General features: G+C 39.4%; 183 protein-coding genes and 4 tRNA genes (2 of these 187 cut by a window edge). 42 read left to right on the forward strand and 145 right to left on the reverse strand.

Annotation, left to right across the window (positions count from 1 at the left end):
- The 8 genes from rlmF to R2Q84_RS10045 form a co-directional block, all read right to left on the reverse strand.
- Positions 1-657: the 5' portion of a 23S rRNA (adenine(1618)-N(6))-methyltransferase RlmF gene (rlmF, locus tag R2Q84_RS10010; protein ID WP_316816392.1), read on the reverse strand. 282 nt of this gene lie to the left of the window's left edge; only the first 657 of its 939 coding nucleotides appear in the window; the start codon lies at positions 655-657; the stop codon falls past the left edge of the window.
- A gap of 63 nt (positions 658-720) precedes the next feature.
- A tRNA-Val gene (locus tag R2Q84_RS10015) sits at positions 721-795 on the reverse strand.
- Between the two features lie 38 nt (positions 796-833).
- A tRNA-Val gene (locus R2Q84_RS10020) sits at positions 834-911 on the reverse strand.
- Positions 912-1037: 126 nt separating this feature from the next.
- Positions 1038-1763, reverse strand: coding sequence for a DNA repair protein RecO (gene recO, locus R2Q84_RS10025; RefSeq protein WP_316816393.1), 726 nt, complete (start codon positions 1761-1763; stop codon positions 1038-1040).
- On the reverse strand, positions 1753-2112 hold the full coding sequence (locus R2Q84_RS10030) for a diacylglycerol kinase family protein (RefSeq protein WP_316816394.1): 360 nt from the start codon (positions 2110-2112) through the stop codon (positions 1753-1755). Before R2Q84_RS10030 ends, recO begins: the two co-directional genes overlap by 11 nt.
- A 61-nt stretch (positions 2113-2173) precedes the next feature.
- A complete protein-coding gene (locus R2Q84_RS10035) occupies positions 2174-3634 on the reverse strand; it encodes a PQQ-dependent sugar dehydrogenase (protein WP_316816395.1) in 1461 nt (486 codons plus the stop codon).
- The gene (locus tag R2Q84_RS10040) at positions 3627-4103 is read right to left on the reverse strand and encodes an OsmC family protein (protein ID WP_316816396.1); all 477 of its coding nucleotides are present in this window, start codon (positions 4101-4103) and stop codon (positions 3627-3629) included. Before R2Q84_RS10040 ends, R2Q84_RS10035 begins: the two co-directional genes overlap by 8 nt.
- An 84-nt stretch (positions 4104-4187) precedes the next feature.
- Positions 4188-5009 (reverse strand): ATP-binding protein, encoded by an 822-nt coding sequence (locus R2Q84_RS10045; RefSeq protein WP_316816397.1) that lies wholly within the window; start codon positions 5007-5009, stop codon positions 4188-4190.
- Positions 5010-5289: 280 nt separating this feature from the next.
- On the opposite strand from R2Q84_RS10045, the gene R2Q84_RS10050 reads away from it, so the two are divergent.
- Entirely contained in the window at positions 5290-6435 is a 1146-nt protein-coding gene (locus tag R2Q84_RS10050; RefSeq protein ID WP_316816398.1) for a glycoside hydrolase family 105 protein, read from the forward strand.
- Between the two features lie 60 nt (positions 6436-6495).
- Here the strand turns inward: R2Q84_RS10050 and R2Q84_RS10055 are convergent, their stop codons facing one another.
- The 4 genes from R2Q84_RS10055 to R2Q84_RS10070 all read right to left on the reverse strand — a co-directional run bounded on the left by R2Q84_RS10055 (position 6496) and on the right by R2Q84_RS10070 (position 15693).
- Positions 6496-7257 (reverse strand): hypothetical protein, encoded by a 762-nt coding sequence (locus R2Q84_RS10055; RefSeq protein ID WP_316816399.1) that lies wholly within the window; start codon positions 7255-7257, stop codon positions 6496-6498.
- A 12-nt stretch (positions 7258-7269) separates the two neighbouring features.
- Positions 7270-8811: a RagB/SusD family nutrient uptake outer membrane protein gene (locus R2Q84_RS10060; RefSeq protein WP_316816400.1), complete on the reverse strand. Its 1542-nt coding sequence runs from the start codon at positions 8809-8811 to the stop codon at positions 7270-7272.
- 10 nt (positions 8812-8821) lie between these two features.
- Positions 8822-11953: a TonB-dependent receptor gene (locus tag R2Q84_RS10065; protein ID WP_316816401.1), complete on the reverse strand. Its 3132-nt coding sequence runs from the start codon at positions 11951-11953 to the stop codon at positions 8822-8824.
- A gap of 353 nt (positions 11954-12306) precedes the next feature.
- Positions 12307-15693, reverse strand: coding sequence for a DEAD/DEAH box helicase (locus tag R2Q84_RS10070; RefSeq protein WP_316816402.1), 3387 nt, complete (start codon positions 15691-15693; stop codon positions 12307-12309).
- 119 nt (positions 15694-15812) lie between these two features.
- Here R2Q84_RS10070 and R2Q84_RS10075 point away from each other — a divergent pair, with 119 nt between their 5' ends.
- From R2Q84_RS10075 to R2Q84_RS10110, 8 genes are read left to right on the forward strand one after another with little or no spacing between them, the layout of a single operon-like run.
- Positions 15813-16181 carry a transmembrane 220 family protein gene (locus R2Q84_RS10075; protein ID WP_316816403.1) on the forward strand — a complete coding sequence of 123 codons (369 nt, stop codon included), beginning with the start codon at positions 15813-15815 and terminating at the stop codon, positions 16179-16181.
- 11 nt (positions 16182-16192) lie between these two features.
- Positions 16193-16900 carry an EboA domain-containing protein gene (locus R2Q84_RS10080; RefSeq protein ID WP_316816404.1) on the forward strand — a complete coding sequence of 236 codons (708 nt, stop codon included), beginning with the start codon at positions 16193-16195 and terminating at the stop codon, positions 16898-16900.
- An 11-nt stretch (positions 16901-16911) separates the two neighbouring features.
- Positions 16912-17898 (forward strand): TatD family hydrolase, encoded by a 987-nt coding sequence (locus R2Q84_RS10085; RefSeq protein ID WP_316816405.1) that lies wholly within the window; start codon positions 16912-16914, stop codon positions 17896-17898.
- A gap of 7 nt (positions 17899-17905) precedes the next feature.
- Positions 17906-18787, forward strand: coding sequence for a UbiA-like protein EboC (gene eboC / locus R2Q84_RS10090; RefSeq protein WP_316816406.1), 882 nt, complete (start codon positions 17906-17908; stop codon positions 18785-18787).
- Positions 18788-18797: 10 nt separating this feature from the next.
- Positions 18798-19976, forward strand: coding sequence for a 3-dehydroquinate synthase (locus R2Q84_RS10095; RefSeq protein WP_316816407.1), 1179 nt, complete (start codon positions 18798-18800; stop codon positions 19974-19976).
- A gap of 1 nt (position 19977) precedes the next feature.
- Complete coding sequence (gene eboE / locus R2Q84_RS10100; RefSeq protein WP_316816408.1) at positions 19978-21186, forward strand: metabolite traffic protein EboE; 1209 nt, start codon at positions 19978-19980, stop codon at positions 21184-21186.
- Between the two features lie 17 nt (positions 21187-21203).
- A complete protein-coding gene (locus R2Q84_RS10105) occupies positions 21204-22556 on the forward strand; it encodes an alkaline phosphatase family protein (protein WP_316816409.1) in 1353 nt (450 codons plus the stop codon).
- A gap of 43 nt (positions 22557-22599) precedes the next feature.
- A complete protein-coding gene (locus tag R2Q84_RS10110) occupies positions 22600-24984 on the forward strand; it encodes a phosphocholine-specific phospholipase C (RefSeq protein WP_316816410.1) in 2385 nt (794 codons plus the stop codon).
- On the opposite strand, the gene R2Q84_RS10115 is transcribed toward R2Q84_RS10110, so the two are convergent.
- Entirely contained in the window at positions 24965-25228 is a 264-nt protein-coding gene (locus R2Q84_RS10115; RefSeq protein ID WP_316816411.1) for an isoleucyl-tRNA synthetase, read from the reverse strand. The two genes, R2Q84_RS10110 and R2Q84_RS10115, sit on opposite strands and share 20 nt — an antisense overlap.
- A gap of 590 nt (positions 25229-25818) precedes the next feature.
- On the opposite strand from R2Q84_RS10115, the gene R2Q84_RS10120 reads away from it, so the two are divergent.
- The 5 genes from R2Q84_RS10120 (at position 25819) to R2Q84_RS10140 (ending at position 33708) form a co-directional block, all read left to right on the forward strand.
- Positions 25819-26058 carry a hypothetical protein gene (locus tag R2Q84_RS10120; protein WP_316816412.1) on the forward strand — a complete coding sequence of 80 codons (240 nt, stop codon included), beginning with the start codon at positions 25819-25821 and terminating at the stop codon, positions 26056-26058.
- Between the two features lie 75 nt (positions 26059-26133).
- Entirely contained in the window at positions 26134-29541 is a 3408-nt protein-coding gene (locus R2Q84_RS10125; RefSeq protein ID WP_316816413.1) for a SusC/RagA family TonB-linked outer membrane protein, read from the forward strand.
- Between the two features lie 17 nt (positions 29542-29558).
- Positions 29559-31388, forward strand: coding sequence for a SusD/RagB family nutrient-binding outer membrane lipoprotein (locus R2Q84_RS10130; RefSeq protein ID WP_316816414.1), 1830 nt, complete (start codon positions 29559-29561; stop codon positions 31386-31388).
- A 90-nt stretch (positions 31389-31478) separates the two neighbouring features.
- Entirely contained in the window at positions 31479-31910 is a 432-nt protein-coding gene (locus R2Q84_RS10135; RefSeq protein WP_316816415.1) for a hypothetical protein, read from the forward strand.
- 115 nt (positions 31911-32025) lie between these two features.
- Positions 32026-33708 (forward strand): PNGase F N-terminal domain-containing protein, encoded by a 1683-nt coding sequence (locus R2Q84_RS10140; protein WP_316816416.1) that lies wholly within the window; start codon positions 32026-32028, stop codon positions 33706-33708.
- On the opposite strand, the gene R2Q84_RS10145 is transcribed toward R2Q84_RS10140, so the two are convergent.
- Positions 33709-34053: a cupin domain-containing protein gene (locus R2Q84_RS10145; RefSeq protein ID WP_316816417.1), complete on the reverse strand. Its 345-nt coding sequence runs from the start codon at positions 34051-34053 to the stop codon at positions 33709-33711. It abuts the gene before it with no gap.
- Between the two features lie 261 nt (positions 34054-34314).
- Between R2Q84_RS10145 and R2Q84_RS10150 the strand changes: the two genes are divergently transcribed.
- Entirely contained in the window at positions 34315-34635 is a 321-nt protein-coding gene (locus R2Q84_RS10150) for a hypothetical protein (protein ID WP_316816418.1), read from the forward strand.
- A gap of 12 nt (positions 34636-34647) precedes the next feature.
- Here the strand turns inward: R2Q84_RS10150 and R2Q84_RS10155 are convergent, their stop codons facing one another.
- From R2Q84_RS10155 to purU, 17 genes are all read right to left on the reverse strand, one after another.
- Complete coding sequence (locus R2Q84_RS10155) at positions 34648-35817, reverse strand: GAF domain-containing protein (RefSeq protein ID WP_316816419.1); 1170 nt, start codon at positions 35815-35817, stop codon at positions 34648-34650.
- Positions 35818-35879: 62 nt separating this feature from the next.
- The gene (locus tag R2Q84_RS10160) at positions 35880-38084 is read right to left on the reverse strand and encodes a GH92 family glycosyl hydrolase (protein ID WP_316816420.1); all 2205 of its coding nucleotides are present in this window, start codon (positions 38082-38084) and stop codon (positions 35880-35882) included.
- Between the two features lie 25 nt (positions 38085-38109).
- Positions 38110-39516, reverse strand: coding sequence for a sugar MFS transporter (locus tag R2Q84_RS10165; protein ID WP_316816421.1), 1407 nt, complete (start codon positions 39514-39516; stop codon positions 38110-38112).
- A gap of 1 nt (position 39517) precedes the next feature.
- The gene (locus tag R2Q84_RS10170) at positions 39518-41821 is read right to left on the reverse strand and encodes a GH92 family glycosyl hydrolase (RefSeq protein ID WP_316816422.1); all 2304 of its coding nucleotides are present in this window, start codon (positions 41819-41821) and stop codon (positions 39518-39520) included.
- A 5-nt stretch (positions 41822-41826) separates the two neighbouring features.
- Positions 41827-42702: an ROK family protein gene (locus R2Q84_RS10175; RefSeq protein ID WP_316816423.1), complete on the reverse strand. Its 876-nt coding sequence runs from the start codon at positions 42700-42702 to the stop codon at positions 41827-41829.
- 10 nt (positions 42703-42712) lie between these two features.
- The gene (locus R2Q84_RS10180) at positions 42713-44137 is read right to left on the reverse strand and encodes a glycoside hydrolase family 125 protein (RefSeq protein ID WP_316816424.1); all 1425 of its coding nucleotides are present in this window, start codon (positions 44135-44137) and stop codon (positions 42713-42715) included.
- A 30-nt stretch (positions 44138-44167) separates the two neighbouring features.
- On the reverse strand, positions 44168-46819 hold the full coding sequence (locus tag R2Q84_RS10185; RefSeq protein WP_316816425.1) for a glycoside hydrolase family 2 protein: 2652 nt from the start codon (positions 46817-46819) through the stop codon (positions 44168-44170).
- A 157-nt stretch (positions 46820-46976) separates the two neighbouring features.
- Positions 46977-48881, reverse strand: a complete 1905-nt coding sequence (locus R2Q84_RS10190; protein ID WP_316816426.1) for a SusD/RagB family nutrient-binding outer membrane lipoprotein — start codon at positions 48879-48881, stop codon at positions 46977-46979.
- 43 nt (positions 48882-48924) lie between these two features.
- Positions 48925-52041 (reverse strand): SusC/RagA family TonB-linked outer membrane protein, encoded by a 3117-nt coding sequence (locus R2Q84_RS10195; RefSeq protein ID WP_316816427.1) that lies wholly within the window; start codon positions 52039-52041, stop codon positions 48925-48927.
- A gap of 69 nt (positions 52042-52110) precedes the next feature.
- The gene (locus R2Q84_RS10200; protein WP_316816428.1) at positions 52111-53295 is read right to left on the reverse strand and encodes an ROK family protein; all 1185 of its coding nucleotides are present in this window, start codon (positions 53293-53295) and stop codon (positions 52111-52113) included.
- Between the two features lie 339 nt (positions 53296-53634).
- Positions 53635-56355 carry a glycoside hydrolase family 3 N-terminal domain-containing protein gene (locus tag R2Q84_RS10205; RefSeq protein WP_316816429.1) on the reverse strand — a complete coding sequence of 907 codons (2721 nt, stop codon included), beginning with the start codon at positions 56353-56355 and terminating at the stop codon, positions 53635-53637.
- A gap of 28 nt (positions 56356-56383) precedes the next feature.
- Positions 56384-57826 (reverse strand): alpha-L-fucosidase, encoded by a 1443-nt coding sequence (locus R2Q84_RS10210; RefSeq protein WP_316816430.1) that lies wholly within the window; start codon positions 57824-57826, stop codon positions 56384-56386.
- Between the two features lie 77 nt (positions 57827-57903).
- Positions 57904-58341, reverse strand: a complete 438-nt coding sequence (locus tag R2Q84_RS10215; RefSeq protein WP_316816431.1) for a hypothetical protein — start codon at positions 58339-58341, stop codon at positions 57904-57906.
- Positions 58342-58481: 140 nt separating this feature from the next.
- Positions 58482-60074: a SusD/RagB family nutrient-binding outer membrane lipoprotein gene (locus R2Q84_RS10220; RefSeq protein ID WP_316816432.1), complete on the reverse strand. Its 1593-nt coding sequence runs from the start codon at positions 60072-60074 to the stop codon at positions 58482-58484.
- Between the two features lie 17 nt (positions 60075-60091).
- Positions 60092-63469, reverse strand: coding sequence for a SusC/RagA family TonB-linked outer membrane protein (locus tag R2Q84_RS10225; RefSeq protein WP_316816433.1), 3378 nt, complete (start codon positions 63467-63469; stop codon positions 60092-60094).
- Between the two features lie 107 nt (positions 63470-63576).
- On the reverse strand, positions 63577-64761 hold the full coding sequence (locus tag R2Q84_RS10230) for an ROK family transcriptional regulator (RefSeq protein WP_316816434.1): 1185 nt from the start codon (positions 64759-64761) through the stop codon (positions 63577-63579).
- A 218-nt stretch (positions 64762-64979) separates the two neighbouring features.
- Complete coding sequence (gene purU, locus R2Q84_RS10235; RefSeq protein WP_316816435.1) at positions 64980-65804, reverse strand: formyltetrahydrofolate deformylase; 825 nt, start codon at positions 65802-65804, stop codon at positions 64980-64982.
- Positions 65805-65900: 96 nt separating this feature from the next.
- On the opposite strand from purU, the gene R2Q84_RS10240 reads away from it, so the two are divergent.
- The gene (locus R2Q84_RS10240; protein WP_316816436.1) at positions 65901-66860 is read left to right on the forward strand and encodes an EamA family transporter; all 960 of its coding nucleotides are present in this window, start codon (positions 65901-65903) and stop codon (positions 66858-66860) included.
- On the opposite strand, the gene R2Q84_RS10245 is transcribed toward R2Q84_RS10240, so the two are convergent.
- The 13 genes from R2Q84_RS10245 to R2Q84_RS10305 form a co-directional block, all read right to left on the reverse strand.
- The gene (locus tag R2Q84_RS10245) at positions 66857-68590 is read right to left on the reverse strand and encodes a hypothetical protein (protein WP_316816437.1); all 1734 of its coding nucleotides are present in this window, start codon (positions 68588-68590) and stop codon (positions 66857-66859) included. The genes R2Q84_RS10240 and R2Q84_RS10245 overlap by 4 nt on opposite strands.
- A 46-nt stretch (positions 68591-68636) precedes the next feature.
- On the reverse strand, positions 68637-69932 hold the full coding sequence (locus tag R2Q84_RS10250) for an MFS transporter (protein WP_316816438.1): 1296 nt from the start codon (positions 69930-69932) through the stop codon (positions 68637-68639).
- Entirely contained in the window at positions 69922-70980 is a 1059-nt protein-coding gene (locus R2Q84_RS10255) for a glycoside hydrolase family 130 protein (protein ID WP_316816439.1), read from the reverse strand. Before R2Q84_RS10255 ends, R2Q84_RS10250 begins: the two co-directional genes overlap by 11 nt.
- A 78-nt stretch (positions 70981-71058) precedes the next feature.
- Entirely contained in the window at positions 71059-72543 is a 1485-nt protein-coding gene (locus R2Q84_RS10260; RefSeq protein ID WP_316816440.1) for a RagB/SusD family nutrient uptake outer membrane protein, read from the reverse strand.
- Positions 72544-72567: 24 nt separating this feature from the next.
- Complete coding sequence (locus R2Q84_RS10265) at positions 72568-75636, reverse strand: TonB-dependent receptor (RefSeq protein ID WP_316816441.1); 3069 nt, start codon at positions 75634-75636, stop codon at positions 72568-72570.
- A gap of 82 nt (positions 75637-75718) precedes the next feature.
- Complete coding sequence (locus R2Q84_RS10270; protein ID WP_316816442.1) at positions 75719-79843, reverse strand: two-component regulator propeller domain-containing protein; 4125 nt, start codon at positions 79841-79843, stop codon at positions 75719-75721.
- A gap of 143 nt (positions 79844-79986) precedes the next feature.
- Positions 79987-81129 carry a TlpA disulfide reductase family protein gene (locus R2Q84_RS10275; RefSeq protein ID WP_316816443.1) on the reverse strand — a complete coding sequence of 381 codons (1143 nt, stop codon included), beginning with the start codon at positions 81127-81129 and terminating at the stop codon, positions 79987-79989.
- A 57-nt stretch (positions 81130-81186) separates the two neighbouring features.
- A complete protein-coding gene (locus tag R2Q84_RS10280) occupies positions 81187-82620 on the reverse strand; it encodes a PKD-like family lipoprotein (protein WP_316816444.1) in 1434 nt (477 codons plus the stop codon).
- 11 nt (positions 82621-82631) lie between these two features.
- The gene (locus R2Q84_RS10285) at positions 82632-83486 is read right to left on the reverse strand and encodes a DUF4843 domain-containing protein (RefSeq protein ID WP_316816445.1); all 855 of its coding nucleotides are present in this window, start codon (positions 83484-83486) and stop codon (positions 82632-82634) included.
- A 12-nt stretch (positions 83487-83498) separates the two neighbouring features.
- Positions 83499-84986 carry a RagB/SusD family nutrient uptake outer membrane protein gene (locus R2Q84_RS10290; RefSeq protein WP_316816446.1) on the reverse strand — a complete coding sequence of 496 codons (1488 nt, stop codon included), beginning with the start codon at positions 84984-84986 and terminating at the stop codon, positions 83499-83501.
- An 11-nt stretch (positions 84987-84997) separates the two neighbouring features.
- Positions 84998-88453 (reverse strand): SusC/RagA family TonB-linked outer membrane protein, encoded by a 3456-nt coding sequence (locus R2Q84_RS10295; protein ID WP_316816447.1) that lies wholly within the window; start codon positions 88451-88453, stop codon positions 84998-85000.
- Between the two features lie 214 nt (positions 88454-88667).
- Positions 88668-89831: a FecR family protein gene (locus R2Q84_RS10300; RefSeq protein WP_316816449.1), complete on the reverse strand. Its 1164-nt coding sequence runs from the start codon at positions 89829-89831 to the stop codon at positions 88668-88670.
- Between the two features lie 112 nt (positions 89832-89943).
- Positions 89944-90525 (reverse strand): RNA polymerase sigma-70 factor, encoded by a 582-nt coding sequence (locus R2Q84_RS10305; RefSeq protein WP_316816450.1) that lies wholly within the window; start codon positions 90523-90525, stop codon positions 89944-89946.
- Between the two features lie 89 nt (positions 90526-90614).
- Here R2Q84_RS10305 and R2Q84_RS10310 point away from each other — a divergent pair, with 89 nt between their 5' ends.
- Positions 90615-92390: an aminopeptidase P family protein gene (locus R2Q84_RS10310; protein WP_316816451.1), complete on the forward strand. Its 1776-nt coding sequence runs from the start codon at positions 90615-90617 to the stop codon at positions 92388-92390.
- A 123-nt stretch (positions 92391-92513) separates the two neighbouring features.
- On the opposite strand, the gene R2Q84_RS10315 is transcribed toward R2Q84_RS10310, so the two are convergent.
- The 23 genes from R2Q84_RS10315 to uvrB form a co-directional block, all read right to left on the reverse strand.
- A complete protein-coding gene (locus R2Q84_RS10315; protein WP_316816452.1) occupies positions 92514-93302 on the reverse strand; it encodes an SDR family oxidoreductase in 789 nt (262 codons plus the stop codon).
- Between the two features lie 14 nt (positions 93303-93316).
- Positions 93317-94147, reverse strand: a complete 831-nt coding sequence (locus tag R2Q84_RS10320) for an amidohydrolase family protein (RefSeq protein ID WP_316816453.1) — start codon at positions 94145-94147, stop codon at positions 93317-93319.
- A complete protein-coding gene (locus tag R2Q84_RS10325; RefSeq protein ID WP_316816454.1) occupies positions 94134-94991 on the reverse strand; it encodes a fumarylacetoacetate hydrolase family protein in 858 nt (285 codons plus the stop codon). The genes R2Q84_RS10320 and R2Q84_RS10325 overlap by 14 nt, the downstream gene beginning before the upstream one ends.
- An 18-nt stretch (positions 94992-95009) precedes the next feature.
- Complete coding sequence (locus R2Q84_RS10330) at positions 95010-96335, reverse strand: alpha-L-fucosidase (RefSeq protein WP_316816455.1); 1326 nt, start codon at positions 96333-96335, stop codon at positions 95010-95012.
- Positions 96336-96346: 11 nt separating this feature from the next.
- Positions 96347-97111: an SDR family NAD(P)-dependent oxidoreductase gene (locus R2Q84_RS10335; RefSeq protein ID WP_316816456.1), complete on the reverse strand. Its 765-nt coding sequence runs from the start codon at positions 97109-97111 to the stop codon at positions 96347-96349.
- Between the two features lie 9 nt (positions 97112-97120).
- The gene (locus R2Q84_RS10340) at positions 97121-98779 is read right to left on the reverse strand and encodes an altronate dehydratase family protein (protein ID WP_316816457.1); all 1659 of its coding nucleotides are present in this window, start codon (positions 98777-98779) and stop codon (positions 97121-97123) included.
- The gene (locus R2Q84_RS10345) at positions 98770-99117 is read right to left on the reverse strand and encodes an L-rhamnose mutarotase (protein ID WP_316816458.1); all 348 of its coding nucleotides are present in this window, start codon (positions 99115-99117) and stop codon (positions 98770-98772) included. The genes R2Q84_RS10340 and R2Q84_RS10345 overlap by 10 nt, the downstream gene beginning before the upstream one ends.
- Positions 99110-100366 carry an L-fucose:H+ symporter permease gene (fucP, locus tag R2Q84_RS10350; protein ID WP_316816459.1) on the reverse strand — a complete coding sequence of 419 codons (1257 nt, stop codon included), beginning with the start codon at positions 100364-100366 and terminating at the stop codon, positions 99110-99112. Before fucP ends, R2Q84_RS10345 begins: the two co-directional genes overlap by 8 nt.
- Positions 100367-100938: 572 nt before the next feature.
- Positions 100939-101799 carry a glucose-1-phosphate thymidylyltransferase RfbA gene (gene rfbA, locus R2Q84_RS10355; RefSeq protein WP_316816460.1) on the reverse strand — a complete coding sequence of 287 codons (861 nt, stop codon included), beginning with the start codon at positions 101797-101799 and terminating at the stop codon, positions 100939-100941.
- Between the two features lie 45 nt (positions 101800-101844).
- Positions 101845-102411 carry a DUF3109 family protein gene (locus tag R2Q84_RS10360; RefSeq protein ID WP_316816461.1) on the reverse strand — a complete coding sequence of 189 codons (567 nt, stop codon included), beginning with the start codon at positions 102409-102411 and terminating at the stop codon, positions 101845-101847.
- Positions 102412-102414: 3 nt separating this feature from the next.
- Positions 102415-103191, reverse strand: coding sequence for a DUF3108 domain-containing protein (locus tag R2Q84_RS10365; protein WP_316816462.1), 777 nt, complete (start codon positions 103189-103191; stop codon positions 102415-102417).
- Between the two features lie 28 nt (positions 103192-103219).
- The gene (locus R2Q84_RS10370) at positions 103220-103735 is read right to left on the reverse strand and encodes a DUF2480 family protein (RefSeq protein WP_316816463.1); all 516 of its coding nucleotides are present in this window, start codon (positions 103733-103735) and stop codon (positions 103220-103222) included.
- 74 nt (positions 103736-103809) lie between these two features.
- The gene (locus R2Q84_RS10375; protein ID WP_316816464.1) at positions 103810-105906 is read right to left on the reverse strand and encodes a peptidylprolyl isomerase; all 2097 of its coding nucleotides are present in this window, start codon (positions 105904-105906) and stop codon (positions 103810-103812) included.
- 72 nt (positions 105907-105978) lie between these two features.
- Positions 105979-106587, reverse strand: coding sequence for a hypothetical protein (locus R2Q84_RS10380; RefSeq protein ID WP_316816465.1), 609 nt, complete (start codon positions 106585-106587; stop codon positions 105979-105981).
- 10 nt (positions 106588-106597) lie between these two features.
- Positions 106598-107917, reverse strand: a complete 1320-nt coding sequence (locus R2Q84_RS10385) for a hypothetical protein (RefSeq protein WP_316816466.1) — start codon at positions 107915-107917, stop codon at positions 106598-106600.
- On the reverse strand, positions 107880-108632 hold the full coding sequence (locus tag R2Q84_RS10390) for a type III pantothenate kinase (RefSeq protein ID WP_316816467.1): 753 nt from the start codon (positions 108630-108632) through the stop codon (positions 107880-107882). Before R2Q84_RS10390 ends, R2Q84_RS10385 begins: the two co-directional genes overlap by 38 nt.
- Before the next feature lie 74 nt (positions 108633-108706).
- Positions 108707-109687, reverse strand: coding sequence for a DUF6427 family protein (locus R2Q84_RS10395; protein WP_316816468.1), 981 nt, complete (start codon positions 109685-109687; stop codon positions 108707-108709).
- A 23-nt stretch (positions 109688-109710) separates the two neighbouring features.
- Positions 109711-110697, reverse strand: coding sequence for a glycosyltransferase family protein (locus R2Q84_RS10400; protein WP_316816469.1), 987 nt, complete (start codon positions 110695-110697; stop codon positions 109711-109713).
- A 126-nt stretch (positions 110698-110823) separates the two neighbouring features.
- A complete protein-coding gene (locus R2Q84_RS10405) occupies positions 110824-111669 on the reverse strand; it encodes a UDP-2,3-diacylglucosamine diphosphatase (protein ID WP_316816470.1) in 846 nt (281 codons plus the stop codon).
- 135 nt (positions 111670-111804) lie between these two features.
- Complete coding sequence (locus R2Q84_RS10410) at positions 111805-114300, reverse strand: YfhO family protein (protein ID WP_316816471.1); 2496 nt, start codon at positions 114298-114300, stop codon at positions 111805-111807.
- Between the two features lie 120 nt (positions 114301-114420).
- The gene (locus tag R2Q84_RS10415; protein WP_316816472.1) at positions 114421-114669 is read right to left on the reverse strand and encodes a DUF4834 family protein; all 249 of its coding nucleotides are present in this window, start codon (positions 114667-114669) and stop codon (positions 114421-114423) included.
- Between the two features lie 97 nt (positions 114670-114766).
- On the reverse strand, positions 114767-114967 hold the full coding sequence (locus R2Q84_RS10420) for a YwbE family protein (protein ID WP_316816473.1): 201 nt from the start codon (positions 114965-114967) through the stop codon (positions 114767-114769).
- Between the two features lie 9 nt (positions 114968-114976).
- On the reverse strand, positions 114977-117019 hold the full coding sequence (gene uvrB / locus R2Q84_RS10425; protein ID WP_316816474.1) for an excinuclease ABC subunit UvrB: 2043 nt from the start codon (positions 117017-117019) through the stop codon (positions 114977-114979).
- Positions 117020-117261: 242 nt separating this feature from the next.
- On the opposite strand from uvrB, the gene R2Q84_RS10430 reads away from it, so the two are divergent.
- The 5 genes from R2Q84_RS10430 to R2Q84_RS10450 are packed head-to-tail and all read left to right on the forward strand — an operon-like array spanning position 117262 to position 124089.
- Positions 117262-118299, forward strand: a complete 1038-nt coding sequence (locus R2Q84_RS10430; RefSeq protein WP_316816475.1) for a DUF7033 domain-containing protein — start codon at positions 117262-117264, stop codon at positions 118297-118299.
- Positions 118280-118924: a uracil phosphoribosyltransferase gene (gene upp / locus R2Q84_RS10435; protein WP_316816476.1), complete on the forward strand. Its 645-nt coding sequence runs from the start codon at positions 118280-118282 to the stop codon at positions 118922-118924. The genes R2Q84_RS10430 and upp overlap by 20 nt, the downstream gene beginning before the upstream one ends.
- 52 nt (positions 118925-118976) lie before the next feature.
- On the forward strand, positions 118977-119666 hold the full coding sequence (locus R2Q84_RS10440) for a YjjG family noncanonical pyrimidine nucleotidase (RefSeq protein WP_316816477.1): 690 nt from the start codon (positions 118977-118979) through the stop codon (positions 119664-119666).
- A gap of 43 nt (positions 119667-119709) precedes the next feature.
- Positions 119710-123294: a gliding motility-associated C-terminal domain-containing protein gene (locus tag R2Q84_RS10445; protein WP_316816478.1), complete on the forward strand. Its 3585-nt coding sequence runs from the start codon at positions 119710-119712 to the stop codon at positions 123292-123294.
- A gap of 27 nt (positions 123295-123321) precedes the next feature.
- Positions 123322-124089: a class I SAM-dependent methyltransferase gene (locus R2Q84_RS10450; RefSeq protein ID WP_316816479.1), complete on the forward strand. Its 768-nt coding sequence runs from the start codon at positions 123322-123324 to the stop codon at positions 124087-124089.
- Here the strand turns inward: R2Q84_RS10450 and R2Q84_RS10455 are convergent.
- The 9 genes from R2Q84_RS10455 to R2Q84_RS10495 form a co-directional block, all read right to left on the reverse strand.
- Positions 124086-125348 (reverse strand): glycosyltransferase, encoded by a 1263-nt coding sequence (locus tag R2Q84_RS10455; protein WP_316816480.1) that lies wholly within the window; start codon positions 125346-125348, stop codon positions 124086-124088. The genes R2Q84_RS10450 and R2Q84_RS10455 overlap by 4 nt on opposite strands.
- A gap of 43 nt (positions 125349-125391) precedes the next feature.
- A complete protein-coding gene (locus R2Q84_RS10460; protein ID WP_316816481.1) occupies positions 125392-126141 on the reverse strand; it encodes a glycosyltransferase family 2 protein in 750 nt (249 codons plus the stop codon).
- Between the two features lie 15 nt (positions 126142-126156).
- The gene (locus tag R2Q84_RS10465) at positions 126157-127425 is read right to left on the reverse strand and encodes a glycosyltransferase (protein WP_316816482.1); all 1269 of its coding nucleotides are present in this window, start codon (positions 127423-127425) and stop codon (positions 126157-126159) included.
- A gap of 12 nt (positions 127426-127437) precedes the next feature.
- Complete coding sequence (locus R2Q84_RS10470; protein WP_316816483.1) at positions 127438-128355, reverse strand: glycosyltransferase; 918 nt, start codon at positions 128353-128355, stop codon at positions 127438-127440.
- 94 nt (positions 128356-128449) lie between these two features.
- Positions 128450-129574, reverse strand: coding sequence for a glycosyltransferase family 4 protein (locus R2Q84_RS10475; protein WP_316816484.1), 1125 nt, complete (start codon positions 129572-129574; stop codon positions 128450-128452).
- A gap of 37 nt (positions 129575-129611) precedes the next feature.
- Positions 129612-131105: a lipopolysaccharide biosynthesis protein gene (locus R2Q84_RS10480; RefSeq protein ID WP_316816485.1), complete on the reverse strand. Its 1494-nt coding sequence runs from the start codon at positions 131103-131105 to the stop codon at positions 129612-129614.
- A 30-nt stretch (positions 131106-131135) separates the two neighbouring features.
- Positions 131136-131900 (reverse strand): class I SAM-dependent methyltransferase, encoded by a 765-nt coding sequence (locus R2Q84_RS10485; RefSeq protein ID WP_316816486.1) that lies wholly within the window; start codon positions 131898-131900, stop codon positions 131136-131138.
- Positions 131901-132079: 179 nt separating this feature from the next.
- Entirely contained in the window at positions 132080-133885 is a 1806-nt protein-coding gene (typA, locus tag R2Q84_RS10490) for a translational GTPase TypA (RefSeq protein ID WP_316816487.1), read from the reverse strand.
- Positions 133886-133984: 99 nt separating this feature from the next.
- On the reverse strand, positions 133985-134806 hold the full coding sequence (locus tag R2Q84_RS10495; RefSeq protein WP_316816488.1) for an alpha/beta hydrolase: 822 nt from the start codon (positions 134804-134806) through the stop codon (positions 133985-133987).
- 212 nt (positions 134807-135018) lie between these two features.
- Between R2Q84_RS10495 and R2Q84_RS10500 the strand changes: the two genes are divergently transcribed.
- From R2Q84_RS10500 to R2Q84_RS10530, 7 genes are all read left to right on the forward strand, one after another.
- The gene (locus tag R2Q84_RS10500; protein WP_316816489.1) at positions 135019-136122 is read left to right on the forward strand and encodes a carboxylate-amine ligase; all 1104 of its coding nucleotides are present in this window, start codon (positions 135019-135021) and stop codon (positions 136120-136122) included.
- Between the two features lie 5 nt (positions 136123-136127).
- Positions 136128-136967, forward strand: coding sequence for a glutamine amidotransferase-related protein (locus R2Q84_RS10505; RefSeq protein ID WP_316816490.1), 840 nt, complete (start codon positions 136128-136130; stop codon positions 136965-136967).
- Positions 136960-138144 carry a hypothetical protein gene (locus R2Q84_RS10510; RefSeq protein ID WP_316816491.1) on the forward strand — a complete coding sequence of 395 codons (1185 nt, stop codon included), beginning with the start codon at positions 136960-136962 and terminating at the stop codon, positions 138142-138144. The genes R2Q84_RS10505 and R2Q84_RS10510 overlap by 8 nt, the downstream gene beginning before the upstream one ends.
- 56 nt (positions 138145-138200) lie before the next feature.
- Positions 138201-138359 (forward strand): FeoB-associated Cys-rich membrane protein, encoded by a 159-nt coding sequence (locus R2Q84_RS10515; RefSeq protein ID WP_316816492.1) that lies wholly within the window; start codon positions 138201-138203, stop codon positions 138357-138359.
- Positions 138360-138377: 18 nt separating this feature from the next.
- Positions 138378-138968, forward strand: a complete 591-nt coding sequence (locus R2Q84_RS10520) for a Crp/Fnr family transcriptional regulator (RefSeq protein WP_316816493.1) — start codon at positions 138378-138380, stop codon at positions 138966-138968.
- A gap of 89 nt (positions 138969-139057) precedes the next feature.
- Positions 139058-139588 (forward strand): YceI family protein, encoded by a 531-nt coding sequence (locus R2Q84_RS10525; RefSeq protein WP_316816494.1) that lies wholly within the window; start codon positions 139058-139060, stop codon positions 139586-139588.
- Positions 139589-139635: 47 nt separating this feature from the next.
- Positions 139636-140508 carry a pirin family protein gene (locus tag R2Q84_RS10530; protein WP_316816495.1) on the forward strand — a complete coding sequence of 291 codons (873 nt, stop codon included), beginning with the start codon at positions 139636-139638 and terminating at the stop codon, positions 140506-140508.
- Positions 140509-140643: 135 nt separating this feature from the next.
- Here the strand turns inward: R2Q84_RS10530 and ispF are convergent, their stop codons facing one another.
- Entirely contained in the window at positions 140644-141129 is a 486-nt protein-coding gene (ispF, locus tag R2Q84_RS10535) for a 2-C-methyl-D-erythritol 2,4-cyclodiphosphate synthase (RefSeq protein WP_316816496.1), read from the reverse strand.
- Between the two features lie 146 nt (positions 141130-141275).
- Positions 141276-142457, reverse strand: a complete 1182-nt coding sequence (gene porV / locus R2Q84_RS10540; RefSeq protein ID WP_316816497.1) for a type IX secretion system outer membrane channel protein PorV — start codon at positions 142455-142457, stop codon at positions 141276-141278.
- Positions 142458-142683: 226 nt separating this feature from the next.
- Here porV and R2Q84_RS10545 point away from each other — a divergent pair, with 226 nt between their 5' ends.
- Entirely contained in the window at positions 142684-144261 is a 1578-nt protein-coding gene (locus tag R2Q84_RS10545) for an SUMF1/EgtB/PvdO family nonheme iron enzyme (RefSeq protein WP_316816498.1), read from the forward strand.
- A 70-nt stretch (positions 144262-144331) separates the two neighbouring features.
- On the opposite strand, the gene R2Q84_RS10550 is transcribed toward R2Q84_RS10545, so the two are convergent.
- The 30 genes from R2Q84_RS10550 to R2Q84_RS10695 all read right to left on the reverse strand — a co-directional run bounded on the left by R2Q84_RS10550 (position 144332) and on the right by R2Q84_RS10695 (position 171889).
- Positions 144332-144829 (reverse strand): biotin/lipoyl-containing protein, encoded by a 498-nt coding sequence (locus tag R2Q84_RS10550; RefSeq protein ID WP_316816499.1) that lies wholly within the window; start codon positions 144827-144829, stop codon positions 144332-144334.
- Positions 144830-144831: 2 nt separating this feature from the next.
- Entirely contained in the window at positions 144832-145485 is a 654-nt protein-coding gene (locus R2Q84_RS10555) for a DUF4159 domain-containing protein (RefSeq protein WP_316816500.1), read from the reverse strand.
- Positions 145482-146186: a 16S rRNA (uracil(1498)-N(3))-methyltransferase gene (locus R2Q84_RS10560; protein ID WP_316816501.1), complete on the reverse strand. Its 705-nt coding sequence runs from the start codon at positions 146184-146186 to the stop codon at positions 145482-145484. The genes R2Q84_RS10555 and R2Q84_RS10560 overlap by 4 nt, the downstream gene beginning before the upstream one ends.
- Positions 146187-146195: 9 nt before the next feature.
- Positions 146196-147512, reverse strand: coding sequence for a hemolysin family protein (locus R2Q84_RS10565; RefSeq protein ID WP_316816502.1), 1317 nt, complete (start codon positions 147510-147512; stop codon positions 146196-146198).
- A complete protein-coding gene (locus R2Q84_RS10570; RefSeq protein ID WP_316816503.1) occupies positions 147513-148064 on the reverse strand; it encodes an inorganic diphosphatase in 552 nt (183 codons plus the stop codon).
- Positions 148065-148066: 2 nt separating this feature from the next.
- A complete protein-coding gene (locus tag R2Q84_RS10575; protein WP_316816504.1) occupies positions 148067-148729 on the reverse strand; it encodes a DedA family protein in 663 nt (220 codons plus the stop codon).
- Between the two features lie 45 nt (positions 148730-148774).
- Positions 148775-150148: an NADH-quinone oxidoreductase subunit N gene (locus R2Q84_RS10580; protein WP_316816505.1), complete on the reverse strand. Its 1374-nt coding sequence runs from the start codon at positions 150146-150148 to the stop codon at positions 148775-148777.
- 4 nt (positions 150149-150152) lie between these two features.
- Positions 150153-151619: an NADH-quinone oxidoreductase subunit M gene (locus tag R2Q84_RS10585; protein ID WP_316816506.1), complete on the reverse strand. Its 1467-nt coding sequence runs from the start codon at positions 151617-151619 to the stop codon at positions 150153-150155.
- 21 nt (positions 151620-151640) lie between these two features.
- A complete protein-coding gene (gene nuoL, locus R2Q84_RS10590) occupies positions 151641-153533 on the reverse strand; it encodes an NADH-quinone oxidoreductase subunit L (protein WP_316816507.1) in 1893 nt (630 codons plus the stop codon).
- Between the two features lie 21 nt (positions 153534-153554).
- Entirely contained in the window at positions 153555-153884 is a 330-nt protein-coding gene (gene nuoK, locus R2Q84_RS10595; RefSeq protein ID WP_316816508.1) for an NADH-quinone oxidoreductase subunit NuoK, read from the reverse strand.
- The gene (locus R2Q84_RS10600; protein ID WP_316816509.1) at positions 153884-154381 is read right to left on the reverse strand and encodes an NADH-quinone oxidoreductase subunit J; all 498 of its coding nucleotides are present in this window, start codon (positions 154379-154381) and stop codon (positions 153884-153886) included. Before R2Q84_RS10600 ends, nuoK begins: the two co-directional genes overlap by 1 nt.
- A gap of 53 nt (positions 154382-154434) precedes the next feature.
- Positions 154435-154935 (reverse strand): NADH-quinone oxidoreductase subunit I, encoded by a 501-nt coding sequence (locus R2Q84_RS10605; protein ID WP_316816510.1) that lies wholly within the window; start codon positions 154933-154935, stop codon positions 154435-154437.
- Between the two features lie 34 nt (positions 154936-154969).
- The gene (gene nuoH / locus R2Q84_RS10610) at positions 154970-156007 is read right to left on the reverse strand and encodes an NADH-quinone oxidoreductase subunit NuoH (RefSeq protein WP_316816511.1); all 1038 of its coding nucleotides are present in this window, start codon (positions 156005-156007) and stop codon (positions 154970-154972) included.
- Positions 156007-157011, reverse strand: a complete 1005-nt coding sequence (locus R2Q84_RS10615) for a 2Fe-2S iron-sulfur cluster-binding protein (protein WP_316816512.1) — start codon at positions 157009-157011, stop codon at positions 156007-156009. Before R2Q84_RS10615 ends, nuoH begins: the two co-directional genes overlap by 1 nt.
- 26 nt (positions 157012-157037) lie before the next feature.
- Positions 157038-158402: an NADH-quinone oxidoreductase subunit NuoF gene (nuoF, locus tag R2Q84_RS10620; RefSeq protein ID WP_316816513.1), complete on the reverse strand. Its 1365-nt coding sequence runs from the start codon at positions 158400-158402 to the stop codon at positions 157038-157040.
- A complete protein-coding gene (locus R2Q84_RS10625; protein ID WP_316816514.1) occupies positions 158402-158914 on the reverse strand; it encodes an NAD(P)H-dependent oxidoreductase subunit E in 513 nt (170 codons plus the stop codon). Before R2Q84_RS10625 ends, nuoF begins: the two co-directional genes overlap by 1 nt.
- A complete protein-coding gene (locus R2Q84_RS10630; RefSeq protein WP_316816515.1) occupies positions 158907-160121 on the reverse strand; it encodes an NADH-quinone oxidoreductase subunit D in 1215 nt (404 codons plus the stop codon). The genes R2Q84_RS10625 and R2Q84_RS10630 overlap by 8 nt, the downstream gene beginning before the upstream one ends.
- Before the next feature lie 6 nt (positions 160122-160127).
- Complete coding sequence (locus R2Q84_RS10635) at positions 160128-160631, reverse strand: NADH-quinone oxidoreductase subunit C (protein WP_316816516.1); 504 nt, start codon at positions 160629-160631, stop codon at positions 160128-160130.
- Positions 160631-161173 (reverse strand): NADH-quinone oxidoreductase subunit B, encoded by a 543-nt coding sequence (locus R2Q84_RS10640; protein WP_316816517.1) that lies wholly within the window; start codon positions 161171-161173, stop codon positions 160631-160633. Before R2Q84_RS10640 ends, R2Q84_RS10635 begins: the two co-directional genes overlap by 1 nt.
- 106 nt (positions 161174-161279) lie before the next feature.
- Positions 161280-161651, reverse strand: a complete 372-nt coding sequence (locus R2Q84_RS10645) for an NADH-quinone oxidoreductase subunit A (RefSeq protein WP_316816518.1) — start codon at positions 161649-161651, stop codon at positions 161280-161282.
- A gap of 82 nt (positions 161652-161733) precedes the next feature.
- Complete coding sequence (locus tag R2Q84_RS10650) at positions 161734-162546, reverse strand: hypothetical protein (RefSeq protein WP_316816519.1); 813 nt, start codon at positions 162544-162546, stop codon at positions 161734-161736.
- 171 nt (positions 162547-162717) lie between these two features.
- Entirely contained in the window at positions 162718-164433 is a 1716-nt protein-coding gene (locus R2Q84_RS10655; RefSeq protein WP_316816520.1) for a tetratricopeptide repeat protein, read from the reverse strand.
- A 119-nt stretch (positions 164434-164552) separates the two neighbouring features.
- A complete protein-coding gene (locus R2Q84_RS10660) occupies positions 164553-165473 on the reverse strand; it encodes a substrate-binding domain-containing protein (RefSeq protein WP_316816521.1) in 921 nt (306 codons plus the stop codon).
- Positions 165474-165694: 221 nt separating this feature from the next.
- A complete protein-coding gene (locus R2Q84_RS10665; protein WP_316816522.1) occupies positions 165695-166516 on the reverse strand; it encodes a TonB family protein in 822 nt (273 codons plus the stop codon).
- 33 nt (positions 166517-166549) lie between these two features.
- Positions 166550-167092 (reverse strand): ExbD/TolR family protein, encoded by a 543-nt coding sequence (locus R2Q84_RS10670; RefSeq protein WP_316816523.1) that lies wholly within the window; start codon positions 167090-167092, stop codon positions 166550-166552.
- 12 nt (positions 167093-167104) lie between these two features.
- Positions 167105-167722 (reverse strand): biopolymer transporter ExbD, encoded by a 618-nt coding sequence (locus R2Q84_RS10675; RefSeq protein WP_316816524.1) that lies wholly within the window; start codon positions 167720-167722, stop codon positions 167105-167107.
- 83 nt (positions 167723-167805) lie between these two features.
- Positions 167806-168633 (reverse strand): MotA/TolQ/ExbB proton channel family protein, encoded by an 828-nt coding sequence (locus R2Q84_RS10680; protein ID WP_316816525.1) that lies wholly within the window; start codon positions 168631-168633, stop codon positions 167806-167808.
- A 273-nt stretch (positions 168634-168906) separates the two neighbouring features.
- Entirely contained in the window at positions 168907-170511 is a 1605-nt protein-coding gene (gene pckA, locus R2Q84_RS10685; protein ID WP_316816526.1) for a phosphoenolpyruvate carboxykinase (ATP), read from the reverse strand.
- Positions 170512-170655: 144 nt separating this feature from the next.
- Positions 170656-171009, reverse strand: a complete 354-nt coding sequence (locus tag R2Q84_RS10690) for a translation initiation factor (protein ID WP_316816527.1) — start codon at positions 171007-171009, stop codon at positions 170656-170658.
- Positions 170999-171889 carry a diacylglycerol kinase family lipid kinase gene (locus R2Q84_RS10695; RefSeq protein WP_316816528.1) on the reverse strand — a complete coding sequence of 297 codons (891 nt, stop codon included), beginning with the start codon at positions 171887-171889 and terminating at the stop codon, positions 170999-171001. The genes R2Q84_RS10690 and R2Q84_RS10695 overlap by 11 nt, the downstream gene beginning before the upstream one ends.
- A 231-nt stretch (positions 171890-172120) precedes the next feature.
- Here R2Q84_RS10695 and metK point away from each other — a divergent pair, with 231 nt between their 5' ends.
- A complete protein-coding gene (metK, locus tag R2Q84_RS10700) occupies positions 172121-173371 on the forward strand; it encodes a methionine adenosyltransferase (RefSeq protein WP_316816529.1) in 1251 nt (416 codons plus the stop codon).
- Between the two features lie 387 nt (positions 173372-173758).
- Positions 173759-174106: a hypothetical protein gene (locus R2Q84_RS10705; RefSeq protein ID WP_316816530.1), complete on the forward strand. Its 348-nt coding sequence runs from the start codon at positions 173759-173761 to the stop codon at positions 174104-174106.
- A gap of 78 nt (positions 174107-174184) precedes the next feature.
- Here the strand turns inward: R2Q84_RS10705 and R2Q84_RS10710 are convergent, their stop codons facing one another.
- The 4 genes from R2Q84_RS10710 to R2Q84_RS10725 form a co-directional block, all read right to left on the reverse strand.
- On the reverse strand, positions 174185-175285 hold the full coding sequence (locus R2Q84_RS10710) for an efflux RND transporter periplasmic adaptor subunit (protein WP_316816531.1): 1101 nt from the start codon (positions 175283-175285) through the stop codon (positions 174185-174187).
- Positions 175286-175289: 4 nt separating this feature from the next.
- Complete coding sequence (locus tag R2Q84_RS10715; RefSeq protein ID WP_316816532.1) at positions 175290-178439, reverse strand: efflux RND transporter permease subunit; 3150 nt, start codon at positions 178437-178439, stop codon at positions 175290-175292.
- Positions 178440-178454: 15 nt separating this feature from the next.
- Complete coding sequence (locus R2Q84_RS10720) at positions 178455-179837, reverse strand: TolC family protein (RefSeq protein ID WP_316816533.1); 1383 nt, start codon at positions 179835-179837, stop codon at positions 178455-178457.
- A gap of 79 nt (positions 179838-179916) precedes the next feature.
- Positions 179917-180327 carry an HYC_CC_PP family protein gene (locus tag R2Q84_RS10725; protein WP_316816534.1) on the reverse strand — a complete coding sequence of 137 codons (411 nt, stop codon included), beginning with the start codon at positions 180325-180327 and terminating at the stop codon, positions 179917-179919.
- 167 nt (positions 180328-180494) lie between these two features.
- Between R2Q84_RS10725 and R2Q84_RS10730 the strand changes: the two genes are divergently transcribed.
- Entirely contained in the window at positions 180495-181382 is an 888-nt protein-coding gene (locus tag R2Q84_RS10730) for an alkaline phosphatase family protein (RefSeq protein ID WP_316816535.1), read from the forward strand.
- A gap of 206 nt (positions 181383-181588) precedes the next feature.
- Here R2Q84_RS10730 and R2Q84_RS10735 read toward each other — a convergent pair whose 3' ends face one another.
- From R2Q84_RS10735 to R2Q84_RS10785, 11 genes are all read right to left on the reverse strand, one after another.
- Positions 181589-183013, reverse strand: a complete 1425-nt coding sequence (locus R2Q84_RS10735) for an alpha-L-fucosidase (RefSeq protein WP_316816536.1) — start codon at positions 183011-183013, stop codon at positions 181589-181591.
- A 57-nt stretch (positions 183014-183070) separates the two neighbouring features.
- Entirely contained in the window at positions 183071-184279 is a 1209-nt protein-coding gene (locus tag R2Q84_RS10740; RefSeq protein WP_316816537.1) for a DUF4998 domain-containing protein, read from the reverse strand.
- Positions 184280-184304: 25 nt separating this feature from the next.
- Entirely contained in the window at positions 184305-185576 is a 1272-nt protein-coding gene (locus R2Q84_RS10745) for a DUF5000 domain-containing lipoprotein (RefSeq protein ID WP_316816538.1), read from the reverse strand.
- 25 nt (positions 185577-185601) lie between these two features.
- Positions 185602-187527, reverse strand: a complete 1926-nt coding sequence (locus R2Q84_RS10750; protein WP_316816539.1) for a RagB/SusD family nutrient uptake outer membrane protein — start codon at positions 187525-187527, stop codon at positions 185602-185604.
- A 12-nt stretch (positions 187528-187539) separates the two neighbouring features.
- Complete coding sequence (locus R2Q84_RS10755; protein ID WP_316816540.1) at positions 187540-190974, reverse strand: TonB-dependent receptor; 3435 nt, start codon at positions 190972-190974, stop codon at positions 187540-187542.
- A gap of 218 nt (positions 190975-191192) precedes the next feature.
- Entirely contained in the window at positions 191193-192368 is a 1176-nt protein-coding gene (locus R2Q84_RS10760; RefSeq protein ID WP_316816541.1) for a FecR family protein, read from the reverse strand.
- Positions 192369-192460: 92 nt separating this feature from the next.
- The gene (locus R2Q84_RS10765; RefSeq protein ID WP_316816542.1) at positions 192461-193051 is read right to left on the reverse strand and encodes an RNA polymerase sigma-70 factor; all 591 of its coding nucleotides are present in this window, start codon (positions 193049-193051) and stop codon (positions 192461-192463) included.
- A 488-nt stretch (positions 193052-193539) separates the two neighbouring features.
- Positions 193540-193613 (reverse strand) — tRNA-Asp (locus R2Q84_RS10770).
- A gap of 77 nt (positions 193614-193690) precedes the next feature.
- Positions 193691-193764: transfer RNA gene (locus tag R2Q84_RS10775), tRNA-Asp, on the reverse strand.
- 96 nt (positions 193765-193860) lie between these two features.
- A complete protein-coding gene (prfA, locus tag R2Q84_RS10780) occupies positions 193861-194934 on the reverse strand; it encodes a peptide chain release factor 1 (protein WP_316816543.1) in 1074 nt (357 codons plus the stop codon).
- Between the two features lie 121 nt (positions 194935-195055).
- Complete coding sequence (locus R2Q84_RS10785) at positions 195056-195802, reverse strand: UDP-2,3-diacylglucosamine diphosphatase (protein ID WP_316816544.1); 747 nt, start codon at positions 195800-195802, stop codon at positions 195056-195058.
- Between the two features lie 129 nt (positions 195803-195931).
- Here R2Q84_RS10785 and R2Q84_RS10790 point away from each other — a divergent pair, with 129 nt between their 5' ends.
- Both R2Q84_RS10790 and R2Q84_RS10795 read left to right on the forward strand, forming a co-directional pair.
- Positions 195932-196942 carry an NAD(P)/FAD-dependent oxidoreductase gene (locus R2Q84_RS10790; RefSeq protein WP_316816545.1) on the forward strand — a complete coding sequence of 337 codons (1011 nt, stop codon included), beginning with the start codon at positions 195932-195934 and terminating at the stop codon, positions 196940-196942.
- 2 nt (positions 196943-196944) lie between these two features.
- On the forward strand, positions 196945-197274 hold the full coding sequence (locus tag R2Q84_RS10795; RefSeq protein WP_316816546.1) for a 2Fe-2S iron-sulfur cluster-binding protein: 330 nt from the start codon (positions 196945-196947) through the stop codon (positions 197272-197274).
- Between the two features lie 8 nt (positions 197275-197282).
- Here the strand turns inward: R2Q84_RS10795 and R2Q84_RS10800 are convergent, their stop codons facing one another.
- The 3 genes from R2Q84_RS10800 to R2Q84_RS10810 all read right to left on the reverse strand — a co-directional run bounded on the left by R2Q84_RS10800 (position 197283) and on the right by R2Q84_RS10810 (position 200550).
- Positions 197283-198986: a S41 family peptidase gene (locus tag R2Q84_RS10800; protein ID WP_316816547.1), complete on the reverse strand. Its 1704-nt coding sequence runs from the start codon at positions 198984-198986 to the stop codon at positions 197283-197285.
- Positions 198987-199061: 75 nt separating this feature from the next.
- Positions 199062-199277 carry a hypothetical protein gene (locus tag R2Q84_RS10805; protein WP_316816548.1) on the reverse strand — a complete coding sequence of 72 codons (216 nt, stop codon included), beginning with the start codon at positions 199275-199277 and terminating at the stop codon, positions 199062-199064.
- Positions 199278-199350: 73 nt separating this feature from the next.
- On the reverse strand, positions 199351-200550 hold the full coding sequence (locus tag R2Q84_RS10810) for an anhydro-N-acetylmuramic acid kinase (protein WP_316816549.1): 1200 nt from the start codon (positions 200548-200550) through the stop codon (positions 199351-199353).
- 233 nt (positions 200551-200783) lie between these two features.
- Here R2Q84_RS10810 and nagB point away from each other — a divergent pair, with 233 nt between their 5' ends.
- Both nagB and R2Q84_RS10820 read left to right on the forward strand, forming a co-directional pair.
- On the forward strand, positions 200784-202706 hold the full coding sequence (gene nagB / locus R2Q84_RS10815) for a glucosamine-6-phosphate deaminase (RefSeq protein WP_316816550.1): 1923 nt from the start codon (positions 200784-200786) through the stop codon (positions 202704-202706).
- Positions 202707-202887: 181 nt separating this feature from the next.
- Positions 202888-205752, forward strand: a complete 2865-nt coding sequence (locus tag R2Q84_RS10820; RefSeq protein ID WP_316816551.1) for a M16 family metallopeptidase — start codon at positions 202888-202890, stop codon at positions 205750-205752.
- A 91-nt stretch (positions 205753-205843) separates the two neighbouring features.
- On the opposite strand, the gene R2Q84_RS10825 is transcribed toward R2Q84_RS10820, so the two are convergent.
- Complete coding sequence (locus R2Q84_RS10825) at positions 205844-207403, reverse strand: glycoside hydrolase family 10 protein (protein WP_316816552.1); 1560 nt, start codon at positions 207401-207403, stop codon at positions 205844-205846.
- A 178-nt stretch (positions 207404-207581) separates the two neighbouring features.
- Here R2Q84_RS10825 and R2Q84_RS10830 point away from each other — a divergent pair, with 178 nt between their 5' ends.
- Positions 207582-208490 (forward strand): hypothetical protein, encoded by a 909-nt coding sequence (locus tag R2Q84_RS10830; RefSeq protein ID WP_316816553.1) that lies wholly within the window; start codon positions 207582-207584, stop codon positions 208488-208490.
- On the opposite strand, the gene R2Q84_RS10835 is transcribed toward R2Q84_RS10830, so the two are convergent.
- The 4 genes from R2Q84_RS10835 to R2Q84_RS10850 form a co-directional block, all read right to left on the reverse strand.
- Complete coding sequence (locus R2Q84_RS10835; protein WP_316816554.1) at positions 208482-212204, reverse strand: HAMP domain-containing sensor histidine kinase; 3723 nt, start codon at positions 212202-212204, stop codon at positions 208482-208484. The two genes, R2Q84_RS10830 and R2Q84_RS10835, sit on opposite strands and share 9 nt — an antisense overlap.
- Positions 212205-212236: 32 nt before the next feature.
- Positions 212237-213118, reverse strand: coding sequence for an ACP S-malonyltransferase (gene fabD, locus R2Q84_RS10840; protein ID WP_316816555.1), 882 nt, complete (start codon positions 213116-213118; stop codon positions 212237-212239).
- A gap of 75 nt (positions 213119-213193) precedes the next feature.
- Entirely contained in the window at positions 213194-213829 is a 636-nt protein-coding gene (gene folE, locus R2Q84_RS10845) for a GTP cyclohydrolase I FolE (protein ID WP_316816556.1), read from the reverse strand.
- 8 nt (positions 213830-213837) lie between these two features.
- Complete coding sequence (locus tag R2Q84_RS10850) at positions 213838-214251, reverse strand: 6-pyruvoyl trahydropterin synthase family protein (RefSeq protein ID WP_316816557.1); 414 nt, start codon at positions 214249-214251, stop codon at positions 213838-213840.
- Positions 214252-214323: 72 nt separating this feature from the next.
- Here R2Q84_RS10850 and mqnB point away from each other — a divergent pair, with 72 nt between their 5' ends.
- Together mqnB and R2Q84_RS10860 are read left to right on the forward strand one after the other, a co-directional pair.
- Positions 214324-214956, forward strand: coding sequence for a futalosine hydrolase (mqnB, locus tag R2Q84_RS10855; protein ID WP_316816558.1), 633 nt, complete (start codon positions 214324-214326; stop codon positions 214954-214956).
- Positions 214957-214990: 34 nt separating this feature from the next.
- Entirely contained in the window at positions 214991-215836 is an 846-nt protein-coding gene (locus R2Q84_RS10860; RefSeq protein WP_316816559.1) for a 1,4-dihydroxy-6-naphthoate synthase, read from the forward strand.
- Here the strand turns inward: R2Q84_RS10860 and R2Q84_RS10865 are convergent.
- The 8 genes from R2Q84_RS10865 to R2Q84_RS10900 form a co-directional block, all read right to left on the reverse strand.
- Positions 215833-216210: a hypothetical protein gene (locus tag R2Q84_RS10865; protein ID WP_316816560.1), complete on the reverse strand. Its 378-nt coding sequence runs from the start codon at positions 216208-216210 to the stop codon at positions 215833-215835. The two genes, R2Q84_RS10860 and R2Q84_RS10865, sit on opposite strands and share 4 nt — an antisense overlap.
- 4 nt (positions 216211-216214) lie before the next feature.
- Positions 216215-217450, reverse strand: a complete 1236-nt coding sequence (locus tag R2Q84_RS10870; RefSeq protein ID WP_316816561.1) for an ABC transporter permease — start codon at positions 217448-217450, stop codon at positions 216215-216217.
- Between the two features lie 18 nt (positions 217451-217468).
- Positions 217469-218107 carry an MBL fold metallo-hydrolase gene (locus R2Q84_RS10875; RefSeq protein WP_316816562.1) on the reverse strand — a complete coding sequence of 213 codons (639 nt, stop codon included), beginning with the start codon at positions 218105-218107 and terminating at the stop codon, positions 217469-217471.
- A gap of 13 nt (positions 218108-218120) precedes the next feature.
- The gene (gldD, locus tag R2Q84_RS10880; RefSeq protein ID WP_316816563.1) at positions 218121-218705 is read right to left on the reverse strand and encodes a gliding motility lipoprotein GldD; all 585 of its coding nucleotides are present in this window, start codon (positions 218703-218705) and stop codon (positions 218121-218123) included.
- A 1-nt stretch (position 218706) separates the two neighbouring features.
- Positions 218707-219450, reverse strand: a complete 744-nt coding sequence (aroE, locus tag R2Q84_RS10885) for a shikimate dehydrogenase (protein WP_316816564.1) — start codon at positions 219448-219450, stop codon at positions 218707-218709.
- A gap of 26 nt (positions 219451-219476) precedes the next feature.
- On the reverse strand, positions 219477-220244 hold the full coding sequence (locus R2Q84_RS10890; protein WP_316816565.1) for a phosphosulfolactate synthase: 768 nt from the start codon (positions 220242-220244) through the stop codon (positions 219477-219479).
- A 67-nt stretch (positions 220245-220311) separates the two neighbouring features.
- A complete protein-coding gene (locus R2Q84_RS10895; protein ID WP_316816566.1) occupies positions 220312-221715 on the reverse strand; it encodes a tetratricopeptide repeat protein in 1404 nt (467 codons plus the stop codon).
- 262 nt (positions 221716-221977) lie between these two features.
- A complete protein-coding gene (locus R2Q84_RS10900; RefSeq protein ID WP_316816567.1) occupies positions 221978-222616 on the reverse strand; it encodes a GIN domain-containing protein in 639 nt (212 codons plus the stop codon).
- 243 nt (positions 222617-222859) lie between these two features.
- Here R2Q84_RS10900 and R2Q84_RS10905 point away from each other — a divergent pair, with 243 nt between their 5' ends.
- On the forward strand, positions 222860-225754 hold the full coding sequence (locus R2Q84_RS10905; protein ID WP_316816568.1) for a DEAD/DEAH box helicase: 2895 nt from the start codon (positions 222860-222862) through the stop codon (positions 225752-225754).
- On the opposite strand, the gene aat is transcribed toward R2Q84_RS10905, so the two are convergent.
- On the reverse strand, positions 225747-226382 hold the full coding sequence (gene aat, locus R2Q84_RS10910; protein WP_316816569.1) for a leucyl/phenylalanyl-tRNA--protein transferase: 636 nt from the start codon (positions 226380-226382) through the stop codon (positions 225747-225749). The two genes, R2Q84_RS10905 and aat, sit on opposite strands and share 8 nt — an antisense overlap.
- Before the next feature lie 42 nt (positions 226383-226424).
- Positions 226425-227402 (reverse strand): App1 family protein, encoded by a 978-nt coding sequence (locus R2Q84_RS10915; protein WP_316816570.1) that lies wholly within the window; start codon positions 227400-227402, stop codon positions 226425-226427.
- 47 nt (positions 227403-227449) lie between these two features.
- On the opposite strand from R2Q84_RS10915, the gene R2Q84_RS10920 reads away from it, so the two are divergent.
- A complete protein-coding gene (locus R2Q84_RS10920; protein WP_316816571.1) occupies positions 227450-228325 on the forward strand; it encodes a diacylglycerol/lipid kinase family protein in 876 nt (291 codons plus the stop codon).
- 9 nt (positions 228326-228334) lie between these two features.
- On the opposite strand, the gene R2Q84_RS10925 is transcribed toward R2Q84_RS10920, so the two are convergent.
- The 4 genes in view from R2Q84_RS10925 to trpC are tightly spaced (at most 50 nt apart) and all read right to left on the reverse strand, a layout consistent with a single transcriptional unit that may run on beyond the window.
- Positions 228335-228985 carry a TonB family protein gene (locus R2Q84_RS10925; protein ID WP_316816572.1) on the reverse strand — a complete coding sequence of 217 codons (651 nt, stop codon included), beginning with the start codon at positions 228983-228985 and terminating at the stop codon, positions 228335-228337.
- 50 nt (positions 228986-229035) lie between these two features.
- Positions 229036-229413, reverse strand: a complete 378-nt coding sequence (gene rbfA / locus R2Q84_RS10930) for a 30S ribosome-binding factor RbfA (protein WP_316816573.1) — start codon at positions 229411-229413, stop codon at positions 229036-229038.
- Positions 229414-229427: 14 nt separating this feature from the next.
- Positions 229428-230618, reverse strand: coding sequence for a GTPase HflX (gene hflX, locus R2Q84_RS10935; RefSeq protein WP_316816574.1), 1191 nt, complete (start codon positions 230616-230618; stop codon positions 229428-229430).
- A gap of 22 nt (positions 230619-230640) precedes the next feature.
- Positions 230641-230686, reverse strand: the 3' end of a protein-coding gene (gene trpC / locus R2Q84_RS10940; RefSeq protein WP_316816575.1) for an indole-3-glycerol phosphate synthase TrpC. 746 nt of this gene lie beyond the right edge of the window; 46 of the gene's 792 nt are visible here — the last part of the coding sequence; its start codon lies beyond the right edge, outside the window; its stop codon occupies positions 230641-230643.

The raw sequence follows: 230686 nt of genomic DNA on the forward strand, positions 1-230686 counted from the left end.
AAGGACAGTATCCTTCCCTTTGTGTTTGCCCAGATTTTGCAGCTTTCTTTTAGTGCCCGATTGCGCTTCCGCAGCCGAAGCATGAAAAGGAGGATTACACATGGTAAAATCAAAAATTTCCCCTGGCTTTACAATTCCCTTAAAAATATGCAGCTTATTACTTTGCTGTCTGCAGCTTATTGCTTTTTCCAGTTGCGAATTAGCTGCTATAATCGCTTTTGCAGCCTTAATTGCACCGGTATCAATATCAGATCCCACAAAACTCCATCCGTACTCCTGATGCCCTATAATCGGGTAAATACAATTTGCACCAACGCCAATATCCAATCCTTTTATAAATTTTCCCTTAGGAACAACTCCTTTATTTCCGTTTGCAAGCAGATCCGCCATATAATGGATATAATCGGCCCTACCCGGTATAGGCGGACACAGATAGTTTTCAGGGATATCCCAAGTCTCAATTCCGTAGAAATGCTTTAGCAATGCCTTGTTCAACATTTTTACCGCTATGGGATCAGAAAAATCGATAGATTCTCCACCGTGTGCATTCATACCAACAAAGGAATGCAAGGCTGGCAAACTCTTTATGAGCTCAGGGAAATCGTACCTGGAGCGGTGTTTATTCCGGGGATGAAGGATGTTTTTTTCTGCAGACATAGGTTTAAAAAATTATCCAAATGCAAAAAGCCTTCCAGTTTAAACTGAAAGGCTTTCTTTGTGTGGGAAATGAGGGGTTCGAACCCCCGACCCCCTCGGTGTAAACGAGGTGCTCTGAACCAGCTGAGCTAATTTCCCTTTGGTCTTGTCATTTAGCGCCTGACGGGGCGTTTTATTGGTGGGAAATGAGGGGTTCGAACCCCCGACCCCCTCGGTGTAAACGAGGTGCTCTGAACCAGCTGAGCTAATTTCCCTTGGTTGTACTCTTTTGTCTTTCAATAACCAGTCGAGTAGACTGTAAAACCATTTCAAAGATCCCTTCGATTTGGGATTGCAAATATACACCCTAAAATCATTTTTGCAAAAAAAGATGCACTTTTTTATGAAAGAACATCTTCTAATACTTGATGAGAACGGATATCACCAAAAGAAGCCGTATGTAAAGTATAGTAAACCAGTATTTTATCCAAAATAGATCGTCGTGTCTGATTTTCCATATTTATTTCATTTATTTTTTCAAAAGGCAAAGAAAATAGAGAAATGAACAGAGATGCATCATATTTATCCAAAAAATAGGCATGTACAGGGAGTGATGATCTGAACTCTCCTTCCTGTAAATCGAAATAACTCTGGTCACTTTTTGTTTGTGTGCTTGGCGCAAATCCCAAAAAACGGGAAAGCTTAAGTAAAAAAGCGAGATGAAAATTTACGTTCAGTTCTTCAGTCTCATCAAACCAACAAAGTGCATTAAATATAAAATCAAACAAATACCCGTCGGTAGTTTGCTGCCGGATACTTTTGTACAACACCTCATTTAAAAACTGTACAATCGTACTCTTAATAATGTCGTAAGGTATGGTTCTGAAAACAGGAGCAGGTCTCAGTTCACTCACCCTTTGTATGCCAACATTTGGTTTATGATAGACCACCATATCCACCAGATGTAAAGGCTGCAACATATTCATCCTTATTTTTGCCTTTGTTTTTTTTACACCATTGATCATGTAAGACTGAATGCCAAACTTCTCGGTAAAGATTTGCACTACCACACTGCTTTCACTATACAAGGTAGTTTTTAATACGATACCCCTTGTTTTATGTAGCATACTCAACCATTTTTGGAATAAAGATGACCAAACCAATCCCCAATGCAGTAATTGCCGTAACCAATACTGCAGCTGCAGCAACATCTTTAATAATTTTGGCTTTAGGGTGGATATCCGGTGAGACAAGATTAACGAGCACTTCTATGGCAGTGTTTAACAACTCAGCCATCAATACCATTCCTGAAGCCATAATGATCCAGAGCCACTCAACCGGCGACAGTTGACAATACCAGCCAAGAAGCCCCACGACCAGCAGGGCTACAACGTGAAATTTAAAATTGAACTGGCTTTTAAAAGCATAGCCAAGCCCAGAAAATGCGTAGCCAAAACTTTTTAAAAACCTGTTCATGATCTTATCTGATTGATTTCGACAACAAATATACAAAGTAAGTTGCGTCGCAAACAATCCCTTACATTGGCACCAGTTTAAAGACCCGCCCTGGCGATTCAACAGCAATATAAATATAACCGTCAGGAGCCATTCTCACATCCCTTACCCTGCCAATGTTTTTAAATAAGATCTCTTCCTTAACTACCTTATTGCCTTTTAACACCGATCTTTGAAGGAATTTAAACCTTAAGGAACCTGAAAGCAGATTACCTTCCCAGTTTTTATACTTATTTCCGGTTACAAAAGCGAGTCCACTTGGCCCGATAGAAGGGATCCAATAATGAATAGGCTGCACCATGCCTGGTTTAGCCGTAAGGTTGCTAATTGGCGTTCCATTATAATTAATGCCATAAGTAATTACCGGCCAACCATAGTTTTTACCGGGTTCTTCAATATTGATTTCATCACCACCACGCGGTCCATGTTCGTTCGTCCATATTTTCCCGGTTACCGGGTGAATAGTCATACCCTGAGGATTACGATGTCCGTAAGCATAGATGGATGCCTCCGCACCAGATGTTTTCACAAAAGGATTATCGGCAGGTATGCTGCCATCACTTTTAATGCGGTGGACCTTACCCAGATCATTCCCTTTAATTACCTGTGGATTTTCCTTTTCATTTCCACGTTCACCTACAGAAAAATACAGGTATCCATCTTTACCGAACTGCATTCTTGAACCGTAGTGATGTTGCGTTTTTGAATAAGGTTCAGCAACAAAAATATCTTTTTGTTCCGTCAGCGCATTTCCCTCCAGTTTCGCCCGCATAATTGCGGTTGTCGCTAAAATAGACCCACCAACGTTTTTAAATTTAGAATAAGAGAGGTAAATCAATTTATTTGTGGCAAATGCAGGATCTAGTGTTACATCCATTAATCCACCTTGTCCCCTTGCCAGCACCTCTGGTGCTCCGCTAATTACCTGCAAAGTTTTATCTGCCTTTACCTTGTAAAATTTACCATTTCTATCCGTTACCAGCATATCTCCGCCAGGCAAAAACGCCATTCCCCAGGGAACATCAAGCCCCTCGGCAACAGTTTCTAACTTTATGGTCATTTCCTCTGTCTTAAACACATCAGAAACTGGTTCTTCCTTAGCAGTATACTTATCTACATTCTTTATCCCGTTAAGGATATAATCGGCAAGCGCATTAATTTCATGATCAGTCAAACTCTCTCCAAATGCAGGCATTCCCACGTCTGTTCTGCCTAACTTTACTGTTTTAAAAAGATCCTCCTTTTTATTGCCAAACTTCCATTGACGATCAACAAACATGTCCATTTTTTCGCCATGACAGCTGGCACACAAATTCTTATAATTTGTTGCCGGATCAGCAAGTAAAATAGCTTTATGGCTTGAACCAACATTCGGAATTCCCTTTTCAATCCCCACAACTTCAGCTTTATTTCCGAAACCGAAGCCAAAAACCAGCCCTACACCTGCCAGTGCTAAAAAACCTATATTTTTAATATTATCCATGTTCAACTATACATTTTGGTTCATGCTTAATCGGAAAATTACAAGAGTTCGCTATAAAACACATTCTATGCGCATCATCATGTAATGCATTTGCCTTTTCCACCTGCGATTCATCCGTAATAACAACAACAGGATTCAAAGTTACCTCAGTAAAATGTCCGCTGCCATCAGCATTTTCGTTCATTTTCCCAATGGGTGTATCCTTATACTCCATTACAATAATCTCATTTTGAGAACACAGGTGCAGATACCATAACATATGGCAGGAAGACAACGACGCCAATAAAAGATCCTCCGGGTTATGTTTCGTTTTATCACCAAGAAATGCGGAGTCAGATGATCCAACAATATCAGGTTTATGATCAATAGAAATGATATAACTTCTGTCGTAAGACCTGTAGTCCATTGTTCCCGAGCCTTTGTTGCCAGCCCATGTAAGTGTCGCTTGATATTGATGTTCTTTAGCCATAACTGATCTCTTTTAATATTTACCAATTTAAACATTCTTATTTATCATTGGTAAATATTCTAAAGAATTCCTTTTATCATAAAATTATTTCAATTGATAAGCCATTACGCTCTTTTTATAAAAAGTCGGGATATACAGAATTTTCTTAACAGGATCATACCCGAGATCAGCTGTATTTTTCTTTTCCAGAGTTGTATCCAGCAACACATCGTGTTTACCGTCAGCATATACATAATACACATAGCCACCCCAGCTTGTCAGTAAAAAGTCTCCATTTCCAATCGGTTCCAAACCATCACCTCCTTGTGGTATTTCAGCAACTCTGGTCATTTTCTTTTGCGCGTCGGCTTTCCATACGGTCTTTCCTCCTGCTATAAATAAATCCTTGCCTATCGCTTTTAAACCATTTACACCTGCAATATTCTCCATATATACAGAAGGCTTATTTTTTTCTATCTTATGTATACGTTTTGTCCTCGTGTCTGAGACATATACAATTCCCTTATCGCTTACGGTAATATCATTCAGGAACACGGAACTGTCTATTGGTATTTTCAACACCACTTTTGCTTTCGCAATATCTATAACCACCACATCAGTGACATCAGCAGCGTACATTATATTCCCCAGTCTGGCCAGACCTTTAGGCGCATTTAATCCTGTAACCCAGTCCATGTCAACCACCTTACCATCCAGTCCAATTTTAGCTACGCCACCTATCCCATCCTTATCATTCGGGTTATTACCCATTACAGAAACATAAAGCACCTTGCTTTTGATATCCGGCAACACCGACTCCGGCAGGTTAATTACACTATCCGTTTCCCAGATCTTTTCCAGACGATGCTGAGCTTTCAGATTTACAGATAAGGCCAAGATAAAAGCCAGACCAAAATATTTCTTCATACCATGTTAATTTTAAGATTAAACCATCTGGGATTTAATTTACACAATTAATTCAAATTTTGTAATTACGAATGCAATTGACCCATTATCTGTTAAAAAATACTGTTCCAATTTAGCCAGGTTATCAACGATCTTACCATTAACCTCAAATTACCATGCAAAATGCCCCAATCTTTGTTCCAGGCACGTTTTCTCGGTTCCCAAAGCATCAAATAAAGGCTAACTTTAAACATACAATCAACAAAATAAGTAACAAAAAACTCAATACCAAGCCATAATTATGAACAGGAAATCTATTTTAGCTATATGCTGGATCGCTCCGGCACTTACGCTCATGGGATATGCAAATAGCCATGCCCAATCCAAAAATGCCAATTTAAAAAATTGGCCAAAAGGTACTTCACCAAAAGAAATCGGGACGAAAGTGGCCGAACATTTCAATGTTACTCCACATACAAATTTTAACAAGACAACTCCTCCGCGGGTACTGACTTATCCTGAAAACTGCGCCTGGTATGGAGCCTTAACTTTTGCAAAAGAAAGCAAACAGAAACAACTTGTACAAAAGCTTCAAAAGCGCTTCGAGCCGCTGTTTGGGGAAGAAGCTAAACTTATTCCTGTCCCAGACCATGTAGATTACTGTGTTTTTGGCGCTGTACCGCTGGAGCTATACCTGCAAACTAAAGAAAAAAGATATCTGGATATGGGGCTTGCGATTGCGGACAAGCAATGGGGACCTCCGGAAGGTCCGAGAGTTGTAGCAGAGTCACATGAATTCTACAAACAAGGGTATACCTGGCAAACCCGGTTATGGATCGATGATATGTTCATGATTACTGCATTACAGGCACAAGCATATCGAGCCACAGGTGATCAGAAATACATAGACCGTGCAGCAAAAGAGATGGTATTCTATCTTGACAAACTACAAAGACCAAACGGCTTGTTCTATCATGCGCCAGATGTTCCTTTTTACTGGGGGCGTGGGAATGGATGGATGGCAGTTGGGATGGCTGAATTGCTAAGATCATTGCCAAAAAACAATCCTGATTACGAAAGAATCATGAAAGGCTATAAGGAGATGATGGCCTCTTTACTAAAATACCAGACCACAGATGGGATGTGGCGACAGCTGATTGACGTACCAGAATCATGGGCGGAAACTTCAGGCACCGGCATGTTTACTTTCGCCTTTATAACAGGTGTTAAAAATGGGTGGTTAGATAAAGAAATATACGGCACAGCAGCACGTAAAGCCTGGCTTAAACTGATCACCTACATTAATGAGAACAACGACATCACCGAGGTATGTGAGGGAACAAACAAGAAAAACAGCCTTCAATACTACTTAGACCGCCAAAGAAACGTTGGTGATTTACATGGTCAGGCACCAGTTCTATGGTGTGCAACAGCCCTGCTTCGTTAAAAAAAAGTGCCTGGCTATTATTTTCTAAATACCAGGCACTCATTAAAAACAATAGAACGATTATTGTTCTGGTTGTGGTCTGAAAGGATAGACTGTAGCTCCATAAACATGAACCACACCATTGGTAGCAATATAGCCACCAGATCTATTTTTGGTCGTCCCGTTAATCAGAATCGGTGCGAGATCGTCATTATTTACCAATTGAAGATTCATCTTACCTTCCTGATCGAAACCGAGACCTCCATTTAAATATCCCAGCATAGAAGTTTTACTAGCCACTTTTCCCGGAGGCAATAGCGTTTGGGCAGTACTGTTATTAATCGTCAGTTTATCGAAGTTATAATCACCCTGCAACATCAGGTAAAGGAAATAATTCCTTACATCTTCCTTAGGATAATCCTGCCACTTTGCAGCCGGTCGCGTGGTAGCGGGTAACCCGGTAACAGGATTTACAGTCACAACAATTGGGAAATCAAACCATAAACCCTTTGTCGCTTTTCCTGTTTTAGAATCCAAAACCCGAACAGCCTCGTTGTGCAGGAAAATAAATGTCTTTCCTGTTTTCTCAAATTCTGCTAAATCAATCTCCGCATACTCCAAACCTTTCCTCATCCATTTAAAAACGGTATCTCTAGGGTTTTCTACAGATTCATAAGAGCGGCTTTCTAAAAACTTCCTTGCCGTAATATTGATATGAGGATCAAGCGTCTTATGTTCGTAATCATACTTTTTTTGTAACTCCATATCAAACAAAGTACAACCCGACAACATCAGGACGGATAAAAAAGCATATTTTTTTGCTATTAATATTATCTTATTCATAACCGTTATTTTTTAATCTGTATAACCAGGGTTTTGCTTTAATTTACTGTTAGAGTTTAATACATTTCTGTTTACAGGCCAATACGATTTTGTGGCCGGATCAAGAAAGCCAGGAGCGTCAAGGTTTCCAGCATCCAACTGCCTCCTTTTAAGAACCGGATCCATTACCTCTTTTACATGATCTGTACGAACCAGATCAAACCATCTTTTACCTTCTCCGAAAAGTTCCAGCTGTCTCTCATTAAGAATCGCATTTTCCATTGCAATTTTATCTGCCACCAATGGATCTGTAGGAAGATATGCCGGTGCCATTGCCCTTGTGCGAACCATATTCAGATATTTTAAGGCATTTACCATATCGTTATTGCCATTTAAAGCCTCGGCATACAGCAATAACATATCACCCATGCGATACATCGTCAGGTATACAGGCTCCTGTTGTCTGCTATTGGGCCATTTATCCGCAGCGGTAGGGTTTGCAGCTGTTGCATACCATTTGATGAACCGGTCTCTGTTTGCTCTGGGTTGGGCAAAGAATACATCGGCCGTTTGTTGCGGACGAATATCGGTAGTACGTGTAGCTGCAGAAAATTGTGGCTGAAACCATTTATCCCAGATATCCTCATCTACAACAATCTGTTTATTATTATCTGTCCATGAAGTTTGCATACAGGCACAACCATTTTTCTGATAATCCCAATGGATACTCCAGATCGCTTCTTTACTGTTAACAGGATTTGTAAACATCGTTTTCCAAGTCGCAGTAGCTTCAAGATTTGCCGCAGTTGGATCCGCAGTAATCCCCTTAGCTAAGAACAGGTTCTTTATCCATTTGATCGCATTTGGGTAATCTTTTCGCCACATATAAACATCAGCCAATGTAGCACAAACAGCAGCCCGCCCCATTCCAAAAATACCTGAAGATGGAGCTGTCCCCGTAGCAAACAAATCATAAGCACGCTCTAAATCGGGGATAATCACTTCAGTCATCACTTTTTCTTTTGGCGATCTATCCACTTCAGACGGAACTTTGATATCCTCATAAGGCTCCAAACGGATGGGTGCATCTCCCCAAACACGCACAAGATAAAAATAACTCATAGCGCGCATAGCATAGGATTCCGCCATATAGCCGTTCAACAAGGGTTTAGTTATCTTCGGATCCAATTTTGCTGCTTCTGGAACATACTTAATGTTATTATTGGCCCTGCCGATCACAGCATAAAGTCCAGTCCAGTCCGAAAACTGATTCGTTGGTGTAAGACTGTTTAAAACAATCTCATCTACATAATCCTTGGTATAAATGACAAACCTGTCAAAATTATCGGCACGGTACTCTCCCCAATACAAATATTTTTCAGCATACTGCTTCGTTCCAACCATTTCTAATTGAAACGCAGAATACATCCCCGCTATTCCCGCATCCACATCAAACTTACTTTTATAAAACTCGCGTAAAGTAATTTGTGACAACGGTTTCTCCGTCAAAAACTTTTTACAGCCTCCGAACAAAATCATCGTAACCAAAGCTGTTATCGCTATTATTCTTTTCATCTTAATTTTATTAGAAATTAATGTTCAGACCAAGACCAAACTCTCTTCTTCTTGGATATTTCCCTGTATCATCGCCTGGTGTTAAAGGGTTAGATGTACTGAATTCAGGATCATACCCTCTGTAATTGGTCCAGGTCAACAGATTCGTTCCATATACATAGGCTGTAACAGCTCTTAAATACACCTTTTTACTCCATTCAGGGTTCAGCCTATACGCTAACCTCGCACTGGACAATCTGATGAAAGAGGCATCTTCGATATACAAACTGTTCTGATCAGTTTTAAGATTTCCTCTATTGTCCTTCTCTATGTAATATGGATACTTTGCAATATCACCAGGTTTTCTCCATGAATTGTAAACCATATCAGGCGATCCAGCACCCGTGTTAGAAGGTTTGTTCTGAGTTTGCAAAAGCGAATTGTAAACCTCTCCACCAAAGGATCCGTTAAACAAGAAAGAAAGCGTAAAACTTTTGTATCTGAAATTGTTCATGATACCCATATAGAAATCAGGAGTAGCGTTTCCAAGAATCTGACGATCTGCGTCATCAATTACGCCATCTTCTTTTAAGTCCAGCCATTCCGCATCCCCACCTTTCAACTTACCATCCGGTGCGTACTTATTTTTAACGTTACCAGTATACTCTTTACCATCCAGGCTATACACCGGCTTACCATTTTCATATTTTGGCCGACCATTTTCCAGTACTACCGTTAACTTTCTCCAGTTGTCATCATAAGCGTTCGACTCATCCCATTGGTATACTCCAAGATTTTTCCAGCCGTAGAAATTTCCGATCTTACCGCCTTGTTCTACATACCATTTGTTCCCGGCAAAAAATGGAATTCCATCCGCCAGTTCAACAATCTTACCTCTTTCAAAAGAAATATTACCCGCTAAACTCCATTCAAAATTTTTACTGGTAATTGGGGTTCCGTTAACAACAAACTCAAAACCTTTGGTTTGCATAGTCCCTAAATTCACCTGTACTTTGCTAAAACCGGTTTCTTTAGCCAATTCTCTCGGATAAAGCAGATCATTAGTACGTTTTAAATAGTAATCTGCAGTAAATCCTAATCTACCTTTAAAAAAGGTAAGATCTAAACCGACGTTATTCTGCGTGGTTGTTTCCCATTTAATAGACTCATTACCTAAAGTACTCATCAGACCTGCACCTCCAACTCCGGCGTAGTTCCCCAAAAAGTCAACCCTAAGGAAGGATTCGTAATCACCAATACGGTCATTCCCCAACTGACCAAAGCTGTATCTTATTTTGGCATCGTCCAGGAAAGATTTGGCCCAGGTCATAAATTTCTCGTCAGAGAAGCGCCATGCTGCCGATGCGGAAAAGAAATTACCCCATCGATTTTCAGGGCCGAATCTTGAAGAACCATCCCTACGATAAGTCCCTTGTAAAATGTAACGGCCTTTATAGTTATACCCCACACGACTAAATATCGATGACGTAGCATTTGCTGTGGCATTTGAATAAGTACCCGTGGAAATCACATAATCAGGTAAGGTCACAAAAATCGACTCACTTACGCTATTTAAATATTCTGTATGAACACGATCAAATCTTTTTCTATCCGCACTGAAGCCTAGCAAAGCAGTGAAATTATGATCCTGATTCACCGTTTTATTGTAGTTTAAAAAAGCCTGGTATTCCCAGAAGAAGGTTTTTGCCATCTCATTTCGGCCCGAGTTTTTATCCTTATTTGCAGAAAGAAGTCTCGGAGAAAAATACATGTTCTGTGTATTATCCAACTTTGCATTAAACAAAGTCGTAAACTTCAGGTCTTTGATAATCTGATAATCTAACTGGTTATTAAACTGAGCTGAATAAGTCTCATCCTCATCCCGCTCAAATAAAGCCTGCGCTATCGGATTCCTTTTAGAAGCGATATAACTTGTTAAACTCCCATCGGGATAATAAATAAGTGAGTATGCAGGCCTGTCAATAACAACCCTTACAGTATTCCCAATAGAGGTCTGATTGGCTTTCTGCCAAAAGAAGGAGAAGTTATTTGAATACTTAAGTTTTGGAGATAACTGATAACTCACGTTTGTTCTTGACTGCACTCTTTTCGCCCAGCTGTTCAGGATAATGGATTCATCATCCAGATAATTCAAACTGGTATAGTAGCTTAATCCTTTCTGACCACCACTAATTCCAAACTTAACCTCTTTCTTTTGAGCGAGATTACCCAGCAATAAATCCTGAAGATCATTGTCGGCATTGAAACTTGGATTGATAGAGTCAGTTGAAGTTCCTCTCCCCTGAATGGTTCTAAATGCGCGAACTTCCGCAGAATTACTCACAGGAATACTATGTGCCAGTCGCCCAAACACATGGTTATAGGTCAAATCTACACTAGGTTTTCCCTCTATACCTCTTTTGGTCGTAATCAAAATTACTCCGTTTGCTGCACGTGAACCGTAAATAGATGCAGAAGCTGCGTCTTTTAACACCTCAACATTGGCAATATCTGCAGGATTGATGTTCGCTCCATTTTCATCAATTACCCCATCCACAATATACAAAGGACCATTCCCCCCGTTTAAAGTCGACGTTCCCCGAATCTGGATTGAACCTGTAGCACCCGGTGCCCCACCACCATCATTTACAATGAGCACCCCTGCTGCTTTTCCCTGCAAAGCATCAAAAAGATTGATAGGCTGACGCTCCTCAATATCTTTTGTGTTGATTGAAGAACTTGCACCGGTTAAGTCTTTCTTTTTAGCCACACCACCATAACCTGTAACTACTAATTCTTCCAGGTTACTCAGGTCTTCCTTTAGACTTACATTAATAACGGTTTTACTCCCCACAGTTACTTCCTGTGGTATAAAGCCAATAAAAGAGAATACCAGTACTGAATTGGCAGAAGGGACACTAAGATCAAATCTACCACTGTTGGATGTTGTTGCACCAAGCGTAGTGCCTTTCACTTTAACCGTTACTCCCGGCATAGCAATCCCTTTATTATCAACCACCGTTCCGGTTAATTTAACCTGGGCATAGGTAGTTGTCGTAGTTAACTGGAGCAGCATTAGCAGCATAATCAGCTTTAGTCTGCCCCATTTTAACCTAAACATGCTCAAATTACAGAAAGCTGTTTTTGTAGAATTTTTATTCATATCGGATATATTTGGTTAATGCAATTGACTAATAAGTTTCGATTTATTAATTTCTCGGATTAGCCAAGCAGTCAACTATCTTGGCAACGCGTTTTCTATTTATTCTTTCATAGATATTTGATCGCCTAAACCAGTTAGCCGTACCAGAATAAGGGCCGGATACTCAATAACTCCAGCAGACATAAACAAGCCTGGGAGCATTGAAAGGCTCTTCCGTAATCACTTTTCTACGATAAACCGTGTTTAACAGGTAAATAAGAGGTATAGATACCTACAATACACCTATGAAATACCTATCATCTACCTATGAACTACCTGTTAACATAGAACCACTCCCGAAGCGATCCGGTATCCTAACCAAACAAGTCCAGCAAATCCTTTTTAGATAACGACTTGTAAATGGAGGTTTCCGTTTTGATCAAATCTCCTACCAGGTCCTTCTTTGTATTTTGCAGTTTCATGATTTTCTCTTCAATGGTATCAGGGCAGATCAGCCTTACCGCGACTACATTTTTTTCCTGTCCAATGCGGTACGTACGATCAATAGCCTGGTTTTCTACCGCAGGGTTCCACCAGGGGTCAACAATATATACATAATCGGCCCTGGTTAAGTTTAGCCCTACACCTCCTGCTTTTAAACTGATCAGAAAAACCCGTACTTCAGGATTATCCTGGAAGGAAGTCACCACTGCGGCCCTGTTCCGTGTTTGTCCCGTTAGATATTCATGTACGATTCCTCTTTGATCCAGTTCCTTTCTGATCAGGTCCAGCATCCCCACAAACTGCGAAAACACCAGTATTTTATGATTCGGAGCTTTACCCTCTATTTGCTCCAGCAGGGTTTCCATTTTAGCAGACGCATTGCCGTAAAATTTATCATCTTTCAACAGTTCTGCCGAATTACAAATTTGTCGCAATCTCGTAATCCCCTGCAAAATATGCATACTACTTTTTTGTAATTCATCCTCAGCTTTCCCTTCAATATAATCCTTAACCTCCTGCACTGCGGCCTCATACACTTCCCGCTGTTCCCTTCCCATTTCGCAATAAATCACCATTTCGGTCTTATCAGGTAATTCTTTAGCGACCTGCTCTTTAGTCCTTCGCAAGATGAAAGGACTGATCCGTTGCTGTAGCTCTTTCGCACGTCTGGTTTCTTTAAACTGATCTATGGGAACAGAATATAATTCTTTAAACTGTTGTTTTGTCCCCAATAAACCCGGACAGGCGAAAGAAAGCTGTCCATATAAATCAAAGGTATTGTTCTCTATCGGTGTTCCCGTTAAGACGACCTTATTACGGGATTGTAAAAGTCTTACAGCCTTATAGCGTTGTGAATCCGGATTCTTAATGTTCTGTGATTCATCCAGGAAAACATAATTGAACCGATATGCTTTTAAAAAACGAATATCGGCCAGTAAAGTACCATAGGAGGTAAGAATAATCTCGTACTGATCAAATTCATGAATATCCTGTAGCCTGTCTGCCCCATAAATGGTCCGTATTTTTATGGAAGGTGCAAATTTTGCGACCTCGGCCTGCCAGTTAAAGATTAAGGAGGCAGGTACAACCACCAGATTAGTATTATGCGCAGATTTCTCTCTTTGGGTAAGGATGAAAGCGATAACTTGTATCGTTTTGCCCAAACCCATATCATCTGCTAAACAAGCACCGAAATTAAAATCATCTAAAAAGTTAAGCCAGTTTACCCCTTCATACTGATAACCGCGAAGTTCAGCATTTAAACTATCCGGTATTTTTACCTGAGTGATGTTATCCGGGCCTGAAAGTTTCCTTCTGTATGTAGCAAGCTGACTCTTTACCGTTTCATCAAAAAGCTGTTCTTCATACAGTTCTGCAATCATATTGTAATTGATCTTATGTGTATGGATACTGTCTTCAACAATTTCCCCGGCATTAAAATAATTGGTAAACTTCTCTACCCATTCATCCGGCAAAATTCCCATCGTTCCATCGTCCAGTTTGATAAATTTGCTTTTATTACGGATCGATTTATGTAAATGTTTTAAAGAAATGGCCTCCCCATTATAAGCTACTTTTGCCTGGGTTTCAAACCAATCGATACCACTGATCACTTTAATGGATATATCAGCTTTATAAGGACTTAGGTTATTGTTATTCAACTTATTAAAACCCATTATGGTTATACCTTTACTGCGCCAGGCCTCAAAGGCGTCTAAAAACCAGCCAATATCGAGAAAATGTTTGCGGTGCATATAGAAGCAATCCATTTTCATTTCCTCATTTACCTGTTCCTCAAAAAAAGGATGTTGTTTTACAATGTTGGATATAAACTGTAGCTCTTCTTCTTCATTCCTGCGCAAGGTGAATGTATTCCCATATTTATCTTTGGCAATGATTTGCTTTCTGGACAGGATCGGAATTTCGGTATTACTGTAACGCATTACCGGTGTAATGAGCACAAAATCTTCCGATTCGGAAAGGTAGATCAACTGCTCATTCTCCAGATCAAAGCCTTTTTCCTCAATCTGTGTTTTTGTTGCGGGCTTTAAATAGGAGTAATTGATCTTCACCTTTTCTTCCAGTCGCGACAGTATCGTTTCATAGAAATCATCGAACTTGGTTTTATGGATCAGCATCTTATCGTAATGCTTCTTAAAGAAATCTATGACCCGCAGAAAATCAGGATTATCAATGAGGTAAAGATTAGTACCTAGTTGAATAAAATAATGATGCTTAATCACCAGGTTCTCTATAGCCAGCGACTGATCTTCCAACATCAGGTTTCCTGAGACCTCATAAAAATCACCTTTTTCATTGACAGAAAGCACGAGGTCAATCCCAAGAATTTTGAGTTTTACAGCAACAATAGAACTTGCCGATATATTAGGCGATCTTTTTGAATCATGCATGTACACATCCAGTCCGAGCGGGTTCTTTGCTATTGCTTTTAAGCCTTCAAGATTAGAAGCTGAAGCCTCTCCGTTATAATTATTCTGGAATTTCAATATTCCATTGAGGAACTTTAGTTCAGCACTGCTCTCCGAGATCCAGATCAAATCTGAAGGATCAATATTTTTTAAAGGATTTTTAATTTTCCCATCCTTGCTGGCCTGACCTTCGTACAAGGACACAGCTAGGTGACTGTAAAAACGATGCTGACTAAAAACAACGATCATTTTAGCATCCTTTTTTACCATACCATCAGCAACAGGCTTTAACCAGTTTGTAGCAGGCAGCAATGCATCTCCTAATTCCTGTGTTGTTTTTTTATTAATTGGAAATAACTGCTTTAGCTTAGGACTTATATTCAGTATTCCCTTAACATATTCTATTTGGAAATGTGCATCCAGGTTATTTTCATTTCCCAAACCATAATCTGTTGCAAACTCTCTCAACTTTTTATAACGCAATGGCTCATCAAAAAACACGCGAAGCTGTTCCCTATCCATAATATTGTGAAGCACACGCGCCTGGTATTCGCATAGTCCATAAACAGATGACATACAGGTACAAGATAGCATTACACGGTCTGCAGTCTGGGTAACCGTTACCATCTGCGCATTCACGGAAGCAAAAGTATTGCTAAAAACAGCAAAATTTACGGCAATCTCTACAGGCGAAAGTTCATAAAAACCCTTTGCTTCCGTATCCGTACTCACCTTACTGTGCTTTAACAGGTCTGAGATGGTTAACATCGAAATATTAAAGTGCTCTAAAGTATAATCATGTGTTTGGGCATTGATCTCGTTCTCCACCTGCAATTTTTAAATAATCAATAAAATGTCTAAAATAAAGATGATCTTGCTAAATCGACTTAATAATCTGTTTATTTGTATTAAGTTAATAAACACACACAAATATAAACTTCATTGTTATGCTACTGAGTATTTTAAACTCCATTTTTTGCATTGCCTTTATTTTATTCGCTTATGTGAACCTGAATGACAACGACTCCTGGCTATGGGTGCCCATCTATATGGTTGCATCTATTTGTTGCGGACTTGCCGTTTTTAATTATTTTTACCCTGTCGTATACCTGATTGCCACAACATTCTATCTAATTTACGCTGCAATTTTGTTCTTTGCCAAAGATGGTGTACGCGACTGGATCATAAGATATAAAAGGCCCAGCCTGGTTGAAAGTATGCAGGCTACAAAGCCCTATATTGAAAAAACCAGGGAATTTTTTGGTCTGCTGATCATTAGCGGAGCACTGGCCATTAATTATTTTGTTGCAGTTTAACTAGAATAAAAATGCTTTTGATTGATATACCGGGCCTACAAAAATTAGGTGATGTTTTTGTACAGGTCCTTAAAAGAAACCTTAGCGTTGAAGCAATGGAATGGCTTCAACAAAAAATCGCGTTGATTATTACGGAAGATAAGTCTGTCCAGTTGCATTTATGCTTTGCACACCTTCCTCGCATTGCGACAAAAAAAGCAGTTGAAATACTAAAGGAGGAAGAAGAACAAATCACAGAATTACTACCTGGCTTTACCATCAACAGCTGGACGGTAGATCAGTTGTCGAGGGTTTGGTTGCTCATGCAGTTGCCATCCAACAACAGGGAGACCTATGTTAAAAAAGTAAACAGTCTGTTTGCCGCGGCAGAAATGAATGAACAAGTTGCTTTGTATACAGCATTGTCACTTTACCATTACCCCGAAGAATGGATTAGCCGCTGTGAAGAAGGTATTAGAAGTAATATCGGCACGGTGCTGGAAGCAATTATGTATCATAATCCATATCCTGCAGCCTTCCTTTCACAACAGGCATGGAACCAGCTCGTATTAAAAGCATTTTTTACAGAAAAAGACGTTAATCTTATTATCGGCTTAAAAGATCGGGTAAATGATGCTTTAGTCGCAACCCTTCAGGATTACATACAGGAACGCCTGGCTGCAGGCCGAACGGTAGCTCCTGAAATTTATCAATTGACACAACAAATGAACCTTAAATAAATACTTGAATTATGTGCTGTAATGAAAATTTTGAGGAAAGAAACAAGGGAGAAAAGGTAACAACAGCCCTTGACCTGAACGACATCAGCGGGATGAAGTTTTTCGATCCACACATTCATATGACGTCCCGTACTACGGACGATTATCAAGCCATGGCAGACGCCGGCATTGTCGCCCTGATAGAGCCAGCATTTTGGCTTGGGCAACCGCGTACAGGTGTTGATAGCTTTACCGATTACTATAGCAGCCTGATTGGCTGGGAAAGATTCAGATCTTCACAGTTCGGCATTAAGCATTATTGTACCATTGGGTTAAACTCCCGCGAGGCCAATAATGAAAAACTTGCAGAACAGGTAATAGAAATTTTACCACAATTCATCTTCAAAGAAGGTGTAGTTGGTATTGGCGAAATCGGTTTTGATGACCAGACGGTTGCTGAAGAAAAATACTACAGAATACAACTCGAACTGGCAAAAGAAGCAGGACTTCCAGTTCAGATCCATACCCCGCACCGTGATAAGAAAAAAGGTACACAACGCAGTATGGATATTGCCATAGAGCAAGGCCTTGCACCAGGTATGGTTATTGTTGACCACAACAATGAAGAAACCGTAAAAGAGGTACTGGACAGAGGTTTCTGGGCTGCTTTTACCATTTATCCTTTTACCAAAATGGGAAATGAGCGTATGGTAGAGGTAGTAAAACAGTACGGTTCGGAAAGAATCATGATTAACTCAGCTGCCGACTGGGGCATCAGCGATCCGCTGGCCATTCCTAAAACTGCTGCCTTGATGAAAAGATCGGGTATCAGTTTAGCCGATATCGAAATGGTGACTTACCGCAATGCGATTACAGCTTTTGCACAAAGTGGACAGATTGATGAGCAGGATTTTATCACGGTTAAAAATATTGATCAGAGTCAGAAATTTGAGAGCAATTCCATTCTGCGTGGCGGACAGCAACCCAGAGTAGACAAAAACTCGATCATCATTTCATAACTACCTCATGAACAAATTAATAGGTTACCTGCGGTTAATGCGCCCCGCCAATGTAGTCACAGCAGTAGCTGATGTATTGGCAGGAATGGCAATTGCCGGGTATTTCATTGATCAAAATATTCAATTCCTTCCGGTTATACTGCTTTCTATCTCAACAATCGGGTTATATAGTGGCGGCATTATTCTGAACGATGTCTTTGATGCAGAACTGGATGCTAAAGAACGTCCTGAGCGTCCAATACCAAGTGGCGTAGTCTCTAAAAAAGCTGCCACAATTTTTGGGGGTATATTTTTCTTTATCGGCATTTTTACTGCAGGTCTGTATAGCACAAACGCCCAATACCTGGCCGTAGCTATTATGGTGTGCTGCCTGGTCTATGACAGATTTTTAAAACACAACGCCATTTTTGGCCCCATAAACATGGGGCTTTGCCGCGGATTAAACTTATTGCTAGGGGTTAGTATTATCCCCTCCGAAATCCAGCATTGGTGGTTTTTAGCTGTTGTACCGATCGTTTACATTGGTGCAATCACCATGATTAGCCGGGGTGAAGTTCATGGGGGGAGTAAGAAAACCTTATACTTTGCTGCAGTACTATACCTAATTGTTATTGGCGCAATTTCAACAATCGCACAAATCAACAACAACCTGCTGCCTTCACTTATTTTTATCGTACCCTTTGCGTTAATGATCTTCACACCTTTGATCATAGCTATCCAGGAGCCCGTAGGTAAGTATATCGGCAAAGCTGTAAAATCAGGCGTCATTGCTTTGATATTGATGAATGCAGCATGGGCAGCAGCCTTCGGTGTATTAAATGTCGCCATATTTATTGTTATTTTGTTACCCGTATCTATTTTGTTAGGCAAAGCCTTTGCCGTTACTTAGTCATTAAACCATGAGTTATTTAGAACAGTCTTTTAGTGTAAAATTTGACTATAAAATATACTTTACCACTGCGCTTTTCCACCTGGAGAACACCATCCTTTCCAACTTCTTCAAAGAAAGATCAGCAACAGGAGGTCAAAAAATATACTTTGTCTTAGACGAAGGTGTAGCGCTTGCTCACCCAAATCTTACCAATGAAATAACCGCTTATTTCGCATTAAACCAGGAAGTAAAACTGATCCCTGATTTTTTAATCGTTCCGGGAGGAGAAGCCGCAAAAAACAATAACGATCTGTTTGATAAAATTGTGGCAGCTGTAGATACCTACGGAATAGACAGACATTCTTATATTGCCGCCATTGGTGGCGGTGCGGTGCTCGACCTGGTTGGTTATGCTGCCGCAGTTTCACACAGGGGTATCAAACATATCCGGATTCCAACAACCGTACTTTCACAAAACGATTCGGGAATTGGGGTCAAAAATGGGATTAACTACAAAGGAAAGAAAAACTTCCTGGGAACCTTTGCACCTCCGTTAGCTGTATTTAATGATGAAACTTTTTTATTTACATTAAGTGACAGAGATTACCGATCGGGAATTTCCGAAGCGATTAAGGTAGCACTCATCAAGGATCCCGATTTTTTCTACTGGATAGAAAACCATACTACTGCGCTGGTAAACAGAGATACCGAGAAAATGAATTACCTGATTAAACATTGCGCTAAGCTTCATTTGGATCATATTGCCGGCGATGATCCATTTGAAACCGGATCGGCCAGGCCACTTGACTTTGGTCATTGGGCAGCCCACAAGCAGGAACAGCTTAGTAACTTCAGCGTTTTGCATGGTGAAGCCGTAGCGATGGGGATTGCCCTCGACAGCACGTATTCTTTTTTAACCGGCTTGCTTACGGAAGCACAATTACAGCGCATACTAAATGTACTTGTACAACTTGAATTTGACATCACTGACCCTGTTATACAGATCAATGATGCCACATCACCTATTTTAAAAGGCCTTGCAGAATTCCAGGAACATCTTGGCGGAAAGCTAACCATTACACTGCTTACCGATCTGGGTACAGGAAAAGAAGTACATGAAATGGATCATCAGTTGTTGATTCAAGCCAGTGCTTATATAGCAGATTTTGTTAAAAACAAGCTATCTATAAACTCCAGTAACAACTAACATGAAAGTAAAAACAGGACATTTAACTTATTGTACGAACATTCATGCCGGGAAAAACTGGACTGAAGACTTTGATGCATTGCAGCAGAATTTTCCAGCAATCAAACAAAATGTTGCTCCCGGTCAGCCACTAGGTCTTGGGCTAAGGCTTTCACATGAGGCCAGTATGGAATTGAGTAATCCTGATTCCCTGACAGCATTTAAGCTATGGCTCCAACAAAATGAAGCCTATGTTTTTACAATGAACGGTTTCCCTTACGGAGATTTTCACCGAACAGTTGTTAAGGAAAATGTACATACACCGGATTGGACAACTGACGAAAGAAAAGACTATACCATTAGGTTGTTTCACATCCTGAAATCAATATTACCTGCGGGCATGGACGGAGGTATTTCTACCTCCCCTTTGAGTTACAGACATTGGTTCAAAACAACAGGCGACTTCAATGCAGCAAAACATACCGCAACGTTAAACATCATTGAAGTAGCAAAAGTACTTCATGAAATCCAAGCTGAAACCGGGCAATTGTTACACCTGGATATTGAACCTGAACCCGATGGCATACTGGAAACAGGCAGAGAATTTATCGACTGGTTTGAAAATGATTTATTGGTACTGGGTATTCCTGTGATCACATCACAGTTGAACCTTAATACAGAACAGGCAGAAAGCCTCCTAAAAAAACATATCTGTTTATGTTATGATGTTTGTCATTTCGCTATTGGCTATGAAAATCATGAAAATATACTAAAAGAACTGGAACAAAAAGGTATTGGTGTAGGCAAAATTCAAATAAGTGCGGCTTTAAAGGCAGATATAACGGGCACCGCAGCAGAAAGGAAGTTGATAAAGCAAAATTTTGCTAGTTTTAACGAACCGACCTATCTGCACCAGGTAGTTGCACTAAAAGCGGATGGAGATTTAATCCGTTATCCTGATCTTCCGCCCGCATTAGAAGCCAATGAAGATGATACCATTATACAATGGCGTTCACATTTCCACGTACCTATTTCCATTAAAGAAATTGGCTTGCTGCAATCCACGCAAGATGATATCATTACATTGCTGGAACTACAAAAAGCCAATCCATTTACCAATCACCTTGAAGTCGAAACTTATACCTGGGAAGTTTTGCCCGAACAAATAAAATTACCGATTGCCCAATCGATCAGCAATGAATTAAACTGGGTAATTGATACGCTTGCATAGATACAAAGCCATTAAAGATGAAGAAAACTGTAGTTATAGATGTTGTAGGATTATCCTCAAACCTGATTGGAGCACATACTCCATTTTTAACACAATATCTTAAAAATAAGAACCTGAGTACCATAGCCCCCATGTTACCTGCAGTGACCACAGCGGTACAGTCGACCTATTTAACCGGGAAACAACCATCAGTGCATGGTATTGTTGGAAACGGCTGGTATGATGAAACAGATGCAGAGATCAAATTCTGGAAGCAATCTAACAAGCTGGTGCAAGCCGAAAAGATATGGGACCGCGCAAAAAAAGAAAACCCTGGCTTTACTTGTTCCAATATGTTCTGGTGGTACAATATGTACTCTAATGCAGATTACTCAGCTACACCAAGACCTAATTACCTGGCCGATGGTAGAAAAATGCCTGATTGTTATTCAGAACCTGCCGAGTTGCGTGATCTTTTGCAAAGTAAATTAGGACAATTTCCTTTATTTCAGTTTTGGGGACCGGGAGCCAATATCAAATCATCCCGGTGGATTGCTGATGCTTCAATGTTAACGGATGACCTTTACGATCCTACCTTAACTTTGGTATACCTTCCCCACCTGGATTACTGTTTGCAGAAATTTGGACACGACTTTAACCACATCGATAAAGAACTAAACCAAATAGATACTGTTCTAAAAGACCTGATTGAATTTTATGAAAGGAAAAATGCCCAGATCATTGTGCTTTCGGAATACGGAATTACACCTGTGAGTACCCCTATTCATTTAAACCGTATTTTCAGAGATGCCGGGCTTTTACAAATCCGAACAGAAAGAGGTCTGGAATTATTGGATGCTGGCGCCTCAAAAGCATTTGTCGTTGCAGATCATCAAATTGCCCATGTTTACATCAATGATCCTGCTGTTACCAAACAAGTACAACAGATACTTGAAAACACGCCGGGGATTGCTTTGGTATTGGGTGAAGCAGGCAAACAAGCCCATGGTCTTAACCATGAAAGGGCAGGAGATTTTGTGGTCGTTGCCGAACCAAAAAGCTGGTTTACCTATTATTTCTGGTTAGATGATGCAAAAGCACCAGATTACGCAAGATGCGTAGATATACATAAGAAACCCGGTTATGACCCTGTTGAAATGTTTATGTCATCCAAACCCAGAGCAGCCTATAAATTACTAAGAAAAAAGGCTGGCTTCAGGTATATTATGGATGTTATTCCCTTAGATGCAACACTGGTAAAAGGATCACATGGCAGCATCAATACACCTGCTGAATTCCACCCGGTATTGATTACTGATGGAGCTATACATACTGGAAATATAAATGCCGCCGAGGTTTATGATGTAATTTGGAAAACCTTGAACTTGTAAGAAAAATTATCTAAGTTTGGGTTACACACTCTAGGTAAACCAAATGAGCTCAAGAAGAGAATTCCTTAAAAAAGCAGCAATATTATCAGGTGCAGCCGGACTGCCCAATGTAATGCCGATGTCTATCCAAAAAGCGATGGCCATTAGTGCCGATCCCGGAAGTACATTTCAGGATGCAGAGCACATTGTATTTTTAATGCAGGAAAACCGATCTTTTGATCATATGTTTGGTAAACTTAAGGGTGTGCGTGGCTTTAATGATCCCCGTGCTTTTATTCAACCGGATCATAATAAAGTTTGGCTACAAAAAGATGACAAGGGAAATACTTATGCTCCTTTTCATGTCGATATCAATAAAACAAAAATTACATGGCAAGGAGGACTTCCCCATTCCTGGAACGACCAGGTAGCTGCGCGAAATAACGGACAATACAATAAATGGGTACCGGTAAAAAGCGCTATGTCTTTGGGCTACTATGACCGAAGTGATGTACCTTTTTACTATGCTATGGCAGATGCCTTTACCATTTGTGACCATCATTTTTGTTCTTCTTTAACCGGTACGACCCCTAACAGGCTGTTTTTCTGGACTGGTACCATTAGACCAGAACAAAATGGAAAAGCTATTGCTGCTGTAAACAATTCACAAGCTGAATCGCGTGAAAATGCATACGTAGACTGGAGTACCTTTCCTGAAATATTGGAAGACAATAACATTAGCTGGAAAATATATCAAAATGAATTATGGACCTCCGATCTGAAAGGTGAAGAGGTAGACAACTGGCTGGGCAACTATGGCGACAACGCAATTGAATATGTAAAACGCTACAACGTTAAACTTTCCGCCTATTTTAGAAAAAATGGTGACCATACGGTAAAACCACCTCTAAGTGCAGAACAGGTAAGAGCCAAATATGATAAATTATCTGACAGGGAAAAAAACCTGATAGACAAGGCATTTGCTACGAACATTAATGCCCCTGATAATTACCTCGCCTTAGCCCCATTTTCTTTTACAGATGACAATGGGCAGGAACAAACCATTTCGGTCCCCAAAAACGATATATTCCATCAGTTCCGTACTGATGTAGACAGCGGAAAGTTGCCTATGGTATCCTGGCTAGTCGCACCTGAAAAATTTTCTGATCATACCAGCTCCCCACTTTATGGTACCTGGTATGTTTCCGAAACCATAGACATCCTGACTAAAAATCCTGAGGTATGGAAAAAAACGATTTTCATCCTTACTTATGATGAAAACGATGGGTATTTTGACCATATACCTCCTTATGTCGTCCCTAAGCCCGATACATCAGATGTAGGCAAGGTTTCTGCCAAAATTGATGTGGCAGTAGACTATGAGCTGAAAAAAGACAGTCCGATTGGTTTAGGCTATCGGGTACCTATGCTTATTGCCTCGCCCTGGAGCAAGGGTGGTTATGTGAATTCACAGGTTTTTGACCATACTTCCTGCCTCCTGTTTTTAGAACACTTTTTAAGCAAAAAAACAGGAAAGATTATTAAAAGTAGTAACATCAGCAGCTGGCGTCGTGCAATTTGCGGGAATTTAACTTCCGCGTTCCGTCCAGCTCCAGACACTCCATCCGGGGTACCGACCTTATTAAAGAAAGAACAGGTATTAATTAACATCACCAATGCAAGAAATAAACCTGCACAGGTAAAACCAGATCCTTTAACTCCGCAGGAAATAGAAAAGATCAATGCTTATCAATCTTTCTCTCCTTCATCTCCCGCTTCGATGGCGAGACAGGAGAAAGGAACCAGCTTAGCCTGTGCCTTGCCCTATCAATTATTTTCTGATTGTAAACTGGATGCAAAAAGAGAAAATATTGAATTATCGTTCGAATCCGGGAAAGGGAATTTCGGACAAAAAGTAGTTCCGACGGGAGCCCCCTTTTGTGTGTATACTTCAGCTGTTTATAAAGGAAAAACGGGTAAAACATGGAATTATGCTGTAACTGCCGGTGATAAAATTAATGACGAAATTCAATTGGGGCATTTTGCCAGCGGACACTATGATCTTAAAGTTACTGCTCCTAACGGCTTTTTCCGTCATTTTAAAGGCAGTAAAAATGATCCTTCTTTGAATATTTCCTGTTTATATGAAAGCACCGGCTTCCTGAGTAAAAAACCAACCGGGAATATTGAGCTGTTAATAGAAAACACGGGCGATGAAAAAATCACAGTGGAGGTAACAGATCAGGTTTACAAAAATATTTCTTCAAAAGTGATCACACTGGCCGCGAAACAAAAATCAAAATTGATTCTGGATCTAAAGAACAGCGCTTCCTGGTATGACTTTAGCATAAAAGTAAATGAGCATCCAACTTATATAAGACAATATGCGGGTCACGTAGAAACCGGTGAAGATTCAACAACCGATCCATTTATGGCTGGTTCGTTGTAGCTGATTTTACAGCTTCTTTATGTTTTTCGGGATCAAGCTGAACTTCCGTATCATTTACCTTTTTAGCAAATAAAATAGGATATACAAACCATACAGCACCTGCTAAAAACAAAAGACCAGACAATTTGAGCACATATATGCCTGAATCTATTTTGTTTGCCTCCATAATTTTAAAGGCAATCAGCCCTACAACACCTAAGATGATGAGGTATACTGCTTTCTGAAGTCTGAGTACTTTTATCATAATTTACAGGTATTAAGTTTGCCAATAAGTATTTAACAAAAATTAAACCAATAGTGTTTTTTTTTGGATTCTTCATGCGACGAATAGCACATACGCAAAAAACTTTACTATCGTTCTTCTAAACGACTACTTTCAACCGGAAATTTACCGAACAAAGCCGAACGAGGTCCGAAGAAGGTCCCTCTAATATTCGACTTATTTATAAGGTTGCTCACACCCCTGCTGCAAGCCCGACAAAGATCCAAAATTCCCATTTAACAATAAATTTCTTAGTATATGTATTTCTTTCATATCTAAATATAACAGAAACAAAAATCCTCCTGTGCGTTTAATGCGCTTTTTGCGCACAAGACATAAATTATACACTATATGCGCTTTATATGACGAGATCATTGCAATCGTTAACAAAATAGCACGTCCATTAAAATATAACGATACGAACCTCTATTCAGAATCGAAACAAGACATATTCAGAGCCAAACACTTATAATCTTTTTTTTCTAACAAAATAAAACTTTCAAAAAAAATTAAAAAGTCTTGGATATAAAAAAAATTAATTATTATATTCGGCTTAAGATACTAAACCAAATATGTCAGCAAGCTTGAAAAAAAATCAATCACTTCAAGAAGAGATTCTGAAGCAGCTATACTTTAATGCCCCCCTTTCCAGGCCTGAAGCTGATAACCGCTCTTTACAAAAGCCTTCCACACCTTACGTACCTATATTATCTGAATCTCCCTTTTATCTCTATAAAGATACCTACACGTTAATTCACACAACCAACCCTCCAAAAAACCAATTTTCAACAGAAGATGTTCCCGAATTTTAAATTTAACGACTACATACATAAATAATTTAATTAAAAACTATCAAATCAATGTTAACTAAACTAATCAACTAAATTATGAGGAAAATTTTACTAAAATTAACACTGTCTTTTCTGGCGGTATTATTCTGGAGCGCAGGCCTCTACGCCCAAACCAACCGTACCATAAAAGGCACTGTAAAAGATGAGAATGGCACACCAATACCTGCTGTAAGTGTCACTATTAAAGAAACTAAAAAAGGTACAAGCACTAGTGCAGATGGTAATTACACCATTGAGGCCGCTCAAGGCAATACACTACAGTTCAGATACCTGGGTTACAAAACAGAGGAAATCACTGTTGGCGCCAACAATACGATCAACGTATCCTTAACGCCGAGCAACAATGAACTATCGGAAGTAACAGTCACAGCCCTTGGTATTCAAAAGGACAATAAAAAGCTGGGATATGCGCTAACCACTGTTAAAGGTGAAGAACTTACCCGTACCAATACGGTAAACCCTATCGCTGCACTACAAGGTAAAGTAGCCGGTGTTAACATTAATGTTATGTCAGCATCTGGTGTTCAAACTTCTCCAAGTATCATCATCAGGGGATCAAAAGTAGTAGGAAATCAACCCGGACAGGCGAACAATCAGCCAATTTTTGTAGTTGACGGAAATGTTCTCCAAAATAACCAGATGAATGCGGATGACAAAGACGGTGGTTCTCAACTTAAAAACTTAAACCCTGATGACTATGAATCCATCACAGTATTAAAAGGAGCTGCGGCTACTTCAATTTATGGTTCAAGAGGTCTTAACGGTGCAGTAGTTATTACCACCAAAAAAGGAAAAATGGGTCAGGGCTTAGGTATTGAATTCAATTCAACCTACCAAACGCAAGATATCTACAAAAGCCCTATGGCCATGCAGAATACTTATGGACATGGAAGTTTCAGTGTAAGAGAAGGTAATTTTGCCCCTGACGGAAGCCAGATAGCAACAGCTGGTAGCTGGGGACCAAAAATGGATGGCAGTCTTCATCCAGCAACCTATGACCCGACCAAACAAGTCCCATTTTCTCCGCAACCTGACAGTTGGAAATTTTTCTATCAAAATGGAAACTATATCAATAACAACGTTGCATTAAGTGGGGCAGGCGACAAGTTCAATTACCGGGTATCTTATTCTAATAATTCCAGTAAAGGAATGCTTCGTAATAATGGATTAAAGAGAAATTCAGTGGATTTGAAAATGGGTGCTGAATTGAATAAAGTGTTTTCAACTGAATTAGGGATATCTTACTCAAATACGGTTACCAAGAACTACTACGGACAGGGCCGCTATTATCATGGGGGTGGAGAGAATCTAGGGTTCAACACCTATTATTTACCAAGAAACATTGACTACAACGATTGGTATGCTAATTATCGTAATCCGGACAATTCTACAAAAAGCCCGGGAAATGGCAACTTAGATAGGATTATTGGACTCTTCTCTCGTTTTGATAAAAACAATTATGAAAAAGAAGAGAACTCCATTTTGGCTTATACACAATTGAAAGCACAGGTAACGCCTTGGCTGGATTTCTCGGGCAAGCTGAATGTTAATTTTTACAAAATCAATACTGAAGAGAAAAACTACGGGAATGAGAAAAACAACAAAGGCGGATACTATGGTGTAGGAGGTAGTTATACCAATGACTACAACATTTTGTTCATGGGGCATGCAACAAAAAAAATCAATGATGATATAAATCTTGATTTCCGCTTAGTTAATGAGATTTATGGAAATAGAATGGGTGAAAACTGGGGATCTAATACAAGTGGCGGATTAACTGTTCCGAATGTATTCTTTCTAGACAATTCTGTAAACGCAGTACAAAACAATACTTATTACAAAAATGGGTCCTATAATGGCCCACAATATCCATCTCTACTTACCTATGGTTTAGGAGGAATTTTGAACCTGAGCTATAAAGATTACCTTAACTTAGAGGTAACAGGACGTAATGACTGGATATCTACGTTGACTTACCAACGAGGTTCAAATGGCGCAAATAATTTTGCAGTATTCTACCCATCTGTAAATCTCTCTTATTCAATTTATGATCATTTGAAAGAGAGCATGCCTAACTGGCTTTCTTCAGGTAGACTAAGAGCATCATTGGCCTATGTGGGTAACGCCGGTGTTGCGGGGCCTTATTCAACCGGGAGTGGTTACATCCCAAGTCCTATCTTCAATCAGGATGGACAATCCGTAGGAAGCGCAAATCAATTTCAGGCAAACATAAAGCCGAATCCAAATTTGAAAGCACAAAAACAACGTTCTTTAGAGTTGGGAACAAATTTTGGTTTATTTAAAGAATTGATCAATGTAGATTTCGCATGGTATAAAACCAATACTTTAAACCAGCTTCTACATCTTGAAGGAGTAATGGAAACCGGTTGGGATAGACTTTACCTCAACGCTGGAGACATCCAGAACAAAGGATTAGAGCTCCTGGTAAACGTAAACCCTATAAGATCGAAAGACTGGGGATTAGACTTCTCTGTTAACTTAGCGCACAACAAAAGTAAAATAATTAAATTCGGGAACGGAATTAAAGCATGGGAATTAAGTGGTGGATATGATTATGCGAATGTATGGGCCTTTGAAGGTGGGGATTTCGGCGTATTAACAGCTGAACCAATCGCAACTGTTAAAACTGATGCTACAACAGGATGGCCGATCATAAGAGCAGGCCAAATACTTGAAGTCACAGACCCTGCTCAAAAGTACAAGGTTCAAAACTATCAATATGTTGTTAATGAAAAAACTCAAGCACAACAGTATATCCCACTTGGGAAAGTAGAACCAAACCTGGTAGGTGGTATCAATGCTAATTTACGTTATAAAAACTTTAGTTTGTTTGCTCAAGTGGATGGCCGTTTTGGCGGTCATGTTTATTCGCAGGCCTATAGCTATGCAATGGGGCAAGGAACGCTGGAAGCTTCTTTATATGGACGTGATCAGGAACACGGTGGTGTAGAAAGAACGGACTCCTATAATGGTCAAACCCGTTATGATGGTGTAATTCCGAATGTGATTTTTGCTGCTGGAGAAAAAAGTCCTTTGAAACCAGGTACAGATATTGGCGGAAAAACTTTCCGTCAGGCGTATGACGAAGGTTTAGTAGAACCCTGGAAAGCATCATTTTATCATGTAAGAACCAACGGTTGGGGAACAAATTTCAATACTGGAGGTTCAGTGAGCAAAAATTCATGGATCATGCTACGCGAGATCACTTTAGGTTATACCATACCGACATCGCTATTAGAAAAAATCCATGTTCGCGGGGCTAGATTAAATTTTACAGCCAGGAACATCGGATATTTATACAACACACTTAGTGGTGGACAAAACCCAGAGTCATTACAGAGCAATGATCCTTTCAGACCATACATCACTGGTGGGGTACCATTCTATAGAAACTATGCCGTTTCATTAAACGTAAGGTTCTAATTTAAATAAGCAAGATCATGAAAAAAATAAATAAAGGTTTATTGTTCTTAGTCGCAGTGGCGATGATTGGACAATCATGCAAGAAAGAACTAATTGACGCCAATACAAATCCAAATAAACTGGATGAAGTAAATCCAGAATTCCTATTTACTGGTACAACTTTAGATATCAATTTTAATAGTAGAGATAGGGCCTCAAAAAGATATGGGACAAGTATGACCTATATGCAATATGTTGCAGCTGATGTTAGTGAACCAGCTGGATTAGCTGGAGCATACTGGGACCCTACGCAAACTACAGGCCCCAATCCGGGCTTTTCATTTTATGCAGATTACTATAAAGGTGTAGGTAGAGATATGAACCGTATCATTGCATTAATTGACGCAATGCCAGCAGAAAAAAAGGCCACTTATCAAGGCTTAAAGGCAATGTGCATAATTGTGGATACCTATCACGCATGGAGAGTTGCGGATGTATTTGGAGCAATGCCTTACAGTCAGGCTTTTCAAGATGTACAATTTCCACTACCTGCTTATGACTATGACGCCAATCTTTATAAGGTTTTTGATCAGAAACTTAAAGATGCAGCAACGTTATTAAAAAACAATCCTACAGGACAGGCAGATATAGCGGTTCAGGACTTCTTTTATGCAGGTAACTATAGCAGATGGCAAACTTTTGCAAATACCATGCGTATAAAAATTGCGCAACGTTATCAGAAACGGGATGCTGCTAATCTAACCAGTGTATTAAATGATATTGCGACAAACTTCTCGTCGAAAATCATATCATCTGTTGATGAAGCTTTTACATACAAACATAGTCGTGACTTCAATAACAATGTTGATGATATCAATAACATTTTATTAAACTATGATGCGTCTTATGCTTTTGTTGAGTATTTGAAATCTACCCTGGATCCCCGTTTGAAGTTTATGATTCGTGAAAACGATATGGGAACAAATTACACCGCATACGAAACTGTAGTAGAGCTTGGTACTCCAGCTGCAAAAGCCAAGTTAGCACTCCCAGAATTTCAACAGCGTTATTGGGGTAAGCATGCTTTTCCCGCATCTGCCAGTGCAAGTTATGGTATCTGGGGCAATGTAAGGAATGTCAATTTCGAACTAACCACCACACCAGTTAGAAATGTAGGACTAGGTGTCATATCTGCTATTCAAAGTCGCCTATTTGTGAAAAATGGAGGCTTCGGAGGTGTTGATATCAGATCTTCTAGAAATTTTATGCATAAAGACGAGACATGGGTTGACGGGGCTAGCATTAAAATGAAGTCAATCTATCTAAGTTATGCAGAAACATGTTTCATGATGGCGGAGATTGCAGCTACAGGTGGCAACGGCTTAGGAAAAACGGCCGAAGCATGGTATAATCTTGGTATTGAAGCCTCATTTAACCAATATAAAGCTTTGGCTATTGCAACAAATGTTCCAAATGCTGCAGCCGTTACGATGGACGCAGCTTTCAAAGCAAAAGTTCCTTATGCTGGTTTGCCAAGTATTTATTCTCAGGCATGGGTAAACTTCCTGGTTCAACCTGATGAAGCATGGGCAATGTGGAAACGTACTGGTTACCCTCAATTTGAAAACGTTAGAGCTGGCGTTCCAAATAAAATTGGAGACGGTTCGGGTATCGCTTACCTCGAAGCTCTATATGACGGCACGAAAGATCTTGTCATTCCGAGAAGAACTGCGCTAGAGCTCAGTACAGGTTCACAACCGAACTCTGACAATTACTTTAAAGCCATTCAAGGTATGATCGCAAAAGATCCGGCATACGGAAAAGATACATACGATACCAAAGGCCGTATTTGGTGGGATAAACAATAAAATTAAAGAGAGCTAGCATAAAACCTAGCTCTCTTTTTTATTCAATTATATAACAATTAACCAGAATTAATCACTAAAAACAAACAAAAAATGAAAAATTCAGCCTTGTTATTTCTTTCTGCCATCGCCTTAAGCTTAGGCGTATTATTCTCTTCATTCACAACTAAAACCGAATTGGTAAAACCGGTCATTATGACAAGTAAGGCAACTTCACAAGCACAGCTTTACTTATCTAATACCATAGGGTCAAATTACTCAATTTATCTATTTGTACCAGATCCCGACCTTCCATATCCACTATTAGGCGTCCCTTCTATGGGAATGTCTTTCGCTTATGGAATTACAACAATGTCTAACATTCTTCCAGGGACTTACCATATTGTAATAACTGGAGCCCTTTCCGGAGCGAGTGTTACGTTTAAAGGAGTAACCAAAACAGTTGATAGTCGTGGGAGAATTGCTTTTCTTGACGCAACCCTGGCAGATGGAGACTATCCTGGCGTTTACCTAAACTCTCTGTAGCATTTAGGATAAAATAAGATTTTTTTTAAAACCTTGTCACCTAAAAAGTTCAAAAGCCGCCTCAAAAGCGGCTTTTGAACTTTTTTCAATAAATAATAAACCCGATCTTACGTTCATGAAAATACATTTACTCAGCTACCTGCTCTTAACTATAGGCTTCCCCCTGTTTGCACAAAAAAATACCAAGGCAACAGAAGCCGTCGTTACCTATGCCTTCCGCAACAACGGTAAAAACGTTGGTGGAGAAAGAAAGATCTTTATCAAAGGCAACCAGGTTCTTGTGTCCGGCCAGGACAGGCAATCTAAACAACAACAATTCCTGCAATTTACTGAATCAGCAACTTATCAGGTGCTTCAGATTGATGATAAGGTCTATACCTTAAAAAAACCGTTTTCTGAGTACCCCAAAGCTGAGCTCATCGCGGGCATAGATACCGTTGCGGGCATACCATGCAAAAAAGCGAAAGTATTCATCCGTTCCAATACCATTGAGGTTTGGTATACCGATGAACTCAGAATTAAAGGGACACCGGATATAGGTATTGTACCTGGATTGGGACTGGTACTAAAAACCATCAGAAATGGAAATTCTGAAACGTATGCTACGAAAATCGAATACCGTAGCATCAAAGCTGAAGAACTGGCCTGGCCTAAAACCTGGGGAACATTAGTAGACGAAGCAGCTTATCAGCGTCAGATTATCGAGAGCCGTTATCAAACTGTCAACATTTTTAATAACGAACAAATCAGCTTCGGTAACAAAATTGAAAACCCCGCTGGTGAACAACTAAATGCTACCTATCATTTTTCCGGTGGTACAGTCATATTAAAAAAAGTGAAACTTCCTGCTGCTACACCCGGACAACAGCTTTTCGCGGAGCTGATCCAATACTCAAACGGGGATGCTTATGACAGAACGGGCTCTATATTTATGATTCCTCAGGACAAATCCATTTCTTTTCTGAATGCCCTGCAAAATGGCTTACAAACACTTCCAGTATATACTGCGGCTAATGGTAAAAAATACCAGGGTGTAACAGCTACCGACAACTATCTGCCTCCGTTAGAATTGATGCGTTTTTTCACTTCTTTTGGTGTAAAACATTTTAATGCACAGGCTAAAATAAAAGGTTACGATTGGGCAGACTCTGTCATTTATAAACAAGACATATCGGTGCTGCTACCCCGCTTACAAGGTGAAGTTTGGATCGGTGTATTTATTGGAAACTACGATAAAGGAGGACATAAAGCCAGTCTAAACTTTAAATATTACCCTGGGTATGAAAGAGAGAAACCAGCGACAACCAAACCTTGGGTCATGCCTGTATTTAATACCACCAACCTGATGGAGATGTCGGGCCAGGAATATGGTACAATGTTCGATAAAGATTCATTGACGGTGACTATTAACGTTCCTGAGGGCGTAAAAAACCTAAAGTTAAGATACCTGACCACAGGCCATGGCGGCTGGGGCGGTGGAGATGAATTCGTACCAAAAATGAACGAGATTTTTATAGATGGTAAACGGGAGTATCATTTTATTCCATGGCGTGAAGACTGTGCAACCTATCGTTATCTGAATCCTTCCTCCGGAAACTTTGGAAACGGACTTTCTTCATCCGACTTAAGTCGATCAAACTGGTGCCCGGGTACAATTACACTTCCTGTTGAAGTACCGCTACCGAACCTTAAACCTGGCAAACATAAACTACAGGTTGCCATACCTCTTGGTAAACCTGAAGGCACAAGCTTTAGCGCATGGAATGTATCCGGTGTATTGATCGGGGATAAAGAATAATTATAAAAAATCTGCTCTATGCGGGCTAAAAACATCTATTAAAACACCCGCTTCTAAACATAACGCACCATGTAAAGTATTAGGCGGCACGTAAAAACCGTCGCCTTTTCTTAAAACCTGTGGTTCATCAGCAATGGTGATTTCAAAAACCCCGCTTTCCACATAACTCACCTGTGTATGTGGGTGCTCGTGTACTGAACCTACAGCTCCTTTTTCAAACTTCACTTTGACCATCATCACCCGGTTATCGTATCCGTAAATCTGCCTTTCTATTCCCTCATCTGCATGTTCCCATGCAAGCTCTGCCTCGCGTTGAAAATTCTGACTTTTGAATGTCTCACTCATAACTTCTTATTTTATTACACAACCACACCAATACAGGGGTATCCAAATATAAAAATATTATAAGTCCCGCATCGATCCTGCATTTTCAACTCCATTATTTAGAATTATTCAAAATAATTTGCTTTAACAAAAGGAATTCTTAGATTTGGATGTCGTTTAGAATCATTCTAAACAAAGAACATTAAGTCCTGTTTACCTGCGACGAAACGATTTCCTTACAGGTAAAACAGGCACTAATTTATTAAACTAAAAATACTGCACATGTGTAAACCAACAGTAATTACCAAAAAAGGAGACATATCGGTCACCCAATGTCTGAACTGCAAAATGGTTAATGTATGGAACAGAAGTGTACTGCTTAGTTTTTCATTCGAGCAGTTTCATGCATTTATAAAAGCTACGCAAAACCTGCCTTTTGATGAGTATCTGGAACACACCCCAGATGGAACAGAAGTAGTAATTCTGGCAACGCCCTACCCCGATCTGAGCCTGGTTTTTACCCGGGTAGAGTGGTACGAATTTTTCAATTCGATAAACGAAGCAGCGTTTATGCAACAGGTTTATCAACTCGTACACAATTAGCACCAGGGAATGTTACTTTTTTTTAATCTTGTTCATAATCACCTTTATGGCTTTATCCAACTCCTTAGCAGAAACATCCAGATAATTCAGTAATTTTTTTTCAGAGAAACTACTGGGTTCGGAATCACTCAACAACTCCACAATCCCCAGGATTCGTGCTAAAGGCGCCCTTACCAAATGTGTCTGCGCCCAGGCAATATCTCTGAGCTGGTGGTTTTGTTGTTCGATCGTATGAATATACTTGATACGTTCCTTAATATCATCATCCAGCAATTCCGCATATTGCCTGTTTTCTAAAATAACCTGTAACAGTGAACTTGCGCGTTCAATAATTTTAAGATCCACTTCATTGGGCTCCATAACCTGTTCGTAATAAATGGCAAAAGTAGCCATCACCACACCCTCAGAATTTATGATGGGCCGTGACCAGCAAGCATGAAGATTATATTCAAGTGCAGTCTCTGCATATCCCTTCCACCTGGGATCATTTTTAATGTCTGATACGATTACATTTTCCTTGAGAAAAGCAGAAGTTCCACATGATCCTATATTGTTACCGATTTCCACCCCCTCTATCTGAGCGGTAAACTTATCCGGAATAGAAGTTCTTGCCCAACCATACAATCGGTTATTTTTAACCTGCATAATGGAGCAATGCATATGGGGAAATAACTTTTCAATCCCGTTTACATAATAAGAGAGGACAGATAAAGTAGGAACTCCAGGCTTTGAATTTAATGCCAGTACTTCTTTTTCCAGAAGCGCCAGATCGTTCGATCTTTTACTGAGGGTAATCTCTTCGGAGCTTTGTATGATGTATTTAATAGATCCATCATCATCTAACAAAGGATAAGTATCCACCTTCCAATACCGTAAGGTTGGCGCTTGCCCCCCAGAACGCAGATCATATCGGTGCTCTGCAATGTGGTGCTTTTGCTTATGTTTTAAAACATACTCAAATGAACCTTTAATGCTGGTTCTGGCTCGTCCGTCATCATCCGTACTTACCGGGAATCCTTCAAAAAAACCCTTTCCGACAAATGCCCCCCGTTCGGTATTTACAATCTCAAGGAAAGCCTGGTTAACTGCAACGACTGTAAAATACGGGGCATTTGGCTCAACGATGATACTTGCTGAAGGCAAAGAATTAAATATATATTCTATATCATCTAAATTTAACATAGCGTTAATTTGTACCTAAAAATAACGCTATTTTTTATATTTTACAACAAGTACCTTCCTGATTATTTTGGCCGGTTTTCTGGTGCGACACCCCAGCTTAATGATCGCTTATCTCCCATATAAAGCAACAACGTACCCCCATTTACGATTACCGAATGTTCCAGGTAAGATTTTGTATAGGCTTTGCCATTAAGTACAACCTTTTGTATGTATTTGTTTTGCCGGCTATTATTTACTGCCTTAACTTCAAACTTTTTACCTCCTGGTAAACTGATCGTCGCTTCATTGACCGCCGGGCTTCCAAATACATAAACACCATTTGCCGGATTTACCGGATAAAATCCCATGGCTGAAAACACATACCAGGACGACATTTGCCCCAAATCTTCATTACCACACAACCCGTCGGGTTTAGTAGTATAGAGAGAGTCCATTACTTTATGCACAATATCGGCCGTCTTCCATGGTTGTCCTACAAAAGCATATAAATAAGGGATATGATGATTGGGTTCATTTCCCTGGGCATATTGTCCGATTAACCCTGTAATGTCCGGAGAACTACCATTTGACATCTCAGAGCTCATGCTAAACAACCTATCCAACTTCTTGCTGAAGGGCTGATCACCCCCAAATAAATTAATCAGACCATGCGGATCTTGCGGAACCAACCAGGTGTACTGCCAGGCATTACCTTCAGTATAATCATCTTCCCTATGTTTCGATGCTACAGGGTCAAAAGGGTTGCGCCAGCTACCATCAGAGAGCTTACCCCTCATAAACTGTGTTTCTTTATCGAAATACAACGCATAAAGCTGCGCTCTTTTGTTGAAATAGTCATAATCGGCAGTTTTGCCCATTTTTTTTGCCATCTGGGCAATACACCAATCGTCAATGGCATACTCCAACCCTTTCGCTACGGCCTCTATAACCTTGTCTGCAGGGATATATTTTAGCTGTTGCGCATAGTCAATACCATCCGTTTTTTGCATCGCGCTTTGTTTTACGGCTTCATAAGCTAATGCTATATCAAAACCTTTAAAACCTTTGAGGTAAGCATCTGCGATAATCGGGACAGCATGGTAACCAATCATTGTATTGGTTTCGCTACCCATCAGATGCCATACCGGCAATTTACCCTGCTGTTTATAAATCGCCAGGAAAGAATTGATGATGTCTGAAACCTTGTCCTGGTGTAAAATAGTAAACAACGGATGATAGGCACGATAAGTATCCCATAATGAGAAAGTGGTATAGTTGGTAAAACCTGCCTTTGGATATACCTTTTTATCGGTTCCCCGATAGTCTCCGTTCGCATCATTAAATAACGAAGGTGCAAACATGGTATGATACATAGCCGTATAAAACTTCTTCTTTGTATCGGCATCTGCGTTGATACTAATTTTTGCCAATTCCCGGTTCCATTTCAGATCGGCCCTGGCTACGGTTTGTTCAAAATCCCAGCCCGGCAATTCTGCCTGGATATTGGCCAAAGCATTTTCATAGCTTACCGGCGAAAGACCGACTTTAAGCTTTAGTGCATTGACATTTATCTTATTAAACTTCAAATACGCCTTAACTTTAATTGCCTTAAGGGACTTCCCGTTCTTCACAGCAGTACTGTCGTACAATATCAAATCCTTTATTGGCTGAGAGAGTTTAATCGCAAAAAACAAGCGTTGATCATCTGCCCATCCTTTTGAGAAACGGTAACCTACGAGTGTTGTTGGGTTTAACAATTTCACATAAGTGTCTGTTGGTCTGTCCCAGCCCAACCCCGCAGCAAGATCGAGCATAACATTGGCATCCTTGTGACCTTTAGGAAAAGTATAACGATGAAATCCTACTCTTTCTGTTGCCGTCAGTTCAGCACGGATCTGATGCTTTTGCAACAATACACTATAATACCCGGCCTTGGTGATTTCGTCATCATGGGAGAAAAGCGATACGTAATCACCTGCTACCGGCCCCGTTGCCGGCATCACAAGAATATCATTCAGATCACCGATCCCCGTTCCGCTTAAATGGGTATGAGAAAAACCTGTTATGGTGTTACTGGCGTAATTATAACCGCTACACCAATCCCAGCCTCCGAACACATTAGACGGCCCCAGTTGTACCGCGCCAAATGGAACATTCGCCCCCACAAAAACATGACCGTGGGCTGCTGATCCAATATGAGGATCCACATACTTTGTCAGTTTTTCCTGGGCAAAAACCCCTGTTATTAAAAAAGTTATAGTCAATATTAAACTAATCCTGCGCTTCATCCCTCTTGTATATTATAATTTTAAATTAATGTCCTGTTGTTGCGGGCTTTTCGAGCTCTGCTGATTTAAACTTCTTTAAACAAAATAGCCCGAACCAGGCTACATAAACATAGCATACCGCCGGCAACAGAAAAGAATGCTGAATACCGATGGCATCTGCCAGACTACCTTGCGCCAATGGAATTACTGCTCCTCCCAATATAGCCATAACCAATAGAGAAGAACCCTGACTTTTATATTCACCCAGTCCCGAAATGGATAACGTAAAGATGTTAGACCACATTATGGAATTAAAAAGACCAATACCCAATAAGCACCACATCGCTAGGGCACCACCGGTAAATACGGTAATCAATAGAAGTATGATATTGACTACTGCAAATATACTGAGCATCAAAGCCGGTGCAGATTTGCCTATGCTAAAACCGATAAGGTTAACGACAATAAAGATGATGAACCATTGCATTTGCGCAAAATCAAGATCTACGATAGTATACAGTAATCCAAATAATCCTACACAAACCAATATCATGTACAACATTTTTTTGCTGTTGTTCAGGACGTCGTTCATACTAATCGCACCAAGGAACCTGCCGATCATAGCACCACCCCAATACAGGGAAAGATAATTTTTAGCTACAGTCTCTTTTAAGCCCATGATATCTCCATGTTCCAGGAAGCTAATCATAAAACTACCGATAGTTACTTCGGCACCTACATAAAAGAAAATGCCAAATATCCCTCCTTTTAACTGCGGAAAGCGTAAGGCTCCCAATCCATCCATCTCCGAATCGCTATTTTTAAAGTCTGGCAATTTTACTTTATAAATAAAGATGGTCAGCAAAACAAAGATGCCCGAAAATATGAGATAAGGCATTTTGGTCGCACCTGCGGAAAGGTGTCCGTTTGCCGCAAAAAAATGAAAGATGAGATATCCGCCAAGAATAGGTGCTATGGTTGTACCAAACGAATTAAAAGCCTGTACCAGGTTAAGTCTGCCCGAAGCAGTACTTTCTTTGCCTAGTAAGGAAACATATGGGTTAGCCGTGATCTGCAGTAAGGTAAAGCCCAGACCAAGGATAAAAAAGGCTGCCAGGAACAGTCCGTAAACAGATAAGGTAGCCGCCGGATAAAACATCAGACAACCTAAAGCAGAAACAATCAAGCCCAGCAGCAACCCGTTTTTATATCCGATCCTGTTGATGGGATCTCCTTTAAAATAAGAAATCAGAAAATACGCCAGTGAGCCAATGAAGTATGCGCCAAAAAAGCAAAACTGCACCAGCATGGCTTCCAGGTAATTCAACACAAATAATCCCTTCAGATGCGGAATCAGAATATCGTTCATGCAGGTAATGAATCCCCACATAAAGAAAAGAAACGTAAGGGAAACCAGTGGCGTTGTATAATTTTTAGGTTGTTGAGTATTCATTTTATTTATCAGATAAAGAATATGGACGATCGGCGTTGTTTACTCCCCTTTTAACATTTGGTTTGGCTGACATGCGGAAGTTTATCGTTCCTCCTTTTTGCAAAGCAGAATGCTCCAGCCAGTTTTTTGTCCAGACCTGCCCGTTAAACGTCATGTTATCAACATAGTAATTCCCCTCCTTATTGTTTTCAGTTTTTATGGTTACCTTCTTCCCGTTTTCCAGTGTAAGTACAACTTGTTTAAATAGTGGTGTACCCAATACATACTGATCGGATGCCGGACATACCGGGTAAAAGCCCATGGCCGAGAACACATACCAGGCTGAGGTTTGTCCATTGTCTTCGTCACCGCAATAGCCATCCGGTGTAGGTTGATATAACTTATCCATGATCTGCCGGATATGATACTGCGTCTTCCATGGCTGTCCGGCATAAGCATACAAATAAGGCATATGTTGTATAGGCTGATTTCCATGCGCATACTGTCCCATATTTACGATTTGCATTTCCCGGATCTCGTGGATCACTTGTCCATAATAACTCTCATCAAATATTGGCGGAAGGATAAATACCGAATCCAGCTTTGCGGCAAATTTTTCTTTACCGCCCATCAGGTTCATCAAGCCATTTACATCATGAAACACGCTCCATGAATAATGCCAGCTGTTGCCTTCCGTAAAAGCGTCGCCCCATTTAAACGGGTTAAATGGTGTTGCAAAAGAGCCATCTTTATTTTTACCCCGCATTAATCCCGTTGATGAATCAAATAATTTAGAGTAGTTTAAACTCCGTTGTTTGTACAGATCAATTTCTGCAGCAGGTTTACCCAATGCTTTTCCCAATTTATAAATGGCGAAATCATCATAAGCATACTCCAATGTTCTGGCAGCGTTTTCATGGATCCCTACATTGTAAGGGACATAGCCAAGTTCGTTATAATAAGCAACACCTTTTCTGCCAACGGCATCCATTGGCCCCTCATTATTGGCACCATGAATCAAAGCTTTGTATAAGGTTTCGATATCATATCCTCTTAAACCTTTAAGGTAAGCTTCTGCCACTACCGATGCAGAATTATTGCCAATCATAACATTGGCATAGCCTGGGCTTGACCACTCGGGTAGAAAACCACCTTCTTTGTAACAATTGATCAGCCCTTCCTGCATCTCTTTATTGATAGAAGGGTATACCAGGTTTAAAAATGGATATAATGCCCTGAAGGTATCCCAAAAGCCCGTTCCAGCAAACATATAACCAGGTAATACTTTGCCATTGTATGGGCTGTAATGAACAATCTGATTTTTTGCATCGATTTCGTACAGTTTATTCGGGAACATCAGCATGCGGTACAGACAAGAATAGAAAGTTTGTATTTGTGTCTCCGTTCCGCCACTTACCGCAAGCTTGCCCATAGCTTTATTCCATACTGTTCTGGCCTGTTGCTTAATACTGTCGAAACTGGCTTTCCCCTGCTCACGCTCCAGGTTTAACTCTGCCTGTTCAGCACTTACAAATGAGGAAGCTACCCGTAAGCGTACCTGTTCGCCACGTTTCGTTTTGAAACCAATTACGGCCAGGGCGTGTTCGCCCTGTAATTCCATTGAAGCACTCGCCTTGTTACCGTCATAGGTTTTAGCGAAAGTGAAAGGTTTGTCAGAATAAATGACAAAGTAATTTTTAAAGTTTTTTAACGACCCTGCCGCATAACGGGTAGAATAACCGATGATTTTATTTTCTGAGGGAATGATTTTGATGTACGAACCTTTATCAAATGCATCAATTACCAGAAATGAGCTGTCACTCTGCGGATAAGTAAACCTGAATTGAGCCGAACGTTCTGTTGGAGTTAATTCAGCGGTCACATCATGATCAGCCAGGTAAACACTGTAGTAATAAGGCTTGGCCACTTCGGTTTTATGAGAAAACCAGCTGGCTCTGCCGTCCTGATCTACCTTAAGTTTACCGGTAACTGGCATAATGGAAAACTGCCCGTAATCATTCATCCATGGTGATGGCTGATGGGTTTGTTTAAAGCCCCTTATTTTGTTAGCGGTATACATGTACTGCCAGCCATCGCCCATTTTTCCAGTTTGAGCAGTCCAGAAATTCATCCCCCAGGGAACGGCTACTGCCGGATAGGTATTGCCATTAGATAGTTCGTAGGAAGAGCTTGTTCCCATTAAAGGGTTAGCTAAGTCCGCAAAACTGGTCATCTTAACATCCTGTGCCTTTACATCAGCTGTCATGATGAATGCAGAAATGCAGCAACCTATACTAAGTTTTAAAAAATTCAATGGATTGATCATAAGGTTTAAGGGTTTTTCCAGCAGCTTGCTGCTCCTGCCAGCGCCGCCACTTCGGTCATTTCTGAAATAAAAATGGGTTGATTTACACCTAGCTTTTTCAGAGCTTCGGATAAGCCGGGCAGAAATTTCCCGGACGCTTTAGAGATATTTCCTCCAATTACAATCGCTTCGGCATTGGCTTTACGTATAAAGCTCTCCAGAAAAGCTGCAAGATTTATGGAAAATTCTTCAAAGATCTGCTTTACAATATCTGATTCGTCATACAGCGCCACTAAATCTTTTACGTTCGAAATATTGAGCCCGGTAAGCTCATTGTAGCGCTTTAAAAACCATCGTGTAGAGATATAGTCTTCAGCAATACTCTCCAGATATGGGGCACACCAAAGATTTGCATCATGTACCTCAGCATTTTCAAAAATTGCGGAGCCCAAACCTGTACCCAGGGTGATCCCGATCACTTTAGAATAATCCTGTGCTGCACCTGAAAAAGTTTCACCAGCCAGAAAACTTTCGGCGTCATTTCGCATGCGAATGGCTTCAGCACCGATGTCCAGCTGTGTGGCAAGGATTTCTTTTATATTTAACCCGTAAAAGGCCTCATATTTTTCGGTTCCGGTTATGTAAGAGATCCCTTTCTCATAATCGAATGGCCCCGGCATAGCCAAGCCTATCTTTTCAAGTTTTACGTTTGCTTTTTGGTGGGCTTCTAAAATGGCTTCAGCCCAGGCTTCCATAATCACTTCACAAGTGGCGGCAGAATTTATCGGCTTCCTGGTTAGCGAATGTTCCAATACCACACGTTCTTTCATATCCAACAGTGCTGCGGTTATATGTGAACCACCTATATCGGCTCCCAAAACGTATTTATGCTCAGTAGTCATTATTTAACGCTTAACTTTTTAATAAGGAAGGATTTTCTTTAAACACCTTCCATAGTAATTCTCCGTAAATGGTATTTGCCCAGGCAAACCAGCTACGTGTAAATTTAGCGGGATCATCCTTCAGGAAAGATTCGTGCATAAAACCTGTACCTGCATGACTAGCTTTGAGCATTTGCAGGCAGTGTTTTATTTCTTGCGGATCGGTACTGGTCAAGCCTCTCGCTATGATACTTAGTGGCCAGATCATTTGATCTTTACCTACATGCGGGCCGCCAATACCTTCAAATTTCCCTCCTTTATAGTAGAATGGATTGCTGTCGGAAAGACAGAATCTTCTGGTATTCTGATAAACAGGATCTGAAACCGGCATAGCGTCGAGGTAAGGAAGTGCGAGGAGACTTGGTACATTGGCGTCGTCCATCAGGTAACGATTACCCATTCCGTCAACTTCGAAGGCATAGATTTCGCCAAACTCAGGGTGCTGATATTTCGCATATTTATCTAATCCTGCCTGTACTTCATCAGCAAGTGTCAGCAATGACTTAGCCAGTTCCGCGTCATTTCGCAATGCAGTTACCATTTCAGCAGCCTGCTTTAAGCTCACCACAGCAAAAAAGTTTGATGGAATTAAATAAGGGAAAATAGTAGCATCATCACTTGGTCTAAACATGGAGCAGATCATTCCTGTAGGTTTTACGGGAAAACCAAAGCCTTCCATTGGAAGTGTATCTGTAGGTTTTGCCGTTTCGCGCTGAAAATGATATGGGCCACGATCTGTTTTTCGCTGCTGTTCTTTAAAAGTTTGCAAGATCAGTCTGATTGACCTTTCCCATTCGGCATCAAAAGGCTTTTTATCTTTTGTTTTCACCCAATAAGCATGTGCCAGTCTAATCGCATAACACAATGAATCAATCTCCCATTTCCGTTCATGAACACCAGGTCTCATCTCGGTCATATCCGACTTCCATTCACTTTCCGTATTGCCATCTTTGAAAAAAGCATTGGCATAGGGATCTCTGATGATCAACTGCGCTTGTCTGTTAATGACACCTGCAATCAGCGTCGCCAGCTTTTGATCGTCATGCACAAAAGGCAGGTAAGGCCATACCTGTGCACAACTATCCCGCAACCACATGGCATCGATATCGCCAGTGATGACGTAAGTATCAGGGCGGCCGTTTACATTGCTGTGAAATACGGTTGTATCTAATGTATTTGGGAAACAGTTTTCAAACAACCAGGCTTGTTCCTTATCAGCAACTCCAGCTTTAAAGGCTTTAATTGCAGCTTCAACAGCTTTGCTACTAAATTTTCTTTCCGCCAGGGCGGGTCTTACAATTGGGAAATCAGCATTGTAAGCAAAAATATCAGAGGGATTATAAAGGAGTGCTGCCCCCATCAGCGCTGTGTTTTGTATAAAGTTTCTTCGTTTCATATTGGTCTTATAAATAGATACGTTAACCGATTAATTTAGATTGACACTCAATAGCTGCTTTTTCACATTCCAGCCGTATACTTCGATGCTTAAAGGCGTATTTCCTTGCTCAGGGAATTCTACAATTACAGTTTTTTCTTCACCAGGTAATACGCTGACGTAGTTATCAGAAAAGAATGACGGCAATATCCGTTCTCTGGTATTTGAATTGACCAGTGCAATGCGGTTAAAAAAAGCAAGGGTATTGGCAGGGTCGTTCTTTAACCTGACTTCGATTTTTCCTTGTGCGGTCCTTTTAGTGCTAACCTTTAAATCGGCTGATTTTAGCTCCTGCAAGCCAGTATATTTTCCATCTTGCCCCGGTAACCAGTATAAGTTTTCGCTCAATACCTGTTGATTTGCGTTTAACATTTTTAGTTCCACAAAAACACCTTTTTTGGCATTTATTTTCTTTAATGCCTCATTAAGAGAAAAAGTTCTTAACGCGGTTGAAACACCAATTTCAGAGAAGGCCTGAACCCGATGTTCCAATTTACCTTCCATATTGTAAATACTTGCCCGAACCATGGTATTGCGTGCTACGCTAAAACCGTTATTAACCAGGGTTACCATACTGTCAAGTGGATTCATCATGATATGTAAAGGTTCAGCACCTTTACGCGTACCATACAAACAAGCATTTACATCCAGATAATAATCATACATCTGTCCACGCATAGAAGTCCATGGGTTCTGCGTTTTCCAGATCATCATTCCTGTATACCAGTCCCACATATGTGATGAAAAACCTTCCATCAGGGAGCGGTACTGATCATAATTGACCAGCTGTGCTTTCATCGCAAAATCTTCCGCGTCCTTAGCCTTTCCGTAAGGATCTATGTGATGATCATAGGGGATATATTTGTGATAAGCCCATACAGAATCAGGTTCCTGTCCGTTTTGCGGAGCTATCATATTTTTTTCAGGGATAAAGCGTCGCAATGAAGCATAATCGCCCACGCCTACCGAGCCTACTTCAGAATTATAAGGCCAGGTTTTGTAAGACCAGAAGATCTTAGGGTCTTGTATAGTATAAGGCCCGTCTCCATTTCCACCGATAGAATTGTAAGACATATCGTTGGAATTAGAATAGTCAAAGAAATATCTTGTACCATCCAGTTCAGGCAGGATCTTTTCCTTTAAGGGGAATAGGATATCGTCTGGTGGCGTCATTTCGTTACCACCACACCAAAAGGCAAGCGATGCATGATTACGGATCATTTTGATCTGATCAGCCGCAGCAGTTAATACGAGCTGGTGATCATTAGGATATTGTCTGCGTGTCCACTGATCATCCTTCTTCAAAGGATCTTCCCATCTTCCATTACAATCGCCACTGAACCAGAAATCCTGAAATACCAGCATTCCGTATTTATCACATGCCTGGTAAAACTCAGGTCTTTCGATAATTGATCCTCCCCAGATACGGATCAGATTCAGGTTCATGTCGCGGTGAAAGCGAACTTCGGCGTCATAACGTTCATCGGTGAAGCGCAGCATCGCATCAGAAATGATCCAATTGCCTCCTTTTATAAAAATCTTTTGTCCGTTGACCAGGTTTTCGCGACTACGGGTTCTTTCGTTCCAGCGTGTGCTGATCTCTCTGACGCCAAACTGAACATTTTCTTTATCTATTGTTTTACCTGAGGCATCAACAAAGCTAAAGGCTATGTTATACAATGGATGTTCGCCATAACCACTTGGCCACCACAATTTCGGGTTCTTAAGTTCCAGGTCGGGCAGTTTAACTATTTTTTTTTCTCCGGCTTTTAAATGCACGGCTGTTTTAATCAGCTTACCTTCCAATGTATATTGTAAATAGCCGCTAACAGATTTATTTAAAGGATTCTCCATTTCGCATGAAGTCCGGATGATTGCAGGTTCCTGCGTACCTTCGGGCAAACGGATGCCTGGTACCAGGGTAATGACATGTGGATTTTGTAGGTTTACTCCTTTAGTTTTTTCTATAAACACTTTATCCCAGATTCCGGTGTTACGGTCTCTGATTGGTTGGATCCAGTCCCAACCTGCAGTATAAGGTGTCGTTAAGCCTTTGGCAATGGTTCCATCTCCTCCTTGTCCGCCATTTGGTTCTCCCGTAAAATCAGGTGGATAAACCAATACGGCCAACCTATTCTGTCCATTTGCCGCTAATAGTTTTGTAATGTTGTATTGCTGGCGTAAATGCATGCCTTCATGAGTTATGGCATTTACTTTTTTCCCATTCAGGAAAATTTCACATTTATAATTTACTCCTCTTAATTTTAACCAGATCTGCTCATCGCCCGTAGCGCTTTGTGTAAAAGATTTAACAAACCAGTAGGTATAATAAGCATTACCTGTGTTGTACACATCTTTGATAAGCTGGTTGTTCATCCCATAAAAAGGATCAGGAACTTTTTTGTTGTTCAATAAGGTGGTTAATACTGTTCCGGGAACGGTTGCCGGCATCCAGTTGGACAGCTCCTGTCCTGCTTTTGAAAGGACATCACCAGGAAGTGTAACCTCATTTAAAGGTTTACATTGCCATCCGGAGTTTAATTCATACTGATCCTGGGCAATCGACTGCTCATTGCCTAAAACAAAAAGCAGCATCAAGGTAAAACTTGTTTTTATTAGTCTATTTAATTTAGGATATTTCATTCAATCTCTGATATTTATGATCTAACTTCCAAAATACAATTTAGGAATAATAAAACCTTTTTATCTATATATTTTAGGAATAATCTTGTCGCATTTAAAATTATAACAGGAATGTTTTTTAGACATTCCTGTTACTATTATTATATGGATTAACCTTTTATTTTTTGGCCCACCAAAGCGGGGTCAATACAGCATCCGGACCACCTAACGCAGCTATCGCTTGTGCATAACCAGCTGCATTATTATCCCCTAATTTTGAAGGGTATCTTAAACGCTGAGGGAAGAATTTCACATTGCTGGTCATATAATTTGCAGTTGTTAAAGCAGGTAAATTAGGCAACACAGCCTCGATTGCTGGATTTTCGAAGAAAGGCAATCCTAGTCTTCTCTGATCACTCCATGCTTCTAAAGGCAACCATGGGGTCTGTGCAATAAACTTCTGCGTAATGATTTTGGTTAAACGGTCGTTTTTAACGGTACCATTTTTATATAAATCATTTTTCGGATACAATACCTGTGCAGTTCCTGTCGCGTTGGTATAGCCATTGATAAAATTCATCGTATGACTTGTACCTGGCTCTGTAGTATGATCCCAGCTTACTGAAGTACCTGTTCTACTAAAATCTGTAGAAGTAAGATAAGCAGCTAAGTGCGAAGTTACATCCCAATATTCGAAACTTGAGGCGATACCGGCTTCGTACGCAGCCTTTCCTGACATTGGAACTGTCCAGTTACGTTCTGCAGCCTCTGCAATCAGAAAATAAGATTCCCATGGCGCAAAGAAAATACGTTTACTTCTGCTCGCTCTAAACCGATTAGATAAACGAGGCATCGTTCCTTCATAAGCTCTCAATAAATTTCTGCTTCCTTTTACTTGCCAATCTCCTGTATTTGACGCATTCCAATTGTATTTTGCATCAATAGTCTTCACAACAACGTCATTTGCGCCCAACAAATTTCTTACGGTATTTTTAGCATTTAACGGCGAGTAAGAATTAAAGTCAGGATTGGTAAAATCACCAGGAATGATAAACGTCTTATATGCGCGAGGGTCGATACTATTTGGCAAACCATCAAACCAGTAACCTGCAGAAGGATTATTGGTCATAGTAGTAAAATGATCCTCCAGTTTCAAACCAATATAATCAGCAGGCTTAATGTAAGATTGAAATTCAAGTCCTAACTGGTCTGCACTTTTCACACCACCTAGGCCCAGGTAAAGGTTATTTAAAGTTGAGGAGATAAACTGTGGATTCCATTCACGGCTCATTACCCCGGTTAAAGAATTCCATCCTTCTTTTTCATCAACCTGAAAAGTTTCGTCGGTCGCTTTTATGTAATCTCCGGAAGCTACAGCATTCTCAAATTCAGACTTTGCCTTTGCTTCATCTACTTCCGACAATCTCATTGCTAAACGCATACGCATTGAATTGGCATATTTTTTCCATTTCGCATAATTGTATTTATAGGCAGGATCAAGTTTTGACAAACTTTCGGCAGGAACTGCAACCGTTAAATCTAATTTAGCACTGGCGTCCTTCAATTCAGCAAGCGCAAAATAATAGATTGTTTTTACGTCAGAGAAGTCTGGATTCACCCCTTGAAAAGAATTTACCGGCATTGGGCCAAAGTTATCTGACATTTCACTCATCAGATAAGCGCGCCATATTCTGGCTACTTGTATCAGGTTATTTGTATAAGCCTTTCCAGTGCCTTTTGCAGTTTGCTCATTTCCAACCTGGATGGCCGTGTTGGCTGCATTTAACCATGCCGAAATCTGATCATAGTAAGCGATAGTCCAGTCATCCGTATAAGAACCAGAGGAAATTCCACCGTTACTATGTTGATGTCCCGCAGTTTTCCAATAAAGGACAAAAGACCTCTCTGCCACATCTGGATTCATCTGTGCATCAGTAATTGATTTATTGATGAAATACTCTACCTGTACCTGATCCGGGCTTGCAGCGGTTGGATCGGTATTAATCTCCTCAAACTTTTTGCATGAAGCCAGCAATAAAGCTGTAGCGACAAACATGCTTGTTTTTTTTATTATCGTTTTCATTAACGTATATTTTTGGCAGTTTTACTCCCTGTATTAATAATTATTAGAAGCCTAATGTTAGGTTAAACAAAAATGTGCGGCTTGTCGGTGCACTACCATTTTCAAACCCTGTAGCAGTGGTATTGGTACTGTAAACTGATTCTGGATCTATCCCATCCATATCGCCTGTGATTAACCATGCATTATTGCATGACAAACCGATTTTAGCTCTTTGTATTGGGGTTTTACTTAAAAATTTAGTAGGCAGATCATAGCTCAACTGTACATTTCTCAAGCGAATATTAGTTGCATCGTAAATATTAGCCTCGCCAACACCTACGTTCCCATAAGCTGCAATCCAAGTATAATAACGTTCAGGACTAACCGATTTGGTGTTGAGTACGTAACCAGTTCCGTTTAAAACCACACCTTGTACAGTCATATTTTCTCTTAAACCGTTTGGTGCAGTAGCCGCAGCTGTACCATTTGCTCTCATACTCGCATTTGTTGCAGAGAAGATCTTTCCACCAAAACGCCCATCAATTTGAAACGACAAACCAAAACCTTTGTAAGCGAAACTGTTGGTAAAGCCTAACATGGCAGTAGCCTGCTGATTCCCCAATCTAACATCTTCTTCACCTCTGGTTGGCAAACCTTCTTCGTTTAACAACAACTGTCCAAAATATGGGCTCGATTTATCTGTAACCCTGGCAAATTTACTACCGTAAATCTCGCCGAACCGCTCACCGGTTTTTGCCCAGATTTTGAGGTCATCATAACCGCCAAGAGGATACCTTGAAATATCATTCGTTAGCGCTTCTACAGTATTGTTGTTTGTAGAATAGTTCAACATCATGTTCCAGTTAAGCCCTTTATTATTGTTCAACACTTTACCATCCAGCGTAATTTCGACTCCTTTATTCTGTATGTCGCCACCATTAATTTTCTTAGATTTATAACCACTTAATGGATCCATGGGAATATTAAGTAACTGACGGGTAGCATTCGATTTGTAATAGGCAGCATCAATACCCACGCGCCCATTTAAAAAGCGCATTTCCATACCAACTTCGAATGATTTAATCAACTCACTTCTTACAGAAGAATCAAACAACACATCATTTCTTGATGCCGTTGTGCCGTTATTCGGATCCTTATCTAATTTATAAACATTGTACAATTCGTAAGGTTCAAGATCATTACCTACTTGCGCATAAGATGCCCTCACCTTTCCATAGCTTAACCATGATGGCAAGGTTCCGCCAAGAGTATTAACCATTTCAGAAAAGACAAGAGATGTACTTACAGAAGGGTAAAAGTAAGACTGGTTAGCTTTAATTAAAGATGAAGACCAATCATTTCTAAACGTAGCGTCTACGAAGAAGTAACCATCCCAATTGATTTGTCCTGAACCATACACGGAATTAATCTTTTTACGTTTATCAGTTTCCGTAATACCCAATGCATCCTTTCCATTTTTCAAAGAAAAGAAATTAGGAACAACCAATTCTCCGGTGCTAAGATCAGCACCCAGCCTTCTTTGTGACATCAGGTTTCCACCTAGAGTCAATGATCCACCTAATTTACCGAATAAGTTATCTTTTTTAGCGATCCATAGTGTACTGAAATTGGTTTCAGAAAAAGTCGATCTGTCGATACTATATCTACCGTTATTAATGATAGGACTTCCATCATAGACTCTTGCATCTGCATTTGTCGTATACAAATCTGCTCCTCCTTTTACCTCAGCAGTTAACCAGCTATTGAACTTATAACTCAGGGACCCACTCATTAAAAAGCGATTTCTAATGTCCTGGTTAAGATTGTATTGCTTATTCCAATAAGGATTAACAAAACTACCTGGTGCATACCAAAGCATTTTCCCCTGATCATTAGTCGCTGCTTTAAAATCGCGAAGATCTAATGATCTTGGCAAGAAATAAATTGATCTGAAAACATTCTCACCTCTTGCACCTGATGATGGCCTGTTTTGCGCATTGGTATGACTATACTGAATTTTAGTATCCGTACTCCACCTATCATCTTTACCGAACTTAGTTACGGCTCTACCTGTAAAGTTATTTCTTGTCAATTTAAGTCCCGGAATCATACTTCCCTCATCAGCACGATTATAAGAGGTATACACCGATAATGACTTAAATTGTTGTTGAAATGAAATGTTGTTATTATAAGAAAGTCCAGTATTAAAATAATTACCAACATTATCATAGGCGGCCAATGGCGACATGCTGCCATCCCATTTTTTCACAGACTGGCCTTCAATTTTTGGCCCCCAGCTTCCTTCCTTAAGCGAATTGTAGCTACCTAGTTCTCCCTGGCCAAAAGAGTTTTGCATATCTGGATTTGTCAAGATAGTTTCTACACCAAAAGATGAAGAAACTGCTATTCCTAAACCTTTTTGCGCTTTACCAGATTTGGTGGTAATTAAAATCACACCATTTCCAGCTCTCGAGCCATAAAGTGCGGCCGCAGCAGGTCCTTTTAGTACAGACATGCTCTCAATGTCCTCTGCGCTAATATCAGCGAGACCATTCCCCATATCCAATGTAGGATTGTTGAAATCGTTATTCTTTGCCCCTGTAAAATTGTCCATTGGCACCCCATCAACAACAATAAGCGGCTGATTTGAATCTGAAGTTCTTAGTGAATTATTTCCCCTTAGGGTAATTCTTGAAGACCCGCCCGGGCCATTGCTAGAACGGGTAACCTGCAAGCCCGCCACCTTTCCTGAAAGCGCATTCACCAGATTAGGTTCTTTGGCTTCCACCAAAGTCTCTCCCTTAACCTCCTGAATGGCATATCCAACAGCTTTTTTCTCCTTCTTGATACCCAAAGCCGTAACAACAACTTCATTTAAGTTATTGTTTTCTTCCTTTAATATAATGTCAATAGTTGTTGAAGTGCCTACTATAACCTCTTGTGAGGTATAGCCAATGTAACGAAACACAAGAGCCTCTCCTTGTTTAGCAGAAATGGAATATTTTCCATTTGCATCGCTACTTACACCATTTTTTGTCCCTTTTACTGTAATGCTGACTGCAGGAATCGATGTTCCTGTCGCATCCTTCACTGTTCCCGAAATGTTCTTCTGAGCATAAGCTGCTATTGTTAATAGACTTAACAATAGCACACTTAAGCAACGGGAGTAAATCTCTCTCATGTTTATAAAATTTAGTATTGATTTGTAGTTAAATTAAATTTGATTTTGTACTGATTAGCAAGCAGTTTATTAGTCGAACTGACTATTTTCGATAACGAGATTTGCTGCTGCGAGTAACTCTGCATCTGCAGCAAGATCCGAAAGTATAATGGTAGTTTGATCTGCAATTCTTGGGATGCAATATTCATTCACAGCCTGTTGTATAGGAGGAAGCAATACCTTCCCGGCTATTGCCCCTCGGCCACTCAAAACAATGCACTCAGGATTCATGATATGTATGAGCGTAGCCAGTCCTTTTCCGATCAGAAAAGCCGCATCGGACAAAATAGAAACTGCCAGAGGATCCCGGTTTTTTGCCGCTTCCAGGAACGACTCTCCCACATTCTTGTTTTCATCTTTAAAAAGCTCCGTCATGCTTGTCGCGGCGCCATTTTTAATTTCTTCGGCTGCCCTTTGGGTCATCACCAACAATGAAGTCTCTACCTCCAAACATCCACGTTTGCCACAAGAGCAAAGATTATTAGTGTTAGAAAGTGGGATATGACTAAACTCCCCTGCATATCCGGTACTACCACGATAAAGTTCTCCGTTTACAATCATCCCCAGACCGGTTCCCCAACCAATATTGACAACCATTACATCATGCTTGCCTTGAGCTGCGCCAAAATTAAGTTCAGCAAGAGCGATTAAGCTTGAGTCGTTGTCCATAAAAACAGGAAGCCCCAACTTTTTGGAAATCAATTTCCCTAAATTTTTGCCGTCATTTGTTTGCAAATGGGAATGATTTATCCCATTCTCGACATCTATGAAGCCTGGCATTCCAATACCTATACCAAGTATTTTTTTCGTATCGATACCGGATGCATTGATATGGTGACCGATAAAAGAAATCAATTCATCGACTGCACCTTCATCACCAGGAAGAGCAAGTTCCAGAGTTTGAACAGGAAAAACAACATTCTGGGCAAGATCGTATATGACCATTCTGGTTGTAAATTGATCCATCGCCACGGAGACGATATACTTTTGCATTTCGGGATTAAGCAGGAACAAAGATGCTCTACGTCCACCCGTAGAAGCAGCTAAACCTTGCTCCACTATATATCCCTCAGTAACCAACCCGTTAACCAATTTAGTAACTAATGGTAAACTTTTATAAGTAAGCTTACTTAGCTCTGTAAGAGAAAGCGGATTTCTGTAATAAAGTTGTTTGATAATATCCGCTCTCAGAAGTTGGCCCTTTTCGATTGTCATAACTAATTTGGTCAGTCTACCGGGCAAACTTAAAAAAATAAATCAACACAATGCCGTCTCTTATTAAAAAATTTATTAAGTGAGGCTATGTTTATAAAATTTATTGACCCAAGAAACACAATTTTGGGTTATTTATTCTAATACGACCGTCGTATTTTTCATAAACAAACACCCTATCGCTCAGCACCAAACGTAAAAACCTTCACAAGTATCATAACTTTTTGCAGAAAAGATATTACAATTCATGGGCATAGTCATTAACCATACAAATTAACAAAGATATTACAATTGTTTCTTCATCAATTTATAGTTCTTCTACTAATTATTTTGTTTGTTGGATTAATTTACGACGGACAAAGTATCTTTCAATTGCAATTCACGGCTGGAAGAACCGATCATTATTCTGAAATCACCTGGTTCAATAACAGTTTCCATTTTGGCATTCAGCATTTCCAACATTTCTGGTGTAATTTCAAAAGATACCTGTTTCACTTCGCCGGCTTTGAGGTGAATTCTTTTAAAACCCTTAAGTTCTAAAACCGGCCTGGCGACGCTAGACAACATATCCCGGATGTATAGTTGAACGACCTCATCTCCATCATAACTTCCAATATTCTGTAGCGTAAAACTTGCTGTAACTTGTTCTGTTGAACCGATCTGACTTTTGCTCAGTTTTAAATCTCTGTAATCAAATTTGGTGTAGCTTAAACCAAAACCAAAAGGAAACAATGGTTCACCGCTTAAATTATTATAGTCATCTCCACGCCCTGTTGATTTGTGGTTATACACCAGAGGGAGCTGGGACTCATGAACAGGATATGTAATCGGTAAACGACCTGCCGGATTATAATCACCGAATAAAGTTTCTGCAACAGCGACACCACCTTCTTCACCTGGATACCAGATATTTAATACTGCCGAGGCTTCATCAAACCATTTGTCCATGGTAATAGCACTTCCCCCAACCAATAAAACGACCACAGGCTTCCCGGTTTTTTCCATAGCCTGGATCAGCTGCTCCTGATTACCTGGCAGGTTCAGATAGGCACGATCCAGGAATTCACCTTCTTTTATTCCCGCTGCAACAACAATTACATCCGCTGTTTCCGCCATTTTGATTGCTTCAGCCAATTCTTTATCCCGGTTATCTGGGACACCATAGTTCCAGATTAGCTTGATATACCCATTTCCTTTAGACTCTTTGAATTCTACACGTACCTCATAAGATTTATCCTGATCAAAACTGAAAGGCACCAAATGTGTATGATAAGATCTTTTCTCCCACTGATCGATCAACAGTTTACCATCAATATAAAGACGATAACCATCATTTCCCTCCAGGCCAACCTGATAAGTTCCTGATTTTGGCGCATGAATACTACCGGTCCATCTCACAGAATACTGATCTCTGGCCAACAGCTTATCTGGCGCATAAAGCGTCCACATAAAATCGATGTTTTTATCTACCCTGTTTAATACAGGCTCACCTGACAGCGAAAGGTTATTAAAATATGCCCCCGTCAAACCATTTGAAGTCCCTGATTTTAAAAACTCATGCTTTACAGGTGTAAATAAAACCGGCTCCCTGCTGCTCCCCTTACTGTATTGTATTTTAATTTCATTACCAGCACGTCTTTTCAAGCCTTCAAAGATATTCACCTTCTGGTTACCCGTTCCGCTATAGCCACCCAACCTGGCCTCAAGTGCATCCTCGCCCAGTAGTAATATATTTTTCACATTCTTTAGTGGTAAAACCGACCGCTGATTTTTTAATAATACAAACGAACTTAAAGCCGCTTCCTTCGCCACTGCTTTACCACTTTTATCATTTAAAGATGCTTTCGCTTCTTTTTCGGAGACGTACGGATTCTCAAAGAGACCTAACTCGAACTTTGCGCGTAACACCCTTGAAACGGCATCATCTATTCTTTCTTGTGCAATTGATCCATCCAGAAAGGGAGGAATAAATAATTTATAATGATCGTGTTCTATCTGAAAGATCACATCCAGACCAGCAGTAATCGCCTGCTTTGTGGCATCAGCATATCCACTGGCGGTATAGTGTAGTACATTTCCACCACCTACAGCACCAGCATCAGAAATGACGAATCCTTTAAAGCCCCAGTCCTCTTTTAACTTCTGGGTCAGCAACCAGTGATTGGAAGTTGCCGGAGTACCATCTATAGAATTATAAGCTGTCATTAACGACCTGCTTTTCCCTTGCTGTATGGCTGCTTTAAAAGGGGGGAAATGGATTTCTTCTAGTTGGCGATGATTAAAGCTTATCGGATAGCTGTCGCGTCCGCCATCACCCACATTTGCTACAAAATGTTTAGGTGTTGTGATGATGTTACGGGATTCAAAAGCATTTACAAAAGCCAGTCCCATTTGAGTGCTCAAAAAGGGATCTTCACCATAAGTTTCTTCTGTTCTTCCCCATCGCACATCTGAAGCTATGTTTATAACCGGTGTTAAAATATCTCTTATGCCTCTCGATTTGGCCTCATAGGCTATGGCATCTGCCACTTTAGTCATCATTCCAGTATCAAAACTAGCTGCCAGACCGATAGCCTGCGGAAAGGCCGTGGCTTCTTGTCTGACTAACCCATGAAGGGCTTCATCGAAGGCAATAATTGGAATACCCAATCTGGTTTCCTTCAAAAAATATCTTTGTATGGTATTTATTTTCTTGGCCAGCGTATAGGCGTTTTCCTGTGTTTTGCTATAACTGAGCATTTGTCCAGCCTCTCCTCCGCCCTGGGACGCAGCTCCTATTTGCAAACCAAAAATACCATTTTTGTATAGGTTTTTATTTACTCCGTCGAGGTCGCCCGGGATCATAAAAAGTTGCCAGAACTTTTCTTCTGGTGTCATTCTCGACAATAAATCCTTTACACGAGCTTCAATATCGGCTTTAGGATTTTTGTAAAGCGCATTTTCTAATTTATTATCGGACTTCGATTTTGTCTTAATTTGTCCAAAGGCACTAATGGTGAGCATAACAGCACCCACCGAAACAAGGAACCGCACAACACCAATCTTTATGGCTACATACTTCATTTATTGTAATTTAATAGGTATTTATAGATTAACCTGCAGGAGTAAACTCAAAAGCCAATGCAATGTTACCTTCATTTTTAGAAACAGCAGCAGGTAAGTCAATGGAGATTTTGCCATTCAGTTCTTTCCATTTCATTTTTTTACCTGTACCAATCAAGGTGATAGAAGTCCCTTTTTTAGGCGAATTTCCAGTCCAGCTGATTGTGTTTGACATTTTCTCTCCTTCAACCGGGCAATAGATTGCATAACGAGTCCTGCCATCTTTACTTTGCGTAAACCAGGTATTACCATCGTGATAGCTTTTGGTAATTCTTGTACCGTAAATTGCCTTTCCGTTTACATTTACCCATTTCCCAATCTCCTCCAGGCGAGTGGTTACTTCCTGAGGAAATGTCCCGTCTGGTTTAGGGCCTACACCGAGCAACAAACTTCCTCCTTTTGCCGTAACTTCAACCAGCGTATGGATTACTTTTGCGGCTGACTTATATTGATCATTAGGGACAAAACCCCATGCACCACCTAATGTCATACAACTTTCCCATGGATTAGCCAGCTGTTTTTCAGGGACCCGCTGCTCCGGGGTCTGATAATTCTCGTAAGGCCCATGTACCGTTCTGTCGACCACCAACAGTCCAGGCTGTGCCTTGCGGGCCATGCCGGCAATTTTTGGCATATCAATATCCTGGTCCCAGGCCGGAATAGCAGCTCCCCATGCCCTAACTTCATCATTTACGGTTGATAAAGGTCTTACCCATCCCCCGTCTAACCAAAGAATATCAACTGAGCCATAATTATGCATCAGTTCGCCAATCTGGTTAAAGGTATATTGCTTGAACATGTTCCATCTCCAGGGATTTTTCCTAATGTCATAATTGTTATTCCTGTCGGCAGTGGCATATTTAGACCACCAGTAATATTGCGAATGCCAATCTGGTTTAGAAAAATAGGCACCGATCATAAAATCTTCTTTACGGAAGGCATCAAAAACATATTTGGCTACATCTGCTTTAGGGTTTGCCGCAAACGGTCCTTTTGCTATACTAAAATCAGATTCTTTGGTATCAAACATGGCAAAGCCATCGTGATGTTTTGTGGTAAAAACCAGGTACTTCATACCCGCAGCTTTACCTGCCTTCGCCCACTGATCAGGATTAAAATTTACGGGATTAAAATCTTTACTTTGATCGAAGTACCACTTTTTATAATCTTCATAAGTAGTGGTACTGTCTCTGGATATCCAGTCTTCATTGCAAATTGACCAGGACTCTATGATGCCAGGCACAGCATAAATCCCCCAATGAATAATCATACCAAATTTCTGGTCTTGCCATTTATCCAGTTTTTGTCGAACGAGCGGGTCTTTGGGCCATTCGTATACTTCCGATTGTCCATGTACATTAGGTTGTGCCTGTGTACTTTTAAATGTTCCGCAAAGGATTAGCGCGATGATGAAAGTTGAATATAGTTTCATTGTAGGAATTTTATGAATAAGGGTACCCTTACATGTATAAAGGTACCCTTATAATTATTGAATTAAAAAAATATAGTTTAATAAAAAGATACACTCACATTAAAAGGGTAGCTTACTCCTGTAAATTTACAGCCCCATGGTCCCATAGAACTATTGGCTTGGGTTGTACTTATCCCACCACTGGTTAGTGTTGTATAAGCATAACTGGCACCAAACTGATATACTTCTATATCAACAGAACCATCATTAATTGTTGCGACTTGTGTTCCGCTTGAGCTGGTAAAATTGTAACTCCACGAGGACGTTGCTCCTCTGATGATTACGAGTCTTACACCTGTAAATGATCCTGGGACAGATACATTGAATGAATAAGAAGTTGGCGCTTTTGTTTTCGCTGCTGTGTTTAAGGAAAATGCTGGTGCTTTTTCTGTCAACGGTTTTACATTTGTGAAGCTCGAAAAAGCTGTCACCGCCAATGCTGCCATAAGTGTAATGGCCATAGTTTTTGTTTTCATACAAGGTTGTTTTAAGGTTTATTAATTAGATTTTATTAATTACTCTTTTTAAAATCAATCCCCCAACACACAATTAAAGAGGGCGTATCGCAAATCATGATCGCCCTCTTTACACTAAAACTCTTCAAATCCTACCTGCACTATTTTGCCCACCACACTTTTGTATTCTGCCATGCCTGCCCACCAACACCATTTGTAACTGCCCTTAAGTTAGCTCCGTTAAAGTTTTTTTCATTATCCGGATAATCCAGTCTCTTATAGGTGGCAAAGTTAGCCTCATAATATGCTGCGTTCACCGTTTCCATTGGCGTTGCTTGTGTTCTTCTCAATAAAGCCCATGCCTCATAAGGTTGTCTGAAATTATCTAGCCATAACTGCGCATAAATTAGTTTTGTAGCTACACCTTCACTTGCACCAACAGGAAAAGCCACCTTAGGGTTTGTCGTAATCCAGGTAAGCTGGGCTGGCGTAGGCAAAGCAGTGGGCTTATTTACAACCCATAACGTAGCATCCATGGCTACTTTCGTCCAGAAATTTACCGATTTTCTGATTCCATTCTCATATTCCGTTTTCGCATTTGCCATATTAGCGGCGTTACCGTCCATCCCTCTTGCATATACTTCGGCTCTTAAGAAGTTAACCTCGGCGGCAGTAATGATCAGTTCCGGGATCGTATTCATATCCCTTCCTAAATAATGGTTCACGTTTGAGTAAGTGTTCGATGCCCCTTTATCATTCCAGTTAGCATCCCGTTTTGATCTGTTATACGGATCACCTCCATCATTTACGCTTGACTCAGTAGGATTCTGCTCTCTTGGTACCCATTGATTCGACACATTGGTTTCAAAAAAGAGTTTAGCCCTCTGGTCAAAGATTCCGCTTCCATCAGGATTATTATTATTAGAAAGCAAGTTCCAGGCTGTAGTACCCATACGATATTTGGCTCCGCTATGTGCCCATTCCCTTCCTTCCAGTGTAAGCGATAATCTGGATGGCCAGATGCCCATATCTTCACCTTCAGCAAGTAAAGGCAATGCCATCACTTCCCTGATATGCGCCTGAGCGATGGTCTTATTCACATCATACATTCTAATAGCATAACGCAAGCGCAATGAATTTGCGAATTTTTTCCATTTGGTGATATCACCATTCAGAAAAGTTTCAGAGGTTCCGAGGCTTACCTGGTCCGAATTTGTAGATAAAGCAGCAGATGAGGATTTTAAATCATCCAGTAAAGATTCATAAATTACCTTCTGACTGTCAAACTTAACTTTATAATTTGCACTACCACTTACGGCGTTGCCAGCGTCAAAATAGGGCATATCTCCAAAAATATCTGTTACCTTAAACGTTTTATAAGCGCGCAAGATTCGTAGCATCGCTTGTATATTGGTCATCTTCGATTTGTCAACAGATTCTTCAATCATCTTATCCGCTAACCTCATATTAATTAGGGTCCGGTAATAGTTCTTCCAGATATCATCTGAGGCGGCGCTCATTCTATAACCTGTTGTTCCGACAATGGCAGCCTGCTGTGTGATCGGATAGATCCAGGAATTACCTACCGACTGCTCATTCCAGGTCAACACAAGGTCTTTTACAACTCCATTGTATATCGTCTTTAAGTCTGCGCTAGTAGCCTTTTCCCAAGGCTTATTAACTTCTTCGAACCCTTTTTTACAAGAGCTGAAAATAAGCATTACGGATAATGCTGTATAAAATATCTTTTTCATGTTCTTAACTTGCTAAATTAAAAGGATACATTAACACTAAAACCAAAGGAACGTACACCAGGCAACGCTCCAAACTCAATACCCTGAGCATTACCAATCCCGTTAATGGCTTCCGGATTCAAACGGTCTGGCAGAGAGGTGTAAATATAGAACAGATCACGTCCTACTAACGACAAGCTCAGGTTCTGAACAAATTTCGATTTTTGGATCATTTGTTTAGGCACCTGATAAGTTAAGCGTAATTCTCTTAATTTTATCCATGAGTTTTCTAATATAGCCGCACTGCGTGGCATATTGATATCAGTCCAGGCAGAATAAACGCCTGCATACTTCCACATATAATTCACCACATCTGTGTTTTTAGTTCCATCAGCAAAAACACCGTCCAGGATAACCCCATGATTGGCCTTACTTCCATCAGGGTAGGTATAAGGAAGACCTCCTCCATCACGTTCCAGCAAAGTAGCAGGGGCCAATCCATTACCCATTGCTGTTGAATAACTACCACTCCAGATATCACCACCCCATTTGAAATCAGCCAAAGCATATAAAGAGAAGTTTTTATAACGGAAATTTGTCCCTAAGCCACCTGTTAACTTCGCAACCGCATTACCAATTGGAACCTGCTCTGGAGTCACTACATAACGTGTTCCCACCGTATTACCACTTACATCTTTAATCTTTTCTACCACACGCTGTCCATTTTTATAGGTATAATCCGTTCCATAAATGGTTCCATAATTTTCTCCTACTTTCACTTTCATCCTTACCCCATTGTTACCAAATATATCGTTCAGGTTATATTCATCAACTCCATCCCCCAGATTAATCAGTTTATTCTGGTTATGTGCACCGTTCAAGGTCAGGTCCCAACTAAAATCATCTTGTCTAACTACTGTTCCTCTCAAGGTAAACTCGTAACCTTTATTTTCCAGTTCTCCCACATTTGTGATTACGGTTGAAACGCCTGAAGACGGTGCAATACCCAGTTTTAGAATTTGAGAGGTAGATTTTACTTTATAGTAAGTAAAAGTCAGACCAAGGCGATTTTTTAAAAATGACAAATCCACACCTCCCTCATAAGATTTAGACCTTTGCGGTCTTAAAAGATCTAAAGGTAACAAATCCTCAGGAGTAGCCCTTGTAGACAAGCCTCCAAATATACTTGAGTCGTATACATTAGTAGTCATAAATGGCTCCGCTCCGGTTGCAGTGCCAGCATAAGCCAATCTTAACTTACCATAGTCCAACCAGTTTTTCATATTACCCAGCTTCAAATGTTCCGTAAACACATAACTTAATGATGCAGCCGGATAAAAATAACTGTTTGTCTTAGACGGCAAGGTAGATGACCAGTCATTACGCCCTGTTAATTCTAAAAATAAGAAGTTGTTATAAGATACATTGGCTATACCAAACATAGAATTGATCTTTTGTCTGAACCTTTGCTCTTTCGGTTGTATATCAGAGGCATTAACAAGAGGCTTATTGATATTTTGCAGAAAATACTGAAAAGGAATATTGAACGGACCGTCATTCCATCCCTGGATTGCCCTACTATCCGTAGACCATGAACTACCCCCAACGGAGAAACTGGTGTTAAACTTACTACCTAAAAAATTATCTTTATGAGCAGTTAACAGGAATTCAAGATTTCGGTCTGTAGTTTTATACAATTCGTGACCATATTTACCACCCTCTACACCTGCAATATCAATCGGCTTGTATTTCTTTTCCATTTCATCAGAGCCGAAATTTACGGAGGCCCTTCCCATTACTGATAACCAATCTGTCAGATCTCCTGAGATCTTAGCAGTACCCAATAACTGATCATGGTTAAGCGTAGTGTTTTGCTGATATAATTTCCAGTACATTTCACTTCCATAACCACCATAAGGATAGCTCATAGGGTAATTTGTACCATCAAGTCTATGTTTAGTACCATCTGGATTGATGTACAGCGATTGTTCTAAATTCTGATAATCCCTGGACATCCCGTAAGTACTGAACTTACCCCAGGAATCATCCGCATTACCAATTGTTGGCGAATTCAACCTATTGTAATTGATATAACTACCCGTAACTTCCGCATTGAATTTTTTCGATACTTTAATGTTCCCGCCAAAATTTAATGTATTGTTTGAAAAATCACTGTTGTTCACAATTGCTTTATTGTCTTGCCTCGAATAAGAAACCCTTAGACTTCCAAGATCATTTGCTCCGGAAATAGAAACATTATGTGATCTGGTATTTCCTGTTCTGTAATAAGTAGATAAGTTATCTGGTTGAGGAGAGTAAGCTCTCATTGTGCCATCCCACCAGCGGATCATCTGACCTTCCATTTTCGCTCCCCATGAAGCACCCGTCCCGTACCAGCTAAAAGCACCCCAGCTGTTTAATCCACCCGGGATTGGGCCATGACTTAGGTATTTTTCGTTTGCACCCGTTAAACCAGAACCAGTCCAGGGGGCTTCAGCAGGATAACGGTCCACGCCATCAGCACCTTTTGGCAGGGTTTTAACCGCACTGTATAAACCGATCGCACCTCCATAACCATAAGTATTCTGCATATCCTGATAACGGTACGGATCATTTGAACGAAAATTATACGAATAATCTATCCCTAAACCATCTTTCATTTTTCCCTTTTTGGTGGTGATCAGGATTACCCCATTTCCACCTCTCGCTCCATATAAAGCTGCAGCTGTTGGGCCCTTTAATACGTTTACATCTTCGATATCTTCAGGATTTAAAAAGTTCAGTACAGTTCCCCAATCTTTATAAGTTGTCGTGCTATTGATATCATTGTCTTTACTGTTCACCTGTGTGTTATCCAAAGGCATTCCGTCAATTACGTATAAAGGCTGATTACTGCCTCCTATTGAGGTATTACCACGGATTACAACACGTTGCGATCCGCCTTCGATTCCGTTGGACTGACTTACGTTTAAGCCAGAAACTTTCCCCATCAATCCGGTTGAAAGGGTTGGCGCATTACCCTTAACAAGGTCGTCGCCCACAACTTTCTGAACAGAATATCCAATGGATTTGGCTTCTCGCTTCACACCGAGGGCTGTTACCACCACATCAGTAAGCATATTTTCTTCTTGAGTCAACGTTGCATTCACCACACTTTTATTACCAACTACTATCTCCTGACGCACATATCCCACCGCGGTAAAAACAAGTATTTGAGAATCAGATGCCGAAATAGAGAATTTCCCCAAGGCATCGGTTTGGGTTACTTTTTGTGTTCCTTTTACAGAAATACTAACGCCAGGCATGGGGCCTGATTCGTCGCGCACCGTTCCGGTAACGGTTTTTTGTGCATAAGCTGCCATCGTCGAGAAGACTAATAAAAGCATGCTTAAGTACTTTAAGTACATTTTTTTCATGTTCTTGGAATTTAGTTTAGTTAATGTTTAGTTAATTAGTTTTGAAAAATGGCATTCGTTTTTTTTACTTCATAAATGATGGGTTATATGATAAATTATTTTTTATGCTAATCGAACTGACTATTTTCTATCACGAGATTTGCTGCCGCGAGTAACTCTGCATCTGCAGCAAGTTTTGAAAGGACTATAGTCGTTTGATCTGCAATTCTTGGTATACAAAATTCATTAACCGCCTGTTGTATAGGAGGAAGCAATACTTTTCCGGCAATCGCCCCCCTGCCACTCAACACAATGCACTCAGGGTTCATGATATGAATAAGCGTAGCCAGTCCCTTTCCGATCAAAAAAGAAGCGTCAGACAAAATAGATACCGCCAATGGATCCCGGTTCTTTGCTGCTTCCAAAAATGATTCTCCCACATTCTTGTCTTCATCTTTAAAAAGCTCAGTCATGCTGGTCGCAGCGCCATTTTTAATTTCTTCGGTTGCCCTTTGGGTCATAACCAGCAATGAGGTTTCTACTTCCAGGCAGCCACGCTTACCACAGGAACAAAGGTTATTGGTATTGGAAAGTGGGATATGACTAAACTCCCCGGCATAACCGGTACTGCCGCGATACAGCTCTCCGTTTACTATAATTCCCAAACCCGTTCCCCATCCCACATTAACCACCATTACATCCCGCTTTCCTTGCGCTGCGCCAAAATTCAGTTCGGCAAGGGCGATCAAGCTTGAATCATTATCCATAAAGACCGGAAGGCCTAATTTTCTGGAAATAAATTTCCCTAAATGTTTGCCTTCATTTATTTTCAAATGAGAATGATCTACACCATTCTCTACATCTATAAAACCAGGTATGCCAATGCCTATCCCTAACAATTTTTTAGTATCGATACCTGATGCGTTGATATGATGACCAATAAAAGAAATCAATTCATCAACTGCATCTGCAGCGCCCGGAAGGGCAAGCTCAAGGGTTTGAACAGGAAAAACTATATTCTGGGCAAGATCATAGATGACCATTCTGGTTGTAAACTGATCCATTGCCACCGAAACGATATACTTTTGCATTTCAGGATTAAGCAGGAACAAAGACGCTCTACGTCCGCCTGTAGACGCTGCCAGGCCTTGCTCAACAATATACCCCTCAGCAACTAACCCATTAACCAGTTTAGTCACCAATGGTAAACTTTTATGAGTGAGCTTACTTATCTCTGTAAGAGAAAGCGGGTTTTTATAATAAAGTTGTTTGATAATATCCGCTCTCAAAAGTTGGCCTTTTTCGATTGTCATAGCTTATTTGGTTAGTCTCTTAAACAAACTTAATAAATAAAAACAATACTTCATATATCTTTATAAAAAAATTATTAAGTATTGGAATGTTTATAAAGTTTAGTCTAACTAAAAAGCTATGAAAAGCCGCGTTTCCAATGCAAAAAGCTAGTTTACAGGCTACGTATCAAGCCTTTAAAAGAAATAAAAAATATAAAAAAATGCTTGATTCAGGCCGGTTATTCGAATACAACGGTCTTATTTTTATGCACAAATACCCTATCGTTAAACACCAAACGTAAGGCTTTTGCCAGAACGGCCGTTTCAATTTCCTGCCCGGATTTCACCATATCCGCAGCAGTAAAAGAGTGGTTTACAGGGATGATCTGCTGCGCAATAATTGGGCCTTCATCCAGATCATCGGTTACAAAATGGGCCGTAGCCCCAATCAATTTCACGCCTCTTTCAAAAGCTTGTTTATAAGGGCTGGCGCCTGCGAACGCAGGTAAAAAAGAATGGTGGATATTAATTACTTTACTACGGAAATTAGCGACAAATTCAGGAGAAAGTATCCTCATAAATTTAGCAAGAACTACGTAATCAGGTTCATATAATTTTATCTTATTAATGATTTCACGTTCTGAGAGCTCCTTATCTTCATGATAAGGAATCAGGAAGAACGGAATATCAAAGCGTTTACAGATCTGCGCTAACACTGCATGGTTTCCAATCACACAGAGCACATTTGCACCTAACGTTCCAAAACTATTCCGTATTAATATATCTGCCAGGCAATGATATTCTTTGGTCACCATAACCACGATTTTCTTGTCCGGAACTGGATTGACATGAACTATCGCAGCTTCGGGTAAAATTTGCTGCATCCGCTCTTTTAAAATCAATTCATCTGCTGTTCCGTCGACTTCAAGACGCATAAAAAAGCGGTTTTCTGCTTTATCTACATGCTCCCGCATAGAAATGATATTCAATTTTGCTTCTGATAAAATTCTCGAAATATCTGCAACCAGGCCCACCTGGTCTTTGCACTGAATAATGATGATCATTTAGATGTAACTATTAATAAAAAAGCAAGATAACAATATCTGCAATATGATATTAATACTAATTTTGAAATCTAACTTCTCTTAATAAAAAACAATATGCCGGCACACTTAAACAGAAAAGCTTCCCCAGTAATGGTTATTCTTGCCTTTGCTATTGTTTATGTGGTATGGGGATCAACTTATTTCTTTATTCAAAAGGCCCTGGCGGGCTTTCCTCCGTTTATTCTTGGTGCTTTCCGTTTTCTGGCTGCCGGTGTCTTGCTGATCACATGGTGCGCTATAAAAGGAGAAAAACTATTTGATAAAAAAAGCATCAAACATGCTGTAATCGGTGGCGTTCTGATGTTGGGTGTCGGAAATGGATTGGTGATATGGGTGGAACAATTTACACCTAGTGGACTTGTGGCGATCCTGGTTTCCTCTGCCGCTATGTGGTTTGTGATCCTGGATAAACCTAAATGGAAAGAGAATCTAAAAAGTACCTCTACTGTTGCCGGCCTGATCATTGGATTTATTGGTGTTATCCTGCTGTTTGCGGAACAAATGATGCAAACCATGAACAACACCGAAAATGGGAACCAGTTACTGGGAATAATTTTATTATTGCTGGCCCCTATAGGCTGGGCCGCAGGCTCATTATACTCAAAGTACAATTCCGACAATAAGGTTTCTGTTTCTGTAAGTACTTCCTGGCAGATGCTCGCAGCCGGCCTGGCTTTTATTCCGGGTGTCCTGATCACTGCTGAATTTAAGCATTTCGACCGGCACAATGTATCTATCGATGCATGGCTATCTGTAGGATACCTAATCCTTTTTGGATCTATTTTGGCATTTAGCGCCTATGTGTGGTTGCTGACTGTTCGTCCGGCCACACAGGTCAGTACTTATGCTTATGTTAATCCGGTTGTTGCCGTACTATTGAGTATACTTTTTACCAGCGAAAGGGTTACCTTTATTCAAATTATTGGGTTAATTGTGATACTAGGCAGTGTCTTGTTAATCAACCTTGCCAAATACAGGAAAGAAAACCGTGTCAAAAAAACCGCTACTTATTAGAGATAGGAAGAATTATAATCTACCACCACACCATCAATCAGCATCTGCTTACCGATCCGCTCTACTTTTTTTCCAGAAGGAACGCAAACCAAAACTACAGATTGTTGCGCCGGAATATTCACTTTAGCACCTCTGGATAAATTACGGGCGACAAAACGTTGTGCGACCACATCATAAAGATCTGTTTTCCCTTTAGTATCAGCAGGTAATTTAAACAGAATTGTTTTAACAGTTTTATAAGGGTTATAAAATAAATAAGTCGGATATGCCTTTTGATGATAAAAATCTGTAGCCAATAGGTCAAGTCCAAGAATCCCTTTAATTTCCGTTTCTTTCACAATCCCGCCAAAAATACCGGCATGCGCACTTCCGTATACGCTAAACTGTGAGACTTCAGGATTTTCACCGGGTACCCACTTGGGCCCGTCACCCTGCGCAACAGGTGCTTTTAGGGATTGATATAAAGTATCAAAAGTAGAAGCTTTTGCAAATCCTTCGTAAGCAATCACACCTTTGGTAACTGCAGCCAATTCAGGTATAGTCTGATGTGATGCGGGCATATATTGCGGATAAAATAACCTTGAGGCATTGACTGCATTCAACATCCATTTCCCGATAGCCGTAGCATATTCCGGTTGATACCTTACCAGCGGTACCAATGGCCACGCTGCATCGAAAGTATTCATTAAAAAAGCATAGCCTCCGTGGTCAACTGTACTACCTACCGTACCTGAAATATCAAACCCGTTCCAATTCCCCACTAAAAAGCCCCAGCCTTCCCTGCATACTGCAGTGCCGTCAAAAGTCCAGTCCAGCATTTTAGCCAGGTTGAAAGACGTACCTTGTTCTGCATTCATCCTGGCTGCCAGATATGCTCCAAAAGGCATCAACAATTCATACGTAGGATTAATTTCCTGACTTTCCAGCGCTTTCATGGCAGAGATCGCCCCCTTCAAATAGCGTGGATCCCCAAATTTTTTATATGCTGAATACAATACGTAAGCATGTCCCGCAGCCGCGTCGGGTTGTGCACAGATCTGTGTCGACATAGGTTTCATCTTTCCATAATCAAAATAGGAATAGTGATAATTACCGTTCAGGACAGAGTCTGCTTTGTAAAACTGGTCGGCAATACGTCTTGCCAGTCTTTCAAAATCAGGCTCTGAAGGATATTGATCATACACGGCATAGAACAAAACGTTTGGATACACGTCATACCACCAATCACGTCCATAGCCTCCCCCAAGCAAAGCCACTTCCGGGGCAGTATTGTTCATCATAATATCCCAGCCTGTGTCCTTATTGAAATAGTTTTTTAACATACCTACATAATTCAAGCCCTGCTGGTTACTCTTATCCAGGCCTACCAAACTGGCCCCTAAAACAGATCCCATGTTAGCCAGCGCTTCATGAAACATACCTTTATTGTGTTGCAGTCCCTGTCTTACATCACCCACAGCAGTGTACATACCCAGCACCGGCTGATTAAAATTTTTACCCGTACTATCCATCCAAACCATAGGCCAATACTTACCTTCGGCTTTAAAATCGTACACGGTACGATCAAAATTAAGTGCCATTTGCTTCCAATCTATGATTTGTAGTGGTTTGGGTAAGTCAGCCATTCCATTTACCCGGTTAATATCGACTTGTTTAACCTGTGCAAAACAAAAGGTAGCTAAGCATAAAGAGAGTAGTATAAATCGTGCAATCAGTTTAAATTTCATCATATGGTTCATCTAAATATATCAAAAATTGGGTAATAGTTATTTCAGGCTACGCAACAGAATGGCTCGGATTTGCCGTTTCCGCAAGAGTATTCTCATTCAGTTCAAGTTCCTCATTCATTACTTTGCCTTTTTTAATGATTCCCTTTGCCACCCAATATGAGCTCAGTTGTAATACGGCTACAATGATGATGGCATAACGCAACGCCACTTCATTAGAAAAATAATAGGCAAGGAGTAAAAAGGTTCCCGCACCAGTTAACCTACCGACATATAGTCCGGCCTCATGGTTCAGGATATAGGCAAATTCACTTCTTTTTTCCTTCTTGGTCAGAATATCAATCACACTAAACTGTATTGGAAAATAAGCCAGATCCAGCAAAGGCTTCGCCAACAACAAAAACAGCATAAATAGGATTACCCCAGTTTCGTTAAATAAAATGCCATTGATCAGCGCTGCAATGGTAAACAAGACTAATCCAGTTCCAAATACATAAACACGGTGCTCGGGACCGGTTTTACGACCGATGATGTACATCAGGATGGCAGCAAATATCGCCCCTACCGATTGTGCTGTTCCCAATGCCCCTTCCTTTCCGAGCAGCAACATGATTAGCATAGCGGGAGCAGTAACCAGAAAGCCTTGTACCAAACCTTTTAAAACTGCCAAAAACATCAACTGGTTCCAGTAGGGATCAAATTTGAAATAAATAAATTTCTTATTCATGGGATTGGTAAACTTACCGATAAAGCACATGACAGATGCAGCTACGGTCACTACAAACACGATTCCCGTTACGATTTTATAGGCAAGTTTTGCATCACCCGCACCAGCTAACCCTTCAATAAACCAACCGATCATTACCGGAATCACGACTGCGATAATGGTATAGAAAAAAGTCTCCAAGCCATAATAGTAGTTACGATTGCTGTCATTTGTGGTGGCCAAAGCCAGGAAATCCCTATTTGCCCAATAAAAGCCAAAGGACATCCCCATGACTATTCCCGCAATGGCAATACCTGTGATGTCAAGTGTAGTCAGCGACATCATGATCATCATTGAGATGGCACTAAGTACCATTCCCAGGGAATACAGCACCTTAATCGGAAAACGGTTTAACAACCAGCCATTGATCAGGAAGGTTAAAGGTATTCCGGTATAAATCGTCAGCTGATAAACCACAACCTTTACCGGATCGTTAGAACTTCGCATGACATAGGCTGCGACAAAAATATCAATCACCGGCAAAACAATACTATAGATGAGGTTGGTTAAAGTAAGGACTTTGAAATTATGCGATTGCGCTTTAAAATGCGCGATCTCTGTTTTAAGTTTACGAATCATGATGATAGGTTAGGGAGTTCAATATTTCATTGATAGAGAATTTAGCCCCACAAACAAACTCGTCTGCAGCACCATAATAAATGGTCAGTTCATCGCCTTTCACGACATGACCGTTGGTGAATACCACCTGGCCAAAAAAACCGGTTAGTTCATAATCTGCAGTTGGTACCATAATGGGAGTTGTGGCCCTGGCCAGTACAATAGAGGGATCATTGAGATCCAGCAAAAAGGCCCCCAGGCAATATCTGTGTCCTGCATCTGCCCCGTGATAAATTTCAAGCCAGCCTTTTTCAGTTTTGACAGGTGCAGCCCCTGCACCAACCCGGGCACTGTCCCATTGGTTTTTCCTGGTGGTAATGATACATTTATGTCTGCCCCAGTGGATACCATCTGGCGATTCGGCAATCCAGATGTAATTCCCGCCAAGATCAACACTGCTTGGACGGTGCAACGCATAAAACTTACCATTGATCTTTTCTTCGAAAATGGCGCAGTCCTTATTGTGGGGAGGAATAATCATCCCTTCAGATTCAAAATGCTTCCAATCTCTGGTTGTACGTAACCCTACGCCAACCCCTTGCTCAGAAACAGCGGTATAGGTTAGATAATAAGTACCGTCGAGTAGTGTTACACGACAATCTTCGACACCAAAGGCTTCCTGACTAGTTTCGCCTTGTAGTAAGGGATAACCTTCAGGTTCATAAAAGCTAATACCATCATCACTGCAAAGTAATCGTAAATGGGACAGTGTGGTTAAATAATCAACTCCTTTATACTTAATTACTCTTGGGTCATCTGCATTCAGCTCGGGATCATCTTCTGAAATTTCGATAATATCAATCCCATTACCCTTTAGTATCGGGAATGATATTACACCTTTTTGTTGTTCGGGTCTTTCAGCCACACGCACCAATAACCACGTTTTCCCCTCAAAAGTAAATACTCCTGGATTTAACAGGCAGGTGATTTGTAACCCTGGTCTACTCGGTTTTAAGTCTTTTGGTGAAAGCAGGGGGTTTTGTATAAATCTTTGCGCTTGATCTTTCATAAATATGCATAAAAAAGGGTACAATTTCCCCGCAAGCTCATAAAATCAGCTTGCAGGGAACTTTTACGTCAGGAATAATTAATAATCTTTGTTTTGGTAAATAGCTCCTGCTGTTTTATCAACTTCTCCCTGAGGAATAGGATACAAGTAATTTTTGTCATTAAAATTTTTACCCATCGCAGTTAACACAGCCTTAGCTGTCTTCCACCTGCGTAAGTCGCTAAACCTATGTGATTCCATACCAAGTTCAACCCGGCGTTCCTGCATCAGCCAATTTTTAATCTGTACCTTATCTGTCGAAGCAGGACGATTAGGTAGCGTACCCACCGGTGCTGTACCACCTCCAATTAAAGGTGTATTTCGAGCCCTTAACCGTATCTCATTAATTAAAGCAATTGCTGCCGGAAAATCATTGAGTTCATTCAGGGCTTCCGCTTTCCAAAGGAGCACATCGGCATAGCGGATAAAAATCCGGTTAGAAGGCGCATCATCATTTCCTTTATTTGCGGTAGTGGTACTACCCAGCAATTTATAAACAGCCTGGTCGCCCACATTTACGGTATAACTTAATCTTGGATCGTTGGCTTCAAAGGAATTAATAAAATTAGGTGATGGTGCCAGAAATCCCCAACCCAATAACGCTGTAAGCCCATTTCCTCTTCTTGGCTGCACACCCTGACGATGATCGTATGCAAAAATCACTTCCTGATCTGCAAATTCCTTAGTCTGATCAAAACTGTCAAAGTAATTCGTATTTAAATGATAAAAATTCAATGTATTCAATTCATTGACTTTATCTACAGTTCTTTGCCAATTTCCCATATATAAGGCAACTTTAGCCTGCATTGCAATTACAGCACCTTTTGAAGCCCTCCATCTTTCTGTATCACTCGAAAATTTACTATTCGGAAGTGAAGATAACGCCTGATCCAAATCGGCATTAATCTGCGCCCATACCTTTTCCTTTGGCTCTCTTTTAGAAACTTCGTAGGCCTCATTAAAATTCTTTAATGGTTTCAAGACAAGCGGAGCGTCTCCAAAATTAATCACCAGATCAAAATAATACATAGCCCTTAAAAAACTAGCCTCTCCGAGCAAGCGATTCCTTGTAGTTGCATCCATCCCTACTTTTTGGATTACTGCATCGTCTGTAAGCAAGGCAAGAGGCTGGTTAACTCTCGCTATACCTTCGTAATCATAAGTCCATACCCCATTAAAAGCCTGATTATCGGCCGTAAAACTAAATTCCGCTACTTGATCCATCCATGCCTGATCACCATCAGGGTTCCACTTTTTATTTGCATCACCTGAGGCGATGTCTTGTATAATAAAATCATTCTTTAATACCAGACCTTCAGTCCAATTCCAGTCTCCAAGGATATTCAGTGTATTGGAAAGCAGATGGTAAGAGTTGGATACCGAACCTGCGATAGAATTAGCCGTAGGTTCAGAAACAACCTGATCTGCGGTCAACAATCCAATGGGTTCCTTCTCAAGATATTTTTTACAACCGAATGCCAAACCTATGGCTATTACGGCAAATAACTTAACAGATGTATTCATAATATTTTTGGTTTATACCGGTTCTTAAAAAGTTACATTTACACCTAACAACACCGCTCTTGACTGAGGATAAGTACCCATATCCCGTTGATCGGCAATTTCAGGATCAAGCCCGGTGTAATCCGTTACTGTAAACAGGTTCTGCCCTGACACATATAATCTTAAATTTTGCACACCCAGGTTTGCTTTTTTCATCAGAGGACCGAAAGAATACCCGATTTCTGCATTTTTTAACCTGAAATAGGAAGCATTTTCTACAAAGATGCTGGATACTCTACTGCTGCCATTATCGGTAAAAGTAGACCTTGGTATGGTGTTACTTGTACCCTCTCCTTTCCAACTGTTTAATACTGCAGTAGTATGATTAAAAGGACGGGTATCATAATCCATTATCTGCTTGCTTTCGTTATAGCGATTTACTTTACCCACGCCCTGAAGCATAAAAGAAAAATCAAAGCCTTTATAATCTATAGATGCGGTAAATCCATAAGTGAACTTAGGAATAGCTGAGCCCATATAGCTGCGATCAGCATCAGTAATAAGTCCGTCTCCATTCAAATCCTTAAATCTAATATCTCCAGGTTTGGATGTAGGATTTGCTAAGCCCGATTGATGTGCGGTAATTTCTGCCTGATTTTGATAAATCCCTTCCATCATATACCCATAATAAACGTCAATAGGCTGACCAACAACAGCCCTGGAAACAGGCCCGATTAATGCTGGAACCGTTCTATGAAGTGCAATAACTTCATTTTTTATAGTTCCAATATTACCAGTGACATTATAACCAAAACCACCCGAAGTTTTATCCCGGACACTTAAAGAAAGCTCAAACCCCTGATTACGTACTTTACCTGCATTTACAAATGTAGCATCCACCTGCCCAACAAGTTTAGGTAAGGCCACACCCAGCAATATGTCATGTGTATTTTTAACGAAATAATCCGCAGTCAGATAGATTTTATTTCTGAAAAGCCCGGCGTCAATACCGATGTTAGTCTGCGTAGTAGTTTCCCATTTCAAGTCCGGATTTCCATATCTGGTGATTTTACCTTCACCATCATACTTTGTTAAAAAAGAATAGTTGGGGATACCCGACTGGTTACCTAGCGAACCTATACTTCCTCTTAATTTTAAGTAAGAAACAGCTTTTATATCTTTCATAAAAGCTTCCTCTGTCATGATCCAGCCTGCCGACACAGAAGGGAAGTACCCCCACTGATTGTTTTCTCCAAACCTTGATGATGCATCTGCACGCATATTTCCAGTAATCATATACTTACCATCATATACATAAGTGGCAGTTCCAAATAAAGAAAACAAAGAGTATTCTGATGCATAACCACCATTCCAGACATCTTTAGCAGATGCCCCCAGGTCCAAATAACGAAACTCCGGATAGGTATACTCGAATCTGCGTCTGGAGGCATTGATAGAAGAACTTTTATTGGTGATAAACTCCGTTCCCACAAGTGCATCAAAAGCATGCTTCTGATTATATACTTTTTTATAGCTTAACGTATTGTTCCAGGTAATGGTATAATCATCTCCCCGGTCTTCGTTCAATCCATTTGGCCGATTTTGTCGCCCCATACCTGGATCGACCTGAGCAGGATCAGGTGTTCTTTCATCATCCCCAAAATTTTCAAAAAAAGCTTTATTATGATTAAAATTTAGTTCCAGACCTACGTTAGTCCTGAATTTAAGCGACTTATCTTTTAAAACATTATATTCCCCATAAGCATTCCCAAAGGCTTTAAATTGCTTAAGTGTATTATCAGTAAAATAAGCAAGGGCTATAGGGTTTTGAGTCCGTTCATATTTGGGATCGAAATCATTGTAGCCATTATAAAACGGGAGATCGGTAAAAGGATCTCTTGCCGACCAGGTAGGATTTGTCGGATCTTTATAAACCGGGATTACTGGTGGTCTGATTAAAGCATGTCTAATAATCCCTGGCGCATCACCTTTAGACGAAAGCTGGTCCCTGGTTTCATGCGATAACTGAAGGTTGGTTCCGATGGTAAATCGATCGTTAAGGTCTGCATTTATATTGGCTCTGAAATTTACCCTCTTATATTGGTCATTATTATAGACCACGATTCCGTCCTGTTTGTAATACCCTCCTGAAAATAAATATTGTACTTTTTGAGAACCTCCACTTGCTGTTGCTTGAAAATTTTGCGAACGACCGGTTTCAAACAACTCTTTTAACCAGTCAGTATCCGCTAAATCAGTTCGACTCAACTGCCCGGTATATGGATTAGTGCCTGCGTACCCTGAATTATTCCAGGCCTCCTCCAACTTACCCAAATATTGCATTTTATTCAACATTTTGGGCAAATTAACCGCTTGCTGTATACCATTATAATAATTCACGTCAAATGAAGACCGATCAACCTTACCTTTTTTTGTGGTAATAATGATCACTCCTGATGCGGCTCTTGATCCATATATAGCTGCCGCAGAAGCATCCTTCAGTACGCTCATTGACTCTATCTCCTGAGGGTTTACAAAGGAAGAATTAGTTGTAGGTACACCATCAATAACAAACAGGGGATTGTTATTTCCAATACTCACTCCACGAATCCTGATATCAATTGGATCACCAGGAGCACCGGTACTTTGAGTAACCTGCACACCTGCAACCTGTCCCTGTAGCATCTGCGCTACATCCGCAACGCGGCGTTTATCTGCATCCCCCATATTTACTGTACCAATAGCTCCGGAAATATTGGTTCTTTTTTGCGAAGTATAACCTACTACCACTACCTCATCCAGATTTGAAGCACTTACTTTCATGGTTGCGTTAAGTGTAGTACTTCCAGCATAAGGCACAGTAATACTTGTGTAGCCCACATAACTAAAAACCAATGCCTTTCCCCCCTCGTCGAGCAGTGTAATGTTATAATTACCATTAACATCAGTTGCAGTTTTATTCTGGGTATTGAGCTGTTGAACAATAACTCCCGGAAATGGCTGATTACTCTCGTCAGTAATCTTACCGCTTAATTTTATCTGAGCCAGGGCCGTAAACCCCGACAGTACTATTAAAAGTACCAAGCCCAAAGAGAAGTGTAGATTTCTTTTCATCTGTGATATATTTGGTTACAACAAATTTATGCCGGAAGGGTTCCAGACTAGTGCACTATAGTTACATTTTAGTTCACTATAGTTACAAAGAGGCTGTATTTTCAGTGTACTGCTTCTGACGATACTCATTTGGGGCACAATGATAAATCTTTTTAAACTCCCGGAAGAAGTATGATTTATTGTTGAAACCTGTACGGTAAAATATCTCTGAAACGGTATATTGTGATGCGATCAACATATCGGCAGCGTGTTTGAGCCTGATCCTTTTGATGAATTCAGCGGGAGTCATTCCAGCCAAAGACTTCAATCTTCTATACAATTGCATTTTACTGATCGCAAGCGCATCCTCTAACGTAGCGGCATTCAATTCCGGCTCGTTTAAGTTATGTTCAATAACTTTAAGCAGTTCTTCTAAAAACTTCTTATCTGTTTCAGCGATATCAGCATCCATAAATTGATTGGTAATGTTCTGATCTTTAATCAAACTTTCCATCCGCGCCTGGTCGTCCAATAGCTTTCGTATTCTTATCAGCAGATAATTGATCTGGAAAGGTTTGGGAATATAGGCATCCGCTCCTAATTCATATCCCTCCGCCTTATTATCTTCTGAACCTCTGGCAGATAAAATCACAAATGGTGTCTGCGCCATAGCGGGGGTTTGCTTTACCGTCCGACACAATTCAAGTCCATTCATATCGGGCATCATTACATCGCTGATGATCAGACTTGGAATCGTTTTGTGCAGAAAGGCAAGCGCTTCCACGCCTGTACCAGCCTCATAAACCACATATTGATCTTTCAATACATTCCTGATCAGATAACGCAGTTCCGGTTCATCCTCCACCAATAAAATACTGGCTTTTTCTGCCTGCAAATCATCAATCAGACTGCTTTTATTTTCTTCTTCCGCAGAAGCCATCTCAGGACGCTCATATTCCTGCACCAGCGACAGGTATAAGGAAGATGGTGCAGAAGTAATTACTTTTGCCTCCTTACCCTCTGCGGTGGATAGTTTAACAAATACCCTAAAATCTATCCAGTCTTCCTTCAGACTCACCTTAATCTCAGCGTCCATCAATGTTACCAACTCTTTAGTAAAAGCCAGACCAATACCTGTACTAAATTTTTCAGTCTGCTGTTCATTGCTCACGTAGAACTTATTGAAAATTTGTTCCAGATGTTCCTGTTTTAAAGTGCAGCCCGAGTTGGAAACGCTGACCTCCAATACTTGCTCTGCCCGGTTGTATTCAGATTTAAACACAACGGTTTCCTGCCTGCCAGAATGCTTAAAGGCATTTGATAAAAGGTTGAACAAAATTTTCTCAAACTTATCTTTATCAATAAAACCTGCAACACCGCTATCTATTGTTCTAATGTATTTCTGACTATTTTTTTGACTGGCAGGCACAAATAGTTCCGATAAGCTATCCAACATCTTACTGATGTCAACATAATCATCGTTCCTTTTCAGGTAACCAGCCTCAGCTTTTCTAAATTCCAGCAATTGTTGCACCAGGTAAGTTAGCCTGGCCGTGTGTTTATGTACAATAGAAATAAGATAATTATGCTCTTTGTTTTTCAACAGTTCCGACTTTTTACTGCGTAAAAAATGTTCAACCGACCCCATAATCATCGTTAAAGGCGTCTGGATTTCATGGGCGATGTTGGTAAAGAAATTCAGGCGCTGCTGGTGTTCTTCTTCATCCTTTTGTCTTAAAAGGTGTTCCATCTGCAATTGATACTTCATTTGCAGCTTATTTTTTCTGTACAAATGAAAAGCATAACCAGAGGCAACCAGTATTACAAAATAAGCAAATAAGGCAGGATAAGTTAACCAGAAATACTGTTCTACATGTAGTTTAAATACCGCAACTCCGCTCGTCCATACGCCTTCCCCGTTGCTCCACCTTACCCGCATCGTATAATTGCCTGGAGGAACATTGTTGTAAACAATATTACCAACTCCCCCGGAATAATTCCAGTTTTTATCCAGTCCTTCCAGCTTGTAGGCAAATTCATTCTTAGCCTCATTCAAAAAGCTCATAGGCTTTAAACTTAACTGGAAGAAATTACTTTTACGAGGCACAGTGTATTCGGGAACAGCACCTTGCACAGTCCTGAGTACCTGCAATCTATTTTCATCCAGATTTTTACCCCCAAGTTGAATTCCGGAAACCAATAAATTAGGCTGCACCTTATTTTCCGTAATGCGTTCCGGCATAAAATAGTTAAAGCCATAAATACCGCCAAAATAAAGTGCGCCCGAAGCCGATTTCCAAACTGCCCCATCACTAAACTCATTACTCTGCAATCCGTCACTTTCTCTGAAGCTGGCAATAGCACCATCAACAGGGTTTAACCGTGCCAGTCCTTTATTGGTACTTACCCAAATATTTCCGGAATTTGCTTCTTCAATGGCATGGATCGTATTGTTCGGTAACCCGTCCGTCATTCTAAATTTCTTAAAAAGGGGATTTTCCTTTAAAGATTCTTCCTGACTAAGCATGTTCAACCCATAACTCGTACCAATCCACAATCTTTTACTTTTGTCTTTATGCAAGGAAAGCACATCATTATTGGATAGACTATTGGGAGAAGAGAATGCTTTAAAGGTTTTAAATCTTCCTGTCTTTTTGTCAAGAACACTTAATCCTCCATACCTGCAAGCGATCCAAAGCCGGTCGTCATCACCATTGCTCAAAGCATAAATGATATCGTTGGCCGGTCCGTTTTGTTTGCCCGACAGGTACTGTCTGAAATAACCTACTTTTAAAATACCCGCAGCATTTTTTTCCAATTTTATATGGATCAAACCGTGACCGCTCGTTCCCAGCCATAAAGAGTTTTCTTTGTCTTCCAAAATGGCATACACAGAACCAAAAAACGGTAAGGTAGCAGTTCCGACAACTTCCTGCCAGCTGATAATCCGTTTCGCCCGCAAGTCATAAATTCCAATTCCCTGTCCATCGGTACCTATATAAATATAAGGCTCCTTACCTCGTTTCAAGACATACACGGAGTTGTTCGCCAAACCATTCCCCGTATTTAATCCTTCTTTCACATTCTGAACAGAAAAGTTATTCATGAAGTCCTTTATGATTACAATCCCTTTTCCTTTGGTACCTACCCATAAATTGCCATCGGCTTCTGTAAAAGCACGTACAGGTTTGTTCAGATCTGCAAAATTATTTCGGTTAATCAGGCCAAAATGATTCATTTTGGGATAGATCTTGATCAATCCGTTCCCGTCTGTTCCTATCCACAATACGTCATCCCTCGCTGGCTCCAAGACGGTAACCCTGATGTTTGTCAGCTGCTTCACCTCTTGCTGCATAAAGGCTGACGGCTGGAAATTCACATCAAAAACACCGATACCTTGCCCCTCCCAGGCTACGATATAATGTGACTGGTAGTAAACCACACTCTTTACAGCACTGATACTATTTTGCTTTTTTAGCTTAAACCCTGTATCGATTGTCCAAAGCGTGTTATTGGCATCTGTAAATAACAAAAAGTCATTCACGGGGAAAAAATTATTAATAGCAGTATTGGCTTTAATTACACGATACGGTCGTACCCCTTCAGCAGTTACCCGACAGGCCAGCAATGTCCCATTATCTTTAAGAAACCAAATTAACCCAGCATTTCCAGGCTGCATTTTTATCACTTTTGCTCCTGACACCGGAGAAGCGATCGACTTAAACTGATTGGTTTGAAGATCAAAACGGCTTAAACCATAGGTCTTGCTATAACAGAAAACAGCTCCATTGGTTGCTATTGCCAGTTCATACTCCTTTTCCGCAATACTTCTTTTTGTCGCCTGATTATAAAAATATCTATAAAATTTGCCGCTCGGTTTCTCAAAACGTGTAATTCCCCCGATCGTACTGATCCAAACATTACCAACATTATCTTCTTTGATATCCTGGATCACATTGTTCCCGATACTCCCGCCCTGATTTTCGCTGTTGTAATTAAAAACCCTAAAATCTGTACCATCATACATATTTAGCCCGTCCCAGGTACCGACCCATAGCAATTGATCTTTATCCTGAAAAACCATATTCACGGCACTATTTGATAAACCATTGCGGTTATCAAATTGCTGAAAATAAAACTGTTTGGGTTCCTGGCTCTCAAAGGCATAGCTAAGCTTGACTGCAATTATTAAGAGAACCGTGAAATAAAGCTTACAAAAGTACTTCATCAATAAAATATAGGACTAGCAAAGTTAGCCCTTCCAATATACGAAAAAGAGCAGGCGTATGCGTCATAAAGCACTATAAAAAAGAATGCCCGGGCTATACGCTTAAAACGCATAACCCGAGCATTCGTCAACTTCTTTTTTTATCAGTTCAACAGCTCTCCAAGTTTTTTATTTAAAGCCTCTCCCATCAAATGACTACCAATAATTTTTCCATCCGGGCTGATCAGGAAATTTGCAGGGACTCCCGTTATTCCATACACTTTCCGTGCTTCATTATCCCAGCCCTTAAGGTCAGAGATCTGAGGCCAGGTTAATTCATCTTTTTTAATTGCTTCAATCCACTTAGCCTTGTCACTGTCTACAGAAACACCCAGGATTTCAAATCCTTTATCTTTGAATTTAGCATATTGCTTTAATAGATTAGGGCTTTCCGCACGACACGGAGCACACCAACTGGCCCAAAATTCCAAGAGTACATATTTCCCTTTAAAGTCTGATAATGCCACCGGCTTACCATTCATATCGTTCTGGGTAAAATTGGGTGCACTTACACCTAATGCAGTTACCGCATGTGCATTTAAAAGTTTATATAAACTCTGTCCGCCGTAAGAAAGGCGCAGTTTGTCATTAAGCTTATTAAATACAGGCAGAGCGACATCCGGCTTTGTTGAATATCCGCCTACCAGTTCAGATAATGCCTGCAGCGAGAAGTAAGAGTTAGGATTTGCTTTAGCGAAGGCCAGCATTTTCTCTCCCCTTGATTTTCTGAATGCCTGTACTTGTTTGTCCAAAGCTTTAAAGTAAAGCGTATCGGCCTGTTGTTCTGGAGTAGCCCTATTAATAGCAACGTTTGCATTGTGGTGCACTGTCATAACAGTTGGTCCTACTTCATTGTCAAAAGCTTTCATTTCTTCATAAACTTTTGACCCTTTCCACTGCGCATTATAGAGTGAATCTGAGGAAGTAATCTGGATATTTTCCTTACCAAAGCTCATGTAGATCACATCACCCAGACCTTTAGTGCCATAAATTTCCTTATCCCTGATACCTTCACGAGACAAAGTCATACGTCCACTAGCATAACCAGCAATATTGCCAGTAAATTTAAATCTACCATTTACCAGTTCACAGGAGTCACTGGCCCCTTTTCCTTCTGAATTGTAATCAAGATAGATTTTTGCTGGTTTATTTAAGTTTCCAATTTTACCGGTGATAGTAAAATTCGGCGATTGTGCCCAGGCCAAGGCTGGTACAAGGGTAGCGAGTACTAAAAATTTCAATTTCATTTATGTGTTGTAAGTTAAGATTAACCGGGGCCAGATGGAACCCCGGTATTAGAAGATCTAATTTGTACGTGTCAAAAAATCCACCGGTGCTCCCGGTATGCCATTAATGGTACTAAGAATGTTTCCTTTTTTATCACCGGAAATATCCAGCGTATGCAACGCATCATCCACACCTACATATAGCCTATTGTTATCGGCACTGATTTTTAACATTGATATTTTTTTACCGGAGAAGTTGGCCTCCTGAAGTTCCAGGCTTTCGCTGATTGGATTGTAACGGTATATTTTATCATCAGAGCTGAAATAAAATACATTGACTGTATTCCTCACCCATTTGGAGTCGGCTTTTACATTTGTCGATCCCGCAAAAATACGCTTATGCTCAGCTACGATGGATTTGCTATCTGCCGTAAGTTGATTGTTAAATTTCAACTCATAAGTAATTCCATCCTCCTCTCTGAAAAAGGCGTAAGTGGTACCTGACGAACTGGCCTTCATGTAAACCAGGTTCGACAGCCCTGTACTTTTAGGATCAAAAGGGACTGTCGGTGGTGTTCCGGAATTGTAAGTTTTCCCCTGGTAGTTTCCTCCACCATCGAACGTAATGAACCCTTTGGTTTTGACATCATATCCCAAATAAAATGCCCCTCCGTGCGTGATAAAAGGAGAAACCTGGTAGTCACCAATCTGCTCATTGGCAAACTTGCCATAATCCGGAGCAAATGGGGCAGTCGACTGTATGCCTATATATAATTTATTGTTGATGACACCGTGAGAAATGGTACCCATAAATGTTTCTAAATTGCCAGGAACTATTGTTGTCGGCGGCAGGAAGAATTGTGATTTGAAATTATCCTTATACTGTAGCGTACTTGGGGTAACAATCACACTGCCTGTAGTAGGGTCATCACACATGACCCAATATTCTTCCTTGCTTTGTAGCTGATAAGGCAAAGGTTTGGAATAATAAAGCTGCACCGGATTTTTAGGCAAAGTACCGGATTGCAGGCTTTCGTAAATATTGGCCAGCACCGTATTGTCAGGTTTGACAAATGAAAGTTTAGCCGTTCCTCCTTCGTTACTGAGAATTACTGTTCCGGCAGAGAATTGAGTAACACCGGTGATTTTGAAGTTGTATTTATAAATCAGGCCGTTCCGTTTATCCGTCACGACCAGCCTTGCGGGACGTTCACCGGTTCCAAGGTTGTATAGCATTTTTAAGGGGTAACCTTTAAAACTGGCTTCCCTAAGTTCTTCGATGATCGTAATGCGCCATTCAAAATCCAGGTCTTTAAGCGGATCGGCATCAGCAAGACTCACCTCGGGTTTGATGATGAGGGAGTCGCCGATTGCGGCAGAGAGGTTAACATCCTTGATCCCTTTAATAACAGGTTCTGAAGGCGGCGAATAATTATAATTCCCCAAGTCTTTTTTACAGGAAGTATATAGGCAGGCTGCGAAAGCCAGAAAGTATAAGAGTATTTTTTTCATGATGTTAAAGCTTAATTCATGATGATTTGGTTGCCATTCTCATTCATAAAGAAATAGGCGTTTACTTGTGGAAAGAATTTGACGTGGAGCTTGATGCCCGGTGAATCCTTATGATAAAAGTCGTAATCTTCTGTCCCGTCCGTTCTTTTCGTCAGCACATAACCTTTTTCAGGATTTCTGGTTACCCAGGTAAAGGGATCCCTGGTAAAGGTTCTTGCATTCTGCAGGAAATACAAGGTTCTCGGAATGCCCAGGTAGGCATCGGGTTTGGTGACATCAACCAGATCTCCACCACCTGAAATAAGATACAATTGATGGGCTGTACGGCTGTAAGGGCCGAGGTTACCTTGCCAAAGCACCCACCACGACGGTTGTTCCAGACGATTCGAGAACAGAATCCTTTTGGTTCGGATGGCAACAGGCAATGAAGCCTTGAAATCACCACCTTCAACAACCCTTACAGTTAGTATCACAGATTTATTGGATAATGCCGGATCAATGTTCTTAAGTATTACGGGAACAAGCAGTTTGCCTGAATCTGCAGCGATGGTATAATTGGTTTTGAGTGGTTCATAATGCAGGTTGGCCTGAGCTGTAGTCATGTTCTCGACCACAGCCAATACAAATTTCCGGTCGGTGGAAACCCTTTTACCGGCAACCGTAACCGGAACCCAGATCGTATCACTGGCCAATCCGGGACTCGTTGCAAAAGAATAGGTTACCGCAGTAGTATCTCTGTTTCCTTTACTATCGAGGTAGTTAAGGGAGATATTATCGACCTCATTTGCGTACTCCGTAATCGTGTTCTTTTTGCAGGAAAACAAAAACACGCTGAGCAAAAGTATATAGTTGATATTGATTTTCATGGTGTTAATGATTTAGTTTCTGTAACCGGTTTCATTTAGTGGCATTGGGAACACGAAGATTTTATCCGATGCAGGGTAGATCAATCCATTGGTGTTAATGATATCCAGATTGAGTCTTTTATGCATGTAAAAAATCTGGCTCTCTCCATAAAATTCCTTCCGGGCTTCTTCGGCTATTTTTTTGATAAAATCAGATTTGAGGATCGTTTTAGGAATCAAAGTCCGGATCCCACGGTGCAAACGGACGCTGTCGACATAAGCCGTAGCTTTAACCGGGTCGGTATCGAAGCTGGACTCGGCCGCGATATAATACATTTCCGAGAGACGGATTGCCGGTGCCACTACCGGATGCATGTTACGCTGCGGCGTAGAGTTCCAGGTATATTTCTGCAAACTGGACAATTTTGTACCGACGTCATCTGTAAACCACTGTCTGTAACGCCAATCCTCATCGCCACCGGCAGCAAGTTCATAGATCAGGTTCTTTTGGGTAATGGTTGGCCGGAATGCGGCATTGTTATCTGAAAAACGATTATTAACGTGTTTTTTACCCTCATCACCCAAAAACCAGGAGGAAATAAGCTCCGTGTAGAAAAGTTTATCGCGCTGCTCTTTATTCGTGTTGAAAACATCCGTTTGTTTTGCCCAGGGAAACTTTTTCGAATCAATGACTTCTTTGGCATTGCTCAGGCTGTTTACATGGTCTTGTTTATACAGGTAAGCCCGGGCCAACTCTCCACAGGTGCTGAAATAATTCATCCGGTGCCTCCGGTTTTGAAGAAACAGCGAAGGATTTCTGTTTTCTGTAGATTTTAAGCTATCAGCAGTACCATCAGGATAAGTTTTATCTGGAAAACCTATCCGGTAGCCTGCTGTCAAAATGGGGTCTGACACCCTCAATAATGATTTGGCTTCGTTGAGGTCGGCAATGACCCCATCGAGTGCTTCCTTAACCGTAACGAAAGGCGTAGCATTAATAGAGACTATTTTAACATACGGGATTGCTTTGGCTGATGGGTTATTTTTGTAAGAAGGAGCGTACATTCTCAACAGATCGAAATGTAAATAGGCGCGCAAGGTAAGCGCCTCCCCTTTGATGAGTTCGTAATTTTTAGCCTGAAAAACAGATTTTTTAGCATCAATCATTTCCAGTATAGCATTACAATTTCCGATGGCCCTGTATACGTTGGTCCAGATCTGGTCGGCCTTTCCTATCCATTGTGGGTCGTCATATTTGAAAGCTGCGAGATTCTGACTATTGAGGTCGGTAAAATCATAATTCTGCGCAATGATATCCAGGTTGCTGAAGCTTAGGTTCCCACCATACAGGTCGAGTGTGGCGCAATACGTATACACGCCATTGAGCGCTTCTTTAAAACCATCTTCTGTAGAAAACAGTTGTTCTTTAGTCGCATCTGATTCCGGTTGCACATCCAGAAACTTTTTGCATGAAGCGAGCGTCAACACGCAAAGGATAATATATAAATATTTAAAGTTCATATCCGATTGAATTAAAATGAAGCCTGAAGTGAAAAGGTGATGTTCCGGGCAAATGGCGAATCGATACCACGTTCGATTTCTATGCTGGAAGCCCTGAAGATGTCGTTCATTGTTACACTTGCCCTTAAGGTCTGCAGTCCGGCTCTTCTGATGAGGTTCTTCTGAAAATCGTAACCCAGGTAAACAGATTGCAACTCTATGAGGTTTTCCTTTTGTATAAACCTTGAGCTGACCCGGGTCACACTTAGATCAGTAATATTTTTGTACAGGGCGCGGTCTCCCGGCTGAACCCATCTTTGAGTGAGTGCCCTCCGGTCTACATTAAATCTTGGATCTGCATTTTCAATCCTGTCTACCAATGTCTGATTATAGATTTGTCCACCGAAACGGTAATACATACTCAGGCTCAGCATAAAACCTTTATAACTGATGTTGGTGCCGAAATTACCGGAAATTTTAGGCGTGCCATCACCAATAGGCTGCGTATCCTTAATATCATAGTCATAAGTCAGACTACCATCCCGTTTTATGTAGATTTCTTTTCCGTTTTCAGGATCTATACCCAAAGATCTCACTCCATAAATGGTGTACAACGACTGACCTTCCGCATATCGTGCAATGGGAATAGTGGCCAAGCCAATCTCATCTTCTTTGTTGTTATCACCGCTCTCCTGGATGCCATCGATCCGGTCGTTCAGCGCCTGCAGGTATTTGGATAATTTAACTAACTTATTCGAATTATGCGTAGCATTTCCTGTTAGGTTGACGTTCCAGCTTGAATTACGTAGTACATTTGCGGTCAGATATAGCTCATAACCTTCATTGACACTGTTACCCAGGTTTTCCTTATATGTGGTAAAGCCGGTAGATGGCGGCAGGGTAATGTCTGTAATCAATCCTTTGGTTAATTTATAATAATAACGTGGGGAAATCACAATTCGGTCATTTAAAAGCCCAAGATCTAAACCAGTATCATAAGTAGTGGTTTTTTGCCATTCCAGATTGTTGTTTCCATAACCTTGCAGCGTTGCACCAATTCCGGTAGAATACCAGTTTCCACTTTGGTATTGATACATGGAGCGCGACATGTAAGGTTCAAATCCAACAGATCCTACCTGACCGCTACTGGCTTTTAAACGAAGCTGGCTAATGAGCTTCGAATCCTGTAAAAAAGTTTCATTATGAACATTCCAACCTAAACCTGTGGCCCAGAATGGCGCGAACCGTTTGTTTGAACCGAATGAAGAAGATCCGTCCAGACGAAAGGAGGCATCTGCCAGGTATCTGTTTTTATAAGAGTAGTTCCCAGAAAAGAAGGAGCCAAGTGTTCTGTTAATCAAAACATTCCCTCCTGGCGCACTGTTCTCTTTATAGATGCGCGCGAAACCTATATTGGTAAACTTATCATTGGAAAAACCCTGAGCTGAAATGGATTTAAAGTCAGTTCTTCTTGCAATGACGTTTGTTCCAACAACCAAATTAAAATAGTTTTCACCGATTTGTTTGTTGTAGTTCAAAGTGATGTTTCCGTCCAGGCTTAACGCATCTGTAGTATTATAGTCGTAAGAGCCGCGATTATTCAGTTTGTCAGTCTCCGTTGTATAAAAATCATTACTAAATGGCGAAATGAAGCGGTCTGCTTTAGATAAAGTTTTGTTCAGACTCATCAATGCCCTTAGGCGAAAGCTTTCTGACAGTTTGTAATCCGCTGAAAAAGCATCTACAATTTCCAGGTAAGAATCTTTATTGAAGTTATTCAAACTGGCTTCAAATAAAGGATTGAATACATAGGCAGTGCGGTATTGTTCAACTCCAGTTCCTCTTCCATCTCCGCGATCAATACTCCATCTTGCCAACTCCTGCACCACGCGACCAACACTGTCCATTTTAGGATAATAAGGGTTCATTGTGGCATAGGTAGAAAAGCTCCCGTAAGGCGAGTTTTCCGCATTGGTCTGATTGATGGTTAGGACATTACGGAAAATTAGCTTTTTTGATGGGGTATAGGTGAAATCCATGCCTCCACTAAAACGATCTCTGGTTACGCCTTTCATCACTCCGGGCTGGGTTTGGTAACGCATATCAATGCCGTAACGGAAACTCTGATCTCCACCCTGCACATTCAGCGAGTGTTTTTGTGCATAGGCATTACGCAAGGGCTGGGACAGCCAATAGGTATCTACGCCACTGGCTACATTTTTGAGCTTATTGAAAAGTTCCTGATCCAAAGCATCCTGAGTCATATCCCCAATGCCCGGTGTCATCTTGTTATATAAACCAGCCATTTGTTCGTAAGCCATTTTATCTTTTGCATTGAGCACATCGTAGCCTGACAAGTCAGGTGCAGATAGTGTAAGCTCAGTATTGTAAAATAGCTGCAGCTTTCCGGACACGGGCGCTTTGGTGGTAATCACCATTACCCCGTTTGCAGCCCTTGAGCCATATACTGCTGTTGCAGCAGCATCTTTTAGGATGGTAATGGATTCAATACGATTGATGTCCAGATCAATAACCTTTTGCAGTGTAACCTCGAAACCATCCATGATAAAGGCAGGCAGGTTATAAGAACTGGATAAGTTATTACGGTCTAAGACATCGTCTTTGTTTTGAGGAATACCAGGCAAAGCTGTTGCCCCCCTGACATTAATCCTTGGCATGGCATTCGGATCAGATCCTGCGAGGTTATTATCCAGCAAACGGAAGGATGGGTCAAAGCTTTGCAGGGCTTTAATCACGTTTTGCGGGTTCATTTTTTTCAGGTCTTCCCCTTTAACGACAACAGCATTTCCGGTAAAGCTCTCTTTTTTAATGACCTGATATCCTGTAACCACCACGTCGTTCATTTGGTTGATTTGTGCTTCCAGGCTAACGGTTAAAAACTTATTGTCGTTTACTGTAACTTCCTTAGGTTTAAACCCAATATAACTGAAAACCAAAATATCACCAGGTTCAACATTAAGCCTGAATTCCCCCGATACGTTAGTTTGTGCACGGAGGTCTTTGCTGCCTTTAACCGTAATGTTTACACCAGGAATACCTTGTGAGTCACTGTCAATGACTTTTCCCTTGATTTCAAGAAAGGTAGGTGCCTGTGTATTTGTACCGGGTTTATTGGTGATCACAATGGTTTTATTGATGATCTCAAAGTTGAGGTTCTGGCTCGCGAGCAGTGATTTCAAAGCTTCTTGCAAAGGCACATTTTTTAAAGCCACATTGAGCATATTATTGCTGGTGTTGACTTGTCCGTTGTAAAAAAACAGATAACCTGTTTGGGCCTTGATGTCTTCAAATACAGTTTCCAGGGAAGCATTCCTTCTGGAGATGTTGACAGTCTGAGAATAACTTGAAGCGGTAACATGTAAGGTACCGGTTAGTAATAAAATAGCAATTAATTTCATCACCAGGAGGAATTTGGACTTTACGCCCCGCATAGCACATACGGGCTTGTAAAGAATGGTTAATTTCATACTTTTGTTAAGGATTAAGTTGATAAAAAATGCAGCTGGGTTCGAATACGGCTGCAGACCTCTTTTTCTGCCGGAAGCGGTGAGACGCTTTCGGCTTCTTAGTCATTTCGGATGATGATTAGTGTAGCAGTTCCGGCATAATTTTCGTTTTTAGGTTTAAAGTTTATTGATAGTAATTATAATGGTAATGGTTCTACAATTTCAACGTGTTCTTTTATTTTTTTTCTTGTTTCTCAGATGCTTCAGACACCCGAATTACATTTCCAGATACATTAAACTGAACGCCATAGCGCTCCAGAATACTACATACTTCAGATAACTTATTGCTTCTGGAAATCTCTCCAAAAAACCTGCTATCCGGCAAATCCGCACTGTACTCTACTTTTACGTTATACCATCTGGAAATCTGCCTCATGATCATTTTCAGATCATCATTTTCAAATGAAAACAAACCGTTTTTCCAGGCTATAACTTTGTCTGTGTTGATCCCTTGTACAATGCGTATACTCCCCGCCAGCTTATCAACACTCGATTGTTGCCCAGGTAAAAGTATCCTTTCACCATTGTTGGTCAGAACCTTCACTGAGCCTTCCAATAAGGTGGTTTTGATTTGTGGTTCATCATCATAAGCATTGATATTGAAATGGGTACCCAATACCTCAACGGTCTGCAACTGAGTTTTAATCTGGAAAGGCAAGTCCTTATTTTTTGCTACTTCAAAATATGCTTCACCCCTAAGTTCAACCTGACGCATCTGGTGATTAAAAGCGGTAGAAAAAGTTAATGATGAAGCGGCATTGAGCATCACCTTTGTACCATCAGCAAGGATCACAGTATATTGACCTCCCTGAGGTGTAGAAATCGTATTTATCGTTACTGCTCCATTATCTTCAATCCCCTCCTTTACTGTGTAAATCAGTTCGCCGTCCTTGGTTTTTTGTACGCTGATTCCTGCCTGACTTGAAATTTCTCCATTGGCTGCATCATTCAATATAATTTTTTCTCCATTGCCTAGGGTTAAAGTCGCTTTATTTCCCCCAGGATTCACCTCCGTTCCAGGATTTTGATTTATAACCGAAATGGTCGCTGATTGATAGAAATAAATGCCTGCAGCCAGAGCCAGCAGAGCCACACAGGCCGCCATAAACCTAGGCCAGAGTGGGAAACTCTTTTGTATAGGTTTTACGGATAATCCTGATTTCTCAAGGGTTTCCCGCCAGATCTGATCTTTCAGCATTAGAAATTGATTATCTTCTTCTACCCATTCATACTTCCCTGTTTCATCCAAAAACCAGTTTTCTACCCATGCCTTTTCTTCAGCTGTGGCCAGTCCCTGATTGTATTTTTCCAGAAGTATATGCGCTTGTTCTATGTTCATCTTTGCCTGGCTTTAGAAACCATTTAAACGAAGAACAGCCGAAACCCGGTTTGGGGGTAGAAGATTTGAAAATAATTTTCAGAAAAACAACAGACTTAGGTATAACAACCGGTTATCGCAGCAAAAACAAGGCAAACAATCCAGATTCAACGACTGGGACTTTACCTTTAATAATTTTTAATGCATTTTGAACCTGTTTTTTTACGGTTTGGTCAGAAATCCCTAGCTTTTCGGCGATTTCTTTGTGAGAGAGGTTGTCTTTTCTACTCAGATTAAATATTTCCTGCATTCTTGCTGGAAGGTTTCTAATCTCTGCTTCTACAATATCAAGAATCTCACGCTCGTCATATAGTGTACTTTCGGTAGTGGTTTGACTAACAAATGCAGCCACTGAACTTAAGTAGTCATTTCGCACTTTATGTTGAGCAATAAGATTCAAAACTTTGTTTCTCACAGAAATATAAAGGTGCCCGGAAAGCTTCGTACGCTCATTAAGGGATGATGATTTTAACCATAGTGTACTGAAAACATCCTGTACTACATCCTTTGAACTCTCCTCCTCTTTAAGCATTCGAAAAGTATGAAAATACATTTCGGCCCAATACCGATTGTAAATTTCAGTAAAAGCCGGCTGATCTCCCCGTTTTAACAAAACGGTCAGTTCCTCATCACTGAAATTGCTATAAACTGACATGGCTTAACTGATCTGATTGGACCTGAACGAAAATAGGCTTTCTTCTTCATATTTTCTATAAATTTGCAAACAGACATAAAAAACTGAATATGACTTATCAGGAAAAACTAGCTCAAATACGTAATCAAATGAAGGCCGATAATGTACATGCTTACATTATTCCATCTGCGGACCCTCATATTAGTGAATACTTGCCTAAACATTATAAGTGCATTCCCTTTGTTTCCGGATTTACAGGATCGGCAGGGACATTGGTCATCACTCATGATCATGCAGGCTTATGGACCGACTTCCGTTATTTCGAACAAGCTGCTGATGAATTAAAAAACAGCGGTTTTGAATTAATGAAACAAAAAGTTCAGCATGCCCCGGAATATATTCAGTTCTTAATTGAAAAACTAGACAAAGGTAGCTCAGTAGCTGCCGATGATAAATTATTATCAGTTTTGTTGGGAGACCTGCTTACCCAACAATTTGGTGCAAAAGAAATTAGCCTGACCAGTAAAGACTATCTAAGTTCTATATGGGAAAACAGACCGGAATTACCTTCAGAAAAAGCATTTTTAATTGAAGAACAACATATTGGTCAGTCGGTAAGATCCAAACTGGAACAAGTAAGACAAAGCTTACAAAAGCAAGGTGCAAGCTATCACCTGATTTCTTCGCTGGATGATCTTGCCTGGTTATTTAACATCCGCGGAAAAGACGTAAGTTATAACCCTGTCGTATTGAGCTTTGCCTTAATTAATCAGGACCATGCGACCCTTTTTATGGATGTAGATAAGCTTAGCCATAAAGAGAAAGAAAATCTATTGAGCAGTGGTGTCGAGGTATTACCTTACGAAGACATTGAAAAAGCACTTTCAAATATCCCGACAAACAGCTCAATATTTGTAGATCCAAAACGCAATTGCTTTGCTTTTTATAAGCTGATCCCAGCGTCGGTTAAGATCATCAAAGACACAAACCCAACTACAAATTTAAAAGCCATAAAAAATGAAACAGAGCTATCCAATACCAGAACAGCTATGCTCAAAGACGGTGTAGCAATTACCCGTTTCTTAAAATGGCTTTCAGAAAATATTGGAAAAATTACCATTACGGAGCTCTCTGCGGCGGCTGAACTGCGTAAGTTCAGAACTGAACAGGAAGGTTTTGTTGGCGACAGCTTTAATACTATCAGTGCATATAAAGCGCATGGTGCGCTGCCTCATTATGGAGCATCAGAAGAAAGCAACTCAGAAGTAAAAGCTGAAGGACTGTTCCTTGTTGATTCGGGTGGTCAGTATTTCTATGGTACTACAGACATTACCCGTACGATTCCTATGGGCAACAATACGGAAGAAGAAGCTACTGATTACACCCTGGTTTTAAAAGGTATGATTGATGGATGTAAAGTTCGTTTTCCTAAAGGTACTTGCGGTTATCAGATTGATGCGATCACCAGAAAACCGCTATGGGACTATGCCATAAACTACGGACACGGAACTGGCCACGGTGTAGGTTATTTCTTAAATGTACATGAAGGGCCACAGGTATTTAATCCTAGTGCAAGTCCTGTAGCTGTCGAGCTGGGTATGATTACATCTGTCGAGCCAGGAGTGTATCGTCCAGGTAAACATGGTATCCGCATTGAGAATCTGGTAAACACCATTAAAGATGTAAGCAATGATTTTAATGAATTCTATGCTTTTGAGGCTTTAACTATTGCACCAATCAGCACTAAAATTGTAAAAAAAGATTTACTGGAAAAAGCGCAAATTGATTGGTTAAACGGCTACAATGCTTTAGTATTTGAAAGATTAAGTCCGTTGTTGAATGCTGACGAAGCTGCTTTCTTAAAAGAGGAGACTAAAGCCATATAAATTATACAAGCAGGTCATCTTGTCTATATAGACCCTGCGATATGTATAATTAACAAAAAGACCTGATATGCTATGAAGAAGGCCTTCTCATAGCATATCAGGTCTTTTAGAAATGAAGTAGTATTACGCAGGACTAACAGATCTGTCTAAATGCACATATCCTCCATCTACATAAACCAATTGCCCGGTAGTATGACTCGAGGCATTGGAAAGCAAAAACACCGTTGCATTTGCAATTTCTTCAGCTGTTGTCATTCTTTGTCCAAAAGGTATCTTAGCCTTAATTGAAGCTAATTTTTCCTCCGAATTTGGAATAGAATTTATCCAGGTCTGATATAGGGGTGTATAACATTCCGCTACAATAACTGCATTTACACGAATCTCATAAGGCAATAACTCTAATGCCCATTCCCGGGTTAAAGCGTTCCTGGCACCATTAGATGCAGCATAAGCAGAAGTTCCGCCCTGTCCCGTATCTGCGACTTTAGAGCCTATATTAACAATAGATCCTTTCGAAGCCTTTAATGCCGGCAAAGCATGATGCGCCATTAAATAATAATGGATTACGTTCTTATGTAAACTCTCTACAAATTTCTCGTAATTGCCACTTTCAAGCCCCACGCCGTCATTTACACCTGCATTATTTACCAATCCATCAATCCGGCCAAACTTTTCCATAACCAGCTCTATTGCCTTAGCTGTATCTGCCGGATTGGTAAGCTCTGCGCCTACCTGAAAAACCTGTCCACCATTTGCGGTAATATCGTTGGCCAACTTCAGGTTATCTTGTTCATTGCGGCCTACAATTACCGGAATAGCGCCTTCTTTAGCCAATACCCTTACAATACCTTCTCCGATACCTTTTGCACCGCCGGTAACAATTACCACCTTATCTTTTAATTGCAAATCCATAGATTGCTGTATAATTATAAATTATAAAATTTTGTTGCATTACCTCCCCAGAACATTGCTTGCTCGGTGGCGGTCAATTTTGAAGTATACTGATCCGTCAGGTCAATTACCTGCTGATAAGAAGCTGCGAGTAAACAAACCGGCCAGTCAGATCCATACATCAACCGTTCCGCACCGAAAGCCTCGAAAACCACGTCCAGGTAAGGATTAAAATCTTCAAACTGCCAATTCTGCCAATCGGCCTCCGTTACCATACCCGAAACTTTACAATAGACATTCTCGTGTGCAGCTAAAGCAATAATATCCTTTTTCCATTCCTCGATTGTCCCATTCTTAATAGCTGGCTTAGCAATATGATCGACCACAAAAGGCTGGTCGGGAAACTTAGCCGCTAATTCCGCTGCATACTTCAGCTGATCGGGAAAGATCAATATATCATATGTATAGCCTAATGGTCTAAGCTTAGCAATTCCATTCACAAAGCCAGGCTTTAACATCAGGGCCCGGTCTTTCTCACCCTGAAGGATGTGCCTGAAACCTTTCAACTTGCTATAACCTGATAATGCAGCCAACTGATCATCAATATCTTGAGCCTGCAAGTCAACCCAACCAACAACACCTTTCACAAAGGCATTGTTACCGGCATTTTCAAGCTGAAAAATATTCTCGGCAGGAGACTGATCTGACTGGACTACAACACTTCCATCAAAATGATGTTGCTGAAGTTCAGCCAGCAATTGACCCGGCATAAAATCAGCTCTAAGCACAGCCATATCTTCTGAGATCCAGCTGTCCCTTACTTCATCATATATCCAGAAATGCTGATGGGAATCAATTTTTAACATAATTCTTCACCTTCTGTTTAGAGCTACCTAATCCGTCAATACCCAGCTCAACCACATCACCATCTTTAAGATAAATTGGAGGGTTAAAGCCAAGGCCAACACCTGCAGGTGTTCCCGTTGAAATCACATCTCCCGGAAGCAAAGTCATAAACTGGCTTAGGTAAGCCACTACAAAAGGAACATTAAAAATAAAGTTGGAAGTGTTCCCGTCCTGCATTTTCTCTCCATTTACTGTTAGCCACAAACGAAGGTTATCTACATCAGCAATTTCTTCTTTTGTAGCCATAAATGGACCAAGCGGAGCAAATGTATCACAACCTTTTCCTTTATCCCAGGTACCGTTTCTTTCGATCTGAAATTCGCGTTCTGAAACATCATTATGCAAAACATAACCCGCAACATAATCCAACGCATCTGCTTCGTCTACATAAGAAGCTTTTTTACCGATCACTACGGCAAGTTCAACTTCCCAGTCTGTTTTCACAGAGTTTTTAGGGATTATAATATCGTCAAAAGGCCCTACCAGTGCAGTAGTTGATTTCATGAAAACTACAGGTTCTGGTGGAATAGCTGCTCCTGTTTCTCTGGCATGATCAGCATAATTCAAACCAATACACACAATTTTTGAAGGACGTGCTACTGGTGATCCTAGTCGTGTTCCAGCAGGAATAACAGCCAGGTTACCTTCGTTAGCCTTAACAAACTCAGCAAGTCTTTCCAATCCATTTTCGTTAAAAAATTGTTCGTTATAATCTCCTCCAAAAGCAGAAGTATCGTACCAGGTATCATTTAAAATTACACCGATTTTTTCCTGATCGGCAGCGCCCCATCTAATTAATTTCATCTAAATATTTTTTTGTTCCTATTTTATTTTCAATTCAATAATTGTGTCGATGTCATCCATTGTTACACCATCTAAGTACACAATTGTTTCATCTTTTGTTTGTTTAAACTTTAGCTTGGCCCCGTTCTCCATTAAAGATGCAGAAACAACCTTCTGTTTTAGCTTTGGTAAAGTAATAAAAGTCTTAGCGATTTTATGAATAACATGTGCATATAAAGCTTTATCCTTTCCAGTCACTAATCCCCAATCCTGCACGTCAATAATATTTCCACGGGTACCATAAATCGTAGATCCATGCCTTTTTACCCATTCTCCTACTTTAGCCAGTGTATCTACATTTTCAGGTTGGATTACACCATTAGGCATCGGGCCAACGTTAAGTAAGAAGTTTGCATCTCTTCCTGCGTCATTCACAAGGTAATGAATCAGCTGTTTTACTGTTTTATACTTTCTATCGGTGATGTTAAAGCCCCAGGTATTGTTCATCGTCTCACAGGTTTCCAACGGAAGCTGAGAAACACTGGCACCGCCAAATCCAGTGGTATTCAATCCCGGAAGATCTTTCTCAAATAGTTGGAAATCTTCACCCTCAATTGGAGATAAATGGTGATTGTTCCCAACCAAACATTGCGGCTGTAATTTATGGATCAGGCTATAAATCTCATCATAGTGCCAATCTACTTTTGATTTTAAACTCTTATCATAGTCATTGTCTAACTGATCCCAGTGCCCATCAAACCATATACCCCCTATTTCACCATAGTTTGTCAGTAATTCCGTCAATTGAGCTTTCATAAAAGAGATATAATCATCCCAGTTGCCTTTCTTCGTACGACCTGTCCCCTGACCTGTTTTACCTGTTGAATATGCATAGTCGTCGCGTGACCAGTCTAACAATGAATAATACAGGAATAATTTTATTCCCTGTTTTTTACATTCTTTAGCCAGTTGGGCAACTACATCCTTTCCATATGGTGTTTCAGTTATTTTCCAATCGGACTGTTTGGTATCCCAATTGCTAAAACCATCATGGTGGCGGGTAACGAATGTGATGTATTTCATTCCAGCACTTTTTGCGGCCGACACCCATTTTTCAGCATTAAAAGCAGTTGGATTAAAGATATCTTTCAAACGCTTATAATCCTCTACTTTAATATTTTTATTGTTCATCACCCATTCTCCATCACTGAGCACACTAAAAGCCCCCCAATGAATAAACATCCCAAATTTCATGTCCTGAAATTCCTTTCGTGCTGCCAGATTTGCTGCCGTAGGGGTGTAATGTTGTGCTTTCAGGCCTAATGAAGCGCTAATAAAAATGAATAAAATAAAGAATGGTTTCATATATGTGGCTTTTAGTTGTTCAGTTTAATAAAACCGCCATCCAATGGGTAGTCGTTTCCTGTAACAAAACCAGATTCATCAGCGCATAGATAAAGCGCCAGTGCAGCAACTTCCTCAGGTTTACCCATACGGCCTATTGGCTGGCTTTTCGACAACTTCTCGAATATTTCGGCTTCCTGGCCCGCGTAATTTTTAGCAATAAACCCATCTACGAAAGGGGTATGTACCCTTGCAGGTGATATGCTGTTACAACGGATTCCATCTGCCATATAATCTTTAGCTACCGAGAGCGTCATGGCATAAATTGCACCTTTACTCATTGAGTATGCGAAACGATCTGACAAGCCTACTAATGCGCCAATAGAAGCCATGTTCAGCACAACACCTGAACCATTCTCTTTCATGACAGGAATAGTTGCGTACAGACAATTGTAAGCTCCTTTTACGTTCACATCAAAAACCTTAATAAAATCCGCTTCCGAAGTATTGTCTGCTCTCCCAATATGTGCAATACCTGCATTGTTTACCAGAATGTCAATTTTACCAATTTGTTTAAATACATTTACTACAGCTTCCTGGTTACTTACATCACAACCATAAACATCAGCTGTTCCTCCAGCTTCCTTGATTTCATTTACCGTCTGCTCCCCTGCATCTGCATTTAGTTCTATAATATGAACAAATGCTCCCTGTTTGGCAAAAAGCACTGATATTGCTTTTCCGATCCCGCTTCCGCCACCTGTAATAATTGCTGATTTTCCTTTTAAACTAAACATTTTTAATAATTATAATGAAACTCCTCTTTTCCAAGGTATAAAGTCGTCCTGATTTAACTGCACCGCCTTGGGAATCTCTTCTCCACTTGCAGCCTTAATACAGTATTCCAGGATCTCCGTACCCATTTCTTCAATGGTTTTCTCTCCGCGGATAATTGCACCTGTGTCTATATCAATAATATCACTCATTCTCGTTGCCAAAGCAGTATTGGTTGCCACTTTAATTACCGGACAAACAGGATTTCCAGTTGGCGTCCCCAAGCCAGTCGTAAATAAAATTAAAGTTGCGCCACTTGCAGCCTTCCCTGTTGTCGCTTCAACATCATTACCTGGAGTACAGACTAAACTCAAACCTGGTTTTGTTACCGGTTCAGTATAGTCCAACACATCAACTACAGGAGAAGTTCCTGCTTTTTTTGCAGCTCCGGTACTTTTTATTGCGTCTGTAATCAAACCGTCTTTAATATTACCCGGCGAAGGGTTCATATGAAATCCTGATCCCACAGCATGTGCCTGAGCATCATACTCCTGCATAAGTCTGATAAATTTCTCAGCAGTAGGCTCATTTACACACCTGTCGATAATATTCTGTTCAGCCCCACATAGTTCAGGGAACTCTGCCAATAAAACTTTAGCACCTAAAGCTACCAACAAGTCAGAAGTATATCCAACAGCAGGATTTGCAGAAATACCACTAAAACCATCGCTACCACCACATTTAACACCCACGCATAATGCGCTGAGGGGGGCTGGCTTTCTAGTAATTTTATTGATCTCCGTTAAACCTAAAAATGTTTGATGAATAGCATCTTTAACCAACTGCTCTTCACTCTGACTTTTCTGCTGTTCAAATACTAATACGGGTTTATCAAATGATGGGTTTCTTTGCTTAACATCATCCAACAGATTTTGGGTCTGCAGGTGCTGACAGCCCAGGCTAAGTACGGTTATCCCTGCAACATTGGGATGATCTGCATAAGCAGCCAATAGCTGGCTCAATAATGCAGAATCTTGCCTGGTTCCACCGCAACCACCCTGGTGATTTAAAAATTTAACACCATCAACATTCTTAAAAACTCTTTTTTTAAGTGGTTCAACTGGCGAAAGTCCTTCAATTTTAAAGGATGAAACATCTTCTCCAGCCTGATATGCTTCTAGTAGCTCTTCTGCAAACTGTTTGTATTTATCCGTTACAGTATAGCCAAGTGTATTGTATAGCGACTCTTTAATTACATCAAGATTTCTATTTTCACAGAAAACTGTCGGCACAAAAAGCCAATAATTTGCTGTACCTACTCTTCCATCCGCTCGGTGGTATCCATTAAACGTTCTGTTAATGAATTTCGAAACATCAGGCACGTGCCATTCGTAATTCACCTTGCGATAAGCATAGTCCTGCGAAGCATGATGTACATTCTCTGTTGTCATTAATCCACCCTGCTGAATAGCAGTTGTTGCCTTTCCCACCAGCACACCATACATTAAAACCTCGGCACCTACAGCCAGGTCCTCAATAAAGAACTTATGCTTGGCATTTATGTCATCCTTCAATGTGATGACCTTACCATTCCACTCTATGATTTGTCCTTTAGGCAAATCCTGCAAAGCCACCAACACATTATCATCGGGGTGTATTTGCAAAAAACTTTTCACTGCTTCTACTGACATTGGGCCTTTAAGTCAAATATTTTATCCATCATTATCCATTTCTCTCCAGGTTTGGCTCCTGGCACTGCCTGCTGATATTTCCACATCAGCGTTTCCCATTCCTGAACCTTATCATTTGCAGCATCCATGCTGGCTTTAACCGCAAAGCTAAATGTCTCATTTACTTCCATAATCATAAACAAGCGGTTCCCCGTCCTGTATATTTCCATATTTTCGATTCCTGCGCTAGTGATACTCTCTAAAATTTCAGGCCACACTTTACGATGCATTTCTTCATATTCAGCAATCAACTGCTCGTCAGGGACCAAATCCAGTGTTAGGCAATATCTGTTATTCATAGCTTGTTCTTTTAATAACTTTATGTCCGTTTAAACCAAAAAGGAAGACAACCACAAAACATATTAACGGAATAATATACCCAGTTTGTATGTTGTGTGTTTCATCACTTATATAACCCATCACAGGCGGTAATATTGCCCCGCCAACAATTGACATAATAATCAAACTACTACCAAATTTAGTGTCTTTACCAAGGTCTTTAATTCCCAGAGAGAAAATGGTAGGAAACATGATTGACATAAAGAAGGCGATACCAATTACAGCATACAAGGCCACTGTTCCACCAGACATAATAGCGACCACACAAAGCATCACATTAATCAATGCATAAATAGCCAACAAACGATCCGGCTTAATGAATTTCATTAAGAAAGTCCCAAAGAACCTGCCGATCATGAAGGCCATCCCCATACCATATCCTGCATATTGGGCAGCCTTCTGTTCATCAATTCCAGCGGCTTTAGTTGCGTATAGTATAAAGAAACTAAAGACACATACCTGAGCACCAACGTAAAAAAACTGAGCAACAACAGCCCAACTTAAATGTCTGTGCTTCAACGCGTGAATTATCCCGGTTTTTTCACCTTCCTGTTCTTTTGTTTCTTTTATTTCAGGAAGTTTTAAGAAGAAAAATATGACTGCAATTACCAAAATGATGCTTCCCAAAATAAAGTAAGGCATTTTTACAGTCGATGCTTCAGATGCAAGGGCAATCTGTCTTGCACTATCTGTCATGCTGCTAAGTTCAGCCTCTGAATAGCCCTTGGTTAAAATGATCTTCGCGCCGATAATAGGAGCTAACGTCGCTGCCAGTCCATTAAATGATTGTGCGAAATTTAATCGAAAAGACGAACTTTCAGGGGGGCCTAATAAAGAGGCATATGGATTTGCTGCCGTTTCAAGGATAGTTAGTCCGCAGGCAATGATAAATAATGCAAATAAAAAGAAGAAATATGACTGTGTATTTGCGGCTGGGATAAACAAGAATGATCCTATAGCAAACAAGAGTAGCCCCATAATTATCCCGGTTTTATAACCATATTTTTTCATTAAAAATCCAGCTGGCAAAGCCATGATGAAATAGGCGATAAAAACTGCCGAATCGACTAATGAAGCTTGTAAAGTAGAAAGGCTAAATGACTTCTTTAAATGCGGAATTAATATCGGATCAAGGTTATGTACAAAACCCCACATAAAAAACAGCGAGGTGATCATGATAAAAGGAAAGAGATAATTGTTTTTTGTCATTTGAATTAAGTATTTGGTTATTCAAAGGACGCAAATTCTGACTCTATTTATTTTATGATATTATCATATGATTAAACGATTTTGGCATATAAAGTGACCATTCTCCTTAAAGTCTGGCATCTTTTGTGAAAAACAAAAGCGCCTAAGGTCTTTTCGGAGAAGGTAACTTTATTTTTCACACAAAGTTTATTGCAAGCTTTCCATACCAATCACCTAAGAGGATTTCAGGCAAAAGGCATAATTGAATTTCATGAAAATAATGCAAAACATACTGTAGGCTTTCATACACAATACATGGTAAAGTTTCATGCAAAGCCTAGAATAGTATACAATCGGTTAAACATCTAAATCGAATTATAAAAAAAGCCTCGGTTACCCGAAGCTCTATATCTTATTAAGATGTAAACACGATAAACTTTAAAAAGCATCAAGAACGTATTAAGCCTTAAACTTTAATACGCTCAACATAAACTCCTATACATTTCTGTTTGACAAATAAAATTACCTTCTCTGAGGCGACCTTAGGCACTTTTGCTTTTTCAGCAAAAGATGCCAGACGCAGAAGAGAACGGTTATTTTATTATTTTTAGCAGATACTCTCCATACCCACTCTTCACCAAAGGCATAGCAACAGTCCGCAATTGTTCTTTATCAATATACCCCATGCGATAAGCTACCTCTTCAATACATCCGATCTTTAAGCCTTGTCTGTCTTCTATAACCTGCACAAACTGACCTGCCTGCATCAATGAAGCAAAAGTTCCCGTATCTAACCAGGCTGTTCCTCGGCTTAACACCCCAACTTTTAACTTCCCCTGTTCCAGATAAACTTTATTCACGTCGGTAATTTCATACTCGCCCCGCGCAGATGGTTTAATATTTTTAGCGATTTCGACTACTGAATTATCATAGAAATATAGTCCCGGAACTGCGTAGCTCGATTTAGGTACCAGAGGTTTTTCTTCAATGGAAATTGCTGTGTATTGCTCATCAAATTCTACTACGCCGTATCTTTCCGGATCAGAAACCCTATAGGCGAACACAATACCACCATCAGGATCTGAACTAGACTGTAATATTCTTGATATCCCATCTCCATAAAAAATATTGTCGCCCAACACCAGTGCTACTTTGTCAGTACCGATAAAATCAGCTCCGATAACGAATGCCTGGGCCAAACCATTTGGTTGTTCCTGTACCGCATAAGAAAATTTACATCCCAATCGTGAGCCATCACCTAACAATTTTTCAAAGTTAGGCAGGTCATGTGGCGTAGAAATGATCAGAACCTCTTTTATCCCTGCCAGCATTAAAATAGACAAAGGGTAGTAAATCATCGGCTTATCGTAAACAGGCATCATCTGCTTGCTCATTACCAGAGTCAAAGGATGAAGTCGGGTACCGCTTCCTCCTGCTAAAATTATTCCTTTCAAGTGGTATATATTTGAGGTTAATACTTATTAGGCCTGATTTACAGGTTAGATATTCGAAGATACACTATTTTCTAATTCGGCAAACCATTCAGCGCCATACTTTCGGATCAAGGGGCCTTTCAGAAACTGATAGACAGGAACTTTTAGCTCGCGGCCAAATGAACAGGCATCATGGCAGATATGCCACCTGTCATAATTTAGCACTTCGAACTCAGGATATTGGGTAATCCTTATTGGATACAAATGACACGAAATTGGTTTCTGCCAATCTACCAATCCCTGTTCATAGCCTTTTTCTATTCCACATTTTGTAATCCCGTTTTCGAAAGTCACATAAGCACATTCTTTATTCCCATCTACACAAGGTGTAGTCAGATCCCCATCTGCATCAACAACAGAGGTCCCCTGTTCTTCAATTGCCGCGATCCCTTTAGGTTCGAGCAAATGTTTAATTTTTGGATAAATATCCTTAAGAATAGCAGTCTCTGCTACATCAAGCGGTGCCCCCGCATCTCCTTCTACACAACAAATGCCTTTGCACTTATTCAGATTACAGACAAAACTCTCCGCAATGACATCCTCATGAACCAGTGTATTCTGTACTTCTATCATTTTTTAATTAACTATAGCCAAAGGATATTTTAATCCATCAGCTGATTTGATCTCCATGGTTACAGAACCAACTATAATCTCAACCTGAGCCTTTACAGGCACCCTGTTGCCGTCATCTGTTATCCAAAGGTATAATTTACTATCTTTTCTAAAAACACGCCCAGGCTTTATCGAAGGACTAAATTTCAGACATTTTATTTTCCCTAACTTGGTTTTTACAACTTCTCTACCTACAAACTGAATTTCAAGCTGATTAATTTCATCACCAAGAAAATAATTCAGCTTCACTAAATCACCGCTCTTCATTTTTGAAATATCGAGACTACGCGCAAAGTAATAGGCAGATACGAGATCGAAAGTTTGAGTGGTTGGTGTGGTAAACGTACCTTGTGTAGCAACTACCTTTTTATTCTCTTGCTGAAACCTTGCTTTATCATGTCTTCTATAACTTCCTTCGCGGATATTCTCCTGATAGAAATAGGGCTTTAGGTTATTCTTATCTATGTAGGAATCATAATGGTCTCTTATTTTATAGAAGATATCAAATGTACCTGACGTTTCGCCATCTACCAATAACTTGAATGTAGGTTTCCCATCAAACTTGAGATCAGACTCCTGCACCTTCAGTGTCCCTTCTGCAGCAGTGATAAACCCATATTTCAACTTATACTTTAGCACCTCTCCAGCCTGAAAGACCGGTTCCTTTACAAAGGGCAATTCCTGCGCAAGCCCATTAAAGCCTAGAAATGTAATAACGACAAACAATAAGGTTCTTCTCATAACTAAGCTAAAACAAAAAGCAAACCAATTAATCCTTACGCTTATAGATAGGTACAGTAGAACAAGGTTCTCCGTACATAATACTCTTCACTACAGGAGTCAGCAGATTTGTAATTTCTACGTATGCAGCGGTTGTTACATCAATATCAGCACACCCCTTAATCACTACACGTTCTCCCGCAAAAGTTTCAATATCTATTTTAGCCAGGGCTTTTGTAAACAAAACAGCCTCCAGTGTTTCAAGGCTTCCAAAAACGATTTCATTTGCATGAGGCCTCATTTTATTTGCCAGCAACATATAGGCCCAGGTTGGCACAATAGCATCTGCACTGCAGATTATAGCAATGTTCTTACCTGCATATACCGACCAGTCGTGATTTTTGATAAACTCTCTAAAATCCTTTTCTCTAAGCATAAGCCCATGAAAAAGATTGTCTTTTATGTCATAAACAACCCTTTCACCTGGGTGAAAGTACTCTTCCAGGTTAAGGGTAATTAACCCACTTGCCGCTACTTTATTGACGAAATTTTCCTGAATATCCATGTTGCATATCTCTTTAAATATAAAAAAAGCCGGAAGCTAAACAGCTTCCGGCTACAAAATTACGTAAAATAAGATTAATAGAATTTCACCCTATTGTCTTTTATCTTGCTTTTATCTTGTAATGCCTGGAATGCCGCTCCTAAAGAACGTTGCGCATTCGTCTGCATCATAGTCTCTTTTTGCTTGTAAGTATTTGCCAGAGGAGCTGGATTACTAAATCCGTCTACACTAAACACATATACACCCTGACTACCGTCAACAGCTTTCGAAAGTTTTCCTGGCTGAGAACCAAAAACGGCTCCAACTAGTTTATTTTCCTGAGCAGCCCCCGGGATAATCGGATTAGCAAACACGATGTTCTCAACAGGAGCAACTTGTTTACCTAATTTCTGCGCTACCTGCTCAATTTTAGAAGCACCTTCTAATGCTTTGTTTGCTTTTTCAGTCAACATTTTAGCCTTAACAGCTATGCGAACCATTGGCTCGATATCTTTTTTAACCGCTTCAAGAGATAGCGTTCCTTTTGGCATCACATTAGTTACACGTGCAACCACGTAAGCATTATCCATCTGATAAACCTCTTTAAGTACATCACCTTTATCTGCTTCATAAGCATCACGGATCAACTGACGAGGGTTATCTAAACCAGGAGCAAAACCTTGTGTAGGAGTAACCTTATCTGCAACGCCTAATGTAAGTCCCTTTTTCTTGGCTAGTTCGGCAAAATTTCCACTGTTGGCTTCATTAAGGAAGCTATTTGCTTGTTTGTAAGCTGCATCTCTTGTTTTGTTACTTGAAACCAGTCCTTTTTCTATGTAAGCAAGTTTAGCAACTTTTGAAGAACCAACTTGTTTCTCGATTTTAATCAAATGCACACCGAACTGAGAAGTCACTACTTTAAGATCTCCTGCTTTACCATTGAAGGCGGCGTCTTCAAACACAGGGACCATTTGTCCGCGACTAAACGTTCCCAAATCTCCACCTTTATCTTTAGAACCGTCAATGCTATATTGTTGCGCAAGCGTAGCAAAGCTAGCACCATTCTGAACTAGTGTTCTTAAAGAGTCAGCTAATTTCTTTGCCTTATCTACACCACCTAATTTCGATGGATCAATTAAAATATGGCTTGCTTTTACTGAATCTGGTGAAAAACGCGTATCTACAACCTTAACCAACTTATAAGAGTTTCCTGAGAACTTAGGGCCATAAAAGCTACCTGCAGGAAGATTGAAAACAACTGAATCTACTGCCGGGTCTAATTTACCTTTTGACATATAAGTATAAGGCACTTTTACATCAGAATTAACTGCAGCAAATAAAGAATCGTTCGCTGCGGTTCTAAAATCTGCAGCCAGTTTTTCAACTTGTGTTTTAACAGCAGCAGAATCTGCCTTTGTTGGATTTACACTAAAGGCTACATATTCAAATGAACGCGTTTCTGTTGGATTATTGAAACGTTCTTTATTTTCGTTATAATAATCTGAATAATCAGACTCTGTTGGCTTTACATCTGCATCAGGAATTGAAGCATAGTCAAGTACTGTATATTTGAAACTTGCCAGTTTATTACGGTTTAAATACTCATCATTTGCTTCCAATGTGGTTACATAGATAGAGTTTGTAATCAGGTTTGCATATTTCTTTTGAAGTGCTTGTTTTTCAATTTCAATTTCAACAGCTCTCAATTGTGGAGCAACTTTAGGATCTTTATAACCTTCTTTAAATGTTCTAAGCACCTGTGCTCTATCTACCTCACCGGTTTGAGGGTTACCAAAATATTGTACAATTATCGGACTTGGGTTATTCCCTTTAATAAGGTCTGCCAACTCATCGCTTGATACAGTTAAACCTAACCTGGTATATTCTTTACCTAAAAGGATACCAGCAAGTTCACCCTGCCAAACGTTGTCTACAGCCATAGCTTGCATCTGAGGATTACCAGAACCACCGTACTGTTGCTTAAACTGAGCTAAACTCTGGTCTACTTTTGGACCAAACTGATCTATACTAATTTCTTCACCGTCAACTGATCCTACTACCTTTTGAGATTCAGCCCAAAAAGGCTTACCTACGTTAATTGCATCGCCAACTAAAAATGCAACAATTGCAAAACCGATAGCTCCTATCAAAATATAGCCAGCACGATTCCGCAAAAATGTCATTAATCCCATAATATTCTTATTTATAATTCTTTTTTAAGAGCGCGCAAGATACAACTTTTGCGAAAAAAAGAAAACATTAAATTATTCGCCAAATTTTTCTTCAATAAATGTCTCCCCATAGCCACTTCCGGTGTTGTAATAACTGAAGTCCTGGGGGGCACTAAAGTTCACTGCATTCGCAAAAGAGCCATCTGGTTTTGTTACAACTCCTTTAGGAGAAAAGAACATACGTTTGTTCTCATCCCAGATCAGCTCCTCTGTATTAAAAGTCAACGTCTGATTCACCACAACAACATTTCTTTTAAAAATAGTCAGCTTTTCTGTCTCTTTCATAATGGCGTAATCAGAAGTAATAGATCCTGTTATCACCTGATTTTCATCCAAAAACTGAATCTTCACCCCTTTTGGCATTTCCGAGAAAGTTATTCCACTAGATGGAGTAATCTTATCCAGTACCGGTGCAAAACCTTTAGCTTTTACCTTTGCAGAATCACTGTAAATAATTTCAACTCCCTTAGTCCGGTTGGTATCCAAACTAATTTTCTTTGATAATTTTGCCGCCTTTTTTAGATCGTCATCAGCACAAGAACTTAATGAGAATTGAATTACACATAGCAAAATCATACAAAAAACTAAACCCGGACTTTTTATCCAGGTATAATTATTTAATAAAGATGATGAAACTGCCATAAACGGATCATTAGTCAAACTTGAAGCGTCTGAACCAGGTATCGTTAAGCGTAAAACCTAAATGAATGTTGATATAATTCTCCTGAACCAGTCCACTTTTCAAAGTTCCTCTTCTTCCAACTTCAGTAGTAATGTTAATTTTATTAGCAACGAATCGGTTGATCGCCAAAGGCAAACCTAAACCAAAAGTAACCGCCATTTGTTTAACGTCCTGATCTCCTATTTTGATATAAGTCTTATCATACATAAATCCAAGTCTGTAATCAACTCTATTGAAATAACTACCGATTGAATTCATATCAGGTGTAAGTTGTCCGCCTACTGAAGCACCCCAACTATCTTCAAGTCCACTATTTACACCATCCATACTCAATTTAGACCAGTTTCCGGTTCTAAAATCGGCCCCTACAAGCCATTTATTATCTTTTTGTATAGCGATACCAAAATTGTGAACTAAAGGAAGTTTCAATTTCGCAGAGCCATTTTCTACAAAAACAGGTGTATCAATAGCAGTTCCTTCATCTCCTGTGGTTTGTCTCAGGTACCTTGTAACCAGGAAAGTCTTTTTTGAATTGATGCTGGAAGGAGAAGATCCGGAGTACCCTAATGTAATACGGCTCTTAGCACTTAGAGGGATTTCATATTGCATACCATAGGAGAAACTAATACCGCCTACACTATTTTTATCTTGTTGTTTAGTATTCAATGAAGGAACAGTTTGCAACTCTAAAGCACGGTTTTCAAGCAGATTACCAAAAACATACTCCACATTTACTCCAACTCTGAAGTGGTCTCCAAACTGCTGACCTAATCCAAAGTAAGCCTTTGTTAAACCACCTTCTCCTGAATACAATTTATTTACTGCAGTGGTATCACCATCCAGCTTTCCAACATTGCTAAACTGGTACCCAAGGTCTGTATAAGGAAGTAAGCCGAAACTTAAACCCGTACGACCAGCTTTAATCGGAAAAGCAAGAGCCACGTGACTTAAAGTGGCATTAAAGCTACCTTCAGTCAGGTTATCTTTCTTAAGTTGTTTAAATCCACCACTCATACCCACATCAACGGTAGTTAAGGTGACGCCTGCATAAGAAGCAGGGTTTTGCATATTGATATTACTAAAATAATCATTGGGTTTGTATACAGCGGTTGAAATTCCGCCCATGGCCCTGAATTGAGGAAGCAACAATCCTTTAACATTTCCAAGACCATATCTTGAATATGGAGATTGTGAAGTTACCTGTGCTTCAACATTTACACTGGCGAACAAGATGATTACCGCTACTATATAATTAATTTTTTTGTACATATTCAAATGCAATAACTTCATTTAATCCTTTTAATACCAAATACGGATCGTGTATAATTTGAGGCGCAAAGATGCTGTTTTTTAATTGTTCTAGCAAAAAAGCAGCGTTACCCCCTGTTAACAATACCGTCAGGCCTATATTTTCTTTATTATAAGAGGATATAAAACCCTCAACCTCATTTATTACTCCTTGTAAAACACCATTTTTAATCGCCGAACTGGTATCTGTTCCGTTAGGTATTTCCGCTTCAGGCTCCCAATTCACCAATGGCAATCTATCTGTAAAATGATGCAGCGCTTTAAAACGCATATCTATCCCCAGGCTAATGCTACCTCCATAATATTCTTTACTGCTGTTCAGTAAATCATATGTAATACAGGTACCAGAATCAATCATCAAACAATTTCGTCCAGTATAGCAGCTATTTGCAGCTATCACTTTAGCCCATCTGTCTAAACCCAGTGTTGAAAGTGTTTTATAATAATTCTTTATTCCGGTGTTAATGTTGGTAGAAAAAGGAATATAATTAGTGTTCGACTCCAGAACATCAATTACTTCCTGTAAATCTTCTCTAACAATGGAAACAGACGAATTGATTACATTGTATTCTTTTATTAATCTGATCAATTCAGCAGGCACAAGATCTTTAAAAACCTGGTAGTAAACTATAGCCTTTTCATTAAAAACGGCAAGTTTACTATTTGTGTTACCAATATCTATAACCAAATTATGCATGAACAGCTCCAAACTTCATTGCACAAAGCTATCAATCTTTAGTTAGTTTCAAGGTTTCAAATTGTTAAAAAAAGTTAAACAAACAAAAAGTACTGGATGGCAAAAACGAGGATTAGGAATAAGCTCTCGTAAAACCACCTTTTTTTAGCATTCGAAAAATAATAGGCCAGCAAAACAGCTCCGGGAGGCACACATAACAAAAAGTGATACAAACTGAAATCTGGCTTGGTGTAAAAGCTGGCGATACTCACAATAAACATAAAAAACAGCATCTGAAAAGCCTTTCTTGTACTGATAAAGCTTCTGAAAAAGTTTTCACGTAGTTGAAGTATGGCAAGCACCATCATCACTAATACTGGCACTAAAACCAAATAATCGTTATAGTTGATTTTAAAGACAGACGGAAACTTATTACCTAATGGCAGCCATATTTTGTAGAACATAGATAAGCTGTCATTCCAATAATAAAATACACCTACAAAAAAGAAAATCGTTAAAAACCCTGCTAATCCGGCAACCCACTCCCTCCAGTTAAATGACCTGTAAAGTAACAAAGCAAGCCATATCATAACCAACATTACAATAAAAGGAAAGTAGATCAGTGTGCCAATGGCGATGATCATTCCAATATCAAACATGATCATAATGGCGTTGGGAGATTTACCGATCTTCAGAAATTTATCCATCATCCAGATCAGTAAAAAATTACAGATCAATGTTGGACTTAATACCAGGAATGGCATAAATAAACTGGCTCCAGTAATATACATTAGCGCAGGCAAAAACCCCGGCTTATTCAACAAACCATGATTATTCACAACCCTGTTAAATAAAATAGCCTGGATGTAAACAATAATTCCGGCCAGAAAAACATTGCTACTGGACGAAAAAAAACTTTGTACAGGGATTTTAATAAAAAACCGGGTATAGGATTCTAAAAATTCAAAATTCAGCTGAGCAGGGAGCTCTGCAAAAATAGCCACTCGCATAAAAAAAGTATATGCGAATAATATGAGCAGGTTTATAGGGTTTAAATTTCTAAATTGATTGATCATGCCTAAAGGCAAAGTAAAGCAAATTATCTGGCAAACTGCTTTACAACTTTATCAATTACAGCGGCCGTCTCATCAGGAAAGTAAAATTTGTGTTCCTGCGGGCTGTTCACCCAGTTCTTAATTACTGGCAGCCAGTTTTTGTTACTCCCCCAAACCACAGGTAAACCAAACTGTTTCAAAGCATACGCATTACACTGCTGCTCATATTGAAACTTCATTGGTGCTACCAATAATTTTTTACCTAAAAACAGTGCTTCTGCAGGGCCTTCAAATCCACCTCCTGTAAACAGGCCCTCACAGGCGGCTAAACTTATGTTAAACAATTCATTGTTGACAGGACGTACATTTACGTTCCCATCTACATACCCCTGTCTGCAATGCTTGGAAAATATCTCCCAGTTTACATGAGGGATTTGTTTTAGAAGTGGCACCAGGTATTGATCATCAATGGCAGGGAGGTAAACGGTATAATGCCCCAGATTGCTGGTTTGCATATTTCTGATTTCAGCCCTGATTACCGGGGTATAAATAAAATCGTCGTATCTGTCAAAATGAAAACCCACGTAATGTGTAGCAGGGGCATAATATTTCATCACCAATTGTGCCCAATCGATGCTTTTTGGTTTAGGAACTTTTTTAGATTGAAAAGAGGCTTGGTGACTTAAACCAACACTTTCAATTCCTTTCGTCTTACACGCCCATGCGGTAACTGGTTCAAAATCATTCAGGATCAGGTTATATTCCTTTAATGGTATATGCCGCATATCTTTCACAAATCGTGGAAGATTCATACTTTTCCATGTCTCGTAATGATTTACACCTCCCTTTTTACCAAAAATAAAACTAAAGCCATGCAATTGGTATTTTACCTCCTGGGTTAATTTTACATCAGCCTGGGTCCCACTAATGAGGAGATCAACATCACCATATTGCTGTAATAAGGGAACAATCTCTCTTGCACGGCTAATATGACCGTTGCCGGTTCCCTGTATAGCGTAAAGTATCTTCATTCGCACCTAATATCTGTATTTTTCATTAGAATATATTGTTTTTTAGAGGTTATGAAGCTTGCATGAGCTAAATTCAATCTAAAATAATAACTTGTAAGCTCATGCAGGTTTTACACCTTAGACAATTTATAGCTTAATCTTTTGTAGTAGAATGGTGATATCTAATTTGCTATGTAAGTCTTCTCCGTCCGACAATTCACCTTCTTCAATTTCATCCTTCTGAAAGTTGGCGTGCTCGTATTTAAAGATCTTCCAGGACTTATCGTAATATTCGAGTGCAGTCAGATTCTCCACCCAATCACCACTATTTAAATAGGTTACAGCGCCATTATCTGTAGCAATACTTCTCATTTCAGGTTGATGGATATGTCCACACACCACATACTCATAGCCTTTTTCCGCAGCCAGTTCGGCTGCTGTTTGTTCAAAGCCATTGATAAATTTAACTGCATCTTTAAACTTCGCTTTAATCCGCTTCGAGAAGCTCATTTTCTCTCGTCCCATTAACACCAGAAACCAGTTTACAAAACTATTGATGAGAATCAATGTATCGTACCCCACAGCGCCAAGTTTAGCCAGCCATTTAGAATGTTGCATGGTTACATCAAATATATCACCATGAAAGAACCAGGCCTTTTTGCCATCCAGCTCAAGGACAAGTTTATTCTGTAGATAAAATGTACCCATGTTCATATCTGCAAATTTTCGAAGTAATTCATCATGATTCCCTGTCAGATAATAAACAGGAACACCTTCAACAACAAATTTCATTAGTTTTCTGACCACCTTCATATGCGTTTCCGGCCAATATCTTTTACTAAACTGCCAGATGTCTATAATGTCGCCATTTAAAACGATTGCCTTAGGCTTAATACTTTTTAGGTACTTCAACAATTCTTTAGCGTGACAACCGTAGGTTCCCAAGTGTACATCAGAGATTACTGCAATCTCAACTTCTCTTTTAGATGTCATCCTTTTGCATATTGCATACTACTTAACGTTACAAAGGTGCAAGCGGAGGATTAATCAAACGTTAAGTAATCGTTAAATAACAAAGGTCATTACATACATGTAATGACCTTTGTTATGACATAAGTAACTCAAATGCTAAGCTGCCTTTTTCTTTTTATTTTCTGAATAAAATGCAAATCCTAAACTTGCTACCAACAATAAAGATGCTACTAGTGAAATCTTTTCTCCAACGTAGTAAGATGTTGGTTCAAATTTGAATTCCACTTTATGATTCCCCGCTTCCAACTGCGCTGCACGTAACACATAATCTGCCCTGAAGTAAGGCTTCTCAGCACCATCTACGTACATATTCCAACCTTTATCATAATAAATCTCAGAGAATACCGCAATAACATCTGTAGGCGCACTGTAAGTGTAAACCAAGTGATCCGGGTGATAACTATCCAATTTAATCAAAGCACCTGTACCGGGCCCTAAACGTTTCTCGTCTATCAGATTTTTATACCTCACATCAACAATTGCTTCCTGTTTAGGGTCAAAGCTATTGATCGCTTTCATTTCCTCATCAGCATCCTTAGCAAACTGAACACGTGGTACGATCCAGGCATGTCCGGCAGCTGTAGCATTTCGTTGCATTTTATAAGAACCGTTCTGTGGATCCTGCGTAATGATGTACTTTGTATTCAACATGTCCAGCACATCCTGATTAACGCTCTTAGAAAACTGTTTCTCGATTAATTCCTGATATCTTTTCAATTTTGCTGCATGATATCCTCCTACCGTCTTATGAAACGCAGACGCACTGGCATTTGAAAATGTATTGATGGTCATATCCAGCACCCTGAAATCAGGGTCTTTATCTGCAATAATAAAGTTATCGACATCTCTTGGCTGAAAATGATTAGCTAGATCACTTTTAGTAGCAAAATTACTATTGTTCAGATAACGGCGATCTACCTGCCACATGTCAAACAACACAACTACGGCCAATAAACCACATGCCATTTGTACGCTCATCTTTTTAGTAATGAATGCCCATACCAAACCAAAAGCTATCGCTATAAGTATAAATGAACGGAAGGCATCTGCACGGGCAATAGAGATCCTATCCTCTATTAATGCATTTGTAATTTTATGAGCAAGCGCAGCATTATTTTCCAGACTCTGTGTAAGCGCTTGAACAATTTCTTGGTGATTGGCCGTAGTAAAGCTGAAGAACAACGTAGGTATGATAGCCACGACCAAAGCAAAACCACCAGTAATACCCGCCGATATTTTCAATTTTTTAATCAGAACTTTCTGATCAATATCTCCATCCTGCGCTTCTTTCACTGCAAGTATAGCCAGTAATGGTACCATTAATCCAACTACAGCTAAGATCGATTCAACTGCTCTAAATTTGTTATACAACGGGAAATAGTCAAAAAACAAATCAGATATCAGTGGGAAATTTTTTCCGAAAGACAAAAGGATAAACAATATTGTTGTTGCCAGAATCCACCATTTTAAGTGGCTTCGTACAATGAACAGTCCGAATACAAAAAGGAAGCAGATCACCGCACCAAAGTAATATCCACCAGATGTACCAGGTTTCTCGCCCCAATATTGCTGCATATTCAGATTCTGAGCCAATTGCTGAATAGCCTGAGTAGTTTGACCAGGATCTCCACCAGTGAGCTCGGAAATTGCTTTGAACATATGGCTTTCCGGCTTCACAAGCTCGTTTATACTTGTAGCACCTCCATAAAGATCAGGAATTAAAAAGGTAAAACTCTCTCCTACACCCTGACTCCAGCCATAAGCATATTCCTTGGCTTTTGCATTGGCATCACCACCATCTGCCGAAGCAGCTGTCAAATTTGCTTTACCCCTGATGGTTTCCTTTGCATATTCTGCTGTAGTCCACAATACTCCTGCGTTTACCATTACTGCTAAAAGCGCAGCAGCAGTTAAAACCCCAACAGCTTTACCCAGGGCAGGTAATGTTTTTGCTTTATACGCCTGATAAAACTCAATAGCCATAAAAATAATAACGGATAACAATAGATAGTAGGCCATCTGTACGTGATTGGCCCTAATCAACAGCGCCAAAAACAAAGCGGTTAAACTACCACCGACCCAATACTTGCCGCGTAAAGTCAGAAGAATACCAGCAATAATAGGCGCAAAGAAACCTATGGCCAGCACCTTATTATTGTGTCCTGCTGAGATGAGCACGAAGTTATATGTTGTAAATGCAAATGCGATTGCACCAGCAGCTGCCAGCCATGGATTTACCCTTAAAACAATAAATAAAAAATATGTCCCGGAAAGCAACAAAAGAATCGCGCCTATCGGTTGAGGAAATGTATTTACAATAAGTCGGATACCGTAGGTTGCACCATTATAAGCATACTCCGCCCAAATCTGATAAGCTGGCATCCCCCCAAACATTTGGTTGGTCCATAATGGAGCTTTTCCATCTTTATCCTTATACTCCATGATTTCTTTCTGCATGGCTTTAGCCTGCAAAACATCATCCTGAGCAGGAGATTTGCCTTGGAGTACAGGGCTGAAATAGACGAAACAGATGATTACAAAAAATCCAATTATGGCAAGATGAATGCCATTCGCTTTTAACCAGTTATTCATTAAGGTTTGTTTAAGATTAAACTAACCCCAAACTTAGATAAAATGATTTATTTTTATCTGCCTCGAACAACTTTTTTAAAAAAAATATTTAGTGTTTAAAAAGCCCTTGGCAAAACAGTCCTATTTCAGCTCTTCGTAATCTACGAAATCGCCCAATTTATCTGTTTTACCTGTTTTAGCTTGGGGAGGCATATAATCAATAGAGATTGAACCTTCTGGTTTCTCATTCTGTTGTCTTGCCTGATTCTGTGCTTGTTGCTGAACTTTGCTAAACATCCTCCTTAACACCATCGGGAATATCAAACGAAGAATAACCCGTAAGAGATAGATGATGAGTAAGGTAACCAATATGAATTTTATAACTCCCATTTTATTTCTTTAATAATTATATAAATATAGACGGGGTTGAAATTTATATATTACAGCACCGTTCTGTTTATTGCATAACAATTACAATACCATCAGCTCAAATGTCATCTACGATTGATGCTACTCTGCCTATTTGTCCGTCTTCCAAACGCACTTTAATGCCACGGGAGTGAAATGCTGCCGAAGTGAGCAAACTTGCAACAATTCCTCTTGTCAATTTTCCACTTCTCTGATCTTTCTTCAAAATAATATCCACTTCTAGTCCCGGATATATATCCTTTCTGCTCTTTCCGTCCATTTTACAAACTTACGACTTAGCAAATCTTTCTTCAAACATTTTTTCCATAGCAAACATTTCATCCCTCAGTCTGGCCGCCAATAAAAAGTCCATATCCTTTGCTGCTTTGCTCATATCTTTCCGTGTTTTGTCAATTGATTTCTGCATTTCTGCCTTGGTCATGTATTGAACAATCGGATCGGCGGCCATACTCACTTCATCCACCTCCACATAAGCTTTCGCACGTTTCGTTTCGCCTGAAGTAAAGTCAAGCACCGAGGTTTGTTCCAATATTGCTTCCCTGCTTTTCCCTACAGTTTTAGGTACAATTCCATACTCAAGGTTATAAGCCACCTGTTTTTCTCTACGCCTGTTGGTTTCTTCTATGGTACGCTGCATTGAATCGGTCATCTTATCCGCATACATAATTACCCTACCTCTGTCATTCCTTGCCGCTCTTCCAATGGTTTGAATCAAAGCCCTGTCCGAACGCAGAAAACCTTCTTTGTCTGCATCCAGAATAGCGACTAAAGACACTTCAGGTAAATCCAGTCCCTCTCTTAACAAGTTAATTCCAATCAACACGTCAAATTCACCCAATCGCAATCCACGTAAAATCTCTACACGTTCCAGTGTTTTTACTTCCGAGTGAATGTAGCGGCATTTGATATTTAGCCTGTCCATATATTTGGTCAGTTCCTCGGCCATTCTCTTTGTCAAAGTAGTAACAAGGACCCGGTCACCCAACTTAATGGTCTTATCAATTTCATCCAACAGGTCATCAACTTGATTAATCGCCGGCCTAACTTCTATTAAAGGGTCCAGCAATCCTGTTGGCCTGATCACTTGTTCAATCACTACTCCCTCCGACTTCTGCAGTTCATAATCTGCGGGCGTTGCACTCACATAGATCGTTTGTGGAGCAAGGCGTTCAAATTCATCAAAATTCAAAGGACGGTTATCCAATGCTGAAGGCAAACGAAAACCATATTCAACTAAGGAAAGCTTGCGAGAACGGTCACCACCATACATCGCCCTGATTTGAGGAACAGTAACGTGGCTTTCATCGATCACCATTAAATAGTCATCCGGAAAATAGTCCAGCAAACAGAAAGGACGCATTCCTGGCGAACGCCCATCAAAGAACCTTGAGTAGTTCTCAATTCCTGAACAATACCCCAATTCCTTCATCATTTCTATATCGAAATTCACCCTTTCTTCCAATCTTTTAGCCTCAAGTAAATGTCCGTCACCAACCAGCTGGTTTTTACGAATTTCCAACTCTTCCTGTATACCCCATATAGATGAATTAAACCGATCTTTTGGTGTAACGAATAAATTTGCCGGATAGATCGCCATATCTTCCAGTTTCTCTAATGTCTTTCCGGTTACCGGATCTATTGCACTTAACTCTTCGATATCATCTCCGAAAAAAGAGATGCGATATGCGTTATCCAAATAGGCAGGAAAAATGTCAACGGTATCACCCTTTACCCTGAAGGTTCCACGCTTAAAGTCGTTAGTAGTACGTGCATATAAAATCTCGACCAGGCTATGTAAAAATGAATTTCTCGAGATTCTTGTCCCTACTGAAAAACGAAAAACTGATCTGGAAAAATCTTCAGGGTTTCCCATACCATAGATACAAGAGATAGAAGATACAACGATAATATCCCTACGACCAGACATCAGGGCAGAGGTAGTACGCAATCTTAGTTTTTCTATTTCCTCATTGATACTTAAATCTTTCTCTATATAAGTATTGCTACTGGCGATAAAGGCCTCGGGCTGATAATAATCATAATAAGACACAAAATAGTTCACGGCATTTTCAGGAAAGAACTGTTTAAACTCTCCATAAAGCTGTGCTGCCAGCGTTTTATTGTGACTCAGTATTAATGTAGGTTTTTGCGTTTCCTGAATTACGTTTGCAATCGTAAACGTCTTTCCCGATCCCGTTACTCCCAACAAGGTTTGATAGTGTTCTTCGTTATTAACACCTTCGACCAGTTGTTTAATGGCAGTAGGTTGATCTCCCGTAGGACTGTAATCAGAAACAATGTTAAATTTCATCCGGTATCATTTTAAAGAGCGAGCTTCTATTCTGAAGACTCCTAATTTCAAATATAAGGATTATTTATTTCTACGATTCAGCAAAGCCATGTATTAAACACTGGAATGACAGAGATGTCCCAAAACAAAAACTACCCCAAACAAATGTCCAGAGTAACAAATCCATAGCTAGAATTTTTTATCTTAATACCAACATTTTTAAAGCACTGTAAATTGGTTATTTATATGTTAAATTTATGTTTATGAAACTTCTGATTTACGTACCGTTCCTCAGCCCTCGTATAAAGTATATCTTCAACTTTATATTTAATGATATATTAAAGACTGAAATAGTCTTTACTGTAAATGCAGAAGAATTCAAACAATCGCCACTACCGAAATTCAGTTATGCAGAGCAAGCAATTCAGAATGAGTTATTTTTCAAAAGTTCAAATCTACTCTTCGAACGTAAAATCATAGCTCAAAAGATTAATACTGTACACTTCGGAGAAATGCGAACTCCCTTTCCTGTTACCAAAAGCACCTTACCTTTTGATATTTTTGCCGCCTCTTTTTATTTCCTTAGCCGCTATGAAGAATATGTACCTACGGGCAATTCAAAGGAAGTCTCTTATCTCTACAAAAATAGTTTACAATACAAGCTGAATTTATTAAACCAACCTATTATTGACGCTTGGGCATTGATATTGAAAAACATCTTATTAAAACATTTTCCCACGCTCAAATTTGGCGACAAAGAATTCTCCTTCAGACCTATATATATACTACCCCCATCTATAAACCCTCCTTCAAAAAATATTATTTCCAGCACAATCCTCTACATCAAAACACTCATCGACAACAAATTAAGCTCAAAAAACATCAAAATTACCGAAATCAAACAAATTGTTGCAGATATGAAACGTCATGGTTTTATCCGAAGTCCAGCTATTTCTATTCCCGACAAACATCACCAACATCATTTTAGTGGAGAAATAACACTTCCAAAAAGCTACATTAGGCTAACAAAAAACAAGACAAAAAATGATTACAGCATTCACTACGGCAACTGTCCTGGGTTTAGAGCGGGCACCTGTACTCCATTTTACTGGTACGATTTACAATTGGAAAAAACCACTCAATTGCTTTTGCATCCGGTAGTAACAACCGATACAGCATTACTAAGTAACAAAACTACCGGGGCTTTATTATTTCAGATAAATGAACTCATTAGCAATGTTAAACTGGTTAATGGTGATTTTTATTTTTTATCTTTATGTAATGATATTCGACCTAAGTAAAATCAATTCTATTGCAAATGTTTTTATGGCTGAAATCAGAGATAAAAACATTCAGAAAGACCCTATGCGTTTCCGCACCAATATGGAGCGGCTTGGCGAGTTTTTCGCCCTTGAAATTAGTAAAACACTCGATTATCAACAAATAGAAACACAGACCCCATTAGGAATTGCAAAGACTGTACAATTGACATCGCAACCTGTGCTGGCCACTATTACAAGGGCTGGGATCCCAATGCACAAAGGAATGCTAAATATCTTTGACCGTTCCGAATGTGCATTTATAGCCGCCTACCGAAAAATGCATAAAAGCGGTAATCTGGAAATTGCTATTGAATATATTTCCAGTCCCGACTTAACAGACCGCATCGTAATTATGGCCGATCCAATGCTCGCTACAGGTATGAGCATGGTCCTTTGCTGCAAAGAGCTGATGAACAGGTATAAAATTAAAGAACTCCATATCGCATGTGCAATAGCAAGCTCGGAAGGACTAAGACACGTAAGAGCAAACCTTCCGAAAGCAAAATTATGGTTGGGTGCAATTGATGAAGAAATGACAAGTAAATCGTACATTGTTCCCGGATTAGGTGATGCAGGTGACCTGGCCTATGGCCCCAAAATTTAGTCGTTTCTCACAACAGCTATTAGGCGTTCCTGCTACAAAAAAATTAATAAAAATGATCAAACACATATTCTTCGATTTGGATCATACCATCTGGGATTTTGACAGGAATGCTGAAGAAACACTTAAAGAGCTTTATCAATTGTATGAACTTGAAAAGCTAGGCCTCAATTCCTGTCAGGAATTTATTGCCACATATACAGCAAATAATCATCAGCTCTGGGCGGAATACCATGTTGGACGCATTACCAAAGAACAACTAAGATCTGAGCGTTTCCACAAAACATTCAGACAACTTGGTATAAGGCCGGATAAAATTCCGATGCAATTTGAAGAGGATTATGTTCGTATCAGTCCTACTAAGACCAACCTGTTCATGGGCTCCGAAAAAGTCCTGGGCTATCTTTATGAACGGTATACCTTACACATCATTTCTAATGGATTTAAAGAAACTACCCTTACTAAAATGGATGTTTCTGGCTTGAACCCATATTTCCGTAATGTGATCATCTCAGAAGACGTAGGTGTAAACAAACCACACAAAGCCATTTTTGAGTATGCATTAAATAAGGCTGCTGCAGAAAAACATGAAAGCATTATGATAGGCGACAGCCTTGAAGCCGATATACGTGGAGCACAGGATTATGGCATAAAAGCCATTTATTTTAATCCCTTAAAAAAAGAAAAACCTAAGGATGTAGAATGGCAAATCAGTAGTTTGGAAGAGCTTCTACTTCATTTTTAACAATCTTCTTCAAATAAATCAGGCTAAGCAAACTGACCACATTATGAAAACGCTACTCTTTAAAATTCTATACTGTGTAATTATCTTCAATTGTTATTCTTTCGGTGTTTTTGCCCAACTGCTCCCCATACCAGACTGGGTTAAAGATATTGGAGGTACGGGAGAGAGTAAAACTTCAGGTCTGGCTGTAGATAAGGATGATAATGTATATGTTTCAGGCCATTTCGAGGGCACACTCACTGTGGGTTCTGGATCTAGCGCAATCTCGCTGACTTCAGTTGGGAATTATGACATATTTATTCTTAAATATTCGTATGATGGTCAGTTAATATGGGCTACAAGATTTGGCGGGGCTAATTTAGACCAGGTCAATTATATGTCAGTCGACATAAATGGGAATGCATATGTCGCCTGTATGACCCAGTCACCTAGTATTAACAGCAGCCCACGTCAAGGATCTTACGACTTTAACGGCATTGGGCAGGAAGCCCTTTTAGTGAAAATTGATACCAATGGAGAATTTAAGTGGGCGCGTACAGTTGGCGGATCTCAGGATGATGCCGGGGGCATGGCCGATATAGATAAAGCAGGAAATGTAATTTTCGTCGGATCCTGCAGCTCCAGCAATGTTAATCTGGATGGCTGGATTATAAATTCAAAAGGTGGAAAGGATGGTTTTATCGTTAAATACAACACCAATGGGGATGTCATTTGGGCATATACAATTGCATCTGCCAATGATGACTACGTTTATGGAGTTAAAGTAAATTCAGCCAATGAAATTGCAATTACGGGAAGTGTTAGTACCAACGCTAACCTAAATCCTAAAAACCCCGCTGCCCCATCAAACATCGATCAGGCTTATTATATAGCAAAATATACTTCGGATTTCAACCTGATCTGGTCCAATACCTTAGTTGGATCAAATAACCACTCCGCAGGAATAGCCCTGAATGGATCAGATGAGCTATATGTGACCGGCAATTTTTCCGGCTTTGTGTCCATCAGTTCAACCGTCCCGGCCAATTCAATTACACTAAATAGCTTAGATGGAAACAATCTCTACATTACTAAATATAGCCAAGATGGAGACTTAAAGTGGGTTCGCCAAGTGAAAGGGAATTCATCAAGTATATTGAGTTACAATATTGTTGCCGATATAGATGATAACGTATATATATGTGGTTATTTTGTCGGAAAACTAGAATTTGGAGATCCCCCCAATAATAAGGTGTTAACCTATCAAGGTTCTAGGGACACATTTTTTGGTAAATATGATGCTCAGGGCAATTTTATATGGGCTTTTAATCTTGGGAGTGCCTGCTTTGAAAACTATGGACACAAGATAACTGTAGATTCCAAAAAAAATGTGCTTTTAGGCGGTAAATTTTGCAATACCGTAGATTTCAATCCTGGTAATTGCGAACTAAACCTCAGTGCACAGCACTATGTATCTGATGCATTTGTGGTCAAGTATAATCAGGTAAAACTAACGGGAGAACCAATTGTCACCTCATTTACGCTTGCAGAACAAACTGCCAGTGCACGGATCGATGTTCAAAGCAAAACGATAGAAATTTCTGTACATCCGGGAACGGATCTCGCAAAGCTCAAACCCAATATCATGGTAGACATCGGAGTAACGAGTCCTTTATCAAATACAGAACAGGATTTCACCTCTCCTAAAACCTATAAGATTTCCTCCAACTGTATGGATTATATCTGGACTGTTAAAGTAAACCTGACTCAAAGCCAGCAAACAGAGGTATGTACAACCATTCCATTTATAGTTTATGGTGAAAAATACCTTACTCCAAGCCCTTCATTTCAATGGGAAATTCAGGATACCGATCAAAACTGGATAAATGCACCACAAATTTCTAATCTGCCAGATTACAATTCACCTGGAATTCCTAATGATACAAATGATGATCAACTTATTAAATTCAGAAGGAAGATAACGTCAAACAGTATTGACAGTTACGATTCCGAAGTTCACATCACCATACATCCATCAATTTCAAACAATATTATTAGCTCAAGTCAGCAACTTAACTGTGAAGGTAAAGCAAACGTCACTATTAATGGTTTAACACCACAGGCCGCGCAAAATTCAGTTTTCACCTTTAAATGGCAACAGAGCGCAGATGGAATTACCTGGATTGAAATTCCAAACGCGACGAATAAAGACCTTTTCTTACCAGAATTTAATCAAATCGCATGGTTTAAAAGAATAACACTCACCAACAACTGCGAAGCCCATAGCAATCAACTAAAAATTATGGTGTATGAGAAAGTTACCCAATCAAATGCAGGAACAGATATTTTTCTATGCCAGACCCCTTCTGTTACATTAAATGCCAATGCTGTTGCTGAAAACGAAACAGGTAGCTGGTCGATAATTAGTCCATTGGGGTATCAGCCTTTTGATTCCTCGAACATAAACAACCCTAATGCGCTTATTCAAAACATACCTGAAGACCAAGAAATAGTACTTCAATGGACAATTACACCAACCGTTTGTCCCAGTTCAACTGCTTTTGTAAAAATTCTGAATTATAGCAAAATAACAAACAATACAATTAATGTAACCACATCTAGCTTTTGTGCAGACATTGTTGAAAACCTAACTATTGAAGGAACAACTCCTATCTCTGCATTTGGATCCATCATTAGCTATAATTGGGAAAAAAGTACAGATGGCAACTTATGGGAAACTATACCAGATAGTGATTTAAAAGATCTTACATTAGCAAGCCTTTCTAAAAGCACTTATTTCAGAAGGGTTACAAATACAAACAACTGCCAAAACAAGAGTAATGAATTGAAAATAAACATCTTTAAGCCGATTACCAAGGCTATTGCCGGACAAAGTGTTGAATTATGTGGCAACACCAAATTCAAGTTAAGTGCGAACAATTTCAACGAAAATGAAGAAGGATCATGGAGTGTCGTTTCTCCCTTAGGGTACAACCCTTTCACGTCATCCAATTTAAATAATCCAAGGGCCATAATAGACAACTTACCTCCTAATCAGGAAGTAATATTTAAATGGACAATTACCAACACTACATGTGATGCCATTAGTTTTGATCAGATGAGCGTGATTAGTTATAGAGTGCCGAAGGTTACCTTGGTGGAAAAAATTGTGATAAACTACGGTGAGAGTGTTAATCTTAATGCCGTTATAGATGTAAATACTTCGCAAAACTATACAATTGAATGGTCGCCTTCTATTGGATTAAACAATCCATATACTTTAAATCCTAAAGCTACTCCCAAGGAAAGTAGCACTTATACTTTAACAGTGCATTATGGAACATCATGTCATAAAACATATCAGGTATATGTATTAGTAGTAAAAGACCTGGAAATGTCAAATGCATTTTCACCCAATATGGACGGCATTAATGATAGATGGATTATCAAAAACCTTGAGGGGCACCCTGGAGCAGAAGTATCCATATATAACCGCTACGGCACAAGAATTTTCTATTCAAATCATTATCAGTCCTGGGATGGAACTCATAAAGGTAGTCCTGTGCCAACAGGCACTTACTACTACATAATTAGGCTTAATGACGATAAAAAAACTATATTGAAAGGTAGCGTCACAATAATCAGATAAATATTATATTTAGAGAAAATTAACTCAATGGATAAAGTTACAAGTACCATAAATGAGGCATACGAAAACTGCTATGCAGGCAGTAATACAGAATGGCGCCTGCTGAGTGCGAGAGCTAAAGCTCAGAACATCGTAGATGTTTGTAAAGATATATCCTTTAAAAAGGTCTTGGAAGTAGGAGCTGGCGATGGCAGCATCCTTCAATACCTAGATGAATGGGGCTTTAGCAAAGAAATGTATGCGTTAGAAATTGTTGAAAGTGCAGCAGAATTGATCAAAAAGCGAAACCTCAAAAGCCTCGTTGAGGCCAAACTGTTTGACGGGTATCAGATTCCTTATCCTGACAACAGTTTCGACGTTGTTATTCTTTCGCATGTACTTGAACATGTTGAACATGAGCGGCTCATCATCAGAGAACTGAAACGTGTTTCAAAATATATCGTTATAGAAGTTCCGCTAGACTATCGTTTTGGGGTAGAGAACCGGATGAAGCATTTCCTGGCCTACGGACATATCAATATGTACACGCCATCGCTCATTAGATTCCTGTTAAAAACAGAGGCTTTAGACATCCGAGCTGACAAAACCTCACTTATTCCGCCAGCAACTACGAAATATAATGAATTCGTAAATAAAAAAGCGCCAAAATCCATTTTAAAATCTTTTAAAATTGAGCTGGAATACAAGGTTAAAAAAATCCTTGGATCACTTTTAGGACAGAATAGAACAGAAAAATTTGCGAATGCCTATACCATCTTAACAGAAAAATCAGACAGAAAACTGGAGATATTTTAACGTTTCATTAAACTATCGTACAGCGCTATATGTTGAGCTGCAATAACCTGTAGGTCGAATTTCGAAACGGCCCAGGTTCTTGCCTGGCTAGATAATTTCGCATGATCAGCACCATCCAGTATCCACTTTATACCTTCCGAAAGCTCTTTAGTGTCATACAATTTTGCCAGATAGCCATTTTCTTTATGGATAACAACGTCTGTTACACCTGAAGTATTGAAACCTGCAACAGGTGTTCCGCAAGAAAGACTTTCTAAGGCTGTGTACCCCATACTCTCTTCAATTGAAGGGAATAAAAACACATCTGCCGAGCTATAAAGCTTAACTAGTACATCATCATTGTCAATTTTACCCGCAAATTTATAGGGTATAGGAATATCCAATGTCACTCCTTCCCCATTACTACCATAAAATAACAGTAGCAGCTGATCTTTATCCACATTGGGATCAGCGCATAAATGCTGAATCGTCTCCTGAAGCTCCTTAAGCCCTTTGTGTCTATCGTCTGTAGAAGGCATGAAGCCCGCAAGAATAACCTTAGCACTTGGATTAATACTTAATTCCTTTCTGCTAGCAGCTTTGTCTGCAGGTTTAAAAAGGTCTGTATCCAACGCGTTTGAAATAACCGAACCGGAATGATTTTTGGTTAATGAAGCTTCCTTAACACACTTTTCCATCCAACTACTTGGCGAAATCGCATGGAAGTTCAGCTTTGAATAAGCTTTTTCTTTAGCTTTCCAGGTCTTATGCGAGAAATCATTTTGACTTGATTTTTTCAACACAGGGCAATTGCCACATTCATAAAGATAGCCCTGGCATGTGTAACGAACGTGACAGCCTCCTGTTAATGGATTACTATCGTGAAAAGTCCATACAATTGGCTTATTTAACGCACTAAGTTCCCCAATAAACCTAGGTGATAAAAAGCCATGATTAATCCAGTGTAAATGAATAATATCAGCATCTTTAACTAAAGGATTGTGCACAATAGAACTTCCAAACCATTGCAGCGAAAAGGGGATCTTAACAGCTTTCGTTACAGCTTTGGAAAGGTATCGCTCTGCGAGGATGTTCATGATTGCTTTGGTCTTTTGAAAATACCCCTTACAAAAAACAGTTGTGACAGTACTTTCTTTAAATTTAAAATAAGTCATAACCCGGGAATTTATCCCTTTGGCCTTGAGTGCATCATTTAATCGCAAGCATGCTCTGCCAGCTCCTCCATTACCTTCATATGTATTTACATGTAATACTTTCAACTGCTTAAAATTATATTAGTTTCAATTTCTTTAAATGATCCGACTAATCATTTGTCCGACGGTGCCGAATATAGTATTGTGCCAGATTAAAGGATATAAAAACATGGTTAATAAGATTAGGTATCAAACCATAATACTTGGTAAGTATCTGAAATCGTTCTTTTAAACTAGCCAGATGTTTTTTCTTTGAAACACCACCTACTAAATATTTAGCAACATACATATGTGTATTCACAATACTTGATGCGTTTTTTGCTGCACGAATAATCCAGTCAATATCAGCGCTATACTTATATTGAAGATCGAACGGTTCAGCTATATCTCTTTTTACGTAGATAGCCTGGTGACTAATATTCATACCATACCTGAAACTTTTCCAATTAAAATCTTCAGGTGTACTGTGCCTTCTTTGCCCAAGGCTTTTCCATTGTTCATCAAACATCTCAGTCTCACCATAATAAATATCTGCAGAGGCAGCCGTTCCAAACACTTCAGCAACTGTTTCAGGTGCATAAATCTCATCCCCCGAATTCATGAAAAGAATATAATCACCGGTGGCAAGATAAAGCCCTTTGTTCATTGCATCATAAATACCTTTATCAGGCTCAGAAATAAACTGTGTAAGTTTTGATTTATATTTATAGATCAGGTCTTTGGTTCCATCTGTTGAGGCCCCATCGATAATTATATATTCTATATTGCTGTAGGCCTGGTTAAGGACCGAAAGCATCGTTCGCTCAATATCCTTTACATTGTTATAAACGATAGTAATGACACTTAACTTTGGTTGCATGGGGTTTAAAAACTATTATTTCGGTTGGAGATCAATAAGGGACTGATACAATAATAAGTGTTTTTCTGCAATAACTCCCTCAGAAAACTGAGTTAATATTGTTCTTCGTGCTTCTTTTTGAATATCTGGAGCATTTTCATCATGATACAGCCATTCAATACCGGTTGCCAGATCCTCCATAGACCCATATTCTGCCAGATAACCATTCTCCAGATGTCTTACCACCTGAAGTGTACCAACGGTTTCAAAAGCCACTACAGGCGTGGCACAGGAAAGACTCTCCATTACACCATCCTCCAACCGATCTTGCAGAGATGGAACGATAAAAACATCCGCTGCAGAATAACATTTAGACAAATGTTCATCATTGCTGACCGAACCTAAAAAGGTTGTCTTAAAAGGGAATTCGGGCAGTGTTTCACCTAACTTACTTCCAAGAATAACCAGTTCAAAATTCGATTGATCGATACCAGGTCTAGCCGCCAGATCATTTAGCGCATCAATAAGGTTAAAAGCTCCCCTAAATAAATCATTCATCAACAAGGTAAAACTTGTCATTAACACAAATTTGTCGGAATTAATTCTCAAAATTTTCTTTGCATCTGGTTTAAGATAAGGCTTAAATACTTTAGACATCGACCTTGGAATAATGGCAACTTCTCTAAACCCCATTAGACTACTTAATTTCACGGCATCTGCCATCAGTTTATCTGCAGCAATAATGTGACAGTTCAATTCTGAGTAAGCCCTCTTTTTACGTGCCCATGTCTTATGGGAAAGATCATTCTTACCAGATATCTTTAACAAAGGGCAAAATCCACATTCCTTATGATAATTTTCGCAATTCTGATGATCATGACAACCACCTGTAAAAGCATTACTATCATAAAATGTCCATACTACCGGCTTCTCCAATTCATCAATTTGGGCAAGAAATTTAGGCGATAAAAAGCCATCGTTTACCCAATGTAAATGAATAACATCAGCATGTCTTACTGCTGGATGATGAATAGCAGAACGGCCAAACCATTGCAAAGAAAATGGCGCGCTACTTTTTCTTGTCAGTATTTTAGAGAAAAATCGTTCGGCAAAAATATTAAATTTAGACCCTATCCGTCCAAACAAACCACTTGATATCACGTTAGCACTGGTAGAGTGACCTGTGTGATGAAGACATACTACCGCTGATTCTACCCCGGATGATTTTAAACTTTGATCCAGTCTTAAAACTGTCGAACCAACTTCTCCATATCCCCCGTAAGTACTCAAGTGTGTAATCTTCAACGATGAACCTCCTTAATTTTTATGCATTTTTAACTTTGTGAGTACATGGTTTAAATAACGCATGCCGCGTTGCAGGTAGCTTCCTTTCCTGTGTTTCAAAAAATGTCTCACAGCTTGATAACCCGGCCTATATTCTTCCAGATGTTCCGGAAATTCTTTGATTCTGAAATTGTTAATCGAGCCTTTGTAAATTGTACTGACTCCGGAATGGACACCAGAACCATCATGTCCTATATTTTCTATAAGCGACAAAGCTGGATTTACCGAAAGTCCCTTATTTAAGAATACGGATGAATACCATCTAATAGCCCAGGAATTGTTTCGTCTATGTTTAAATTCCATCACATGTTTCCAAAAATTCATCCCCCCCTCCAGTTCAAATTGGTATTTTAGTTGATCATCAAATCTAGCAATGATTTTATCGATATCAGGTTCAAAATTTTTCCATGCACGATCCCATGTAGCCCAGGCCTGACTGCTAGCGATTCTTAGAAAAAAAGTTTCTGGAAGATTACTGTGATCAATAGGGTACATGTAAGCTGTTACATGCATTACTTTCTCCTGATCATTGTACTTACATAAAGCATCATTAAAATACTGAAGTGTATAAGGCGATGTTAAGACATCATCTTCCATGACTATAGTTCGTCCATAGGTTGCTGTCAATCGACTAACCCCATCGATAACGGAATTAGCCAGGCCAAAATTACGTTCCCGCTCAATAACTTCAACAGACTTAAACCCTGAAATATTATTTGCCAGTTCTCTAACTGCTTTTACATTTTCCTCATCTCCATTACGGGCACCATCAGAAAAGATAAACAATCTCGACTCTTCAGCCAGATAATTTTTTTGCAGGAAATTTAGTGTTCTGCGCGTATGCTCAGGACGGTTGTAAACAAAAAGAGCAATAGGTGCAAAATTTTGCATTCGAAATGATTTAATTAGTTATACTATGAACGCCAACAGGAGACAAGAAATTGTCCAACCAAATCTAACTATTGTTACTGATTTACCCTTTATTTTATTTAATACTATTCATAATTATTAAATCCAGCTTATGAATTTGAAAGGAAATATTATAATTTTCCAGTATATGCTCCCTTCCGGCATTCCCCATTTCGGCTAAAACAGGCCTACTAAAACCAGCAACCTCGATCATTTTAGCGGCCATTTCATCAACATCATACTCATCCACCAAAAATCCACTACAACCGTCTAAAACGGCTTCCTTTATACCAGCATGCTTCGTACTTACAATTGGCATACCTACAGCAGCGGCTTCAAGAATAGTATTAGGAGTTCCCTCCATATCTCCTTCCGGAGTCGTGACCGAATGTTGAACATAACAAGAACTCTGCTTCATTAAAGCGCTAATTTCATTTGAAGAAACAACTCCTGTAAAAGTAATCTTATCAGATAAATTCAGCTGCCTACATAAAGCTTTTGTGTCTTCCAGTAAAGGTCCATCTCCAGTCATTATCAATTTAGCGTTAGGTACATGCGAAGAAACCGCAGAGAATGCCCTAACTATAGCCTGTGGAAATTTTTTAGCAACAAACCTTCCTACAAAAAGAAAAGTAAAGTTCTGCCCAAGTTCCATTTCGCCCGGACAAAAACGCTCAGTATTAATTCCATAGGGGTTTAAAACCAATTTGTTTTCAGGCACACCTAATTTGCGAAGACTATTAATCATATCATTAGAAACACCTATGATCTTGGCTGCATATTTAAAAGCATGCAAATACCATTCTTTATATTTCTGTACAGTGGGGACATGATGAGCATCCGCACCATGAAAATGGATAATCAACGGAACATTTGCCAACTTACAAGCCTCAGCAACCATCGCTCCAACCATTCCATATTCAGCCAGAACGACATCAATCTTTTCATTAACCAAATAATGAATCAAGGCCTTCGTTCTAACTGGGATGTCCTTTTTTTTAAAAATCCTTTTTTGAATTAAATAACTTATTAATCCTATTTTAGATCGTATCAGAAAATTACCATCATCATCATATAAAGGAAAATCCCCTCCATACAACACTTTTTTATTTCCCTTTAGCCTACTAATATGCTCGTGGATAAAGGTTTCAGAAAAAGCTGATTTACTAGGCTTAATAATACAGAGGTTATAATTTTCCATTTACTTTGTAAAAACAACTAAAATAGGACAAAATATATTATCTAAGCTTTATTTTGTTGACAATATTATAAAATAACGCACTGATATCTTCCGATACTTTTAAAGCTAAAATCAAAGTTACAAAAACTAAGGTAGCAGCTCCAGACCGAACAATAATATCAACAAAAATTGCGTCAAAAACAGGGATATAAAGCCCTATGATTAATGTTACAGCAGAAATAAAAATCACAATCAAATACTTAAATCCGAAAGGCTGAAGCTTAAATTTGATTTTAATAAAAAGCCAATAAAGAAAATTTAAACTCAACATAACGATTAAATAAGAAATTGCAGCCCCTAGTAGTCCAAAATGAGGAATCAGTACCCAATTTAAAAAAGCACATACAAATACAGCTATGGTCACAAGAAAAGTAGTGTATTGATAATATTTCGAAAAATTTATGATTTGCCCATTTAAACCACCCGTTATATCAACTAGAAAAGTAAAACCTACTATAACAAAAACCCAGAAATATTGTTTGTATTCTGGCTTATGCATCAAGAAGAGAATGTGATCATAGTTGATGATCATACCAATTAAAAGCAAACTTCCAATTATAAACTGTACCAAAGAAGTCTTCTTATAGATTCTATCAATCTTTTTCAAATCAAGTTTAACCCAGGCCTCGGAAACAATTTGATAAGAAGTTCTTCCCAATGCTTTAGCAGGAAGACTGATAAAGACAGCAATACCAAAAAAAGTACCATATATCCCTACTAGCTCAAGAGACTGATTTGCCAATACGCTAAGCATCAAAATTGCCATACTCTGTACAAGCCCAAACGACCCCCCACTGATTACAGAAAAAATTCCATAATTCAAAAGCTCATTCTTTCTCCCCAAAATCCCCTGATTAATGTGACTCATTTTAAAATGTCCCCCATTAGCAACATTATACCATAAGAGTGCTACAATTAAAGCATTTGCAATCAAATATGCAGTTAAAAAGCCATCATAATCCAATATTGACATTGCCATTAGCAATACAGCTAAACTTGTCATTAACCTAAGTAAAAATTCTTTCAAGAAAGCTGAAAATACATTTTTGAATACAGTTCTGGCCAGACTTTCCAAAACCATAAACACCAAGGTTAAGAAGGAAATCGGAATCAAATAATAATAATGCTCTACCATTAATCCCGCACCGGCTTTATCTTCGTAATACTGCATAACAAAGCCTTTAAATAATATAAATGGTATAGTAAAAGCTATAAAACCTAATAACGACCAGAGTATGACCAATGTAACAAATCCCTTATGGGTCTTATCTTCCGTTCGAAACATGGGAAAATACCTTATGATTACACCGTTAATTCCGAGAGATGCTATTTGAGCATAAAGACCAGATACAGCAATCATTAACGTGTAAAACCCGATCTCTTCTTTTGTTAAAATACGTTGAAACAGGATAATTAGATTTAAAAATCCAAGTCCTGTTCCTGCATACAGGATTAGACTATTATAAAAGCCTTGCTTTTGGAGTAAATTCATTAAAGTTGATTAATAAGACCATATTCCATATTATTTCAGTTTACTGCGTACCGAAATCCGACGGGAAGTACTTCCAACTTTATATATTACTTTATTAAATATCCGCTTTAACCGTTGTGACAAACTAACTGACTTGGGCCTAAAAAAAGCCGCTTCAAAATCATCATTTTTTTCAAATACAACATGCGCATAGTCACCTTGGTTCCAAATGTCCTTCACTTGATAAAGCAAAACTTCCGACCCAGTATCAGCTGCTAATCGACCGATTACATCGAACGAAATAAATTCATCTACAGGTTGCATCGTTTCAGGCTTATGTTTAAGACACCACTTCAAATTATGTGGGGTAGGTACAGATAAAAACATCCTGCCCTTATTGTTTAACAGTTTATGGAGCGCAGCATGTACAACCGGTCGATCCAGCACGGAAATATGCTCATAGACATCCATAAAAATAATCAGATCAAATTTTCCATCAAATGTATCTTCCTTTAAAATACCAGCCTGAAATTTTAAATTTGAACCAACAAATAGTTTTTCTGCAATCTGAATAGAGTGCGTACTGATATCCAATCCATTAACCTCAACACCAGGCCAATGTTTACTCAGTCTATATGAAACGCTACCAATCCCGCACCCAACTTCAAGAATCCGGAGTGGTTTTTCAGGGGCGTAATTAACAAGGGTTCTCCAAGCTTCTTCAATTCTAGGATTAACACTTATGTAATCGTTTAATTTATTCTTCACATGTTCATTGTAATATGAAATAACATGTTCCGTTGATTTCTCCTTCATTAATCAGCTATTTTATAAAATATGGGTTCCATTTAGCGGCAATTATTATAGTTCACAAATGTAAAAATTTAGTTCTATAAAGTAGGATGTGATTGAAACGCAAAGCATGGATCGAGTATTGCTATAAAAAAAAGACTGTTTCGATTAACGAAACAGTCTTTTAAAAAACTTATGTAAGTTTAAACAAACTTTTTAGCGTTGATTTTACGCTCGTTTTCAGTTAAATAGATCTTACGTAAACGCATACTTGCAGGTGTGATTTCAATGTATTCATCAGCCTGAATATACTCCATTGCCTCCTCTAAAGAGAATTTAATAGCAGGTGCAATACGTGTGTTGTCATCTGTACCAGAAGCACGCATATTAGTCAACGCTTTACCTTTAACAATATTGATTACTAAATCATTGTCACGGATGTGCTCACCAAGGATCTGACCTTCGTAAATATCAACTCCCGGATCAACAAAGAAACGACCACGATCTTGTAATTTATCAATTGAATAAGCAGTTGTATTACCTTTATCCATAGATATAAGTACGCCATTTAACCTACCAGGAATAGTTCCCTTCCAAGGCTCATAAGCTTTAAAACGGTGAGCCATAATAGCTTCCCCAGCTGTTGCTGTTAAAACATTATTTCTTAAACCGATGATACCACGTGACGGGATCTCGAATTCTAAGTGTTGTAAGTCACCTTTTGGCTCCATAATCAACAACTCGCCTTTACGCTGAGTTACCAGTTCAATAACCTTACCAGCAACATCTCCAGGTACATCAACGATCAAAGTTTCAACCGGCTCACATTTTTTACCGTCAATTTCTTTAACGATAACCTGTGGCTGACCAACCTGGATCTCATAACCTTCGCGACGCATCGTCTCGATCAATACTGATAAATGGAGAATACCCCTTCCGTATACTAAATATGAATCTGGAGATTCAGTCTCAACCACTTTAAGGGCTAAGTTTTTCTCCATCTCTTTATACAAACGTTCTCTGATACGTTGTGAAGTTACAAATTTACCTTCTTTACCAAAAAATGGTGAGTTGTTAATGGTAAACAACATGTTCATCGTAGGCTCATCAATTTTAATAACCGGCAATTGCTCTGGTGCTTCAAAATCAGCAATTGTATCACCAATTTCAAATCCTTCAATACCAACAACAGCACAAATATCACCTGATTTCACTTCAGTAACGCGGATTTTGCCTAAACCTTCAAAAGTATAGAGTTCTTTTACTCTTGATTTCACAACTTTACCATCACGTTTAATTAACGTAACAGGTTGATTTTCTTTAATTGAACCACGATGTACACGTCCAATTGCAATACGACCAACAAAAGATGAATAATCTAAAGAAGTGATTTGCATTTGTAAAGTACCGTCATTTGTTGGAGCCGCAGGGATATTAGCAACAACTGCATCTAAAAGCGCGAAAATATCCGTTGTAGGTACTTTCCAGTCAGTACTCATCCAACCTTGTTTAGATGAACCATAAATTACCGGAAAGTCTAACTGATCTTCAGTTGCCTCTAAGTTAAAGAACAATTCAAAAATTTGCTCATAAACCTCTTCAGGACGGCAGTTTTCTTTATCTACTTTATTTACAACCACGATTGGCTTCAAGCCTAAAGCTAAAGCTTTTTGCGTAACAAAACGAGTTTGAGGCATCGCACCTTCAAAAGCGTCACACAATAACAAAACTCCATCCGCCATTTTCAATACACGCTCAACCTCACCACCAAAATCGGCGTGACCAGGGGTATCGATAATGTTGATCTTAACATCCTTATATTGAACGGAAACATTCTTTGAAACGATAGTGATTCCTCGTTCACGCTCCAAATCATTGTTGTCAAGTATTAAATCTCCCGATTGTTCATTATCACGGAAGATTGAACAAGAGTGTAAGATCTTATCAACCAGTGTAGTTTTACCGTGGTCAACGTGGGCTATGATAGCTATATTTCTAATTTTTTGCATAAAATGCGTATGATTTTTGCCGCAAAGATACGCTTTATTATCGATATATCAAGGGATTAGCTAAGAGCAACCCCAAAAAAACATCATACTAATCCTTTTTTATAACAGCGCCTTTCGACCGAAAGCCCAGATCAGAAAAGGTAACATCGCTTTACCCCACGTTGAGACATCATGCCTACCACCCACCATTTCATAATAAGTAATATCCTCAGGACGTCTGTAACCCTTTTTCAGTAATTCCTTAATCACATCTATTGTGTCATCTATAGAATCAATAATAAAATTCCTGTTCCGGTCTGCCGTTTCATCCTCAGTACCAGTCATTAACCAGAATTTCAATTCCGGTTTTATCTTCTTACGAGCAATACAGGCGTGTAAAATCCGATCGTCATCTGTATAATTATCCTTTAAATCTTTTTTCCGCCACCAGAAAGAGCCCGAGAATACGCCAACAGCATCAAAATAATTATCATTGTTCCAGGCGATGTCAAAAGCAGTGAGTCCGCCCAAAGAAAAACCAGCAACGGCGCTTCTTCCATTTATAGGTAAACCTACCACCACTTTTACAAACGGCAATAACTCTTTAATAATAAAATCAGTATAATCTTTCGCCTTATTTCCCCGACCAAGAAAATCAGGATGACCAGCAACACCATATTCCTGAAGTCGATCAACAGATGCCTTAATTGCAACAGCAACAAGAGGCTCAATCTTATAACCTTGGTAAAGCTGATTTAGTATTTCCTGCAACCCAAGTTCAGTTGCAGCCTGACCATCATTAATCAGCAACAAATTCAATCTTTCATTACCCAACAAATTTGCAGGAATAAAAAACTCCAGTTCAACGTCTCTTTCCAGGTAGACGGATTTTAGAACCCTTTCAGTTTTTACAACTTCCGGGACCAATATGGCAGTATACATAATTCAGCAATTCCCCTTTCTCACAAATAAAACACAAAGTTAATATTCTCAACAAAAAACACTTAGCTATAGATTTTTTTTGACATAACATCTAAAAAACCTGAATAAATACACCGAATACTTCGGGTTTAATAAATTGTTTTATTTAACTTGAAGCAGCTAATATTTCAGGCCAAACCGCTAGACAAGATTGATCAATTAGAAGGAAAAATATGATGAACGATTTTACACTAGGCATAGAGGAAGAATACATGATTGTAGACCCTGTAACAAGGGAATTAACATCACATGACCAAAAAATAGTTGAAGCGGCACAAAAGATCCATAAAGACCAGGTAAAAGCAGAAATGCACCAGGCCGTCGTAGAAGTAGGTACAGGTATTTGCAGAAATACTGAACAGGCACGTGAAGAAATCTCGCAGTTGCGATATACCGTTTCACAACTGGCAGGGGAACAAGGGCTGCGAATTGGAGCGGCAGGCACACACCCTTTCTCCCATTGGGAAAAACAGCTCATCACAGAACACCCCCGGTACAATGAAATTGTAAATGAACTTCAGGAAGCAGCACGCTCCAATCTTATCTTTGGCCTACACGTTCACGTAGGTTTTCAATCACGTGAACTAGCCATACATATTGCTAACCAGGTAAGGTATTTTTTGCCTCATGTCTTCGCCTTGTCTACCAATTCTCCATTTTGGGAAGGACGGAATACAGGCTACAGATCATTCCGGACCAAAGTGTTTGATAAATTCCCACGAACAGGAATTCCAGATATATTTAATAGTATCGAAGACTATGACAATTATGTAAAGCTGCTGATTAAAACAAATAGTATAGATAACGCAAAAAAAATCTGGTGGGACATTAGGGTTCATCCCTTCTTTCAAACCATAGAATTCAGGATATGCGATTGTCCGATGCTGATTGATGAAACCATGGCGCTTACAGCATTATTTCAGTCTTTATGTGCCAAACTATACAAATTACGTCTACAAAACCTCAATTTTATCAGCTACTCGAGGGCATTGATCAATGAGAATAAATGGAGGGCTGCACGTTACGGCATAGATGGCAGCCTGATCGACTTCGGTAAAGAAATGGAGGTCAATTGCCGCAACCTCATCTTAGAACTATTGGATTTTGTAGATGATGTAGTAGATGATTTAGGTTGTCGTAATGAGATTAACTACGTATTGAAAATCCTGGAAAACGGTACTGGAGCAGACAGGCAATTGACTGTTTACGAACAATTTGGTAACTTTGAAGCAGTGGTCGACTATATAACCACTCAAACTTTAATCGGGGCCAAGTAGTTGTTATGACTGATAGAAATAAGATAAAGGTAGCCATTATTGATATGAATAACGGGGTTACCAATCAGGGGATCCGTGGAATCCAGGAAGTCTTGTTACGCTATCAGGAGGAAATGGACATCATACTAACTTATGACTTATTTAATTTAAGGCAAAAAGGAGAAGTACCAAACCTAACATACGATATATACATATCAAGTGGCGGCCCAGGCAGCCCTTACGATGGCGAAGGGCAGAAATGGGAAAATGACTTTTTCAACCTGCTGGAAGACATTGAATCTTTCAACCTAAAAAATGAACACAAAAAAAAGCATGCTTTTTTAATCTGTCATTCCTTTCAGATGGCCTGCAGAAAGTTCGGAGTAGGAAAGGTCATTAAAAGGCGCTCAACCTCCTTTGGCATCTTCCCGGTTTTCTTAACTGAAGAAGGTGAAAATGACACAATATTTAATGGCTTACCCAACCCTCTTTACACAGTAGATAGTCGCGCCTGGCAGGTAACTAATCCTGACGATCTTCCCTATGCGGTTAAAAATATCAAAGTTCTCGCCCTTGAAAAAGACAGACCACATGTTGATTTAGAACGATGTGTAATGTCTGTGCGGTTTACAAAGGAAATTGTCGGTACTCAGTTTCATCCAGAAGCAAGTCCCGCTCGTATGAAAGCACACTTGCTATGGAAAGACAAAAAGAAAGCCATCATTAAAAACTACGGTCAGGACAAGTATAATGATATGCTACATAGCCTCGATGATCCGAAGCGGATTGCCCTAACACAGCACCTGGTTTTACCTAATTTTTTAAACGAAGCCATCAACACCTTACAGGAAGCATCATATGATTGAGCATTATCGCAATAAATTCAACCATTCTTTTACTGAAGAAAAATATGCTGATTTTTTAGCCGCCATTGAAAAGGGCTTCACTAAAGTCCCCTTTAGGCTTGCAGAAACTCCGGTTTTTATTCCAGAAGATCTAAAGCAACAGCTAATTGAAGCTGGCGAAGAAATCATATCACTCATCAAACAACCCAACTTTAAAACACGCACCAATAATGCGATTCCTGAAAAATGGCGTGTACCGGATGAAAATGAACACCCTCATTTTCTAACTTTTGATTTCGGCATTTGCAAAGATGAGCAGGGAAAACTTATACCAAAACTAATCGAAATGCAGGGTTTTCCATCACTATATGCATTTCAACCTCATCTAAACAAAACTTACCAGAAAACCTTTGAGCTTCCTGAAAATTTAACCCCCTATTTTAAGGGCTTAACTGAAGAGGAATATATTGACCTGTTTAAGCAGGTTATTGTAGGAAACCATCAGCCTCATGAAGTAGCTTTAATGGATACCGATGCACACCATCAAAAAACAGCAATTGATTTTTTAATAACCGCTCAGCTTCTTGGAATTAAGGTCCTGAGTCTGACAGATATTATTAAAGAAGGAAACAACCTCTTCTATGAAGATGGCGAAAAAAAAATTCAATTAAAACGGATATACAACAGGCTAATATTTGATGAAATTGAGGGTCAGACAAGCCTCTTTGCCGACAGCTTTGATCCACGGGAAAAGTTAAATATCGAATGGATTACCCATCCAAATTGGTTTTACAGAATCAGCAAATACACCATGCCATTCCTGAAAAGTAAGTTTGTTCCAGAGACGCACTTCCTCAACACTTTGAACAATATACCGGCAAACCTGGAGAACTATGTACTTAAACCGTTATTCTCCTTTGCAGGAATGGGTGTAATTATTGATGTTACAGCAGATGACATCTGCAATATCAATGACCCTGAAAATTGGATATTGCAAAAGAAGGTAATCTATGAACCTGTAGTTCAGTCGCCAGATGGAGGAGTCAAAGTAGAGATCAGACTTATGTATTTATGGGCAGATGATGCAGAGCCAAAGCTTTGTATAAATCTAACCCGATTAAGTAGAGGTAAGATGATTGGCGTAAGATACAATCAGGATTTCAACTGGGTAGGTGGCACGATTGGCCTAATGGAGTAATGGTAAATTTACATTCAACAGACTGCTATTGAGCCCAGGCTTGTTATTTTTGTAATATGGACATTCAAAGCATTTTAGTGATTTTACTTTTTGCCGCTGCCATATTTTATGTCGGCCGTATGATTTACCGCGCTATATCTCCAAAAAGTGGAGGCTGTGCCTCAAACTGCAAATGTGGGGTCGACTTTTCAAACATCGAACCTAACAAAAAGTAGACTTCATCTATAAACCTTATGCTGGAGCAGTTTAAAGCCTATCTACAGAACAAAGTAGCCATAACCGACGAACAGTTTAGTCTTATCTCTGACAAGCTAAAGGTTAAGCATTTCGAAAAAAATGAAATGATCCTGATGAAAGGAGAAGTTTCGGCTCACGGATATTTTGTAATTAGCGGTTTATTGCGCAGTTATTCAATAGACAGCAAAGGAAAAACACATATCATACAGTTCGCACCTGAACAATGGTGGTTGTCCGACCGGAACGGCATGTTGTTTAATGAAGCTTCAGAGTTTTTTATTGATGCTATAGAAGCTACTGTAGCAGTAGTCATTCCTAAAGACTACATCAATGAATCGGCTAAAATAGTCCCATGTATGCATGATTTAAACCACACCATACTTAACAATTCTATCAGGTTCATGCAAAAACGCATCAATATGTTGCTGAGTGCAACTGCCGAAGAACGTTACCTGAACTTCATAAAACTTTACCCAAACCTCACATTAAGAGTACCGCAATGGATGATAGCCTCTTATTTAGGCATTACACCTGAGTCTTTAAGCAGAGTCCGCAAAGACCTGGCACATAAGCATTTCAAAACTTAACACTTTCTTATCATACATCAATGTCCCGCTAAACATAAGCCCATAACTTTGTGTTGTTAAATAAAAGAAAAAAAATAAAACACAATATTATGGCAACTACAAACTGGGCATTAGATCCAACACACAGTGAACTTCAATTCAAAGTAAAACATTTAATGATTACTACAGTAACTGGTAGTATGAACGTGTTATCGGCGTCATTAACTTCTGAGTCAGATGATTTTCAGAATGCACAGGTGAAATTTGAGGCAGAAACGGCATCAATCGACACAGGAAATAACGACCGCGACAATCACTTAAAAAGTGGCGACTTCTTTAATGCTGATGAATTCCCTAAAGTATCCTTCGAGTCTACATCTTTTACTAAAGATGGTGGCGACTACGAACTAAAAGGAGATTTAACAATTAAAGGCGTAACAAAACCGGTAAAACTAGCTGTAGAATTTGGCGGCATTGCTACAGATCCATGGGGTAACACTAAAGCCGGATTTACCATTAGCGGAAAAATCAACAGAACAGATTTCGGTTTAACATGGAATGCAGCGTTAGAAACTGGTGGTGTAATGGTCAGTGAGGAAGTTAAAATCTTAGGTGAATTACAATTCGTAAAACAAGCCTAATCAAAGACGATAAGCATCCAGGTTATAAACCCAATAAAGGAGAGAAAGTGAAAGCAAACATTAAGCAGGTATCGGCCGTATTAAGCGCGCCGGCACCTCACATGGTAGGGGACGGCTTCAGGGTACATAATTTTTTCCCCAGTGGTTATAAACTAAAAATGAGCCCGTTTTTCCTGCTCGATTATAACGCTAAAATAACATTTTCTGCCAGAAATGAACCTCGGGGTGTTGATGTACACCCCCACCGGGGATTTGAAACGGTTACCATCGCCTATCACGGTGCGGTAGCACATCACGATAGCGCAGGAAATAGTGGGGTAATTTACCCAGGTGATGTACAATGGATGACTGCAGCGGGCGGAATATTACATAAAGAGTATCACGAATCAGAGTTCAGTAAAAAAGGGGGCGAATTTCAAATGGTACAATTGTGGGTGAATTTACCTGCAAAGGATAAAATGACTCGTCCAAAATACCAGGGCATAAAACATGATGAAATAGCCAAACATATTTTAGCTAAACAAGCAGGCACGATTGAAGTGATCGCTGGAGAATACAATGGCACCAAAGGATCGGCGAGCACCTTTACTCCTATCAACGTGTACAATGCGCGGTTAAATAAAGGTGGAAAAGCTAATTTTAGTTTACCTGAAAACTTCAATACAGGTTTTGTAATCATTGAGGGCAGCATTAAAATCAATGACAACGAAACTGCGAATGCAAATGAATTTGTTCAGTTCAAAAATGAAGGAACTGAAATTCAGATAGAAGCACTCGAAAATAGTGTTGTACTTGTATTGAGTGGCAAACCAATAAATGAGCCGATAGCACAATACGGTCCATTTTTGATGAATACTGCAGAGGAAATACAACAAGCGATCAGCGATTATAACCAAGGTAAGTTCGGCTATCTTGAATAGGAAAATTACCATTCTCATCGAAGTCTGGCATCTCTTAGGCTCCTGAAAAAGGAGCAAAGAGCGCCTAAGGCCTTCTCTGAGAAGGTAATTTTCCGGATCACTGCAAACCTCGCAGGTGCAAAAAGAACTATTTGATTAAGCGATACTTTTCTCGATAAGACAAACTGCATAAGCAACAACACCTTCTTCTCTTCCGATGAAGCCCATTTGTTCATTTGTCGTTGCTTTTATCGAGATATCATCCACTGAGATCTCTGCAGCCTCAGCTATATTTTTTTGCATGGCCGGGATGTGCGGGTTGATTTTCGGAGCTTCAATACAAAGCATCGCATCAATATTACCTATCTCATACCCCTTTTCTTTTAATAGTTTAACCGTTTCCTTCAACAGGATCAGACTACTAATACCTTTCCAGCGGTCATCTGTATTTTTAAAATGATAACCTATGTCCCTTAAATTGGCAGCACCGAGTAATGCATCACAGATGGCATGTAAAAGCACATCAGCATCAGAATGTCCAAAAGCCCCACTATGATGCTCCAAATTAACACCACCAATAATAAATGGGTGATTTTCTTTTAACTGGTGAACATCAAATCCAAAACCTACTTTAATTTTCATTAGTTTATATTTACTTTTAAATGCTTATAAAGTTCTCATAAGCGATATACGTTTGTATTTTTATTTATCCGAGGATAAGCTTACAAAGCTAGCCTTATTTATCTTGTCCTTGCCTTTTTAACTGATTAACTTATTTATACAGCAAATCAATTCTTAGCTTCCCCAAAATTAAAGAGCATTGTAAATCTAAGCGTATTTGCTAAAGGACTCTTTTGCGCATTTGCAAGCAGATAGGCAATATCAATGTTAAACACATTATACTTCAACCCTGCTCCCAGTGTAAAGTAACGTCTATTTCCTTTTTGCGGACTTTCATAAAAATACCCGGCCCTAAAGGCAAACTGCTGACTATACCAATATTCCATTCCGGCAGCAATACTAACCTCCTTTATTTCCTCACTAATCCCTCCCGGGGCATCACTAAACGAACCGAACATGCCTGACGGAACAGACCTGTTTGGATCCTTCCCAGCTATAATTTTTCCATTGGCATCATAAACAGGTTGTGTCGGAACCATTAATTTATTGAAATCGAGCGCAAAAGTAAATTGATTATAATCATCAATCAGAAAAGTAGAAGCTCCCCCGATTTTAAGGTTCGTAGGCAAAAAAGAACTTTCTCCCGTTTCAGAATAACTCATTTTTGTTCCAATATTTGAAATATTGAGCCCTGCAGATAAAATAGCATCAGTTCCTAAAAATATAGCAGGCTTTTTAAAATAAGCCGAGACATCAACAGCAATCGCTGTCCCCGGTTTAGTCTGCTGCCCTGATGAAAATTGTCCGGAAGTCAGATTCGAATAAATATATCTTAAAGATGTTCCCAAAGAAAAAGACTGACTCATCTGCCTTGAGTAAACCACATCAAAAGCTATCTCATTAGGACTGTAAACACCAAGATCCTGCTGATTAATATCCGTCAGCTGAAGTTCGCCAAGATTAAAATAACGTAAAGCAGCCCCAAGGGTGGTCTTTTCATCAGTCTTATAAAAACCAGTCAAATAAGTCAGGCTAATATCCGGAACGAGGCTTTTTAACCACGGACTATAGGAAATTGAAAACCCGTATTTCCGATCTAAAAAAGCCAGTTTTGCTGGGTTTACAGCCATTGCATTCGCGTCTGGCTGTACAGCTACCCCTGCCTCCCCCATACTTCCAAGCCGGGCATCAGGAGCAATCAGTAAGAATGGCACTGCTACCCGGATATTATTACTTTCACTTCCATTGGTTTGGGTCCCAGGTACCACAACCTGGCCGAACAGTTCTGTGCAAACTGCAACAAAGGAAAATACACTTACGGCAGTCTTAACAAAACACCCCAAATTCATCAGTTGTAAATAATTTAACAATTATTGAATGCAAGTTACCATAGTGTTTATTAATTTCAAAGTATAAAAGTCTTAACTCGTGGTTTTAGATTGACACCTTATTTTAACTTTATTAATTATGTTCTTGGACGATAAACCTTTTTTTATGTAATTTTAACTCTTACAAGTATTAACGCGTTTTTGCCCTACTTGAATAACAATTAAAGCTAGTTTTATACAACAATAAATGAAAAAAACATCCTTGTATTCAATCATTTCCATTATGGCCGTTGCCTCTTTCGTTTCCTGTAAATCCAAATCAGGATCCTCAGATAAAACGGGAATGGCCTACAACAAAAAGGAATATGGTGGTTTTACAGTTAATAACCGGTACAAAAGAGGTCCGGGTCCAGGGTTGGTAGAGATTGAAGGTGGTGCATTTGTAATTGGTGGCAGTGCAATTAATGTCCCTGGACAAGAGTTAGGTAACTATAATCATAAAAGAGAAATTACAGTTAACTCCTTTTATATAGATGAAACTGAAGTTTCAAATACCAACTGGCTCGAATATCTGAACTGGATAGTAACAAACTTTCCAAAAGATTACGAATATTACTATAATGAATTACCAGATACGTTAGTTTGGCGTAGACCTCTATCATACAACGAGCCTTATGTAGAAAACTACTTAAGACATCCGGCCTACCAGGATTATCCTGTTGTTGGTGTTACCTGGGAACAGGCAGAACGTTATTGCGAATGGAGAACGGATAGGGTTAATGAATTGCTTCTTCGCGAACGCGGATACATGACCAGCTTTAAAGATAAGAATGGTGGCACTGCCAATGCAGGCGCAACTACCGCTTCGGCTGGATCTCAAGGGCCTTTTAGTACCGGAACCTATTTAAACAACCAGATAGATGATAAAGGTAAAAGAGCAATGAAGGATTTAAACCCTTCCAATGCTGGAAATGGTACCGGAAAAAATATGGCAACTAGAAATGTCAGACTCGAAGATGGTATTTTAAAGTCAGCTTATCGATTACCTTTTGAAACAGAATGGGAGTATGCGGCATTAGGGCTTATCGGAAATACTCAATACGAAAACATCAATGACAACAAGATCTACCCATGGAGTGGTCTGGGCTTAAGCTCCGCAAAAAAAGGTACAAGAGGCTTAATTCTTGCCAACTTTAAAAGAACTAAAGGAGATTACATGGGTGTCGGAGGTTCATTGAATGATAAGGGGGGGATTACTGTTGCTGTAAGATCATATACACCAAACGATTTTGGTCTTTACAATATGGCAGGAAACGTAAACGAATGGGTTCGTGACGTTTACCGCCCAGGTACATTCGAAGCAGCTGATGCCTTCAATCCATTCAGAGGAAATTTATACCTGGATAAAAAAATAGCTGACCCCACCACAGGAAAGATTGCAGTTGACAAATACAACAGACCTGTAATGACCGAAGCGCTTTATGCGAAAAAACAAACCTGGGCAGAAAAACAAGCGGCAGCAACTAAACCAGCTGATTCCCTTAAAAACGCATATGCTGACCAAAGAGGCTTCAGAGACCCTCAAACTGAGCTTTACGGTGAGACTACATTAGTGAATGATAAATCCAGGGTGTATAAAGGCGGATCCTGGAACGACCAGGCCTTATGGCTAAATCCTGCAAGCAGACGCTTCTTGCAACAGGATGAATCCAGTGCAGATATCGGTTTCCGTTGCGCAATGGACATGCAAGGCTCTCCAGAGATCAGATCACAAGGAAAACCTCAATTTAAAAATAAACCTGGAAAAGGTTTCAGAGGTAGGTAAACTAAAAGAGATATAACAATAAAAAAGGAGCAATTAATTGCTCCTTTTTTATTGTACCGTCATTATGTATTTACGAAAACTGTATCAGTATTTCGTTCTTTTCAACCTTATCTCCTTTATTAACCCTTATCTTTTTAACAATTCCCGTACTCGGTGATTTAATGATGTTCTCCATTTTCATCGCTTCCAGCACCAGCAAATTATCCCCTTTATTAACTTCCTGTCCCTCTTCAACAATAACATTGAGGACCAAACCCGGCATAGGAGCTTTAATTTCCCGCATCTTATTGCTTCTTGTATTGTCAAAGCCCAATTGTTTTAGCAAAAGGTCATACTGGTCTTCAATAGCCACTTTATAAAGCGTGCCATTTACCTTGATCACACTCGTTTTTTCTGCCCTGTCTTCAGAGACCAGTTCCATTTTATAAGACCTGTTCTGATACAGGATATGTGCATGTCCTCCCGAAAGGTCTGCGATATCAATTTTTAATTCCTCGCCATCCACTTTCAATACCTGTTGCTCTGCTTCTACCTCAAAACTGTAATTATCATTTACTTTTACATTCATAGTTATTGTGTTAATGCATATTGAATTAAATTAGCACCCATTTTAAGCGCACTTGTACGCTTTTCTTCGGTGTCTTCGGGATAAGTGCCCAGGTCCTCCCAGCCATTCCCCAGATCGCACTCAAATGTATAAAAACAAATCATTCGACCTTGCCAAATCAAGGCATAACCCTTCGCAGGTTTACCGTCGTGCTCGTGTATTTTCGGCAATCCATTCGGGAATTTAAATTTCTGATTGTAGATGCTATGATTGTGTGGCAACTCAACAAAAGACAATTCAGGAAAAACCTTTTTCATCTCTGTACGGATAAACTTATCCAAACCATAATTATCATCTATATGCAGGAAACCACCCCCGATTAAGTACCTTCGAAGATTACCAGCTTCAGCGGTCGTAAAAACCACATTCCCGTGCCCCGTAAGATAAACAAATGGATAATTGAAGATATCACCACTCCCTACCTCTACAATAGCTTCCTGTGCCGAAAAATTAGTCTTAAGCTGCTTATTACAAAAGTCAATCAGATTTGGCAAGGCTGTACGGTTTGCATACCAATCACCTCCGCCATTATATTTCAGCTTAGCCATTTTATAGGTAGGCAAACCAAAACTGCTCAGTAGTACAACCGTTAAAAAAAGTAGTAGTCTAACCCTCATCTGTTTAAATAATTCACTTCAAAACAAGCAGCCAAACCAGCAGTTTCTGTTCTTAATCGTGTATTACCTAAAGTTAAAGGTTTATAATCGTTTTGCAAAGCCATTTCGATTTCAGTACTTGTGAAATCACCTTCAGGGCCAATAAGAATAGTATATCGTTCCCCAGGTTTGGCAACGTTAGTAATAAACTGTCTTGGCTCATTGTCCAGACAGTGTGCAATCATTTTAATGCTTTCGTTTTTTTGCTTTAAAAAAGCAGCTAAAGTCACCTGTGGGTTTAATATCGGATGATAAGCCTGTAAAGACTGTTTAACAGCTGAAGTAATCACTTTAAACAACCTGTCTTCTTTAACAATCTTCCTTTCCGATCTATCGCAAATAACAGGGGTGATTTCTTCAATACCAATTTCAGTCGCCTTTTCAAGAAACCATTCGAGCCTGTCTATATTTTTGGTAGGTGCAATTGCGATATGCAGATGATGGTTACGTTTCTGGTACTCATGCCGGGCTTCGATCACTTTAAGTGTTACTTGCTTCTTATGTTCACCTACAATTTCAGCTTTATAAAGGCCTCCAACACCATCTATCAGGTAGACCAGGGCCCCTATGCCCAAACGTAGCACCTTAATACAGTGCTTACTCTCCTCCTCATTTAAGATATACGCATCGCCACTGATATCCGGGGTATAAAAAACGTGCATAGCTCCAGTTTAATGTAAGTCTATCATGTCACTTTTATTGATCACCAATTCCAGTTTTATGGTTTCAATATTCTGTTCCGTTTTCTTCAAAATCGTAAACAAATAACCATAACATTCTTCACTGTCACCAACTTCAGGGATTTTACCAAAAGCATGAGAAACCAATCCACCTACGGTATCAAAATCTTCATCTTCCGGAAGATCATGAGGCAGATGTTCATTTACATCATACACAGTTGCATAAGCATTAATGATAAACTCAGTATCAGAAATCTTCTCTACTGTTGGCTTTTCCTCGTCATACTCATCCTGAATCTCCCCAACAATCTCTTCCACAATATCCTCCAGTGTAACCATCCCGGCAGTTCCACCAAACTCATCAATTACAATAGCAATCTGAATGCGTTTCTGTTGAAGCTCGCTAAGCAGGTCATTGATTTTTTTAGTTTCCGGCACAAAATAAGGCTTTCTAATGATGTCACTCAATGTCCAATCCTTGTTCTCAGCCAATAACGGAAGGAGATCCTTAGCATGCACAATACCGATAATCTTATCAATAATATCATCATATACTGGCAAGCGTGAATATCCTTCCGTAATAATCATTTCAACAACTTCCATTTTCGGTGTTGATAGCTCTACACCGGAAATTTTAGTTCTTGGAACCATAATATTTTTTACCACACGTTCGTTAAAATCGAAAACGTTTTTAATCAGTTCGTGCTCATTTATATCCAGTGCACCACTTTCTTTTCCCTGATCAAGCAAATAGTAAAGCTCCTCAGTACTGTGAACTGAGTCATGGCCGCCCACGTTTGAAATTCCAAACAACTTCAGAATCACATTAGCAAAACCGTTCAGCACCCAAATAAATGGTCTGAACAGCCAGTAAAATGCCTGAAGTGGCAAGGCAATAAACAAGGTCGTTGCAACAGGTCTTTGGATGGCAACAGATTTCGGTGCCAGCTCTCCAAACACGATGTGCATGACAGTAATGAACATGAATGCAATACCAGTTGAAATAGAGGTGATATATACCTCAGAAAGCGCGAAATTGATCAGCAGGTCATGTACAATATTATGTATAACCGACTCACCAACCCAACCTAAACCCAGAGAGGCAAGCGTGATCCCCAACTGAGTTGCAGCCAGATAACCGTCCAAATGTTGCGTGATATGCTTAGCAATATTGGCAACACGGCTACCAGACTTAGCTTTTATCTCAATCTGCGAGGCCCTGACTTTTACAATTGCAAACTCTGCTGCAACGAAAAAACCATTGAGGGCAACCAGGAAAAAGGTAAAAAATATTTTAAATGCTTCCATTTAAGATTTATTTCTAAACGTCTTGTCGTAAAGCTCTATGCTTTCTTGTATTACTTTGTGTGCATAACGTACACCAAGTAAATGTTCAATGGTAACTTTCTTCTCTTCTAATGCTTTATAGTCCTGGAAGAACTTTACAATCTCTTTCATTGTATGTGGAGGCAATTCAGCAAGATCATTGATATAGTTTACAGACATATCATTCTTAGCTACTGCAATGATTTTATCATCCTGCTCGCCATTGTCTACCATATGCATTACACCAATCACTTTAGCTTCAATAATGGTCATAGGATAAACATCCACAGAACATAATACTAAAATATCAAGGGGGTCATTATCATCGCAATAAGTTTGCGGGATAAATCCATAATTTGCAGGATACATCACTGAAGAAAATAGCACACGGTCTAATTTAATCAGATTTGAATCTTTATCGATTTCGTATTTTGCTTTTGATCCTTTCGGAATTTCAATAATCGCATTCACTATCTCAGGCAAGTTGTTGCCTGGAGATACACTGTGCCACGGGTGATGGTCGTCTTTACTCATTTTTATTGTTCAGTATTTGATAATTCATCATTGTCAACTTTAACTACCTTCTTTCTCACAAATGTGAGGATTAACGGAATCGTAGTAATCACAATGAAACCTATAATTATATATAATAAATAATCGTTAATCTCTTTTTCAAATTTTTTGCCCAGGAAATAACCCAGCAAAGTTAAGGATGCAATCCATATTATACCGCCTGCAATGTTATAAAATGCGAATCTTTTAAAATCCAACTTTACTACACCGGCAAAAATCGGTGCAAATGTTCTAACGATAGGAACAAATCTTCCCATCATCAATGCAAAAGCACCTTGTTTATTGTAATATTCTTCTGCAGCCTTTAAATAGCGACGCTTAAAAAAAAATGACTCCTTCCTATGATACAACATAGGCCCCGTCTTTCGTCCAAACCAATAGCCTACAAAATTGCCTGAAACGGCAGAAATAAACAGTCCCAAAATCAACACATAAATATTTACGTCCAGTTTCCCCGTAGCGACAAACATCCCTGCGAGGAATAACAGATAGTCGCCGGGAAGAAAAAAACCAAAAAATAAACCTGTCTCGGCAAATATCACGAACATTACAACGTAAAAACCACCTTCTCTAAGTAATTTTTCGGGATCAATGAAGTGCTGTAATGAGTTCCAGAAATCGTGCATATTTCAATTATTCGTAAAACTACAAATAATAATCTATAGAACTGCCTATATCAAATTTAAAATTACCGATGGATATACCCCTAAAAACAAGGTGATCAGTACCGAGAAAACAAGCACCAGTTGATACTGAATCGGCATCTGTAACTCCGTTTCCTTACCTTCTTTAAAGTACATAGCCACAATAACCCTAAAATAATAATAGAAACCAACCAGAGCGTTTAAAATAGCAAAAGCAACCAGGTAAATCTGGTATTCCTTCATTACATTTAAAAACATCAGGTACTTTCCTATGAAACCCGCTGTAAGTGGGATACCTGCAAGAGATAGCATAGCAACAGTCAGAACCAAAGCCGTAAAAGGATTACGTTTCGCAAGGCCGTTAAAACTATCAAAATGATCATTACCCGTTTTCTGCTTCACTAAAATTAAAACCGAAAAAGCAATAATTGTAGCAAAGGTATAAGCAGCTGCATATACCAGTACATTGTTTGATGAATTCGAAGTTAAAGTAACCAATGAAAACATCAGATATCCGGCGTGTGAAATACTGGAATAAGCCAGCATTCTCTTAAAGTTCTTTTGAAATAATGCTGTTACATTACCGATTAATAAAGTTAAGCATACAATAACCATCAATGGTGGCATCCAGAAATCATGCAACGGAGCAAAGGCATCTGCAAACAAACGTAGGAAAGCAGCAAAACCCGCAGTCTTAACAATTGTCGCCATGAAAGTCGTGATTAATGTTGGTGCACCTTCATATACATCCGGCGTCCAGAAATGGAAAGGCGCAGCACCAATTTTAAAGCACAAACCAATCATCAACAATATGATACCTGGGTAAAACATTGGAGAAACAGACTTATAGTTTGTTACCAGGTATTGATTAATCACACCGAGATCAAAAGATCCTGCTGCACCATAAATAAGTGCAATTCCGAACAACAGAAACCCTGTAGAAAAAGCTCCCATCAGGAAATACTTTAAAGAAGCCTCATTAGAAGCAAAATTACTTTTACGTATACCGGCAAGAATGTATAAACTCACAGACATGATCTCAACCCCTACAAACAACATAGACATGTTTTTATAGGAAACCATAATGACAATACCCGCAAGGGCAAAAAGTATCAGAGTGAAATACTCTGCAATATTTTCGCTGTTTGCAGCGAAGTAGTTTTGTGTAAGTAAAAATATAAGTAGGGTACCCAAAACAGTTATACCTGTAAAAGCAAGTGCAAAGTTATCCATTTGCATCATACCATAATAGGTCTGATCGGCATTCCAGCCAGTTGCCACAAAAGCCAGCGAAACTAACAAACCAACTAAGGTAAGAGGTAATAACGCTTTTTTAGCTTTAAACAAACCTGCGTAAAGCACCACTAAAGCTGTAACAGTTATTGTTATAATGATATTCATTTCCTTAGTTTACCGATGTTAATTTTTGTGTTACCTGTTCTATTAAATGTTGCACTGATGCTTCAGAAAGCTGCAAAATTGGTTTTGGATAAACGCCCAATACAATAACCAACGCACAGATGATGTAAAGTACAACCTGCTCTGATCCTTTTATGTCCGTGAAGCCAATGGTCAGCTCATTCGTTTTGCCGAGCATAATATTCTGATACATTCTGAACATATAAACTGCACCAAAAATAATCGTCAAACCCGCAAAAATCGCTGCCCATAAATTATACTGATAAATACCAATCAGTAAAAGAAACTCTCCAATAAAGCCATTTGTCCCTGGTAAAGCAACCGTACCTAAAAGTATGATCAAAAATACAATTGCCAATTTTGGAGCCTGCTTTGCAATTCCACCCAGCTCAGCAATTTTACGTGTTTTCATACGACTCGCAATAATATCAAGCACGAAGAACAAACCCACCACGTTAATACCATGACTTAACATCTGGATCATCGCACCCTGCATACCTTGCACATTTAAAGCGAAAATACCTGCAGCGATTAAACCAACGTGACCAATAGAAGAATAAGCAACCAGACGCTTCGCATCTTTTTGCGTAAAGGCAATTAAAGAAGCATAAACCACACCTATGATAGACAAAATAATTGCCAGTTGTCCGAATTCCTGAACTCCTCCTGGTACCACAGGCAATAACCACCTGATCACACCATAAATACCCATTTTCAGCATAATACCCGAAAGTAACATCGTTCCTGGAGCCGGAGCTTCAGTATAGGTATCAGGTTGCCAGGTATGGAATGGAAATATTGGCATTTTAATAGCAAAAGCCACGAAGAACGCCCAGAATATCCAAGCCTGCTGAGTAGCATTTAAATTAAGGCTATAAAATGCCTGTATATCAAAATTGTTTGCCGGGTTTTGCAAATAAAGATAAATGATCCCAAGCAACATGAATAATGATCCGGCGATCGTGTAAACAAAGAACTTCATGTTTACCTTAATACGGTCTTTACCACCCCAAATAGCACAGATAAAATAAATAGGAATCAATGCTGCTTCCCATCCAATGTAAAATAGAAACGCATCCATTGCAGTAAACACCACCAATAATCCACTTTGCATAAACAGGATCAAAGCAAAGAAGGCATTCCTGTTCTTGTATTCATGCTGATATGCAGAAAGAATGATCAATGGAATAAGTACGTTGGTCAGCAATATGGTAATCATACTGATCCCATCAACCCCGGCATGAAAATTAATACCCAGATCTTTTATCCACGGACAGTTTACAACAAACTGCGTACTTGCATCAGGTATAAAATTACATACCATAGCAAGTGCCAGGCCTAAAGAAACAATTGCCGAGACCAACGCAACATGTTTTGCTGCATTTCCCGAGAATGCGGTAACCAAGGCGCCAAGCAATGGTAAAAATATTAGAAGTAGTAAAAGTTGTTCCATTATCTTTTCTTGAACGATCTTTTATAGAGATAAATAAGTATACAATAACAATGAGATGATTCCTATCACCATCATAAAAATATAAAAGCCGACATTTCCGGTTTGCAGCAAGCGTAAGCCTTTACTAGCCTCCGAAGCCGTCCAACCAAAGCCATTTACAATAGCGTCAACAATCTTATTGTCAACGATTCTATAAAAGAAGCCTGAAATTGCATCCAAAGGCTTTCTGATCAGCGTATCATATATTTCATCAAAATAAAATTTGTTGTATGACAGGTTAGCCAATCCCGAGCGTTTTGCCTCGTCAGGTACAGGAATATAATTCTGCTTAACGTACTTGCCGTAAGCAACACCGATAGCAATCAGTACACCTACAACAGAAACTGCCATCAACATATATTCAGTAGCATGATCAGGAGCCTCACCTACATGTTTAATCACTGGTGCTAACCAATGCGATAACCAGTGACTTCCCCCCAATGCTTCAGGAATACCAATAGCACCACCAATTGCCGACAATACTGCCAAAACGATTAAAGGCACTGTCATAGACTTAGGTGATTCATGAATTTTCTCTTCAGCATGGTGCGTTCCACGGTACTTCCCGTAAAAAGTAAGAAACAACATTCTGAACATATAAAAAGCAGTTAAGAAAGCCGTAAACACTGCCAGCCCCCACATAACTTTATCGTGCATATAAACATGAGCTAGAATCTCATCCTTAGAGAAGAACCCTGAAAACGGAGGTAAACCTGCAATAGCAATTGTACCAATTAACATGGTCAGGAAAGTAACCGGCAACTTCTTACGTAAACCACCCATATGACGCATATCCTGCTCATGATGTAGCGCATGGATTACGGAACCTGCACATAAGAACAACAAGGCTTTGAAGAAAGCATGTGTAATCACGTGGAAGAAGGCGCCATTATAAGCACCAACACCCAAGCCCAGAAACATATAACCCAATTGAGATACTGTAGAATAAGCCAGCACCTTTTTTATATCATTTTGCGTTAAAGCAATAATTGCACCCACAATCGCCGTAACCAAACCCACAATAGCAATAACATGCTGAATCATTGGTGCCAAATCAAACAGCAGGTTCGATCTTGCAATCATATAAATACCAGCAGTAACCATGGTAGCCGCATGTATCAAAGCTGAAACCGGCGTCGGGCCAGCCATCGCATCAGGTAACCAGGTAAACAATGGCAGTTGCGCAGACTTACCGCAGGCTCCAATAAATAAGAATAATGCAATTAAAGCAATGGTACCGTTACCCGGAAGCATATTAGCCGCCTGCGGAAATATTTTAGCAAACTCTACACTACCAAAAGTGGTGAAAATTAAAAACACACCTAATAAAAAGCCTAAATCACCAATACGGTTCATCACGAAAGCCTTTTTTGCGGCCGATGCATAACTGCTATTTGTATACCAGAAGCCGATCAGTAAGTAAGAACATAGACCTACACCCTCCCAGCCGATAAACATTACAATATAGTTTGAACCTAAAACCAATAGCAACATAAAGAAGATAAACAGGTTGAGGTAGCTAAAAAACTTACCAAAACCTTCATCGCTATGCATATAGCCAATAGAGTAAATATGAATCAAAAAGCCAACTCCCGTAATGATCAGGAGCATTATTGAGCTTAACGGATCAACAAGAAATGACACGGGAATGTGCAAACTACCTGCGCTGATCCAGTCAAAAAGAAAGATCTCATGCGATTTATTCGCATCAGCCCCCAGCTCAAAAAATATCCCCAGGCTGATGGCAAACGAAATGAATATTACACTGCTCCCAATAAAACCGATCAGGTTTTTGGATAATGAATTTCTGCCAAGGCCATTAATAACAAAGCCCAACAGAGGAATCAACGGAACCAGCCAAACTAAATTTATCATCTTATAATTTCTTCTTAATAATTACCACTTAAGGCGATTCAACACATTAACATCAGTAGACTGGGTATTTCTGTAAACCATTACAATAATACTCAACCCTATGGCAACCTCTGCAGCAGCCAGCGTCATAATAAAAAACACGAATACCTGACCCGATGGATCATTGCTGTGAACCGAAAAAGCAGTCAGCAACAAATTCACCGCATTAAGCATCAGCTCAATGGACATAAAGATAACAATGGCATTTCTGCGCGTTAATACACCAATAACACCAATAGTGAAAATGATTGCACTTAGCCAGATGTAATGGTTAAGCGGAACCCCTTGTAATTCTTGAGTAATGTTGCCCATTATACTTTCTCTTTTTTAGTTAATAATATTGCTCCTACCATTGCCGAAAGCAATAAAATAGAGCATAGTTCAAATGGCAGCATAAATGGCCCGAATAACTCCTTACCCAGGTTTTTAACCAGGCCAAGATTAGGGTTTCTCAATACAACCGGATCAGAAATTGCTGTTGCCTTTAAAGCACCTGCCAAAGTAACCAGCAAACAGCAGCCCGCAATTACACCAACCACCTTAACCAGGGTCGACTTGAGCGGTTCGTTGTCCTTATTTAAGTTCAGCAACATCAGTACAAAAAGGAACAGTACCATAATTGCCCCCATGTAAACAATAAAGTTTACTACAGCCAAAAACTGCGCATTGAGCAAAATGTAATGAACTGTAAACGTGAAAAACGTAACGATCAGGTAAAGTACACTATGCACCGGGTTTTTCGCAAAAATAACCATCAGTGAAAAGAAGATACTTAGTGTGGCAACAAAATAGAATACCGATGTACCCATTTATTTATATTTAAAACTGTTTATATGAATAGCCCTAAAGCTATGTATGTTTATTATTTCTTATTTAATGGTTGTTCTACCAATTTATCCTTACCGTAAATAAAGTCTTTACGCAAATAATCAGCAGGTACGATCGGTCCGTCCAGATAAATTGCTTCTTTCGGGCAAGCCTCTTCACACAAACCGCAGAAAATGCAGCGCAGCATGTTGATTTCATATACCGAGGCATATTTCTCCTCACGGTATAAATCCTTTTCTTCAGGTTTACGCTCGGCAGCAATCATAGTAATTGCTTCTGCAGGACAAGATAAAGCGCATAAACCACAAGCAGTGCAACGCTCTCTTCCTTCTTCATCTCTTTTCAAAGAGTGCATACCTCTAAAGTTAGTAGAGAATTCCCGCTCTACTTCAGGGTATCTTATTGTCGCTTCTTTCTTAAAAAAGTGACTGATGGTAATAGACATTCCTTTAACAATAGCAGGCAAATACATACGCTCTGCCAGCGTTAAGGGCTTTTGTTCTAATACTTTCTTTTTACTGGTCAATGGTTCCATTAAACCTCCTTATTATTCCACCTAAGTGGATATGTTAAAATCCTTCAATTACTGCAATCACCACAGCGGTAACCACTATATTCGCTATAGCCAGAGGAATTAATACCTTCCAGCCCAAATGCATCAACTGATCGTAGCGGAAACGAGGAATAGTCCAGCGAACCCACATAAAGAAAAATATAAATGCAAATATTTTGATAAAGAAAACTGCTACACCAAAAAGTGGGGCCCACGTTGGACCTAACCATACAGCCATGGAGTCCATACCCGGATAGTTATAACCACCAAAGTACAAAGTCGCCATTACCGCTGCAGAAACAAACATATTGATGTATTCAGCAAACAGGTAAAAACCCAGTTTCATAGATGAATACTCGGTATGGTAACCACCAATCAGCTCCGTTTCACACTCTGGTAAATCGAAAGGAGCCCTGTTGGTCTCAGCGAAGGCACAAACCATAAACAACAGGAATCCAACTGGCTGATATAGCACATTCCAGCGCCAGCCATGCTGACCATCTACAATTTCTTTTAAACTCATAGATCCTGTCACCAGTAATAAAGCAATAATGGATAAACCCATTGCAATCTCATAACTGATATTCTGTGATGCAGCTCTGATCGCACTTAATAAGGAATACTTATTATTTGATGCCCATCCACCAATCATAACACCATATACACCTAGTGAAACCACACCAAAGATGTATAACAAACCAACATTAATGTCGGTTACCTGCAAAGGGATTATTCTGTCTCCAATAGCAATCGGGCTACCCCATGGAATCACGGCAGTACCAATACAAGCGGTTAGCATAGCCAAACCCGGCCCTACCATAAACAACCATTTGCTCGCATTAGATGGAACAATCTCTTCCTTCATGAACATCTTCACACCATCTGCCAAAGGTTGCAGAATACCGAAGGGACCAGCTCTGTCCGGTCCTAGTCTATCCTGTAAAAAGGCAGCCACTTTTCTTTCTGCATAAGTAGAGTACATGGCAATCACAAGGCTGATACCAAAAATGATAGCTACAAGTACAAATTTTTCAATTACAAAAGCTATATCCATTAGAATTTAGTGGTTTTTTCTAGTTCAATCTTATTCGCTTGTTGTAATTTAGGATTAGGCTGAATTACAGGAAGCGGTTTTAAGGTCTCATAATGATTAGAAGCAATCACCGAAGTATCGCTAATATGTGTAGGATGCTCGATAACCCAATCCGCAGTTTTTTTCTTATCAAACCTGCAGGTATTGCAAATGAACTCTTCAACCTCACCGTAAATATCCTTACGTGCTGTTACCCTTAACACATCTTCACCTTTATACCATAAAGTCACCTTACCACTACAAGTAGGGCAATCTCTGTGTGCATCAATAGGCTTGGTAAACCAAACACGATTTTTAAACCTGAAAGTTTTATCTGTTAAAGCACCAACCGGACAAACGTCAATCACATTTCCTGAAAAATCGTTATCTACCGCGGTCTGGATATAAGTTGAGATTTCTGAATGGTCACCTCTGTTCAGAATACCATGAACCCTTTTATTTGTAATCTGATCTGCGGTAAACACACAACGGTAACATAAAATGCACCTGTTCATGTGTAACTGGATCTTGTCACCAATATCTATACGTTCAAACGTCCTGCGCTCAAACTCATATCTCGTTTTCTGCAAACCATGCTCATAGCCCAGATTCTGAAGATCGCATTCTCCAGCCTGGTCACAAACCGGACAATCAAGCGGATGGTTGATCAACAACATCTCTACCACTCCACTGCGCGCTTCTATTACTTCCGGAGAAGTGATGTTCATCACCTCCATACCATCCATTACTGCGGTACGGCATGACGCCACCAGTTTAGGCATCGGGCGCGGATCCTTCTCAGAACCTTTGCTTACCTTAACAATACAAGTACGGCACTTCCCACCGCTGCCTTCTAATTTCGAATAATAGCACATAGCCGGTGGTACAATATCTCCACCTATTTGCCTCGCAGCATTCAGGATAGAGGTACCCGGAGCTACTTCTACTGTTATTCCGTCTATGGTTACCTTAACTTTATCACTCATTGTTAAAGATATTCTTTTGTCTGATGTTAATTATCTGTTGTAACGGCTTTGGCAATCGGCTCAGCATAATTTGCCAAACCATAATTTGTACTTAAGCTCTTTACAGGCTCATTCACATGCCACTCAAATTCATCCCTGAAATGTCTGATTGCACTCGCAACCGGCCATGCTGCTGCATCTCCAAGTGGACAAATGGTGTTCCCTTCAATCTTTTTAGACACATCAACAAGCAAATCAATATCGCTCATTTTACCATGTCCGTATTCCAATCTATGTAGTACCTTTTCCATCCATCCTGTTCCTTCTCTACAAGGCGAACATTGTCCGCAACTCTCATGGTGATAGAAACGAGAAAAATTCCAGGTATTTCTAACGATACACTGATCTTCATCAAAAGCAATGAAACCACCTGAACCCATCATTGTACCAGTAGCAAAACCACCTTCAGATAAAGATTCATAGCTCATTAACCTTGGTTCGCCGTTAGCCAGCTTCAATGTTAAATTAGCAGGCAATACCGGTACAGAAGATCCTCCGGCAACAGTAGCTTTTAAGCGTTTACCATTGGCAATACCGCCACACCACTCATCGGAATAAATAAACTCTTCAACAGGTAAACCCAATTCTATTTCATATACCCCAGGTCTCACCAAATTACCAGAAGCAGAGATTAATTTTGTTCCTGTACTGCGGCCAATACCAATCTTTGCGTACTCGTCACCACCATCATTAATGATCGGCACAACAGCTGCAATAGATTCCACATTGTTTACCACAGTCGGACAGCCATACAATCCGGCAATAGCCGGAAAAGGCGGTTTAATCCTTGGGTTTCCCCTTTTTCCTTCCAGTGATTCCAGCAAAGCTGTTTCCTCACCGCAGATATAAGCACCACCACCCGGTTGAACATAGAGTTCCAGATCATACCCGGAACCTAAAATATTCTTACCTAAGAGGCCTGCATTTTTAGCTTCAGCGATAGCTCTTTCCAGAATACGGATCTGAGGCATCATTTCGCCACGTACATAAATGTATGAAGTGTTTGCACCAAGCGCGAAGCTCGACACAATCATGCCTTCAATCAGCGCATGTGGAATATGTGTCATCAGGTAGCGATCCTTGAAAGTACCAGGCTCAGACTCATCCGCATTGCAAACCAGGTAACGGGCAACGCCCTCTGGTTTAGCCAGGAAACTCCATTTCATTCCCGTAGGGAATCCTGCACCACCACGACCGCGTAATCCGGACTTTTTAACCTCTTCTACTACTTCATCAGGAGTAAGGGTCTTCAAAGCCTTCTCAACGGCACGGTACCCGCCTTTTTGGCGATAAACATCAAGTGTATTGATGCCAGGTACGTTTATATGTTCTAATAATAGTTTACGTCCCATTATTTTTTGCGTAAATCTTCTATCAATTCGTCTACCTTTTGCTCGTTCAGGTTCTCGTAAAATGTATACTCAGGGCCGATCTGTAAAACAGGTCCATACCCACAAGCAGCTAAACACTCTACACCTCTCCAGCTAAACAAACCATCTGCAGTCACTTCATTCTCCTTCACACCAAGTTTGTTTTCAATATGCCCCATTAGTTTTTCAGCTCCAACAAGACAACAAGGTCCTGTTCTGCAAACTTCAAGTACATATTTTCCTTGCGGCTTTAAAAAATACATGCTGTAAAACGAGGCTACCTCGTAAACTTCAATCTCCTGAATATCTAAATATTCGGCAACTTTATCCATAGCAGCTGAACTTAACCAACCCAGCTCAGCCTGCACTTCATGCAGAATAGGTAGCAGGGCCGACTTTTGTTTGCCTTCCGGATATCTTTTCACGATCTCACCAAACTTTTCGATTAAAGCCGGTGAAAACTCTACAGGTTGTTGTTCTTCTACTTTAAGCATCTAATTCTCCTGCAATAATATTCATGCTACTCATGTTAATAATGGCATCCGATAACAGCATACCTTCACTCATGGGCGCAAACATTTGATAATTTATAAAACTAGGCCTTCTAAAATGTAAACGATAAGGAGTCCTTCCGCCATCATTAATCAGGTAAAAACCAAGCTCACCGTTACCACCTTCAACAGCATGATAAACTTCTGCCTTCGGTGCATCAATCTCTCCCATCACAATTTTAAAGTGATAAATCAATGCTTCCATATTATTGTACACCTCTTCTTTCGCCGGCAAATAAAACTCAGGAACATCTGCGTGGAAAATACCTGCAGGTTCTTTCTTTAATTTTTCCATAGCCTGCTCAATCAGACGTACACTTTGCCACATCTCTTCATTACGAACCAGGTAACGATCATAAATATCGCCATTGGTACCTACCGGAATTTCAAAATCAAAATCCCCGTAAGAAGCATAGGGCTCACTTACACGAACATCGTAATCCACACCTGTAGCACGCAATAAAGGCCCACTCCAGCTATAACTTAAAGCTTGCTCCGGAGTTACCTTTGCCACACCAGCAGTACGGTCAATAAAAATCCTGTTGCGGTTCAGCAGACTTTCAAATTCCTTCAGTGCGACAGGAAACTCTTTTAGAAACTTATTGATTTTTGCAAAAGCGATGTCATTGAAATCTCTTTCAAAACCGCCAATACGACCAACGTTAGTTGTTAAACGTGCACCACAAATCTCTTCATAAATCTCATAAATATGTTCCCTGAACTGGAAAAGATACAGGAAAGTTGTTGTTGCGCCAGTATCCTGAGCAATAATTGTATTGCAAATGATATGATCAGAAATACGTGCCAGCTCCATGATAATTACCCTCAGGTAATCTACACGTTTAGGCATCTGTATATTCAGCAATTTTTCTACCGTCATATGCCACCCCATATTGTTAATGGGCGACGAGCAATAGTTTAAGCGGTCTGTTAATGGCGTAATCTGATAAAACGGCCTGTGTTCGGCAATTTTCTCAAATGCACGGTGAATATACCCGATGGTAGAAACACCACTCACAATGCGCTCTCCATCCAGCTGCAAAACATTCTGGAATACACCGTGTGTTGCCGGGTGGGTTGGGCCCAAATTCAGGGTCACCAATTCACTCTGCGGATCATTATCTGTATATACTGGTTGATTGTGATTCATATAAACTTATCTACCAAAGTATTCGTCTTTTTTATCTACTCTATTTGGATCTTCCAAAGGATACTGCTTCAACATCGGATGAACACCAAGATCATCCATGTTAAGGATTCTTCTCAAGTCAGGATGGCCTTCAAATTTCACTCCGAAAAGATCATATGTTTCGCGTTCCATCCAGTTTGCTCCATTCCATACCGAAGTTGCAGTTGGGATCGTTGGATGTTGCTCATCAATAAACACCTTAATCCTAACCCTGATCCTTTTAACCATGCTATGCAAATGGTAAACCACTGCAATACCATGTTTCTTTTCAGGATAATGTACAGCTGTAATATCTGTAAGGTAATTGAAGTTTGCAATCGGGCTTTCTTTTAAAAACTTCAGCACTTCAATAATCACATCTTTAGTTGTCTCAAAAGTAAGCAAGCCATATGGCTCGTTCACGCCAATAATCTTATCACCAAACTTTTCGTTCAGCAATGTGATTAACTCTTGATTCGTCACCTCTGCCATTATAATATTCCGTATGAAGCCAACATTTCCTTGTACTGCTCAGAATCCCTTCTTCTCGAAGACTCATTCTTTACCAATTCCTGAATTTTACCAAAACCATCTAAAATAGCCTCTGGACGTGGTGGGCATCCTGGAACATATACATCCACAGGAATAATTTCATCAATACCCTGTAAAACAGAATAAGTATCAAAAATACCGCCACTGGATGCACAAGCACCAACAGCCATTACCCAACGAGGTTCAGCCATTTGCAAATAAACCTGTTTTAAAACAGGACTCATTTTCTTGGCTATTGTACCCATTACCATTAATAAATCAGCCTGGCGAGGAGAAAAACTTAAGCGTTCTGACCCGAAACGGCCAAAATCATAATGAGAACCCATTGTCGCCATAAATTCAATACCGCAACATGAAGTTGCAAATGGCAAAGGCCATAATGAATGTGAGCGGGCCAAACCAATAACTTTATCTAAAGATGTGGCAAAAAAACCAGACCCTTCTATGCCTGGTGGCGCTTCTACTATATTGATGTCACTCATGATACAAAACGAAAAAGGCTCATTCCTTTAAAGAATGAACCACAAATCTACAATTTTTTGAAGCAAAAGACTTACGCTATCTGCATTTAGAACCGATCTAAATAGATTAATTCCAATCTAGTGCTTTCTTCTTTAGCACGTATATAAAGCCTAATAGTAATGTACCCATAAACACGAACATTTCTATCATTCCCGTCATTCCAAGATCCCGGAAATTAACAGCCCATGGATACATAAAAATAACCTCAATATCAAAAAGCACAAACAGTATAGCTACCAAAAAATACTTAATGGAGAAAGGCTGACGAGCATTACCTATCGTTTTGATACCTGCTTCAAAAGTCTCCAGTTTATCCTTGGTTTTTCTCCGAGGGCCTAAAAAGTGTGTAGCAACAAGTGTTACAACAACAAATCCTAAAGCAACAATTACTTGAAATATAATGGGTAGAAAATCTACAGGTACACTTTGCGTTTCCATTTGAAAATAATTTGGGACAAAATTAACAGAAAAAGCAGGATATTATAATTTTAATCTGAAAAAGAGTTACAATCCGTTTAATTTAATGCTTTGCCAGCTTATATTTTCCCCAAAAGTCTGTTGAACTTGTCATTGCCTGATCATCCATACCACCATCGAAATTACCACCACTTACACCTGGGGGAGGAGCCACAATGATTCTATTGTTATCTAATCCTGGCATCTGTATTCCATTAACTTTAACGTTATAGGCAAATGAGTTTGACCCTTTAATAGAAATGCCGAGCCCCTCCAAAGGAATAGAGACCTCACAGAAAAAACTATTGTCCTTTTCAATATTAGCGAAGGTCTTTATTCCTAAGTCGTTGTAAATAGAGAGTAAAGTATCTGTTGTATTTTTAAAGCCTCTGATTTTAATTTCCTTCGCCTTTTCCAGTTTCTTTTTATGACGAGCTGCCATGTAGGCATCTTGTTCGGGGTTCTTCACATTGCTTGTAGCATAAGAAACGACAACTGACCCAGTACTGCCTGTTCGCAATTGCTCTACCACCGGATAAGTCAATCTAATACTTTCTTTCTCTATCCTTTTCCCTTCTGGATTTACCGAAAAAGTAATTCCACCAGCCATTATCTTTTCATTATTGGTAACATCTGTGGATTTGATAATCAGATATAGGTTTTTATCATCGTTACTGACTATATAGGAAAGACCTGTTCTTTTGCTAACGGAAAAATCTGTGTCTTTCCATTCAAAGTTCTTACCATCGATTTTGATCGTGCGAGGAGCAAACCTGCTCTCCCCTTGAATTTCATCATTTTTTTGTGCCAGAACAACTGTTACAAATCCCGTGAGTAGAGCCGTACAAAGCGTGGTTTTAAGAAGCATTAATTTCATATCTGGATTTTTAGCTGATACAATTTAAGAATTAATAAACTGATTTACAACACATCCAGAAATTTCGTTTATCCTGAAAGCAGAGTAGAATCTACCTCGACTGGTCTCAACAGAAAAAAGCAAAAAAAAGGCAGGATAACAACCCTGCCTTTTCATTTATTATTTAATTTATTACTTTTTCTTTACTGGAGCCTTAGGCGCCGGCGCTGTCAGTTCCTTCAAGCGGTTCTGAGCACCTGGGTTTTGAGGGTCAATAGCTAAAGCTTTATTCAGATATTCCTTCCCTTTTTCCTTATCTGTCTGCGCATAGAAAGAACCTACATATACGTAAGCTTCAACAAGGTCTTTTGCAGCACCTGCAGCCAATTCTGGTTTCGTTACCGTAACCAATTGGATCAACTGCTCATAAAACGGAACAGCTGTCCATTTAGGATTTACCGGATCATCAGAATATTTAGCCACACGAGCTCTGAAAGTATAAGCTAAAGCAAAGTCATTTTTAACTTTGATGATGTGTGCGAAAGCTGAATCCGCGTCAACCATAATTTGTTTACTAGGGTTTTTACCATCCCTGTCTTTAATTGCATAATCATAATACTTAGCCGTACCTAAATAATAGTAATTGGTTAAAGTATTTTTTCCTTCTGGATTTGCCTTAACAGACACAGCATAAGCATCACCTGCCTGACCATACTTTTTAGCTTTAAACAAAGCCATTGCTACCTCATCTAACGCCTCAGTAGTTGTTGAATCCATTGCTACTGCCTTAAGAATAGTAGTGTAAGCTAAGCTGTCGTTGCCATTTTGCAATAACGATTTACCCAGATACAGATAATCAGAAGCAATGATACGGCTAGGATCTTTTGCTTTCGCAAAGAAATCATTCATGTACTCCAAAGCTTGTGGATAATTTTTATTCTCGAACGCAGAGTAACCACGTAATCTTGAAACTACTAAAGCTTTCGGATCATTAGGGCTGCTTACTGCAAGACTAGAAGTTACCTCTTGCAAAGTTTTATAATCTTTCGCATAGAACAAAAACTGTGCATAACGCAATTTCGACTCAAAAGAGTTATCAGTTAAATCAATGTATTTTTTATAATTTTCCACAGCCTGTGCAGATCTTGCTGCAAACTCATTAGAGATTTGAAGTGCCCATTGCATATACAATTCAGCAATTTCACGGTAAGCAGGACCATAGTTAGGGTCTTTCGCAATTACTTCTTTCAAAGCTTCTTCAGACTCTGCAAAAGCTCTTGATTCTTTATACATACGGCCAATCTGAACTCTACCTCTTAAAAGAGCTTCGTTGATATTCCCTGCGCGCATATAGTTTTGTAAAGCCTCAGAGTTTTTCTTCTGTAAAGCATAATAATCGCCTAAAGCTAAGAATGTCTCTGCATCTTTATCACCGGCATCTAACTCTTCTGCTTTTTGAAGATATGGTAAAGCTGATTCAAAATCAGGTTTATCTGATGCTATATAAGCTTTTCCGATATACAACTGAGGAATCCAATCTTTTTTAGAAGATACTTCTACTGCTTTAGCAAAGTTTGTTTTTGCTGATGTAGGGTTGTTAGAGAACAAATCTGCTTCACCTAAACCAATATAGTTCAATGAATTTTTAGGATCAGCAGTAACACCTTGAGTAAATACCGCACGAGCCGAATCTACGTAGTCCATACGTAAATAAACCTCACCTAAATTATAATAATTTTCTCCTTTGCTAGCTTGTGACTTCACAAGGTTTTTTAGCATTGAAGCTGCTTTTTGATACTGCTCGGCATCTAGGGCCTTCTTTGCGTCACTTAAGCTTTGAGCAAAAGAGGCAGAACCCATCACTACTAAACCTAAACTTAAGGTTATCGCTTTCTTTGTCATTTTCATGGTTCGTCTATTGTTTTTTAATTATTATGAAGCTTGCTACGCAGGTTTCACGGTTCAAATTGTTTTTCTTTCTTGATGAAACTACCTAAAATAAGGGCTTCAAAGTTCAAATATAAAATTTAGTTTGTATTCTTAAAATTAAAATCGCGAGAAGCCAGTTTATGCGGACCAAGTCCGGACCTAAGTACAATTAACTGTCCTCTAGGGCTTACCAACCAATTAGCAAAGCCCGTGCCCAATCCATCTCTGCCTTCTGCATCAATGATATATATATTTCTTAAAAAAGGGTATTTACCATTAATTAAATTAGCCTGAATAGGTCTATAGAATTCATCTCCTCCTTTTTTCCCCTTCACATTTTTCACCCCCATCATCTTTACTTTCTCCAGATAAGGGGCCATTTCTTCTTTATTATCGATAAGCCAGTTCACCCCAACAACTCCTACAAAACCTTTATTTTCTGCAATATACTTAATCACATCATTATTAGTCTGCAAAGTATAAATTCCTTTAGCCGGCAAAGCTTTAATAGCCGCCAGATCTTTAAAATAACGTAAGGTACTTGAATATGCATTATCAAATACCAATTGTTTACCACTTACCGACGTTCCCTTCATAATATCCACTACCTCATTTACGGTAATATTACTGTCTGGGTTTTCTACATTGGCAATCAAGGCGATTCCATCAATTCCGAATCTCGCCGTTTTAGGAACAATACTTCTGCTCCTATACATTTTATCTTCTGCTTCGGTAAGCATTCTCGATAAAATAATCACTCTCACACTATCATTTAAAAAAGTAGGCAATATTTTTTGTTCATTACCTTCCACAATCGTAAACTTCGTGTCTGGATAATCAGTTTTAAACACCTCAATCTGGTCGGCCAGCACTTCCGAAAAAGACTCATCAACCAACATGCTAACTGTACCAGAAGTACGTGTTTGCGCTACAGTATCAACAGGCTTTGGTTTTGGCTTACAGGCAGCGAAAACAGTCAGCAGCAATATAAAACTAAGATTCTTTTTGTTAATCTTCATCCGGCTTCTGATTTATTAAACGTATAAATCTAATTAATGCGTATACAATGAGTAAACATCCCAGCATAATTCTATACATGGGTTCTATCTGATTGAGTATCTGATTTCCTAAAATCAGCATGCCTCCCAATACCAGATAAAAGAAGAACATGACAAGGCCTAAAATGAACAGAAATCGCTGTTGAGGCGATTTCTGTCTAAATGTTTCAAAATTAAACATTCTAATTTGCTAAGGTAAAGCTGATAGGAATATTGTATTTCACACGTACCGGTTTACCGTTTTGAATACCCGGTGTCCATTTTGGACTAGCTTTCAGTACCCTGATCGCTTCCTCATCTGTACCACCACCAAGTTTTCTTACTACTGTGATATCAGTCAAATCTCCGTTTTTCTCTACTACGAAAGACAAGAACACTTTACCCTGAATGTTGTTTTCTTGTGCCATTGCAGGATATCTTACCGCTTTCTTCAGATAAGCATAGAATTTATCCATACCACCTGGGAAACCTGGTTGAGTTTCGATACTAACAAAGTCATAAACTTTGGTATCTTCCACTACTGCTGCCTGTTTTGGACCATCTCCAACCGGACCAGCGATAACGATATCAGCTGTTGGATCACCTTCAATGGTTTTCTGACCAGGGTCAGCCTTTTTTAAATCTTCGATCTGAACAGGTTCTTTATCAATTACCTCATTATCCGGTTTAACAATCGGAGGAGGGAACTTAATCTGATCCTGTTTTGGTGGCGGTGGCTCAACCGGTGGTGGCGGAGGTGTCTCCGGGTTTACCGGCGGAGGTGGCGCAACCACAACCTCTACCTGTTTTACTACCTCATCTTCAGGTAGCTTGCCTTTGATCATATTTAAGATCTTAGGCGTCACAAACATCAGTATAAATACCGATGATGCGATGACAAGAGCCTTGGTAGTATTTGCTCCACTTTGTTTACGTAACTCATAAGCTCCGTACTTCTTGTTTTTGTTTGCAAATACAACATCAAGCCACTCTGTCTTTAATAAATCTATCTTAGAACTAAACATAGCTTACTATTTTTAATATCGTTAATTATTTTATTATAAAATTCCAGCCTGTTTCATAAAATCCTTTTCGGAGTCAAGAATGTTCTCGTCATCAATTGCCGGTGCTGTTTTGATCTTAGTGATCGCCAGCTCGTCCATTATATCAACAAAATTCTTATAAGTAGCTCCTGAAGTTGGTTTGATCACCATAATGATCTGCCTTCCGCCAGTAGCATCTGCTACTTTCTTTTTATTATCCAATATCGACTTTCTGATATCAGAAAAATTCTCTACAGTTGGAGCGTTGGATGCTGTAGGCAAGCCCATATACCAGGCAACTTTATTGTTCTTACCCAATAAAATAGTCATGGTCTCTGACTCCCTTAATGCAAGTCTCTCTACTGATTTCTCGTCTTTATCAGGCTTTGCAATATCCATTGCAATTGGTTTCGACAGGGAGGTGGTCAACATAAAGAAAGTGATCAGCAAGAAGGCCAAATCCACCATCGCAGTTAAATCTACTTTGGTACTTTGTTTCTTACTTCTAACTTTTTTGCCTTTCTTGCCTCCCCCGCCGGAGGTATCTAATTCTGCCATAATATATAATTATTATTCCGCACCGCCTTCGGCAGATGTGATTAAACTGAATTTGTTAATTTTCTGCTTCTGAAGAATATCGACAATCTTTTTAACTGCAGGATATTCTTCTTGTGCATCCCCTTTAATACTTACACGCATTTGTGTTGAATGAAGTTCGGCAACAGCCGTACGGGACTGCAGGATCCATTCAGCCAACTGATTGTTGGTTGAATCTGCTGGAATTCCTCCGGCTACTTTCTGGAAAGCTGTCCGTTTTTCTCCATCCATCGCAATAAATTCCTTCAAATTCCCAATTGGAACACCGAAAGCGCCAATAACACCAAAACGCTCTCTCTCTTCAGGAGTAAACTTAATGCTGTATTTCTCGCCCATCTTGTCCAGCGTAGACATCTTAATGTCCTTACCTATGATTTCATAGAACACTTTTCCTTTACCAATGGATAAAATTCCCATATCCAAATCCGGAACCTTAAGTTTATAGGTCGAAGAAGGAATGGTAACCTCCAAAGGGTCAGGCTGGCGTGCTGTTGCTGTTAATATAAAGAAAGTAAGTAATAGGAAAGATACATCGCACATGGCGGTCATATCTATCGCAGTACTCTTTCTTTGAACCTTTGCTCTTGGCATAATTTTTTAAAATTACTTGTTTTAAACTAATGATGTTAATTCTCCCGGTTTTCCATAAAGCCGGTAAAAAAAATTCATTATTTTTATTTATGCGTACTAGCGTAAGTTTGGATGATGCTGAAACCTGCTTCATCGATTGCATAAGTTAACTTATCAATTTTAGAAGTAAGGATGTTGTACATGATAATTGCAAGCGTAGAAGTACCGATACCTGTAGCAGTACACATCAACGCCTCAGAGATACCTACCGCAAGTGCAGCCTGATCCGGAGCACCAGAGTTAGCTAATCCGGCGAAGGCCTTGATCATACCTGTTACTGTACCCAATAGACCTGTTAATGTACCGATAGAAACTAAAGTAGCAATTACTGTTAAGTTTTGCTCTAACATTGGCATTTCCAAAGTTGTAGCCTCTTCGATATCTTTTTGTATAGCTAAACATTTTTGATCAGTATCCATGTTTGGCTCAACTTCCATCTCACGGTATTTTTTCAAGCCTGATTTAATTACGTTGGCAACAGAACCTTGTTGTTTGTCACACTCAGCCATTGCCGACTCAATGTTGTTTGAATTCAACAAAGCTTGAATTTTTTTGATAAAAGCATCTAAACCGTTTTTACCAGTTGCTTTTCCGATAACGATCATTCTTTCAATTGAGAACACAACAACCATTAATAGCAAACCGATCAAAATTGCTACAATCGGACCACCTTTATATGCCATACCAGCATAGTTACCAACTTTAGGTAAATTTTCAATGTTGTCGTCAATAAAGTTTTTTGGATCACCTAGGATAAATTTAAAAATACATATCCCGATGATGATACAGATTGGAATAGTTAATGTAGCGAATAAATTTGAAGCTGTCGAGCTTTCTTTTTTAACTGTTGTTGGTTTTGGTGCGTTTGCCATTTTTTTTTAGTTTTTTAGTTTTTAGTACTTTGTTTTTTAAAATTAGATAAATATTCTGTAATACACACAACGTCCATTATAAACATTTGTTGTAACAACAAATTTATAACTTTGATTTTAATTCCAAATTAAATTATCGTTAGCCTATTACCCCGAGTATTTCCCTTCACGTAGTTTGTATAATTAAAAAAGATTGTCCCGGTGGAGAGACAATCTTTCGCAATTAAAACTAAAAAAAAATAGAAAAGCAAATTTTTCAGTAAAAAAATGCTTTTAATGTGCGTTTTCGACAACTTTAGGGTAGGATGCGAGCATTTCTTCACTAGCGTCGGCCTCAAATTGCTTAAAGTTGTTTATAAATGCGAGCGCCAATTCGTTCGCCTTTTTATCATATTCTTTTGGATCTGCCCAGGTATTTCTTGGGTTTAATATTTCGGCAGGGACATTTGGACAGCCTACGGGAATACACAAACCGAATACAGGATCTGCTTCAAAAGCGATATTATCAAATTCGCCTTTCAATGCCGCTGTAATCATTGCTCTTGTATAAGCCAGTTTCATGCGTTTTCCTACGCCGTAAGCTCCTCCACTCCATCCTGTATTAATTAGCCATACATTTACTTTATGCTTCTGCATCTTTTCGCCCAGCAAACTCGCATAACGTGTAGGGTGTAATGGCAGGAAGGCTTTGCCAAAGCAGGCCGAGAAAGTAAGTTGGGGCTCAGTAACTCCAGCTTCAGTTCCAGCAACCTTTGCTGTATAGCCAGAAATAAAGTGAAACATCGCCTGTCCCGGGTTTAACTTTGATATCGGAGGCAAAACCCCAAATGCATCAGCAGTTAAAAAGAAAATATTTTTAGGCATTCCGGCAATAGAGGGCGTAATTGCATTATCAATATAATGAATAGGATAAGCAACCCTTGTATTCTCTGTCTTATCTATGTTAGAAAAATCAACCGTACGTGTCTGTGGAAAATAGTTCGTATTCTCCAATAGGGCGCCGAATTTAATGGCATTAAATATCTGTGGTTCTTTCTCAGCAGTCAGGTCCACACATTTGGCGTAGCAACCTCCTTCAAAATTGAACACACTTTCTTCACTCCATCCGTGTTCATCATCACCAATCAGTCCTCTTTCAGGATCTGCTGATAATGTAGTTTTTCCGGTACCTGAAAGTCCAAAAAATATAGCCGTATCCCCATCCCTGCCCACATTTGCAGAGCAATGCATAGATAAAGTCTTACGCTGCTCAGGCAGGATGAAATTCAAAACAGAAAATATACCTTTCTTAATTTCACCAGTATAACCAGATCCACCAATCAATATCATCTTTTTGGTAAAGTTCAGGATCGAGAAATTTGGCTGTCTGGTGCCATCAACTGCTGGATCAGCTAAAAAAGTCGGTGCAGCAATAATTGTCCATTCCGGCTGATCCAATACCTCATCTTCTTCAGGCCTTAAAAACAGGTTGTTAGAAAAAAGATTCTGATAAGCCGTTTCAGTAACTACCCTGATTGTAGTTTTATAGCGCTCATCTGCGCAGGCATATGCATCCCTTACATAGAAATCTTTCTGATTAAGGTGCGCCGTGATTTTTTTAAAAAGTAAATCGAAATTTTGTGGATCAATTTTAAAATTGATATCACCCCACCACACTGTATCGCGCGTAATATCATCACACACAATAAATCTGTCTTTCGGAGAACGCCCGGTAAATTTTCCGGTGTCAATTGCCAATGCCCCGTTATCGGCAAGCGTACCTTCTCCATTTTTCAAGGCCTCTTCAACCAATTCTGCTACATTAAGCTGAAATAACGCATTATCCGAATCCAGGTTCAGATAATTCAAATCAGGCTTAAGCATAAACGCTTTGCTCATAAATAATAAGTTAGTCCGACAAAGTTATACAGATTAAAAGGGAAAACACACGGTTTTCTCTGAAAAAATTTACTTATTGTCGCCGGTACACTAACAATTATCTATCTGAAAATCAATAATTTAAAACGATTTCATAAAGCTATTTTAACCACCCGATTTTTTGACTTTGTAACCTTCTTTTTGCAATAAAAGCAGCACTTTATCTCTAAAGTCACCCTGTATCATAATTTCTCCATCCTTAGCCGCACCACCTACACCGCATTTGGTTTTCAGCATCTTACCTAATTTATCCAGTTCATCGTCTGTCCCTATGAAACCTGTAACCAGTGTAACTGCTTTCCCCCCCCGGTTCTTTTTGTCGAGCATGACCCTTAAATCCTGCTGGTTATTAGCTAAAGCCTCGACAGGACTTGAATTTTTATCTTCATATACAAATGATGGGTCTGTTGAATACATAATCCCACCAAAATCGTTTAATGTTTTCTTTTTAGACTTCATAATCAGGGGTAATAATATTTAAAGACAATGGATTGACCGACACGGCTATTTCTGTCCCCATAAAATAAGGTTCACCATCAATGTGTATGGCATCTTCCTTTACTCGGCTAATGTGTATGTTTTTTCCTTTGATAATCTCAACCAGTTTAGAATGATCTGTTTTCGATCTCAGCATCTCATAGGCCAATACCGGCAGCTTGTACATTGGAAACTCCTTGACAATACATACATCCAGCAGTCCATCTGTAACAGATGCTGTAGGCGCAATGTGTGCGTTGTTACCATACTGTGATGAATTTGCCACACTAATAACAAATGCTTTGCGCAAATATTCCCTGCCATCAATAGCAATTCGATAGTTTTGCGGTTTATAACTCAATACTTCACGCAACCCAAGTTTAACGTAACCACTTAGTCCGCGCCCTTTATTACCGGCAAATACAGAGCTGATGTGCGCATCAAAGCCCATTCCGGCCATGTTAAAAAAGCACTTCTCATTAAAGGTAGCCGTATCAATAACAGATACCTTACAATTGTTAATCACCTTTATGGCTTTCACGGTATTCATTGGTATTTTTAAGAATCTTGCTAAACCATTTCCGGAACCAAAGGGCAATACCCCCAATATTTTATGTTGCTGCATCACCCTACCGGCAATTTCATTGATCGTTCCATCGCCACCAACTGCAACAATAATGTCAAAATTTTTACCCGCAGCTTCCTCCGCTATTTCCGATGCATGCCCCACATATTCCGTAAAAGCGAAATTGGCATTAAACCTGGAACGGTCCAAATTTGCATCAATAAGGGCAGGAATCTTCAATTTATCCTTCCCACCAGATATCGGATTTATTATGAATAGTATGTTTAGTTTCGACAAGATCTTGTAGCTTTAATACGATACAAAATAATCGATATTTTTTGACTATTTAAATATATAGTGTAATTTTGCAACATTAAAGTGGACTGATTTGCGATGCTATGTAAAAGTAGCGGGATTGCAACCACGTAAAAAAAAGTGCTAACGTATCCTACACTTCGTTTTACCGCCTGTTTTGCAGGATCATTTCCCATTTACATAATTGTATACTATTTAAATTAATTATTTAAAATGTCATATTTATTTACATCAGAGTCTGTTTCTGAAGGTCACCCCGACAAAGTAGCAGATCAAATTTCAGATGCGCTTATTGATAACTTCCTGGCTTTTGATGCCGATTCAAAAGTAGCTTGTGAAACTTTGGTTACTACAGGTCAGGTGATCTTAGCGGGAGAGGTAAAATCTAAAATCTACCTGGATGTACAGCAAATTGCGCGTGAAGTGATCAAAAAAATCGGTTACACAAAAAGCGAATACATGTTTGAGGCTAACTCTTGCGGTATCCTTTCGGCTATTCATGAGCAATCGCAGGATATCAACCAGGGTGTAGATCGTTCCAGTAAAGAAGAACAAGGTGCGGGTGATCAGGGAATGATGTTTGGTTATGCGACCAATGAAACTGAAAACTACATGCCTTTGGCCTTAGATCTGTCGCACACATTACTACAGGAACTGGCTATTTTAAGACGTGAAAACAAAGAAATTACTTATTTACGTCCAGATGCCAAATCTCAGGTAACACTGGAATATTCGGATGACAACAAACCGGTTCGTATTGATGCGATTGTCATCTCAACACAGCATGATGATTTTGATGAAGAAGCGACAATGCTTGTAAAGATCAAAAAAGACCTGGTTGACATTCTGATTCCACGCATTATTACTAAATATCCGCAATACGCACATTTGTTTAATGATAAAATTGAATACCATATTAACCCAACCGGAAAGTTTGTAATCGGAGGTCCACATGGTGACACTGGTTTAACCGGCCGTAAGATCATCGTAGATACTTATGGTGGTAAAGGTGCGCATGGCGGTGGTGCTTTCTCTGGAAAAGATCCAAGCAAAGTGGACAGAAGTGCTGCTTATGCTACCCGTCATATCGCCAAAAACCTGGTAGCTGCCGGTCTCGCGGATGAAATTCTTGTACAGGTGAGTTACGCCATCGGTGTAGCTAAACCAATGGGAATCTATATCAACACGTATGGAACAAGTAAAGTAAGCAAAACTGATGGCGAGATTGCAAGAATTGTAGAAAGCTTATTTGATATGCGTCCTTACTTCATTGAGCAGCGTTTAAAACTAAGAAATCCTATTTACAGCGAGACCGCTGCATACGGACACATGGGGCGTACTCCGGAAACAGTAACCAAAACTTTCAGGACACCAAACGGTGAAGAGAAAGTAGTAACGGTCGAGTTGTTTACCTGGGAAAAACTTGATTTTGTTGATAAAGTAAAAGCTGCTTTCGATTTGTAAGCATTGTCTTTTAACCTATAAAAATGGGGATGTAACAGTAGTTACATCCCCATTTTTATTGATATCCATTAGATCTTCATACATACCGTTCCGAAGAAACTTAAAGCCCCACACTTTGGATTGATTGTACCTTACATAAAGGTTTGGTGCACATTCCCTGCACCTTTCTTCGGAAAAAAGTACCCTTTTTCCGAAGAAAACCTTAACCAATCTACAATCAACCTTATTTTATCGCAAGAAAGGGCATAAGGGAAGTCGTGTATTGTTAACATAAAACAATATGGGGCATGACCAAGTAGCTTAACCTTAAAATGAAACACTAGGCTCATTTCAATTACAGCAAACCATTCTAGCTAAGGGTTGTTCTATTAAGAAAAACATGTACTTATGGAACATCCAGCAGAAATGAATACACTAAGCCAGATTCTAGAGAAATTGAGACTGAAAGGTATAGACAACGAAATCAAAATGACTGACCACGGCAAAATGCAAGGCGTTGGCCTGAATAAAATTTATAATCCTGAGGATTTAACTATTATAAAAACATATCGTTTTGAAGGGGATTCAGACCCTGCAGATAATTCAGTACTTTATATACTGGAAGATAAAGATAGCCAAATTGGCTATATCATAGATGCCTATGGAATGTACAGCTCACAGGAAAATGCAGGTTTTGATGATTTCCTGAAAAAGATACCTACAGCTGACAGGGACTTACAGGAGTTGCTGAGTTAGTTTTTATGATGCAGATTATGTAATAAAAAAAGCCACTCATCCAAGTGGCTTTAATCGAAACTAAAAACTAAACGGGTATTATTTTTTTACAGCGGTTCCCTCTTCAATTTCCTCGCTGGCTTTCATTAAGATGTGATCTCCTTCATTCAATTCTCCGAACACTTCAACCTTATCAGGCAGCATACGTCCTTTTACTACGGGAACATTCTTTGTTACTCCGTTCTCGACGCGAATAACGTAAACACCAAGGTTTGCATCGATGACTGCTGCTTTAGGCACAAAGAACGTAGACTGTCCTGCCTGCAGCGGAATCATGGTTTCAGCAACCATTAATGGCTTAAGTTCTCTGTTCAAATTCATGATATCGGCTTCAATCTTTTCAGACCTTAGCTTCATATCCAATGAACCTGATTTCCGGGATATTTTCGCAGCATACATTCTTTGTGGTAACGATTTCACTTTGAAGCGAATGGTATCACCAGAATTGAGGTAAGGCGTGTATGCTTCGGGAACAGATAAGGCCAGACGCAACTTGTTGTTGTTCTGTACCACCAATAAGGGCTTATCAGCTCCTTTTCCCATCGGGCCTACGTAAGCGCCCAGATCAACATTCCTATCCGTTACAATGCCGCTAAAAGGTGCGCGGATCACCAAATAGTTTTCCATTGCCTTTAGCTCATTATAAACAGATCGGGCTGCGCTTACCTGTGCCTGATCTGCCAGCTTTTTAGCCGTAATCTGGTCCAGGGCATCTTTAGCTATTGCCCCCTCTGTTTCATTTGCTTCAAACATACGATCGTAGTTGGCTTTAGTTGCTATATAAATAGCCTCCTGAGCACTCAACTTAGATTTTACTGTTGCCAGTTGCGCCTGTATTTCGGGGGCATCCAGCACCATTAGCACCTGCCCTGCAGTTACCGTAGAACCAATGTCTACATTAATCTGTTGTACATAACTATTTACTTTAGCATACAACTCGGTTTCCTGATCCGCGCGTAATTCTCCGGCTAACTTTAAGGTTACCCTTGGGTTACTCTTATGAATGGAAACGGTTTCAAAACTATTCATCATCGGCATCGCCATCTCTTTAGTCGTTTCTTTTTTCTCGTTTTTATTATTGTCATTGCAGGCAGCAAATGTTAATGTCAGTCCTGCCAGGATATATGTGAATCTTTTCATTTTTCTAATTGTTTGGTTTAACATACTGAAGGCTATTCTCATCTTCCGGATCTAAGGACGGTGAGGTAATCCCTGATTTTCCCTGTACCCAGGCAAACACTAGCGGCAATAAAATAAGTACTGCAAAAGTGGATGCGAATAAGCCTCCGATTACAGCCCTTCCAAGTGGTGATACCTGATCTCCACCTTCACCATGCCCGATCGCCATTGGCAACATACCCGCCATCATGGCCATGGAAGTCATAATGATAGGTCGTATCCTAAGCGATGCAGCTTTGATCGCTGCAGAAAATGCATCGCCATTCTGTAATCGTAACGTTTCAGCATTACTAATGAGCAGTACTGCATTGGCAATAGATACCCCAACCGACATAATGATCCCCATATAAGATTGCAGGTTAAGTGTTGAGCCTGTGATCTTAAGTAATACAAGCGATCCCAATACCACAAAAGGTACAGTTGTTAAAACAACGAACGACACCTTGAAAGACTGGAAATTGGCTGTGAGCATCAGAAAAATAACCAGAATGGCCACAAGCAAACCGCTCACAAGGCTATCCATTGTTTCATCAAGGACTGGTGCCATCCCCGAAACCGAAATATTCAGTCCCTTCGGTATTTCTCCTAATGAAGCAATAGCTGCATTAACATCCTTTTGTGCCTTGCCAAGATCCTTATTGTGCAGATTGGCGGTTACGGTAGTGTAAGCCATAGTCCCCAGGTTATAACTCTCGCCAAGTGTGGTGGTTGGCATTACTGTTGCTACATCACCCAATACCGGACGGTCTGAGTCTTTAGACAATGGGATATTCTCCAACTCTGCTTTACTGTTCAGCATATTCTGGGGAGTTTGCACCTGTACATCATAGGCAATTCCCATCATGCCTTCCACCCACATATTCTTGCTTGTGTAGCGTGAAGATGCTGTAGAAGCGATCAATGAACGGGCGACATCCTGTGCGTCAAGGCCTAATTGTGCAGCACGTACGCGATCAATGTTTATGGCCATTGCAGGGTAGTTTAGCGACTGAGGGATTTGCTGGTCCCGCAAATAATCGATCTCCTTTAATTTTGCAAGCAGCTTGTTCGCATACATCACATTCCTTTTTTTCATCATTCCCGAGAAGCGGACTTCAATTGGCGTATTGGTTCCCTGACTCAATATTTTTTCTGTGAGCTCAATTGGCTCGAAGGAAAGTTGAAGTTCGGGCATCTTCTTCTTCATGTGTCCCCGGATCTGATCCTTTAATTCATTGGTATTTCCAGAATATTCTTTCAATGCGACCTGCATTAGCGCTTCATGAGGTCCGGCATTGTACAGATAAATAGGACTTACCGCAAAAGATGAAGGGTGCTGTCCAATAAACACAGAAGATATTGCGATATGGTCTTTTCCAATGACCGTTTCCAGTTCCCGCAGCATCTGCTTGATCTTTTGTTCAGTTTTTTCAATCCGTGTACCTTCTGGCGCCTTAACCCGCACCTGGAACTGACTGGAGTTTACAGTTGGCAAAACATCTGTTCCTGTAATACTGAACATCAGATAAATCAATGCACCAATAGCCAGAAAACTGACAATAATAACCGGTTTGCGTTTGGGAAGCAATCCTTCAAGGAAACCCGTAAAACTTTTACGGAAACGATCAAAACGACCTTCTTTGGCATGTTCCTCTGCGGATAATGGTTTAATCATCCAATTACAAAGAATTGGCACAAAAGTTTGTGAAAGCAGGAAAGAGAAGATCATAGAAAACCCGATAGCTAGTGCCAAAGGCATAAATAAAGCTCCCGGAATTCCCGTCATAATGAAAGCTGGTGCGAATACGGCAAGAATACACAACAGGATTAATAATTTAGGGAATGCGATCTCCTTACAGGCATCCAGGATGGCCTGTGATTTTCGCTTGCCCATAGCCAGATGCTGGTGTATATTTTCTATGGTTACGGTACTTTCATCCACCAGAATTCCGATGGCCAGGGCTAGTCCGGATAAGGACATAATATTAATGGTATGCCCAAAAAGCTTAAGGAACAATACCCCCGAAATTATGGAGATCGGAATGGTCAATATTACAATGATGGCACAACGACGATCACCTAAAAACAGTAAGACCATTAGTCCAGTTAACAAAGCCCCCAAAGCGCCTTCAAGCACCAAACTTTTTACGGCATTGATCACATATACTGACTGATCAAATTCGTACGAGATCTTAACATCATCAGGAAGGTTATTCTGGATATTCGGAATAGCTTTTTTCAGGTTACTCACCACATCCCATGTAGAGGCATTCCCAGATTTTGCAATATTAATATACACAGAACGTTTCCCGTCAATTAGTGCATAGCCGGTTGTAATGTCGGCGCCGTCTTTTACCGTAGCAACATCACGGATATACACATTTTCTACTTTGTCTTTAAAAATAGGGATGTTACCAAAATCGTCAACAGCCTTAATTGTTGTATTTGTTGGCGTTAAGTAGTTGATATCATTGATGTAGACATTTCCAGAAGGAGCAGTAATGTTGTTCCGGCTAATTGCTTCTACAATCTGATCTGGAGATAACTGGTGCGTACGAAGTTTGTTGGGATCAATATTGATCTCTACAGTTCTTGGGCTTCCACCAAATGGAGGGGCTGTCGTTAAGCCCGGAATAGCAATCAGGAATGGACGTGCTGTAAAGTTGGCAATGTCCTGCAACTGATTATTTGTTTTTGTTTCACTCCGGAATACCAGCTGCCCTACAGGCTGCGAAGAAGAGTCGAAACGGATAATAAAGGGAGGCGGGGCTCCGGGAGGTAAGAACACTTGTGACCGGTTAGACAACGCACTGATTTCAGCGATTGCCTGTCCCATATCTATTCCTTCATAAAAACTCAGCTTCATTAAAGTGAGTCCTTGTGTATTTTTCGTTTCTATTTTTTTGATGCCATTGGTAAATAGCATCATGTTAACGTACATTTTAGTAAAATAACCCTCCATTTGCTGAGGTGTATAGCCATTAAAAGAATGGGCGATATACACTACAGGAAGGTTCATATCAGGGAGAATGTCAATCTTGACATCCTTGGTAGCTTTGATCCCGAAGAACAAAAGCCCGAGTACCATCACCATAATGGAAATGGGCTTGCGAAGTGCGAAACGTATTAAATTCATGTTTTCAGGAAATGATTAAATGGCATTTAATAAAATGGACAATTCACCTAATGCGGCAGATTTAATGAGTAGGGCCTGCCAGATATTATTTTGAGCAATTTCATAATCAATCTCCGCACGGTTAAGTGCATAAAGGGATTGAGTTAAATCAACAATAGTGGTCAATCCGTTACCGTATAGGGCCATATTTTGTCTGTAGGCATCGGAAGCAGCTTTAATCTGTATTTTAGTTTCTTCGAAGTTCTCTATTGCATTTTTTAGTTTTGCATCTGCCAGCTGCGCTTGTGCAGACAACTCGTCGGAGATAAGCAGATATTCATTTTGCAAGGCTTGTGTTTTATATCTCTGTTCTCTTACTTTTGCGCCATATCGGTGTACATTGGTAAGGTTCCAGCTCAACGTTAACCCAGCAAGGTAATTACCCCGATCTATGCCCGCACCATTTTTGTAGGAGCTTGAATAAGCAGTATTGTCTTGTACATAATTCCAATCAAATCCGGAACCACGCCCCTGAACAACACCAAATGCAGATAATGAAGGTAATGCGTTAGATCGTTGTAGTTTTTCTGCCTTTTCGCTACTTTCTACCTTGCTTCTTTGCCATAACAATGAAGGGTGATCTGAAATGTTTGCTACATACTTTTCCTGAAGCCTGGGGATTTTATTAATGTAGATACTATCCAGGATAAAAGCCCGATAGTCCTCCCCTAGCAATACGGCAAGTGTTTTGGAATATTCCAGTTCCATGTCATAAGCTTTTATCCTTGCTGATTGTGCATTGGATACTTCTGCTTTAGCAAGTGAAGCATCAACTCCGGGAATTAAACCACTTTCTGCGCGGCTCACTGTTGTGGTCATGAATACGCGGGCACGGTCAAGGTTTTTTTCCTGAACATATTTAATGCGCTGACTAGCCATCAGGTTGAAATAGGCAGCCCCGACTTTAACCTGGTGCTGAAATTTCTCTTGTTCCAAATCGGCTCCAGCTATTTTCTGATCAGCTGTTGCAAGTTTCACCTGGTTTTTGATGCGTCCGAAAGTAAAGAGGTTCCAGTTGATGTTGGCCAGGTAAAGCGATCCAAAAGCTGCATTCCAGTTTTGTTCGGCCAAAGGCATAGAGGTTGAAGCAATACCCAAACCTCCATAACTATATAATGGACCATTCTGAGCATTTATTGTTCCATAGCTCTGCTGTGCCATCAACGTTAAATCTGGTAGATACTGGCTCTTTTGATAATTTGTATTTTCAGCGGAGGCGGCTACCAACGCTTCTTTCGCTTTAATTTTTTCATAGTTCTGTATAGAACGCTGTAATGCGTCGGGCAGGTGCAAAGTTTGCGCATAGGACATCGCCGATAGGCTGCAAAGCACCGCTAACGCAATGAATCTGATATTCATTGTTTAGTTAATTAGAAATTAAACCATCTGATTTTAAGGGCACTCACGCGAATACCACTGTTTTTAATCGGATGACGGTCTATATTCTATAAACACAATGTAAAACGTAAAGGGGGGGACTCTTTAACGGGGTAGGGAAATAAAACGAGCTAACATTTTGTGCTGTCAGTGCAGATTTACCTTCGAAAGTAACGGCCGCGGACTGGTATAAAACAGCTTCTCCTGAAAATTTAACAAGACTTTGCTGTGCAGAATTCTTAGATGCCTTCTCGCTCAGCTTAAACTGCTCAGCCTGATGCTTGCAGCAATTGTGCTTTTTAGCTTTTTGCTTGTTCTTTAAGGCACAAACCGGACAAACTTTATCGTTGTGATCTTCCTGAAAAAGACGTACTTCCTGTTTTATGCCTTTGCACACGTGCACACTACCCGTAAATCCAGTAGATACGGTCAGGAACAGCAGGCTAAGAAACAGGCTAAACAGTCTTTTCATACAGCAGCAAAGATGCCGCTCTTCCTGAGATATGTTTTACAGAATTTGGGCTTTTTTTTATATAATTCTGTTGAAGCATAAAAGTGTAGGTAAATTTTCATCAAGCAGTGTTTAATATTGTTAAATAAATGTTTAATTTCACTAAATATTTATTCCAAATTAAACGCATGAAACATCTATTATCAGTATTGCTTTTATTGAGTTACATTAACCTGAATGCACAAAGAGTAGTTATCATTGGCCTTGATGGCATCAGCACAGAAGGCTTTAAAGGGTCTAAACATCCGAATATTGACAATCTATTTGCTAATGGCCTGATGACGTTGACCACCCGTCCAGTAATGCCCTCTGTAACGTTACCCAACTGGACCAGTCATTTAACTGGACAAGGGCCGGAAGAGCATGGTATAACAGCAAATAACTGGACTTTAGCAAATCATCCACTAAAAGCCATCGAAACTGATCAGGACGGTTATAGCCCATCTATTTTTAAACTACTGAAAGACGGGAATGCAAAAGCAAAGACGGCTTTTTATTATAACTGGGCAGAACTGATCAATCCAATCAATAAAAAATATTTGGATGAGGTGTCTTTTGAGGAAAAAGATAAATACCAGGACAATTATGCGAAGGCTTTGGATTTTGTAGCAAAGAATCAGAAATCACCTACATTGGTGTTTTTATATAGTGTTCATACCGACCACGCCGGGCATGACCACAAGTGGATGTCACCAGAGTATATCTCCTCTATTGAAGAAGCAGACAGCGCAATTGGTTCCTTCATCTCAAAACTAAAAGAACAGAACCTTTATGAGGATACTTATTTTCTTTTTATTACGGATCATGGAGGCATCGGAACAGGACATGGTGGTGTTACTATGAATGAGATGGAGATTCCATGGGGAATCACTGGGAAAAAGATTAAAAATCTAGGTGTAACTGATAGTTTTTTTAATAACAATAAAAACACCTCCTTAGTATTAGCCCAAATATTTGGTCTTAAAGCTATACCAAAATCTTGGACAGGTATTGCTCCTAAAGCGATATTCAAATAGAAAATTAGACAAAAATCCTGTTATCTTTTGATAACTCTACCTTCACAAAGAGCAGGTGGCTTCGCAAAAAACGACCAGGTAAAAAAAATGTTTTACCTGGTCATTTTTTTAGCCGAATCATAAATGAAGGACTTTTTCAGTGCCTACGATTTCTCTAAGACTTTTCTAAATACTCATTGGGAGTTATTCCAAATCCCCCCTTCTTTTCATCGTCTTTCGTTATAAATACCAAACTCAGCAATAGAAGGAACGTTTTTATATCCCTCGATCAGAATACGGACTTTACTCCCCCAGCTATTATCAAATCTATGGATTTTAACCCTGCTGGTTTCTGTTCCTGTAATAAGAGGTCTCCAAACACCGTTGATAAAATATTCCAATCTATATTTTGTAATGTTGGGCTCTCTTTCAGTAATAACAATCATATTAAAACGCTGATCTTTCTGCAGGTCAACTTCTAACCATGGATTTTTTATGCTTGGATTAGAGACCCACGATGTACCGAAGTTATCATCTGTTGCAAAATCCATAATGTTCATGTCACTACTCCAACTTCCATTTGCCGGTTTAAATTTTGCGATATTAGAGGAAATGATAGGAGCTGGTCCTCCAGGAAATTTAGGAAGAGGTGATCCTGGTTTATATAATTTTCCCATTTCCTTCAACGCTTCCAATGCATTCTCATCAATAAGACCGTCACGATTTGGCGCTACGTTTAAAAGAAAATTACAATAAATCTGATTGTAAGGAATTGCATTTTCATTTATCATCTTTTCAGGTGACTTAACAGCTGTCGTTGGAAAAGACTCTTTCCAGAACCAATTAGCCTGTAATGGCAAGCAAGCAAGGGCTGGTAAACGATTGTTTTCTTTTGAAATGTGTTGTCCCGCTCCCTGCTCATATGATTTTATATCAGTGTAGAACAATGCTTCTGAAGGATATTTTGCAGCGTTTAAATCCATAACCAAACAATTAGGTTGAATTGATTTAATTAACCTGTAAATTTCTTCAAATGGAACATCATCATAAGAAATCCTCGACCATGGAGCATCCCAGCCATCAATGATCAAAGAATTAATTTCACCATAATTTGTTAGCAGCTCCGTAAGTTGTTGTTTAATCATATTAATATGTACTGGAGTAATATATCCAGGACGTATATTATGATGAACATCAAGTATAGAGTAATACAAACTAACACCTAAATTCTGCTTGCGAAATGCATTTACATATTCCTTAACCACATCTTTTTTCAAAGGACTATTCATTACGTTATAGTCTGTAGTTTTGGTATCCCAAATCGCAAAGCCATTGTGATGTTTAGTCGTTAAACAACCATAAGTCATATTTGCTGATTTTGCAGCTTTTGCCCATTGCTCTGCATTTAACTTTTTAGGATTGAATATCGCCGGTGGAACACTTGGGTCTGCCCAATCATCATTCATATAAGTAGACATATTGAAATGGATAAACATCCCAAAACCCAAATTAATAAAATCCTGCTGCGCCTGCTCCAGTGATACTATGGAGCCCTGCTTAGTTTGGGCATGGCCATTACCCGCTAAAAAAATAATACATAAAGCCAGACTAAGGACTTCAATCCTTAAGAAATTAGACATTTTTGTTTTCATTGTTGTGTTTATTTTGTGTGTACGTGTTAGGTCTTCGCTATTGTAAATGGGGTTATATTATTTATACCAAAATGAAACCTCACTGATATTACTAAAATATTTATCGCCGCTGGCAACCTCAAGAACCCTTATTCGGATATACTTTACTGGTGTAGTATTTTCATCAAAACTTACCTTAAAAGGTGCTTTTCCATCATCAACCCGTGTAACAGTTTTAAGAAGAGTCCATCCTTTGCTAACAGACTCCTGAGACCAGCCAGCCGAATTGGAAGGCGACTGCGTTTCGGCCCCCGCCAGACTAGATATTCCCCAAATCTCAAATTTGGTAGGGTTATTACAACAGTCTCTTCCTATAATTTCAAATTGCGCTAAACCGGTATATATTTTCCCCATGTCAAAAGTGAAATGATGTGGCAATAACTGTTTATTATCACTATGAAAAATATTGGGATATCCAGTCGGCGTTTTGTTCCCATCCCAAATTTTTCTAATTGAAGTTCCACTATCATATGTTCCTACGTCATTTAGTAAATGAACCTCAGCAAACAAGGATTTATCAACTGGGATAATAACATTTGTCAAAGAGTCATAACTAAGGGTATAAAAAGTATCAATTGCAGTGCTTACTGGTTTGTAGGCCGATTGATAATATATTTTTGACCCTGGCTTATAATCAGCAAGAAAAATTGAACTTTCGGTTGACTTTATGGTCATTGATTTTACCGTATTGTTATTGAGCGTATACTTTACTTCCGTCCCCGTATTAATAGTATCTGGTTCATCAAAAAACAATGTAATACCATCATCACTCAAAGAATACGGTGTAGTAACATTAAGAAATCTATTCGTTAGACTAGCCCTATAACTATCGCCATATACTTTAACATTGTTAACAAAAACAGGTACTGACCTATTGTTATTCTGGTCATAAGAATAAATTGTAAATGAATAACTGTATTCAACGAGCTTATCAATTACCTTGGTAATAGTCCCTGAAGTGTTGTGATCCTCTGAAGCAAACTCAACTGAATCGGCACCATTATTCCAAAATATTTTGTATTTAGTAACTCCAGGATCCGGGCTCGGTCTCCAGGATAATTGTACACGCTTATTGCCAGGAGCCGCGTCAATTTGCTTCGGAACACCTGGGTAAATTCTTTCTTTCCCTTCCAGGTAATCCCTATACGAAATGGCATCTTTACTACAGCTGTTTATAAGAAATATAAACGCGATGCCTGCACTTAGCAGATATATATTAAATTTCATCTTGTTGTGATTAGGTCTTAAATACTTATTGGGTATTTCCATAAAAGGACAATTCCATTACGTGGGCAAAATCGGTTGCCCCCCAGGTTTTATTTACTGCAAGCCGAATGTATTTTACCCTGGGTGCATTTAATGGTATATTAAATTCAAAACCTGCTTTTACAGCTGCAAGATCTGCAGGAGTAGTTTGCCCGACCTTATTTCCTGAGGGTGGTGGTGGACATTCAAAATTACCGAGGTTAACCCAATCGCCAACTACATCTCCATAATTTGATGTAACTGGTAAAATTACGTCTTGTGGTGCATCACTATTTGATCCCCATAATGTCCATGACCTGGCGTTTCCATGATTATAAGAATAGTCGGCGCCATAAGCTTCTCCCCGTTCCCAAATCTTATAACGACTTAGTTTTACCAGAGTTCCCATACTGAAAGTGCAGACTTGCAAGGGCTTTCCCTGACCAGCAGCGGTATGCCATCCCGGGTCTGCTGTAATTCCATCCCACAAGCGTGTGGTATTCCAACCAAGACTTGTAGCACCTAAAGGAGAATCACTTGCAAGCCTGTATTCGCTAAATTTATCTTTAGGCACGAGTACCTCGTAAATTGGACTTATTTTTTTAAGTAAGGTATCTGAAATATTACCCCATCTATCAGTTATATAAACACCAAAATCTCTTTTTAAGGTATCAAAACCACGAACACTAAAGTTTATGTTTTCCATTTCGGTATAAAACTGTTCTACCGGCAATAGTTTTCCGGTAGTCTTATCTGTAGAAATAACTATAACCCCTATTGCTTTCTTTTGCGGATTGCGCGCGGCGATATTTACTCCACCAAAATCTCTTTGCATAACTAATGTGGGAAAAGCTGCCAAATAAGAAGGGGTTTCAGGATGAACTTTAACTACAACTGGGTCTGACTTAATATCTGCTCTGGAAACCGCGTATAAGGTAACGTCATACTCCTGACTTTTTGCAAATCCCTCCACTCTTATCGTATCCGTGTAATAAGAAGATTTCGATTGTCTTATGATTTGATCATTTATCTTGTATTCTGCCAGAATATATAACAAGTTTTTTGTAGTAGGTAAGGAATATGTGATCACAGATCCGCCAGCATAATTACTAACCTTTATTGAAGTTACTGGATCTGGTTTTGTTTTATCTAAAGAAACAATGTCATTAAAATCCTGGTTTTCTTTGCAGGAAATGGTAAAAAGTAACAGGCTACCCAATACCAGAAATATAGTATAGCCAATAAAATTACTTTTAGTATTATATTCAATTACTTTCATCTTTTAATCTTTTAGCGTATATAAATTACCAGTAAGGATTTTGTACCAGGTTTGGGTTAACGATCAGGTCATCATATTTTATTGGCCACAAATAATCTTTAATCCCAAATACAGGTACTATCAAAGTACGTTGTCTATAATAGCCAACAGGATCTGACTCCTGGATATTCCAGCCTTGAAGGGGCTTACTCAATACTTGCTGCATTATTTTCCAACGTTTAAGATCCCATCCAATTCTGCCTTCAAAACAAAGTTCAATCCTCCGTTCTTGTTGGATGATCGCTCTTAATCCTTCTTTAGAATTTGCTTTACCAGGATTTGATGAATAGGTACTCCATGATTTTTGAATACCTTCTAAACCTGCCCGCTTACGTACTTCGTCTATGTATTTATAGGCTTCTGCTGTTGGGCCATTGACCTCATTTAGTGTTTCAGCATACATAAGATATAAGCCGGAAAGCCTGATTAAAGGCATATGGAATGATGTTTCAGTAACTTCAGTACCATAAACAGACTGATAACTTACCAGCTTTTTCGGCCAATACCCAGATACATTTACTCGAATATTATCCTTAGGTCCTGCAATAGAACCACTTCCTCTGGCCTGGACGAAAAGCATATCTTCCGGTGTATTTTGTCCATCACCAAAATAGTTACTCCCATCAAAAGCAAGATTTGCATAGAAGCGGGGCTCGCGGCCCATATGCATCCTTATGGTCTCATAACCAAGTTTCAGATAATACTTATCTTCTTCGGATGCATTTTCAATGGTATAACGCCCTCTATAATTGTAGTTACGATCTTCATTAATAGGCACTCCATTTTTACTATAAAACAACTCAGCCATTGAAATCGGTACTGCAAAATTTCCAGGTGCACCACTGAGATTTTCTACCATTTTAGAAGTTAGGCGTGGCATAGACATGCTCTGATAAGAAAAAGTACTGTTTAAAGCCCAAATCAATTCGGAATTATTTTCCCATTTCTCTGTAATACTTTGTCTAAGATCCATCATAGTTTTTAAACGTTCAGGAAGTACAGGCAAATTTCCAGGAGCAATAAACTTATATAACTTTAAATTATTGGCCTCGCATGCCTCTACTGCTGCTTTACAAGCCAGCATCGCTTTGTTCCATTTCTCAGCGCTAAAATCTACGGGAAACATTTGCATTCCATCTTTATCTTTAAATCCCGCATAATCTGGGTTACCATTAAAAAACGGACTGGCTTCTGTTGTTAATATCTCCGCTTTGAGGGAAAGTGCAATCAACTGAGTTATTCTTCCAAGGCTTTGAACCGGGTCTTTGATAGTTAGTGGTAAGTCTGGAATAGCTTCCTCTATCAGCTCTTCAATATATTTAAAAGCTGCATCTACCGGCTCTCTTTTAATTCTTACCTCTTCGGTACTCGCGTCTATCGCGAGATTGGTTCGAATTAAAGGAATCGGACCGTACATTCGAAGTAAATAATAATGATAATACGCTTTTAAGAACTTAACTTCAGCAATCCACCTGTTCTTTTCGTATTGAGGAAGATCTTTGGGTTTATCTATATTTTCCAAAAAGATATTACATCTCCTAATTGCTTTAAAAAGGGGCTGCCCTAGACGCTCACCATTCCAAAAGTTTAATGCCGGCCGGTCGCTAGTCTGGGTTCCGTTTATTAAATGAAAACCGATTTCATTCTCTCTGCTTCCAAGCGTAGCCTCAGTTAATGTACTTGGGAAAAAAATTTCACCGGATCCAGTAAAGGCCGGATCACTGATACCTACATTTAAATTCTGAAGCGTTGAATAACATGTAAAGAGATAATTCTCTGCCTCATTTCGATTTCTAAAGGCATAATCTATTGTTGCAACATTATCTGGAGTTACATCAAGATATTTTTTACATGAAGTGAAAAAAGTTACAAACAGCGAAAAACCGACTAATAATTTTATTGAAAATTTCATGTCTATTGTTTATTAAAGGTTAACATTGATGCCTATATTGTATACTTTTTGAATCGGATAGCTAAAACCATTAGAAGAAAGCTCTGGATCCCAGTCTTTAAAGCGGCTGTAAGTAAACATATTTAACCCATTAAAATAGATTCTGCATTTGGCCATAAAAGCCTTTTTGGAAATTCTTTCTGGAATCGTGTATCCTATTTCCAAAGATTTCAATCTCATAAATGCTCCATTACGCATCCACCATGAACTGGTTTGCAGGTTATTGGCTATATCATTGGTTGAAGTCCCCAATCGTGGATACCTGGCATATAAGTTCTGATTTTCTTCAGACCAATAGCTATCTGCAAAAGATTGCAGTACTTGTCGGTTGTTTAAAAATGGACTAACATTACTTGGATTTATAAAAAATGAGGTCCTTCCTACACCTTGAAAAAATGTAGATACATCAAAGTTTTTAAATCCTGTAGACAGTCCAAATCCGTAAACGATTTCTGGTGTTTCCGGCAAACCTAAAAATATCTGGTCGGCTTCAGAAATTTTTCCATCATTATTCATATCCCTATACTTGATATCCCCACCTTTTGGTGGATTTGCACCAAAATTTTGTGACGGAGAAGAGGCTGCTTCGTTATCATCTACAAACAAGCGTTCTGCAATATATCCCCAGCGCACGCCTATCTTTTCCCCCTTTAGAATACGCCAGGGCTCCTTATAGGCAGGCTGCTCATATTCAACATATCTGTTTTGTGAAAATGTGAAATTTACCCGGCCAGACATCCAAAAATCTTTAGATATAGTTTTGCTATAATCGGCAGACAGATCTATACCTTGTGATTTAGCCTTACCAATATTGGCACTAACTTCAGATTCCAGGCCTACAGTAGCCGGTATGGATTGTCTTGACATCAAAATATCATATCGGTGTTGTCTATATATTTCAGCAATCACATTAATATTATTGAATAGACTAAATTCCAGCCCAATATTTGCCTGCCTTGATTTCTCCCAGGTAACATCATTATTAGCATAATTACTTATACTTACGCCGGGACGGGAAATACTATTGTCTTGTCCGAAATAAGCCGGATTACCACCGTTTAAGTTTACGTCAGACAAATAATAAAAGCGCTGTGAGCCAATTGCATCATTTCCAACAAGGCCATAGCTTCCTCGTAGCTTCAATTTATTGACAACGTTGTTCAACCTTTCATTCCAAAACTTCTCTCTGGAAATAATCCAGGAAGCACCGATTGTTGGAAAAAAGCCAAAACGATTTTTTTCTGCAAATCGCTCTGAACCATTGTATCCAAAATTAAATTCTAGAAAATAACGACTGGCATAAGCGTAAGTTGCTCTTCCTGATAACCCAAGATTCCGATAAGGTAACGAGTGCTGTAAATCTCCGGCGTTTGCATAAAGCGTTTGCTGTCGCGTTCCAATCAAAGTAGCAGAAATATTATGGTTCTGTCCAATTGCATGGCTATAATCTAAAACACCTTGCAGGTATAGAAAAGTATTGATGTCTTTATTTCCCCCTGCGAAATTAAGATATTCTGCAGCCTGTCCCGGTTGCTTATTAATCCAGTTTAAAGTATATTCATTTGAAATTCTGTCGTAACTACCTACATTGTAAAAGAATGGTTTATACTGCCTTGACAAGTCAAAGTAAGAATAACGGTTTGTATTGAAAATTCCCTTAAATTTTAATCCTTTAGTAAAAAAATCAAGGTTCTGGTTTAATTCCAGCTGTGCAGACATACGAGAGCGAGAAAAAGACTTGAACCCCTTCATCATATCAGCATAAGGGTTAGAATAGCCAACGTTGTTACCCTGGGTACCTACGGTAGGGCTGTTGCCAAATAAAATATGAGTATTAATTCCTAAATCAGCATTTTCCGGATAAAATGCAGGAAACAATACTGGACTGGTATGTAATGATTTATAATACAGATCTGAAGCAAATGAACCGTCATCAGTTAAAGGGCCATTATATTCGTCAAAAGTCCCTGACAATCTTACAACAACCTCTGTACTTGGAGTAATATTGATGTTTATATTAGAACGCAATTGATAATTTTCCAGCTTAACATTGTTATTAAAATTATTTACCGGACTGACTTTCAAATTGCCATTATCAAGATTATAAGAAGAGGCAATATAATACCGCGCAACTTTACCGCCACCGCTAACGCTGGCATTCAATCGTTGATTACTTGTACGATCTTTAAAAAGCTCATCAAGCCAGTCTACCGCTGGATAAACGTATTTATTACTTCCAGGAGCGTTAGCCAATGTTTGTTCCCTGTTATAGATGTCATTTTGAGTATATGGAGGTATAGCAAGTGGATTCCTGGTTTTTATCGCTTCATTGTACAACTTCATATACTGTATCGGATCAGCAATTTCAATTTTCTGTGTAGCCTGGGAAATGGAATTTTCAAACCGGACATTTATACGTGCATTTCCTTCCGAGCCTTCTTTTGTAGTTACAAGAATTACTCCATTAGCCCCCCTGGCACCATATAACGCAGTTGCACTCGCATCTTTTAAAATGGAGAAACTGGCAATATCATCTACCTGTAACCTGGCAAGATCATTAGATGTAAGCTCAACATTATCCACAAGAATCAATGGATCCTGCTTGTACCCAAACGTAGTAACTCCACGGATAAAAAATGTGGAGTTATCAAGTCCTGGCTGCCCGCTGCGTTGGTAAGCAACCACGCCTGCAATTTGCCCGGCAAGCGCATTTGTTAAATTACTTGAAGGAATTTTCAATTTATCGGGGTTAATGCTTGTTACAGAGCCAACGACAGCTTCCTTTCTTTCCTTTTTACCAAAGGCGGTAACCACAACTTCGGATAAACTGCCATCATCGGATTTTAAAACAACAACAACATCTGGTTTTGTAGCTGAGGCAATGAAACTGCTTGGAATGAAGCCCACGGAACTAACTATAATCTTCGTTTCCGGATCAACTTCCAGCATAAATTTTCCATCACGATCAGTAAACGTCCCCATCTTCTTATTTTCTGCCACATAGACACTTGCACCAGGTATTCCAACTCCTGTTGTATCTTTAACAATTCCAGAAATCTTTATTCTCACCTGTTCCGGAGCTAAAGAACCGCGTTCTAATGGTATAAATGCCTTCTCCCTGGTTTTTAATACTACAGTCTTGTTTTTAATGGTATAGGAAATCTCCGTCCCAGCAAATGTCTGGTCCAGAACCTTTATCAGAGAGGCATCTTTAAAATCGACATCAATTGTTTTTTTCGCATTGAATTTATTGGCAAGCCATACCACATTATAGCCAAGCTGTGTTTTGATTTCAGCAAACAATTCTGTGTAGGTAGAATTTCTTTTTTTAAACCGCATTGTTTGTGCTGAACTAACTGCATTGACTTGCATGATCGTTGCTAATAATATAACGGTGGTTAATCGCATAATAAGCATTGATTTACGGACGTACTTTTTGGGCACACCAATTTTGTAAGTATATTTTTTATACATTTGTTTAGTCTGGTTTTTAAGTTGATGCTATTCAATATTAATATAATCCAGTCACTGGCCAGTTGTGGATCGAACACATCTGGCCTTTCTTTATCAGGCCACAAACTTTTACTAAGTATTTGGTTAATTTTCTGGATTGACAGTTTTAGTATTTACTTCTTTACAATAATCTTCCTCCCATCTATTTTAAAGTGAGCAAATCCAGTTAATTCTAGTACTTCTAAAACCTCTTTAACGTTAATGAAGCGAGAAACTACTCCCCCAATTGGTTGTTTTCTAACTTCTTCATCTTCATATACTACATCCAGGTTATACCACCGGCTGAGTTTACGCATAATGCTCTCAAGACTTTGGTCATTAAATATAAACTCTCCATTTTTCCAGTCTACTACAGAATTCACATCTACTTTTGATACATTTAATGAAAAAGCTAAGGCAGCTTGCTGCCCCGGTTTAATTACAATTGAAGACAAACTTTTGTCATTTGGCCTTACCTCTACTGCACCTTCAATCAATGTGGTCTTAGTTGCATTCTCATCAGAATACGCATTGATGTTAAAATGAGTTCCCAACACTTTCACTTCCTGTTTATTGGTTGAAACAAAAAATGGCCGGAAGTTATCTTTTGATACTTCAAAATAAGCTTCACCACTTAACTCAACTTTTCGTTCTTTAAATGGCGTAAAAGAAGCTGGATACTTTAATGTTGATGCAGCGTTAAGCCACACTTCTGAGCCATCGGGTAATCGTATATGAAATGTTTCTCCTTTCGCAGTGGAAAGTGTGTTATGAACCATACTTTCAGCATTGCGATCTTTACCGGCTATGACATTATAAACGATCTGTCCGTCTTCTGTCTTTACGATACTTACACCCGATTCTTCGGCAACCTGGCCTTTTAATGCATCTGATAACACAATTTTACGTCCATCCGCCAAAATTAAAGTCGCCGAGTTTTTCCCTGGAGGAATATCATTTACATGAGCAAGGTGCCTCAAATCTTTATTTATTCCATTGTATTTAAAAAAATAAATACCTGTAGCCAATACCATAAAAATTGTAGCTGCCACGCCTATACGCCACCATGAGAATCTAGCCGGATTTTGAGGTTGTGATGTGATAAAGGAAGATATTTTTTCAACGCTGCTGGTTTTCATCATTATCAACTCTTCATCACTGTAGTCGAACCAGCCTTTGTCTACCAAATCTTGAAGAACTTTGTCAAGATTTGGATCACCTAATAACACTCTCCACTCTTGATCCTCCTCGAAAGTCAACTCCCTGTTCAAATATTTTTGATATAGATAACTAAATCTTTCTTTATTCATTCTTAAATAAAAGCTATTTGGCTAGATAACAATTTAAAGCTGTTATACTAATAAGACGAACGGGAGAAAAGGTCGGGGGTATTAAAAAAAAATTATTTTCCAAATAAACGGAAGATAATAAGCAAGACCAATATGTCTGTATGTTTACTTACGTAATTTCTTAAGAAACGTAAAGCAAGTTTCATATATGATTGAACAGTTAAAGGCGACAAATTCATTTGCTCTGCCACTTCCCCATATTTCAAGCCCTCTTGATGACAAAGTTGGTATACTAACTTTTGCTGTTCCGGTAGCAAAGCAATACCATCTTCAAGAATTTTACGCGTATCATTTAATAAAATCTGTTCTTCGGTTTCATTGTGCCCCTCATCCCATTCCTTACCTAACTCGTTGTCGATTTTATATTTCAATTCCTTTTGCCTAAGAAGATCAATAGACTTGTTTCTGGCTATTTTCTTTAGATACCCATCGAGGTTACTAATTTTTGTTAAGTCTCCTCCCAGCAACCAAAGCTTAAGCATTGTTTCCTGAACTACCTCTTCAGCGAGTAGGTCTGAATGAAGAATCCTAACAGAAAAGGTGAATATTTTATGATAATAATAATCACAGATCATTTTAAAAGCGTTTTGATCACCTACGGAAACTTTCGTCAATAAGTCTTTTTCACAGAGCAGTCGTTTCATTTCAATATCGCGTATATTTTCTTTCAAAAGAAACGACTAATCGAGACATTCCAAATAACACACCATTTAGGTGTAAAGATAAAAATATGGGCAAATCGTTGTATAGATATCTTAAATATGATCTCATCCGTAAAGGTATTATCTTTCAAAATTTTGCAACAAAAAAACTGTATTTAATTACAGATTCACATATCAAATACTCAATTCATTTAACAACGTTAAAGCACTTTATCAAATGTAAGTTTTATTTATAAATTTACGTTTAAAATGATTTTACTGCTCCTTTTAGCAATCCGCAATATTAATAACTGTTATCAAACTCAGGCTCAAGTCCTCTTTTCCCGGCAGACTTTATTATGTTAAGCCGAAATAAAGCCTTTGTTGTATATTTTAAAGATGAATGGGAAAAGCTGGTTGTGGATACACTAAAATGAAAAAATCCCGTTATCGTGTGATAACAGGATTTTTAATGTTTTGAGTTAATCTTGCGGACCGGACGGGACTCGAACCCGCGACCTCCGCCGTGACAGGGCGGCATTCTAACCAGCTGAACTACCGGTCCGTTTTCCTTTCGGAGTAACCTTTTTATAGTAGGGTCTCTACTTTTGAAATAAAAAAGCACCCTTCAGAGTGCTTTTGCGGACCGGACGGGACTCGAACCCGCGACCTCCGCCGTGACAGGGCGGCATTCTAACCAGCTGAACTACCGGTCCGTTTTCCCTTTCCGTATTCTTACGTCCGTTTCGGGATTGCAAATATAGAGCCTTTATTTATATTTACAAACTATTTTTTAAATTCTCTCTAACTAGCTATATTACAGAACCTTCTTTTAGCTTCTCAGCATTTTCAGCAAACTGTAAAGCATCAATCAACTCCTGAACACCACCATCCATGATCGCATTTAGGTTATAAAGTGTCAATCCGATGCGGTGATCTGTTACTCTACCTTGTGGATAATTGTAGGTACGGATCTTTGCAGAACGGTCTCCGGTCGAAACCATCGTCTTACGTCTTGCCGCAATATCACCATTTTTCTTCTGCAATTCAATGTCGTATAATTTACTACGCAACATCTCCATCGCGATAATTCTATTTCCCAACTGTGAACGTTCCTGCTGACAAACCACAACAATTCCAGAAGGCCTGTGTGTCAATTGCACTTTTGTCTCTACCTTATTTACATTCTGTCCACCAGCACCGCCTGAACGGGAAGTTTGCAAATCAATATCTGCAGGGTTGATATAAAGGTCTATCTCTTCCGCCTCCGGTAAAACCGCTACTGAAGCCGCTGAAGTATGGACACGGCCCTGGGTTTCTGTATCCGGCACACGCTGAACCCGGTGCACACCTGATTCATATTTTAATTGCCCGTAAACATCCTCACCACTAACCTTTAAAATCACCTCCTTATAACCACCAGCAGTCCCTTCTGTTACATCCACAGTCTCCACTTTCCAGCCTTTCTGTTCAAAGAAACGGCTATACATACGGTATAAATCACCTGCAAATAAAGCAGCCTCGTCACCCCCAGTACCACCTCTGATCTCAAATACCGCATTTTTAGAATCTTCAGGATCAACCGGAATCAACATCAAACGAACCTTCTCTTCCAGTTCTTCCTGCTGAACCAATAAAAGATCAAGCTCCTCTTTAGCCATCTCACGCATTTCAGCATCCTTCTCGGTACTTAATATTTCTTTATTGGCTTCAATATTACTCATTACATTCTTGTAGATTTTGTATTCATCTACAATCTTGCCTAAGTCCTTATACTCTTTATTTAAAGCTGCAAAACGCTTCATATCCTGCATCGTGTCAGGATTACTTAACTGCTCCTCAACATCTTCCCAACGCAGTTTAATTGCTTCTAATTTTTCTAACATATCTTCTTCCAGAAACTTATAATATATTCAGGCACCGATTTTTATTCGGGCAGCAAAAATACGGCTTTTTTACTTAAAAGGATTAAAAAATATATACCTCAGCTTGTTATAATGTCTTGGCCTATATTTTTTCAAAGTATTTAAGGCTTAATTCATTGCCATCAAATACCGCATATGAATTGAAATTAATCCATTCACCTAGGTTTACATACCGGCTTCTATCGTTCAACATAATATCCAGTGGCAGGTGTCTATGTCCAAAAACAAAATAATCATAATGTTCTTTTAACAGCAATTCCTTTGCATAAATGGCCAGCCATTCTTGTTCAACTCCAAGAAAAACCTCTTCATCATGATTGGCCAACCTACTGTTACCAGACCACCAGTTCGCGATTCCTAAACCTATCCTTGGTGGTATTAACCCAAATAACCACTGGCAAACCGGATTTCGAAATATTTTTCTCAGCATTTTATAGTTCTTGTCGCCAGGCCCCAAACCGTCACCATGATGTAAAAAGAAACGCTTCCCATCCCTTTCAATGACCAGTTCGTCACTCACAATCTCTATCCCCATTTCCTCTTTGAAATAGGTATTTACCCACATATCATGATTCCCTTTAAAGAAGTAAACCTTTATTCCTGCATCTGTCATAGCCGCAAGCTTACCTTGTAAACGAACAAAGCCTTTAGGTACAACGGTGTGATATTCAAACCAAAAATCAAAAATATCGCCCATTAAAAATAACTCGTTGCAAGTTGATTCTATGGAACTTAGCCACCTTAAAACACGATCTTCCCGCTTCCTGCTCTCTGCATGATTAGGAGAGCCAAGGTGAAAGTCGGAAGCAAAATATATGTTCTTTTTCATTAATGTAAACAAAGATATAGAAAATATCCAGTCATGTTATTTTCACATGTTCTACAGATTATATAGAATATTAATAAATAGAATCGTTATTAATTACAAAAGTTCGTAAATTCGCACAAAATTTAAACTATGATTTCTACTGATATAGCCATCATTGGCGCCGGACCTGTAGGTTTATTCGCGATTTTTGAAGCAGGTTTACTAAAAATGCGTTGTCATTTAATAGACTACCTTCCACAAGTAGGCGGACAACTTTCTGAGATATATCCTAAAAAACCGATATACGACATCCCTGGCTATCCGACGGTACTGGCTCAGGAGCTGATCGACAACCTGATGGAGCAGGCTAAGCCTTTTCATCCTGGCTTTACACTTGGCGAACGTATCGAAGGTTTAGAAAAACGCGGCGAGGGCGACTTTGTATTGACCACTAACATGGGTACCATCATAGAATCTAAAGTTGTTGTTATTGCAGGTGGGTTAGGTTGTTTTGAGCCTCGTAAACCAGCTGTAGCAGGACTGGAGCAATTCGAGAATGGCAGGGGCGTTAACTACATGATTCTTGATCCTGAAAAATACCGTGGCCAGAAAATGGTTATTGCAGGTGGAGGTGACTCTGCTTTAGACTGGACTATCTTTTTAGCTGATGTTGTTGATGAACTTACCCTTGTTCACCGCAGTGAAAGCTTCCGTGGCGCGCCAGATTCAGTGAACAAGGTAATGGAACTTGCCGAAAGCGGGAAAATAAACCTTGTACTGAACAGCAATCTGAATTCCGTAAACGGGAACGGCAAACTGGAAAGTGTAGAGTTAATTCACAATAAAACACTTGAAACAAATACTATTACTGCTGATCACCTTATCCCTCTGTTTGGTTTAAGTCCTAAATTAGGTCCAATTGAACAATGGAACCTGAACATCAGCAAAAGTGCTATTGAAGTAAATACGGACGATTATTCAACAAACATACCAGGTATTTATGCAATTGGTGACATCAACACTTACACCAACAAACTTAAACTTATTTTATGTGGTTTCCACGAGGCTGCATTAATGAGCCATAGTGCATACCAATACATGAACCCGGGTGTTAAATACACCATGAAATACACCACAGTAAACGGCGTATCAGAATTTTAAGCATGGAAGACAATAACATTACCCTACACGTCCAAAATCCGGACGGTAGCAGAACAACTCTTGAGGCTCCTGTAGATATGGGATTGAGTCTTATGGAATACTTAAAAGCTTGCGAATATGATATCCTTGCTACTTGCGGAGGCATGGCGTTATGTGCCACATGCTGCGTAGATGTATTGGAAGGTGAAGACAAGCTGAACGAAATGACCGACGACGAATATGCTATGCTGGATACCCTGCCTGACGTATTACCAAACTCAAGATTAGCTTGCCAATTGCAGCTAAACCCTGCCATGGATGGCCTTGTTGTAAAACTACATCACGCAGAATAAAATATTTACTAATTATTATCTACAGCGGCAGCCATTGTTTTTACAGGGCTGCCGATTGTTTTATATTCGCCATCCCCTTTTAATATAGCCAGCATTTTGCTGTTATCATTCAATAAAGCTTTAGCAGCATTAAGTTCTGCATCGTATTGAAAAGCTTGAGTTACTTTTCCTTTTTCATAGTAGTAGCGACTAACAATCTGCGTTTCCAGCACTCTCTTTATTTCAGCTTTGTAAGTAATCAGCTCCGTTTTCTTAACGCCTAACATCTTTGTTTTAAGATCATCCAGATCGGCCTTCACCGCATTAAGCTTATTTTCTCTTTCAGCTTCTGTTCTCAAATCAGCGAGCAATCGTTCTGTTCGCGACACATATGAATAATCCTTTCCAGCCAACGAACTTACAAACTGGGTGTAATCATTATCTGTCAGATGAAAAGAGGCTGCAGGTGCTATTGTCTTATTGTTCTTTTTATAGTTGTTGGCATAATCAAAAAACAGGTATTTATTAGCCAACGAAATCGTGATTTGGCTTAGCTTAGGTGTATTAACCAATACATCGGGATAAATACCATTACCATCATATACATTACGACCTGCTTTGGTATTGAATTTATTCATCAGGGAATCTGCAAACTTTAAAGTCTTACCATTCGCATCTTTATGGGCATAATCCAATGCCTGTATACACCTACCCGAAGGTGTAAAGTACTTCGCCACAGTAACCTTTACAAGGCTATTATAAGGCAAATTAAACGTTTGTTGTACCAAACCTTTTCCGTAGCTCCGCTGACCTACAATAATCGCCCTATCAAGGTCCTGCAATGCCCCTGCGACAATTTCAGAAGCAGACGCCGAGGAACCACTGATCAGAACTACCAATGGGATTTGTGGAAACAACGACTGATTAAGTGTTTTATAGGAAATAGTCTTCTGAGGGTTTCTACCTTTTTGAGTAACGATCAATACATCCTTATCCACAAAAATATTTACAATTTTTACAGCTTCCTGTAATATACCGCCACCATTATACCTTAAATCGAGGATCATACCTTTGGGCTGCATTTTCCCCAGGGTAGTAGCCGCATTTTTTACCTCCAGCGCAGCATTTTCAAGAAACTTATCCAGGCGGATATAAGCCATGTTATCATCAGTCATACCCGAATAAGAAACATTCGGTTGTTTTATCTCCTCACGTATAACTGTTTTGGTAACCAGTGCCCCATCTCTAATGATCAACAATTCAACAGATGAACCTTTAGGACCACGTAACAGCTGACTGATCTGCGCCCTTTCTTTTCCTTTAATCTCGTTACCATTTATTTTCACAAGCTGATCTCCCGGTCTTACACCTTGCTTGTCGGCAGGATAACCTTCGTTAACCTCATTTACAAATAACTTGCCTTCAATAAAAATAGTGCTTGCCCCGATACCTCCATATTGTGTACTTACATATTTCAGCTTATAGTCTTCAACTTCCGACTCGGGTACATATTCAGTATAAGGATCCAGGCTATCCAGCATAGCATCGATACTGCTGCGCATCAGGCTGGATGGATTCGTTTCCTCTACATAGTTGATATTTATTTCTTTGTAGAGCGAGGCAAAAATATCCAGGTTCTTAGATACCTGAAACAAATCTTCTTTAAAAGACCAGGTTAATCCCGCAAAAGAAATAAGAAGTGCGGCCGCGGCAATTTTATATGTTTTCATCATAAAGAGGATGTTATCATCAGTCTGTTGATGGTAAATTTACAAAAAAGCCTTGTATATCTATAGCTACAAATACAATTAAAGCCTGTTACCTTCGGGATCAGCAAGCGCCTTTTGAATAGTAAATTCAACATAAGCACGATCTCTTTTAACCAGATCCATTAACTGTACTACCAGCTCGTCTTCTTTTCCAGGAACAAAAGACAGATCTACCTGTGCCAGCTCACGGTATTTTCTTAAGAATTTAATTTTAACCTTTTGCCAGGTCTCAGGAGTTAATGTAAAACTTGCCATAATTTGTACTTTGCTACAAAAATAGGAAAATTTATGAGAGGATTTACCCATTTTAAATCCTACGTTCAATTACCTATTCAGGCAAACAAACCTTACCCATACAAACCGATGGAATACCTTTCCTGTTACCGAAATCCGTTTTTTCTCCTACAAGCGTTTCATTTGCAAGAACAGCAAACAACACCGCTTCTTTAGCATCGGGATTTACTTCAAGGATTTGGGTAGAATGAAATTCAGCATTTTTAAGCCCTGTCTTAAGTTGCTTCAAGAGTAATGGATTATGCATTCCACCACCACTAATATATATCGAGGGAGCAGTACCCTTTCCAAAACATTTCTCAATAGCATTAATGATCACATTTGCAGAAAAACTATTCAACGTTGCCATTACATCAGCCTTACTAATATGTAAAGTCCCAGTTTTGTCCTGAGCCTGCTCCAGATAGCGCATATTGAAGAGCTCCGGACCAGTTGTTTTAGGAAAATCCGCTTCCAAAAATTCAGATTGCATCAACTCTTCTAAAAGTGACTGATTTACCTTACCAGCACTGGCAATGGACGAATCTTTGTCAAAGTAAACACCAACATAGTGTTTTTGAACAAATTGATCCATCAAAGTATTTCCAGGCCCCACATCCGTTGAAAAAACCTTCGTCGCATCATTATCGCCAGGAAGATAAGTGAAGTTGGCAATCCCACCAATATTCAGCATAACACGGTCTTCTCCCTTCTTTGAAAAGAGTAAATAGTCTCCATAAACAGCCAATGGGGCTCCTTCTCCCCCCGCAGCAATGTGCTTTTGTCTGAAATCTGCTATTGTAATTATACCTGTTTTCACAGCGATATGATCCCCATCACCAATCTGCAAGGTCGCATTAGGATATTTCGCCAGTCCATGCAGAGACCTGGGTGCATGATAAATCGTTTGTCCATGACTTGCAATAACATCAATATCCTCAGATTTAAGCCCCCATGAGCTTACTGCGTCCAAAATCATTTCAGCATGCACCAATGCAACTTTTTCGTTCATCAGGCAAACCATTTGCAGATCGGCATCATGCCTGGAAAAAATAGATTTAATTTCCGCTTTAAATTCGTGATTATAATCTGCTGTTTTAAATTCAAGCAACCTGACACTTGTTGCGGTTCCACTTCCTCTAACCGCACAAAGTGCTATATCTAAACCGTCCATTGATGTGCCAGACATTAATCCAATAATTAAGCGTTCCGGTTTTTGAATAATATCAAAGACTTTTTTCCAATTTGTGTTCATAAGCGCTTGCCGATAAATGCTTTTTTAAAGGTAAGGGTTTAAAAATCTTTCCTACTAAAAACATTTCCAAGAACCACGTTCTTACTGTCGATCAACCGTTTGCGCAAACACTTAATTTTAAAATTGAATAAAAAGCATTGAAAAAATAAGTAACTTATACTTCTTAAAAAATTTGATAAAGTCAACAGGTTACCTATATTTACTGCTCCGTACAAAATTTAAGAACAAACTAAATGGCTAGATTAAATCTTCTGGAAGAAACTCGCTTTGAAAAACTGCCGGTTTCTGTCTTTGAAAACCCCAAAGCAGCATCACTTAGCGTTGCTCATCGCATCGGGGATCTCATTAGGGAAAAACAAAAAAACAATGCTCACGCAGTTTTAGGTTTGGCTACAGGAGCTACACCGATTGCTGTTTATGCCGAATTGGTAAGAATGCATAAAGAGGAAGGTTTGAGTTTTAAAAATGTGATTACCTTTAACCTGGATGAATATTACCCTATGCAACCTACTGCTGCACAGAGTTATGTTACCTTCATGAATGAAAACCTGTTTGACCACATTGACATTGACAAAAACAATGTAAATATTCCGGACGGGACATTAAGTCTAGAAGAAATTCCTGCATTTTGCCTGAATTATGAGAAAAAGATTGGAGACCTGGGAGGATTAGATATTCAAATCCTCGGTATCGGACGTACAGGTCACATCGGTTTCAACGAGCCAGGTTCTGCACCAAACTCTGGAACACGCCTGGTTACTCTTGATGATCTGACCAGACGAGATGCAGCCAGAGACTTTGGTGGCAAATCTTTTGTTCCTACAAAAGCAATTACAATGGGTGTAGGTACTATTTTCAAAGCCAGGGAAATTATCCTGATGGCCTGGAACAGGAAGAAAGCACCGATTATTAAGAAAACTGTTGAGGGCGAAATTTCAAGTGAAGTTCCGGCTACTTACCTACAGTTATCTGATCATGTTGAATTTATATTAGATAAGGATGCGGCTTCAATGCTTACTCGTTTTGATACGCCATGGTTGGTTAAAGATTGTTCATGGGATGACCTGGTGTTAACCAAAAAAGCTGTTATCTGGCTAGCCAATACCCTTAAAAAACCTATTCTTAAGCTTACCGAAGATGATTATAACAATCACGGTATGGCACAACTAGCGGTTGAAAAAGGCCCTGTTTATAACATCAACATCGATGTATTTAACAAGCTACAACATACCATTACAGGATGGCCAGGTGGCAAACCTAATGCAGATGATTCACAAAGACCGGAAAGAGCAGAACCTGCGAAAAAACGTTCAATCATTTTCTCTCCACACCCTGATGATGATGTGATCTCTATGGGCGGTACATTTATCCGTCTGGCAGATCAAAAACAAGATGTTCACGTAGCTTACCAAACTTCGGGTAATACTGCTGTCTGGGACGATGATGCTTTACGTTTTGTAGAGTTCAATATTGATTTTTCTGCAAAAATGGGCCTTGATACTGAGGAATTAAAAAAACTCTATCAAAACATGCGCGCTTTTATGGAGAAAAAGCAACCAAACCAGATCGATACACCAGAGATTCAAACTGTAAAAGGCCTAATCAGAAAAGGTGAGGCTATTGCGGGAGCGAGATATTGTGGTTTAGACGATGATCATATCCACTTTATGGCATTACCTTTCTACGAAAGTGGCAAGAGCCAGAAAAACCCTGTAACTGATACTGATGTAGTTTTAACAATGGAATTACTTCAAAAAGTAAAACCTCATCAGGTATTTGCTGCCGGAGATTTTGAAGATCCACACGGCACACACATTGTTTGTTTTAACATCATTTTAGAAGCGTTAAAACGTTTAGCTAAAACGGAAGAATGGGTTAAGGATTGTTGGTTATGGATGTACCGTGGTGCATGGCAGGAATTCGAAACACATGAAATTGAAATGGCTGTACCACTTAGTCCGCAGGAAGTTGAGCGTAAAAAAATGGCGATCTTCAAACACCAGTCGCAAAAAGACACCGCCGTTTTCCCTGGAGATGACCCAAGAGAATTCTGGCAACGTGCTGAAGACAGAAACAGAGAAACCGCACAGGCTTATGACAGCTTAGGTTTAGCTGAATATGAAGCTATGGAAGCCTTTGTTCGTTATAAATTTTAATACAGTTATTTGTATATTTAATCCCGCTATTGCTTACAATAGCGGGATTTTTTTTGAAGAAAAATTAGTGAATATCAGATTGTGTCCGACAAAAGTGACATTCACATATTACTGTTAAATAATGTTAAATTCCTACTGATTAGAGAAACACGTTCGTAGGTTTGACTATAAACTTATTTTCATGAAAAAACATTTTAGCGTCCTTAGCATAGGTCTGGCAGCACTTTTTGTTGTAAACGCTCCCGCATATGCTCAGAAAAAGACTGCTGTTGTTAAAAAAGCAACAACCACTTCCGTAGCAAAGACACAAGGAAGTCTTATTCCAAATGACCCTAATGTAAAGATCGGCAAGCTATCAAATGGGCTGACTTATTATATAAGAAAAAACTCTGAGCCTAATAATCGTGCGGAATTATACCTGGCAACACGTATTGGTTCTTTAATGGAAGATGACAACCAGCAAGGTTTAGCTCACTTTACCGAGCACATGGCATTTAACGGAACAAAGGATTTTCCTAAAAATGAAATGATCAATTATCTGCAAAAAGCAGGTGTACGTTTTGGTGCCGACCTGAATGCTTATACAGGTTTTGACCAAACTGTTTATCAGTTACCTATCCCAACCGACAGCACTACCGTATTTAGAACAGGTTTCAAAATATTAGCGAACTGGGCGGGAAAAATTGTAATGGAAGGTGATGAAATCGATAAAGAACGAGGTGTAATCGTCGAAGAAGACCGTCAGCGTGGTAAAAACGCGCAAGACCGAATGAGCAAACAATTACTACCTGTACTTTTGAAGGGCTCACGCTATGCGGACCGCTTACCTATCGGCAAAATAGACATCTTAAACAGCTTTACCCACGACAAAATCAGAAATTTTTATAAAGACTGGTACAGACCAAACCTCCAAGCTGTAATTGCTGTTGGTGATTTTGACGTAAATGAGGTTGAGCAGTTAATTAAAGAAAACTTCTCGGTACTGACAAACCCAACAAATCCAAGACCTCGTTTAAGCTATGATTTACCTGATAATGTCGCTCCACTGGTGAAAATTATTACTGATCCGGAACAACAATACAATGTAGCTCAGATCATGTATAAACAAAGAGGAAGCGTACTAAAAACAACTACTGACTACAAAAAAAGCATGGTATACAACATGATCAATAACATGTTGGCTTCAAGAATCCAGGAGATCATGCAAAAAGGGAACGCTCCCTTTTTACAAGCACAGAGTGGATTTGGTTCCTATCAGGGCGGCCTGGTTCCAGGCATCAACGCATTTCAATCTGTTGCGGTATCCACATCAGGAGCTACCCTTGAAAAAGCTTTCATAGCTGTTCTGGCTGAAAACGAACGTATGAACAAATATGGCTTTACGCAATCGGAACTGGATGTTATCAAGAAAAATATTGAAGCCGGGAACGAAATCAGATTAAAGGAGAAAGATAAAACAGGTTCCTCTTCTTTTGTACAAAAATATCTTAACCATTTCCTTACCGGCACAAGCATTCCTTCTACTGAGTATACTTACGAGCTGACTAAAAAAGCACTGGCAGAAATTACCCTGGCTGACGTAAATGCTTTAGCAAAAACACTAATCACGAAAGAAAACCAGATCATTATTGTTCAGGCCCCTGAAAAGGAAAAGGCTAATCTTCCTACTGAAGCACAGCTACTTGCCGCATTAAAAAATGCTTCGAACAATGTAACTGCTTATGTAGACAATTCGGTAAATAAACCTTTACTGGACAAAAAGCCCGTAGCAGGAAAAATTGTTAGTGAGCAAAAAAATGATAAAATAGGAGTAACTACACTTACCTTAAGCAATGGCATTAAGGTATTACTCAAGCCTACTGATTTTAAAAATGATCAGATTATTTTCAACTCCTTCTCTAAAGGAGGTACATCACTGGCCACAGATGAAAACCTTCAGTCGGCAAGCGCAGTTAGCTTGATTCCTGGCAGTGGCGTCGGCGATTTCAATCCTACTCAGCTCAATAAATTACTTGCCGGAAATACCGGAAGAGCAGAAGCATACATTGGCGACCTGTATCAGGGTTACAATGGAAGCGCTACTCCAAAAGATCTTGAAACTGCTTTCCAAATGGTTTACGCTTATGGAACCAACCCACGTAAAGATCCGGAAATCTTCAATAAAAGCCTTAAAGACTTTAGAGTTAGCCTGGAAAACAAAGGTGCCAATCCTGAAAGTGTTTTCGCAGACACTGTACAAGCCGTTTTGTCTTCTTACCACAAACGCGGTATGCCTTTAACCCCTGCAGACTTGGATAAAATTTCATTAGATGTAGCTTTCGACTTTTATAAAGACAGATTTGCAGACAATAGCGAACAAACGTTCGTAATCGTTGGTGCATTTGATATAGAAAAAATTAAACCCCTTATCGAAACATACATTGCCGGCTTACCTTTTTTAAACAAGAAACAGAACTTCGTAGATAACGGTGTTTATCCTCCAAAAGGAAAAATCAGCAAAACAGTATACAAAGGACTTGAAGACAAAGCAGCTGTTCAATTATATATTCACGGCGACTATGAATACAGCGCCGACACCAATATGCAGTTAAATGCATTAAAAGCAGCCTTAGAGAACAAGATATTGGAACGCCTACGTGAAAAAGAGAGTGGAGTTTATAGTCCACAGGTAGGTATAAGCGTTGAAAAGTATCCAAAAGCCCATTATTATTTCACTATTTCATTCAGCTGTGCAACTGCAAACGTTGAAAAACTAATTGCCGCAGCACTTGATGAAGTGAATCATATTAAAGACAATGGCGCTACAACAGATGACATCAGTAAATTTAAATCTGAAGAACAACGCCAGATTGAATTGAGCTTACGTGACAATAGTTTTTGGTTAAACTACCTAAGCAATCGTGAAAAACAAGGAGATAATCTGGATCAGATTATGAACATCAAAGAACGACTGGATAAAGTTACTGTTGAGACATCAAAAGCAACTGCACAGAAGTACCTAAGTGATGACAATTATATTCGCCTTGTATTGGTGCCTCAGAAATAAAAAAAGGATATTCTTATAAAAGTGAAATGGGCTCAATATGATATTGAGCCCATTTCACTTTTACAACTTTTTATTCAATCGTCATTCCAGTTTACTTCGCACTGGCAAGATCTTTTGTCTCAATACCTACCGGACCACTTGGCTCACTTTCATTCTTAAGCCTGTCTAATGCGGTGACAAGATAATTGTATCGTTTCCCTTTCTCAGCGTTGGTGTCTATAAAATGTGTAAACTCTTCGAAGCTGATCTTAATGATATTCTTCGCATCTAACACTTCTATTTTTTCTCCTTCATTAAATCGGTAAACTACATAGCCTGAAGCTGTCTCGCCATCTGAAGCTTGCAATGGTTTCTCCCATTTCAGATGTACACCGTCTGGATGAACTTCCGCCAAAAGGTTTTCGGGTTTATTCGGCACAATATCATCCAACCAAGGCATCTGCGGTGGTAAGGAAGGATATTTATATAAATCATTCCTCAAAGAATCACCTAATGCCCTGGCAACATTAGAGAAAGATTTAGAGCTAAAAAACACACTCCCTTGTATGCGGTTACTGTTTCTGATGTGTCTGATTTGATTGGGGATCTGGTTCGGGAGTGCCCATGCCGCCTCCTTCTTCGCTACTCCATTGTGTATTAAATAAGCACCCTGACCAACATACACATGCCTGCCGAAATTATTGTTACTCCACCAGTCAACCAATGTTCCAAACGGTGCAGCCTTACGCGTAAAACTAAAATAGATTTGCGGATTGATATAGTCAACCCATCCCTCCTTTACCCATTTCCTGGAATCAGCATACAATTCTGAATAGTTCGACAAACCATTGGTAGCCGAACCTAAACTATCTTCAGCAATATTTTTCCAGATCCCAAAAGGGCTAATCCCAAATTTCACATATTTTTTATAGTGGTGAATACTGTCGTCCAGCTGTTTAATCAAGAGGTCAACATTATTGCGGCGCCAGTCTGATACGTCCGTAAAACCATTCGGATATTTTTTAAATGTTGAAGCATCATTAATGGTTTGTCCGGCTATTTTATATGGATAAAAATAATCATCAAAATGTATCCCATCAACGTCGTACCCTTTTACCACATCAAGTATAACCTGTACAATATGTTCTCTTACCTCTGGTATTCCAGGATCAAACTGTTTCTTACCTCCATAAACAAAAAATAAATCAGGTCTTTTTCTAGTCATATGATCGGCACTTACCACTGTATTTGCACTCATAGTCGCCCTATAAGGATTAAACCAGGCATGTAATTCCATTCCCCTGGAATGAGCTTCTTTTATGGCAAATGCTAATGGATCATAATCTGGTGCCGGCGCCAGTCCCTGCTTGCCCATCAGCCACTGGCTCCATGGCTCGCGCGACTTAGCATAAAATGCATCCGCAGCCGGCCTAACCTGCAGCATTATTGCATTCATACCATTGGCTTTATGCTGTTCCAACAGTCCAATAAGCTCCTGTTTCTGCTGGTCAACGCTCAAACCAGGTTTAGATGGCCAGTCTATGTTAGCAACTGTTGCAACCCACACCCCCCTAAACTCTCTTTTTGGAGCAATTTTTGTAGGGTTCTGTGCTATCAGGGAAATAGGGGTTATTATGATTGATAACAGTGCATAGATTATCGTTTTAAACATTTTTTGTAGTTAGTTATGATATAAATTTGGTTTCATTTTGTTGTGTTCAGCATACAGTGTCCTCGCTGATCTTAGCAATTAAACAATTTTTTTTTAGGTCTCATACAAATTGAATGTTTTTTTACCTAATCCTACATTTAAACTATTCCTTGTTTACTGTTTTATTTTTAAAAGAAAAATGTCAGACAAAAATGATATTGTAAATAAAGGTGACCGTAACAAGATCTATTTTTTGATTGTTGTTATCGCAGCGTTAATTGGCACCAATCTTTATTTATATATAAAAGACGAGCGACAAACTGGACGCTTTGTTTCCATAAATACCGAAAAGGACCGGCTAAAACTTGAAATTGAAAAGATTGAAGTTGAACTGGATAAGGTAAATAACATTAACATGGTCCTGAGCAAGAAGCTTCAGGATGAACAAGACTCTGCAAGAAAAAAAATAGCAGAGCTTAAACTAGCACTGGAAAAAGGTGTCCTAACGCAACAAAATTTAGTAACGGCACAAAAGGAAGTCCGGGAATTAAGAGAATTCGTTAAAATCCACAATGAGCAGGTGTTGCAGCTGAGAAAAGAAAACTTAGCACTCAAATCACAGCGCGATAGTTTAAAAGAATTTGCTTATGCTGAAAGTGCTAAAGCTGAAACCCTTGCAAAGAAAAATGCAGAACTAAATGCAAAAGTAAAAACAAGTGCGGCTTTAAAAGCTGCCAATGTTCAGGTTTTCGCTTACCGGGTTAAAAGCAACGGAAAAAACATTGAAGTAACCCGTGCTAGTACTGCAAAAAAACTAAGCGTTAAATTCAATATTGTGCCTAACCCGCTCGCTGATATAAACTATCACAAAATCTTTCTCCGCATTTTTGACCCAGTAGGCAACCTTATTGCAAATGAGTCTAACATGTTTGAGGCCGATGGGCAAGAAATGCAATACACTTCTTCTACCACAATATTGTACAATGATGACAGTGCCCACTACACAATGGATTGGGTTAACCCGAATCCCTTTATAAAAGGCGACTACTCTATTATTCTATATGCAGACGGATTTACCATGGGTAAGGCTTCCATCACCCTAAGATAAGGGAAAACTAAGGTAAAACGTTGTACCAATATCAGATCCGGATCTAAAGTCAACTGTTCCCCCCGCATTTTCTACAGCTTGCTTCACAAATGCGAGCCCCAATCCAGTACCGGAAGATTTCGTTGTAAAATTAGGAACAAAGATCTTGTTCTGCAGATAAGGATCTATACCGTTACCATTGTCTTCAACTTCTATAAAAACATTCGTTTCATCATGAAAAACACGGACTTTAATTACACATTTTTCATTCGAGTTCCCTGCCTCAATTCCATTCTTAAGTAAGTTATTAAAGGTCCGCAGCATCTGATCTTTATCCCCCAATACCAATACATCCATAGCTGTATTATTAAAGATATAGATTTCAGCATCTTCCGTATTCGTAAACACATTTCTGGCTTGCTCAATAATAGGTAGCAAGCGAAGCTTTTCAAGCTTGGTATCCGGCATTTTAGCAAAGTTTGAAAATTCAGAGGCAATAGTCGACAAACTATCAATCTGTTCAATAAATGATTTATTAAACCGTTCAAATTTCTTCTCAAAATTAGGATCTTTTTCCTTCCATGATTTCTCAAGTAATTGTACCCCTAGTTTCAATGGAGTTAAGGGATTCTTAATTTCATGTGCCACTTGCTTAGCCATTTCTCTCCAGGCACTCTCCCGTTCAGAACGTGCAAGTTTCGCAGCGCTCTCTTCCAGCGCCGCAAGCATCTTATTATATTCTTTTATCAAAGACCCGATCTCATCATGACGTGACCACTGAATCGGTTGGTTTTTCTGCCCCAGTTTTGTTTTCCTAATACTGTCCTGTATAAAGGTTAGTGGACTTGTAATCTGCTTGGCAAGAAAAACAGCAAGGATTCCAATCGCCACAAAAACCAGGGCGTAGATATTAATCAGCGTATTGATAAAGAGGCCTATTTTCGCCTGATAGTCCGCTTCATTTCCATAATATGGCAAGCCGATATAAGCAATAGTTTTATTCTCCGCATCCCGTATTGGCGCATAAGCTGATGCATACCTAAAGTCTCCAATCTGTTCCGAGGGATTAATATATTCCGATATCTTCTGTAGTTTCAAATGGATATATGCAATTGGCTCCATCTTTTTACCGATGATACCAAAATCATAAATCTTAGGCAATGAGGTAAAACGCACATTCCCCTCTGTATCGAAAAGATTCAAATAAGTGGCATTTATATTAGCAAACTGCTTAAAGTCGGCATTTGCCTGATCTGTAAACTCCGGAATAGCACCTGTACTAAAGATTTTCTTCTCATATGACTGCTGTACTTTTCGTATCTTTTCCTTGATAAAACTCTCTTGCTGCTTACGGTACTCATCTCTGATGTAAAAATAGGTAGTCCAGCCTACAATTAGCAATGTAGCTACAACGGACAGCACAATAGAGAATTGTATCCTGGTTTTATAGAGGATCTTATTTGCATTGATCATCAATGATCGATTGATATTAAACCAACCTCCCCAACTCTCATCAATATTTTTAACCAGCCAGATCAATGCATAGAGCAGCACAGAAAAAATAATAAAAACAAGGAAGAAGAATGACAGGGTCGCCAGTCTTACCACATAGGAAACCCGCTCCTTACTAATTACAATAATTTTTGAATTCGCTGGCATATAAACCAAATGCGTATAATTCAACGTGTCATTAACGATTATACTTTTACCTATCTGCCCATGAAACCCTGTATTGGATAATTTATAGGTATACTTCCCTGATTGGTTGATTAGCTTACCAGAGTTATAAAACGCAAACGAATAATTGCTATAGTCCTCCTCAGTCTTAACCTTACCATCTACAAGGATCTCAGGAAGCTGGCTATTGTAATTGTACTGCGGAGATTTAAGATCTATTACAAGTGTCCCCAGGATATGATTGTCGACAAGAATAGGAATGATTCCGAAATAGTGCTGATAACCAAAAGTATAGTTTAACCTATAAAAAGATTTAGACTCCGGTACCTTAACGGAACCCGACATCACTAAATTCTTATAATAACTTAATGGAATAATCCCTCTATCTGATATAGCTGAATCCTGCTCATTGTATTCGTATAAGTTGATTTCGTATTGCGTAAGGTAACCATCGAGCAAAATTTTATTGATATGCTTCTCTAAATCAAATGAGCCCGTCAGCAATGGCCTTTTAAAATATTCAGCAATAAATGCATCTTCAGACGCTGCTTTTTCCAGCTTTTCAATAGAATTGATAATCTTAGGATCATCAGCATAGCTTAACTTTTCGGCGATGGTATTGCGGTTACTTTTCTCCTTTGTTTCAGTAAACCTGAGATATTTAATGGAAGTAATAAATGCCAGACAAAAAAACAGGGCGGCAAAAATACCTATAGAGAACTTATTGTTCCTGATATAAATATTCCATCCCATGATAAAAATAAACAGCGCATATGCAATAAAAAACACGCTAAAACCGGTAGCAATACGATAAATCAGGTAAGCAAAAAAAGCCGCAAGAAATAGAACAAGCCGCTCCTTATTGGTAACATTAAGCCCCAGTGTTTGCTGCATAAAGATATTACCGATCAGATAGACATTAAACCATACCAGGCATAGGATAATGATACTAACCCAGCTAATCCAGCCCAGGTTAATGATATTGGTGATATTAAAATTAATTTTTGAATTGATGATCAACCCGAAAAACACTTTATCAAAAAGGAAGGCCAATGAAGAGAAAGCAATCAATAGAACCAGGTGAAATAGCAGGCCGGCAGTTTTGTTAGCAGACAACCATTCTGGCATCCTATATTTATCCTTATAGGTGTATATGAATAAAACGACCCAGGTAATGGCAATTACATTGAGTAAGAAATCTCCAAGCGAGGGGAGAAAGAAACTCTCACCATATATTGTGGGACTAAATATCTGCAGGTTAAACTGATTGTTAAACCAACCATATTCAAGATCAGAAATTCTAACAATTAAGAAGAAGAGGGCCAAAAGAAAAGTCCCGGCCCACAGATCACCTCTTCTCACCAGCCAGGTACAAAACGAGTTAAAAAACAGACAAATGCTAAAGAGACCGATTATCCAAAGCCACACCTCAACGATACTATATATACTTTTTGTATATCCCTGTTTTAATTTCACTTCAAACAACGGATCACCATTTAAGTTCTTTATACCATACACTTCGGCATCGGTATAAGAAGCTAACGACAAGGCCTTTGAAGGCGATAGATACTTTGAAATTGTATTTTCAAGGTAATTATTCTGAATATCAAACATCCTTTTTACCTCTATAAGAAAGAGAAGTGTGTAATCAGCAGATGTTCTTTTAATCAGCTCGTATGATCCATAACGAAGGCTAACAAAAGAAGATCCCTCTTTGATAGACTCGGGATCGAGAGGAAAGGAATTGAAAGAGCTCCAGAATTTAAGGTCATTATTTTTATAAACTAAAATATTAACACCCTTATTCGAATAATTTTTAATGAAATTAGAGCTGCTTAGTTCATTTTGGTCAAACTTTTTAGCCTGCTCTACCTTGTTGGAATCAGCAAGAAAATCATAAATAGCTTGCTCCTTTACTTTAAGGTTTTCCTGAAGCTGACGGGCGTCATACCTGAGCAGTTCTTTTTTTGTGATGGAATGTTTTAATGATAAGGCAGTAATGATACAACAGGCGCCCAGTACTAATAAAAGAAATCTTATTTTACCTCTTATACTCACGCTTGTTGTATCATTTAAAGATTCATTATAAATTACGCATTTGCAGCAGAGCTGGTCTGAACCGCCCTGTTAACTTTCTTAACCAAACCCTGTAGTACATTTCCCGGGCCAACTTCAACAAATTCATCAGCGCCATCAGCAATCATACGCTCGATGGTCTGTGTCCATTTTACTGCACCCGTTAATTGAGTGATTAAATTAGCTTTTATTTTTTGAGGATCGGTATTAGCTACCGGATCTACATTCTGATAAATAGGACATACCGGAGGGTTAATAGTAACTTTTTCTATCGCTTCCTGCAACTCTACTCTTGCCGGCTCCATTAAAGGTGAATGGAATGCTCCGCCCACATTTAATTTTAACGCACGCTTCGCCCCTGCTTCTGTTAACTTCTGACAAGCAGCATCAACACCTTCAATAGTACCAGATATCACAATTTGCCCGGGACAGTTATAATTGGCTGCAACCACCACATCCTCAATGGATGCACATACGCTTTCAACCACGTCGTCGGCCAGGCCAAGAATAGCCGCCATAGTTGAAGGTTGTAATTCACATGCACGTTGCATTGCATTGGCACGTGTGATAACCAACCTCAATCCATCTTCAAAAGATAAAGCAGAAGCAGCTACCAGGGCAGAAAATTCGCCTAAAGAGTGTCCAGCTACCATATCTGGTTTAAAAGACTCGCCAAGTGTTTTTGCTAATATTACAGAATGCAAAAATATAGCTGGCTGTGTAACTTTAGTTTGTTTCAATTCTTCGTCAGTACCCGAAAACATAATGTCACTAATGCGGAAACCGATGATTTCATTGGCTTGCTCAAATAATGTTTTTGCTGCTTCGTTTTCGTAAAGTTCTTTACCCATACCAGAGAATTGTGCACCCTGTCCTGGAAATATATATGCTTTCATTTTTTATAATATAAAAATTAAGGCGCAAAGATTAATGATAAGTCTGTTTCATCATCACTCCTTAATCCTGGTTCCTTAATGTAAATTAGCTGTAATTAATCTTAAAAATTCTGCTCTGGTTTTATCCTTCGCAAATTCACCTGTAAATGCAGAAGTTGTAGTTACAGAATTTTGCTTCTGAATACCTCTCATGGCCATACACAAATGCTTACATTCGATAACAACCGCAACTCCGGCAGGCATCAAGGTATCTTGAATACAATCTCTGATCTCATTGGTTAAACGCTCTTGTACCTGTAGTCTGCGAGCAAAAGCGTCAACAATACGTGGTATCTTACTTAAACCAACAATATGCCCATTTGGAATATAGGCAACATGGGCCTTACCAAAAAATGGCAGCATGTGGTGTTCGCACATCGAGAATACCTCAATATCTTTTACTACAACCATTTGACTATAATCCTCTTTAAACATTGCTGAACGCAAGATATGGGAAGGATCCATGTCATAGCCATGTGTAAGGTATTGCAGTGCCTTAGCCACGCGCTCTGGTGTCTTTATCAAACCTTCACGATTTGGGTTCTCCCCAATTTTTTCCAAAATATCTTTATAATGATGAGCTACAGAAGCTATTTTGTGTTCATTATAACGGTCTATTTTAATGTACCCGTTATCTTCTTCCTCATCAAAATGATTTGTGTGATTGTCCATATGTACAGTTATTGACCGAAATATTCAACAAAGTTGTTTTCAGTCTCGTAAATTTTTATGCAGTGTAATTGTGCGCCTGATTCTGCAATCAGATCGACTAGTTGTTCCCAAATGGCAATAGCAAGGTTTTCTGTTGATGCCAGTTTACCTTTCATAAAATCAACATCAAGATTTAAGTTTTTGTGATCGATCTTGTCCACAACATGGGTATTGGTAATATCTTTAAGCCACTTAAGATCCACCAAAAATCCAGTTTCAGGATTAATTTCCCCCTTAACGGTCACATACAAATGATAATTGTGTCCGTGCCAGTTTGGATTGGCACATTTGCCGTAAACTTCAGTATTTTTATCTTCAGTCCAATCTGGTCTGGACAATTTATGCGCTGCGTTAAATGATGCTTTTCTGGTTATATAAATCATTCTCTGTTATATTATTGACAAATATACGCAGAAAGGTTAAAGTAGAAAGGTTAATTATCTAACTTAGCTATCATGAAGATTCTTTTGGTTGCCGCTACAAGGGCAGAAATAGCTTTACTGATTACTCATTTCGGACTGCCGATGCAGAATTTTGTGAGAACAAAAGACTTCGATGTGCTGATTACAGGAGTAGGCATGACAGCAACTGCGTATGCCCTTGGCAAACATTTGTCAGGCCATTACAAGCTTGTACTCAACCTGGGCATTGCAGGAAGTTTTAATCAGGAGATACCTTTATCAACTGTTGTAAATGTAGTAAGCGACGAGTTTGCTGAATTGGGTGCTGAAAATGGTGATACATTTTTAAGTATCGATGAATTAGGATTTGGCAAGACAAAGTATATCGCCCGAAACAATTTACTAAACAATGAAGTCGAAAAATTACCAAAAGTGCATGGAATAACCGTAAACCGAGTACATGGCAACCAAAACAGTATTGCCAGAATGATGGAACGATTCAATCCTGAAGTTGAAAGCATGGAAGGAGCTGCAGTAATTTATTGCTGCGAAAATGAGGCTTTGCCATGTCTTCAGATCCGAAGCATCTCCAATTATGTTGAACCCCGAAACAAAGCCAACTGGCAAATCGGCCCTGCTATAAAAAACCTTAATGAATGGGCTATTGGATTTTTGACAAATACATAACCAAGCATTTTTTCTTAGTCCTTACCTTTACTACATGAAACTTAGTCTTGGCTTTTCTCCCTGTCCTAATGATACTTTTATTTTTGATGCTTTAATTCATCATAAAATTGATACCGAAGGATTAGAATTCGAAGTTTTCTTCGACGATGTGGAAACACTCAATCAAAAAGCTTTGAGAGCTGAGCTGGATATTACTAAACTCAGCTTTCATGCCTTTGCACACGTATGCGAACAATATGCATTACTGGATTCCGGAAGTGCCCTAGGCTTTGGTGTTGGCCCATTACTCATTTGTCATAACGAGGATCTGTTACAAAAGAAAAAAAATTTAGACTCAACTTATAAGGTCGGAATCCCCGGACGTTATACTACCGCGAACTTCTTACTGGGTATTGCATTCCCCCATTTGACGGATAAACAGGAAATGGTTTTCTCGGAAATTGAAACCGCATTACTGGAAGACAGGATTGACCTGGGCCTAATTATTCATGAAAACAGGTTTACCTATACCGATAAAGGTCTGCATAAAATCCTTGATTTAGGAAGTTATTGGGAGCAGGAAACAGGGTGTGCAATTCCCTTGGGAGGGATTGTCATTAACAGGAATCTCGATCGGCAGACTAAAGAAAAGGTAAACAGATTAATAAAAAAATCTGTTGAATTTGCCTTTGAAAATCCAAAATCAGGACTTGAATTCATCAAACAACATGCTCAGGAAATGAGTGAAGAGGTGATGTATAAGCATATAGAACTATACGTCAATAAATACAGTATTGAGCTTGGGACCGAAGGTAGAAAAGCCATTGACGTATTATTTAAAATGGCCCAGGAAAAAGGATTAATATCCCCAATCAAACAAAATATATACCTGATACCTTAGTTACAAGGGCCATCAGGTATTTCTTTCGTAATCTTTAACAATTTAGTCACAACCATTGTTGAGTCAAAATCAGCAGACATACTTAAGGTGTCAGACTTAATCATACGACATTCTACTTCTATATACACCGGCTCATAAGGCTTTTCAAAACCCAGGTTATTATAGGCCAGTTCCAGTGTCTTCGCACTGTCGGCAACCCAATATTCATTGCCATCCTCACACTCGGTAAAAGACTTCAACTCGGGACCATAACTATACAAGCCTTTCATGATACGAGCCTGATTATCTTTTACCTCTGTAGGTTTAGAATTACAAGCTACAACCGCGATAAGAATTGCTACTATTAAAAACAACTGACTTTTAAATATATTCATGATTTTAGAGATCTTGATTTAAATGATTAATCTTCTTCACACTTAAATTAGCTGACAAAGCTGATGCCATAAAAGAAAAAACACTAACTGTTAAAAATACGAGTAAAAAATCTTTCCATTTTAATGCAACTGGATAAGCGTTGGTAATCACCAGATTGTCCTGGGACATTTTTATCCAGCCAAATTTTTGTTGCAACAAACAAAAGATCAGTCCGATGATTAAACCAAAAACACATCCGGCCATAGTAATCATCATTCCTTCAAAAAGAAAGATACGCTTTATTAAGGTTTTGCCAGCACCAAGGCTGCTCAAAATGGCTATGTCTTTAAGTTTATCAATAACAAGCATCGTTAATGAGCCTATAATATTAAATATGGCAATAATTAATATAAATGTAAGGATGATATACACAGCCCATTTCTCACTGCCCAGAATGTTATAAAGTACCTTATTTTGCTGTATCCGGTTCTTTATTTCAAAGTCCTTACCAATTTCGCTTTCTATAGCCGCTTTAAACTTATCCGCATCAACCCCATCATTCAGGTTAATCTCAATAGATGAAACTTTTGCGGGTTCTTCCAGGAGCTTCCTCGCAAACCTTAAAGGCACTACCGCTATATTATCAAAATCCTGCTGGACTTCAAAAACCCCTGATACAGGAATAGAAAGAATAGTAAAATCATCTGCAGGATTAATCGATCCAGTATGATTACTCCTCTTTTTAGGAGAAAAAACTTGTAATGGGTTAAACGGATCAGTTGTATTAACCATCAAAAAAGTCTGTATTGCCGAACCTATAACAGCATAATTCAAACTTTTATTCTCCAGCTTGAATTCACCATCAATAGTGATACTGTCTAAACTTTTATTTTTTAAATAATCTGCACTGACGCCTTTAACCAAGCCAACCGACTGCTTGTCGTTATACCTTAATAATGCGTTTTCAGAAAGGACTTCTGTAAAAGAATAGATATCCTTTTTCTTTCTTAGTTCATTAAAATATGCGGAATTAGGATCGAATGTTTTACCCTGTGCCGGCGAGATCACGATCTGCGGTGTAATGGTATTGAACATTTTTAACACCACTTCTTCAAATCCATTGAATACGGACAATATAATAATCAAAGCTGCACTACCCACAAAAACACCTACTACAGAAATTGCAGATATGATGTTGATGGCATTGGTGGACTTTTTTGCAAAAAGGTACCTGCGAGCTATATAAAATGGTGTATTCAATACTTTTAATTCTCTTACTTACTGTAAAAAAGGATTATGTTGTTTTTCAAAACCTATGGTTGTTGATGGACCATGACCGGGATAAACCCTGCAATCATCAGGCAATATAAACAAGTTATTTTTGATACTATCGATTAATTGTAAATGGTTACCACCAGGGAGGTCTGTTCGACCTATACTACTGTAAAATAAAACATCCCCACCAATTAAAAAATTATCTGCTGCAGCATAGAAACATAAATGCGCAGGAGAATGACCAGGTGCAAATATCAATTCAAGCTGACTGTTACCAAAACTAACCTTTCCTGACTCTCCTAAAAATACTTCTGGCTCTGGTGAAAGTTCATAGTGCAACCCCATTTGTGGTACATAACCCGGTATAGCCTGTAATACATAAAGCTCCCCTTTATGAAACTGCGGCTTTAATCCCCACTGATCGTAAACAAATTTATTTCCAAACACATGATCATAATGACAATGCGTGTTCAATAAAAGTACGGGCTTTAACCCTTTCTCTTTTATAAAATTGACAACAGCATTCTGCTCTTCAGCATCGTACATTCCCGGATCAATAATTACACACTCCGCAGTTTCATCAAACAGGATATATGTGTTTTCCCGTACAGGATTAAATGTGAATTGCTTGATATTTATCATGTTTATCTTAATCTTAGTTTTTCCATTTAAAAGTACTGATCATCCGGTCTATATCCTTTTTAATAAAGTTAACTACCGGTTGAATCGAATCATATTGCGGCCTTTCGTTAAAATACAAGGCGCCTCTAAAGTAATGTTTTGTGCTGTCCGTCAAAAAGAACTGCACTGATGAAGCGGTATTGCCATCAATTGAATAGTAAATGCCGTAAACCTTTTTCTCAGGATAATTGATCACCTTCTGATCAATCGCATTTGCCTTCACTGTATGTTTAAATGCGAACGTTCTCGCGTCTTCAATTAAGTTCTCGTACTCCTTCTTTGAGGATACGTCATAATAGGTTAGGTGAATTCGTCCGTTAAACTGTGGAAACGCTAGATTGTACCAGCAAGGCTGAGTACCTCTACTACTATCAGGCACCAAAACGGCGTATTTTGGGTACTCAAATGAAAAGGGGCAATTCTGATCATAAACCTCATATGCCTTAGCAGGAAAATCTATCTTAAAATACCCTCTTGGTTTAGGCGTATAGCTGCTGCTGTTACAGGCCGATAAGGCCAGTAACCCTATGAAGAAATAAAGAAAGAAATACCTTTTCATTTTATAGATTCCAAATCTCCCAGGAACGTATCGCTTGCAAATGCAACATTTCAAGCCCATTTTTTATTTTTCCACCCTTATCTTTTACCTGTTTCAGAAAACTGGTTTCCTCCGGGTTATATACAAGGTCGTAACCAATATGTCTGTTATCTAAAAACTGATAAGGTATATCTGGAAGGCTTTCTATATTTGGTGACATACCCAGTGGGGTCGTGTTTATTAATATCGTATACCCCTGAAGCATCGCTTCATCTACCGCATCATACAAAATACTATCTTCCGAAGGCCTTCTAGTCACCACCAGGAAAGATATCCCCAATTTATTAAGCACATACTTTACTGCCTTTGCTGCTCCTCCATCGCCAAAAACCAAAGCTTTACGATGATGAGGTTCAAGTAAGGGCTTTAAAGATTCTTCAAAGCCATAAGCGTCCGTATTATAACCCTTAATGTAAGAAGTCTCGTTCTTTCGCTCAATTGCAATACAGTTTACAGCACCTATTTCTGCTGCTGCCTCATCCAGTTCATCTAAAAAAGGCAACACCTGCACTTTGTAAGGTATGGTTACATTCAGGCCCTTAAGCTCCTGCTCGTCGGCTAATAGTTTAGCAAACAGCTCTATATTTTCTATCGGATAAAGTTCGTATTCACAGTTAGCAATACGCTCTTCTTTAAATTTTTCTGCAAAGAATTTCTTTGAAAAAGAATGTGATAAAGGATAACCTATTAAACCAAATTTTCTCATTTATCTATGCGAATAGCTTTATGGAATTATTTCCCAAGGTTCAAAAAATGATCAAATGTATCACCTCTTAAACCCAGACGTATGGTTTCTAAGGGGATCACTTCTGCAGGAGCAATATTACCGATGTTTACGTTAGCTCCCAGAAGTTTAATAAACCATACCTGTTGTTCCTTTTGAGGAGCTTCCCAGATAATCGTTTCCTCCGGAATTTGCGTCAAGATCTCATCAACCAAACCTTCCCGAACTTCGCCAGAACCACGGTAAATACCTACGTTTCCACCTTCTCTAGCCTCAGCAATTACCTTCCATGAACCTGCTTCGATCTCTGCATTCATTAACTTGATCCATTTGTAAGGTGCAAATATTTTAGTCGCATCTTTAGAACCTACTTCGGAAATTACAGTTACCTGTGTAGCAAGCTTCTGAATAAATTCACATTTCAAATCATGCTCTATGGTAATAGACCCGTCAGACACTTCCGCGTACTCCATTCCAAACTGATCAAGCACTCTGCGATAATCATCAAACTGATTACGTATTACAAACGCTTCGAAAAGTGTCCCTCCAAAATAGGTAGGAATTCCAGCATCTTTGTAGATCTGTAACTTCTCTTTCAGATTTGGAGTAACAAAGGAGGTTGCCCATCCTAACTTTACAATATCAGTATGTATTCCGGCTACTTCTATAAAATCTTCTGTTTGTCTTAAACTTAATCCTTTATCCATAACCATCGTAATTCCTTTATTGCGTGGTTTTACTGGACGTTCCGGTATATTATTCAATGGGTAATTCATATAGGTCACAAAGGTGAAAAAAAATTAGACAGTTTTTATCAATACTATCTAATAAAAAGGTACAAATCTATTTAATATACCTGCTGATCACCTCAATAATCGAGCTGTTATCCTGCAATTGAGGTAGGTACTCGAACAAAATGTAGTGCTTTTCAGGATCGGTTACCAAGGCCGTTTCAAGGTATAACAAAGCTTCATTCTTTTTACCAAGGGCGAATAAATACGCTACCATACGATAATAAAGCTCTGCCGCATCGGGATTATTCTTAATTGCATCGGCAATAGTTTCCGATGCTTCCAGTAATTTACCCTGCTCATAGAGTACTGTTGAAAAATCAAGCCAGGCTTCCACATCTACCGGATTATACTCCAATACTTTATAATAAGCTTCCACAGACTCCTCTATCTGACCCAATTTATAATGCGCGTCGGCCATTGCAAACCAAAAATCAGGATTTTCGCCATCCAGCTCCAGCGCTTTTCTGTAAAAATGCAGTGATTCGAAGTAACGTTCTTCAAAGTTCAGGGTAACACCTATTCCAAACCATGCATCAGCCATCTTTGCATCCATTTTCACTGATTTCTTGTAATAAGACCTCGCTTCGTCCATCTTCTCCAGCTTCTCATAACACTCGCCAATAGCGCAATAGGTATCTGCATTTGGTGGTTCATATTCAAAAGTCTGTTTATAAACTTCAATTGCCTCCATATAACGGTCTAACTGAACAAGTGCATTTCCCTTGTTATAGTAGGCTGAAGCAAAGTTGTCTTTTATTAAGATGGCATAGTCATAAGCGTCAATTGCTTTTTCAAACAAATCAAGTTTATGATAAGAATTGGCCAGATTGTACCAGGCGGCATAGGAATACGGATCGTTATCAATATATTCCTGGTAAAACTGTATACTTTCTTCCTGTTTATCTAGTATGTCGTAACAAAAAGCAAGCTCATATAAACCGTCTTTGTTTTCCATATTTTGTTCAAGGCTCTGTTTAATGTATACAATTGCGCTTTCATAATCCAGCATATTCTGATATACGTAAGCGATTTGCAACAGAATTTCGTCTGTTGTCTCCGCAAACTCAAGCGCCTTCTGAAAGTTATCAAGCGCTTCTGAATACCGTTCTAAACTATTAAAGATGTTCCCTCTCAGAATATAGATTTCAGCTTCCGAAGCCTCCAGCATTTCTGCTTTCTGCAATGCCAAAAACGCCCTTTCTGTCTGATCAGTTATAAAAAACAACTGCGCTTGTTTAACCAAAAATACGACAGCGTAGGGATGTTGGTTTACCGCATATTCAATAACCTGAAGGGCCTTTACCGGGTCGCTCTTCTCAATATAATAATCAATAATATTTTCAAAAGCCTGGGCATCAAAAAAATACTGATCCTTATTCCGTATCATCTCCTCGTAACGCTCAACGGACCGTTGGGCATCATCACTAAAATCAAAGTAAAATTCCTCTTCCATGTATACAATAATTAAAGAACAGATCCCTGTTTGTTAAATACATTATAAGTTTACAACTATTATGCCTGGTATGCGACAAATAATTTTCAACATACACACAACCTTTTAGGTAAGTAACTGATTATATTAATAATGCGAGCAGTCCCTGATCAGAATTATTTTACAAAAGAACGTAACATTATCCGAAATCCGGTAAAATTCAGGTCATGAAAAAGCCGGGGCATAAATACTCCGGCCATTTCTTGCGCTAAAATCTAATATCTTATCTAACGATGCGTTCTGCAATTACGGTGTCCTTAGAAAGGCTCAGTACATTATTGTCTACTAAAGTCATTTCCTCAACCTGAGTGCTGGTTGTATTTAATGCAGCAAAACTCTCTGTTTTTAATTTGGCAACTCTACTTTTAATAGATACATGATCTTTTGTTGTACCTCTTAATTTCAACTCTGAGTTATCTTTTATAACTGTATAAAGGCTACCGATCTCAGCACTTACTGATGCCCTGGCTTTATCTTTTAAAAATACCTGCAATACACTTGAAGAGAATTTACCCGTTCTCACGGTTACCGTATTACTGGCATCTATTCTTTGCAAGTCTTTTACGTAAACTATAATACTAATAGGTTCTTCTTCTTTAGAATTGATAAATAATTTATCTCCTCTTTGCTTAACCGACGTAGTCGCATTATTGTAGTTTTCATAGATCACCACTTTCTGCTTATCGGATTGAATAAGTTCAACGTTTACATTTCCCGTAATCACCACCTTGTTAAAATCAATTTCTGTTGAAACCGCAAAAAAATGGGGGGCCTTCTCTGCAGCAACAGATGTATATACAGAAGAAGATAAAACGATTGCTGTGAGCGCAGAAACGAATAATGTTTTTACTAAAGTTTTCATATTTTTAAGTTTTAAGGTTGTTAAATTGTTTACATATAAGTCGTTTTATAAGCAAAAACGTTACAGCCTTTTTCTTCCTTTTAGGCAACATCTATGTAATAGCCGACGAACAGCCCAATTTTTTCGACCAACAGAAATAAAAAATCAGTAATAATTCATGTATTTTATTTGAAAGCAACTGTATTTGATGTAAGTTTAGAGATTTTTAAATGCTTATCCTCTGATTGTTTTAATCCTTTGCCAATGTTACGTGTAGATAGTTCCAAACCTTGCAAAATTGTATACTCTATATGTAAACACGCGTATCTTGGTTACTTAATTGAGCCTCATATTGTTCAATTAAACCCTCAGGGAGACTTTTCATTAACTTATCAGCGTATTTTTTCTCACACGGCAGGTGAATTTGCAAAACACCTAACAGAAAGGGATCTTAAACTCATTAAAATACTTGATGAAACGGAGCAGGATTACATTATCAAGAAATTTCATAAAAAAGCGATCAGGCCGGTAGAATTCTTTAGCAAGTTTTTTAATGATAAGTTTTATGAAAGCGTGCGACCAAAGATTGAAAAGAAATTATCAGAGGTACTGGAGTTTTTAAAAGAGGAAGGCCGTTTATATCTGATGGATAAAGATGGATGGCCTGCCGAAAGAAAAATAGAAATCGCTGCCGAACCTTCAACGGTATTATTTCACTTTAGAAGAAATGAAACCGAAACACGTTACTTCCCAACGATAAAACACCAGGGCTTACGTATTGACTTTATGTTTAAAGACGCTCAAATCATCAGCAATCAACCTTCATGGTTGCTGCTTAATGATATGCTTTATTTCTTTGAACAGGATATTGAAGGCAAAAAACTACTCCCCTTTTTAAACAAGCGGTTTATCACCATCCCGAAATCAACCGAAGAAGCTTATTTTGGAAAATTCGTAGCTCCCCTGATAGAGAAATATCACGTTTATGCAGAGGGCTTTGACATCAAAACAGAGAAACACGAGCCAACTCCTGTCATAAAAGTCATTTATGTGGATGGAGGCGTATCGCAGCTGCAACTGTATTTTAATTATGGTGACCATGCCTTTGCTATGGGCAATGAGAAAAAAGTAACGGTACACTTACATAAAGAAAAGGATAATTACATTTTTACACGCATTAAAAGAAATGTAGCCTGGGAAAAACAAAAGTTCAGCGACCTTATTGAACTTGGTTTAAAAAAAACAAGTGCATTATATCACCACCTGGAGGTGGCCGTCGACCATGAAGAAGATCAATCCTACGCAGTCATCAACTGGGTTAACGAACATTTAGAGCAGTTAAAACAGGAAGGTTTTGAAATAGAACAGCATCGCGGCAATAAGAGATTTCTGTTTGCGGTAAACAAAATAGATTTTGAAATTAAAGAAGACAATGACTGGTTCGATATCAATGCCATTGTTTACTTTGGCAACCATCCCGTGCCCTTCATCTCTTTAAAACAACATATCCTTCATAAAAAAAGAGAATTTACACTCCCCGATGGCTCAATTGCCATTATCCCGGATAAATGGTTTACCCAATATGGTAGCCTATTCAGTCTTTCGGATGGGGGCAAAGCACTTAAGCTTAAGAAGCATCATATTGGTCTGATCAATGAACTTGCTGAAGATGGCATCGCCAATATTACCTTAAGTCGTAAGCTTCAAAAGCTTAATGATTTTGAGAATATTGCAGATACACAAATGCCGGTTCATTTTAAAGGCGATTTACGCAGCTATCAAAAAGCAGGATACAACTGGTTCAGCTTTTTAAGGGAATATAACTTTGGAGGCTGCCTAGCCGATGATATGGGTCTGGGTAAAACCATACAGACCTTGGCAATGCTGCAAAAACTTAAGGAAGAAGATCAGGAAAACGGCAAACACAGTACCTCACTTATTGTTATGCCCACTTCATTAATCTACAACTGGCTAAATGAGGCGAAGAAGTTTACACCAAAGTTAAAAATCCATGCCCACACCGGAACATCAAGGAATAAAGATGTAAGCAGGTTTTCCGATTTCGACATCATCATTACCACCTATGGTATTACCCGGGTAGATATTGATACAATCAAGGATTTTTACTTTAGCTACATCATCCTTGATGAAAGTCAGAACATCAAAAACCCTTCATCTAAATCTTTCAAGGCGGTGAAAGCACTTAAATCAAGACATAAACTGATCCTGAGTGGTACACCTGTTGAAAACTCTGTCAGCGATCTTTGGACCCAGCTTACTTTTTTAAATCCGGGGTTACTTGGCACGCAAGCTTTCTTCAATGAAGAGTATGTACAGGCGATTGAAAAGCGAAAAGATGAAGATAAAGCCCGAAAACTACAGGCCATCATTAAGCCTTTTGTGTTGCGAAGAACAAAAGAACAGGTAGCAGCAGAATTACCTGCTAAAACCGAACAGATCTTCTATTGTAATATGAGTGAAGATCAGGCAGCATATTACGAAAAAACCAAATCTGCTTACAGAAACGACCTGTTAACGGCTATGGATGACGGGACTTATGCCAAAAAGCAAGTACAGCTTTTACAGGGGCTTACTGCCTTACGTCAGTTGGCTAATCACCCGGTCATGATTGATGATGAATATACCTCCGACTCCGGAAAGTTTGAAAATGTGGTACATACGCTCGACAACGTTCTTAAAGGCGGGCATAAAGTGCTCATCTTTTCTCAGTTTGTAAAGCATTTAAGTATTTTCAGGCAATACCTGGATGAGGAAAAAATCCCTTTTGCTTATCTTGATGGATCCACTAAAAACCGCGGAGAAATAGTTGCCGAATTTCAGCAGAACACCGAATTAAAAGTCTTTTTAATTTCTATAAAAGCCGGAGGTGTAGGCTTGAACTTAACACAGGCTGATTATGTATTTATCCTCGACCCCTGGTGGAACCCTGCTGTTGAACAACAAGCGATTGACCGGACACACAGGATAGGGCAAGACAAAAAAGTTTTTATATATAAGTTTATTGCGAAAGACACTGTTGAAGAAAAGATCCTTGCGCTTCAAAACCGCAAAAAGAGACTTGCCAGTTCTCTAATTACCACGGAAGAGAGTTTCTTCAAATCACTAAGCAAAGAAGATATCAGCGAGCTGCTTAAATAACCTTCAAATAGCTCTGATACTCTTCGTTACTAATCATTTCGGCACCAAGACTCATTAAATGGTCGTTAGGTAGCTGACAATCTATGACCTTAAATTTTTTATGCTTACAGAGCCAGATCAACGCATATTTAGAAGCATTGCTGACCTTACTGAACATACTTTCACCACAAAAGACCTGGTTCATCTGAATTCCATATAGTCCGCCAACCAGTTTATCTTCCTGCCAGACTTCTACACTATGTGCGTAACCCAATTTATGTAATGTGATATAAGCCTGTTGCATATCTCTGGTTATCCAGGTTCCCTCCTGATCTTTTCTACCAATTTTAGCACAGGTCTCAATCACCTCTTTAAACGCTTCATCGTAGGTAACTTTAAAAGTACTTCCTTTAAACAACTTAGCCATGCTTTTGCTCACCATTACGCAATCGGGAAAAATAACGCAACGTTCTACAGGGGCGTACCAGCATATCGGATCACCCTCGCTAAACCAGGGGAAAATCCCATTTTGATACGCCAGGATCAACCGATCAGGCCTTAAATCACCTCCTATTGCTAATAACCCATCCGGATCTGCCAACTCCGGATTTGGAAAAACGACCCTATTATCGTCTAACTTAAAAACCATAATGCAATATTACATACTAAAATATTATGTACCTAGGTTCATTTAAAGAATTAATCCAATCTTTTTGGAATGCGATATTGCTTCTTCGCTATTGTTATAAAGACAGGTTTTAACCTGCTGTGCAGCTTCCAACGCATCGAGCAAAGTCTTTGCTTCAGTTTCCTTTTCCTTCCGGATATTACGAATGTATATGGCTTCAATATTCTTAGGCCGCTTATGCGCAATAGTCGTATAAATAGCAGGATCCTGCTGTGAATTATCGCCAAAAAAAACAAAGCGCTGATTCGGGAAGGCATCCAGAATGCGCATTACCCGCATCAGCTTCCCTTCATGTCCTGTTTTGCCTGTTTTTATTAAATCCTTCCATCTTTTAATCTGGTTTAGCAGAAAAGCACCTTCGGGCAACCTGTTAAATCTAAAAGATTCAACCAGGTAATCATATAAATTCCATTCGCTACTTGAAACATAGAAAAAAGGATTAGGCTGTCCTGCGTCTGTATGCGACAAAGCCAGTAAACTATAGTGTTTTTGTGCTTCTCTAAAAGTTTTCCGGGTCCTTGGGTTTTTTATAAAAAGCTCCCTTAATCTACGTATAACAGTCGCAGAATGCGAAATCATAATGGTATCGTCAATATCTGATATAAAAGCAAACTGGGTAATATGAGGCACGTAAACAAGTCCTTCACCAGCTGTAAGTATCCTTTCACTTTTTCCCAAAACCTCCACCTTCACCCTATGCCACCCGGCAACTACTTCCTTCTCCGCCCTCCATTCAAATTTGAAAAAACCATCATATTCGGTGTGCCCATAAATAGTTTGGCCATAAAATTGCAACCTAACCTTTACAAATGGATATGGTTTAAGCACAAAGAGTTTTAACAGATGAAAAATGTTTACAAAAAGATTATTGCTATATATCTGCTTAACTTTTGCTTTGAAACGGAATACATGTCCATATACAACTAAATTATGGGTATGACCATAACCATGATAAACTTTAACACTTACGGATTTATTCATTACTAATTAAAACAGACTAACACAGCAGTTGTTTTTGCTATTACAAGATGGAAGAAAAACGTTCAAATATAAAATTACTATTTATTATCAACCCAAGCTCAGGAAGCGGGGAAATAAACTTTTCCGAAGTGATCAACGCTTATTTCACGGATAAACCAAATGATTTTGAGCTTTATGAACTTTCGAACAATTGTACGCTGGAAAAGATAAAAGCCGTAATAAAAAAATCAAAAGCCAACCGGGTAATCGCTGTGGGAGGGGATGGTACTCTAAAACTTGTCGCTGAATGCCTGTTTGAAACTGATACGCCTATTGGCATCATTCCGGCGGGCTCAGCAAATGGGATGGCCCGTGAACTGGGTATTCCAACGGAAATAGAGCAAGCACTTGACCTCACTTTAAGCGGCAGTCCTAAAAAGATACATGCCATTATTGTAAATGGTGAGTTGTGTATTCATCTGGCCGACATAGGCTTTAATGCTTACCTCGTTAAGAAATTTGATGCTTTACCTCAGCGTGGCATGCTGGGCTATGCTAAAGCAGCCTGGCAGGCTTTATGGAGTCATCACAAAATGCATGTGGAATTAAAGATTAAAGATAAACTGATCAGTGCAGAAGCAGCCATGGTGGTTATTGCCAATGCGACCATGTATGGAACCGGAGTCAAGATTAATCCAGATGGACAACTCGATGACGACCTCTTTGAGGTGATCCTGGTTAAGGAATACTCGATTATGGAGATCCTAAAAATTCGCTTTACGAACCGTCGTTTTAACCCTAAAAATATTGAATCATTTCAAACCAGCGATCTCGCCATTAAGACCAAACACAAAGCGCATTTTCAGGTCGACGGCGAGTACAGAGGAAAGGTTAATGGTGTAAAAGCTCACATCATTACAGAAGCAGTTAACATTATTCACTAAATGGAATGATTACCTACAATACTTATCAAGCATTTCATTTGCCAGATCAGACCCCATATATTTCACAAAAAGGAAATCTTCACAAGCGCCTTGTTTGTCTTTTTGCTTTAACTTTTTGAGGCCATCTTTAATCCGCGCAGCAAAATACTCATCGTCGTAGCCTAGCTCTTCTCTTAGCGCAACGAACCTTGGCTCATCTTCTTCCCTATAGGTTCCCTTTTCCTTGTTTTTGTAAAAGTTCTGTATGGAATTCACCAGTCCTATATTGGACTTATAAGCAGTTATAGCATTTTGAATATCCTGGGGATTTTTATCACTACAATTATAGCCAGACAAACTAAATTTCATAGGAGCGATAAGCGAAACGGTTGTATCATGTCCCTGTGGAATAGTCCACTTGCCGCTGCTCAGCCTGATCAACCTTAGAGCCTCATCATCCAGGTCAGTACCAATTCCAGAACTAATCTTTGAGAAGTATACCTCCCCGGCATTATTTAACTTAAAGCTGATAATTACCGTTCCTTGTATACAATTAGATAGGGAATACCTGGGATATACACTATTGTTGGCCACAAAGGCCTCCAGTCCGCCCTTTATTACGGGCTGGGCCTTTAAAGTAAAAGCGGATAACACAAGGAATGCGAAAATAATCCTGACCATGTACTAATTTACACATTTTAAATCAAAGCGATTTAAAACAAGGGGATTAATTAAGCTTCTTCAGTCCCGTTTTCTTTGCGGTCTTTCGAGATCTTATCAAACAATTTATCCATGTGCTCAACATACTCATTTGTATCATCTACAAAGAAGGTAAGCGTTGGAATCACACGGGCCTGGTGACGAATCCTTGCGCCCAGTTTATATCTGATCTCCCCGGCATGCGAGTTTACTTCAGCAACCGACAGGCTGGTGTTATTTGTATTTAAGAAGCTTAGGTAAACCTTAGCAACAGCAAGATCGGGCGAAACCCTAACCTTAGTGATCGTAACCAATGTATTCGGCAAATAGGCCGCTCCTTCACGCTGAAAAATTGCAGCTAACTCTTCTTGTATAATCCCGGCAAATTTCTGTTGACGTTTACTTTCCATAATGGTTCTTTCTATTAATATAACAACTTATCATAGGGATAACGCTCCGTATGTAAAGCAACAACTTTATCGTATAATAGTTGTTTAAATTCTTCTAAATTTTCTTTGTGCAAGGCTGAAATAAATATTGCAGGTGCATTTTCTGATCCCATCCAGCTCTTTTTAAAATCCTCAAGCGTAAGCTCAATCTTTTCCTCTTCCTCATGATCAGGTTCCGGACTCACATAAGCATCAATTTTATTGAATACCATAATGGTTTCCTTATCTCTGGCACCAAGATCCTTAAGCGTTTCATTAACCACATTGATCTGATCCTCAAAATTAGCATGAGAAACGTCTACCACATGGATCAGGATATCTGCTTCACGAACTTCATCAAGTGTCGATTTAAAACACTCTACCAGGTGATGTGGTAACTTCCTGATAAACCCAACTGTATCAGACAATAGAAAAGGGAGGTTCTCAATCACCACCTTACGCACCGTAGTGTCAAGTGTAGCAAAAAGTTTATTCTCGGCAAAGACTTCCGATTTAGAAAGCATATTCATGATGGTCGATTTACCGACGTTGGTATAACCTACCAGTGCAACCCGAATCAACTGACCACGGTTTTTGCGTTGTGTTTCATTTTGCTTATCTATCAGCTTCAACCGACCTTTCAAAAGAGAGATCTTTTCAAGGATCATCCTTCTATCACTCTCAATCTGCGTCTCACCCGGTCCGCGCATACCAATACCACCTTTCTGACGTTCAAGGTGGGTCCATAAACGTGTTAAACGTGGCAGTAAGTATTGCAACTGAGCTAGCTCCACCTGTGTCTTAGCTTGCGCTGTTTGTGCCCTGCCGGCAAATATATCCAGGATCAGGTTACTGCGATCCAATACTTTTACCTGCAGTTCCCTTTCAATATTTCTTAGTTGTGATGGTGAAAGCTCATCATCAAAAACAACCATATCAATCTCTTCCGACTTTACGTAAGCCTGTATCTCTTCCAGCTTTCCTGTACCAACAAACGTTGCCCGGTCTGGTTTAAGCATCTTCTGGGTAAATTCGCGCACGACCAATCCACCTGCTGTATCCACCAAAAAGGCCAGTTCATCCAGGTATTCCCTGGTTTCTTCAGGCCTTTCACCAGGCCTGATCACCCCTACAAGTACTGCTGTTTCCTGTTTAAGTGCTGTATCGAAATATTTCTGTTTTCCCATGTAAAGTACAAAGATACAAAAGTTATACCGAGATCAGTTGTGCTGCAAAATCATGCATCGCCTGTCCC

The sequence above is a fragment of the Pedobacter nyackensis genome, from assembly GCF_032678475.1.
GTDB lineage: Bacteria > Bacteroidota > Bacteroidia > Sphingobacteriales > Sphingobacteriaceae > Pedobacter > Pedobacter nyackensis_A.

Coding starts and splice junctions, on each gene's coding strand:
- fucP (WP_316816459.1), bottom strand. CDS start 100,366: ATGACAAAAAACAATTATCTCTTTCCTTTTATCATGATCACCTCGCTG.
- R2Q84_RS10345 (WP_316816458.1), bottom strand. CDS start 99,117: ATGAATAACAGATATTGCCTAACACTGGATTTGGTCCCTGACGAGCAG.
- R2Q84_RS10405 (WP_316816470.1), bottom strand. CDS start 111,669: ATGACATCTAAAAGAGAAGTTGAGATTGCAGTAATCTCTGATGTACAC.
- R2Q84_RS10275 (WP_316816443.1), bottom strand. CDS start 81,129: ATGAAATTGAAATTTTTAGTACTCGCTACCCTTGTACCAGCCTTGGCC.
- R2Q84_RS10600 (WP_316816509.1), bottom strand. CDS start 154,381: ATGGGTACATCGGTATTCTATTTTGTTGCCACACTAAGTATCTTCTTT.
- R2Q84_RS10520 (WP_316816493.1), top strand. CDS start 138,378: ATGCTGGAGCAGTTTAAAGCCTATCTACAGAACAAAGTAGCCATAACC.
- R2Q84_RS10285 (WP_316816445.1), bottom strand. CDS start 83,486: ATGAAAATCAATATCAACTATATACTTTTGCTCAGCGTGTTTTTGTTT.
- R2Q84_RS10375 (WP_316816464.1), bottom strand. CDS start 105,906: ATGGGATTAATGACATTTTTGCGGAATCGTGCTGGCTATATTTTGATA.
- R2Q84_RS10035 (WP_316816395.1), bottom strand. CDS start 3,634: ATGGATAATATTAAAAATATAGGTTTTTTAGCACTGGCAGGTGTAGGG.
- R2Q84_RS10365 (WP_316816462.1), bottom strand. CDS start 103,191: ATGAGAAGAACCTTATTGTTTGTCGTTATTACATTTCTAGGCTTTAAT.
- R2Q84_RS10080 (WP_316816404.1), top strand. CDS start 16,193: ATGCTTTTGATTGATATACCGGGCCTACAAAAATTAGGTGATGTTTTT.
- R2Q84_RS10470 (WP_316816483.1), bottom strand. CDS start 128,355: ATGCAAAATTTTGCACCTATTGCTCTTTTTGTTTACAACCGTCCTGAG.
- R2Q84_RS10105 (WP_316816409.1), top strand. CDS start 21,204: ATGAAGAAAACTGTAGTTATAGATGTTGTAGGATTATCCTCAAACCTG.
- R2Q84_RS10485 (WP_316816486.1), bottom strand. CDS start 131,900: ATGAAGGAGAAATCAACGGAACATGTTATTTCATATTACAATGAACAT.
- R2Q84_RS10135 (WP_316816415.1), top strand. CDS start 31,479: ATGAAAAATTCAGCCTTGTTATTTCTTTCTGCCATCGCCTTAAGCTTA.
- R2Q84_RS10715 (WP_316816532.1), bottom strand. CDS start 178,439: ATGAATTTAATACGTTTCGCACTTCGCAAGCCCATTTCCATTATGGTG.
- R2Q84_RS10245 (WP_316816437.1), bottom strand. CDS start 68,590: ATGATGAAATTTAAACTGATTGCACGATTTATACTACTCTCTTTATGC.
- R2Q84_RS10500 (WP_316816489.1), top strand. CDS start 135,019: ATGATGAACGATTTTACACTAGGCATAGAGGAAGAATACATGATTGTA.
- pckA (WP_316816526.1), bottom strand. CDS start 170,511: ATGAGCAAAGCGTTTATGCTTAAGCCTGATTTGAATTATCTGAACCTG.
- R2Q84_RS10420 (WP_316816473.1), bottom strand. CDS start 114,967: ATGGACGGAAAGAGCAGAAAGGATATATATCCGGGACTAGAAGTGGAT.
- R2Q84_RS10545 (WP_316816498.1), top strand. CDS start 142,684: ATGAAAAAAACATCCTTGTATTCAATCATTTCCATTATGGCCGTTGCC.
- R2Q84_RS10380 (WP_316816465.1), bottom strand. CDS start 106,587: ATGGCAGTTTCATCATCTTTATTAAATAATTATACCTGGATAAAAAGT.
- R2Q84_RS10645 (WP_316816518.1), bottom strand. CDS start 161,651: ATGGAAACGCAAAGTGTACCTGTAGATTTTCTACCCATTATATTTCAA.
- R2Q84_RS10300 (WP_316816449.1), bottom strand. CDS start 89,831: ATGAACATAGAACAAGCGCATATACTTCTGGAAAAATACAATCAGGGA.
- R2Q84_RS10790 (WP_316816545.1), top strand. CDS start 195,932: ATGATTTCTACTGATATAGCCATCATTGGCGCCGGACCTGTAGGTTTA.
- typA (WP_316816487.1), bottom strand. CDS start 133,885: ATGCAAAAAATTAGAAATATAGCTATCATAGCCCACGTTGACCACGGT.
- R2Q84_RS10830 (WP_316816553.1), top strand. CDS start 207,582: ATGTCAGACAAAAATGATATTGTAAATAAAGGTGACCGTAACAAGATC.
- R2Q84_RS10585 (WP_316816506.1), bottom strand. CDS start 151,619: ATGGAACAACTTTTACTACTTCTAATATTTTTACCATTGCTTGGCGCC.
- R2Q84_RS10665 (WP_316816522.1), bottom strand. CDS start 166,516: ATGTTTAGTTCTAAGATAGATTTATTAAAGACAGAGTGGCTTGATGTT.
- R2Q84_RS10735 (WP_316816536.1), bottom strand. CDS start 183,013: ATGAAAACAAAAATGTCTAATTTCTTAAGGATTGAAGTCCTTAGTCTG.
- R2Q84_RS10515 (WP_316816492.1), top strand. CDS start 138,201: ATGGACATTCAAAGCATTTTAGTGATTTTACTTTTTGCCGCTGCCATA.
- R2Q84_RS10030 (WP_316816394.1), bottom strand. CDS start 2,112: ATGAACAGGTTTTTAAAAAGTTTTGGCTACGCATTTTCTGGGCTTGGC.
- R2Q84_RS10200 (WP_316816428.1), bottom strand. CDS start 53,295: ATGACAATCGAAAAGGGCCAACTTCTGAGAGCGGATATTATCAAACAA.
- R2Q84_RS10310 (WP_316816451.1), top strand. CDS start 90,615: ATGACTTATCAGGAAAAACTAGCTCAAATACGTAATCAAATGAAGGCC.
- R2Q84_RS10765 (WP_316816542.1), bottom strand. CDS start 193,051: ATGAAACGACTGCTCTGTGAAAAAGACTTATTGACGAAAGTTTCCGTA.
- nuoL (WP_316816507.1), bottom strand. CDS start 153,533: ATGATAAATTTAGTTTGGCTGGTTCCGTTGATTCCTCTGTTGGGCTTT.
- R2Q84_RS10895 (WP_316816566.1), bottom strand. CDS start 221,715: ATGGAAGAGGAATTTTACTTTGATTTTAGTGATGATGCCCAACGGTCC.
- R2Q84_RS10850 (WP_316816557.1), bottom strand. CDS start 214,251: ATGATTTATATAACCAGAAAAGCATCATTTAACGCAGCGCATAAATTG.
- R2Q84_RS10360 (WP_316816461.1), bottom strand. CDS start 102,411: ATGATAGAAGTACAGAATACACTGGTTCATGAGGATGTCATTGCGGAG.
- R2Q84_RS10110 (WP_316816410.1), top strand. CDS start 22,600: ATGAGCTCAAGAAGAGAATTCCTTAAAAAAGCAGCAATATTATCAGGT.
- R2Q84_RS10240 (WP_316816436.1), top strand. CDS start 65,901: ATGCCGGCACACTTAAACAGAAAAGCTTCCCCAGTAATGGTTATTCTT.
- R2Q84_RS10550 (WP_316816499.1), bottom strand. CDS start 144,829: ATGAATGTAAAAGTAAATGATAATTACAGTTTTGAGGTAGAAGCAGAG.
- R2Q84_RS10825 (WP_316816552.1), bottom strand. CDS start 207,403: ATGTTTAAAACGATAATCTATGCACTGTTATCAATCATAATAACCCCT.
- R2Q84_RS10050 (WP_316816398.1), top strand. CDS start 5,290: ATGAACAGGAAATCTATTTTAGCTATATGCTGGATCGCTCCGGCACTT.
- R2Q84_RS10045 (WP_316816397.1), bottom strand. CDS start 5,009: ATGAAGAAATATTTTGGTCTGGCTTTTATCTTGGCCTTATCTGTAAAT.
- R2Q84_RS10925 (WP_316816572.1), bottom strand. CDS start 228,985: ATGGTCAGGATTATTTTCGCATTCCTTGTGTTATCCGCTTTTACTTTA.
- R2Q84_RS10755 (WP_316816540.1), bottom strand. CDS start 190,974: ATGCGATTAACCACCGTTATATTATTAGCAACGATCATGCAAGTCAAT.
- prfA (WP_316816543.1), bottom strand. CDS start 194,934: ATGTTAGAAAAATTAGAAGCAATTAAACTGCGTTGGGAAGATGTTGAG.
- R2Q84_RS10060 (WP_316816400.1), bottom strand. CDS start 8,811: ATGAAAAGAATAATAGCGATAACAGCTTTGGTTACGATGATTTTGTTC.
- recO (WP_316816393.1), bottom strand. CDS start 1,763: ATGCTACATAAAACAAGGGGTATCGTATTAAAAACTACCTTGTATAGT.
- R2Q84_RS10675 (WP_316816524.1), bottom strand. CDS start 167,722: ATGCCAAGAGCAAAGGTTCAAAGAAAGAGTACTGCGATAGATATGACC.
- R2Q84_RS10175 (WP_316816423.1), bottom strand. CDS start 42,702: ATGACTACTGAGCATAAATACGTTTTGGGAGCCGATATAGGTGGTTCA.
- R2Q84_RS10195 (WP_316816427.1), bottom strand. CDS start 52,041: ATGAGAGAGATTTACTCCCGTTGCTTAAGTGTGCTATTGTTAAGTCTA.
- R2Q84_RS10280 (WP_316816444.1), bottom strand. CDS start 82,620: ATGAAAAAAATACTCTTATACTTTCTGGCTTTCGCAGCCTGCCTATAT.
- R2Q84_RS10115 (WP_316816411.1), bottom strand. CDS start 25,228: ATGATAAAAGTACTCAGACTTCAGAAAGCAGTATACCTCATCATCTTA.
- R2Q84_RS10290 (WP_316816446.1), bottom strand. CDS start 84,986: ATGAACTTTAAATATTTATATATTATCCTTTGCGTGTTGACGCTCGCT.
- R2Q84_RS10625 (WP_316816514.1), bottom strand. CDS start 158,914: ATGCTTAAAGTAGAAGAACAACAACCTGTAGAGTTTTCACCGGCTTTA.
- R2Q84_RS10730 (WP_316816535.1), top strand. CDS start 180,495: ATGAAACATCTATTATCAGTATTGCTTTTATTGAGTTACATTAACCTG.
- uvrB (WP_316816474.1), bottom strand. CDS start 117,019: ATGAAATTTAACATTGTTTCTGATTACAGTCCTACGGGAGATCAACCT.
- R2Q84_RS10330 (WP_316816455.1), bottom strand. CDS start 96,335: ATGAAACCATTCTTTATTTTATTCATTTTTATTAGCGCTTCATTAGGC.
- R2Q84_RS10305 (WP_316816450.1), bottom strand. CDS start 90,525: ATGTCAGTTTATAGCAATTTCAGTGATGAGGAACTGACCGTTTTGTTA.
- R2Q84_RS10635 (WP_316816516.1), bottom strand. CDS start 160,631: ATGGCAGAGGTGACGAATCAAGAGTTAATCACATTGCTGAACGAAAAG.
- R2Q84_RS10190 (WP_316816426.1), bottom strand. CDS start 48,881: ATGAAAACGATAATAAAAAAAACAAGCATGTTTGTCGCTACAGCTTTA.
- R2Q84_RS10255 (WP_316816439.1), bottom strand. CDS start 70,980: ATGAAAGATCAAGCGCAAAGATTTATACAAAACCCCCTGCTTTCACCA.
- R2Q84_RS10560 (WP_316816501.1), bottom strand. CDS start 146,186: ATGCACGTTTTTTATACCCCGGATATCAGTGGCGATGCGTATATCTTA.
- R2Q84_RS10720 (WP_316816533.1), bottom strand. CDS start 179,837: ATGAATATCAGATTCATTGCGTTAGCGGTGCTTTGCAGCCTATCGGCG.
- R2Q84_RS10655 (WP_316816520.1), bottom strand. CDS start 164,433: ATGAAAATGACAAAGAAAGCGATAACCTTAAGTTTAGGTTTAGTAGTG.
- R2Q84_RS10040 (WP_316816396.1), bottom strand. CDS start 4,103: ATGGCTAAAGAACATCAATATCAAGCGACACTTACATGGGCTGGCAAC.
- R2Q84_RS10265 (WP_316816441.1), bottom strand. CDS start 75,636: ATGAAAAGAAATCTACACTTCTCTTTGGGCTTGGTACTTTTAATAGTA.
- R2Q84_RS10865 (WP_316816560.1), bottom strand. CDS start 216,210: ATGAATATATTTAAAAGTCAGTTGTTTTTAATAGTAGCAATTCTTATC.
- nuoH (WP_316816511.1), bottom strand. CDS start 156,007: ATGGATATAGCTTTTGTAATTGAAAAATTTGTACTTGTAGCTATCATT.
- rbfA (WP_316816573.1), bottom strand. CDS start 229,413: ATGGAAAGTAAACGTCAACAGAAATTTGCCGGGATTATACAAGAAGAG.
- R2Q84_RS10915 (WP_316816570.1), bottom strand. CDS start 227,402: ATGAATAAATCCGTAAGTGTTAAAGTTTATCATGGTTATGGTCATACC.
- R2Q84_RS10150 (WP_316816418.1), top strand. CDS start 34,315: ATGTGTAAACCAACAGTAATTACCAAAAAAGGAGACATATCGGTCACC.
- R2Q84_RS10205 (WP_316816429.1), bottom strand. CDS start 56,355: ATGAAGTATGTAGCCATAAAGATTGGTGTTGTGCGGTTCCTTGTTTCG.
- R2Q84_RS10525 (WP_316816494.1), top strand. CDS start 139,058: ATGGCAACTACAAACTGGGCATTAGATCCAACACACAGTGAACTTCAA.
- R2Q84_RS10615 (WP_316816512.1), bottom strand. CDS start 157,011: ATGAGTGATAAAGTTAAGGTAACCATAGACGGAATAACAGTAGAAGTA.
- R2Q84_RS10340 (WP_316816457.1), bottom strand. CDS start 98,779: ATGTCAGTAGAAGCAGTGAAAAGTTTTTTGCAAATACACCCCGATGAT.
- R2Q84_RS10570 (WP_316816503.1), bottom strand. CDS start 148,064: ATGAGTAAAGACGACCATCACCCGTGGCACAGTGTATCTCCAGGCAAC.
- eboE (WP_316816408.1), top strand. CDS start 19,978: ATGAAAGTAAAAACAGGACATTTAACTTATTGTACGAACATTCATGCC.
- R2Q84_RS10810 (WP_316816549.1), bottom strand. CDS start 200,550: ATGAACACAAATTGGAAAAAAGTCTTTGATATTATTCAAAAACCGGAA.
- R2Q84_RS10565 (WP_316816502.1), bottom strand. CDS start 147,512: ATGGAAGCATTTAAAATATTTTTTACCTTTTTCCTGGTTGCCCTCAAT.
- R2Q84_RS10185 (WP_316816425.1), bottom strand. CDS start 46,819: ATGAAATATCCTAAATTAAATAGACTAATAAAAACAAGTTTTACCTTG.
- hflX (WP_316816574.1), bottom strand. CDS start 230,618: ATGGGAAAACAGAAATATTTCGATACAGCACTTAAACAGGAAACAGCA.
- R2Q84_RS10075 (WP_316816403.1), top strand. CDS start 15,813: ATGCTACTGAGTATTTTAAACTCCATTTTTTGCATTGCCTTTATTTTA.
- R2Q84_RS10210 (WP_316816430.1), bottom strand. CDS start 57,826: ATGAAACTATATTCAACTTTCATCATCGCGCTAATCCTTTGCGGAACA.
- R2Q84_RS10430 (WP_316816475.1), top strand. CDS start 117,262: ATGAAACTTCTGATTTACGTACCGTTCCTCAGCCCTCGTATAAAGTAT.
- R2Q84_RS10445 (WP_316816478.1), top strand. CDS start 119,710: ATGAAAACGCTACTCTTTAAAATTCTATACTGTGTAATTATCTTCAAT.
- R2Q84_RS10670 (WP_316816523.1), bottom strand. CDS start 167,092: ATGGCAGAATTAGATACCTCCGGCGGGGGAGGCAAGAAAGGCAAAAAA.
- R2Q84_RS10650 (WP_316816519.1), bottom strand. CDS start 162,546: ATGAAATTAATGCTTCTTAAAACCACGCTTTGTACGGCTCTACTCACG.
- R2Q84_RS10480 (WP_316816485.1), bottom strand. CDS start 131,105: ATGAATTTACTCCAAAAGCAAGGCTTTTATAATAGTCTAATCCTGTAT.
- R2Q84_RS10065 (WP_316816401.1), bottom strand. CDS start 11,953: ATGAATAAAAATTCTACAAAAACAGCTTTCTGTAATTTGAGCATGTTT.
- R2Q84_RS10785 (WP_316816544.1), bottom strand. CDS start 195,802: ATGAAAAAGAACATATATTTTGCTTCCGACTTTCACCTTGGCTCTCCT.
- R2Q84_RS10180 (WP_316816424.1), bottom strand. CDS start 44,137: ATGAAACGAAGAAACTTTATACAAAACACAGCGCTGATGGGGGCAGCA.
- R2Q84_RS10165 (WP_316816421.1), bottom strand. CDS start 39,516: ATGAATACTCAACAACCTAAAAATTATACAACGCCACTGGTTTCCCTT.
- R2Q84_RS10095 (WP_316816407.1), top strand. CDS start 18,798: ATGAGTTATTTAGAACAGTCTTTTAGTGTAAAATTTGACTATAAAATA.
- R2Q84_RS10395 (WP_316816468.1), bottom strand. CDS start 109,687: ATGATCAATCAATTTAGAAATTTAAACCCTATAAACCTGCTCATATTA.
- R2Q84_RS10580 (WP_316816505.1), bottom strand. CDS start 150,148: ATGAATATCATTATAACAATAACTGTTACAGCTTTAGTGGTGCTTTAC.
- R2Q84_RS10640 (WP_316816517.1), bottom strand. CDS start 161,173: ATGAGTGACATCAATATAGTAGAAGCGCCACCAGGCATAGAAGGGTCT.
- aroE (WP_316816564.1), bottom strand. CDS start 219,450: ATGAGAAAATTTGGTTTAATAGGTTATCCTTTATCACATTCTTTTTCA.
- R2Q84_RS10335 (WP_316816456.1), bottom strand. CDS start 97,111: ATGTTTAGTTTAAAAGGAAAATCAGCAATTATTACAGGTGGCGGAAGC.
- R2Q84_RS10055 (WP_316816399.1), bottom strand. CDS start 7,257: ATGAATAAGATAATATTAATAGCAAAAAAATATGCTTTTTTATCCGTC.
- aat (WP_316816569.1), bottom strand. CDS start 226,382: ATGGTTTTTAAGTTAGACGATAATAGGGTCGTTTTTCCAAATCCGGAG.
- R2Q84_RS10085 (WP_316816405.1), top strand. CDS start 16,912: ATGTGCTGTAATGAAAATTTTGAGGAAAGAAACAAGGGAGAAAAGGTA.
- R2Q84_RS10705 (WP_316816530.1), top strand. CDS start 173,759: ATGGAACATCCAGCAGAAATGAATACACTAAGCCAGATTCTAGAGAAA.
- R2Q84_RS10725 (WP_316816534.1), bottom strand. CDS start 180,327: ATGAAAAGACTGTTTAGCCTGTTTCTTAGCCTGCTGTTCCTGACCGTA.
- mqnB (WP_316816558.1), top strand. CDS start 214,324: ATGAAGATTCTTTTGGTTGCCGCTACAAGGGCAGAAATAGCTTTACTG.
- R2Q84_RS10555 (WP_316816500.1), bottom strand. CDS start 145,485: ATGAGGGTTAGACTACTACTTTTTTTAACGGTTGTACTACTGAGCAGT.
- R2Q84_RS10155 (WP_316816419.1), bottom strand. CDS start 35,817: ATGTTAAATTTAGATGATATAGAATATATATTTAATTCTTTGCCTTCA.
- R2Q84_RS10390 (WP_316816467.1), bottom strand. CDS start 108,632: ATGCATAATTTGGTTATAGATATTGGTAACACAAATAGTAAACTTGCC.
- purU (WP_316816435.1), bottom strand. CDS start 65,804: ATGATCATCATTATTCAGTGCAAAGACCAGGTGGGCCTGGTTGCAGAT.
- folE (WP_316816556.1), bottom strand. CDS start 213,829: ATGGACAATCACACAAATCATTTTGATGAGGAAGAAGATAACGGGTAC.
- R2Q84_RS10740 (WP_316816537.1), bottom strand. CDS start 184,279: ATGAAATTTAATATATATCTGCTAAGTGCAGGCATCGCGTTTATATTT.
- R2Q84_RS10795 (WP_316816546.1), top strand. CDS start 196,945: ATGGAAGACAATAACATTACCCTACACGTCCAAAATCCGGACGGTAGC.
- R2Q84_RS10145 (WP_316816417.1), bottom strand. CDS start 34,053: ATGAGTGAGACATTCAAAAGTCAGAATTTTCAACGCGAGGCAGAGCTT.
- porV (WP_316816497.1), bottom strand. CDS start 142,457: ATGAATTTGGGGTGTTTTGTTAAGACTGCCGTAAGTGTATTTTCCTTT.
- R2Q84_RS10495 (WP_316816488.1), bottom strand. CDS start 134,806: ATGTATACTGCCATATTGGTCCCGGAAGTTGTAAAAACTGAAAGGGTT.
- R2Q84_RS10140 (WP_316816416.1), top strand. CDS start 32,026: ATGAAAATACATTTACTCAGCTACCTGCTCTTAACTATAGGCTTCCCC.
- R2Q84_RS10130 (WP_316816414.1), top strand. CDS start 29,559: ATGAAAAAAATAAATAAAGGTTTATTGTTCTTAGTCGCAGTGGCGATG.
- R2Q84_RS10680 (WP_316816525.1), bottom strand. CDS start 168,633: ATGGCAAACGCACCAAAACCAACAACAGTTAAAAAAGAAAGCTCGACA.
- R2Q84_RS10410 (WP_316816471.1), bottom strand. CDS start 114,300: ATGAATAACTGGTTAAAAGCGAATGGCATTCATCTTGCCATAATTGGA.
- R2Q84_RS10920 (WP_316816571.1), top strand. CDS start 227,450: ATGGAAGAAAAACGTTCAAATATAAAATTACTATTTATTATCAACCCA.
- R2Q84_RS10630 (WP_316816515.1), bottom strand. CDS start 160,121: ATGAATCACAATCAACCAGTATATACAGATAATGATCCGCAGAGTGAA.
- R2Q84_RS10215 (WP_316816431.1), bottom strand. CDS start 58,341: ATGAAAACAAAAACTATGGCCATTACACTTATGGCAGCATTGGCGGTG.
- R2Q84_RS10510 (WP_316816491.1), top strand. CDS start 136,960: ATGATTGAGCATTATCGCAATAAATTCAACCATTCTTTTACTGAAGAA.
- R2Q84_RS10260 (WP_316816440.1), bottom strand. CDS start 72,543: ATGAATACATCTGTTAAGTTATTTGCCGTAATAGCCATAGGTTTGGCA.
- R2Q84_RS10320 (WP_316816453.1), bottom strand. CDS start 94,147: ATGTTAAAAATTGATTCCCATCAGCATTTCTGGATATATGATGAAGTA.
- R2Q84_RS10220 (WP_316816432.1), bottom strand. CDS start 60,074: ATGAAAAAGATATTTTATACAGCATTATCCGTAATGCTTATTTTCAGC.
- R2Q84_RS10905 (WP_316816568.1), top strand. CDS start 222,860: ATGTTACGTGTAGATAGTTCCAAACCTTGCAAAATTGTATACTCTATA.
- R2Q84_RS10750 (WP_316816539.1), bottom strand. CDS start 187,527: ATGAAATTTTCAATAAAATTATTAGTCGGTTTTTCGCTGTTTGTAACT.
- ispF (WP_316816496.1), bottom strand. CDS start 141,129: ATGAAAATTAAAGTAGGTTTTGGATTTGATGTTCACCAGTTAAAAGAA.
- R2Q84_RS10315 (WP_316816452.1), bottom strand. CDS start 93,302: ATGGATTTGCAATTAAAAGATAAGGTGGTAATTGTTACCGGCGGTGCA.
- R2Q84_RS10400 (WP_316816469.1), bottom strand. CDS start 110,697: ATGAAGATACTTTACGCTATACAGGGAACCGGCAACGGTCATATTAGC.
- fabD (WP_316816555.1), bottom strand. CDS start 213,118: ATGAAAGCATATATATTTCCAGGACAGGGTGCACAATTCTCTGGTATG.
- R2Q84_RS10890 (WP_316816565.1), bottom strand. CDS start 220,244: ATGAATTACCCATTGAATAATATACCGGAACGTCCAGTAAAACCACGC.
- R2Q84_RS10690 (WP_316816527.1), bottom strand. CDS start 171,009: ATGAAGTCTAAAAAGAAAACATTAAACGATTTTGGTGGGATTATGTAT.
- R2Q84_RS10450 (WP_316816479.1), top strand. CDS start 123,322: ATGGATAAAGTTACAAGTACCATAAATGAGGCATACGAAAACTGCTAT.
- R2Q84_RS10370 (WP_316816463.1), bottom strand. CDS start 103,735: ATGGATATTCAGGAAAATTTCGTCAATAAAGTAGCGGCAAGTGGGTTA.
- R2Q84_RS10605 (WP_316816510.1), bottom strand. CDS start 154,935: ATGGAACCATTGACCAGTAAAAAGAAAGTATTAGAACAAAAGCCCTTA.
- R2Q84_RS10295 (WP_316816447.1), bottom strand. CDS start 88,453: ATGAAATTAACCATTCTTTACAAGCCCGTATGTGCTATGCGGGGCGTA.
- R2Q84_RS10120 (WP_316816412.1), top strand. CDS start 25,819: ATGTCAGCAAGCTTGAAAAAAAATCAATCACTTCAAGAAGAGATTCTG.
- metK (WP_316816529.1), top strand. CDS start 172,121: ATGTCATATTTATTTACATCAGAGTCTGTTTCTGAAGGTCACCCCGAC.
- nuoF (WP_316816513.1), bottom strand. CDS start 158,402: ATGGGACGTAAACTATTATTAGAACATATAAACGTACCTGGCATCAAT.
- R2Q84_RS10745 (WP_316816538.1), bottom strand. CDS start 185,576: ATGAAAGTAATTGAATATAATACTAAAAGTAATTTTATTGGCTATACT.
- gldD (WP_316816563.1), bottom strand. CDS start 218,705: ATGAAAAGGTATTTCTTTCTTTATTTCTTCATAGGGTTACTGGCCTTA.
- R2Q84_RS10475 (WP_316816484.1), bottom strand. CDS start 129,574: ATGGAAAATTATAACCTCTGTATTATTAAGCCTAGTAAATCAGCTTTT.
- R2Q84_RS10250 (WP_316816438.1), bottom strand. CDS start 69,932: ATGATTCGTAAACTTAAAACAGAGATCGCGCATTTTAAAGCGCAATCG.
- R2Q84_RS10160 (WP_316816420.1), bottom strand. CDS start 38,084: ATGAAGCGCAGGATTAGTTTAATATTGACTATAACTTTTTTAATAACA.
- R2Q84_RS10230 (WP_316816434.1), bottom strand. CDS start 64,761: ATGACAATCGAAAAAGGCCAACTTTTGAGAGCGGATATTATCAAACAA.
- R2Q84_RS10860 (WP_316816559.1), top strand. CDS start 214,991: ATGAAACTTAGTCTTGGCTTTTCTCCCTGTCCTAATGATACTTTTATT.
- R2Q84_RS10270 (WP_316816442.1), bottom strand. CDS start 79,843: ATGAAGTACTTTTGTAAGCTTTATTTCACGGTTCTCTTAATAATTGCA.
- R2Q84_RS10805 (WP_316816548.1), bottom strand. CDS start 199,277: ATGGCAAGTTTTACATTAACTCCTGAGACCTGGCAAAAGGTTAAAATT.
- R2Q84_RS10760 (WP_316816541.1), bottom strand. CDS start 192,368: ATGAATAAAGAAAGATTTAGTTATCTATATCAAAAATATTTGAACAGG.
- R2Q84_RS10415 (WP_316816472.1), bottom strand. CDS start 114,669: ATGGGAGTTATAAAATTCATATTGGTTACCTTACTCATCATCTATCTC.
- eboC (WP_316816406.1), top strand. CDS start 17,906: ATGAACAAATTAATAGGTTACCTGCGGTTAATGCGCCCCGCCAATGTA.
- R2Q84_RS10440 (WP_316816477.1), top strand. CDS start 118,977: ATGATCAAACACATATTCTTCGATTTGGATCATACCATCTGGGATTTT.
- R2Q84_RS10875 (WP_316816562.1), bottom strand. CDS start 218,107: ATGATAAATATCAAGCAATTCACATTTAATCCTGTACGGGAAAACACA.
- R2Q84_RS10900 (WP_316816567.1), bottom strand. CDS start 222,616: ATGAAAACTTTAGTAAAAACATTATTCGTTTCTGCGCTCACAGCAATC.
- R2Q84_RS10800 (WP_316816547.1), bottom strand. CDS start 198,986: ATGATGAAAACATATAAAATTGCCGCGGCCGCACTTCTTATTTCTTTT.
- upp (WP_316816476.1), top strand. CDS start 118,280: ATGATATTCGACCTAAGTAAAATCAATTCTATTGCAAATGTTTTTATG.
- nuoK (WP_316816508.1), bottom strand. CDS start 153,884: ATGGGCAACATTACTCAAGAATTACAAGGGGTTCCGCTTAACCATTAC.
- R2Q84_RS10575 (WP_316816504.1), bottom strand. CDS start 148,729: ATGCACGATTTCTGGAACTCATTACAGCACTTCATTGATCCCGAAAAA.
- R2Q84_RS10385 (WP_316816466.1), bottom strand. CDS start 107,917: ATGAAGTTATTGCATTTGAATATGTACAAAAAAATTAATTATATAGTA.
- R2Q84_RS10660 (WP_316816521.1), bottom strand. CDS start 165,473: ATGAAGATTAACAAAAAGAATCTTAGTTTTATATTGCTGCTGACTGTT.
- R2Q84_RS10820 (WP_316816551.1), top strand. CDS start 202,888: ATGAAAAAACATTTTAGCGTCCTTAGCATAGGTCTGGCAGCACTTTTT.
- R2Q84_RS10710 (WP_316816531.1), bottom strand. CDS start 175,285: ATGAAAAGATTCACATATATCCTGGCAGGACTGACATTAACATTTGCT.
- R2Q84_RS10125 (WP_316816413.1), top strand. CDS start 26,134: ATGAGGAAAATTTTACTAAAATTAACACTGTCTTTTCTGGCGGTATTA.
- R2Q84_RS10460 (WP_316816481.1), bottom strand. CDS start 126,141: ATGCAACCAAAGTTAAGTGTCATTACTATCGTTTATAACAATGTAAAG.
- R2Q84_RS10325 (WP_316816454.1), bottom strand. CDS start 94,991: ATGAAATTAATTAGATGGGGCGCTGCCGATCAGGAAAAAATCGGTGTA.
- R2Q84_RS10170 (WP_316816422.1), bottom strand. CDS start 41,821: ATGATCAATCCATTGAATTTTTTAAAACTTAGTATAGGTTGCTGCATT.
- R2Q84_RS10505 (WP_316816490.1), top strand. CDS start 136,128: ATGACTGATAGAAATAAGATAAAGGTAGCCATTATTGATATGAATAAC.
- R2Q84_RS10225 (WP_316816433.1), bottom strand. CDS start 63,469: ATGAAAAAAATGTACTTAAAGTACTTAAGCATGCTTTTATTAGTCTTC.
- nagB (WP_316816550.1), top strand. CDS start 200,784: ATGGCTAGATTAAATCTTCTGGAAGAAACTCGCTTTGAAAAACTGCCG.